Below are 230,686 nucleotides of genomic sequence, written 5' to 3'. Positions count from 1 at the left end.
GTGATTATGTCCGAGTTACTGTGGGTGTGGTTGCCGGGTGTACTGCTGATGGGGATGCTGCGGTGGTACCGGAAGCATTGAATTGCCGGATAACGACGCAAAACGTTTTATCCGGCACGGCTCAGGTATGTTGTCGACCGGATAAGGCGTTAGCCGCCATCCGGCAAGAACGTTACTTACGACGCCAGGTCGTCCCCTGCGGGCCATCTTCCAGCACGATGCCCATTTCGTTCAGACGGTCACGCGCCGCATCCGCCGCCGCCCAGTCTTTGGCTTTACGGGCATCCAGGCGCTGTTGAATCAGCGCTTCAATTTCCGCGACTTCACCGTCATCCGCCTGCGCACCGCTTTGCAGAAACGCTTCCGGATCCTGCTCCAGCAGTCCCAGCACGCCAGAAATCTTACGCAGATGTGAGGCCATCGCGTTCGCGGCGGACATGTCTTCGCCTTTCAGACGATTCACTTCGCGCGCCATGTCGAACAGTACGGAGTAGGCTTCCGGGGTGTTGAAATCGTCATTCATCGCCTCAACAAAGCGCGCTTCAAACGCCTCGCCACCGGCTGGCGCGACCGACGTATCCGTCCCGCGCAGCGCGGTGTACAAGCGCTCCAGCGCAGAACGCGCCTGCTTCAGGTTCTCTTCACTGTAGTTCAACTGGCTGCGATAGTGGCCGGACATCAGGAAGTAGCGCACGGTTTCCGCGTCGTAATACTTCAGCACGTCGCGTACGGTAAAGAAGTTACCCAGCGATTTGGACATCTTTTCGCGGTCAACCATCACCATCCCGGAGTGCATCCAGTAGTTCACGTACTCACCGTCATGCGCACAGGTGGACTGGGCAATTTCGTTTTCGTGATGCGGGAACATCAGATCAGAACCGCCGCCGTGGATATCAAAGTGATTACCCAGCTGTTTGCAATTCATCGCGGAACATTCAATATGCCAGCCAGGACGGCCTGCGCCCCACGGTGACGGCCAGCTCGGCTCGCCCTCTTTGGACATTTTCCACAGCACGAAGTCCATCGGGTTACGTTTCACATCGACCACATCCACGCGCGCGCCGGCCTGCAGTTGGTCCAGATCCTGGCGCGACAATTGACCGTAGTTTGGGTCGGTCGGGACATCGAACATCACATCGCCGTTATCCGCCACATAGGCGTGACCTTTAGCAATCAGCTGTTCAGTGATTTCAATGATTTCAGCGATATGGTGAGTCGCGCGCGGCTCCAGGTCCGGACGCAGAATATTTAGCGCATCAAAGTCGTTGTGCATTTCGGCGATCATACGATCCACCAGCGCCACAAAGCTTTCGCCGTTTTCATTTGCGCGTTTAATGATTTTATCGTCGATATCGGTGATGTTACGCACGTACTTCAGCTTGTAGCCCAGAAAGCGCAGATAGCGCGCCACCACGTCAAACGCCACAAACGTACGGCCATGACCAATATGACAGAGATCGTAAACGGTAATACCACACACGTACATGCCGACTTCCCCGGCATGAATGGGTTTGAATTCCTCTTTTTGGCGCGTCAGTGTATTAAAGATTTTTAACATCGAAGATTCCGTGTAAGACGTGTGTGGATAACAAAGTCTGTATAATACCCATAATTCGGACGGGAAGCAGCACACTTTGCGAGGTGATCGCAGCGTGCGGTTATGCTATAACACCTCCCTAACTCTGACCCTTAGTTGGGTTAAAGCACTACTATATCGGAACAGGATGCAAAAATGGTTACTTTCCACACTAATCACGGCGATATCGTAATCAAAACGTTTGATGATAAAGCGCCTGAAACAGTTAAAAACTTCCTGGACTACTGCCGCGAAGGTTTTTACAACAACACCATTTTCCACCGTGTGATCAATGGTTTTATGATTCAGGGCGGCGGTTTTGAGCCTGGCATGAAACAGAAAGCCACCAAAGACGCTATCAAAAACGAAGCCAACAACGGTCTGAAAAACACCCGTGGTACGCTGGCAATGGCGCGTACTCAGGCTCCGCACTCCGCAACGGCGCAGTTCTTCATCAACGTTGCCGACAACGACTTCCTGAACTTCTCCGCCGAAAGCATGCAGGGCTGGGGCTACTGCGTCTTTGCGGAAGTGGTTGAAGGGATGGACGTGGTTGACAAAATCAAGGGTGTTTCTACCGGTCGCAGCGGCATGCACCAGGACGTACCGAAAGAAGACGTCATTATCGAAAACGTGACCGTCAGCGAGTAATCGTGACGACACTGTTTATTGCAGATCTTCATCTCTGCACGGAAGAACCGGCGATCACCGCCGGTTTTCTGCGTTTTTTAGCGGGTGAAGCCCGTCAGGCCGACGCATTGTATATCCTGGGCGACCTGTTCGAAGCGTGGATTGGCGATGACGATCCCAACCCGTTACATCGTGAAATCGCTGCCGCTATTAAAGCGGTTGTTGATTCCGGCGTCCCCTGTTTCTTTATTCACGGTAATCGTGACTTCCTGATTGGCAAACGCTTCGCCTGCGAAAGCGGCATGACGTTGCTCCCCCAGGAAAAAGTGCTCAATCTGTACGGTCGCCGGGTGCTTATCCTGCACGGCGATACGCTGTGCACCGATGACGCGGGTTATCAGGCATTTCGCGCAAAAGTCCATCAACGCTGGCTGCAAACGCTGTTCCTCGCCCTGCCGCTGTGTATTCGCAAACGCGTGGCCGCCCGAATGCGTGCCGACAGTAAAGCTGCTAACCGCAGCAAATCGCTGGAAATCATGGACGTCAACCCACATGCGGTGATCGCAGAGATGGAAAAACATCATGCCCAGTGGCTGATTCACGGCCATACTCACCGTCCTGATGTCCACCCGCTCACGGCTAATGGCGAACCCGCCTTTCGCGTCGTGTTAGGTGCCTGGCATACGGAAGGATCGATGGTTAAAGTCACGCCGGACGATGTGGAACTGATCGCTTTCCCGTTTTGAGAAAAAGCCCCCTCATTATTGACTGGAATACTCGCGATGATCATTAGTGCCAGCCGTCGCACCGATATACCCGCTTTCAACAGTGAGTGGATGTCAATATTGCTACGCGACTTACAATCAACATCAAGCCAACAGCAATTTCAAAAAGCATGATCCACAGAGTCCCTTTTTGTCAGGGGGCACAGAGGGGGTTGATCCGCTTCTGTTAGAACCGGTACGTTTCCAGCGAAATCTGTTTTGACATCGCAGGAAGCCTTAAAATCCAGCTACGCAACCGTTTTCCTTGGCGTTGTATCGTGCTATTCTCTGTGGCCTCAAAAGCAGCGTGTCCCGCACCACAGGAGTTTTCAGACGCATGTCTTCCCGCAATAATCCGGCGCGTGTCGCCATCGTGATGGGGTCCAAAAGCGACTGGGCTACCATGCAGTTCGCCGCCGAAATCTTTGAAATCCTGGATGTCCCACATCACGTAGAAGTGGTTTCTGCCCACCGCACCCCCGATAAACTGTTTAGCTTTGCCGAAAGCGCCGAAGAGAACGGCTATCAGGTAATTATTGCTGGCGCAGGTGGCGCTGCCCATCTTCCAGGTATGATTGCGGCGAAAACGCTGGTGCCGGTATTGGGCGTTCCGGTACAAAGTGCGGCGCTGAGCGGCGTCGATAGCCTGTACTCGATCGTGCAGATGCCGCGCGGTATTCCGGTCGGTACACTGGCAATTGGTAAAGCGGGCGCGGCTAACGCGGCGCTGCTGGCGGCGCAGATTCTGGCGACGCATGATAAGGCATTGCATCAGCGCCTGAACGACTGGCGCAAGGCGCAAACGGATGAGGTGCTGGAGAATCCGGATCCGCGAGGTGCGGCATGAAACAGGTTTGCGTACTGGGCAACGGGCAGTTAGGCCGGATGCTCCGTCAGGCCGGTGAACCGCTGGGTATCGCCGTCTGGCCGGTGGGGCTGGATGCGGAACCGGCTGCCGTGCCTTTTCAGCAAAGCGTGATTACCGCAGAAATCGAGCGCTGGCCGGAAACCGCGTTAACACGTGAACTGGCGCGTCATCCGGCTTTCGTTAACCGTGATGTATTCCCAATTATTGCTGATCGCCTGACGCAAAAACAGCTTTTCGATAAGCTCGGCCTGGCGACCGCGCCATGGCAATTGCTGGCCGACAAAAGCGAATGGCCTGCTGTCTTTCAGCGTTTAGGCGAACTGGCGATCGTGAAACGTCGTGTCGGTGGTTATGACGGTCGTGGTCAGTGGCGTTTACGCGCCAGTGAAACCGATCAACTGCCTGACGATAACTACGGCGAATGCATTGTTGAGCAAGGCATTAATTTCTCGGGTGAAGTGTCGCTCGTTGGCGCACGCGCGCATGACGGCAGCACGGTGTTCTACCCGCTGACGCGTAACCTGCATCAGGACGGTATTCTGCGCACCAGCGTCGCCTTCCCTCGAGCCGACGCGAAGCAACAAGCGCAGGCCGAATCCATGCTTTCGGCCATCATGCAGGAGCTGGGTTACGTTGGCGTGATGGCGATGGAGTGCTTTGTTACGCCGGAAGGTCTGCTGATCAACGAACTGGCCCCGCGCGTGCACAACAGCGGTCACTGGACGCAAAACGGCGCCAGCATCAGCCAGTTTGAGCTGCATCTGCGGGCGATTACCGGCCTGCCGCTGCCGTCACCGGTGGTGGACAGTCCGTCGGTAATGGTGAATCTGATTGGCAGCGATCTGAACTACGACTGGCTGAAACTGCCGTTAGTGCATCTGCACTGGTACGACAAAGAGGTGCGTCCGGGGCGTAAAGTGGGTCATCTGAATCTGACCGACAGCGATACCGCGCGCCTGAGCGCCACGCTGGAAGCCCTCGCGCCGTTGCTGCCGCCGGAATACGCCAGCGGTATCTTCTGGGCGCAAACTCAGTTCAAGTAAGCCTAAAATGCGGGGAAGTTTAACTTATACTTCCCCGCCCTCTCCTTCCGCGCGTAAAATCCCGTCCATTGCTGTTTGTCTTCTTCAGGATTTCTCATGAACGATGGAACGGACTATCGCGCGATCCTTACTGCCGATACGCCCTTAATCGATGTCCGCGCGCCGGTTGAATTTCAGCAGGGTGCCATACCGGGCGCGATAAATTTACCCTTAATGAATGATGACGAGCGTGCCGCCGTGGGTACCTGCTATAAACGCCAGGGGCCAGAAGCTGCACTTGAGCTCGGTCATCAACTGGTCTGCGGCGAGATTCGCCAGCAGCGTCTGGCTGCCTGGCGCAAAGCCTGCCGGCAACACCCGCAAGGCTATCTCTGCTGCGCCCGGGGCGGTCAGCGTTCGCACATTGTCCAGCAGTGGCTACGTGAATCCGGCGTGGATTACCCGTTGATCAACGGTGGCTACAAAGCGCTACGCCAGGCCGCGATTGCCGCCACGGAAGAACAGGTCCAAAAACCGATCGTGCTAATTGGCGGCTGTACCGGCAATGGAAAAACACAACTGGTGCAAAAGCAGGAAAACGGCGTAGATCTTGAGGGATTAGCCCATCATCGCGGCTCCTCTTTTGGACGCACGCTGGAACCCCAGCTCAGTCAGGCCAGTTTTGAAAATCTGCTGGCGGTGACGCTGCTCAAAAAGCAGGCCACGCGCTGGGTGCTGGAAGATGAAGGCCGGATGATCGGCGCTAACCATCTGCCGGAATGCCTGCGCGAACGCATGACGCAGGCCGCTATCGCCGTGATTGACGATCCGTTCGGGCGCCGTCTTGAGCGTCTGCGGGAAGAGTATTTCGTGCGGATGCATCATGATTTCACCCATGCGTATGGCGAAGAGCCGGGATGGCAGGAATACAGCAACTATCTGCATCATGGGCTTTTTGCAATTCAACGGCGTCTGGGTTTGCAGCGGTTTAACGAGTTAACCGCCAGGCTGGACGTGGCGCTGGAGGCACAGCGTCAGACCGGCAGCACCGAAGTGCATTTCAGTTGGTTAGTGCCGCTGCTGGAAGAATATTACGATCCGATGTATCGCTATCAACTGGAAAAGAAAGCCGGACAGATTGCCTTTCGTGGAACATTTGAAGAGGTTGAGGCGTGGTTGCGCGGTTGAAAAACGCCGGAGGGTGATGATTTGTAGGCCCGGTAAGCGTTAGCGTCACCGGGCACAGCATCAGACTCAGAAGTCGTAACGCAGACGCACCAGGTTCATATCACCCAGGTTATCGGTGCTGGAGGTAAAGACGTGTTCGTAATCAACACGGAAACCATAATCCAGCTGGAAACTGATACCCACGCCGTTGTCGGTACGCAGGTAGTTGCGACCATTCACGTATTCAATACGGTCACCCATGAAGTACGGCTGAACGGATTTCAACGCATACTGGTTGATTGGGAATGTATAGCCCGCAAAGTATTCCAGACCCCACGCATCACCGGCAAAGTAGTCGTTAACAGACACTTTTTTGGTGGTCATAAAGTTCTGGTACCAGCCGCCGCCCAGTGAGAAGGTCCAGCTATCCGGGGTCCAGCTCAGGGCAGTACCCACGATGTTCTGATCGTACGTTTTGCTGCCGTTACCGCGCATTTCCGCACGGGTGTAGTTCCACGCCGTACCCCAGCTCAGATCGTCAGTAATGTGATAATCCGCACCCAGTGAACCACCGCCTTTACGCTTGTAGTTCAGGCCATTATTCGGGTTGTAGTCGTCGCTGAACAGATAAGATGCGTAGAGATCAACATCACCAACCGTTTTCTTATATTTCAGCATTTTGCGGGAACGGTAAGAACCATCATAGTCGCCGTTAATCCCGTTACCCGGTGCCTGACCAATCATGTCGTAGTCCCAGATATCGGTTTTCGCACCGACCACATCGTAGTAGATGCTGTTCTGTTGACCGAAGGTCAGCGTACCCCAGGTATCGCTCTTCAGACCGGTGTACAGCATACGACGCGTGGTGTCATGCGCGCCGTCAGCATAGTGGTTGTCCCAGTTGAACTGCGCCGGAATGTTAACGCCCAGCTCGTAGAAGCTGATCCAACTGATGTCATCAAACAGATAGTAATCTGCCGCGAAGCGGAAACGGGTACCGCCGTCGAAGCCATTACGTTTATAGCCATTTGCGCCGTCGTCGCCCGTCATGTTCTGGAACTGAGGACGAATACTCCCGCCAACGGTAAAGTTGAGACGGCTCAGCGGATTACCCGCCTGCGGATCTTGTTTCAGAACGGTTATTTCCGCCTGAGAGGCGAAAGACGTTAATGCCACTGCTGCGCCGATCGATGCCGCCAGCGCTGTTGTTTTTATAGTCATTATTTTTCCTTGATAGATTTCCTGCTAATTATTCAGCGCTTGAATATTAACTGGTATTAACACTGACGTGTTGGCGGGTTTTTAATGATTTGTGCCGTTAAACAGCGAGGGGTTATCAATTTATGCTACTAAGAAAGTACGCGCCAGCATAAAAACCGGCGCGTCATTATCGCGGGATTAAACAGTAAACTGACGGAACAACGCTTTCCCTTTCAGCAGACGGACACCGAGCCAGCCCCCGCAAAGAGAAAGTAAAAGCGCGCCGCAAAGAGGCAGGACAATCCACAAGCGCCAGTCAGGTTCCCACGGGAAGTCAAACACCTGCGTTTGCAGCACCGCCAGCGCGGTTTCCGCGCCGATGGACGCCACCAGCCCGGAGACCAGCCCCAGCATGGCAAATTCACACCACAGCGTAGTGCGCAGGAGTTTTTTGCCCGCGCCTAACGTACGCCAGACCACCAGTTCCTGATGGCGCTGGCGCATGCCGACCTGCACCTGCGCCAGTAGCAACAGCATGCCGCAGGCGGTTACCAGCACAACCATGACCTCCAGCGCCCGGCTAACCTGCTCCAGCACCTGCCCTACCTGCTTAAGGATCGCGCCGATGTCTAACAGGCTAATCGTCGGGAACTCACGATTAAGTTGCGTCAGCATGCCGTTGCCGTTTTCCCAGCGGAAGCTGGTCAGCCAGCTTTGCGGCTGACCATCCAGCGCGCCGGACGGGAAGATAAAGAAAAAGTTAGGGCGCAGGCTTTCCCAGTCGACCCGGCGCAAACTGGTCACCTTCGCGCTGAACGCCTGAGTGTCACCCATAAAAGTGACGCTGTCGCCGAGTGAAACGTTCAGCCGTTTTGCCAGTCCCTCTTCCATTGATACCTCGCCTTTTTCTGGCGGCCAGTTACCGGCGGTAATGGGGTTGTGATCCGGACGGGTATCCTGCCAGGTCAGATTCAGCTCACGATTCAGAGACTCATCTTGTCCCCCTTCTGTCGGCGTGTTATTTATCGCCGTCAACCGCGCCCGCACGATCGGGTAGAACGCTTCCGGGATCACCTGATGCTCGGAGAGAAATGCCTTCACCTGCGGCACCTGCTCCGGGGCAATGTTGATCAGAAAATAATTGGGACTTTCCGGCGGAAGCTGCTGCTGCCAGCGATCCAGCAGATCACCGCGTAAAACCAGCAGCAGCGCCAGTAGCATAAACGACAGCGAAAACGCTGACAACTGGCTCAGCGTCGACCACGGCTGACGTAGCAGGCGACTGACCGCGAGGCGCAGCGGCAACGACGACAGCGTTATCCCACGCAGAACGTTCAGCAGCATCCAGCCCAACACGCCGCACAGCAGCGCCAGCACGACCGCCCCCGCCAGCACCGCCCACAGCAACGGACTGCCGCCCATTAACCCGGCCAGTAACAGCACCACCACCACGGTCACGATCGGCAAATAGAATTTCAGCGGCCAGACGTTGGCCACCACGTCACGACGCAAGACGCGCAGCGGCTGGGTAGCTAATAACAAGCGATAGGGACGCAAACCGACCAGCAGCGAGATCACCGTCATGGTGCCCAACGCCCAGATCCACGGCCAGAAACTGGCAGGCGGCAGCGCGGCGGGCAGCACCGGTTTAAGCAGTACCATTAGCATCTTTTCGAATAACAGGCCGATCGCCCCGCCCGTCACGGCGGAAAGCGCCAGTACCATCAGCCACTGCCCGACAATCAGTTTTCGCAGTTGTGCCCTGCCCGCACCGAGCGTTTTCAGAATCGCCACCAGATCATAACGACTGCGACAGTAGTGATTCATCGCCACCGCCACGGCAGCGACGGCCAGCAGCAGTGTTAACAGTGCCGAAAGAAGAAGAAATTGTTGCGAACGCTCCAGGGATTTGCCTAGCGCGCCGTCGTCCTGTTCAAGTCCGTACCAGCGATGTTCCGGCTTCAGCTGCGGTAGTAGCCACTTTTCATAGCCGTCAAGCTGTTGCGGCGTGCCACCAAATTTATAGCGCCACGTGACGCGACTGCCGGGCTGCACGGCACCGGTTTTCGCAACATCCACTGTATTCATTAACAGACGCGGCGCCATCTGGAAGGGGTTAAAGCCGGAGTCCGGCTCCTGCACCACTTCCCCAGCAATGCGCAGCGTGGCGTCGCCGACATCAATAGTGTCGCCGATTTTCAGGTTCAGCAACGCCATCAGTCGCGGCGCCAACAGTACCGTTCCCTGCTGTGGCTTGAGCCCCGGCGGATTGGTTTCCAGCTCGCCGTACATCGGATAGATGTCATCGACCGCTTTGACGTTCGCCAGCTGTGGCGTATCGCCAGCAAAGGTCATGGTGGCAAAGGTCAGTTGTTCTCCGACCTTCAGACCGCGCTGACGCGCATCGTCAATCCACGCCTGCGGCACCTCGCGTGAGCTGCGCAGTGCCCGGTCCCCCGCCATGAACTCGCGGCTTTGCTGACTTAACCCTTTTTCCATCCGGTCGCTGATGTTGCCCAGCGCCAACACGCAGGCCACCGCCAGACTCAGCGCCAGCCAGACAATCAACAGCGACGGCGAGCGCCATTCGCGCCAGAACCAGCGTGCGATCATGCCTCCTCCTGCAACTGTCCATTCACCAGGCGCAGTCGTCGGTTGCAGCGCGCCGCCAGTTGCGGATCGTGAGTCACCAGAATCAGCGTGGTGCCGTGTTCGCGGTTAAGCGAAAAGAGCAGATCGGCAATTTTCTCACCGGTCTGCCGGTCGAGGTTCCCCGTTGGTTCATCGGCAAATAGGACGTCCGGGCGACCATTAAAAGCGCGCGCCAACGCCACGCGCTGCTGCTCACCACCGGAAAGCTGCGCCGGAAGATGGTCCAGACGCTTGCCCAGACCCAGTTGTTCCAGCAGGGCTTTCGCTCCCGCTTTACTTTGTCCGCTGTTTTCGCCGCGCAGTAGTGCGGGAAGTTCGACGTTTTCCAGTGCATTCAGCGTGGGAATCAACATAAATGACTGAAAGACAAAACCGACATGCTGTGCACGCAGTTGAGCCCGGGCCTCTTCATCCATCTGATGCAACGGTTTCCCCACCAGATTGACGGCGCCCTCGGTGCCATCGTCCAGTCCGGCGAGGATCGCCAGCAGCGTAGATTTCCCTGAACCCGACTCGCCAATCAGCGCAATGGTCTCGGCGCGTTTGACAACCAGGTCAACTCCGGTAAGGATGGAAAGCTCGTGCTCCCCCTGACCGACGGACTTCTTAAGATGATGAACTTCAACAATGTTTTCCGCTGGCATTTGCCTTTCCTGTTCCTGATCCTGTTTACCTGTCGGGCCGCTGCGGCTGACACGTTGTTAATCCTCGGCGACAGCCTGAGCGCCGGGTACCGAATGTCCGCCAGTGCCGCCTGGCCTGCACTGCTCAACGACAAATGGCAGAGCAAAACCACCGTGGTGAACGCCAGCATCAGCGGCGACACCTCCCAGCAAGCGCTGGCACGCCTGCCTGCGCTACTCAAACAGCATCAACCGCGCTGGGTGCTGGTTGAGCTGGGCGGCAACGACGGGCTACGCGGCTTTGCGCCGCAACAGACCGAACAAACGCTGCGTACCATCGTGCAGGACGTGAAGGCGGCGAACGCCGAGCCGTTGCTGATGCAAATTCGCCTGCCCGCAAACTATGGCCGTCGGTATAATGAAACCTTTAGCGCGCTCTATCCAAAGCTCGCCAAAGAATTTGATATTCCTCTGTTACCCTTTTTTATGGAAGAGGTCTATCTAAAACCGCAGTGGATGCAGGATGATGGTATTCACCCTAACCGCGATGCCCAGCCGTTTATCGCTGACTGGATGGCGAAGCAGCTGAGTCCTTTAGTAAAACACGAGTCTTAATTCAACGGAGATCCTGACAGGTAAAGTTATGCAAAAATCGGTCTTAATAACAGGATGTTCCAGCGGTATCGGCCTGGAAAGCGCGCTTGAGCTGAAGCGTCAGGGTTTTCAGGTTCTCGCCGGCTGCCGCAAACCCGACGATGTCACGCGCATGAATAATATGGGATTCACCGGCGTATTGATCGACCTCGACTCGCCTGAGAGCGTGGATCGCGCCGCTGACGAGGTGATCGCCCTGACCGATAACTGCTTATACGGGATCTTTAACAATGCCGGATACGGCGTCTACGGTCCGCTGCCCACCATCAGCCGCGCGCAGATGGAGCAGCAATTTTCCGCCAATTTCTTTGGCGCTCATCAGCTCACGATGCGTCTGTTACCGGCCATGCTGCCGCACGGCGAAGGTCGGATCGTGATGACCTCCTCGGTGATGGGGCTTATCTCCACACCCGGACGCGGCGCCTACGCGGCCAGTAAATACGCGCTGGAAGCCTGGTCAGATGCGTTACGCATGGAGCTACGTCACAGCGGAATTAAGGTCAGCCTGATTGAACCCGGCCCTATTCGCACGCGCTTTACGGAAAACGTTAACCAGACCCAGAACGACAAACCGGTGGAAAACCCCGGTATTGCCGCACGTTTTACGCTCGATCCTGAAGCCGTCGTCGCCAAAGTGCGCCATGCTTTTATCAGCGATAAACCCAAACTCCGCTATCCCGTCACGCTGGTAACCTGGGCCGTCATGCTGCTCAAACGTCTGCTGCCGGGACGCCTGATGGACAAAATTTTGCACGGATGAGTTGAAGCGCACGCGTCAGCCCCCATGTAAAAAAGAAATCGACACAAGAGAGCGACTCCATGTCCACACAGAATATTGTCAACATTAACGAAGCGAACCTGCAGCAGACCTTAGAACTGTCGATGACCACGCCGGTCCTGTTCTACTTCTGGTCTGAACGCAGCCAGCACTGCCTGCAACTGACGCCGGTGCTGGAAAGCCTTGCCGCACAGTACAACGGCCAGTTCATTCTGGCGAAGCTCGACTGCGATGCCGAGCAGATGATTGCCTCTCAGTTCGGTCTGCGCGCTATTCCAACCGTCTATTTGTTCCAGAACGGTCAGCCGGTTGATGGCTTCCAGGGACCGCAGCCTGAAGAGGTGATTCGCGCCCTGCTCGACAAAGTGCTGCCGCGTGAAGAAGAGCTAAAAGCGCAACAGGCCATGCAGCTGATGCAGGAAGACAACTACATTGAAGCGCTGCCGCTGTTGAAAGACGCCTGGCAGCTATCTAACCAGAGCAGTGAAATCGGCCTGCTACTGGCGGAAACGCAGATTGCCCTCAACCGCTCTGAAGATGCAGAAGCCGTGCTGAAAACCATTCCGCTTCAGGATCAGGACACCCGTTATCAGGGGCTGGTCGCGCAAATTGAACTGTTGAAACAGGCGGCGGATACGCCAGAGATTCAGCTACTGCAACAACAGGTGGCGGAAAATCCGCAGGACGCCGGACTGGCCGCACAGCTGGCGCTGCAACTGCATCAGGTGGGACGCAACGAAGAAGCACTGGAACTGCTGTTCAGTCATCTGAAAAAAGATCTTGCCGCCGCAGACGGTCAGGCACGTAAAACGTTCCAGGAAATTCTTGCCGCGCTGGGTACCGGCGACGCGCTGGCGTCGAAATATCGTCGTCAGCTCTACGCGCTGTTGTACTGATTTACGTTGCCCGATGGCGCTACGCTTATCGGGCCTACGCCAGTCGCTGGTTACGATTTCTTCAAACGCGTCACCACCAGTTGGTGGCGCGAGTTGTAAAACTTCCGATAGGTTAAATAGCAAGCAATGATGGTCGACAGGCTCGCCGTTGAGAGCAACATAAAGGTCACCATAATCTGATATTTAATCGCTTTGACCGGATCGATACCGGCAAAGATCAGCCCTGACATCATCCCCGGCAAACTCACCAGTCCGACCGTTTTCGCGGAGTCGATCGTTGGGATCAGCGAGGCGCGAATACTGTCGCGGATCAAGCCCGCAGACGCCATTTTCGGCGTGGCGCCAAGACTGAGTTTTTCCTGAATCTGCTGTTGTTCGCTGCTGAAACGCTGACCGAGATTGTTGTAGCACAATCCGACGGCCACCATCGCATTACCAGCGATCATCCCGGAAATGGGGATCACCTGCATCGGGATAAATTCAATCGACCCCGACAGCACCAGCACCGCCAGCGTTAACCCTGCCCCCGTCGTGATGGCAATAAACGAGGAAACAAACGCTTTATCAATATATTTACTGCGCTTCTGCGCGTTATACGCGGCGTTAAAACAGATGAATAACACCATCACTAACGTCAGGACAGCATGATTGACCGCGAAGATATATTTCAGGACATAGCCGACGATAATAAGTTGAACCACGGCGCGAGCGACGCTCCAGAGAATATCTTTCTCCAGCGCCAGTTTCTCTTTATGGCTTATCAGCATCGCCACCACCACCAGCATCATCGCTAATGCCAGTGACTCGTTAGTAATATTATGTTCATTCATTACGCGCTTCCTGCATTTCTCCGGCATGCGGCATCAGAGTGATTATTTCATCCGCATGATTAATTTCGTCTTTATCGTGAGTCACCCACAACACCCCTATCTGCTTATCGCGAGCATAGTGATGAATAATCTCATTCACATTGCGCTTATTGCTTTCATCCAGTGCGCTGGTGATTTCATCAAGCAGTAAAACCTGCGGCAAAAACTGTAAATTGCGGATCAGGGAAATGCGCTGTTTCTCTCCGCCGGAGAGCGCATTGATATTTTTCGCCAGAATCGACTCCGGCAGTTGAAAGCGGGCCAGGTCCGCCAGAAAAGCCCCAGGATCTGGACGCTGGTTACGGATTTGCCAGGGGAAGATCAGATTATCGTAGACCGTATCGCCAAACAGCGCGGGCGTCTGGGCGCAATACGAAACCTGTTGACGATAATGTTCCGGGTTGAGAGTAGCGATATCCTCTCCACCAAAGCGGATCTCACCGCTATTCGGACTGAGCAACGACGCAATAATCTTCAGTAAGGTACTTTTTCCGCAGCCGGAAGGGCCGGTGATTAATTTAAATTCACCAGGACGTAAGTCAAAACTGATGTTATTCAGAATTTTGGTGGTCCCGACCTGGTAACCCACATTGTTTATCTGCAACAACCTGCTATTTTCACGCATTATCTATCCTGTTTTCGCGTTTTATCACAAAATAGTGTATCCCTCTAATTAACAGGAGGGGAACTCTCTTTAATGAATCAGGTATAATTTCAAGAGTAACATCGCCAATCTCGACATCATGGACAGTTCAACAGGAGGTTTTTCAATGCTTATTGTTATTCCTATTCTCATTTTTGTCGCGCTGGTCATCGTCGGCGCCGGCGTGAAAATTGTTCCCCAGGGGTATCAGTGGACGGTAGAGCGATTTGGCCGCTATACCAAAACGCTGCAACCGGGCTTAAGCATCGTTGTGCCGTTCATGGACCGGATTGGACGCAAAATCAATATGATGGAGCAGGTGCTGGATATTCCCTCGCAGGAAGTGATCTCGAAAGATAACGCCAACGTCACCATTGATGCCGTCTGCTTTATTCAGGTGATTGACGCGCCGCGTGCGGCCTATGAGGTCAGCAATCTGGAACTGGCGATCATCAACCTCACTATGACCAACATCCGTACCGTTCTGGGGTCGATGGAGCTTGATGAAATGCTCTCCCAGCGTGACAGCATAAATACCCGACTGCTGCATATCGTCGATGAGGCCACCAATCCCTGGGGCATTAAAGTCACGCGTATCGAGATTCGTGATGTCCGCCCACCGGCTGAACTGATCTCCTCCATGAACGCCCAGATGAAAGCGGAACGTACTAAACGTGCGTATATTCTGGAAGCCGAAGGGGTGCGCCAGGCAGAAATCCTTAAGGCCGAAGGGGAAAAACAGTCGCAGATCCTGAAAGCTGAAGGGGAACGTCAATCCGCCTTCTTACAGGCAGAAGCCCGCGAACGTTCCGCTGAAGCGGAAGCTCGCGCGACCAAAATGGTGTCTGAAGCGATCGCCTCCGGTGATATTCAGGCGGTGAATTACTTTGTGGCGCAGAAATATACCGAAGCGCTACAGCAAATCGGCTCGTCCAGTAACAGTAAAGTGGTGATGATGCCACTGGATGCCAGCAGCCTGATGGGTTCCATTGCCGGGATCACTGAACTGATCAAGGACAGCGCCAGCGAACGGAATAAATAATGATCGAGATGATTGTGGGGCATCCCCATATTTTCTGGCTCAGCCTTGGCGGTCTGCTTCTGGCCGCTGAGATGTTGGGCGGCAACGGTTATCTGTTGTGGAGCGGCGTCGCGGCGGTCATTACCGGCATTCTGGTCTGGCTGTTGCCCGTCGACTGGGAATGGCAGGGTGTTATCTTTGCCGTCTTAACGCTGCTTGCCGCCTGGTTCTGGTGGAAGTGGATGGCGAAACGCGTTCGTGAACAAAAACCGGCAGACAGTCAGCTCAACCAGCGCGGCCAGCAACTGGTCGGCCGTCGGTTTGTCCTGGAGTCGTCTCTGGTCAATGGTCGTGGACACATGCGTGTTGGCGACAGTTCATGGCCGGTCAACGCCAGCGAAGATCTGCCCGCCGGCACGCACGTTGAAGTGATTGCCGTTGAAGGCATCACGCTCTATATCAGACCCCTTACCCGATAAAACCGATGACAGGAATCGCATGATGGTCAGGAAGACGCCTCTGGCATTTAGCTTTTGTGCATTACTGGCGAGCGCCGCCCCTCAGGCATTCGCCTCGTTTGATATCGCAGACTGCACCTGGAGCGACGCGCGCTGTCTGCTAAAAGGCGCCCCTATTCTGACGCCCGATAATGATTCACGCGATAACCTGTTGCGTCTGCTGAGTGAGGCAAAGTCGTTTGCTGTGCCCGTTCAGTCGATGCCTGCGGATATCACCCGCTCACGCGATTTCTATTTTGCTTATCACCCGCAGTGGGATGACGATGATGTCCGCACGGACTCGCCTGCACAAACGCAGAATGCACCCAATACACTCGCCCAGCAGATGGCAACGCTGCAGGTAGCGGCGGTTGAATTTAACCACGACGGTGAGCAGGAAAACCGTTTTGTCTCCAATAATGCCGACAGCGTCAGTCAGTTTTTTGCCGCGCTACTGAGCGATGCTACGCTGACAGCAGAACAAAAGCAGGCGCTGGCGCAGGCACGTCTGGGACTCTATTCCGGGGCCAGCGCAGAGCAAATCACGGCCTCTCTCACTACGCTCCCGGCGGACTCACCTGCCCTGGCGTATAAAACCTATCTGATCGCCGCAGCCCATTTTTACGCGGGTGAATACGAAAGCGCGGCGCAGGCCTTCACGTCGCTGCTTAAGAGCGATCGCCCGTGGCTGGCGGAAACCGCGCAATATATGCTGATGCGCACAGCGCTGAACAAAAGCAGCCAGAACAGCGTCGGCGAATATGGCGATTTTGATATCGCGCGAATAAACCGTGAAGACGCCTTACTCGCGCAAAAAGAGGCGCAAACCTATCTCCAGCGCTGGCCTGAAGGCCGCTATGCCGATTCCGCACACGGCATGCTGCGTCGTATCCACTGGTATTTGCAGGACTGGGCGTCGCTTGCAGGATTGTATGAGCAGGCATTCCGGCAGGCCGCCGATGCGCAGACGCTGCGAAACCGGGTGATTGAATACGATAATGTCTATGGCAGGCAGTTTTACGATAAATCGGTACAGGAGGCGTTCGCCGACGCCCCTCTCGTCAGCTATACCGAGATGCTACGCGCCCTTCGTCTGAACAGCGACCAGAAGCCAACCCTGACGCAGGCTAACCTGGATGCCAGCAAACCGGTTTTTGAAAAAAGCGGAAAACTGCCGCTGTGGCGCGATCTGCAACTCAACCTGTGGCTGGCGACAGAAAACAATGCTGCGATTCTTCAGGCGGTTACCCCGGCGAAACAACTTCCGGCTCACGATATCCTCGCTTTCAGCGAACAGGTTCTCTACGGTAACGCGCTGATGGGTCAAAAGCAGTGGTCAGAAGCGCGTGATTTCTGGTCGACATTGCTGAAGCTGAGCCAAGATAACGAACAGCAGCAGTATGTGCAGGCAAAACTGGCGGCCACGCTGGTGTACAGTGGCGATACGGAGGCGGTTTTTGCCCCGGACAGCGCGGTCACCAACCTGCGTTATCGTTCCCGGGTACTGAAAACCGTGGCGACGCCTGAACAGTTGCGTCAGCAGGTCAGCCAGGGACCGAATAACGAAGAACGCACTATCGCGCTGCATACGCTGCTGGTGCGCGATCTCACAGAAAACCGCTTTAGCGACTGGCTGCAGGACCGCAAACTCGCCAGCGCCATCACACAGCCGGTGATCGGCGAAGCATTCGACGACGTCAATCTGAGCACGTTTGACTGGAACGGTGACGCCGCTGAAGTCGGTTACGTGTGCCGCAGCCTCAATGAGACCGTCGGCACGCTGAGCAAAAATCCCGATGATGCCCATGCGCTGAACTGTCTGGGTGAGTTCTTCCGCACGTCACAAACCCATGTCGATTTGTGGAAAGACAGCGCAGGGAATGGCGTGCTGGAGACCGCTATCGACCGCAAGCGTCCGGTTGGGCAGTATGATCGCCAGAGTTACTACCAGCAGGTCATCACCTCGCCAAAAGCCGAGCACGAAGACAGAAGTTACGCACTGTATCGCGCCATCATGTGTTACGCCCCGTCCGGCACGAATGAGTGTGGCGGAGAAGAGGTGGACAAACAGCAGCGCAAAGGCTGGTTCACACAGTTGAAAACCCAGTATCCGGGCAGTCCGTGGGCGCAAAAACTCAAATACTACTGGTAATCGCGCTACTGGCGGGACAGGCGCAGGCGGATGAGACGGTTATCGCCCGCGAACATCCCGCTTTCTGGCTCTGGTCAGGGGTGAAAGCCAGCGATGAACTGAGAGGCGCCCAAACGGTCTATCTGCATCAGGGGGAAGTATTGATGCGGGCAAAGGGCGCGGAGTTTCAGCGTCTGGGGCTTCCCGTCAGCCGCCTGACGTTTCCGTCCATCTGGCTTACCGTGCGCTTTACCACGCTCGACGTTCCGGACGCGATTCCGGCACGCATCGTGCGGCTGATGCAGCGCTGGCAGGGGGCGGGAAATCAGGTGGTAGGGCTACAGGTCGATTTTGACGCCGCGACGCATCAACTCGCCGACTACGCCCGCTTTCTGCGGGTATTGCGCCAACAACTGCCACCCGATTTTGCTCTTGGGGTAACCGGATTGCTGGACTGGGCGAAAACCGGTGACATTGCAACGCTGAACGCGCTGCCAATCGATGAACTGGTAGTGCAGAGCTATCAGGGACGGCACACGGTGACGAATTATCAGGACTACCTGCCCGCCCTCTCCCGCTTGCGAATTCCCTTTAAGCTTGGTCTGGTACAGCACGGTAAGCGGGACAGCCAGGCGGAAGCGCAGTTACGCACATCCCCGTGGTATCGCGGCACGGTGGTCTTTATGCTTAATCCCGACGCGCGTTAAGCCTGCGCCTTGTGGTGGCAACAGCCAGAAAGGTTATCAATAATAGGGCATTCCGCGCTGTCATCGCCCGGACACGACTCCGCCAGCGCCAGCAACTGTACGCGCATTGACTGTAATTCGCTGATATGGCGCTCAATTTCAGCCACTTTCTCCAGCGTCCGCTTTTTGACATCCGCGCTGTGACGCCCCGGATCGTTGAACAGATTCACCAGTTCACCGCACTCTTCAAGGTTGAATCCGACCTGGCGCGCCTGGCGCAGCAGCGTCAGTTCATTGAGATGCTGTTGCCCGTAGGTGCGATAACCGTTTTCACCACGCAGCGGCGGCGTGACCAGCCCTTTTTCTTCATAAAAGCGGATCGCTTTACTGGTTAAACCGGTTTTTTTTGCTACATCGCTGATATTCACACGTCCTCCGCACCTTAAGCTGTGGCATGGTGTCATTATAACGTACTTGTGGCTGACACCACACACCCATCCAATAGATGCCAGTAACCTCCTGTCACTTCACAGGTCGCGGGCGTTCCCACTGCCACTTTCACATTTCCGGAACCGTCGAACGTTCGTACTTCATAAACAGTGAAGAACATCGAAGCAGGCGTACCTTTTTCTGTAACAATTGCCTGTTATAAGTGATCGCTTTCGCAATTTTAACTCTTTTACTTGATCATTCTACGCGGGTAGATTTATTAATCTCCGGTAAAAATATAATATCTACGCGAGTAGAACGTGAAGAGCACAAGCCTGCGACGTATGTCGACAGATAACTTCAAGGAGTTCTTATGAACACGCATTCATCCTCTGTTCCCCTGACGGATAACCAACAAGCCGCTCAGGAGCGGCTGGAAACCCCCGAAGGACGCCGCGAATTTTGGCGAGCGACATTTTCCTGCTGGTTAGGCACCACGATGGAGTATGCCGATTTTGCCCTGTACGGCCTTGCCGCAGGCATTATCTTTGGCGATGTCTTTTTTCCGGAAGCGACACCTGTCATGGCGTTACTTTCCAGCTTTGCCGCCTATTCCGTTGGGTTTATTGCTCGCCCCATCGGTGCGCTTCTGTTCGGCTGGATAGGCGATAAACATGGCCGGAAGATTGTCATGGTTATCACGATTGGATTGATGGGCATGTCGACCATGCTAATAGGTTTAATCCCCAGCTACGCCCAGATAGGCGTCTGGGCGCCGGTATGCCTGGTTATCCTTCGATTTTCTCAGGGCCTGGGGGCCGGAGCGGAACTTTCAGGCGGTACCGTGATGCTCGGTGAATATGCTCCCGTTAAACGCCGTGGGCTGGTTTCCTCGATTATCGCGCTGGGCTCAAACAGCGGAACATTACTGGCTTCGTTGGTTTGGCTCATCGTCCTGCAAATGGACAAAGATGACTTATTAAGCTGGGGATGGCGTATTCCTTTTCTTTGCAGCATTCTTATCGCCGCTGCTGCGCTATTCATTCGTCGCCATATGCGTGAAACGCCCGTTTTTGAACGTCAAAAGGCCCTCCTGCAGGCCGAGCGAGAAAAAGTTCTTCGCGAGGGAAAAGCGCAGCAACAGCATGATACACGTAGCTTCTGGAAACGGACCCGTGCGTTCTGGACCATGGTCGGCTTACGCATTGGCGAGAATGGCCCCTCCTACCTGGCACAGGGATTTATCATTGGCTATGTCGCTAAAGTGCTGATGGTGGATAAATCAGTGCCGACCGTGGCGGTGTTTATCGCATCGGTTCTGGGATTTGCCATTATTCCTCTGGCGGGCTGGCTTTCCGATCGATTCGGCAGACGGATCGTCTATCGTTGGTTCTGCTTGTTACTGATCCTGTATGCTTTTCCGGCATTCATGCTGCTGGATTCTCGTGAGCCATGGATTGTCATCCCAACGATCATTACCGGGATGGGAATCGCGTCACTGGGTATTTTTGGTGTTCAGGCTGCATGGGGCGTTGAGCTTTTCGGTGTCAAGAATCGTTATACCAAAATGGCATTTGCAAAAGAGCTCGGTTCGATTATGTCTGGCGGGACAGCGCCACTTATCGCCTCGGCATTGCTCTCGTTTTATGGGCACTGGTGGCCAATCGCTCTCTATTTCGCTCTGATGGCCACAATTGGACTGGTAACCACGTTCTTTGCACCAGAAACCCGTGGACGGGATCTTAACTTACCCGAGGATGCAATTTGAGGCCAGAGAACGTGAGATGCGCGTTCTTTACCAAAGATTTTTGGGTCATAACGCCTTATGCTGTCTGGAAAAAATCACTCTGAACGCAATCAGGTAGGTGCCTCGTGACTCAATCACATTCGCAACGCGTAACACGTTCTGACGTGGCAAAAGAAGCGGGAACGTCCGTCGCTGTCGTTAGTTACGTTATTAATAATGGTCCACGTCCCGTTGCCGAAGCGACCCGGCAACGTGTACTACAGGCCATTAAGAAAACCGGCTATCGACCCAATGGCATCGCGCGTGCGCTGGCTTCAGGGAGTACACAAACTTATGGGCTTGTCGCACCGGATATCTCGAACCCGTTTATCGCCTCTATGGCTCATGCTCTGCAACACGAAGCATTTGCTGATGGCAAAGTACTCCTGCTGGGTGATGCGGGCGACAGTAGCTGCCGTGAACGTGAACTAATTAATAATATGTTGCACCGCCAGGTTGACGGGCTGATCTACACCAGTGTGGATCGCCATCCTTATATCAATTTGATTCAGGAGAGCGGTACGCCCTGCGTTATGCTCGATCGCGTGGATCCTGGACTTAACGTCAGCGTTATCCAGGTTGATGAACAACAGGCGGCGATGCAGGTAACCCAACATCTGATTGATCACGGATATCGCGACATCGGCATCATCTGTGGCCCGCGTGAAATGCTGAATACTCAGGATCGTATCCGGGGCTGGCAGCAGGCGCTGGAAGCCTCATCGCTAATGGTCAATCCTTCATGGATTTTTTCGACCAACTATACCCGCGCCGGAGGTTACGAGGCGACAAAACGTATGCTGCAACGCCAGCCACCGCGCGCGTTGTTCGCGACGAATGAACAGCAGGCACTGGGTTGCTTACGCGCCCTGGCGGAACATGGGCTGCGCGTCCCTGAAGATGTTGCACTGGTCTGTTTTAACGCAACACATGAATCGGCTTACAACGTCCCTTCTTTGACCGCCGTTCTGCAACCGGTCGATAAGATGGCTCGTTCGGCAATTGACATGCTGAAAAATTGGGATGGAGAGGTTCGCCGCGTTGAATTTGAGTTTTATTTACGAACAGGAGAATCGTGTGGCTGCCAGGGACATGAAGTACAACCCGAGACAACGTGAAAATACATCGATGCGTATCATAATTGACTGCGATCCAGGCAATGGCATTCCCGGCGCGAATATTGATGACGGCCTGGCGCTAGCGCTGGCGATTGCCGCTCCGCAAATCACTCTGGAGATGATCACTACTGTCGCAGGAAATACGCCGGCAGATGTGGGATATGCCGTCGCTAAAGATCTCATTGCGCAATTGGCTATTCCCGTTTCTGTTTACCGTGGAGCCTCGCGTGCGCTCCGGGAAGATCCGCTTCCATGGCGTGAAAAACTGGATCAGGGTGTCGATCAGTTTGGCTTACGGCAACTCTGGTCGGAAGTTCCTGCCCCGGCATTGTGCCAACAGGTGCCCCCCCATGCACCCGAGGCGATAGGTGAACTCATCTGTAATAACCCTGGTGAAATCACGTTGGTTGCTACCGGTCCACTCACCAATGTGGCCATTGCCCTGCAGCTTTACCCGCAGATTGTTCACGCGGTCAAAAATATCGTTGTTATGGGCGGCGTATTCAATGTGCCGGGCTACCTGAAAGATACCAATTTTGGTCTGGATCCTGAGGCGGCTCATGCGGTGCTTACCAGCGGCGCGCCCGTCACGCTGGTCCCGATGGATGTGACAACGAAAACTCAAATGCTTCACGCCGATTTGGATCGTCTGGCAAAAACAGAAAACGGGCTTAGCCGTTATCTGGCGCAAACCATTCGTCCGTGGATCACCTACTCTATGCAAACCCGCCATCTGCCCGGATGTTGGATCCATGATGCGTTAACCGTTGCCTGGTTACTGGATCCCTCTCTGGCAACAATGGAGGAAGATTACCTGGATGTCTCTCTGGAAGGCATCACGCGCGGTATGACCTGTCGCTATGGACGTGACACGTTGCGTCTCAATGTAGGGATCCCTGAACCAAAAGGTGCGCGGGTAAAAATTCTGCAGAGCATCGATAACCGGCGTCTTCTTTCGCTGATTGAGCACTATATCCATACCTACCGCGCCTAGCGTTACGGGTCAGAAAAGGAGACCTTTTTTACGCTGTTTGAGGTGAGTTTTCCGGAGGAAATATGAATACGTTATCCTTCCTCTTATTCGGTGAAGGAGAATCTCTGTTAATTACGCTGGGCAAAATTTGCGTCGCTTTTATCCTCGGCGGGATCATCGGTCTTGAAAGGGAATCGAAAGGAAAGCCTGTCGGATTTAAAACGTGCGTCATTATTTCCGTCGCCAGTTGCGTTCTGACCATCGTCTCTATTCAGTCAGCAGAGTATTACGCGGAAATCTCGATGAATATACGTAGCGATCCGATGCGCCTGGCCGCACAAATTATCAGCGGCGTAGGCTTTCTCGGTGCAGGTGTTATCCTTCATCGCCATGACGACGCCATCTCCGGGCTGACAACCGCAGCCATTGTATGGGCTTCTGCGGGAGTGGGAATTACCAGTGGCGCCGGTTTTTATATGCATGCGCTTCTTGCCACAGGCCTGTTCCTGCTGGCCATAAAGCTCAGCTATTTTGTCATCTTTTTACAAACTAAAAATCAATTGCCCGGTAAAGTTAAGATTCGCATTATTCTTGACGAAAAATCAGGGCTACAAACGCTGGTGGAAAGTATTAATCAGCAAAAAAACATTATTGAAGCTATCACCATCCGCGATGTCAAAAAGGGGAAAATAGAGGTTAATCTTAAAGTCGTGATTAGAAAAAAAATGACCTTACCGGAACTTTACAACAACCTTTCCACCCTCGAACATGTCTGCGCCATCGCACTGGAACATTAAAAAAACAGGGTGAAAACAAATCCCTTGACCTTCCCCTTGCTGGAAGGTTTTCAAGTGGCGCAGCAACGTAAGATACTGCGCCAATTCAGCATTTTACAGACTTAACTAGCCCTCAAAACCCCCGTATTGCCTCCAGAGTGTGGACACAATGTGGACATTCCACTTAGGGGATTGTAGCTCACTGCATCCAGTAAATAGTGCAGTGTAGCGCAAAACCGCGCCCGCTAGCGCAGTTTTGCGCTGACAACGTACTGATGCCTGCACAACACAAGGCAAAAGGAAAAGCTTATTGCTCTGCTGTCTGCTCGTACTGCTTCTTGCGCACAGTGCTTCGACTCTCTACATACTTATACATAACAGGCGCAACTATACCCGCTGTAATCATGGCGCAAATTTGCCAAATATAATCGCCATAATTATATAAATAATGTTTTGATATTGTTTGAGTAATCCCATGTATCAAATAAAGAGAAAAGCTACATGTTCCAAGCATAGTAATGGGACGTGAAGTTAGCAATCCAAAGTAATCACACCCGCACTTAATTGTATAAAACACAATAAACATATAAAGTGGAGTCGTTGTGTTATAAGCATGCCTGGTAAAATACAAGGCTAAAAAAAGCAACAACACGCATATTAGATCTGACGGTCTTTTGTTGGTTTTTATTGTTGCAACCAAGAAACCCGCAAGAAAGTACATGATATAACTCAAGTATTGCTCATTACCAATGAGATACTTATAACCTAAGACAAGCACCATTAGAGAAACGACAAATACTTCCTTATACTTTATTTTTTTCATAATTAGATATATAAGTGGTATCGCAAAGTACAAGCGTAATTCCCACACCAATGTCCAAAAAACACCAGACGTGGCAATTTGGAGAGACATACCATTGATATTTGCTCCGGGGGCTTTGAAAATAAAAGGAAGTGAAGATATAAACCATTCCCAAACAGGAGTGTGTCCACCCACATTCATGATAAATGTTGTAATGTAGATAATAAACAACGTTGCAATTACTGGTGGGTATATCCTCATAAACCGTGAAATAGCGAAATCTTTAACATTGAATGATTCTGCAAGTGCTTTTCTGAAAAATAGAAATGCGGAAAGCATAAAAAAAACACCAACAGATAACTCACCGGTTAAATATATAGCTCTTTTAACATTACTTATAGTAATGTAATCAAGAGACCAATAGAAATCAGATTCCCCGCCAGCTCGCCAGTATAAATGAAAGACGGCAACCATGGCAGCACAAATTCCGCGCAAACCATCAAGTGCGGCATACTTATGCTTTTGCGGTTTAATACCCAGAGACTTCGATGTAATAAAAACGGTCACAATTAATATGCTAAGATAGAATCCGTATTCAAGTATATATTTCATTATTTTTCTTGTTTAATCTCATGACTTTTGTGGATATTAACATCTCTTTTATCAATGATGAATCATCACTGTCGTGACTTACGTGTCGGCTCACAGCGATGTCACAGAGAAGCTCGCTGCATAGCGAGGCTTTGTCATTGTAATGTGGACACTTTTGTCGAAGTGTAGACGCTATGTGGACACTGATTTTAAAATCCCTTTCAATCAGCAATTTAAACACTTGACCTTCCCCTTGCTGGAAGGTTTAACCTTTATCACAGTCAGTTAATCCCTGTAATAAAGGAGTGAAGAGATGTCTCACACTATCAACCTGACCCTGGACGGCCTGTCCTGCGGTCACTGCGTCAAACGCGTAAAAGAGAGTCTTGAACAACGCCCGGATGTTGAACAGGCTGAGGTTACCGTGACTGAAGCGCACGTCACCGGCACTGCCAGCGCCGAAGCGCTTATCGACACCATCAAACAAGCCGGTTACGGCGCAGAGTTAAGCCACCCAAAGGCTAAACCGCTGGCGGAGTCATCAATCCCGTCGGAAGCACTGGCAGCGGTCCCTCCTGAGCTTCCGGCAGCGACGGCTGAAGATGAGAGCCAACAGCTGCTGTTAAGCGGCATGAGCTGCGCCAGCTGTGTTTCCCGGGTACAAAATGCGCTGCAAAGCGTTCCCGGGGTCACGCAGGCACGGGTAAACCTCGCGGAACGTACTGCGCTGGTGATGGGCAGTGCGTCCGCCGCCGATTTAGTCCAGGCGGTGGAAAAAGCCGGCTATGGCGCGGAAGCGATTGAAGACGATCTCAAACGCCGTGAGCGCCAGCAGGAAACCGCCGTCGCGACAATGAAACGCTTCCGCTGGCAGGCGATTGTCGCCCTGCTGGTGGGTGTGCCCGTGATGGTCTGGGGGATGATGGGCGATAACATGATGGTGACCGCCGACAACCGCAGCCTGTGGCTGGCGATAGGTCTGGCGACGCTCGCCGTGATGGTTTTTGCCGGCGGCCATTTTTATCGCAGCGCGTGGAAGAGCCTGATGAACGGCACCGCCACGATGGACACCCTGGTGGCGCTGGGCACCGGCGTAGCCTGGTTGTACTCGATGAGCGTCAACCTGTGGCCGCAGTGGTTCCCGATGGAAGCGCGTCATCTTTATTATGAAGCCAGCGCGATGATCATTGGTCTGATTAACCTCGGACACATGCTGGAAGCCCGCGCGCGTCAGCGCTCGTCTAAGGCGCTGGAAAAATTACTCGATCTCACGCCGCCAACGGCGCGAGTGGTGACAGAAGACGGTGAAAAGAGCGTACCGCTGGCAGAGGTTCAACCGGGGATGCTGTTGCGTCTGACCACCGGCGACCGCGTACCGGTTGACGGTGAAATCACCCAGGGCGAAGCCTGGCTGGATGAGGCGATGCTTACCGGCGAACCTATCCCACAGCAAAAAGGGGAAGGCGACAGTGTGCATGCCGGTACCGTTGTGCAGGATGGCAGCGTGTTGTTCCGCGCCAGCGCAGTCGGCAGCCATACTACGCTGTCGCGCATTATCCGTATGGTGCGCCAGGCCCAGAGCAGTAAGCCGGAAATCGGTCAGATGGCCGATAAGATTTCCGCCGTGTTTGTTCCGGTTGTGGTCGTGATTGCGCTGGTCAGCGCGGGTATCTGGTACTTCTTTGGCCCGGCGCCACAAATTGTCTACACCCTGGTGATTGCAACCACAGTACTGATTATTGCCTGTCCGTGTGCGCTGGGTCTGGCAACACCAATGTCTATTATTTCCGGCGTGGGTCGTGCGGCTGAGTTTGGCGTACTGGTGCGTGATGCCGATGCGCTGCAGCGCGCCAGCACTCTGGATACCGTGGTCTTCGACAAAACCGGGACACTGACCGAAGGCAAACCCCAGGTGGTGGCGATTAAAACCGTAGGCGAGACTGACGAGGCGCAGGTGCTGCGTCTGGCGGCGGCGCTTGAGCAAGGCTCCAGCCACCCTCTGGCGCGAGCGATTCTCGACAAAGCCGGTGATGGTGCACTGCCGCAGGTCAACGGTTTCCGCACCCTGCGTGGATTAGGCGTTAGCGGTGAAGCCGAAGGGCATACGCTGTTGTTGGGCAACCAGGCCCTGCTGAACGAGCAGCAGGTTGACACTCGCGAACTGGAAACCGAGATATCGGCCCAGGCTTCTCAGGGCGCTACGCCGGTGCTGCTGGCGATTGATGGTAAAGCGGCAGCGCTGCTGGCCGTGCGCGATCCGTTGCGTAGCGACAGCGTGGCCGCCCTTCAGCGACTGCACCGCGCCGGCTATCGTCTGGTGATGTTAACCGGCGATAACCCGACGACGGCTAACGCCATCGCCAAAGAGGCGGGAATTGATGAGGTGATTGCCGGCGTTCTGCCGGACGGTAAAGCCGATGCCATTAAACGTCTGCAAAGCCAGGGGCGTCAGGTGGCGATGGTCGGTGACGGCATCAATGATGCACCGGCGCTGGCGCAAGCCGATGTCGGGATCGCAATGGGCGGCGGCAGCGATGTGGCTATCGAAACCGCTGCAATTACCCTGATGCGTCATAGCCTGATGGGCGTGGCAGATGCACTGTCTATTTCCCGCGCAACGCTTCGAAACATGAAGCAAAACCTGCTTGGCGCATTCATCTACAACAGCATCGGTATTCCTGTTGCAGCCGGTATTCTGTGGCCGTTTACCGGTACGTTGCTGAACCCGGTGGTTGCCGGTGCGGCGATGGCGCTCTCGTCCATTACCGTGGTGAGCAATGCGAACCGACTGCTGCGCTTTAAACCGAAAGAGTAAGCGATGCCGGATGGCGTTTTAGCGCCGCCATCCGGCAATTCACACATTGCACACCCCTGGGCCACGCGTTAGCATGGGCTTCTGATTAGGGAGGTCGCATGGATCTGTTTTACCGGGTAAAAACATTCTTCGCTACGCTATCCGGCAATCGCTATACCTGGCCCGCCATTGATGTTTCGTTGCCCGGCAACCGCCATTTCCACCTGATTGGCAGTATTCATATGGGCAGTCGCGATATGTCCCCTCTCCCTGCCAGACTGCTCAAAAAGCTTAACAGCGCCGATGCACTAATTGTTGAGGCCGACGTCTCCGGCAATGACAGCCCTTTTGCCGATCTACCCGAATTTGCCGCACTGGAAGAGCGCATCAGCGAGGAGCAGTTGCGCAATCTGCATCACGCGACCGATGAATTGGGAATCTCTCCGACGCTGTTTTCCACACAACCGCTGTGGCAAATCGCGATGGTGTTGCAGGCCACCCAGGCGCAACAGTTGGGATTACGCCCGGAATACGGTATTGATTATCAACTGTTGCAGGCCGCGAAAAAGGCAGAAAAACCGGTGATTGAACTGGAAGGTGCCGCCAGCCAGATTGCACTGTTGTGTGAACTGCCAGACAACGGCCTGGCGCTGCTGGAGGACACACTAACGCACTGGCACACCAACGCCCGGCTACTGCAACAGATGATGAGCTGGTGGCTTGACTCCCCGCCGCAGGACAATCACCTGACGCTTCCCAACACCTTCAGTCAGTCGCTGTACGATGTGCTGATGCATCAACGCAATATCGCCTGGCGGGATCGTCTGGCGGCACTGCCTGCGGGTCGCTATGTGGTGGCCGTCGGCGCGCTGCACCTTTATGGAGAGGGAAATCTACCGGAGCTGATGCGATAAAAAAAGTGGCCAATATTTCTATTGGCCCGTCAAAGAGGAATTTCATCATTATTATTATGCCGCCGCTTAATGCGACGGTGTATGTCGATTGTCGCTCAAACTCTGCATCCTGCCAACATAATTGCGCAAGATGGTACTATATTTCGAACATTCGTTAGAGATATGCTTGACTCGTCATTTGGTTTAGCCAGGAAAAATAGCTATGACACCCGCCGTTAAATTACTCGAAAAAAACAAAATTACGTTCAGGATCCATACCTACGACCACGATCCCGCCGAGACCAACTTCGGCGATGAGGTGGTGCGCAAGTTAGGGCTGAATGCCGATCAGGTGTACAAAACGCTGCTGGTGGCGGTGAATGGCGATATGAAACATCTGGCGGTTGCAGTCACGCCGGTGGCCGGACAACTGGATCTGAAAAAAGTCGCCAAAGCGCTCGGCGCGAAAAAAGTCGATATGGCCGATCCGCTGGTTGCGCAACGCACGACCGGGTATCTGGTCGGCGGCATTAGCCCACTGGGACAAAAAAAACGTCTACCGACGCTGATTGATGCGCCAGCCCGGACGTTTGACACCATTTTTGTCTCTGGCGGCAAACGCGGGCTGGATATTGAACTGGCGGCGGTTGATTTAGCCGCGATTCTGGAGGCTGAATTCGCCGATATCGCCCGCCGGGATTAAGTGATTATAGAATGATGGCCTGATAGCGCGACGCTTATCAGGCCAGGAAACCGCACTAACCTGTAGGCCGGATAAGGTGCCCGCACCGCCATCCGGCACTCCGCCCTGTTACTGCCAGCTAACTTCCCCCTTCGGCTCATACGCACTGGCATCCAGCGGTGAGTTTTTCTGAATGTATTCCTTCAGCACTTCCGCATCAATAAACCCGGTGTTGACGTACCCCGGTTTGTTATCAATACGCGGATAGCCGTCGCCGCCGGTCGCGTTAAAGCTGAGCGTCGCCATACGGTAGGTTTTTGCCGGGTCAACCGGCTCGCCGTTGATTTTCAAATCGTTGAGCTTGCCCTCTTTTGCCACAAAGCTAACCCTGGCAAACTGCGGATAGGCGCCGGAGTCCGGTTTCATTTGCGCCACGGCCGTCAGATAATCCGTCACATCCTTACCGTTCATGTCGGCATATACGACAACGTTGCCGAATGGCTGAACCTTCAGCACGCTTTTATAGGTGATATCCCCGCCGTCAATCGAGTCACGAATGCCGCCGCCGCTCATGACGCCAAAATCGGCACCGGTGCGCGCCATTTGCGCAGCCAGAATCAAATGCCCCATGTTGGTTTGTACAAAACGGACCTTGCTGCGATCGCCTTCCAGTCGGTCATTCACCGCACCAATTTTCACATCCAGCTGCGCTTTTCCTTTATTCTGGAACGGTGACAACAGCGAGAGCATCTGCGCATTCTCCGCGATTTCCGGGGTGTAAAGTACGTGCTCACTTTTCCCGTCTTCCCAGGTCACTTTCTTCTTCAGGTTCACCGGAATCAGCTGATAGTTGACCATTTTCATCTCGCCGTTACGGAACTCAAAGTCCGCGCGACCCACGTATTTCCCCCACTCATGAGCCTGCACGATCCAGATACCATTCTGTTTGTCCGGTGCACACGGCGTACCAGGAACGTAATCCACCTGTTTCTTATTTTCCGCCGCCATGCACACCGGGTCCTGTGAGTGACCACCCACAATCATCGCCAGCGCGCCCTCTGGCAGACTGCGCGCCATTTCAACGTCGCCCGGCGCGTTCGATCCGTGGTTGCCGTTGTCGTAATGCCCCATATGAGTGGTGGCAATCATGACGTCCGGCTTTTCATTCATCTGCAATTCCTGAATCACCACCTTTGCCTCTTCCGCTGGTTTGCGAAATTCAATATCGGTGAAGAACTCAGGGTTACCGATTTTCGCCGTGTCGTCGGTGGTCAAACCGATCACCGCGATTTTCAAATCCTGGCGTTTAAAAATGGCCCAGGGTTTAAACAGGCGCTCGCCGGTACTTTTCTGGTAAATATTGGCTGAGAGAAACGGGAACTTCGCCCACTTCTCCTGCTGACGCAGGACGGTGAGCGGATTATCAAATTCGTGGTTACCGACCGCCATCGCGTCATAACCAATCAGGTTCATCCCGCGAAAGTCGGGCTCAGTATCCTGTAGATCCGATTCGGGTACGCCAGTGTTGATGTCACCGCCGGACAGCAGCAGGACGCTGCCCCCTTCGGCAGCCACCTCGCGACGAATCCCGTCCACCAGCGTTTTTTGCGCTGAGAGACCGTACTCGCCGTATTCGCTGCGCCAGAAATGGCCATGGTGATCGTTGGTATGCAGGATGGTGATTTTATAGGTTTTATCTTTTTCATAAGCCTGAGCAGGCTGACTTGCCAGCGTGAATGCAGCGAACAGTGCCAGCGCCACACCCCGTTTTAAAAATTTCATGTTTCTCTCCCTGATTCCTTCACTCGGCTGAAATTACAATTATCTGAAATAATAGTCGAATAAGTTTTCAGAATTGAGACTTCCTTCAAACCTCGTCCGCAGGTATGTTAGTCAGGTAATAATCACAATGACGATATTCCCCTGTGCGCAACATCATTCACGTTGCATCCGGGTAGCGTGAAGGATAAAGCGCATACATCGCAAATCAGACAGAAGTGACTTTCTATGGCAATGAGTGAACAAACCCAGCCAGCACCTGGTGCGTCCGCGCCAGTCGCTAAGGTACGCACGTCGTTCGGCATTTTAGGCGCGATCAGCCTTTCACACCTGCTTAACGATATGATTCAGTCGTTAATTCTGGCGATCTATCCGCTATTACAGTCCGAATTTTCACTGACCTTTATGCAGATAGGGATGATCACCCTGACCTTCCAGTTGGCCTCTTCGCTACTACAACCGGTGGTTGGCTACTGGACCGATAAGTACCCGATGCCGTGGTCGCTGCCGATTGGCATGTGCTTTACGCTAAGCGGTCTGGTGCTGTTGGCAATGGCCGGCAGTTTTGGCACCGTGCTGTTGGCTGCCGCGCTGGTCGGCACCGGTTCTTCGGTATTCCACCCGGAATCGTCCCGTGTGGCGCGTATGGCCTCAGGCGGACGCCACGGTCTTGCCCAGTCCATCTTCCAGGTGGGCGGTAACTTTGGTAGCTCCCTCGGTCCGTTGTTGGCGGCAGTGATTATCGCCCCTTACGGCAAAGGTAATGTGGCCTGGTTCGTTCTTGCGGCGCTGCTGGCCATTGTTGTGCTGGCGCAAATTAGCCGCTGGTATGCCGCGCAGCATCGAATGAGCAAGGGGAAACCAAAAGCAACGATTATCAATCCACTGCCGCGCAATAAGGTGGTGCTTGCGGTCAGCGTCCTGCTGATCCTGATTTTCTCGAAATACTTCTATATGGCGAGCATCAGCAGCTATTACACCTTTTATCTGATGCAAAAATTCGGATTATCGGTACAAAACGCGCAATTTCACCTCTTTGCTTTCCTGTTTGCGGTTGCTGCAGGAACGGTAATTGGCGGGCCTTTAGGCGATAAGATTGGCAGAAAATATGTCATTTGGGGCTCTATCCTCGGCGTCGCGCCGTTTACGTTGATTTTACCTTATGCCACCCTGCACTGGACCGGCATTTTAACGGTGATCATTGGTTTTATTCTCGCCTCGGCGTTTTCCGCCATTCTGGTGTATGCCCAGGAGCTACTGCCGGGTCGTATCGGCATGGTTTCTGGTCTGTTTTTTGGTTTTGCCTTTGGGATGGGTGGCCTGGGAGCCGCGGTGTTAGGTCTGCTCGCTGACCATACCAGCATCGAGTTAGTCTATAAAATCTGTGCTTTCCTGCCACTTCTGGGGATCTTGACCATATTCCTACCTGATAACCGGCATAAAGCCTGAGTTTTTGCGGCTAAAGCTAAACTTTAGCCGCCCTCTCAGCCTGCTGCCATAAGCCTTTGCTCTGTCTACAACCCATTCGTTTTCCGATCCGTGCTTTTTTCAGCTCAAATTGCAGTTTTCTTCAAAATTCAATAATTATTCATAAACATAATAGTCAAAATTGTCATAAACTATTACCTGGAATTTTGGAAATCAGCTACCAAAGGAGACGGAATGCATCACGCCACCCCGCTTATCACCACCATTGTTGGCGGCCTTGTGCTCGCTTTTATACTCGGCATGCTTGCCAATAAACTGCGTATTTCTCCTCTGGTGGGATATCTGTTAGCGGGCGTTCTGGCCGGTCCTTTTACGCCAGGCTTTGTGGCTGATACCAAACTTGCGCCGGAGCTCGCTGAGCTTGGCGTTATTCTGCTGATGTTCGGCGTCGGTTTGCACTTTTCACTGAAGGATTTGATGGCGGTAAAGTCGATAGCCATTCCCGGCGCGATCGCCCAGATAGCCGTGGCGACGCTGTTGGGTATGGCCCTTTCCGCCATGCTGGGTTGGTCGCTGATGACCGGTATCGTCTTTGGTTTATGTCTTTCAACCGCCAGTACCGTGGTGCTGCTGCGCGCGCTTGAAGAACGACAACTGGTCGACAGTCAGCGAGGGCAGATTGCCATCGGCTGGCTGATTGTTGAAGATCTGGTAATGGTACTGACGCTGGTTCTGCTGCCAGCCGTCGCCGGAATGGTGGAAAAAGGTAACGTCGGCTTCGCCTCGCTGGCCGTCGACATGGGCATTACCATCGGTAAAGTTATCGCCTTTATCGCCATTATGATGCTGGTTGGCCGCCGTCTGGTACCGTGGATTATGGCGCGCAGCGCGGCAACCGGCTCCCGCGAACTGTTTACCCTTTCCGTACTGGCGCTGGCATTAGGTATCGCTTTCGGCGCGGTGGAACTGTTTGATGTCTCCTTCGCGCTGGGCGCGTTCTTTGCCGGGATGGTACTGAATGAATCGGAACTGAGCCACCGCGCGGCCCACGATACCCTGCCGCTGCGCGACGCGTTTGCCGTCCTGTTCTTTGTCTCCGTCGGTATGCTGTTTGATCCGCTGATTCTGATCCAACAACCGCTGGCAGTGCTGGCAACGCTTGCCATCATTATCTTTGGTAAGTCGGTCGCCGCCTTTTTCCTGGTGCGTCTGTTTGGCCACTCGCCGCGCACCGCACTGACCATCGCCGCCAGCCTGGCGCAGATTGGTGAATTCGCCTTTATTCTCGCCGGTCTGGGGATGGCGCTGAACCTGCTGCCGCAGGAAGGGCAAAATCTGGTGCTGGCAGGGGCGATTCTGTCGATTATGCTCAACCCGGTGCTGTTTGCTCTGCTGGAAAAATATCTGGCAAAAACCGAGACGCTGGAAGAACAAACGCTGGAAGAGGCTATCGAGGAAGAGAAGCAAATTCCGGTGGATATCTGCAACCACGCGCTGCTGGTCGGTTTTGGCCGTGTCGGCAGTCTGCTCGGTGAAAAACTGATGGCGGCCGGGATGCCGTTAGTGGTTATCGAAACGTCGCGGACACGAGTGGATGAACTACGCGAGCGCGGGATCCGCGCGGTGCTGGGGAATGCCGCCAATGAAGAGATTATGAATCTGGCGCATCTGGACTGCGCCCGCTGGCTGATCCTCACCATCCCGAACGGCTATGAGGCCGGTGAAATTGTTGCGTCTGCCCGCGAGAAATGCCCGAATATTGAGATTATTGCTCGTGCGCATTATGACGATGAGGTCGAGTACATTACCGAACGCGGCGCTAATCAGGTCGTGATGGGCGAGCGTGAAATCGCCCGTACGATGCTGGAATTGCTGGAAACACCCCCTGCGGGTGAAATCGTGACCGGGTGATCGTCGTGGCATCGGCTCGTTTGCCTGATGGCGCTTCGCTTATCAGGCCTACGTGATGACACAGATAATGGTTACGCCAGGCCGGATAGGACGTTTACGTCGCCATCCGGCATAATGACTTAACGATCCCAGTACGACTCTTCGAGGCTATCCTCACGCTCCGGCAGTCCACGCGTCAGACGCGGAGAGTGCTGGTTCAGTACCTGATAACTCACACGATTGGCATATTTACACACCTGAGCTAATGACGAATAGGTCAGCCAGGTGAACTTGTGCTTACTGGAATTCGGCACGTTCGAACGGTGATAGCTGTTGGCGGTAATATCGTGCAGCAGCGCCGCCAGCGCGCCGTCACCTGCGCCATTGGTGTTCATGATCTTTTCAGGACCGCCCATATACGGCGCGATATGGGAATAGACGCGCAGCGGATTGCGACAGTCTTTATGGCGCATCGCGCGGCTGAACTCATATTGGTTAAATTCGGCAATCGCCCCAGGCAACAACGGGTGTTGAGTTTTGCGTTTGGCTTCCTCTTCGGTAAAGCCCGCCATGTACAGCCCTACCGGTCCGGCGGTACACAACACCAGATCGACCCAGTCCAGCACTTTATCAGATGCCAGCAGCGGATCGTTTTCACCGGTCAGCGCTTCGGCCTCTTCTTCATTCATTGCCAGGATTGAGACATTCTCTTTCAGGAAATCCTGCCACCACTGTGGGTTATCGGCGATCACGAATTTGGTCCCAAGCGTCAGCACCACGGGCACATTGTGCTTTTTAGCGTACTCAATGGCCTTCATGGTGGCTTCCGGCATCGGCTCGCCCGGCTTGCAGCGTACCAGATAGGAGGTCAGCACCAGCGCCGATGCCCCGGCAATCACCGTTTCCGGAATGCTTTCCGCGCGCAACTGATTCATGTGCCCTGGGCTGATGGCGAAGGTACGCTCACCGGATTCGCCTATCAGGGTAAAGCAGCGGCCAATCGGCCCGTCAACGCCCTGCAGATAGTTGAGGTCGGTCCGGCTGGAGGTGTTGCACAAATAGCGGTAAGCGTAGCTGCCAATTTCGATGTTGCTGCACATCACGCCCAGCAACACCGAACGGTCATCGGCCAGCACGGAGTAGTTGTGCATGGTGTTACCAATCGTGCCACCGGCAAACTGATGGGTGATCAGATTGTCACGCACCAGTTCCTGATACAGCGCTTCGGCCACATCGTCTTCAATCACCAGTGAATGCCCGGCACTCAGTCCATAACGTTGTACAAACGCGTCATCCACTTTCGCTTCAATATCGACCAGCGTTTGATCGATCCCCACCACCCATGCGGCGCTGGTTTCATTTTCAGGCTGGATTTGTTGCAGCAGTGGATCGCGTGCGTTGACAGGGAAATAGTGTTTGGATTTGCGTTTACCGGGAAATTTCATAGCTGTTTTTACAGGTGGATAACTGAGCGGTGCATGGTAGCACATTCCCCTCTGGACGACAGAGTTTCAATAACAGACGAACGGATCGCAGTTTCCACGACGGAAGCTTTTACAATGGGTCGATTTCACAAGGAGCGTTTTATGAAACCAGAGAATAAACTTCCCGTACTGGCCAGCATTTCAGACGAGATGCGCGCGGTGCTGAATGTCCGGCAGGACGATTTGCCTCCCTGGCCTGCCGCCGATGATGTGCCAGCGATGCGCCAACACTACATTCTTGAACGGCGCTTCTGGAACGCGGATGCACCGCAAATGCCAACGCGGGAATACGCCCTCCCCACGCGCTGGGGAGAGGTGACAACGCGCCTGTACAGCCCAACGCCAGACAGTCAGGCCACGCTGTTTTACCTGCACGGTGGCGGTTGTATTCTCGGGAATCTGGATACCCATGACCGAATCATGCGCCTGCTGGCAAGCTATACCCAGTGCACGGTAATCGGCGTCGACTATTCACTCTCACCTGAGGCGCGCTTTCCGCAGGCCATTGAAGAGACCATTGCCGCCTGTCAGTTCTTTTATCAGCAGGCGGACGACTATCAGTTGAACATGACGCACATTGGCTTTGCCGGTGATTCCGCTGGCGCGATGCTGTCGCTCGCCAGCGCGCTGTGGCTGCGCGATAAGCACATATTTTGTGGAAAGGTGGCGGGCGTGCTGTTGTGGTATGGACTGTACGGCTTACAGGACTCAGCAAGTCGACGACTGATGGGCGGCGACTGGGACGGTCTCAGCCGTCAGGATTTGGAAATGTACGAAAAAATGTATCTGCGTGATGCCGACGATCGCGAGTCGCCGTACTATTGCCTGTTCAACAACGACCTGACGCGCGATGTGCCGCCCTGCTTTATCGCCGGTGCGGAGTTTGACCCGCTGATCGACGACAGCCGTCTGCTCTTCGAGACGCTTCAGGCGCACCAACAGCCCTGCGAATACAAAATGTATCCCGGCACGCTGCACGCCTTTCTGCACTACTCACGCATGATGAAATCTGCCGATGACGCCTTACGCGATGGTGCGCGTTTCTTCACTCAGCAGATTAACGCTGCACGTTAGCGGTACGGGGCCGTCAGTTTCAGCATCATATCGATATGTTCCGGCGCGGCATTTAGCGCCGGAATATATTCATACTTTTTACCGCCCGCTTCGAGGAAGATCTCTTTATTCTGCACCGCAATTTCTTCCAGCGTCTCCAGACAATCCGCCGCGAAGCCCGGACACATCACCTGAATATGGCCCGTTCCCTTCTCGCCTAACATCTTCAGCGTTTCATCCGTGTAGGGCGTCAGCCACGGTTCACGACCAAAACGCGACTGGAAGGTCATCATTACTTTTTCTGGCGGCAGACCGAGCGCAGAAACCAACTCACGGGTCGTGTCGCGACAGCGTTGCGGATAGTCGTCACCTTCATCAGCAAAACGCTGGGGGATACCGTGATACGACAACAGCAGCAAATCCGGTTCGCCGTGTTCGGCGAACGAAGCCCGCGCACTGTTCGCCAGCGCGTCAATATAAGCGCGATCGTCGGCGTAATCGCGAATAAACGAAATGCCGGGAATACGACGTTTACGCGCCAGAATGCGCGCCAGCTCATCCCAGACCGCAGCAACCGTTGAGCAGGAATATTGCGGGTACAGCGGCAGCACGACGATATGATCCACGTGGTTTGCCAGCAGCTCGTCCACCGCGCTTTCCAGTGACGGCGAGCCATAGCTCATGCCCAGCGCGACGGGTGTGTCCACCAAGCGCGCAGCAAGCGCCTGCTGCTGTTGACGGCTGTAGACCATTAGCGGAGAGCCGCCTTCCATCCAGACAGACTGATAAAGCTTTGCCACACGCGGGGCGCGAAGCGGCAAAATCACGCCGCGCAGCAGCGGCCACCACAATACACGGGGCGTATCGACAACGCGTGTATCGCTTAAGAATTGCCGGAGATAGCGTGTTACTGCCGCCGGAGTGGGGGCATCGGGAGTACCAAGATTTGCCAGCAGGATACCGGTTTTCGTCTGACGCATTACCGCCTCTTATCGATTCAAATTGTTGATAATTGTAGCGGAAAAGTGAGTAAGAAGAACTAATTGCTGTGAGAGGTAAAACGAGAATTTGCCTGATGGCGCTACGCTTATCAGGCCTACGCGATAATGGCAGGCCTGATAAAAGGTTCACTACGCGAAAAACTTAACCGAGGATTTTTTCCAGCGCGGCGCGCACGTCAGCAACGGCCTGAGTCCCGTCAACTTTCGCGTATTGCGTGTTACCTGCTGCCGCTTCTTTCTGGTAGTAACCAATCAGCGGTGCCGTCATCTGATGGTATTCCACCAGACGCTTACGCACGGTCTCTTCCTGGTCGTCTTTACGGGTGGTCAGCTCTTCGCCGGTCACGTCGTCTTTACCTTCAACCTTAGGCGGGTTGAATTTGATGTGGTAAACGCGGCCAGACGCAGCGTGTACGCGACGACCAACGATACGGTCAACGATCAGCTCATCCGGTACGTCGAATTCGAGAACATAATCCACCACGATACCGGCTTCTTTCATGGCGTCAGCCTGCGGAATCGTGCGCGGGAAACCATCTAACAGAAAACCGTTACGGCAATCTTCCTGCGCGATACGCTCTTTTACCAGCGCGATCACCAGCTCATCCGTCACCAGCTTACCGGCGTCCATGATGTCTTTCGCTTGTTTGCCCAGCTCGGAGCCAGATTTCACGGCGGCACGCAGCATATCACCGGTGGAGATTTGCGGAATACCATACTTCTCCATGATGAACTGAGCCTGAGTTCCTTTACCCGCGCCCGGAGCGCCAAGCAGAATGATACGCATTACGAAAATCCCCTTAAAGGTTGTCGATATTTTTAAAAAAGCGCTAAACGATACCACCATCACGCATTTGTCTCAAGGAAGGTGCCAGCGCTGAAACGGTTAATGAGGGAAAATTTAGAAAAGAGAGGCGATTAAAAGAAATGCCGGATAGCAATCACGCTTATCCGGCATTCACATCGCGGTTATCAGGAAACCAGCAGTTGGTTCATGCGGCGGATGAACTGGTTTGGATCTTCGAGCGTGCCGCGCTCAGCAAACAACGCCTGATCCAGCAGCAGTTCAACCCACTCGTTGAATTGCGCTTCATCCTGGGTATCCGCCGTGCGTTTCACCAGCACGTGGTCCGGATTGAGTTCAAAGATGTATTTCACTTCCGGTACGTTCTGACCCGCTGCGGCAAACAGTTTTGCCATCTGGGTGCTCATTTCGTCCGCGTCGGTGGTGACAATCGCCGGCGTATCGGTCAGACGGTGCGTCAGACGTACGTCTTTCACCCGGTCGCCCAGCAGGTTTTTCACGCGCTCAACAAACGGTGTCAGCGCTTTTTCCGCTTCTTTCGCGCTTTCATCAACCTCATCGGCCAGCTTGTCGATAGACTCGTCCGCTTTGGCGACGGACTGGAACGCCTTACCGTCAAACTCGGTGAGGTAGTTCATCATCCACTCGTCAATGCGATCGGAGAGCAACAGCACTTCGATGCCTTTCTTACGCAGCAGTTCCAGGTGCGGGCTGCTCTTCGCTGCCGCATAGCTGTCAGCGGTAATGTAGTAAATCTTCTCCTGCCCTTCTTTCATGCGAGAGACGTAGTCTTCCAGAGAGACGGTCTGCGCAGAAGAGTCGGTATGCGTCGACGCGAAACGCATCAGTTTGGCGATGGTTTCCTGGTTAGCATGATCTTCCGCCGGCCCTTCTTTCATCACCAGACCAAACTGCTGCCAGAACGTCTGGTATTTTTCCACATCCTCTTTCGCCAGTTTTTCCAGCATCTGCAGAACACGCTTAGTCAGTGCGCTACGCAGGTTGCGGGTGACGGTGCTGTCCTGCAGGATCTCACGAGAAACGTTCAGCGGCAGATCGTTGGAATCAATAAGCCCTCGCACGAAGCGCAAATAGTTCGGCATGAACTGCTCGGCGTCGTCCATGATAAAGACGCGCTGGACGTACAGCTTCAGGCCATGTTTGTGATCGCGGTTCCACATGTCCCACGGTGCCCGCGACGGGATGTACAGCAGACTGGTGTACTCCTGCTTCCCTTCTACGCGGTTGTGGCTCCAGGTCAGTGGATCGGTAAAATCGTGCGCGATATGCTTGTAAAACTCGTTGTACTCGTCATCTTTGATTTCCGACTTGTTACGGGTCCACAGCGCCTGCGCCTTGTTGATTTTCTCCCAGGTAACGACGGTTTCGCCGTCTTTCTCTTCCTGTTTTTCTATCTCAACCGGCAGGGCGATATGGTCGGAATATTTGCTGATGATGGAACGTACGCGCCAGTCATCGAGGAACTCGTCTTCGCCTTCACGCAGATGCAGCGTGATTTCCGTTCCGCGATCGTCTTTGGTGATATCGGCAACGGTGTATTCACCTTCGCCCGCTGATTCCCAGAACACGCCGTTCTCCGGCTTGTCGCCTGCGGCACGAGTGCGGACTGTGACTTTATCCGCGACAATAAAGGCCGAATAGAAGCCTACGCCAAACTGACCAATCAGTTGGCTGTCTTTCGCCTGATCGGAGCCCATGGATTCAAGGAAGGATTTGGTCCCGGACTTCGCGATGGTCCCCAGATGATCGATCACGTCATCACGGTTCATCCCCACGCCGTTATCGGCGATGGTCAACGTACGCTTATCTTTATCGAAGGAGACGCGTACACGCAGTTCACCGTCGCCTTCATAGAGGTCCGGGTTCGACAGCGCGCGAAAACGCAGCTTGTCTGCCGCATCGGAGGCGTTAGAGATAAGCTCACGCAGGAAGATTTCTTTATTGGAATACAGAGAATGGATCATCAGATGCAGAAGCTGTTTTACTTCTGACTGAAAACCACGAGTTTCTTGTCCTTTCATGTAGATCTACCTCAACAATGCCATTTTCAATGGTAAAAACACGTTGAGGGTGAAATGGGGACAACCGGGGGGGATTTCAAGCGGAGGCCGCGAGCACAGCCTCCGTTTGTTCAGAATTTAATCTTGTGGCGTCCTGCCAGAGAATGCGACAGCGTGGTACCGTCCACCATCTCCAGTTCACCGCCGACCGGCACGCCGTGTGCGATACGGCTGGCGTCAACGCCATATTGCGCGCAGAGTTCAGCAATGTAGTTCGCCGTGGCTTCCCCTTCGACCGTCGGGTTGGTCGCGAGGATCACTTCACTGAGTTGCTCGCAGGACAGGCGCTGCTCAAGTCTGTCGAGACCGATATCATCTGGCCCGATGCCGTCGAGCGGCGACAAATGCCCCATCAGCACGAAGTAGCGTCCGGAAAACTGCCCGGTCTGTTCAATCGCATAGATATCCGCAGGACTCTCGACCACGCAAATCTGGCCGTTTTCCTGACGACGCGGATTTGAACAGATATTGCAAACCTCTTGCTCGGTGAAAGTGCGGCAATCGGCGCAGTGACCGATTTCCGACATCGCCCGGGTGAGCGCTTGCGCCAGACGCATCCCGCCGCTGCGGTCACGCTGAAGCAGCGTAAACGCCATGCGCTGCGCCGACTTCGGGCCAACGCCCGGCAGGCAACGCAGTGCTTCCATAAGCTGAGTTAACAGCGGGCTGGTTTGCATCAGAACGGCATCTTAAAGCCTGGCGGCAGTTGCATACCGGAGGAGACAGAGGCCATTTTTTCTTTCTGGGTCTCTTCAATGCGACGGGCAGCATCGTTAAACGCAGCAGCAACCAGATCTTCCAGCATCTCTTTGTCATCTTCGAGCAGGCTTGGGTCGATCTCCACGCGACGGCAGTTATGCGCGCCGTTGATGGTCACTTTCACCAGACCCGCACCGGATTCACCGGTCACTTCCAGCTTCGCGATTTCTTCCTGCATCTGCTGCATTTTTTCCTGCATCTGCTGGGCCTGCTTCATCAGGTTACCCAGACCGCCTTTACCAAACATAGGCTTCTCTCTCAATCACGTTAAGGGATGACAATCATAAGCGTCGCTTACGATCAAATGGGGCGGATACTTTCTTCATCCAGATCCGCATCGAAGAACCGACGCAGGGTCTGGATGTTGTTATCCGCAACTATCGACTCACGCGCCTGCGCAAGTTTCTCTTCATAAATCGCCTGACGCCACTCCAGCGGCGTTCGCACCGCCGGATTATCATCTTCTACGATGGTCAGTTCAACCGTTGATCCCGCAAGCTGACTCAGTGCTTCCGCCAGCTTTTGCTGCGCACCGCTGGAATTCAGGTGACGCTGGCTGGAACGCAAATGCAGACAGACCGCATTATCGTTCTCTTCTTTCCAGGCGTTGAGCGCGACCTGCTCAACCAGTTTTGGCAGCGAAAGCTGGCTGACCTGCGCCGCCCACGGATCGCGTTCAATCGCTTCTGCGGCAAGCTTAGCTGCCAGTTCCGGTGTTTTCTCATGCTCCAGCGCTTTTTTCAGCGCCTTTGGTGTCGCCACCACCTCTTTCACTTCAGCAACCGGCGTGGTCGCCTTCCAGCGATAGGCCTCTTTCTTCGCCGGCGCCTGCTCGAGCGCAGACGGTGCAGGACGAGCCTGTACGCGTTCTGATACCGAAGCCAGTCTTTCCAGCGCAGCGTTATTCACCGGCCGCGCGCGGGGTGCGGCTGCCGGTTCACTCTTTTTTGCTTTGGTTGCTCCCTGCGCACGTTGCAGTTGGTTGCGCGCCGCCAGCACCTGACTGGTGGATTCCGGTAACGGTGCTGCCGGGGCAGGTTGCGCGGGGGCAGACTGCTGCGGCACCTGGGTCGGCGTCATTACCGCCGTTGGCGCGACAGGGGCAAATGATTGTCGCGGAACCTCGGGTTCTGGTAGCGGCATACGCGGATGAAACGCCAGCGCCCGCAGTAAGGTCATTTCAACGCCCATGCGTCTGTCTGGCGCGTACGGCAGTTCTTTACGGCCAATCAACAACGTCTGGTAATAAAGCTGAACGTCCGCCGGCGGCACGGTGCGCGCTAGTTCACGCATGCGCACTTCGATCGTCGCCATGTCGCCGCCGAGTGCGGCAGGAGACAACTGGACCAGCGCAATACGGTGCAGCAGACCAAGCATTTCGACCAGCAGTGCTTCCCACTCAATTCCCCGCGCTGCGGCCTCGTTGACCAGCGTCATCACCCGTTCACCGTCGGCAGCGATTACCGCCTCCACCAGCGACAGCGCCTGATCGTCATCCAGCGTGCCGAGCATCGCGCTCACCGCCTGGGTGGAAACCTGGCCATCACCGCTGGCTATCGCCTGATCGGTCAGACTCAGCGCGTCACGCAGACTGCCATCGGCCGCACGGGAAAGCAGTTGCAGTGCGCGCGGCTCGTGGGCTATCTGCTCTTCGTTAAGAATGTGTTCAAGCTGATGGCGGATCTGGTCGACATCCAGCGCCTTAAGATGGAACTGCAGGCAGCGGGACAGAATAGTCACCGGCAGCTTCTGCGGATCGGTTGTCGCCAGCAGGAATTTGACGTGCGACGGCGGCTCTTCAAGCGTTTTGAGCAGCGCGTTAAAACTGTGGCGAGACAGCATATGCACTTCGTCGATCAGATAAACTTTGAATCGACCGCGCGCCGGGGCGTACTGGACGTTATCCAGCAGATCCCGGGTGTCTTCAACTTTAGTGCGCGAGGCAGCATCGATCTCAATCAGATCGACAAATCGCCCCTGTTCGATTTCACGGCAGTTATCACACACGCCGCACGGCGTGGCGGTAATGCCGGTTTCGCAATTCAGTCCCTTTGCCAGCAGACGGGCAATGGAGGTTTTACCGACACCCCGGGTACCGGAAAAAAGATATGCATGGTGAATACGCCCTAACGACAAGCCGTTCGCCAGTGCGGTCAGCACATGTTCCTGGCCGACGACGTCAGCAAAGGTTTGTGGGCGCCATTTTCGGGCTAAAACCTGATAACTCATTGGCTGGCTCTGAAACGCTGGAAGGTGGATTCATAGGGGGGAATGCTAACACAACCTCACTAATTCAGCGAGGTCATGTCTTCAGCTAATACGTCAGGTGCTGTTGAGCCGATTAGTGCCCCGGGAAAGGAACCAGGCTATAACAGTTGATGCCCTGCTGCGCCAGACGCTGTTCGCCGCCGAGGTCAAACAGGTTGATGATGAACGCCGCATCGGTCACTTCGCCGCCCAGACGACGGATCAGTTTCACGGTCGCTTCAATCGTACCGCCGGTTGCCAGCAGATCGTCAACCACCAGCACTTTATCACCGGCGTGGATCGCATCAAGGTGGATTTCCAGTTGATCGGTGCCGTATTCCAGTTCGTAGCTTTCAGCGATCGTTTCACGCGGCAGCTTGCGCGGTTTACGCACCGGCACAAAGCCAACGCCCAGACCCAACGCTACCGGCGCGCCAAACAGAAAGCCGCGAGCTTCGGTACCGACAACTTTGGTGATGCCTGCATTTTTGTAACGCTCAACCAGCAATTCGATGCTGAGTGCGTAAGCTTTCGGATCTTCCAGTAAGCTGGTGACATCACGGAAAAGAATGCCCGGTTTCGGGTAGTCCTGAATGCTTTTAATGCTATTTTTGAGAAACTCAAGCTGCTGTGCAGTTGCGGTCATAAGTTTGTGCCTGATTAATACGGTGTTACTTCACGGCGCACTATACACTTCATCCTTCAAGCGGCCTCTTTATTGGCTGCATTAATTTGACCCAGTGCGCCTGTGCTCGAAAACGGTCGAATTTACTGGCTACCGCTCGCAATTGCAACCGCGATTATTATGCTTCAGTGCTTTTGTTGCTTTTCGTCAATCACAGGTATTCGCCACATAAATACCAGCAGGCAAGCCAGGATCACCAGCAGCAGGATCCGCACCCACCACATCGGGGTCAACCACAGCGATACGGCGAAGGTGATGAGGATCATTACGATCGCGCGGGGCTTAACGCCCGGCGGCATAGCCTTATATTTCTGCCAGAATCGCAAATAGCTGCCAAACCACGAGCGGTAGAGTAACCAGTTATGGAAACGCGGCGATGAGCGGGCAAAGCACCAGGCAGCCAGCAGGATAAACGGTGTCGTCGGCAATACAGGCAACACAACACCCAGCGTCCCCAATACAACCGCCAGCCAACCCGTGATGATTAAAAGGATTCGTTGCATAATAAAGGCATATCGCAAACCAGAACGCTACTTTAGCATAACAGTTATCATTTTCATCGGAGTGTTACAGTGAAAACCGCCATGCTGCTGCAAAAGCTGGAAGATCAGCTCGCCCTCCTGCGCCAACGCTGTGCGCCGGTGGCGCAGCATGCCACGATCAGCGCCCGTTTCGATCGCCATCTTTTTCAGACGCGTAGCACCCTGCTCCAGGCCTGTCTGGATGAAGCTGAAGGCCACCTTCAGGCGCTACGTCAGGCGGTTGAACAGCAGCAACTGCCGCAAGTAGCCTGGCTGGCGGAACATCTGGCGTCGCAACTGGAAGCAATCTCCCGCGAAACCGCCAGTTGGTCGCTGCGGGAGTGGGACAGCGCCTCGCCGGGTCTGGCACACTGGCAACGCAGACGCATCCAGCATCAGGAATTTGAGCGACGTTTGCAGGAAATGACCGCGCAGCGCAAAGCGCGGCTGGCTCAGGTCACCCGTCTGGACGAACAACAAACGCTGCAACGCGAAGTGGAAATCTATGAAGGTCGTCTGGCGCGCTGTCGTAAGGCGCTGGACAATATTGAACGTGTCCTGGCGCGTTTAACTCGCTAATCCCTGGAGACGCTATGTCACTTGAAAACGCCCCGGATGAGGTCAAACTGGCCGTCGATTTGATTGTATTGCTGGAAGAAAACCATGTCGCCCCGGATACCGTCTTGAAAGCGCTGGAAATGGTTAAACGGGACTATGAAAAAAAAGTGGCTCAAACTGCTGACAAACTTGATTGATTTTTGCCGGATGGCGCTGCGCTTATCAGGCCTACATTTCTGAGCGGGTATTGGAATTTACCCTGCGTTGTAGGCCGGATTAAGACGCAAGTGACGCCATCAGGCATGCGATCGTTTGATTAAACCGCAGGCGTCGGATCGTCGCCTTTGATCTCGCGTTTCACCTCTGTGACCTCATCGCCCTTCTCGTTGCGCAGATGCACTTCAAGCTGGTTAAAGGCGATATCAATGTTGTTTTCACGGCACAGACGATCGATTGATCGGTTCAGTTCATCAACCGTGTGGCTACGATCGCGAAGTTCACGCACGTACAGACGCAGTTCATGATCCAGGGTACTGGCGCCGAAGGTAGTGAAGAACACCGCCGGCTCAGGATCGTGCATCACCTTCGGATGCTCCATCGCGGCCTGAAGCAGGACTTTCTTCACTTTATCCAGATCCGAACCGTACGCCACGCCAATGCGGATCACCAGACGGGTGGTGGTATCAGACAACGACCAGTTGATCAGGCGCTCGGTTACAAACGCCTTGTTCGGGATGATCACCTCTTTGCGATCGAAATCGGTAATGGTGGTTGCGCGGATACGGATCTTGCTGACGGTACCAGAGAATGTGCCGATCGTCACCGTATCGCCAATCCGCACCGGACGTTCGAACAAAATGATCAAACCCGAGACAAAGTTACCGAAAATCTCCTGCAAGCCGAAACCGAGACCGACCGATAAGGCCGCCGCCAGCCATTGCAGTTTATCCCACGACACGCCGAGCGAACCGAAGACCGTCATCGCCCCGACGGCAATGATGATGTAGTTCAGGATCGTGGTGATGGCGTACGAGGCGCCCTGGCGCATTTTAAGACGCGACAGCACCAGCACTTCCAGCAGACCCGGCAGGTTACGGATCAACGCCCAGGCGACCATCGACGCGATAATGGCAAACAGCAGGCTGCCCATCGTCACGCTTTTCACTACCGCTGCGCCCGCTTCGGTGCCGTTGTAGTGCCAGAGCGTAATGCTGTCGAGATAGCTGAACACGGTGATCAGATCGGACCAAATCGCCCAGAACACCACCGCAAACAGTGAAATCATCAGCAGCATCGTAATGCGTAACGTTTGCTGGTTCACCTGCTCCAGCGCGATGGTGGGTTCTTCCTGTGGTTCCGCTCCTTCGGCCCCCTCTTTCACCAGATTCTGCCGACGCGCCAGTGCACGACGCCAGGCGATACGCCGCGCCGCGACGCTTAAACCGCGCAGCACCGTCTGATAGAGCAGGTTCCAGATGATGACCAGATAAACGGTTTCAATCCACCGGCCCGACAGGCGCAGCGTGGTGTAAAAGTAGCCAGTTGCCGTCAGCACCATCAGCGCAATCGGGATGATAGACAGGATGGTGATCGTCACCAGGCGCAGGCCATGTGACTCTTTATCACGCCAGCTTTCGCGGCACATCGGCCAGACCAGAAACGCGATCAGCAGCAGGTTGAGGAAAATCATCGCCTGCCCCAGCACATCGTCCATCAGATGCAAGGGAGAAAGCTCTGCCACGACTGACCAGAAATGCAGCGGCAGTAGCGCCAGGCTGATGCGCACAATCTGGCGACGCCAGTGGCTGGTCAGTTGCGCAGGCATACCAAAATGGCGAATCGCCACCCCGTCTTTTTCGAGCACTTTCCAGCACAGTCCGAAAACCAGCCAGAAGATTGCCAGTTTTTTACTGAATGCCCACAGCAGATCGCTGATGTTTAACTGCATGGTCAGCAAAATCAGGCCGACCGCCAGAATCAGCAGACATACCGGCAGCGCGCGAATCAGATCGATCAGAATCGCTTTCGGTGTGTTTAGCTGACTGTCATTGCGCAGCGATCCCACCGCGGCGGCGAGTTGCTGCTGCCAGGCTTTCAGCCACTTCAGACGCCAGCGAATCAACCCGGCAATGAGCAGTAACGGCAACCCGGCCAGGAAGGCGATAAACACCGCTGGCCACGCTTTTTCCCAGTTCACCGTGATTTTCATCGACTTGAACTGATCTTTCAGCGACTGCGGGAAGGCTTTGATCCAGTCCCAGTCCATTGGCCGGTTGCTGTTTACCCAGAAGATTTGCTGGGTCAGGATCTCTTTCAGGCTTTTCGAGACACTCATTAACTGCTGCTGATTAATTTGCAGATTAATGGCCATCATGAGCTGATTACCCAGTTGCTTGTTCAACTGGTCCAGCAGTTCACGGCGCATATCGACAACCTGTAGCAGCGCATCGTGGACTTCGTCATTCACTTCGTTGCTGTGGCCTTCTTCCAGCTTAGCCACGAACGCATCGTTCTGGAACAACGCGTCACGCTGCTGGTTAATTTCGAACTGCTCCAGACGCAGGTCCGCAATGCGGTTGGTCATGTCCGAGAGTTCATCCGCCGACGGCAGCGTTTGCTGCTGTTGATAGAGAATACGCGACAGCAGCAGACTGCCCTTCAGCACCGCGATTTGTTCTTTGATATTGCGTTCAGATTGCAGCGCGCGGTCCAGCCAGTTTTTGACCCTAATGTTTTGCTGCATCAGCGAGTTGCCATTTTCCGTCGCGGTGATCAGGCGCTGGCTGAGCTGATGGTTGATTTCCAGCTCCTGTTTCACCAGTGGGTTGGCCTGGATCCGCGCGGTTTCATCCGGGGAAATGGCCTCCTGCGCCGTTTTTTCCGTTAAGGTCAGACGCTTGCTGTTGACCGCTTCCTGCAGTAACTGTAACTGGTGCTCGAGCCGGTTGCTGTTTGCCGTAATATAGTCACGCTGTTTTTGCAGGGTGTCCTGCAACACCGTATTGCCTTCCAGGCTTTTACGTTGTTGATCGATCTGGGCATTCAGTAACGTTTGCTGGGCCTGTAAAAGCACCTGCTGAGTCGGTCGTAACGCCGCTTCGCCCACGCTGGTGCCGTCCAGCCGGTTGCGAATCTGCTGAAGCTGCTGAGAAGCCGTATACATCGCATTTTGTACACGCTCGGGCTGTGTTTGCAGGGAAACGAGCTGGCTGTTATAGGTGGCGAGATCGTTTTGCGCGTTCTGCAAATCATCCAGAACCTGCGCCACGCGCAGTTCTAACTGGCGTAATGAAAGCGTACTGAGCGTCTTACGCGTTTCATCATCATTATCCACATCGCTGAGCGCACTCAGCGCCTCTGTCGCCTGACGCATTTTTTCTGGTGCCTGCGCCACGCGCTGACGGAGCTGGGTCGTCTCGTCTTTCACCCGCTCGATTTTCTCAAGCGTTGCAATGGTCTCGACGAGATCCTGCTGAACCAGTTTATCCTGCGCGGAGAGGTCTTTTTGCTTATTGAGCGTATCCAGTTGGCTTTGCACATCCGCCTTCGAGGGCAGATCGCTGTTTGACGATGCGCGAGCAAGCGCCAGAGACTGGCAGGACAGCATTAAGATGAAAACAGCCACCGTGATAAAAACTCGGTGCTGAGCACGTTTATAGAGCGGCAACATAGTCATGTGAATGAAGGTTTCTGAACCGAAAAGACGACCGAAAATAGTCAACGCGCAAGAATATCACGGCTCTGTCAGACAGAATAGCGGCAGCGAAACCGACCAGGATTATTCCTGGAGTAGCGTCAGGATACGGCGTCAGGCCCCGTCGACTGTAAGGTGGGACAAAATGTTAACATTTCCAGCAAAACGGCGACGTAATCCCGCGCTTCTTTTTTGAGATCAAACGATTGGGGGGCAAAAAGCCAGTTTTCCATCAGACCTGAAATCATGGCGCGCATCATCACCGCCGCCCGCCGCGTAATCAAATTTGCAGGCAACATTTTTGAATGAATACAATGATCTAAAGTTTGTTCAATCCGATCATAGCTTTCGAGACAGATGTTTCTTTGCGCCTGCTGAACTATAGTCATTTCTCCCACAAATTCACATTTGTGGAATATAATCTCCATCAATAAACGTCGCCGTTCTTCTGTCACGGTAGATTCAAGGAGATGAACGAGTATTTCTCTTAACACTGATAGTGGATCGTCGGGGAATTTTGCCTGATACTCAGTCTCAAGCTCACCAATACTGGATTCTGATAGTTCCCAGATTTCACTAAATAAATCCGACTTGTTTTTGAAATGCCAATAGATTGCACCGCGAGTTACGCCAGCGGCTTTTGCAATCTCCGCCAGCGAGGTGGAAGATACCCCTTGTTGCGAGAACAACCGTAGCGCTACATCCAGGATGTGTTGTCGTGTTTCCTGCGCTTGTTGTTTGGTTTTTCGTGCCATATGTCGGTGAATTTACAGGTGTTAGATTTACATACATTTATGGATGTATGTACCATAGCACGACGATAATATAAACGCAGCAATGGGTTTGTGGACTTTTGACCATTGATCAATTTGAAATCGGACACTCGAGGTTTACATATGAACAAAAACAGAGGGTTTACGCCTCTGGCGGTCGTTCTGATGCTCTCAGGCAGCTTAGCGCTTACAGGATGTGACGACAAACAGGCCCAACAAGGGGGCCAGCAGATGCCAGAAGTTGGGGTTGTGACGCTCAAAACCGAACCTCTACAGATCACAACTGAACTGCCGGGTCGCACCAGTGCTTTCCGTATTGCGGAAGTTCGTCCTCAGGTAAGCGGGATTATCCTGAAGCGTAATTTCGAGGAAGGTAGTGATATCGAAGCAGGAGTGTCTCTCTATCAGATTGATCCTGCGACGTATCAAGCCACTTATGAAAGCGCGAAAGGCGATCTGGCGAAAGCCCAGGCCGCTGCCAGCATCGCTCAGGTAACGGTTAACCGTTATAAAAAGCTGCTCGGCACGCAGTACATCAGCCAACAAGATTACGATCAGGCGCTGGCCGATGCGCAACAGGCGAATGCCGCTGTCGTTGCCGCGAAAGCCGCCGTTGAAACCGCGCGCATTAACCTGGCGTACACCAAAGTGACCTCTCCGATTAGCGGCCGTATTGGTAAATCTGCCGTGACGGAAGGCGCGCTGGTGCAAAACGGTCAGGCGACAGCGCTGGCAACCGTGCAGCAGCTCGATCCTATCTATGTTGACGTGACGCAGTCGAGCAACGACTTCCTGCGTCTGAAACAAGAACTGGCTAATGGAACGCTGAAGCAGGAAAACGGCAAGGCGAAAGTCGAGCTGGTGACCAGCGACGGCATCAAATTCCCGCAGACCGGTACACTTGAGTTTTCAGACGTGACCGTCGATCAGACCACCGGTTCTATCACCATCCGCGCCGTCTTCCCTAACCCGGATCACACCTTATTGCCGGGAATGTTTGTTCGCGCGCGTCTGGAAGAAGGAACCAACCCTACTGCGTTACTGGTGCCGCAACAAGGCGTGACCCGTACGCCGCGCGGCGATGCTACCGTGCTGGTTGTGGGTGCGGATGACAAAGTGGAAAACCGTCAAATCGTTGCCAGTCAGGCGATTGGCAACAAATGGCTGGTGACCAGTGGTCTGAAAGCAGGCGAACGCGTCATTATCAGTGGGCTGCAGAAAGTGCGTCCTGGTGCGCAGGTGAAAGCACAAGAGATTACCGCAGAGAACAACCAGAAAGCCGCTAGCGGTAGCCAGCCTGAGCAGTCTAAGTCTTAACTTAAACAGGAGCCGTTAAGACATGCCTAATTTCTTTATCGATCGCCCCATATTTGCATGGGTGATCGCCATCATCATCATGTTGGCAGGGGGGCTTGCGATCCTCAAGCTGCCGGTCGCGCAATATCCGACGATTGCGCCGCCCGCAGTGACGATCTCCGCAACCTACCCTGGCGCTGATGCCAAAACCGTGCAGGATACGGTCACGCAGGTTATCGAACAGAATATGAACGGTATCGATAACCTGATGTACATGTCCTCAAACAGTGACTCCACGGGTACCGTGCAGATCACCCTGACGTTTGAATCCGGTACGGATGCAGATATCGCGCAGGTTCAGGTGCAGAACAAACTGCAGTTGGCGATGCCGTTGCTGCCGCAGGAAGTACAACAACAGGGTGTGAGCGTTGAGAAGTCGTCCAGTAGCTTCCTGATGGTTGTCGGGGTTATCAATACCGACGGCACTATGACGCAGGAAGATATTTCGGATTACGTCGCCGCCAACATGAAAGACACCATCAGCCGTACTTCCGGCGTGGGTGACGTTCAGCTGTTTGGTTCGCAGTATGCGATGCGTATCTGGATGGACCCGACCGAACTCAACAAGTATCAGTTGACCCCGGTCGATGTCATTGCGGCTATCAAAGCGCAGAACGCCCAGGTAGCTGCCGGTCAGTTAGGCGGTACGCCGCCGGTGAAAGGCCAGCAGCTTAACGCATCGATTATTGCCCAGACCCGTCTGACGTCAACCGACGAGTTCGGCAAAATCCTGCTGAAAGTGAACCAGGACGGCTCTCAGGTTCGCCTGCGTGACGTCGCGAAAATTGAACTGGGCGGCGAGAACTACGACATCATCGCGAAGTTCAACGGTAAACCGGCCTCCGGTCTGGGGATCAAACTGGCGACCGGCGCGAACGCGCTGGATACCGCCGCGGCGATCCGTGCCGAACTGGTGAAGATGGAACCTTTCTTCCCGTCAGGCCTGAAAATCGTTTACCCGTATGACACCACCCCGTTCGTGAAAATCTCTATTCACGAAGTGGTGAAAACGCTGGCGGAAGCGATCATCCTCGTGTTCCTCGTGATGTATCTGTTCCTGCAGAACTTCCGCGCGACGCTGATCCCGACTATTGCAGTACCGGTCGTTCTGTTGGGGACCTTTGCGGTGCTTGCCGCTTTTGGCTTCTCGATAAACACCCTGACGATGTTCGGGATGGTGCTCGCCATCGGCCTGTTGGTGGATGACGCCATCGTGGTGGTCGAGAACGTCGAACGTGTCATGTCCGAAGAAGGGTTACCGCCGAAAGAAGCCACGCGTAAATCCATGGGCCAGATTCAGGGCGCACTGGTGGGTATCGCGATGGTGCTGTCTGCGGTATTTATCCCGATGGCTTTCTTTGGCGGATCTACCGGTGCGATTTATCGTCAGTTCTCCATCACCATTGTGTCCGCAATGGCGCTGTCCGTACTGGTTGCGTTGATCCTGACGCCGGCGCTGTGCGCCACCATGCTTAAACCGGTTGCTAAAGGCGACCACGGTGAAGGCAAGAAAGGCTTCTTCGGCTGGTTTAACCGCATGTTCGATAAGAGCACGCACCATTACACCGACAGCGTGGGTAATATTCTGCGCAGCACCGGTCGTTATCTGCTGCTGTATCTGATCATCGTCGTTGGCATGGCGTTCCTGTTCGTCCGTCTGCCAAGCTCCTTCCTGCCGGACGAAGACCAGGGCGTATTCCTGAGCATGGCCCAGTTGCCTGCCGGTGCGACCCAGGAACGGACGCAGAAAGTGCTTGATGAGATGACCGACTACTTCCTTACCAAAGAGAAGAACAACGTTGAATCGGTGTTTGCGGTTAACGGCTTCGGCTTTGCAGGTCGTGGTCAGAACACCGGTATCGCGTTCGTCTCATTGAAAGACTGGGCTGACCGTCCGGGTGAAGAGAACAAGGTTGAAGCCATTACCCAACGCGCTTCAGCCGCCTTCTCGCAGATTAAAGACGCCATGGTATTCGCCTTTAACCTGCCCGCGATTGTGGAACTGGGAACCGCGACTGGTTTTGACTTCCAGTTGATTGACCAGGCGGGACTCGGTCACGAAAAACTGACCCAGGCGCGTAACCAGTTGTTCGGCGAAGTGGCAAAACATCCGGATCTGCTGGTCGGCGTTCGTCCGAACGGTCTGGAAGATACGCCGCAGTTCAAGATTGATATCGACCAGGAAAAAGCACAGGCGCTGGGTGTTTCCATTAGCGACATTAATACCACGCTGGGTGCCGCATGGGGCGGAAGCTATGTGAACGACTTTATCGACCGCGGTCGTGTGAAGAAAGTTTACGTCATGTCCGAAGCCAAATACCGTATGTTGCCGGAAGATATCGGTAACTGGTATGTGCGCGGCAGCGATGGTCAAATGGTGCCATTCTCAGCCTTCTCGTCTTCACGCTGGGAATACGGTTCACCGCGTCTGGAACGCTATAACGGTCTGCCTTCTATGGAGATCTTAGGTCAGGCGGCACCGGGTAAGAGTACCGGTGAAGCGATGGCAATGATGGAGCAGTTGGCCAGTAAGCTGCCATCCGGTATCGGCTACGACTGGACGGGGATGTCCTACCAGGAACGTCTGTCCGGTAACCAGGCCCCTGCCCTGTATGCCATCTCACTGATTGTCGTCTTCCTGTGTCTGGCGGCGTTGTATGAGAGCTGGTCGATTCCGTTCTCCGTTATGCTGGTGGTTCCGCTGGGGGTAATTGGTGCGCTGTTAGCGGCCACTTTCCGCGGTCTGACCAACGACGTTTACTTCCAGGTGGGCCTGCTCACCACCATTGGGTTGTCGGCGAAGAACGCGATACTGATCGTCGAATTCGCCAAAGATCTGATGGATAAAGAGGGCAAAGGCCTGATTGAAGCGACGCTGGATGCGGTTCGTATGCGTTTACGTCCGATCCTGATGACCTCTCTGGCGTTCATTCTGGGCGTTATGCCACTGGTTATCAGCTCCGGTGCCGGTTCCGGCGCGCAGAACGCCGTAGGTACCGGCGTTATGGGCGGGATGGTCACCGCAACGGTTCTGGCTATCTTCTTCGTCCCGGTCTTCTTTGTGGTGGTACGCCGCCGCTTCAGCCGGAAAAGTGAAGATATTGAACACAGCCATTCCGTAGAACATCGCTGATGCTCATCTGATAAAAGGCCGCGCAAGCGGCCTTTTTTTCGAATGAAATCAGCAAAAGGGCTTATTGATACCTTGTTGACTTTTGGTTGTAGATAATAAAGGTTATAATCCACAAGAGGATGAAGGCTATTTCTGGCCATTTGGCTTATGGCTTATTCCCTGCTTAACCACTCATTATTAAGACAATTCCTGGGGGGCATCCGTTTCTGGTTTCGTGCCGGAGGTAAGCGACGAGGATGGAAAGAGAGGATAATCTGATGAATTTCAAAATAATCACGTAATTATCTCATTTCGGTATGGGTTGGCGACATGCTATAATGAGAAAAATCCACAAACCTTCACTTTCTCTCATATTACATTAATTGTAATTTTTCGTAATATAACGATGAAATCTTTTTTAGAGTAGATTATAGTTAAATCATCAAGCGTAGAAGGCAAGTACCAGGTCAGTTAGTTGTACCCATCCCGAAAGGTGTTCGGTTAGTTCAAGCCACTAAGAAGGGGATGCGTTATGGATGAATACTCACCCAAAAGACATGATATAGCGCAGCTTAAATTTCTTTGTGAAACGCTTTATCACGACTGTCTTGCAAACCTTGAAGAAAGCAATCATGGCTGGGTTAACGACCCAACCTCGGCGATCAACCTTCAACTCAACGAACTGATAGAGCATATTGCAACCTTCGCACTTAATTATAAAATTAAGTATAATGAGGACAATAAGCTGATTGAGCAGATTGATGAATATCTGGACGACACATTTATGTTGTTCAGCAGTTATGGCATTAATGCGCAGGATCTGCAGAAATGGCGGAAATCAGGTAATCGCTTGTTCCGTTGCTTTGTGAATGCCACCAGAGCTAACCCTGTTAGTTTGTCTTGTTAAAAATTATTACAATCATAGGTAAGATTTATGTCCGATAAACCATTAACTAAAACTGATTATTTGATGCGCTTGCGACGCTGTCAGACAATTGACACACTTGAACGCGTGATTGAGAAAAATAAATATGAATTATCTGACAATGAATTGGCTGTATTTTACTCAGCCGCCGATCACCGTCTTGCAGAATTGACGATGAATAAACTTTACGACAAGATCCCCTCCTCCGTCTGGAAATTCATTCGTTAATTTGATTACTGAATATCAGGAAATACGGATGTTTTCCTGGGGAACATTTATCTTATTTGCAATAACAATAGCATGGCTATTGTGACTTCTGTCACGGTATAGTTCAGGGATCGTTCCCTGATTAACGCAGACCCTCTACTGTATTGCCTCACCAGTGAACAGGCAGAGAGCGCAGAATGAGTGAAGAGAAGCGTAAAATGATAGCGGGTGAACGGTATCACTCGGCAGATGAGACTCTGCGCCATGACCGATTGCAGGCGCGTCGGTTCGTTCACCGCTACAATCACACCGCCCCGGATGAAAAGGCCGAACGCCAGGCTATTCTCCACGCCCTGTTAGGTCAGTGCGACCGCCCCTACATCGAGCCTTCATTTCGCTGTGACTACGGTTACAATATCTTCCTGGGTAAAGACTTCTACGCCAACTTCGACTGCGTCATGCTCGACGTCTGCCCCATTATTATTGGTGATAACTGCATGCTGGCTCCCGGCGTTCATATCTATACCGCCACGCATCCGCTGGATGCGACAGAACGCAATAGCGGACTGGAGTTCGGCAAACCCGTCACGATTGGCAATAATGTCTGGATTGGTGGGCGTGCGGTCATTAATCCCGGCGTCAGCATTGGTGACAATGTGGTGGTTGCCTCCGGCGCCGTAGTGACCAAAAGCGTACCCGCCAACGTCGTGGTGGGAGGTAATCCAGCACGGATTATTAAAACACTGTAAATAGAATTGTAACTGTTATGCTAAATTGTGGTTAATCTGTTACTTTTTTCAGGCTAATCGCCCACTTAAAATAGGGCGTTCCCCTGTAAGTTGCGAAATCACGAAGGCAAAAAATGACAGAAATACAACGCCTGCTCACTGAAACCATCGACGATCTGAATGTTCGTGAGAAGCGCGATAATAAGCCCCGCTTTAGCATCAGCTTTATTCGTAAACATCCAGGCCTGTTTATCGGGATGTATGTTGCGTGGTTTGCCACGCTGGCGGTCATGCTGCAATCAGAAACGCTGGTTGACTCTGTCTGGCTGCTGGTGGTGCTGTTTGTCATCCTCAACGGTTTTTTCTTTTTTGATGTCGCCCCGCGCTATCGCTATGAAGATATCGACGTACTGGATTTCAGGGTGTGTTACAACGGCGAGTGGTACAACACCCGGTTTGTGCCCCCTACACTGATTAGCACCATCCTTCACTCCCCGGACGTTGACGATGAACGCAAAGCGCAATTACAGAAGATGCTGACGCGTAAAGGCGAACTGTCGTTTTACGATATCTTCACTCTTGCCCGCGCAGAAGCCACACCATAGCCAATTGGTATTGCCGGATAGACTTTTCCTCTATCCGGCCCTCTTCTCTCTAACGTCGTTTTTTCCTTCCCTGTACCGCTTTGAAACGCGGGTTGCTCTTACAAATCACATATAAACGCCCTTTCCGCTTTACGATCTGACAGTCGGGATGGCGCTGCTTTGCGCTACGTAATGAATTCAAGACCTGCATGATATCCTCATCAGCGTTGATATTATGTTATAGCATAACATTACTTTATCGCTGAACGCATGACAGTTCAATCCTTTCCGCATTAACGCGCGTTCTTTTGCATTGAAGACGGCGAAAAGTCGGACTCCCCACAAAAAATTCTGCAGATTAACGACATCATTTACAGGGCTTTTTTCCCGATCGGATATACTTTCTCTACAATGCGTTATTAAGGATATTTGCGTGAGAACACGACATCTGGTCAGTCTGGTAACAGGAGTGCTTATCCTCGCCGTATTGGTTCCGGTCGGTTTGAGTGTCTGGCTCGCTCATCGCCAGGTCGAAAAGAAATTCATCGAGGAGCTGGATACCTACTCATCGCGCGTCTCTGAACGTACTGAACGCGTGGTGGCCCAGGCAAAACAGGCATTACAGCAGATTAACGCCGTGAACAGCGCACCGTGCTCGCGTGAACACTTACTGGCGATGCGGAGACTTTCCTTCAGCTATCGCTATGTCCAGGAAGTACTGTATCTGCGAAACAACATACCACGCTGTTCCTCTCTGGAGCAGGAAAGTTATACCTCGGCCTTCCCGCCGCCCATGAAAATCACTAACGATGGCTACCGCGCCTGGTTTACCGCGCATAACGATCTGGGGATCGAGCGTTACATGGCAGCACTGGGCTATGGCGACTATATCGTGATGATTGATCCCGCCTCTTTTATCGACGTGGTTCCTTTTGGCGCCTGGCAGATCGATGTCGCGATTATTGGCGTAAAACGCAATACCGTCATTGCCAGCAGCAGCGCGCTCGCACCGAATATTCTGCAATTTACTCAGGAAACCACGCCTCGCCACATGGAAAGTCATGGCATTATTTATGAGATTCGCCCTTTCCCGGAGATGGGCATTACCATTGTCAGTTGGGCGTCGACCCTCCCACTACAAAAAATCTGGTACCGGCAGGCGCTGATCTGGGTTCCCGCCGGCACTCTGATCGGTCTGCTGGCCGCCGCCTTTATTTTGCGCATTCTGCGCCGTCTCCAGTCACCCCATCACCGATTGCAGGATGCCATCAATAACCGCGATATTAAGGTCCATTATCAGCCTATTGTGTCACTCAGCACCGGCAAAATCGTAGGGGCGGAAGCGCTGGCGCGCTGGCCGCAAACTGACGGCAGCGACCTGTCGCCCGACATTTTCATCACTCTGGCCGAAGAGACTGGTCTTACCGAACCTCTCACCCGCTTAATCATTGAAACGGTATTTGAGGATATGGGGAAATGGCTGAAGCAGCATCCCGAACAGCATATTTCCATAAATGTTGAAGCGGCGGATCTCGCCTCTGAAAAGCTCCCGACGTTGCTCAGTAAACGGCTTAACCGGTATCAGCTTGCCCCCTCACAGATTGCGCTGGAACTGACGGAACGGGGATTTGCCGATCCGAAAACCAGTTCACCCATTGTCGCCCGCTATCGTAAGGCGGGGCATGCTATCTATATTGATGATTTTGGCACCGGCTATTCCAGTCTTAGTTATTTGCAGAATCTGGACGTAGATATCCTGAAAATCGACAAATCGTTTGTCGATGCGCTCGAATATAAAAACGTGACGCCGCATATCATCGAAATGGCCAAAACGCTGAAGCTGAAAATGGTGGCGGAAGGAATTGAAACGGCTAATCAGGAAGACTGGTTGCGCCAGCACGGCGTCCATTATGGGCAGGGCTGGCTTTACAGCAAAGCACTGCCCAAAGAAGCATTTATTCTGTGGGCGGAAAAACGCTTATAACGCAAAGATGGCTGGCGGCACGCCGCACAGCCAGTCACGCTAGTCGTCGATAATGGGGGAGAATCCGCCGTAAATCATACGTTTACCATCAAACGGCATCGACTCACTGAACGCTTTCATGCGCGGATCGTTCATCATCTTCTGATTCGCCGCATCCCGCACTTCTTTCGACGGGTATTCAATCCAACTGAATACCACTTCTTCGTGCTCCTCGGCTTTCACCGCCATACGAAAATCGGTGAGTTTGCCATCGGGCACATCCTCAGCCCAGCATTCCACAATACGGAGCGCGCCAAATTCCTTGAACAGCGGTGCTGCTTTTGCCGCCATCGCCTTATAAGCCTCCTTGTTTTCGGCAGGTACGGCAAGGACAAATCCATCCACGTACTTCATGAGAAAAACCTCCGAAGTCCACCGCGCGACAAGCCTATTCCAGCCGCGTCAGTCGTGAATAAGTGTAGTCGCCCTCTCCTGTCTACGCCGTCTGAATCCGCGCCCTGGGTTTGTAGCGAAACCACGGCAGGCAGATCTGGATCAGCGGCCCAATCGCCAGCGCATACAGCACGGTTCCGACGCCAAGCGTACCGCCGAGCAGCCAACCGCTCAGTAAAACAGAAACTTCAATCGCCGTTCGGATCGTACGCACCGACCATCCCGTGCGGGTGTGAATACCGGTCATCAGACCGTCTCTCGGCCCGGCGCCAAACCCCGCGCCAATGTACATCCCCGTCGCCAGGGCGTTCACTACCACGGCCGCCACCAGCATAAGGCTACGCACCGCGAGAGAGGAAAACGTTGGTATCATCGCCAGCGCGGCATCGGCGGCAAGCCCGATCACAATCACGTTACTGAGCGTCCCCAATCCTGGGCGCTGACGCAGGGGGATCCACAGCAGGAGTACCAGCGCGCCGACAATAATCATCACCACGCCAATCTTCATCGACAACAGATTCGCCAGCCCCAGATGGAACACGTTCCACGGATCGGCACCTAAATCCGCGCGCACAAACATCGCGGTTGATACCCCATACAGAGCCAGCCCAAAATAAAGTTGAACCAGACGACGTCCCATTTTCACCCTCCCCGTTCAGATAGTCTTCATCATCGCTGTAATTGGCACTATGATTAATGACCAGTTTTGAAAAAGTGGACTGCAATGTCATCACGTCGTTATGGAAGTCAATCTCTCCAGCGCCTGATTGGGCACTGGCAGGACAGCGCCGCAAGAACTCCGCTCTGGCGGCAACTGGCAGAAGCGTTGCGTCTGCTGATCCTCGACGGGCGTCTGGCACTCGACAGCCGTTTGCCCGGAGAACGCGAACTGGCTGCGGTACTCGACATCAGCCGGACCACCGTGGCCAGCGCGCTGGCGCAATTGCGGGAAGAGGGATATCTGGAGAGTCGGCACGGCAGTGGGTCGCGTGTGGTTCTGCCAGGTCATATCCGCGAAGTGCCGACGCGAACCGGTACCACGATGGCATTGGATCTCTCCACCGCCGCCCTCAGTGCGGGGCCTGAAATCCATCAGGCTTATCAACAGGCGCTGGTTGCGATGCCACCGCATTTGCTGACGTCGGGCTATCAACCGCAGGGATTACTCTGCTTGCGTGAATCGCTCGCCCGTCATTACTGTGCGCGAGGCCTGCCGACAACGGCGGATGAAATCATGGTGGTCAACGGCGCGGTCAGTGGTCTGGCGCTGATCCTGCGCTTATTGACTGGCCCCGGCGATCGGGTAGTGGTCGATCATCCGACGTACCCGCTGGCAATTGCGGCCATTCAGGGCGCCTCCTGTCGACCGGTGGGCGTGTCATTACCCGAACAGGGTTGGGATACGGATGGACTGGCCGCAACCATCGCCCAGACCTCACCGAGAATGGCCTATCTGATGCCGGATTTCCATAATCCCACCGGGCGGTGTATGGATGATGGGACGCGGCACGTCATCGCGGATATTGCTGCCCGTACGCGTACAACGCTAGTGATTGACGAAACGATGGTGAACCTCTGGTACGACGCCCCACCGCCCCCGCCACTGGCGGCGTATCACCGCGACGCCCCGGTAATTATGCTGGGTTCAGCGGGCAAGAGTTTCTGGGGAGGACTGCGTCTGGGCTGGGTGCGTGCGCCATCACGTACCATCGCCGCGCTGGTGCAAACACGGGATACGGTCGATTTGGGCTCGCCGGTCATCGAACAACTTGCCACCACGTGGCTCCTTGATAATGCTGATTCATTTTTGCCGCAGCGCAGACAACAGCTCGCCGCGCGGCGCGAACTCTGCGACACCCTGATGCGCAAACACTTTCCCGAGTGGCGCTATCAGCAACCACAGGGCGGATTATCCTTCTGGGTAGAACTGCCGGATACGCTGGCAACGCTTTTCGCCACGCGGGCGGAAAGCGTCGGGATCCAACTCGGAACAGGCACCCGTTTTGGGCTCGCGGGCGCGTTTGATCGTTTCTTACGTATGCCGTTTGCCTTACCGGAAGAGCCTCTGCGCGCGGCGTTTAACACCCTGGAACCGATCTGGGAAACACTGCGTCTGCAGTCCGGCAACGCTAAGGTGCGTAAGATTATTTAATGCTGGCGAGGAACCGGAAAACCCTTGAGGGAAATCACAAAATTATCGCCCTCTTTCTTTATTTTGGCACCGGCATCGCACCAGTCAGAGGCTATACGGAAAAATTCATCACTACCAACGTTCCAGCTCAGGCAAACATGCTTAACATAACCCGAGCGGAGCAGTTCACAGGCTTCGCCATAGTTACTGGCGATGGATAGCGTTTGCTGTTTCATTTTTTCTTCTTCAGTAGTCTGCGCAATGCTTTGATTTCTTTAGGAGTCAGTGGCTCAACAAACGACTCTTCCGTGTGTTGGCTATCGATATCGCCAGCCGAGACCCCCGCCTCTGCCGCAACGTCGAAGGCAATCAGCAGCAGTTTTTCTGTCGTGACGCTTAAATTCTCATTATTCAGTTCAGCGTAATGACGAAGTTTTTCTTTTAACGTCTCATCAATTTTGACATTCAGTACTGCAGTAGCCATCGTAAGAATCCTTGTGGACAGGCAAAAGCACGGTTCCGGCGACGACAGGATCGCCATGGCGTGATAAGCGAATTGAGCGCCAGGATTTAACATCCCAAAAACACTTTGCCAGCATTTGATGACAAAAAAATGACAAAACCATGACAACAACAAGAAGAAAAACGAAGATGTGATGCCAGATGGCACAAATGGGTGGGGGCCCTGCCAGCTACATCCCGGCACACGCGTCATCTGCCTTGGCTGCTTCCTTCCGGACCTGACCTGGTAAACAGAGTAGCGTTGCGGGAGAACCAACAGAGCCCCCATTGAGAGCGTTGTTAACCAACGCGCAGGCGCATTATCACTGCTGCCCCCTGTAATTGCAAGCCATCGGCGGTCAGATGCTGGTTTCTTGCGCAATGGAACTTCCCGCGCCCGCCATTCCAGATTATGCTGAAGGATTACCGCAGGAAGAGACCATGGACAGACAAGACACTTTCCCTCAGCGCGTCTGGCAAATTGTTGCCTCCATTCCCGAAGGCTGTGTCACCACTTATGGCGACATCGCATTGCTCGCAGGTTCTCCGCGCGCGGCCAGACAGGTTGGCGGCGTACTCAAACGTTTACCCGAAGGCAGCACCCTGCCCTGGCATCGGGTGGTGAATCGGCACGGCGCGATTTCACTCACCGGTCCCGATCTACAGCGACAACGGCAGGCATTACTGGCGGAAGGTATTGTGGTATCAGGGAGCGGGCTGATTGATTTGCAACGGTATCGCTGGAATTATTGACCCTCTCCGGATGGAGAGGGTCAGACAGGCCTTAGTACTGTGTCGGAGCAGGCACCGCTGAAGACGGGTTGACCTGCGTTGGCGAAGTTGAAGGCACCGTTGTCGCTGCCCCACCGCTTGCCTGTACAGGCACTTCCGTTTGCTGGACCGGCACCAGAGTCAGATCGGCTTTCGTGCCGCCCTGGTTGATGACCGGCTGAACGGTATCGGTAATGAACACCAGTTTGTCATTCACCGTAATTGCCGCACTCAGCAAAATGCGGGCATTCGGCTGCACGTCAGCCGGGTTAAACGGCAGAACGAAGCTAAATGGCGCCTGTTTCCCTTCGGTACGAACCGCTTTCTGGGACAACACTTTCGACGGGGCGTCGGCGAGCGACGCATCCGACAGGGTCACGGTAAGCACGGCGTCAGGCGGCAATGCCACTTTCTGACGGATCCATACGGTACCCGAGACATTAGGTTGCTGAATAGCAGGCTGTGTGGCCGTTGCTGAAGTGTTTGGGTTTGGCGCTGGCGTCTGGATATCCGCGCTTTTATCTGCGCAGGCGGCCAGAGCAACCGCAACCGCTAAACCACTTACCATGTGCATGAGCTTCATTAAATTCTCCTTATCATCTCTGCACCAGCGGGTTTTCCTCCCGCCGGAAGAGTGGTTAACAAAAACGTAACGTAGCTAAGTGTGGCACATATCACTTATTTTTGCCTGGAATTGGCCAGTTTTTCAGACTATTGCACCCATCGGACCACTTCTAAAATTGCGTTATACTCTGCCTATCTCGCTTCGGCGTCGTTGTTACCTGGAGAGCATGTATGAGTCAGGCACTGAACAATTTGCTGACATTGTTGAATCTGGAAAAAATTGAGGAAGGACTCTTTCGGGGCCAAAGTGAAGACTTAGGGCTGCGCCAGGTATTTGGTGGACAGGTCGTCGGTCAGGCGCTGTATGCAGCGAAAGAAACGGTACCAGAAGAACGCCTGGTTCACTCGTTTCATAGCTATTTTTTACGCCCTGGTGATAGCCAGCGACCGATTATTTATGACGTGGAAGTTCTGCGCGACGGCAACAGCTTCAGCGCCCGCCGCGTTGCCGCTATTCAGAACGGAAAGCCTATTTTTTATATGACCGCTTCATTCCAGGCGCCAGAGCCCGGTTTCGAACATCAAAAAACCATGCCGCACGCCCCCGCGCCGGAAGGATTGACATCAGAAACCGACATTGCCCGGTCAGTCGCGCATCAGTTGCCGCCGATTTTAAAAGATAAATTTCTCTGCGATCGCCCGCTGGAAGTGCGTCCCGTTGAGTTTCATAACCCGTTAAAAGGCCATGTGGCAGAACCCACGCGCCAGGTGTGGATCCGCGCGAACGGTACGTTACCCAACGACATTCGCGTCCATCAGTATCTGTTGGGCTACGCCTCCGATCTCAATTTCCTGCCGGTTGCCCTGCAACCTCACGGCATTGGTTTCCTGGAAAAAGGGATTCAGATTGCCACGATCGACCATTCCATGTGGTTCCACCGTCCGTTTGATTTGAATGAATGGCTGCTGTACAGCGTGGAAAGCACGTCGGCCTCCAGCGCGCGCGGATTTGTTCGCGGCGAGTTCTACACGCAGGATGGCAAACTGGTGGCCTCGACCGTGCAGGAAGGGGTAATGCGTAATCACAACGAATAAAAAACCGGATGGCATTGCTGCGCATCCGGCGATATCCCGTGTTGCCCGGTTAAGTTCACCGGGCATTTTTCTGTTATGCGTTGTAGGCATTCTCGCCGTGACTGTTCACATCCAGCCCTTCGCGCTCTTGCTCTTCCGGGACGCGCAGACCAACGGTCATATCCGCCAGCTTGTAGCCGATGAAGGCCACGACGCCAGACCAGACGATCGTGATGGCGATGCTCTCAAGCTGAACCAGCAGCTGATGCCCCATCGTCACCCCTTCAGCAAAGCCCACACCGCCCAGTGCGCTTGAGGCAAAGACCCCGGTAAGAATACAACCGACAATCCCGCAGACACCGTGAACGCCAAACACATCACACGGGTCATCAACGCGCAACAGACGTTTGAGCATTGTCACGCCCCACAGCCCGGCCACGCCAGCCACCACGCCAATGATTAACGCGCCACCGACACCGATGTAACCACAGGCAGGCGTCACGCCAACCAGACCGGCAATCGCCCCTGAGCATGCCCCCAGCAGAGACGGTTTACCGCGCAACGCCCACTCGCCGAAGATCCAGCCGAGGATCGCGGCGGCCGTGGCAACAACGGTGTTCACAAAGGCCAGCGCAGCAATTTCGTTCGCCGTCCCTGCGGAACCGGCGTTAAAGCCAAACCAACCGATATAGAGGATCGCCGTACCGGTAAAGACCATCGGCAGGTTATGCGGTTTGAACGCCTCTTTGCCGAAACCCACACGTTTGCCAATCAGGTAAGCCCCCACCAGGCCAGCGATGGCGGCGTTGATATGCACGACGGTACCGCCGGCAAAGTCCAGCGCACCGTGCGATCCCAACAGGCCGCCGCCCCACACCATATGGGCAATCGGAATGTAGGAGAGGGTCAGCCAGACCACCACGAAGATCAGGACGGCCGAGAAACGGATGCGTTCCGCCAGCGAACCGACGATCAGGCCGACAGTAATACAGGCAAACGATCCCTGGAAAGCAACGTGAATATACTGGTAGATACTGCCCATTACGGCGGTCAGTTCAATGTTTTTCAGCATCACCCAGTTGAAGTTACCGAAGAAGCTGTTCCCTTCGCCGAATGCCAGTGAATAACCAAACACCACCCATATGATGCACACCAGCGCAAAGGTGACGGTGACCTGCGTCAGCATCGACAGGACGTTCTTCCCGCGGATCAAACCGCCGTAAAACAGGGCGATACCCGGTATGGTCATAAACAGCACCAGCGCGGTACAAATCATCATAAAGGCGTTATCGGCTTTATCCGCCACTGCCGGAGCAGCCATCGCGAGACCTGGCAGCAGCGCCAGCGAAGCAAGGCCCGTTTTCATCGTTGCTATCTTCATTTTGTCGTTTCCCGTTACTGTGTGCCAGGCTTTACAGCGCCGCTTCGTCAGCTTCGCCGGTGCGAATACGAATGACGCGTTGCAGCTCCGCGACGAAAATTTTGCCGTCGCCAATTTTTCCGGTGTAGGCCGCCTTGCTGATGACATCGATCACTTCATCCAGTTGGTCGTCGGCAATGGCCACATCAATCTTCACTTTAGGCAGGAAGTTGACGCTGTACTCTGCACCCCGATATAACTCGGCATGACCCTTCTGACGTCCGAACCCTTTCACTTCGGTGACGGTCAGCCCTTGAATACCAATAGAAGAGAGCGCTTCGCGAACGTCTTCCAGTTTGAACGGTTTGATTACCACGGTAACCAGCTTCATAGATCCCCTCCAGTCAGAATTCGGCATATGGTGCGACTACACGACTGAGGTATTGCAAGGGGTATGCCAGAATTGAAAAAGCGGGGCCGATGTCTGTTCTACAGGCCGTCTGACGGGCGATTCAGAATGGAAAACGGAACGGGAAAAGAAAAACGCACCATGGCAGTGCATGATGCGTTACATTTTTGCACCACCGCCGAAGCGACCCGGCAGTGGCGGTGCATCAGGCGGAAAGCGACTCCTCGCGAACGCTGGCGGCAAGCTCTTCGCCAGCGAGCTGGAGCTGATACATCTGCCAGTAGCGCCCTTGCGCCGCAAGCAGTTGCTGATGAGTACCACGCTCTACCGCCTGTCCACGATGAAGCACCAGAATGGTGTCCGCCTCAACAATGGTCGACAGTCGGTGCGCAATCACCACCAGCGTGGTGTGTTCGCGCACGGCGGCCAGCGCATGTTGAATGGCCTGCTCGGTACCGGAATCGATACTGGCGGTCGCTTCGTCGAGGATCAAAATTTGCGGCGTTGCCACCAGTACCCGCGCCAGCGCCAGCAGCTGTTTCTGCCCGACGGAGAGATTGTTCCCCTGCTCACCAAGTTGGGTATGAATGCCTTCGCTCATCCCGCGAGCCAGTTCCGCCAGTTGCACCGTCTCCAGGGCTTGCCACACTTGTTCTTCAGATATATCCCGCCCCAGCGTCACGTTTGCCAGGAATGAATCCGCCATGACCACCGGATCCTGTTGCACCATCGCGACGCCCTGACGCAACGCGCTGTGACTCAGTGAACGTAATGGACGCCCATCAAGGCGAATCTCCCCCTGACTCAGTGGGTAATAGCCCATCAGCAGACTGGCAAGCGTACTTTTACCACTGCCGGTATGCCCAACCAGTGCAACAAAACTGCGGGACGGTACGGAAAGGCTGACATTTTGCAGCACCAGATTATCATCGCGGTAGGCGAACGACACATCCTCAACGTCAATCTGCCCGGACGCCAGCGGTCGCGGGTCCTGCCCGTAACGCTGGCGCGGCCCGTCCATCAGTTCAAACACGCGCTCCCCGGCCACCACGGCCTGTTGCAGCATCGACTGCTGAGTGGTCAGTTCGATCAGCGGTTCATTCAGGCGTCCCAGATAACTGATAAAGGCGTAGAGCACCCCGACTTCTATTGTCCCTGCCGACGTAAAACTGAACAACATCAACAGACCGCAGAGAATGAGCGCGGAAAACAGGCTCAGCAGAGGCCGTAATAAGAAGCCATCTAAACGCAACGTCTGCATACGCGCCAGATAATGCGAGCGGCTGGCTTCGCCCATCCTCTCACCAAAGCGCGCCTGCTGGCGAAACTGCTGGATCACGCTCATGCCGTTAATCACTTCGTTGAAGCCATCATTGATATCGGCGAGATAAGCCCGCACACGACGGACTATCGGCGTGCTGTAACGCTGATAGATAATCATCACCACCAGCACCGCCGGGAAAATCAGGATCGCCACCAGCGCCATGCGCCAGTCGAGACTGAACATTGCCACCAGCATCGCGCCAATCAGGGCCGCGCTGCGCAGAACTGTCGCGACTACCGTGACATACAGATCGCGGATCACTTCGGTATCGTTGGTGACGCGCGAAATGAGCTGTCCGACGGGCTGCGTGTCAAATTCACTCAACGGCTGGCGCAGCGCGGCATCCATCACGTCGGTACGCAATTGCTGCACCACGCCGACCGCAGCGCGGTTAAACAACAGCGACTGAGCATAGTGCAGACTGGCGGCGAGAATCTGCAGCCCAAGATAGGCGGCAATGAGTCCGGTCACCCTCCCCAGCGGCAGATTATTTTTAGCCACCATGTTGTCGATGAAGTAGCTTATCAGTAGCGGCCCGCTGACTTCTGCGGCCGCCGCGACCCACAGCATAATCACTGCAACGCCTAACGGTTTTCGCCATGGCGATCCATAGGCCAGCAGGCGTTTGAGGGTCGGCCATAACTGCCCAAAACTACGCATTTGCCGCCTCCTCGTTATTTTCCGGCGCATCATCAAGCGCCGCTTCCAGTTGCTGATAACGGTACATATCGCGATACCACCCCGCCTGCTGCACCAGCGCCTCGTGATCGCCGCGCTGCGCGATATGCCCATGCTGCATCACGATGATTTCGCTCGCTTCAGTCAGCGCCGAGAGGCGGTGCGCGCTGATAATCACCGTTCGCCCTTCTCCCCACTGGCGCAGATTGTGTAAGATCTGATGCTCCGTTCGCCCGTCCACCGCCGACAGGGCGTCGTCCAGGACCAGGATTTCGGCATTCAGCAACAGCGCCCGCGCAATGGAGATACGCTGTTTCTGTCCGCCAGAAAGCATCACGCCGCGCTCGCCGACCTCGGTATCGTAGCCCTGCGGCAGACGAAGAATATCCTCATGTACGCTGGCTAAACGCGCCACATGTTCAATATCCTGTTGCGTGGCGCTGGGGCAGCCCAGCGCAATGTTATTCGCCACGGTATCTGAAAACAGGAATGGCGTCTGACTGACCACCGCCAGCCGACTGCGCCAGCTATCCAGTTGCAGGCGTGGCAGAGGGATGTCATGAAAGCGGATATCCCCCTCGGTGATATCGAAATGGCGCTGAATCAGCGACAACACAGTACTTTTACCCGCGCCTGTCGGCCCGCAGATGCCGAGCATCTGCCCAGGCTTAAGCTGAAAATTGACGTTTTCCAGCGTCGGGTGCGTGGTTTGCGGATAGCAGAACGCACGGATCGCCACCGCCAGTTCGCCCCGCCCTTCCGGCACCGGTTCGCTGCCATCATTCACCACCGGCGCTTCGGCCAGCATCGCGCGAATACGACCGTAAGCGGCGCTACCGCGTTCCACGATGTTAAACATCCACGCCAGCGCCAGCATCGGCCAAATCATCAGCCCGAGGTACATCATGAAGCTGGTCAGTTGTCCCAGCGTCAGCGAACCTTGTACGACCATCCAACTGCCGCCACCGATAGCCAGCAGGTTCGCCGTGCCGATGGCGATATAAATCGTCGGATCAAAACGGGCATCAATACGCGCCACGCGCATGTTTTTCTTCCCGGTATCTTCCGCATCAGCCGCAAACAGTGCGGACTGCCGATCCTCCAGACCAAAGGCTTTGATCATACGAATACTGGTCAGGCTCTCCTGGGTACGGTCATTGAGACTGGAGAACGCCGCCTGTGCCAGTCTGAAACGATCATGCAGACGATCGCCGTAGCGTTTGATCATCAGCGCCATTACCGGCATCGGCAGTAGAGCAAACAGCGTAAGCTGCCAGCTGATCTGCGTGGACATCACAATCAGCACCGCACAGCCCATCACCAGCGAATCCACCAGCGTCAGAACCCCTTCCCCGGCGGCAAAGACCACGCGGTCAACATCATTGGTGGCGCGCGCCATGAGATCACCAGTGCGGTGGCGCAGATAAAATTCAGGATGCTGGCGGCTGAGTTGGCGGTAATAATCTTCGCGTAGCTCCACCGCCAGTTGGTAAGACGCACCAAACAGCAGCACGCGCCAGACGTAGCGCAGCAGATAGACCACCACGGCAATCAGGGCGATGGTGCCAATCCACAGCATGATCTGTTGCGGCGTAAAGCGTTGTGTAGATACGCCATCCACCACAATACCGACCACTTTTGGTGGAATGAGTTGCAGAATAGCGATGAGGATAAGCAAGGCAACCGCCCCGAGGTAGCGACGCCACTCCCGGCGAAAATACCAGCTTAATTGAGCAAATAATCGCACGTATTATGTCCTGACCTGATTTTCCGGCAAATCGTGCCGGGAGAGTTATTCGATTGGCAGCGCAGTGGTGTATTTAATCTGTTCCATGGCAAAGCTCGACGTGACGTCCGACAGACCGGGAACGCTATTGACCAGACGTTTATAGAAGTCGTCATAGCGCTTCATGTCGGCCACCTGAACCCGCATCAGGTAGTCGTACTCCCCGGCCATGCGCCAGAAGCCCAACACCTCCGGCATCTCACTGACCACCGTCACGAAGCGGCAATACCAGTCACTGCTGTGATGCTGGGTTTTAATGAGCACAAAGGCAGTTAATCCCAGCCCCAGTTTTTCCGGATCCAGCAGTGCGACTTTACCGACCAGAATTCCCTCATCTTCCAGTCGTTTGAGGCGTTTCCAGCAGGGTGTGGTGGTCAGATTAACGGCATCCGCCAGCGCCTGCAAAGAGAGGGTGCAGTCCTGTTGCAACAATGCAAGCAGCTTACGGTCAATTTTATCTAACATACCGGCACCTCAGAGAAGAATTTTCTCCTTACATTCTATTTTAAAGGCTAAATGGCAACAATTTTTTCCGTGCTTTTCGCTACTCTTGGCACAAAATGACAAATGGATATTAATGATGAACAGCACCTGGGTTAAAAATGCCATCAATGAGATTAACGCAGATTATCAGCGCTCGGCGGATACCCATCTTATCCGCCTGCCATTACCGGCATTTCCGGATATCCAGCTCTATCTGAAAGATGAAAGCACCCACCCGACCGGTAGCCTGAAGCACCGGCTGGCGCGTTCTCTGTTCCTCTATGGGTTGTGCAATGGCTGGATTAAGGAAGGCACGACGATTATCGAATCCTCTTCCGGTTCAACGGCAGTCTCCGAAGCCTATTTCGCGCGCCTGCTGGGGCTGCCGTTTATCGCCGTCATGCCCGCCTGCACGGCCAAACGGAAAATCGAACAGATTGAATTTTACGGTGGTCGCTGTCATTTCGTGGACAGCGCCTGCGAGATTTATGCGGCGTCAGAACAACTGGCGCATGAGTTGAACGGCCATTATATGGATCAGTTCACCTATGCCGAACGCGCCACCGACTGGCGCGGTAACAACAATATCGCCGACAGCATCTTCCGCCAGATGCAGTGTGAACCGCATCCCGTACCGAAACACATTGTGATGAGCGCCGGAACCGGCGGGACCTCCGCGACCATTGGCCGCTACATCCGCTGCCAGGGTTACGATACAAAATTGATGGTGGTGGACCCGGAAAACTCCGTCTTCCTGCCTTTCTGGCAGTCGCGTGATGCTACGCTGCACAGCCCTGTCGGCAGCAAAATTGAAGGAATTGGACGCCCGCGCGTCGAACCGTCATTCATTGCCGACGTGGTCGATGAGATGCTGCGCGTACCGGATGCCGCCAGCGTGGCGACCGCGCACTGGCTGGAAACGCAACTGGGCCGCAAAGTCGGCGCCTCTACGGGCACCAATATGTGGGGAATGTTGCAACTGGCCGCCCGCATGCGCGAAGCCGGAGAAACCGGTTCGCTGGTGACGCTACTGTGCGACAGCGGCGAACGCTATCTGGACACCTACTACCATGCTGAATGGGTGAGCGCCCATATTGGCGATCTTAGCGCGGCGAAAGCAGAGCTGGCGGGGTTGCTGAATACCCATTAATCAAAAAAAACCGGGCTGAACGCCCGGTGCTGGTAGGGTCTCTCATTCGGGGGAATAAGGAAGATTTGGATAGTCCAGCCAATGTGTCAAAAAGTGTGATACCGCCTGGTTGCGACAATGACCAATCACCGGTAAATGGGGAAGTTCGGCTATAAGCTGCGGCATGGCATTGCCCATGATCAGGCCACGGCCGACGCTGCCAAGCATTTCGCGATCGTTCATCGCGTCACCAAACGCCATACATTCCGCCAGCGACAACCCCAGATGTCCGCTCAGGACCTCCAGTGCAGAACCTTTGTTACAGCCTACCGGCAGTACTTCCAGGCAATCGATCGCCGAGTAACAAAGATGGGCTCGTGCGCCCAGTACCTCTTCAAGCTGAATTTTCAGCCGCGTCAAATCGTCATGATCGCCACAGAAGCAAACTTTAGTCACCCGATCTGCCGGAATACGCGCGACATCCACAATCTGATAGCGAAAACCGCTATAGACGTGGGCGTGCAGCATCTCGGGGATCTCTTGTCCGGTAAACCAGCCGTTATCGTTGAAGACATGCATACTCGCCTGTGTGTCCCAGTGCTGATGCAGGACGATCTCAGCAACAGCCGGATCCAGATCCTGACGGTGCAGCACCTCGCCTTCCAGCGAGTGAATGCGTGTCCCGTTACCGGTGATCAGAAAAGCATCGAGAGAAAAAGTGCCGAGAATATGGCGCATTTCCAGTACATGGCGTCCGGTGGCCAACGTCAGGGTAATGTCACGTTCACGCAGACGCGCCAGAGTAGAGAGCGTTTCATCACCCAAAAGGTGATTTGGCATCAACAGGGTGCCATCCATATCAAATGCAGCCAGGCGTGCCATCTCTTTCTCCACTCGGTGACGGATTAACTTGTGATTCAGTATTACCTGAGATATACGGAAGTAATAGTGAATAGATAAAAGAAATTGTTCCGGGTTTATATGCGACTTCTCAATCGGCTTAATCAGTACCAGCGACTCTGGCAGCCTTCTAACGGCGAACCGCAGCACGTGACCGTCGGGGAACTGGCTGAACGCTGCTTCTGTAGTGAGCGGCACGTCCGCACGTTGTTGCGCCAGGCGCAGGAATCGGGTTGGCTGCTCTGGGAGGCGCAGTCCGGACGCGGTAAGCGCGGGCAACTGCGTTTTCTGGTGGCCCCGGAATCATTGCGCACGGCGATGATGGAACAGGCGCTGGAGAAGGGCCAACAGCTTAGCGTACTGGAGCTGGCGCAACTGGCACCCGGTGAACTGCGGGCCATGCTGCAGCCCTTTATGGGGGGTCAATGGCAAAACGACACGCCCACGCTGCGTATTCCCTATTACCGTCAGCTTGAACCGCTGCATTCTGGTTTTCTTCCCGGTCGCGCCGAGCAACATCTCGCAGGGCAGATTTTCTCCGGACTGACCCGTTTTGACAGCCAGACGCAGCGGCCCTGCGGGGATTTAGCCCACCACTGGGATATTTCCGCCGACGGGTTGCGCTGGGACTTCTATATCCGCTCGACGCTGTTCTGGCACAACGGTGACGCGGTAGAAACCACACAGCTTCATCAGCGACTGCTGATGTTGCGCAAACTCCCGGCACTGAACCGGCTGTTTATCAGCGTAAAGCACATTGAGGTGACGCATCCACAGTGCCTGACGTTTATCCTGCACCGCCCGGATTTCTGGCTGGCGCACCGGCTGGCAAGCTACGGCAGCCTGCTGGCACATCCGGAACACCCCGTCATCGGAACGGGACCTTTTCGTCTGACGCTGTTTACGCCCGAACTGGTACGTCTGGAAAGCCATGACCATTACCATCTCGTACATCCACTGCTCAAAGCCATTGAATACTGGATCACCCCTCAGCTTTTTGAGCAAGATCTCGGCACTAGTTGTCGCCATCCGGTGCAGATAACCATTGGCAAACCCGAAGAGCTCGCCACGGTGAGCCCGGTAAGTACCGGCATCAGTCTCGGCTTTTGCTATCTCGCGCTGAAAAAAAGCGCCCACCTGACGCCACTGCAGGCTCGTCGGCTGGTCAGCCTTATTCATCGTTCTTCACTGCTGCAAACGCTGGATGTGAGAGAAAACCTGATTACGCCCTGCAACGAATTGTTGCCTGGCTGGGACATCCCGCAGTGGGAGGGGCTGGAATCGGTTGAACTACCGAAAAAAATGACGCTGGTTTATCACCTGCCGGTGGAACTGCATACTATGGCAGAACACCTGCGCCACACGCTGGCCGCCCTCGGCTGCGAACTGACGCTGATTTTTCATAACGCGAAAACCTGGGACGGCTGCCAACGGCTTGCCGAAGCGGATCTGCTGATGGGAGACCGCCTGATTGGCGAAGCGCCCGAATATACACTCGAACAGTGGCTACGCTGTGATTCACTTTGGCCGCACGTGCTTGATGCACCAACATTCTCACATCTTCAGGCCACGCTGGATGCGCTGCAAATCAGACCGGAAGAGGATCATCGCTATGCCGCGCTGCGGCAAGTTTTCGCCAGCCTGATGGATGACGCGACGCTGACGCCGCTGTTTAACTATCACTATCGCATCAGCGCACCACCTGGTGTGAACGGGGTGCGGTTGAATCCGCGCGGCTGGTTTGAGTTCACCGAAGCCTGGCTACCACCACCCGCGTCGTGAAGAAGCTGGTCGCCAGGCAACTCTGGCGCTACCATAGCGGCTTTATACACGTCATTCTTCAAACTGCCTCTTTGTCGGCTACGTCTGTTCACCCCTGTCATTTACTTATGTAAACTCCAGGAGATTCTCAGACTTTTCGTCTCGATGCAATTTGAATGGCTTTGTGTACAGTAACTTATCAGGATTAACCATGAAACGTGCCGTCGTAGTATTCAGTGGAGGCCAGGACTCCACCACCTGTCTGGTGCAGGCGCTGCATCAGTATGATGAAGTGCATTGCGTGACCTTTGATTATGGTCAGCGCCATCGCGCGGAGATTGATGTTGCACGTGATCTGGCCCTGAAACTGGGTGCACGTGCACACAAAGTACTGGACGTGACGCTGCTGAGTGAACTGGCAGTCAGCAGCCTGACCCGTGACAACATCCCGGTTCCGGATTATGAACCGGATGCTGATGGGATCCCGAATACCTTTGTCCCTGGACGTAATATTCTGTTTCTGACCCTGGCGGCGATTTATGCTTATCAGGTAAAAGCAGAAGCGGTGATTACCGGCGTCTGCGAGACCGATTTCTCTGGTTACCCTGACTGCCGCAATGATTTTGTCGAGGCGCTGAATCACGCCATTAAACTGGGGATGGCGAAAGATATCCGCTTTGAAACGCCACTGATGTGGATTGATAAAGCCGAAACCTGGGCGCTGGCAGATTATTGGGGCAAGCTGGATCTGGTACGTGAAGAAACGCTGACCTGCTATAACGGCATCAAGGGCGACGGTTGCGGCCACTGCGCGGCCTGTAATCTACGCGCAAATGGCCTGAATCATTACCTGGCAGATAAACCGGTCATAATGGCGGCAATGAAGCAGAAGACCGGCTTGAAATAATTGCGGGTTTCGCCGGATGGCGGTGCCTGGCACCTTATCCGGCCAACAGTTGGATCATCCACCCCTACTTCACCATCTGCTCCAGCTTTTCGCGTAACTCCCCTTCCAGCGGCAGCGCTTTTTGCGATTTCAGATCAATACAGACGAACGTAATAAGCGCATCAGCCACCACCTGTCCTTCCGGTTCCAGCGTAATCACCTGGCTTAGAATACCGCTTTTCCCGTTTAGCTGTTGCACCTGACTGGTGACGGTTAGCAGATCACTCAGAACCGCCGGACGGCGATAGTTAATATTGATGTTGACCACCACGAAAGCGATATTGTGGGCAGTCATCCATTGAAAGCTATCGCTGCTCTCCAGGCCATCCCAGCGGGCTTCCTCCAGAAACTCAAGATAGCGGGCATTATTCACGTGCTGGTAGACATCAAGATGATAACCACGAACCTTAATCTGTGTTTGCATAGCGCAGAGACCTTACGTTTTTGTTATAGAGAGACAGGAGTAGAGAGGCCATAACTGGTATGACCTCTCTCAGTCTGGCAAATATTTGCCAGTGCGCAAGTGATTAAAGTGTTAAAGCAGACAGATTGCGCTCCACTAACGCGTTGCCCATCCCCGGTACTTGTTTGAGATCTTCCACCGTTTTAAACGGACCGTACTCATCACGATAGCTGACGATCGCCTGTGCTTTCTTCAGGCCAACACCGTTCATCGCGCGCGCCAGCTCTTCTGCCGATGCGGTATTGATGCTGACCCTGGTGCCCTCTTCGGTGCTGGCTTTCGCCGGAACCGCGGATTTGTTTTGCCCTGCAACCGGTGCTTGTGCGCTGGTCTCCACCGCTGGGCTTTTCGCTGCCGCTGTCGATGACGCCGCCAGCGCGCTTTGCGTCATACCCGCGCAGGCGAAGGAAAGGGTGATAAGTAACGCTTTGATTCCATATTTCATACTGTTTTCTCCTTGTTAGTGAACAGTGGAATCACGATAACGAGGTTAAAACCAACGAACAAATGGCAAATGTCAGAAATGGAAAAGGCCGCGAAAGCGGCCTTCAGGTGTTACAACGGTTGTGCAATGATTTGCGAGACGTCTCGACGATTACGGCTGTTGATCCATCGCATCGCCGATTTTGATTTTCGCCGATTTACGCAGGTTACTCATCAATGCCTCAAAGACAATCTGCGCATTGTTCTGGGTGATCCCCTGAACCATCGCTTTCTTCTGATCTTCCGGCATGGAGCCCGCTTTCACGTCGTCCAGAGCCAGCAAAACCACATTGCCCTGCATATCGTTGGCAATGCCATAGCTCGGCTTATCTTTCGCCGGCAGGCTCAGACCAAACGCCACCTGGCTAACCGGATCCTGGCCCGTACGGCTCAGCGTTTTAGACTCTCCAAAGCTCAGACCAGCGGCTTTCATCGCTTCTGCGCCTTTACCCGCCTTCAGCTCAACCAGCAGTTTTTCCGCATCCAGTTTAGCCTGCTGCTCTGCTTTGTTGTGCTTAACCAGCGCCGTTACCTGATCTTTCACCTCAGACAGCGGCTTCACGGCCTCTGCCTTGTGATCGCTGATACGCAGAACAAACGCGCGATCGCCATCGACGGTGATGATATCGGAGTTTCTGCCCGGCGCGCCGTTTTCACCCACCAGAGCACCATCAAAAATGGCGTCTGATACCGGTTTGAAATTCAGCTCTTCCGGCAGGTTCTCGTGACTGAACCAGCCCGTCTGTACCGCTTTCGCGCCAGCTGCCTGTTCGGCACCCGCCAGAGATTCCGTATCATTGTTCGCCGCATCGCTCACTTTCTGCTGTAAAGCAAAGTAAGCATCCAGCGCTTTTTCCTGTTTCACTTTCGCTGCGATGTCATCACGGACTTCGTTCAGCGGCTTCACAACCGCCGGCTGAATGTCGTCCAGACGCACAACCAGAAAGCCAACAGAGGATTTAATCACGCCAGAAAGCTGGCCCTTCTCTTTCAGCCCGGCATTTTTCAGCTCTTCCGGCGTGGTGGCGTCTTCCAGCCAACCCATATCGCCGCCGTTGCGGGCAGAGATGATGTCGGCCGATTTCTCTTTCGCCAGCGCAGCAAAGTCACCACCTTTGTTCAGCGCGTCGAGTACCGCTTTCGCTTCATCTTCCGTTTTAGTCTGGATGATGCTGTAACGGCTACGCTGTGCCTGGGTGAACTGATCCTGATGCTGATCGTAATAAGACTGGATATCTTCATCGCTGACCGGCTTTTGCATCGAGGCGGCGTCCAGCTTGATGTAGCTGACGCGGAACTGTTCCGGAGTCATGAAGCTGTTTTTGTGCTGCTCGTAGTAGCTGGCCACTTCCTGATCCGTCACCGACTGCTTCGCTGCAAGAGCATTGACGTCAATCGTGGCTTCACGGACGACACGCTGCTGTGCAACCAGCGCCGCCAGCTCATCAGTCTCACCCTTGAGCATAAAATCGGTGCCCGCGACGCCGCTGATAAGCTGCTGTGTAGTCAGTTGGTTACGCAAGGCTTGCGCATACTGGTCAGCGGTCATCCCCATCTGATTAACAATCGCGTTATAGCGGTTGTTATCAAATTTGCCATCGACCTGGAATGCCGGCGTGGAGAAAATCGCCTGCTTCACCTGCTCGTCGCTGATGCCCAGTTTGAGTTCGCGGGCATACTGATCAAGCAGCGCTTCATCAATCAGACGATTAAGCGTCTGCTGGCGCAGGGTTTTCATGTAACCTTCGTTTGCCGCAAGCTCAGAGTACTGATCGCCCAACTGTTGCTGCATGCGATTACGTTCGCTGTTGAACGCATTCTCAAACTGCCCACGGCTGATTTCCTGGTCATTCACTTTAGCGGCGTAGTTGTTGCCTCCGCCAATCAGGTAACCACTCACGCCGGTCAGAATGAACGACACGATAATGATTCCGAAAATAATCTTGAGCACGAGACTGTTAGCAGCCGTGCGTAAGCTGTCCATCATGGTGTAACCACACTCCGCTGTAGGTGACTATACACGGCATCTTTCACGCGGCCTCGTCGTTAACTGCCCCGATGAAACGTGAATGCCTTGTGTATATACGCGTTACGCAGCATAGCGTTTCCTGAACGCTGCGCATAAAGGCCTATTGTGACAAGAAACAGGGGCGATTGTCAGCCCACAACATGTAGAAAATCGCTGCAAAAACAAAAAAGGCACATCAATTGATGCGCCCTTGTACTGAGTCCTGTCCCCGGAAGGGGATCACGCTTAGTTTACTGCGTCTTTCAGTGCTTTACCTGCACGGAAACCAGGTACTTTGGCGGCAGCAATGGCGATCTCTTTACCTGTTTGCGGGTTGCGGCCAGTACGGGCAGCACGCTCTTTAACAGCAAAAGTACCAAAACCTACCAGCGCAACGTCATCCCCTTCTTTCAGAGATTCGGTAACAGAAGCAATAATTGCGTCTAACGCACGCCCTGCCGCAGCTTTGGAGATATCAGCCCCTGCAGCAATTTTGTCGATCAGTTGAGATTTATTCACTCTTCTCTTCCTCATTATAATTTATATCGCACCAGAATCCTTCAAAGTGCGACCGCGCAGCAGTTATATCAGGCCTGCCATGCCCTTACAACACCCGATAATGATGGCAAGCCCAATCCGTCATCTAAATTAGCTATACAAAAAAAGGCTGGCAAGTACGAAATGGCCTGCCAGCCCTGTTTTTATTAGTGCTCTTTGCGCGAGGTCACTATTTTGCCGTCACAACCTGCATTCCAGAGGGTTCATTTTGCAATGCGAGCGTCAGAACCTCTTCAATGCGTTTCACCGGATGGATGTCCAAATCGGCAATAACATTGTCCGGAATCTCTTCCAGGTCGCGTTTGTTTTCATCCGGAATTAAGACCGTTTTAATACCACCACGGTGCGCAGCCAGAAGTTTTTCTTTTAACCCACCGATCGGCAGCACCTGACCACGCAGGGTGATCTCACCGGTCATCGCCACATCGGCACGCACCGGGTTACCGGTCAGGCAGGAAACCAGTGCGGTACACATCGCAATACCGGCGCTCGGACCGTCTTTCGGCGTCGCCCCTTCCGGAACGTGAACGTGAATGTCGCGTTTTTCGTAAAAGTCCGGATTAATACCCAGTTTTTCCGCACGCGCACGCACCACGGTCAATGCAGCCTGAATGGACTCCTGCATCACTTCACCCAGCGAACCGGTGTAGGTCAGCTTGCCTTTGCCAGGCACGCAGGCGGTTTCGATGGTCAGCAGATCGCCGCCCACTTCCGTCCACGCCAGACCTGTCACCTGGCCTACGCGGTTTTCATTGTCCGCGCGACCATAGTCAAAGCGCTGTACACCCAGGTAGTCGTGCAGGTTATCGCCATTGATCACAATGTGTTTCAGTGACTTATCCAGCAGCAACTGCTTAACCGCTTTCCGGCACAGTTTGGAAATTTCACGTTCCAGACTACGCACGCCAGCCTCACGAGTGTAGTAACGAATAATGCCGATAATGGCGCTGTCGTCGACCGTCAGCTCGCCTTTCTTCAGCGCGTTACGCTCAATCTGCTTCGGCAACAGGTGCTGTTTGGCAATGTTCAGCTTCTCGTCTTCGGTATACCCGGACAGACGGATCACTTCCATACGATCCAGCAGCGGCGCTGGAATGTTCATGGAGTTGGAGGTCGCGACAAACATCACGTCGCTGAGATCGTAGTCCACTTCCAGGTAGTGATCGCTGAAGGCCACGTTCTGCTCGGGATCCAGCACCTCAAGCAGTGCAGATGCCGGATCGCCACGCATGTCGGAAGACATTTTGTCGATCTCATCGAGCAGGAACAGCGGGTTTTTCACGCCCACTTTCGCCATTTTCTGGATCAGTTTACCCGGCATTGAACCGATGTATGTCCGACGGTGGCCACGAATTTCCGCTTCATCACGCACGCCGCCCAGCGCCATACGGATGTATTTACGCCCGGTCGCTTTGGCGATGGACTGACCCAGAGAGGTTTTACCTACCCCCGGCGGTCCCACCAGGCACAGGATCGGCCCCTTGATTTTGTTCACACGGCTTTGTACCGCGAGATACTCAAGGATGCGGTCTTTCACACGCTCCAGACCATAATGGTCGGTATCAAGGATTTCCTGCGCTTGACGCAGGTCTTTTTTAACCTTGCTACGCGCATTCCACGGCACCTGAACCATCCAGTCGATGTAACCACGCACGACGGTCGCTTCCGCTGACATCGGCGACATCATTTTCAGCTTCTGCAGTTCAGCTTCGGCTTTCTCTTTCGCCTCTTTCGGCATTTTTGCCGCGTCGATCTTCCGCTTCAGCGCTTCGTTTTCGTCCGGCGCATCGTCCATTTCGCCGAGTTCTTTCTGAATCGCCTTCATCTGCTCATTCAGATAGTACTCACGCTGAGATTTCTCCATCTGCTTTTTCACGCGGTTGCGAATGCGCTTCTCAACCTGCAGCAGATCGATTTCAGACTCCATCATCGCCATCAGATACTCCAGACGCTCGTTCACGTCTGACATCTCCAGTACGGACTGCTTATCCGCCAGCTTCAGCGGCATATGGGCAGCGATGGTGTCCGCCAGACGCGCCGGATCGTCAATGCTATTGAGCGACGTCAGTACTTCTGGTGGGATTTTCTTGTTCAGCTTGATGTAGCCTTCGAACTGGCTGATCGCCGTGCGTACCAGCACTTCCTGTTCGCGCTCGTCAATAGCAGGCGAATCAAGGTATTCCGCTTTCGCAGAGAAGTGCTCGCCGTTATCAGACAGCGCAGAAATACGCGCACGCTGTAACCCTTCGACCAGCACTTTGACGGTGCCGTCAGGCAGTTTCAGCATCTGCAAAATAGAGGCCACGGTCCCGACGGTGAAAAGATCGTTTACACCCGGCTCATCCGTTGATGCTTCCTTCTGGGCGACCAGCATGATTTTTTTATCATGGTCCATAGCCGCTTCCAGACAACGGATAGATTTTTCCCGCCCTACAAACAAGGGTATGACCATGTGCGGATAAACCACCACATCGCGCAACGGCAATACGGGGATTTCAATGCGTTCAGAACGCTCAGGATTCATAGAGCTCTCTCTTAGTTTAGTGTCCGCCAGGTAATCAGATGGCATAGCTGTGCTTCATGCCACCTTTAACATGTATGTCAGTATATGGGGATGTTTCCCACACATTCAACGCCATGATTACGGAAAAAGTAAAGGGGAGATAAAATCCCCCCTTTTTGATTAACTGATTGTATGGATTGGCTAATTATTCACCAGATGCCTGCTGGGCTTCCGGCTTGCCGTAAATCAGTAATGGCTTGCTCTGACCGCCGATCACCGACTCATCAATCACCACTTTTTCGACGTCTTCCATCGAAGGCAGATCATACATGGTATCCAGCAGCGCGGCTTCTACGATGGAACGCAGACCACGGGCACCGGTTTTACGCGCCATGGCTTTGCGGGCAATCGCATCCAGCGCTTCGTCGCGGAACTCCAGGTCAACGCCTTCCAGATTGAACAGCGCCTGATACTGCTTGGTCAGCGCGTTTTTCGGCTCTTTCAGGATCTGGATCAGCGCTTCTTCGCTCAGTTCGCTCAGCGTTGCCACAACCGGCAGACGACCAATAAACTCAGGAATCAGACCAAACTTGATCAAATCTTCCGGCTCAACCTGCGAGAGCAGTTCGCCTTCGCTGGCCTTGTCGGATTTCGCTTTCACCGTTGCACCAAAACCAATGCCGGAGCCGGTTTCAACGCGGTTGGCGATCACTTTATCCAGGCCGGCAAACGCACCGCCACAGATGAACAGGATCTTAGAGGTATCCACCTGCAAGAATTCCTGCTGCGGATGTTTACGTCCACCCTGCGGCGGAACGGCAGCAACCGTCCCTTCGATCAGTTTCAGCAGCGCCTGCTGTACGCCTTCACCGGAAACGTCACGGGTGATCGACGGGTTGTCAGACTTACGGGAAATCTTGTCAATTTCATCGATATAGACAATACCACGCTGCGCTTTCTGCACATCGTAGTCGCACTTCTGCAACAGTTTCTGGATGATGTTCTCAACGTCCTCACCCACGTAACCCGCTTCGGTCAGCGTGGTGGCATCCGCCATCGTGAACGGAACATCCAGCAGGCGCGCCAGCGTTTCCGCCAACAGCGTTTTACCGGAGCCGGTCGGACCGATCAGCAGAATATTACTTTTGCCCAACTCGACGCCATTACTGGTGTCGCCGTTGCGCAGACGTTTGTAGTGGTTGTATACCGCGACCGCCAGCACTTTCTTGGCCTGTTCCTGACCGATGACGTAATCGTCAAGATGGTTACGAATTTCGTGTGGCGTCGGCAGCGCACTGCGTTCACGATGCGGTGCTACTTCCTTAATCTCTTCGCGAATGATGTCGTTACACAGATCGACACATTCATCGCAGATATACACGGATGGACCGGCGATGAGCTTACGCACTTCATGCTGGCTTTTGCCGCAAAAAGAGCAGTACAACAATTTGCCCGAGCCATCTTTGCGTTTATCTGTCATGAGTCAAAACCTCTTCTTTGTTCTTTGTGCCGCACACGACGACGCAAAATGCCATTCTCAGGCGCAACTCGCTTTGTCGCGTTGTGCCGCCCCTGGTAAGTATAGCGGCACAGTTGCGCCCCGGGCATCAATTACGATGGGTCAAAATCGAGTCGACTAAGCCATACTCAACTGCCTCAGCGGCAGAGAGGAAGCGATCGCGCTCAGTATCACGCTCAATCTGCTCAAGAGATTGACCCGTATGGTGTGCCATAAGTTCGTTCATGCGCCCTTTAACTTTCAGGATTTCACGGGCGTGAATTTCAATATCCGTTGCCTGGCCCTGGTAACCGCCCAACGGCTGATGAATCATTACGCGGGAGTTCGGCAGGCAGAAACGTTTACCTTTCGCCCCGGCCGTCAGCAAGAACGCGCCCATTGAGGCCGCCTGGCCCATACAAATGGTGCTGACGTCTGGCTTAATAAACTGCATGGTGTCATAAATCGACATGCCTGCGGTAATTACGCCGCCCGGAGAGTTAATGTAGAGGTAGATATCTTTTTCCGGGTTTTCGGCTTCCAGGAACAGCATCTGCGCCACAATCAGGTTAGCCATATGATCTTCGACCTGGCCGGTCAGAAAAATGACACGTTCCTTAAGTAGACGAGAGTAGATATCAAAAGAGCGCTCACCACGTGAGGTCTGTTCAATGACCATCGGCACCAGCGCCATATGGGGTGCAAAGTTATCTCGTTCGCCGCTGTATGACATTTCCGTCTCCTGGATAAAAAATGAAAAAACCTGCTGTACCGATTGTAACCTTATGGACGGATTATCAGCTAGTCCCTCTGTTATGGGTACGGCATCGCCATAATTCAAGCATAACAATCTTTTGCCTGAACGCTAACACCGAAAAGGGCTTTTTCGCACGCTTCCATGCAAAAGTCATGACAAAAAAAAGACCCGCCACCTGACGGTGACGGGCCTTTGAGCGAAATTCGCGCGTTTAAGCGGAATTACGCCTGCTGGTTCATCAGCTCATTGAAGGTCGTGGCTTTTTCAGTCACTTTGGCTTTCGCCAGAACCGCTTCAACCGCCTGCTCTTCCAGAGCGACGTTACGCATGTTGTCCATCAGCTCTTTATTTTTGCTGTAGAACTCGATCACTTCTTTCGGATCTTCGTAAGCAGAAGCCATCTCTTCGATCAGGCCCTTCACGCGATCTTCATCCGCTTTCAGTTCATTGGTACGAATCACTTCGCCCAGCAGCAGACCCACAACTACGCGACGCTTAGCCTGTTCTTCGAACAGTTCACGCGGCAGTTCCAGCGCTTGTTTCTCGTTACCACCGAAACGCTGAGCAGCCTGACGACGCAGAACGTCGATTTCGCTGTCAATCAGTGCAGCAGGAACGTCGATGTCGTTCGCTTTCACCAGACCGTCGATTGCCTGAGATTTAACACGGTTACGCACCGCGCCTTTCAGCTCGCGTTCCATGTTTTTACGGACTTCAGTACGCAGACCGGCAACGGAACCATCTTCAACGCCAAAACGTTTGATGAATTCTTCAGTCAGTTCCGGCAGCTCACGCTCTTCCACTTTCTTCAGGTTGATGGCGAATTTCGCCGCTTTACCTTTCAGGTTTTCAGCGTGGTAGTCTTCCGGGAAAGTCACGTCGATGGTGAACTCTTCGCCCGCTTTGTGACCTTTGATACCGTCTTCAAAGCCCGGGATCATACGACCCTGGCCCATCGCCAGTACGAAATCAGACGCTTTACCGCCTTCGAACTCTTCGCCGTCTACAGAACCGGTGAAGTCGAGGGTGACGCGGTCTTCTGCATCCGCAGCGCCGTCTTTATCTTTCCAGGTCGCCTGCTGTTTGCGCAGGGTATCCAGCATCACGTCAACATCCGCATCGGTGACTTCAACAACCGGTTTTTCAACTTCGATTGTGTCCAGGCCGGTCAGTTCAACTTCCGGATAGACTTCGAATTCTACCGCGTAGGTGAAATCTTCACCCAGTTTGTATTCGCCCGGAACGTAGTTCGGTGCGCCAGCCGGATTGATTTTTTCTTTGATGATGGCATCAACGAAGTTGCGGCTCATCAGGTCACCCAGAACGTCCTGGCGAACGGACGCGCCATAACGCTGAGCAACAACATTCATCGGTACTTTGCCTTTACGGAAGCCGTCAATACGCACTTTCTTCGCTACGTTGACCAGCTCGCTTTTAACAGCGGTCTCGATGCTGTCAGCAGCGATAGTAATCGTTACACGGCGGCCAAGGCCTTGAGTGGTTTCAACTGAAACTTGCATCTTGTTACCTCAAAAAATCACAGTGCTCGGTCAACTCTACTCCGCAAGCACAGATTATTAGCTTCGCGGAACCGGGATGTTCTCTTAATCAATCACATTCCCTGTCGTCAGAATCATCCCGAAGACATTCAAATAAGACGCGGCATTATAGCGGCATCACTTTTATGAGTCGAGAACGGTTATTACGCGTTGCTGCGGCATTTTTCACAATTCCCGGCTATTCTTGCCCTGAAAAGGGTTTGACTCGTGCAAAATTCAGACAAAACAAAACGGCCCGCAGGCCGTTTTCACATAATCTTTAGCAACATACTGGAAAAACGCCAGCAGTTGCAAATGCGTTTTTACGCGATGCTTCCCGCACCACGACAGGGAGGTGACGCAAAGATCGTATCCTGCAACCCTTCCCACTCTTTAATGGTATAAGTATGCAGAGCCAGCGCATGGACCGTCGTAGACAGTTCTGCGGTTAATGTACCGTAGATCATCCGATGACGATTCAAAAAACGCTCGCCGGTAAAGCGATCGCTAACCAGAACGACCTTAAAGTGGCTTTCTGAGCCAGCCGGGACATTATGACGATAGCTTTCATCCACGACCTCGAGGAACACGGGTTGGAACGCTGCCCTTAATTTTTCTTCTATTTGCTCACGTATCATCATGATATATCTCCTCAAACGGCGCTGAGATGTCACCCATCCCTTTAAATATTAGCCGCTTTTACCGGTTCCATTGCGCCATTACAACAAAAATTTAGCCTTCGTCTGATTTTCGCCATCAACGCGATGAAGTTTACTGATTCAACCCGTTGGGGGATGGCATAAATGCCCAATTTGGTCTCTATAACTTCATTATTCCGACAACATGATGAATTTACATGCGTTACCCACTTCCCCTCGCCGTTGGCGATGTTATGATGGCGGGAATTTTTCTCTATCCATATGATTAAGAGTTACTGAGAGCACGAACATGTTAAAAAAAATCCTCTTCCCGTTAATCGCGCTTTTCATGCTGGCGGGCTGTGCGACACCACCAACCACGATTGACGTTTCGCCTAAAATCACGCTCCCGCAACAGGATCCTAGCCTGATGGGCGTGACCGTTAGCATCAACGGCGCCGATCAGCGTCCGGACCAGGCGCTGGCGAAAGTGACCCGCGACAATCAGTTGGTGACACTGACGGCCTCCCGCGATCTGCGCTTCCTGTTACAAGAAGTACTGGAAAAACAGATGACCTCGCGCGGTTATATGGTTGGCCCGAACGGTGCGGTGAACCTGCAGATCATTGTTAACCAGCTATACGCGGATGTGTCTCAGGGCAACGTGCGTTATAACATCGCCACCAAGGCCGATATCGCGATCATCGCGACGGCGGCCAACGGCAACAAGATGACCAAAAACTACCGCGCCAGCTACTCCGTTGAAGGCGCGTTCCAGGCGACCAACAAGAATATCGCCAACGCGGTTAACAGCGTGCTGACCGATACGATTACTGATATGTCTCAGGACACCAGCGTCCACGACTTCATCAAACAGAACGCTCGTTAATTTCTGCCCCCTGACCCGGCTCCGCGCCGGGTCAGCTTTATATGCCCATGCCTAGTCACTACTTACGCATTTTTCAACAACCGAAATCAGCCATTTTGCTGATGTTAGGTTTTGCCTCCGGCCTGCCGCTCGCGTTGACCTCCGGTACGCTTCAGGCATGGATGACCGTCGAGAATATCGACCTGAAAACCATCGGTTTCTTTTCGCTGGTCGGTCAGGCTTACGTCTTTAAATTTCTCTGGTCTCCGGTCATGGACCGCTACACACCGCCCTTTTTAGGTCGTCGTCGTGGCTGGTTGCTGACGACGCAATGTTTGTTGCTGGTCTCCATCGCTGCGATGGGTTTTCTGGAGCCCGGTAGCCAGTTGCGATGGATGGCGGCGCTGGCGGTAGTGATCGCCTTTTGTTCAGCGTCGCAAGATATTGTGTTTGACGCCTGGAAAACGGACGTCTTAGCCGCAGAAGAGCGCGGAACCGGTGCGGCAATCAGCGTGCTCGGCTATCGCCTCGGCATGCTGGTGTCCGGTGGACTGGCGCTGTGGATGGCCGACCGCTGGCTCGGCTGGCAAGGCATGTACTGGCTGATGGCAGCATTACTGATCCCTTGTATTATTTCCACTCTGCTCGCCCCCGAACCGACCGACAGCATTCCGGTGCCAAAAACGCTGGAGCAGGCAGTCGCAGCCCCGCTACGCGATTTCTTCGGACGTAACAACGCCTGGCTGATTTTGCTGCTCATCATCCTTTATAAGCTGGGTGATGCCTTCGCCATGAGCCTGACCACCACCTTTTTGATTCGTGGTGTGGGCTTTGACGCCGGAGAAGTGGGCGTCGTCAATAAAACGCTGGGGCTTATCGCCACGATTATTGGCGCGCTGTACGGCGGGGTGTTGATGCAACGGCTGACGCTGTTTCGCGCTTTACTGATTTTCGGCATTCTGCAGGGCGTCTCTAACGCCGGATACTGGCTCCTGTCGGTGACCGACAAGCACATGTTCAGCATGGCTGCGGCGGTGTTTTTCGAGAACCTGTGCGGGGGAATGGGGACGTCAGCGTTCGTCGCGCTACTGATGACGCTGTGTAATAAGTCATTTTCCGCCACCCAGTTTGCCCTGCTGTCAGCGCTTTCTGCCGTGGGGCGCGTCTATGTTGGCCCGGTTGCCGGTTGGTTTGTCGAGGCGCATGGCTGGTCGACGTTTTATCTTTTCTCCGTCGTGGCCGCCGTTCCGGGCCTGATATTGCTGCTGGTGTGTCGGCAAACGCTGGAGTACACGCGACAGAGCGAAAGTTTCCTGCCGCGAACAGAATTCCGTTCGGCCTACCGTCTGGCGTTATGGATTTTGATGGCGGGATGCGTGTTGCTTGCCGTCTGGCTGCTGTTGCTGTCGCTGAACGCGCTGGCGTTCACTAACTTCTCCTTCCTCGCCGGACTGCTGGAAGTCGCAGTGACTATCGCCATTTTCGGCATCGTGTTTGGCGGCTTGCTCGACTATCTGGCGCTACGCAAAACGCGGCTGGTGTAAGCGCCCCTTTATTTAGCCGTTGTAATCACCTTGCGTAATTATATCGGCTAAATAAACAACAACTGAAAAAATTAATATTTGTTGTTTTGTGCGCAATAGAATCTGGAAATTATTGACGCCTTTTATAGGTTTTATTTTCCTTACTCGATTCAGCCGAAACACATTTATTTTTTGTATTTTATTTGTCTCTTTATTGATAATCATTTGTTAACCAATTGTTTTATTTTTACATTGGTTATACCAATTACCCTCGCGTCGCCTCCCTGAAGTCCCCTTTCGTTATAACGTGATGTTGCAACAGGTTCTTAATGCTGAAACGACATATCTTGCAACATATGTGACACGTGCGGCAGAACCCGGTAACACAGATCCAATGATGTTTACAGTAATGTAACCTTCCCGTAAAATGCCCACACACTTTAAACGCCACCCGGTCCCGTGGAATTGAGGTCGTTAAATGAGACTCAGGAAATACAATAAAAGTTTGGGATGGTTGTCATTAATTGCAGGCACTGCATTACTCAGTGGCTGTAATTCTGCGCTGTTAGATCCCAAAGGACAGATTGGACTGGAGCAACGTTCGCTGATACTGACGGCATTTGGCCTGATGTTGATCGTCGTTATTCCTGCAATCTTGATGGCTGTAGGTTTTGCCTGGAAGTACCGTGCAAGCAATAAAGATGCGAAGTATAGCCCGAACTGGTCACACTCCAATAAAGTGGAAGCGGTGGTCTGGACGGTTCCTATCTTAATCATCATTTTCCTTGCCGTGCTGACCTGGAAAACCACTCACGCTCTTGAGCCAAGCAAGCCGCTGGCGCATGACGAGAAGCCCATTACCATCGAAGTGGTTTCCATGGACTGGAAATGGTTCTTCATCTACCCGGAACAGGGCATTGCTACCGTGAATGAAATCGCCTTCCCGGCGAACACTCCGGTGTACTTCAAAGTGACCTCTAACTCCGTGATGAACTCCTTCTTCATCCCACGTCTGGGCAGCCAGATTTATGCCATGGCCGGTATGCAGACTCGCCTGCATCTGATCGCCAATGAAGCCGGTACCTATGACGGTATCTCCGCAAGCTATAGCGGACCTGGCTTCTCCGGTATGAAGTTCAAGGCTATCGCAACAGAGGACCGCGCCGCATTCGACCAATGGGTTGCTAAAGCGAAACAGTCACCGAACACCATGAGCGACATGGCTGCGTTCGAGAAAGTGGCTGTGCCAAGCGAATACAACCAGGTGGAATACTTCTCCAACGTGAAACCCGATTTGTTTAAAGACGTGATTAACAAATTTATGGCTCACGGTCAGAGCATGGACATGACCCAACCGGAAGGTGAGCACAGCTCGCACGAAGGAATGGAAGGCATGGACATGAGCCACGCGGAAGCCGCCAACTCAAGGGGCTGAGGAAGAATACGATGTTCGGAAAATTGACACTGGATGCAGTTCCGTTCCATGAACCCATCGTCATGGTTACGATCGCTGCTATTATCATCGGTGGTGCGGCTTTACTTGGCCTGATTACTTACTTTGGTAAGTGGACCTACCTGTGGAAAGAGTGGCTAACTTCGGTTGACCACAAACGCCTTGGCATCATGTATGTCATCGTCGCTATCGTCATGTTGGTTCGTGGCTTTGCTGACGCCATCATGATGCGTAGTCAGCAAGCGCTGGCGTCTGCAGGTGAAGCGGGCTTCCTGCCGCCTCACCACTACGATCAGATATTCACGGCTCACGGCGTGATCATGATCTTCTTCGTGGCAATGCCATTTGTTATCGGTCTGATGAACCTGGTGGTTCCACTGCAGATTGGTGCGCGTGACGTTGCGTTCCCGTTCCTGAACAACCTGAGCTTCTGGTTCACCGTTGTCGGCGTTATCCTGGTTAACCTGTCTCTGGGTGTGGGTGAATTCGCGCAGACCGGTTGGCTGGCGTACCCGCCGCTCTCGGGAATTGAGTACAGTCCAAGCGTCGGGGTCGACTATTGGATATGGGCAGTCCAGTTGTCCGGTATTGGTACAACCCTGACCGGTATCAACTTCTTTGTGACTATCATTAAGATGCGCGCGCCAGGCATGACCATGTTCAAGATGCCGGTCTTTACCTGGGCATCGCTATGCGCAAACATCCTGATTATCGCCTCCTTCCCGATTCTGACGGTTACCGTCGCGTTGCTTACCCTGGATCGTTATCTGGGCACCCATTTCTTTACCAACGATATGGGCGGCAACATGATGATGTACATCAACCTGATTTGGGCCTGGGGCCATCCGGAAGTGTACATTCTGATTCTGCCGGTATTCGGGGTGTTCTCGGAAATCGCCGCGACCTTCTCACGTAAACGTCTGTTTGGTTACACCTCGCTGGTGTGGGCAACCGTGTGTATTACCGTATTGTCGTTCATCGTCTGGCTGCACCACTTCTTTACCATGGGTGCCGGTGCGAACGTTAACGCCTTCTTCGGTATTACCACCATGATTATCGCCATCCCGACCGGGGTGAAGATCTTCAACTGGCTGTTCACCATGTATCAGGGCCGTATCGTATTCCACTCAGCAATGCTGTGGACGATTGGCTTTATCGTGACCTTCTCAGTCGGCGGGATGACCGGCGTACTGCTGGCGGTCCCGGGCGCGGACTTTGTACTGCACAACAGTCTGTTCCTGATTGCGCACTTCCATAACGTTATTATCGGCGGCGTCGTATTTGGTTGCTTCGCGGGTATGACCTACTGGTGGCCAAAAGCGTTTGGCTTCACGCTGAACGAAACCTGGGGTAAACGCGCATTCTGGTTCTGGATCATCGGCTTCTTCGTTGCTTTCATGCCGCTGTATGTGCTGGGCTTTATGGGGATGACTCGTCGTCTCAGCCAGCAGATTGACCCTCAGTTCCATCCGATGCTGGTTGTTGCTGCCTGTGGCGCCGCGCTGATTGCAGTGGGTATCCTGTGCCAGTTCATTCAGATGTATGTTTCTATTCGCGACCGCGAACAGAATCGTGATCTGACCGGTGACCCATGGGGTGGCCGTACGCTGGAATGGGCAACGTCTTCTCCGCCTCCGTTCTATAACTTTGCCGTTGTGCCGCACGTTCATGAGCGTGATGCCTTCTGGGAAATGAAAGAAAAAGGTGAAGCGTACAAGCAGCCTGCGCACTATGAAGAGATTCATATGCCGAAGAATAGCGGTGCCGGTATCGTCATTACCGCCTTCGCGACGCTGTTTGGTTTCGCCATGATCTGGCATATCTGGTGGCTGGCTATTGCAAGCTTCGCAGGCATGATCATCAGCTGGATTGTGAAAAGCTTTGATGAAGATGTGGACTACTACGTGCCGGTCCCGGAAATCGAAAAACTGGAAAACCAGCATTTCGATGAGATTACTAAGGCAGGGCTGAAAAATGGCAACTGATACTTTAGCGCACGCGACTGCCCACGCGCACGAACACGGGCACCACGATGCAGGCCAGAACAAAATCTTCGGATTTTGGATCTACCTGATGAGCGACTGCATTCTGTTCTCTATTCTGTTTGCTACCTATGCCGTTCTGGTGAACGGCACCGCAGGTGGCCCGACAGGTAAGGACATTTTCGAACTGCCGTTCGTTCTGGTTGAAACTTTCTTGCTGTTGTTCAGCTCCATTACCTATGGCATGGCGGCGATCGCCATGCACAAGAACAACAAGAGCCAGGTGGTTTCCTGGCTGGCGTTGACCTTCTTGTTTGGTGCCGGCTTCATCGGGATGGAAATCTATGAATTCCATCATCTGATTGTTAACGGTATGGGCCCGGATCGCAGCGGCTTCCTCTCTGCGTTCTTCGCGCTGGTCGGCACCCACGGTCTGCACGTGACGTCCGGTCTTATCTGGATGGCCGTGCTGATGGTACAGATCGCCCGTCGCGGCCTGACCAGCACCAACCGCACCCGCATCATGTGCCTGAGCCTGTTCTGGCACTTCCTGGACGTGGTGTGGATCTGTGTGTTCACTGTTGTTTATCTGATGGGGGCGATGTAATGAGTCATTCTAACGTGAACAGCGGCGCGTCCCATGGCAGCGTAAAAACCTACATGACAGGATTTATCCTGTCGGTCATCCTGACGGTCATTCCGTTCTGGATGGTAATGACAGGTGCTGCCTCTCCGGCCGTAATTCTGGGGACTATCCTGGCAATGGCAGTGGTGCAGATTCTGGTGCATCTGGTGTGCTTCCTGCACATGAACACCAAATCTGATGAAGGCTGGAACATGACGGCTTTTGTCTTTACCGTGCTGATCATCGCCATCCTGGTTGTCGGTTCCATCTGGATCATGTGGAACCTCAACTACAATATGATGATGCACTAAGAGCGGCGGTTATGATGTTTAAGCAATACCTGCAAGTAACGAAACCAGGCATCATCTTTGGCAACCTGATCTCGGTGATCGGGGGGTTCCTGCTGGCCTCCAAGGGCAGCATCGACTATCCCCTGTTCATCTACACGTTGGTCGGAGTGTCACTGGTTGTGGCGTCGGGTTGTGTATTTAACAACTACATCGACAGGGATATCGACAGAAAGATGGAAAGGACCAAGAATCGGGTGCTGGTAAGAGGCCTGATCTCTCCTAAAGTCTCGCTGGTGTACGCCACCCTGCTGGGTATTGCTGGCTTCATGCTGCTGTGGTTTGGCGCGAACCCTCTGGCCTGCTGGCTGGGGGTGATGGGCTTTGTGGTTTATGTGGGCGTTTACAGCCTGTATATGAAACGCCACTCGGTCTACGGGACGCTGATCGGCTCTCTCTCCGGCGCGGCGCCGCCGGTGATCGGCTACTGCGCAGTCACCGGTGAGTTCGACAGCGGCGCGCTGATTCTGCTGGCGATTTTCAGCCTGTGGCAGATGCCGCACTCTTATGCCATCGCGATTTTCCGCTTTAAGGATTATCAGGCGGCTAACATCCCGGTTCTGCCGGTGGTGAAAGGCATTTCCGTCGCCAAGAACCACATTACGCTGTACATCATCGCATTTGCCATCGCGACGCTGATGCTCTCTCTGGGCGGCTATGCCGGATATAAATATCTGGTGGTGGCGGCAGCGGTGAGCGTCTGGTGGTTAGGCATGGCGCTGCGCGGTTACAAAGTGGAAGATGACAGAGTCTGGGCGCGCAAGCTGTTCGGTTTCTCCATCATCGCCATTACCGCGCTCTCCGTGATGATGTCCGTCGACTTTATGGTGCCGGATTCACACAATCTGCTGACCTACGTCTGGTAAGCCAGATAACGGTATTAAAAGGGTGCTTCGGCACCCTTTTCTATTTCTGTCACAAATCTCTCTTCCGGTAATATTTACTCAATAACCTCATGTTTACCCCGCCTGCTTAGCGCTTTACACTAGGCGCGAAATTGAGACAGAGGTGGGAATGAACGATTATAAAATGACACCGGGTGAGTTGCGCGCCACCTGGGGTTTAGGGACCGTATTTTCGCTGCGCATGCTTGGCATGTTTATGGTCCTGCCGGTTCTGACCACATACGGTATGGCGCTACAGGGCGCCAGTGAAGCCTTGATTGGACTCGCCATCGGCATCTATGGCTTGGCACAGGCTATCTTCCAGATCCCCTTCGGACTGCTTTCCGACCGTATCGGTCGTAAGCCGCTGATTGTCGGCGGGTTAGCGGTGTTTATTCTCGGCAGTATTATCGCCGCGCTGTCAGACTCCATCTGGGGCATTATTCTTGGCCGCGCGTTACAAGGTTCGGGCGCGATTGCCGCCGCGGTGATGGCGCTGCTGTCAGATTTAACCCGCGAGCAAAACCGCACGAAAGCGATGGCGTTTATTGGCGTAAGCTTTGGCATCACCTTCGCGATCGCCATGGTGCTTGGGCCAATCATCACCCACGCCCTGGGTCTCAACGCCCTCTTCTGGATGATCGCCGTCCTGGCGACGCTTGGGATCGTCCTGACGCTGTGGGTGGTGCCAGACAGTGACAACCACGTGCTTAATCGCGAATCAGGAATGGTGAAAGGCAGCTTCAGCAAAGTGCTGGCGGAACCGAAACTGCTGAAACTCAACTTTGGCATCATGTGTCTGCACATTCTGCTGATGTCCACCTTCGTTGCCCTACCCGGCCAGTTGGCTGATGCCGGTCTACCCGCAGCGGAACACTGGAAAGTGTATCTGGTGACGATGCTGATTTCGTTTGGCTCGGTCGTCCCGTTTATTATCTACGCCGAAGTGAAGCGGCGGATGAAACGGGTGTTCCTGTTTTGCGTCGCGCTGATTGTGATTGCCGAGATTGTTCTCTGGGGCGCGGGCAGCCATTTCTGGGAACTGATTATCGGTGTGCAATTGTTCTTCCTCGCCTTCAATCTGATGGAAGCCCTCCTCCCTTCGCTCATCAGCAAAGAGTCTCCGGCGGGCTATAAAGGCACGGCGATGGGCGTGTATTCCACCAGCCAGTTTCTCGGCGTCGCGCTGGGCGGGTCACTGGGCGGTTGGGTCGATGGGATGTTTGACGGTCAGACGGTTTTCCTTGCCGGAGCGTTTTTAGCCGTTGTCTGGCTTGCCGTCGCCAGCACCATGAAAGAGCCGCCGTATGTCAGCAGCCTGCGGGTGGTCATTCCACCGGAGATTGCAGCCGATGACGTGCTGAAGCAGCGTTTACTGGCAACAGAAGGCGTCAGTGAAGTGTTGATTGCACAGCAGGAACATTCCGCCTATGTGAAGATCGACAGCAAAGTGACCAACCGCTTTGAGGTTGAACAGGCCATCAGCCAGGCGTAAAAAAGAAAACGGTCCGGAAAGCCGGACCGTTAAAGATTAATCGCGGAAGTTTTTAAACTGGAACGGCTGTCCCAAATCGCCGCCGCGCACCAGCGCCATCACGGACTGGAGGTCATCGCGGGATTTCCCGGTCACGCGAATCTCTTCGCCCTGAATCTGCGCCTGCACCTTCAGCTTGCTGTCTTTAATCAGCTTAACGATCTTCTTCTGCACGGCGCTCTCGATGCCCTGCTTCAGCTTCGCTTCGACAAACCAGGTTTTCCCGCTGTGTACGAACTCTTCCGGTACATCAAGCGATGCCCCTTCAATGCCGCGCTTAAGCAACTTGGCACGCAGAATATCCAGCAACTGGTTGACCTGGAAATCGGATTCGCTCAGCACCTTGATGGTTTTATTGGCATCATTGAGCTCAATGGTCGCTTCAACGCCGCGAAAATCAAAACGTGACTCAACTTCCCGAATGGCGTTATCTACGCCGTTACGAGCTTCCTGAAGATCAACTTCAGACACAATATCGAAAGATGGCATCTTTTCCTCTCCCTTCATTTTTGATGCGAAGCATAATACCTGCAAAGTGACTCAACAGACAGCGCTATACTATGTTAGCAAACACCTGGTGCTGTTGCGGGTGAGGAGGAAGAATGAAAATTACCGTACTGGGATGCGGAGCCTTAGGACAGTTATGGCTTTCGGCGCTGTGCAAACAGGGACATGAAGTACAAGGTTGGCTGCGCGTTCCGCAGCCCTATTGCAGCGTGAATGTGATTGAGACGGACGGGTCGATATTTAACGAATCCCTGACGGCAAACGATCCGGAGTTTTTAGCCACCAGCGATTTGCTATTGGTGACGCTCAAAGCGTGGCAGGTCTCCGACGCGGTCAAAGCGCTGGCGTCAACGCTGTCGGAAATGACGCCCATTCTGTTGATCCATAACGGCATGGGAACGATTGAAGAATTGCACGCTATCCACCAACCCTTGCTGATGGGAACGACCACCCACGCTGCACGTCGCGATGGCAACGTCATTATCCACGTCGCGAACGGCACCACGCGTATCGGTCCGGCGCGCGAGCAGGATGGCGATTTCAGCTATCTCGCCGATTTGCTGCAATGCGTGCTGCCTGACGTCGCCTGGCATAATAATATTCGTGCTGAGATGTGGCGCAAGCTGGCGGTGAACTGTGTGATCAATCCCCTGACCGCGCTGTGGAACTGCCCGAATGGCGAACTGCGCAACCATCCTGAAGAGGTCAATCTAATTTGCCAGGAAGTCGCGGCGGTCATTGAGCGCGAAGGTCATCATACCTCGGTGGACGATTTACGCTATTATGTCGAGCAAGTTATTGACAGTACAGCAGAAAATATCTCGTCTATGCTGCAGGATATCCGGGCCATGCGTCATACCGAGATAGACTACATTACCGGCTATCTGTTGAAACGCGCCCGTGCACACGGGATTGCGGTGCCGGAAAACAGCCGCCTGTTTGAGTTAGTAAAACGTAAGGAGAGTGAGTATGAGCGCATCGGCACTGGTATGCCTCGCCCCTGGTAGTGAAGAAACCGAAGCGGTTACCACTATCGACCTGCTGGTTCGTGGTGGAATCAACGTCACCACCGCGAGCGTCGCCAGCGACGGCAGTCTGACCATTGTCTGTTCACGCGGCGTAAAACTGCTGGCGGATGCGCCGCTGGTTGCCGTGGCCGATGGCGACTACGACATCATCGTCCTGCCGGGCGGCATTAAGGGCGCCGAGTGTTTTCGCGACAGCACGTTGCTGGTCGAAACCGTCAAGCAGTTTCACCGTTCCGGACGGATTGTCGCCGCCATTTGCGCGGCAGCCGCTACCGTACTCGTTCCGCATGACATTTTTCCCATCGGCAATATGACGGGCTTCCCGGCGCTGAAAGATAAAATACCCGCAGAACAATGGCAGGATAAACGCGTGGTGTGGGATCCGCGGGTGAAATTACTGACCAGCCAGGCGCCGGGCACCTCTATCGATTTTGGCTTAAAGATTATCGACCTGCTGGTTGGGCGTGAGAAAGCCCACGAAGTGGCGTCACAACTGGTGATGGCGGCAGGCATTTATAATTACTACGAGTAAGATGACGCCACACATGTCAGTCTCCAGGCCGGATAAGACGCTTTAGCGTCGCCATCCGGCCTGGAGACCAATCATTCAAAACCAGGGCGCGGAACTCATGACATTGCTGTAAAACAGCATTCTACCGGCCAGTTCTCCCGTGATGATGAGTGCCACCCATAGCCAACTGCGCATCCCGCTGTTCAGACGTGATATTCCCCACACCGCGACGCACACGCTGGCGAACAGCTGCCACCAGAGCAGAGGGCTGGATGCATCGGCACCCGGAACCTGATAACGAAGGCCCAGTGCGCCTGTACTCAGTACAATGCCAGTCACAATCCCCGCATTACAGACCGTAGAAGGTGAAAGGTGCCAGTACGCTCTGGCAATGGCGACACTCATAAACCCCGTCAGCAACGCCGTTCCCAGGAAAGCGGCAGGCGTCGCAGCGTTGTGCCAGAGCGGGTGTAACGGCATCTGGTAATAGACCTGCGACGTCACCAGAATAGTGCCCAATCCCACCAGTGCCGTCACACCGCCCAGCAGCGTCACTCCGCGCGGCGCAGGCCTGAACCAGCACAGCAGTAGCCAGCAAAACATCACGCCATTGAGCACAATAAACGCGGCCACTTCCCGGCTGAGCCAGGAGCTCCCCAGTCCAGTCAGAGATCGGTAAGCACCTTCAGGCGCTCCCAGATGCGCCAGCGACGCACAGGACCCCAGCACGGTAATGATCCAGAACCGAAGCGCCAGCGTACGACACTGCATTGCGCTGAATTTCTGTGTGCTGAAAGCCTGGCATAGCGTCAGCGCCAGTACCCCGCCAGTCCCCCACTGAGCAAAGACGGTGAAGAAGACCAACGGCAATTCATACTGTTCCATGTTGTTCTCCTTAATCCCGCGGCGGAATAATGACAATATTAGGCTGGCTAATCGTGTGATCGGGCAGGTTGTAGCGTTTTTCCAGCACCGCCCATGGCGTCGTATGCTCCTTACGCAGCTCAGCGATCTCGCCAAAACGTAATACGCCTGCCGGACAGGATTCTACGCAGCGCGGCTGCAATCCTTCATCGAGACGTTCAGCACACAGATTGCACTTACTGGTTTTCCCTTCTGCGGGATCGTACACCGGCGCACTCCACGGACAGGCCATGATGCACATCCGGCAGCCAATGCAGCGATCGTGATCCTGCACGACAATGCCGTCGGCGCGTTTGCTGTACGTCCCCGCCGGGCAGACTTTCATGCATTGCGGGTCATCGCAGTGGTTGCACGACATACTGATGAAGGCTTGTGTATTGGGTTCATCCGTATGGCGTTCACGAACCCGACGCCAGAGAACGCCCATCGGCGTCATGTTTTCTGATTTGCAGGCCATGCTACAGGTTTTACAACCGTAGCAATTTTGCATATCAATAAGAAATCCATACTGTTTCATGCAATTAAGCCTCCCTTCTCACATCGACTAGCGTACTGTTGCAACAGTGTCCATTGCCCAACACTTCCACCTGATCGTTAGTCACATGGCTACTGCTTCCGCCCTGCTGCTCCCACCAGCCGTTATCCAGACTCACCACTCCGCGTTTGATATGGGTGGTCACGTCAGCAATCGCCCGATGCTGACCGCGGTGATTGAACACCACGACCCACTCTCCGGGCTGAATCTTTCGCTGACGGGCATCTTCCGGATGGATCATCACATTCGGGCGGTTACGCTGAACCTCCAGGATCCACTCATTCATCCCGTGGCTGGAGTGCACGCTGCGCGCCAGTTTGCGCTGCACCGCCATTAGCGGGTAGGTTTGAGCCAGTTCAGGCGATCCTTTAACCGATTCTTTCACCTGCTTCCAGGTCACCACCGGCAGGAAATCTTTCTTCGCCCACTCCTCAATGTACAGATGCGCTTTGCCGGTCGAGGTGAGGAACTGGCCGTCTTTAAACGGGATCCAGTCATCTTCGACGGGACATACCGGCCCCTTTTTCAGCATGTCGCGGGTAATGCCCGAGCCTTTCAGGCAGGTGTCGATATAGTGCTCAATAGGCTGGTTAAAAACCTCGCCAAAACCAAAGCGTTCGGCCAGCCGGGCAAAAATCCAGTAATCGGGTTTGGCTTCTCCCGGCGGCTCCACGGCCTTCTCCATCAGTTGCACATAGTGACTGCGCACGCCCGCCATAAGGCTGACATCCTCAAAAATGGTCGTGACGGGGAGCACCAGATCGGCGTACAGCGCAGACGAACTCATCAGATTGTCGGCTACCACCACAAACGGTACCTTTTTAAAGGCCTCTCTGACCTGGTTGGTGTTGGGTAACTGGGTCATCGCACCCAGCGTCATATTCCACCAGAACTTAATCGCATGCGGTTTTTCATTAACGACCCAGTCACCAATTTTAGGAATAGGAATGGCGGGAATTTTGGCCGCATTTGGCGCCGGAGGAACGATGGGCGAGAATTTTGCCATCTGTCTGACGCCACCCGCATCGCAGACCCCCGCCCCGGCTTTGCCGATATTGCCGGTGATCAACGCCAGATAGAACTGGCTGGCAGCGACGTAAGTCCCAAACTCGGTTCTCTGTGCCCCCGACATGTTCTGAACAATCATCGCCGGTTGCGTTGCAGCGTAATCTCGTGCCAGACGGAGCACCGTCTGCGCGGGCACGTCAGTCTCCTCCTCCACTCTCTGTGCTGTCCAGGGTTTTGCCTGCGCCCAGACGTTATCCAGCACGGTGGTGAATTCACTGTTGGCAGGTAATTCCTCGCTGAGCAATGCGGGTATTACGCCGGGCGCATCATGGCGTTTCAGGGTCTGACTCTGGGTATCAAACACCAGATAGCTGTCCGCGTCATTTGGGTCGGCACGCATCAGTTGCTGCTGCGGATCCACCAGATAAACCGCACCGGTATGCGCGCGCAGGAAATCCGCGTCATAGCGTTTCTCCTGCATGATGATGTTAATCATCCCTAATGCCAGGGCGATATCCGTACCCGGCACGATCGGCACCCATTCGTCGGCTTTGGCCGCCGTTTCGTTAAATCGCGGATCGATCACCACCAACCGTGCGCCGTTTCTCTGCGCCTGTGAGTAGTTTTTAAAATAGGCATGCATGGTGACCGCCGGGTTATTCCCCCAACACAAAATGTAGCGGCTGTCTGCAATGGTATCGCGGGTATCGGCATAGCGCAGGCCAACCATCGGCATCATCGCCGCAGTGACCGCCGCGCAACAGAGCGACCCCGCGGTTTTGGTACTGCCACCAAGATAATCGAAAAAGGCTTTGGCCATATCGTTCTTGATGGAGTCCATGTTCCCGGAAGCGGCAGTGAGCAGTAACCCTTTATTGCCCTCAGTGGCAATGGTCTCCCGGATGTTCTTTTCAATGAGATCCAGCGCGGCGTCCCAGGTGATCGGTTTAAATTTCCCCTCGCCTTTTTCTCCCGTCCGCAACAATGGCTGCGTCAGCCGTAATGGGTGATAGACCCATTTGGTACGGCTAATTCCCCGTAAACAGCACTTCACATTGAAGCCTTTCGTCGCTTCAATTTTCATTAACCGGTCTTTCCAGACGTACGCCGTCAGGTTGCAGTGCAAACATTCCATCGCACAGGTCGAGCGGAACGTCTGGTAGTCCGATTGCTTAAGACGAAATCGGGGTAAAGGCGCACCGTTAGCCTGACGTAGCGTCAGAAACGTCGGTGCTAATGAAGATAACCCCACCACACCGAACCCTTTTAACAGGGTTCTTCTTTTTAAGCGGATATTGCTCAATGCGTCCATGTTCTTGCCTCTAAAATAGTTCATTATTAGTTAACCCATGTTCACCAGTGATTAACCTGACCCAGGTCAACATCTAACCATTTAGGCGTAGTACGCTTTTTAAATTGCGAAGGCAGTACTGATTTCAGCCGTGATGGTATACTCGCGAAGAATCAAAAAAGAGAACGCATATGGCTGAAACATCGCAAGGGGTCAATTCGGTTGATATCGCCGTCAATATTCTGGCGTTTGTTGCCAGTCAAAACGGCCAGACACGGGCCATCGATATCGCCACGGGATGCAATCTGTCGAAAAGTCGTTTACACAAGTATCTGGTCTCACTCTGTCGAACCGGTATGCTGGGGCAAAACGAAAAAGGACTTTACTGCCTGGGGTCAACCCTTCTTCAGATGGCGGGGAATCCAACAGCAGCACGCGATCCGGTGAGTGAACTCAATACGGCGCTGATCGCGTTTCGCGATACCTTTAACCACTCTACCGGCGTGGTGGTTGAGACGGACGGCGGATTAGTGCTGAAGCACTACAATCGCAGCTTCCGTAATGTAGATATCGATTTTCTACCCAACACGCCCGTTCCGCTTCACGCCAGTTCAGCGGGTCAGGTATTCATGAGTTATTCCACTTATCAGCCGCAAAACCAGGCGCAGGCACAACTGATCGAGCAGATACGCTCTCGGGGCTACGCGGTGCGTCACCATCCGACACAGGGGATCCCTGGCGCACAGTCGATTGCCTGTCCGCTACGGAATGAAAAGGGAGAGCTGGTGGCGATTGCCGTGACGATGGGGTTCTTCAGTGCAGACGACATGCCGCAGATTGCCGGGCAGTTAGTGAGAAGCGTCGAAGCGCTTCATCTGCAGGAGTAAGATTCCCCCGGCGCGGATGGCCGGGGAAAATCGCGATTACGGGCGATACACCTTCACATTCTCAAAGCCCTGTTCGCGCAGATACAGCGCCTGCAGACGACTCATCACGCCGCGCTCGCACCACAACAGCCAGGTTTTATTCTGGTCGAGATCGCCGAATTGAGTGCTCAGCTTGTAGAACGGCAGTGAAACCACATCGACACCTTCTACCTTCAGCGGCTTATCGTCCTGCTCGTCGATGGAGCGGATATCCAGAATCACGTCGTTCGGGCCAAAACCGCTGACGGTTTCAACTTCCACCACGTCCTGCTGGGTCTGCTGCGCGATGTCGCGAATATCGATATTACTGGCTTCTTCGACCACTTTGTCGAGGATGCTGAAGTCAAAGTTCTGTTCTTCCGCTTCAATCTTCGCCTTGATGGCTTTCACCGTTGGGCTTTTTGAAATCACGCCGCAGTATTCCGGCATGGTGCGGGCAAAATCTTCAGTCCCAATCTGGCGCGCCAGATTGATGATGTGCTCTTTATCGTAAGAGATCAGCGGACGCAGAATCAGCGTATCGGAGACGTTATCGATCAGACGCAGGTTGGTCAGCGTCTGGCTGGAGACCTGTCCCAGCGCTTCGCCGGTGACCAGCGCCTGCACGCCATAGCGCTCCGCCACTTTCGACGCCGCACGAACCATCATACGTTTCAGTACCACGCCCATCTGGCCGTCATCCACTTTCTCGAGGATCTCGCCGACCACCGGTTCAAAGTTGATGGCGACAAAACGCACGCGATGCGAACTGCCGAAGCGGTTCCACAGATAGTGCGCCACCTGACGAACGCCGATTTCATGGGCCGCGCCGCCGAGGTTAAAGAAACAGTAGTGAACGCGGCAGCCACGACGCATCAGCATATAGCTGGAAACGCCGGAGTCGAAGCCGCCGGAGATCAGCGACAGTACGTCTTCCTGGGTCCCGATCGGGAAACCGCCGATCCCTTCGTAACGGCCTTTGATCAGCAACAGACGATCATCTTCCACTTCCAGATGCACAGTAACGTCTGGATTGGTCAGCTTCACGCGCGCCGATTCAATATGCTGATTTAAACCGCCGCCTACGTAACGTTCCACGTCAATAGAGCTAAACTCGTGTTTACCGCGACGTTTAACGCGCACGCAGAAGGTTTTGCCTTCCAGTTGATCGCGGTACTGCACCAGCGCCTTCTCGAAAATATCGTGCATATCGGTAAACGGCACGTCTTCAACTTCGAGAATGTGGTGAATCCCCGGGATACGGGTCAGCGCGTCGCGGATCGCCAGACGCTGGTTTTCATCTTTCGCGCGAACTTCGATGTTATCCCAGTGACGGACCACGGCGAGGGTCTCATCATAGTGCTTTAAAACGTTACGAATGTTCCCGGTCAGCATTTTTATAAAGCGCAAACGCACAGATTGGCTTTTGATGGTGATTTCCGGGAACAATTTAATGATAAACTTCATGGCGGCAATGGTTCTTTAGCAAGCCAGTTACGGCTTGTCGTGGAGAAATAGTACAGCAACCCCGTTAAGCGGCTGCATCCAGGCGCGGAAGTATACCACTATCACGCGATTCCTGTGCACATTGCGCGTTATACCCTCAATAATTCAAGTTGCAGGCGGGCGGCAAAGGGGAATATCCCCTGGCGCTAAACACGTAAGCGGCTGGAGTGAGCGAATGCGGCCAACGTACATGCAGCCTGAAGTTGGGTGGGTAAATTTGATAATTGCTCTGAGTCCGTTACCATATCAGGGCTGAAAATACTGAGAGTCCGACATTTATTATGGCGAAGAAAAATGAGGCGCCGGTCAGCTTTGAAACGTCGCTGAACGAGCTGGAGCAAATTGTAACGCGTCTGGAAAGTGGCGATCTGCCGCTGGAAGAGGCGCTGAACGAATTCGAACGTGGCGTGCAGCTGGCACGTCAGGGTCAGGTGAAATTGCAACAGGCTGAACAGCGTGTGCAAATTCTGCTGTCTGACAATGAAGACGCATCCCCTACGCCTTTTACAGCGGATAACGAGTAAATGGATTTTTCGCAGCAGCTTCAGGCCTGCGTCGAGCAGGCCAACCAGGCGCTGAGCCGTTTTATTGCCCCACTGCCCTTTCAGAACACTCCCGTGGTCGAAACCATGCAGTATGGCGCATTATTAGGCGGTAAACGTCTGCGTCCGTTTCTGGTGTATGCCACCGGTCAGATGTTTGGTATCAGCCTGAACACGCTGGATGCCCCGGCAGCCGCCGTTGAGTGCATTCATGCTTACTCGCTGATCCATGACGATCTGCCTGCAATGGACGATGACGATCTGCGTCGCGGCCTGCCGACCTGTCACGTCAAGTTTGGCGAGGCCAATGCGATTCTGGCGGGTGATGCCCTGCAAACGCTGGCATTCTCGATTATCAGCGACGCCCCGATGCCGGAAGTTGCTGACCGCGATCGAATCGCAATGATTTCCGAGCTGGCGAGCGCCAGTGGCATCGCCGGAATGTGCGGTGGTCAGGCGCTGGATCTCGACGCCGAAGGTAAACAGGTGCCGCTGGAGGCGCTGGAGAAAATCCATCGTCATAAGACGGGCGCGTTGATTCGCGCCGCGGTTCGCCTGGGGGCGTTAAGTGCCGGAGAAAAAGGCAGAAATGCACTGCCAATACTCGACAAATACGCAGAAAGTATCGGTCTGGCATTCCAGGTTCAGGATGACATTCTGGATGTGGTGGGCGATACTGCAACGTTGGGTAAACGTCAGGGCGCCGATCAGCAGCTTGGCAAAAGTACCTATCCTGCACTTCTGGGCCTTGAGCAAGCCCGGAATAAAGCCCGGGATTTAATCGCAGAGGCTCGCCAGTCGCTAAACCAACTGGCCGCACAGTCACTCGATACCTCGGCACTGGAAGCGCTAGCGGACTACATAATCCAGCGTAATAAATAAACACTCTGTCTTACTTAAAGGCCTCTGATGAGTTTTGATATCGCCAAATACCCTACCCTGGCACTGGTCGACTCCACCCAGGAGTTACGACTGCTACCAAAAGAGAGTCTGCCGAAACTCTGCGACGAACTGCGCCGCTATTTACTCGACAGCGTCAGTCGTTCCAGCGGACACTTCGCCTCCGGGCTGGGCACGGTCGAGCTGACTGTGGCGCTACACTATGTCTATAACACCCCGTTTGACCAGCTCATCTGGGACGTGGGTCATCAGGCTTATCCGCACAAGATTTTGACCGGTCGTCGCGATAAAATTGGCACTATCCGCCAGAAAGGCGGCCTGCACCCGTTCCCGTGGCGCGGTGAAAGTGAATACGACGTCCTGAGCGTGGGTCACTCCTCCACCTCGATCAGCGCAGGCATCGGCGTGGCGGTTGCTGCGGAAAAAGAGGGTAAAGATCGCCGTACCGTCTGCGTGATTGGCGACGGGGCGATTACCGCCGGGATGGCATTCGAGGCGATGAACCATGCGGGCGATATCAAACCCGATATGCTGGTCATCCTCAACGATAACGAAATGTCGATATCTGAGAACGTCGGCGCGCTGAACAATCACCTCGCGCAGTTGCTCTCCGGTAAACTTTACTCTTCCCTGCGCGAGGGCGGAAAAAAAGTATTCTCTGGCGTACCGCCGATTAAAGAACTGCTCAAACGCACCGAAGAACATATTAAAGGCATGGTCGTGCCCGGCACGCTGTTTGAAGAACTGGGCTTTAACTACATCGGCCCGGTCGACGGTCACGATGTCCTGGGACTTATCACCACGCTGAAAAACATGCGCGACCTGAAAGGTCCGCAGTTCCTGCATATCATGACCAAGAAAGGTCGGGGTTATGAGCCGGCGGAAAAAGACCCCATTACTTTCCACGCCGTACCGAAATTCGATCCGTCCAGCGGTTGTCTGCCGAAAAGCAGCGGCGGTCTGCCGAGCTATTCGAAAATCTTCGGCGACTGGTTGTGCGAAACGGCGGCCAAAGACAGTAAGCTGATGGCGATCACCCCAGCCATGCGCGAAGGATCCGGCATGGTCGAATTCTCGCGTAAATTCCCGGACCGCTACTTTGACGTGGCGATTGCCGAGCAGCACGCGGTGACCTTCGCTGCCGGACTGGCGATTGGCGGTTACAAGCCGGTTGTCGCTATCTACTCAACGTTCCTGCAACGCGCATACGATCAGGTGATTCATGATGTGGCGATCCAAAAGCTACCGGTCATGTTTGCGATTGATCGAGCGGGGATTGTCGGGGCTGACGGACAAACGCACCAGGGGGCGTTCGATCTCTCCTATCTGCGCTGCATCCCGGACATGGTCATCATGACCCCGAGCGATGAAAACGAATGCCGCCAGATGCTGTTTACCGGTTATCACTACAGCGATGGCCCAACGGCGGTGCGCTATCCACGCGGAAATGCCGTCGGCGTTGAGCTGACACCGCTGGAAAAACTACCGATCGGAAAAGGCGTGGTGAAGCGTCGCGGCGAAAAGCTGGCGATCCTCAACTTCGGTACGCTGATGCCAGATGCGGCGAAAGTCGCGGAATCCCTCAACGCCACACTGGTCGACATGCGCTTTGTGAAACCGCTGGATGAAGCCCTGATCCTTGAAATGGCAGCGTGTCATGAGGTGCTGGTGACGCTGGAAGAAAACGCCATTATGGGCGGGGCCGGTAGCGGCGTGAACGAAGTGCTGATGGCGCACCGCAAACCGGTTCCTGTCCTGAATATTGGCCTGCCGGACTTCTTCATTCCGCAAGGAACTCAGGATGAAGCCCGTGCCGGGTTGGGTCTGGATGCCGCAGGCATTGAGGCCAAAATCAAGGCCTGGTTGGCATAATCGCCACTTCGCTCCTGCTATGCTTACTGAATAACGAGCATAACAGGAGCGAAATAATGCAATACAACATCTTAGGAAAAACGGACCTCCGGGTTTCCCGCCTTTGTCTGGGCTGCATGACGTTCGGCGAGCCGAATCGTGGAAACCACGCCTGGACGCTTCCCGAAGAGAGCAGTCGCCCTATCATCCAGCGCGCCCTTGAGGGCGGCATCAACTTTTTTGATACCTCGAACAACTATTCAGCCGGCAGCAGTGAAGAGATTGTCGGTCGCGCACTGCGCGATTTCGCCCGTCGTGATGAGGTGGTGGTCGCCACCAAAGTGTTTAATCGGGTGGATGACCTGCCGGAAGGATTATCCCGCGCGCAAATCCTGCGTTCTGTTGATGACAGTCTGAGACGGCTGGGGATGGACTACGTCGATATCCTGCAAATTCACCGCTGGGATTACAACACGCCGATTGAAGAGACGCTGGAAGCGTTAAACGATGTGGTCAAGGCCGGCAAAGCGCGTTATATCGGCGCGTCATCAATGCATGCGTCGCAGTTTGCCCAGGCGCTGGCGCTGCAAAGACAGCACGGCTGGGCGCAGTTTGTCAGTATGCAGGACCACTACAACCTCATCTACCGCGAGGAAGAACGCGAAATGCTGCCGCTGTGCTATCAGGAAGGTGTGGCGGTGATCCCGTGGAGCCCGCTGGCCCGCGGGCGTCTGACGCGTCCGTGGGGAGAAACCACGGCGCGCCTGGTTTCTGACGAAGTGGGGAAAAAGCTGTATAGCGAAAGCGATGAAAATGATGCGCAAATTGCCGCCCGGCTGGCCGGCGTGAGCGAAGAGCTTGGCGCAACGCGTGCCCAGGTGGCGCTGGCGTGGCTGTTAAGCAAACCAGGGATTGCCGCGCCGATTATCGGCTCATCGCGGGAAGAACAGCTTGATGAGTTGTTGAACGCCGTGGATCTCACGCTGAAACCCGAGCACATCGCCGAGCTGGAAACACCGTATAAACCGCATCCGATCGCAGGATTTAAATAGCCTCACATTGCCCGATGGCGATTCGCTTATCGGGCTCAGGCACACGATCCCTGGCCGGATAAGGCGTTAACGCCGTCATCCGGCACCGACATCACCCGTCAAATAATCCCGATCGGCCAGTGATGTCCGATGAAATAGAGGATCCCCGCGGAAATCACTCCGGCGACAATATCGTCCACCATGATCCCCATCCCGCCATGTACATTGCGATCGAACCAACGGATCGGCCACGGCTTCCACATATCCAGAATACGGAAAATCACAAACCCGGCGGCGACCCACCGCCAGTCGAGGGTCGGCAGCGCCATCAGCGTGATCCACATTCCGATGAATTCATCCCAGACGATACTGCCGTGATCGTGCACGCCCATGTCTTTTGCCGTCTGATGGCAAAGATAGACGCCGATACAGATGCCCAGCATCACCACCAGCGAATAGAGCTGCCACGGCAGAAAGGTCATCAGATACCAGAAGGGAATCGCCGCCAGCGATCCCATCGTACCTGGAACAATCGGACTGAGGCCGCTACCAAACCCGGTCGCCAGTAAATGCCACGGGTTAAGCAGATTCAGGCGGCTTTTGGCGACATCTTTATGGCGTGGCAAAATGGTCATATCCTTTCCAGTCAAAAGTGACAGACGTTCCGTCACGCATGAAATGAATCCCTTCCACATCCGCGCTCATCTGCCCAATGCAGGTAAAGGCAACGCCAAGCTGTCCCATAGCCACCTCCAGCGCGCCGCGGTTCAGTTCCGGTACCGTAAAGCATAACTCATAGTCTTCACCACCGGACAACGCCCAGCGCAGCGCCTGTTCGGGCTCGACGTGACGCGTCATCGCGCCTGACCACGGCAGCGCATCGAGATCGACGCGCGCGCCACAGGCGCTGGCTTTAACAATATGCCCAAGATCGGAAATCAGTCCGTCAGAGAGATCAATCGCTGAACTGGCCAGATCGCGCAGCGCCTGGCCCTGCAAAATACGCGGCGTCGGACGCAGGTGACGTTTGAGCAGATATTCGCGGTCACCCTCATCGGCAACCTGCAAACGGTTCTGCAAAATCGCCAGACCTGCGGCGCTATCACCCGGCGTGCCGGTCACGTAAATCCAGTCACCCGGTTTCGCCCCAGAGCGTTTCAGTGCGCGCCCGGCAGGAACAAAGCCGTGGATACCCAATGTCATCGACAGCGGCCCCCGCGTGGTGTCGCCGCCAATCAGTTGCATATCGTAGTAATTCAGGAGATCAAACAGACTGTCGCTGAAAGTTTCCAGCCAGCGTTCGTCCACCTCTGGCAGGGTGATCGCCAGCGTCAGCCACGCCGGATCGGCCCCCATTGCCGCCAGATCGCTTAAATTCACCGCCAGCGCTTTGTACGCCAGATCGGCTGGATCAATGTCGGTCAGGAAGTGGTTGCCCGCCACCAGCGTATCGGTGCTGATTGCCAGCGTCTGTTTATCAGGGATGTTCAGAAGTGCACAGTCGTCGCCAATACCGGTTTCGACGTCAAGACGAGAGCTTCTGACACGGTCAAAATAACGGGCAATCAGGGAAAATTCGCCGCATGCCATACGTTATGCCTCAGCAGAAAAAAAGAAAAAGCCGCCAGGGGAGAGGAATCGCTTCCACTTCACTGACGGCCTGGAGATTACTTTTTGTTGGGGCGAATCGCAGGCGCTGCTTTATCCAGAACGCCATTGACGAACTTGTGGCTGTCTTCCGCGCCGAACGTTTTTGCCAGTTCAATCGCTTCGTTGATGGCCACTTTATATGGCACATCACTGCGTTTAGACAGCTCGAACAGCGCAATACGCAGTACGGCTTTTTCCACCTGACCCAGCTCTTCCAGCAGACGAGACAGGTAAGGCTTCATCAGGCCATCCAGGTACGCGCTGTTAGTCGCCACCCCGGACAGCAGTTCACGGAAGTACATGACGTCAACATCTTTCACGTCCTGTTCTGCCAGGAACTGGTATTCAACATCAGCGATGTCGTTCTGGGACAACTGCCAGGAGTAGAGCGCCTGAACGGCACACTCACGAGCGCGGCGACGAGCAGCAGGTTTCACGGATTTCCCCTTACAAAAATCAGGCCTTGATGGCTTTCAATACATTAATCATTTCAAGCGCGGTCAGTGCAGCTTCCGCGCCCTTGTTGCCAGCTTTGGTGCCAGCACGTTCGATAGCTTGTTCAATGCTTTCGGTGGTCAGGACGCCAAAGGCGACCGGAATTTCGCTGTCCTGAGCGACATGCGCCAGGCCGTTGCTTGCACCGCCAGCGACATATTCGAAGTGAGCTGTGCCGCCACGAATAACCGTACCCAGTGCAATCACCGCGTCATATTTACCGGTTTTCGCCAGCGCGCCTGCTGCCAGCGGCAGTTCGTAGGCACCTGGAACCCAAACGACGGTAATGTTTTCATCTTTGACCTGACCAATACGTTTCAGGGCGTCAATCGCACCTTCCAGCAGGCTGTCATTGATAAAGTTGTTGAAACGCGCAATGGTGATGGCGACGCGAGCGTCCGGAGTAGCAACGTTAGCTTCAATAATGTTCATATTCTTCCTTCGGGTTCGATATGGCCCCGTAAGGGGGGCGGATTTTATCATAATATTCTGTGCGCTGCTTCCAATAATTCGATAATTCGAAAGCCTCACGCAGGGGTTAAATGCAGGCAAACGTCCGGGCCCACCTGGCGTATCTCATTGAATTTGAAATGGGGGGCGTCAGCCAGTTTCTCAAGCCCTGGCAACACACATAATCCCCTGGCGTCACTGCCTAACAGTTTAGGCGCAAGATAGACGATAAGCTCGTCAACCACTCCGGCCTGCAAGAGCGCACCGGCGAGCGTCGGCCCGGCCTCCACCCACAGACTGTTAATTTGCTGTTTGCCGAGCAACATCATCAGCACCACCAGATCCAGATGCCCGTTATGCTCCGGCACCAAAATCGTGCGAACCGAGTCGGGCCAGACGCGTGCGTCTTCTTTGGTGCGCGCAATCCAGGTTTCTCCTGGCTGCTGTACCAGGCGCTGCTCCGGCGCTACGCGGTTCTGACTGTCTATCACAATTCGCACCGGCTGACGCACGGCATCCTGCGGATAAAGAGCTTGTGTCGCCTCGCCGAGTTCTGACCAGCGCACGGTGAGCTGCGGATCGTCCGCCAGCACCGTCGCGCTGCTGGTTAAAATGGCATGGCTTTGCGCGCGTAGACGCTGAACATCACGTCGCGCCTCGGGAGAGGTAATCCACTGGCTTTCGCCGCTGGCCATCGCTGTACGGCCGTCCAGCGAAGCGCCGAGTTTCAGTTGCACATACGGAAACCCGGTGCGCATCCGTTTGAGAAAACCTTTATTTAACGCTTCGACTTCACTCATCATCAGCCCGTGGCTGACGTCAATGCCCGCCTGCTGCAAACGGTATAATCCGCGTCCCGCCACTTGTGGATTCGGGTCCTGCATCGCCGCCACCACGCGAGAAACGCCCGCGGCGATCAGCGCGTCGCAGCACGGCGGCGTGCGGCCATGATGACTACAGGGCTCAAGCGTGACGTACGCAGTGGCCCCTTTGGCCTTTTCGCCCGCCATGCGCAAGGCATGCACTTCCGCATGCGGTTCGCCCGCACGATGGTGATAACCTTCACCGACAATCTCGCCGTTATTGACGATCACGCAGCCGACGTTAGGGTTGGGATGGGTGGTAAACCGCCCGCGCTGCGCCAGCTTCAGCGCTCGCGCCATGTATAACTCATCCTGCATGGCTTAATCCTGTAGGCGAGCGATCTCTTCGCCAAATTCTTTAATATCTTCGAAGCTGCGGTAAACCGAGGCAAAGCGGATATAGGCGACTTTATCGAGTTTTTTCAATTGTTCCATCACCAGATTGCCAATCATCTTACTGGGGACTTCACGTTCGCCGGTGGCGCGCAGTTGCGACTTAATATGATTCAACGCCATTTCGACGTCATCGGAACTCACCGGACGCTTTTCCAGCGCGCGTTGCATTCCACTGCGCAGCTTTTCTTCATTAAACGGTTCGCGCACGTCGTTGCTTTTCACAACGCGTGGCATTACCAGTTCTGCCACTTCAAAGGTAGTGAAACGTTCATTACAAACCAGACACTGCCGACGGCGGCGTACAGAAGAGCCCTCGCCCACAAGACGAGAGTCAATTACCTTAGTGTCTACGGCGAAACAGAATGGGCAATGCATACGGCGTCCTGACCAGGTGGTTAACAGAAATCTATTTTAACCTGAACTGACGTGACAACAAAGGCGCAACGCTTTTGAGACAATGGATCGATGTCTTTGATCATATTACGAACTACCATTATGGTATCGCGACTATTCAGGAAATAAGAGAGATGACAAGACGTTACCTAAGAATTCTCCTGGTGGGAAGTCTCTTTAGTCTGAGCGCCTGCGCGCAACAAAGCGAAGTGCGCCAGATGCATCAAAGCGTTTCAACGCTGAATAAAGAGATGAATCAGCTTAATCAGGAAACCGTGAAGATTACTCAGCAAAACAGTCTGAACGTTAAATCCACCCGTGGTGTTTACCTGCTCCCAGGCTCCAATACGCCCGCACGGCTGAACAGTCAGATAGGCACACTGCGCATGTCGCTTATCAACATTGCGCCGAATGCCGCTGGCACCCGGGTGACGCTGCGCATTCAGGGGGAATCCAACGATCCGCTGCCGGCCTTTAGCGGCACCGTTGAATATGGGCAAATTCAGGGAACTACTGACAATTATCAGGAAGTGAATGTGCAGAATCAGTTGATCAATGCCCCGGCCAGCGTGCTGGCACCGAGCGATGTGGACATCCCGCTGCAACTGAATAACCTCACCCCAGACCAGTTAGGATTTGTGCGTATCCACGACATCCAGCCTGTTACGCAATAAACCTCCTTGCGGAACGTTTTGTGCGTTCCGCAACATCCCTCCGCCTCTTTTTGTGACTCCACTGACATCCACGTCAGTTTTTGTCAACGTTGGCAATCAGCATGAAAGTCAGTACAATCGCCGCGCTAAAATACGCAAACGTGAACGCAATCGATTACGTGAATGATAGAACTGTGAAACAAGACATATTTTTGTGAGCAATGATTTCTATAATAGGCTCCCAGAAACATGAATTATTCAGAAACGCTATTTGCGCCTTTTTCACTCCCGTCAGGGATTTCAAACAGTGGCATACAATATGAAAAAAACATTACTTGCAGCCGGTGCCGTGCTCGCGCTCTCCTCGACATTCACCGTTAACGCTGCGGAAAATGACAAACCGCAGTATCTTTCAGACTGGTGGCACCAGAGCGTCAACGTCGTCGGTAGCTATCACACCCGTTTCGGACCGCAGCTCCGTAACGATACCTACCTGGAATATGAAGCTTTCGCGAAGAAAGACTGGTTTGACTTCTATGGCTACATGGATGCGCCGGTTTTCTTCGGTGGTAACACCGACGCGAAAGGGATCTGGAACCACGGTTCTCCGCTGTTTATGGAAATCGAACCGCGTTTCTCCATCGACAAACTGACCGGCACTGACCTGAGCTTCGGTCCGTTTAAAGAGTGGTACTTCGCCAATAACTACATCTACGACATGGGTCGTAACAAAGATGGCCGTCAGAGCACCTGGTACATGGGTCTGGGTACCGATATTGATACTGGCCTGCCGATGAGTTTGTCTCTGAACGTATATGCGAAATATCAGTGGCAGAACTATGGCGCCGCTAACGAAAACGAGTGGGACGGCTACCGTTTCAAAGTGAAATACTTTGTTCCGATTACCGAACTGTGGGGCGGTAACCTGAGCTATATCGGTTTCACCAACTTTGACTGGGGTTCCGATCTGGGCGACAACGACTTCTCCGATCTGAACGGCAACAAAGCGCGTACCAACGACTCCATCGCCTCCAGCCATATTCTGGCGCTGAACTACGACCACTGGCACTATTCGGTCGTAGCGCGTTACTGGCACAACGGGGGTCAGTGGAACGACGACGCAGAGCTGAACTTCGGCAAAGGTAACTTCAACGTGAAATCTACCGGCTGGGGTGGCTATCTGGTTGTCGGCTACAACTTCTGATAACATTCCTTTCCTGCAAAAGCCAGCCAGAGCGCTGGCTTTTTTATGCGTGCGTTTCGTCGCGGATCTTACGTAAAAAATCACTCAGCGATCGATCGGCACACTCGCTAAATCGCCTGTCGAGCGGCGTGATGCTTAAACAGCGATCGACACGAAAACAGCGATAGTCCTCGCGCCGTTCGCACCAGGCTACCAGCAGCCAGAACTCTCCCTGGAAAAAAATCCCTAACGGCTGCACGTCCCGCCAGGTGAGCTGCCCCGCCTCATCACGATAATGTAACGCCAGCACCTGTTGCGTGCTCACCGCCCGGTGGATCATATCGAACGCGCTACGTGAATGCTGTTGCCTGCCAAAATCCGGCGCGAAAATACGTGCCTGCTCGGCTTTACGTCGGCTTTCTTCCGGTAATATCGCCAGCACCTTTTCCTGCGCCGACTCCAGTTCTCTGGAGAGCAGATCACCGCCCCAGGTGTGCAGCAGACGAATGGCGGCAATCAGCGCTTCCGATTCCCGGTGCGTTAGCATCAGCGGCGGGAGATCAAACCCCGCCATCAGCCGATAGCCGCTTCCCGCCTCCCCTTCGACCGGCACGCCGGAGAGCGAAAGGTCACGGATATCACGATAGATCGTCCGCTCTGACACCTCAAGCCGTTCCGCCAGCAGCGCTGCCGTTGTCAGCCGCCTGCCACGCAGGATCTGGACTATCTGAAATAAACGGTCAGCGCGACGGGTCATAGTTGCTCTCTGTGATTAAGCCGGTTGATGTAACCCCACACGATTGCCTTCGCTGTCAGTAAACAGCGCGATGGTACCAATCTCTTTACCGAGATCGAGCGGACCAAAAACGCAGTTGCCACCGGCACTGGCGACGCGATCCAGCGTGGCGCTGAGATCGTCCGTATGCAGATAAATAATGGCGCCCTGTAATGAAGGCGCGATGCCATCAAACTTCGCCAACGCCCCACCGGCGGCCGGTTCGTCATACGGGAAAACCGCCAGATCGGCAAAATCCATTTTTTCACGACGCAGCGACAGCCCCATGACCGGCTCATAAAACGCAATCGCGCGTTCCATATCCGTTACGGGAATTTCAAACCAGTTAATAATGCTTTTCATCGTTCCTCCTGCCTGTGTGGGTAAGTTCAGGAAGAGGATAAAACAGGGCTCCTGACAGCATAGTGTCAGGAGTGATTGCAGGACAAGAGAAAGGAAGAAAAGAAAAATCCCGATCGAATGACCGGGATTTCTGAGCGTGAACTGAAAATCGGGTTACGGCAGAATTGACGGCTGATCCGCCCCTTCTTTCTCGACTTTCTGTTGCAGCATATGCTCGCGCTTCATACCAAGTTTCAACGCCAGCGCCGATGCCACGTAAATGGACGATGCCGTACCGATGGACACCCCGATAAGCATAGTCAGCGAGAAGCCTTCCAGCACCGGACCACCAAACAGGAACAGCATCAGGATAACCATTAACGTCGTACCGGAGGTAATCAACGTACGGTGCAGCGTCTGGGTCAGTGACACGTTAAAGATTTCGTAAGGCGTCCCGCGACGAATTTTGCGGAAGTTTTCACGAATACGGTCAGACACCACGATGCTGTCGTTAAGCGAGTAACCGATAACGGACATCAGCGATGCCACGATAGTCAGGTCGATCTCGATATGGAATAACGACAGGATCCCCAGCGTAATGATGACGTCGTGCGCCAGCGCGATAACCACGCCCGCCGCCAGTCGCCATTCGAAACGGATACCAACGTAAACCAGGATGGAGATCAGCGCTGCCAGCAGCGCCATCGCACCGGTTTGCGCCAGATCGGCACCCACGCTCGGTCCGACGAATTCAATACGCTTCACCGCTGCGTTCTGGTTGGTGGATTCATTAATCACACTCAACACTTTGCTGCCCAGCACCTGGCCGCCGTTGGCCCCTTCGGTCGGCGGCATACGGACCATGATGTCGTGACTGCTGCCGAAGTTCTGTAAAAGCGGATCAACAAAGCCCGCTTTTTCTAGCGCGTCGCGCATCACGTCCATCTCAGCCGGTTTTTCCAGCGTGATTTCAATCACCGTACCACCGGTGAAATCGAGACCCCAGTTAAAGCCGCGCACACCCATCACGATGATGGCCAATACCAGCAACAGGCCTGAGATGCCGAAAGCCCAGTAGTCCCAGCGCATAAAGTCCCAGACTTTACGGCCGTGGTTCAATTGTTCAACAGTATATTCCTGTGCCACTTCGCACTCCTCAGATTGACAGCTTTTTGACGCGCTTGCCGCCATACAACAGGTTTACGATGGCACGAGTACCGACGATCGCGGTAAACATCGACGTCGCCACACCGATACCGGTAGTAATCGCGAACCCTTTAATTGCCCCGGTGCCGACGGCGTACAGGATAATGACCTTAATCAGCGTCGTAATGTTCGCATCAAAGATGGAACTGAAGGCGCCCGCATACCCTTCGTTGATCGCCTGCTGCACCGAACGTCCGTTACTCAACTCTTCTTTGATACGTTCGTTGATCAGGACGTTCGCATCGACGGCGACGGCAAGGGTTAAGACGATCCCCGCAATCCCCGGCATACTCAGCGTTGCCCCCGGCAGCAGCGACATAATGCCAACAATCAGTACCAGGTTAGCAATCAACGCGCTGGTCGCAATCAGACCAAACTTCTTGTAGAACAGAATCATGAACAGGATGGACACCGCCAGACCGGCCAGACACGCTTCCAGGCCCTGCTTGATGTTCTGCATCCCCAGCGTTGGACCGATGGTCCGCTCTTCAACAATCTGAATCGGCGCAATCAGCGCACCGGCACGTAGCAGCAGAGAAAGCTGACGCGCTTCGTTCGGGTTGTTGATCCCGGTAATACGGAAGCTGTTACCCAGACGAGACTGGATATTGGCGATGTTAATCACCTCTTCCTGTTTCACCAGCACCGCGCGACCGTTAGCGTCTTTTTTACCGCTGTCTTTGTACTCCACAAACAGGGTCGCCATCGGTTTACCGATATTGTCCTTGGTGAAGTTAGACATGATGTTGCCACCTGCGCTATCCAGCGAGATGTTTACCTGCGGTTGGTTGTATTCGTCCTGGCTTGAAGTGGAGTCAGTGATATGGTCACCGGTCAGGATAACGCGTTTGTACAGCACAACCGGCTGACCTTCACGCGTCTGTTTCACTTCGGAATCACCTGGAACACGCCCGGATGCCGCCGCAGACTGATCAACGTTGGTGTTGACCAGACGGAATTCCAGCGTTGCTGTCGCGCCAAGAATCTCTTTCGCACGCGCCGTATCCTGAATACCCGGCAGCTCGACCACGATACGATCCGCGCCCTGGCGCTGTACCACCGGTTCGGCGACGCCCAACTGGTTCACACGGTTACGCAGGATATTGATGTTCTGTTGTACCGCGTATTCACGCGCTTCGCTCAGACGTGCATCGGTCATCACCGCGCGCAGCGCATTGCTGCCCTGACTTGAGATAACCAAATCCGGGTGACGCTTGCTGAGATAAGCAATCGCTTTATCACGTGCGTCAGCATCACGGAAGTTGATGCTCAGGCCGTAATTGTCTTCTTTACGAACGGTAGTATACGGGATGCCTTCTGTACGCAGATCGCTGCGCAGGCTATCGATATTTTGTTCCTGCAGTTTACCCAGCGCGGTATCCATATCCACTTCCATCAGGAAGTGAACGCCGCCGCGCAGGTCAAGACCGAGTTTCATCGGTTCTGCTTTGATGGCCGCCAACCAGCGCGGAGTTGCCGGAGCAAGGTTAAGCGCCACGACGTATTTATCACCCAGCACGTCCACCAGCGCTTCACGTGCACGCAGTTGGGTGTCGGTGGTGTCGAAGCGCGCAAGAATCGCGCCCTCTTCCAGTGCCACAGACTTAGCGGTAATTTTTTCTTTTTGTAACGTATTCTGGACCTGGATCAGCGTTTGCTCACTGGCGGCGACACCGCGCGCGCCAGTGATTTGAACGGCCGGATCCTCACCATACAGGTTGGGAAGCGCATACAGCAGGCCGACGACAATGACGACGATCAGCATGATGTACTTCCACAAAGGATAACGGTTTAACACGGCAGTTCCCTTAGGGAAAAGTTACTATTACAGCGCCTTCATGGTGCCTTTCGGCAGAACGGCAGCTACGAAATCACGTTTGATAACCACTTCAGTGGTATCGTTCAGTGCGATAGCGATGTAACCAGATTCTGCAACTTTGGTCACTCGGCCTACCAGGCCACCGTTAGTCAGGACTTCATCACCTTTCGCGATGGAGGCCATCAGGTTTTTATGCTCTTTAGTGCGCTTCTGCTGTGGACGCAGGATCATGAAATAGAAAATCAGACCAAACACCACCAGCATCAGAATCAGAGACATCGGGCTGCCCTGCGCCGGAGCACCTGTTGCCGCTACCGCATCAGAAATAAAAAAGCTCATTCAAATTCCCTCATTATTAAAATTAATCAACGTTCAAAGGTGGAACCGGTCGACCCTGACGTTGGTAAAAATCGGTCACGAAGCTCTCTAATTTACCCTCTTCAATAGCCTTGCGTAAACCCGCCATCAAACGCTGGTAGTAACGCAGGTTATGAATCGTATTGAGTCGCGCGCCCAATATTTCGTTGCAACGATCAAGATGATGCAAGTAGGCACGTGAATAATTGCGACAGGTGTAGCAATCACACTCAGCATCGAGTGGGCTGGTATCGCTCTTATGCTTCGCATTGCGAATTTTCACCACGCCATCGGTCACGAACAGGTGACCATTACGCGCATTGCGGGTTGGCATCACGCAGTCAAACATATCGATACCGCGACGCACGCCTTCAACCAGATCTTCAGGTTTACCGACGCCCATCAGGTACCGCGGTTTATCTGCCGGAATTTGCGGGCAAACATGCTCAAGGATGCGATGCATATCTTCCTTCGGCTCACCCACAGCCAGACCGCCGACAGCGTAGCCATCAAAGCCAATCTCTACCAGACCTTTCACAGAGATATCACGTAAATCTTCGTAAACACTGCCCTGAATGATGCCAAAAAGCGCATTTTTGTTGCCCAGACCATCAAAACGGTCGCGGCTACGCTTCGCCCAACGCAGTGACATCTCCATCGATCGTTTAGCATAGTCCCAGTCCGCCGGGTACGGCGTGCATTCGTCAAAAATCATGACAATATCGGAACCGAGATCGTACTGAATCTCCATCGACTTTTCTGGATCAAGGAAAATCGGATCGCCGTTGATGGGATTGCGGAAGTGTACGCCCTGTTCGGTGATCTTACGGATATCACCCAGGCTGAAAACCTGGAAACCGCCGGAGTCCGTCAGAATCGGGCCTTTCCACTGCATGAAATCATGCAGGTCGCCATGCAGCTTCATGATCTCCTGGCCTGGACGCAGCCAGAGATGGAAGGTATTACCAAGGATAATCTGCGCGCCAGTGGCTTCAACTTCTTCCGGCGTCATGCCTTTAACAGTGCCGTAGGTCCCCACCGGCATAAAAGCAGGCGTTTCCACAACGCCACGATCAAACACCAGGCGGCCACGGCGGGCGCGTCCGTCGGTGGTATCCAGTTCGAATTTCATTTTTTCTCCAGTACGTCAGAAAAACAGTCCAACGTGTCAACCTGCGCCGCGGATTTACTCCCCGACGCGCTCAGAAATAGCTTGCGGATTGTACGTGATAAACATCGCGTCCCCGTAGCTAAAAAAGCGATAATGTTGTTCTACCGCAGCCTTGTATGCATTCATCGTGTGCTGATAACCGGCAAATGCCGAGACCAGCATAATCAATGTCGATTCAGGCAGATGGAAGTTAGTCACCAGCGCATCAATCACTTTGTATTGATAACCTGGATAGATGAAAATTTGTGTGTCGCCAAAGAACGGTTCAATAAGCGCGTTCTTCGCCGCCTGCGCCGCGCTCTCCAGAGAACGCACTGAGGTCGTGCCAACCGCAATCACCCGGTTGCCGCGCGTTTTCGCCGCCAGCACCGCGTCCACCACCTCTTGCGGCACTTCCGCATATTCGGAGTGCATGATGTGATCTTCAATGGTGTCCACACGCACCGGCTGGAATGTCCCCGCGCCGACGTGCAGCGTTACAAACGCCATCTCGACACCTTTCTCGCGCAGTTTTTCCAGCAGCGGTTCGTCAAAGTGCAGCCCCGCGGTCGGCGCGGCAACGGCACCGGGCTTTTCGCTGTATACCGTCTGGTAAAGCTCGCGATCGGCTTCTTCATCCGGGCGCTCAATGTACGGCGGCAGCGGCATATGGCCGATGGCGTTCAGGATATCGAGCACCGTGCGCGCGTCATCAAACTCCACCTCGAACAGCGCGTCGTGGCGCGCGGTCATGGTCGCTTTGATGCTCTCATCATCGCCCAGCAGCAGCTCCGCACCCGGTTTCGGCGCCTTAGAAGCGCGAATATGTGCCAGAATACGTTTATCATCGAGCATACGTTCGACCAGCACTTCAATCTTACCGCCGCTGGCTTTACGGCCAAACAGACGCGCCGGGATCACGCGGGTATTATTAAACACCAGCAGATCGCCTGGATTGAGCTTGTCGAGCAAATCGGTGAACGTGCCGTGCGTCAGCTCGCCCGTTGGCCCATCCAGTGACAGTAAGCGACAGCTGCTGCGCTCAGGCATGGGATAGTGAGCAATCAGGGATTCAGGTAGTTCAAAGGAGAAATCGGCGACGCGCATGACGTATACTCGTGACTTAAAAACAGGCGGCATAGTCTAGTGCTCACACCCTCTTGCTGCAACAACTAGCCGCTTCTGGAAAAATAAAACGCATGAATTTTCTCGCTCATCTGCATCTCGCTCATCTCGCTGACAGCTCTCTTTCCGGCAATTTGCTGGCCGATTTTGTGCGCGGCAACCCCGCAGAGGACTATTGCCCGGAGGTTGTCGACGGTATTTTTATGCATCGCCGCATCGATGTGCTAACCGATAACCTGCCCGAGGTAACGGAGGCCAAAACGTGGTTTCGCCCAGAAACGCGCCGTGTTGCGCCGATCACGCTCGACGTGATGTGGGATCATTTCCTGTCGCGCCACTGGTCACAGCTGTCCCCGGACATGCCGCTACCGGTGTTCGTGCGCTATGCCCATCAGCAGGTGTCGGTTATTCTGCCCGATTCGCCGCCGCGTTTTGTCAATCTGAACAACTATCTGTGGTCGGAAAAGTGGCTGGAGCGTTATCGCGATATGGATTTTATTCAGAATGTGTTGAACGGAATGGCGAGTCGCCGACCGCGTCTGGATGCGCTTCGCGATTCCTGGTATGACCTGGACAACCATTATGATGCCCTGGAAGCGCGCTTCTGGCGGTTTTATCCGCGCATGATGGAACAAGCCAGGCAGAAAACGCTCTGATACCCGTAGTTCAGTCGACCGGATAAAGCAAAGCCGCCTCCAGGCGATTTGCCCGGTGGCGCTTTCGCTTACCGGACCCCCTGAGAATATTGATAGGTAAAAGCTCACTGAACGATTGCCAGTGCCTCTTTGTCTTATTCGCCTTCACCTTCTATACTGGCCCGCGTTGCGTTCCAAAAACCCTTAACTTTGCAGGAGAATAATATGGTACTGGTGACTCGTCAGGCTCCGGATTTCACAGCAGCTGCGGTACTCGGTAGCGGTGAGATTGTTGAGAACTTCAATTTCAAACAGCACACCAACGGCAAAACGACCGTTCTGTTCTTCTGGCCAATGGATTTCACCTTCGTTTGCCCGTCTGAACTGATCGCGTTCGACAAACGTTATGAAGAATTCCAGAAGCGCGGCGTTGAAGTGGTTGGCGTTTCTTTTGACTCTGAATTCGTCCACAACGCATGGCGTAACACCCCTGTCGACAAAGGCGGCATCGGTGCAGTGAAATACGCAATGGTTGCTGACGTTAAGCGTGAAATCCAGAAAGCCTATGGCATCGAACATCCGGAAGCGGGCGTTGCGCTGCGTGGTTCTTTCCTGATCGACGCAAATGGCGTGGTTCGCCACCAGGTGGTTAACGACCTGCCGCTGGGTCGTAACATCGACGAAATGCTGCGTATGGTTGACGCGCTGCAGTTCCACGAAGAGCACGGTGAAGTTTGCCCGGCACAGTGGGAAAAAGGCAAAGAAGGTATGAACGCCTCTCCGGACGGTGTTGCAAAATACCTGACCGAAAACGTCTCCAGCCTGTAATCGGCATGAATTAACGAAAAGGCTCGCCACGGCGAGCCTTTTTTGTTTCTGACCGCCTGACCCTACCATCACGCAACACCTTTTTAACGCATCGCCATACAAATATTGATGTCATCAATGAGTAGGATCGCCCTCGAGCCTGATTTTTGCCAACTCGTTCAAACTTTGTGAAAAAAACGCCCCATTATTTGTGATAAAAATCGCATTTCTTCATTTTAAATTCAGACATTTGACTGCTTATCTTTCCTTTCCATTTCTTCCACGCCAAAAAGGTAAACTCTAACGCATTGATATAAAACAAAATAAAAAATAAAACGTTTGTCGACAAAATAACGCCAACATTCCCCTGATGTGATCGGCTTCAACATTTAAAAATCCATATGTGATCTGTCCCATAATTTTTGTTGCTATATTTGGCCATGATCATGTTCAGGAATATGAACGCATTAAGGATCGGATGATGGACATTATTTTTAACCCTGGACTGATTACGCTTAAGCAGAATATTTCCAGCCCCGAGCAGGCTATCGAACTGGCTGGCTCGTTACTGGTCCGACAAAATATTTGTCGCCCGGAATATGTCAGTGAAATGGTTAAGGTCTACCGGGATTTCGGCTCCGCTATTGTTATCGACTATGGCCTGGCGATGCCCCATGCCCGGCCAGAAAAAGGCGCATTGCTGACCGGATTTTCTTTAGTCACCAGTCAACAACCAATTGCCTTTGGCCATGAGGAATTTGATCCGGTTAACGTCATCATCGCCATTGCAGGCGCGGATGCCGATAGTCATATAAAAATGATCCAGCTGATCGCCTCATTGATTGAGTCCGATATCGTGACCTTTCTTCAGCAGGAAAATGACATTCATTCAGTATTACATTTCATCCAAAAACAAATGGAGTAGTCATTATGTTAGTTATCAGAACGGTTTGTGGTAACGGTATTGGCAGTTCATTAATGGCTGCGAATAATGTCAAAAAAATATGTGATGAATTAGGCATCAAAGCCGACGTTGCTTCCGTTGATTTCGCTAACGCTGTAGGAGAAAAAGCCGATCTTTATGTCACGATTAAAGAGCTGGCAAACCAGTTTCCTGCGCATTGTAACGTCGCCATTATTCGCAGCTACGTGCATAAAGCGAAAATTGCTGAAGATATTACCGAAGCACTTACCAAAATTGCTGCAACTCACTCTTAATCATTATTGAGGGAACGATCATGCAGGCTATTCTTAGTTTCTTATCAGAAATATTTAGCCAACCCGCATTCCTGATGGGGATTATCGCCTTTGTCGGTTTAGTGGCGCTGCGCTCTCCTGGGAATAAATTGCTCACCGGTACCTTAAAACCTATTTTAGGGTATTTAATGTTAAGCGCAGGTGCTGGCGTTATCGTTGCCAACCTGAACCCGCTTGGTGGAATTATCGAAGCCGGATTTAATATTCGCGGCGTAATCCCTAACAACGAGGCCATTGTTTCCGTCGCACAGAAGGTGCTGGGTGTGGAAACCATGAGTATTTTGCTGTTAGGTTTTATTTTTAACCTCATTATTGCTCGCTGTACCAAGTACAAATATATCTTTCTGACCGGCCACCACTCGTTCTTTCTGGCGTGCCTGTTTTCGGCGGTTCTCCAGGCCGCGGAATTCCGCGGCTGGATGTTGGTTTTAATTGGCGGATTCTTGCTCGGCTCATGGTCGGCCATTTCTCCGGCAATCGGCCAGCGTTATACCAAACAGGTGACCGAAGACGGCGGTATCGCGATGGGACACTTTGGCTCCCTGGGCTATTACATCTCAGCCTGGATCGCCACCAAAACCGGTAACCCGGCAAATTCATTCGCCGATACTGAAATCTCAGAAAAGTGGGGTTTTCTGCGCGATACCACGGTCACAACCGGGATTGTGATGTTCATTATCTACTTTGTATGCAGCGCCGTCGCTGGCACTGAATATCTCCGTACGATAACGGATCAGAACATGTTGATCTTCTCTATTCTTACCGGTCTGCAGTTTGCGGTTGGCGTCGCCATCGTCTACAACGGCGTGCGGCTGATCCTCGGCGATCTGGTTCCGGCATTCCAGGGGATTAGCCAGAAGCTGATTCCTGACTCGATCCCTGCTGTTGACTGCGCGGTCTTCTTCACCTTCAGCCCAACGGCAGTCGTCGTAGGCTTTATCAGCTCATTTGTTGGCGGTCTGGTCGGTATGCTCATGTTGGGCGGACTGGGAATGGCGCTGATTATTCCGGGCATGGTACCGCACTTCTTCTGTGGCGGGACTTCCGGGGTATTCGCCGACAAGCTTGGCGGTAAACGCGGCTGCATCATCGCCTCCTTTATCGGCGGCATATTCCTTGCTTTCCTGCCAGCCATGCTGCTTCCGGCATTGGGGAACCTGGGCTTTGAAAACAGCACCTTCGCTGACTTTGATTTCGCAGTGTGGGGAATTATTATCGGTAACGCCTTCACCCAGTTTGGTCAGATCACTATCTACCTGATTTGTCTGGCGCTTATCGTCGCGCTGCTGGTGCCATTCTGCTTCCGTTCGGTTCGCGTAGTCGGTGACACGCTCAGCTATGAGGAGCTCACTGCGGATAAGAAAAATGAATAAGCCGTTTCATTTTTCCCTGCGGGAAGGGATGTCTTCCCGCAGCTGACAAAATAATCAGGAGTTGTTATGGCTATCTTGTCCATCGGGTTTTCATGTTTTGATCAGTTTTTCTTTTTGAACGAATGGCCGCAGGAAAATACCAAAAATTTCTGCCATGACTTTATTGAAAGTGGCGGCGGCCCGGCAGCAAATGCGGCGTGGTTGCTGGGATTATGGGGTGAAGATGTTTATTACATTGGCCATCTGAACCAGGACCTTTACGGTCAGCGTATTATTGATGAGTTTGCCCAGGCGGGCGTCGATACCAGTCAGGTCGTGTTCTCTGATGAAATGATCACACCGCTGGCATCGGTGCTGGTAAACCGCTTAACGGGGTCGCGGACGATAATTACCCGTAAAATGCAAACGCCACCTTCGCTGACTTATGACCAGAAGCTCAAGCTTGATGATTTGGCTGAACGGTTGATTGCGTCAGACGAGCCCGTAACGCTATTAATTGATGGTCATGAAGCCGAAATCAGTGAATATTTAATTAAGAAACTGCCATCGGCACGGGTGGTCATGGACGGCGGTTCATTACGTGACAGTAATATTAAACTAGCGGCCTGGACCGATTATTTTGTGGTCAGCGAGCATTTTGCCCGTGACTATATGGGATATCGTGCCCTGAGTACCGAAGCGGAAATTAAAGCAGCGCTAATTGAGTTAAATAAAATTTGCCGTGGGGAAGCCTTTATTACCCTCGGGGAAAAAGGCTGCGCGCTATTAAAAAATGGTATGCTGCAAATTGTGCCTGCCTGGCTGTGCAATGCCGTTGATACCACTGGCGCAGGAGATGTATTCCACGGTGCCTTTACTTACGGCGTTCATTATTCATGGCATATTGATAATATCATTTTATTTGCCAGCCTGACTGCCGCCATTTCCATAGAGAAAAAAGGTGTCCGCGAATCTATGCCGGACCTTGCCGTTGTCCACAACTCGTTAAATAGCTACGAAAGAAACTTAAAGCAATATTTTGGCGAGTAATTGCTTTTAATGAATATCAAGAGGTGATTATGTTAGTTTCTATGAAGGACATGCTTCAGCATGCCCTACGGGACGGTTATGCCGTAGGACAATTCAATATCAATAATCTGGAATGGGTCGGTGCGGTATTAAGCACCGGACAACAGCTACGCTCTCCGGTTATTTTAGGCGTTTCCGGCGGTACAGTTAAACATATGCTGGGATTAAAATGTATTCATGACATCGTGGTGAATGCGATGGATTATTTAAACATTGATATTCCGGTCGCACTGCACCTGGATCATGGGACCACCCGTGAAGCCTGCGAAGCGGCTATCGACGCCGGATTCAGTTCTATTATGTTTGATGGTTCGCACCTGCCGTTTAACGAGAACCTGGCCATTACCCGTCGTCTGGTTGAACTGGCCCACAGCAAAGGCATTTCGGTTGAGGCTGAACTGGGCACCATCGCCGGCAGTGAAGATGGTATTGTCAATTCCGAGGTTATCTACGCCAACCCACAGGAGTGCTATACCCTGGTCAAAGAAACCCAGGTCGATTGCCTGGCGGCAGCGCTGGGTTCAACCCATGGACTGTATAAAGGCAAAGCTAAACTAGGGTTTACGGAGATGAAAACCATTTCCGAGTTGGTGAAAGTCCCCCTGGTATTGCACGGCGGCACCGGTATTGCAGACGATGACATGCGTAAAGCCATTGCCTGCGGGACGGCAAAAATTAACGTCAATACCGAAAACATGTACGCCTGGTGCCAGGAAGTGAAAGCGATATTTGCTGCCGATACCGGTCACGACGTCAATGACCCGCGGAAAGTGATCAATCAGGGGCTAAAACCGGTACGCGAGATGATTGCGCGGCGCATCGAACTGTTTGGCTCGCAAAACCGCTATTAGAAACGTTTGGCCTCATCGTGTGACGCCATCTCAGGGAAAACCCGCCGCCGGTCAACGCCGGGGCGGGCGATATCGTGCTGACGGCGAGCCTTTTTATCGCTTACTGCGTCCCATCCTTTTTGACTTCCCGCCAGATACGCCAGGCCATTAGCGCCAGAATGGCAACACCCAGTATCAGCGCCACCCACACCAGCACCGTTTTCCACTGGCTTTGTTGCTCGGCAGCCGATGTTGCCGTCAGTCGCGCCTCGCCGCCGAGGGCGACCTCATTCTGCGGCGTGGCCCGTGGCAGAGCGTCTATCTCCTGTGTTTTACGTAGCGACACTGGAATCAACAGATCAAGACCGATATCCGCTTTTTGCGCCGCCCGGTTGCCCCAGGCCAGCATGTAAGGCCCTTTCCCCTGAGTATTAAACACCAGTTGATAGCTGTCGCGCGCGCCGCTCAGCGCAGGCAGTCTCTCCGGCAAGCGAGCGTTAATGGTCGTCATCCGAACGGCGTCAACCAGCCCACCGGAAAGACGAATATCCTCCGAACGCTTGCCGTTCAGGCGATAAAGCACGGTTTTCGTCAGTGGCTGCCAGGGCGCTTTTTCAGCGCTACGCCACGCCAGCTCTACCGGTAAAACGCCTTCATCATCCAGAACGATGCTGAGCGAAGTCAGAGGCTGCGGCTGTGTCCAGCGCCAGATCGCTTCGTCATTGGACACCTTTTCCTCTTGCGCGCCGATCTCGATTCGTGCGGATTCCGGCGCGCTGTTTTCGGCAATGGCGGTGACGCTGTTTAACGTCAGCGCCGGGCTTTGCGAATCGAGGATCACCAGCAGATAACGATTCCCATCGGCAGAAAGTCTCAGACTGGCGCTGATGGTATCCATTTTCAGCCGATCGTTATCACGCGTCAGCGCCAGCAGCGGCGCCTCTTCCTGTACGGACCGCCAGTAGCGTAAATCACGACTGGCATAGACCGACGCTTTCCCCTGCCAGTTGCCCGTCGGGGTCTCCCAGTTCAGACGCAGTTGCTCCAGGAAAAAGTCGTCTTTCATCTCCTCCGGCAGCATCAGTAAATAGCTCTGTCCAACCGTTTTAACGTCATCACTTTCCAGATGAATTTCAATGCCGGTCTTCGAGCGTAAGACAAAAGATTCCCCGCTACGTCTCCCCTCCTCACGCGGCGGGACGGGCGACATATCCAGCGGGAAGAGTCTCAGCGTGACCGTTTGCGGTGTAACGGGTTGGGTTTTCTGCGCCACCAGCGTAAACGGCACCGTCTCCCCCGCATGATTAAAAACGCGGACGTCGCGCAAATCTGGCCAGGCGGTCCCCAGGTACACCGCCTGCGGGAGCGACACGCGATACCACGGCGATGTGCCGAGCGTTTCCAGCATAACGCCCGTCGCGTAATCCCTCGGTGACTCCTTCACGTCATCACTGCCGATGGCGGTGCCTGCCACGCCCAGTAGCACACTACATAATACCGCTTTCATCCATTTCATTTTTCTTCTCCAGCTTTGGGCGGTAACGGTGAAAAATACCCGACAATGAGCACCAGTATAGCCACACCGATAAACGCAACCGCACGCGCCAGGCCGCCGCCACGCGCGCTGTCCACCAACATCAGTTTCACAATCACAATCCCTAACAATGCCGCCCCGCACAGCCATTCCCGGCGTGAACGATAGCGAGTCGCGCGCAGCATCACCACCAGCGCCACCAGCATCCAGAACAGCGCAAAACAGGTCTGAATCAGCCGCGAATGCCACAGCGCTTCCATGTTCCACGCCACGTCGCCATACCAGGCCAACGCGCGCAACAGCATACCGTTCAGCCACCAGAAGCCAAGTGCGACCAGGGCAACCACTGGCCACGGACGACATACCGACACCTGCACCGGGAAAAAGCGCAGGCAGGCGCGATAAAACACGATCAATCCCAGTAATGCAAAAGCCGCCCCTTCTTCCAGCGGATTGAGCAGCGGTAGCCAGGTCTGACGGTAGACTACGCCGTCCTGCAAATTGGTCAGCACTAACAGCCCGACCAATGCCGCCGCGACGGGAATCAGCGCCTGACAGGCATACAGCGCGGGCCAGACCCGTAACGGCCAGAACTGACGACGAACGGCCATTGCGACGAAGAAAATTAGCGCACCGCCTGCCGCCATTGCCACACCGCTGCCCCAGGCCGCCATGCCCCACGGCAGGTCGCGGGCAAACCAGAACAGTTCCGTCGCCAGCGCCAACATAATCATCCAGAAGAATGAGAGATGCGCCAGCCTGGAAAGACGCGGCGGCAACGCCTCAGCATCACGCCAGAGCAACGCCACCGCCGCCGGCAATGCCAGACACCAGGCCAGATTCTGCCAGCCTGCGGCAAAAATCTGCTGCTGAGAAATCTGAAACAGCAGCGCCACCAGCATCATCGGCCATAGCAACCATTTGCAGGCATCCAGCGCCTGCCACGTCAGGCGTGCGGCGGCAAATCGCCAGCCCCAGACCGACACGGCCATCAGCGCCAGCACGCCCGCCATCACCTGCGAATCGGAGGTCAACTGCCACTGCGCCGCGCCCGCGAGCGCCACAATCCAGAATATCACCCCGCCCGCCAGCAGTCCCATGCTGCCGCGCAGATGAATCTTGCGCCACAGCCACGCCCCTGCCAGCCAGCAAACGCTAAGGACGGCAAAGATCAGCATCAGCGAAAGCGCAGTGGTGCCGTTCGCCTGCGCCCACAGCGCGCTGCCGAACGCCAGCACCAGCAGTGCGGTACCGCTGTAACTCATGCGTCGCTGCTGCTGTTGTACTCCCAGCCACAGGATCCCCACCCCTTCCAGCGCCCAGGCCATGGCCGTCCACTGCGCCGACAGCGCCAGCGGGATCGCCAGCGTGGTAAACGCGCCGCCCAGCGCCAGTGCCGCCAGCACCAGCGGTCGGCCCAACGACGGGTAGCGACGTAATGCCAGCCAGGCCAGCACCAGATAGAAACCACCGTAGCCCAACGCGCTGAGCGCCGGACCATATTCCCAGTGGCGGATAATGGCGTACTGCATGCCAAAACCGATCAGCGGCGGCGCAAACAACAAAACGCCATCAATAATCTGCTTGCCCTTCGTCTGCGCTCGCAGCGACAGCGCCACGCTCAGCACGCCAAAAAGCAGAATGTTGGCTATCAGGAACAATTGGCAGTTCAGGTAATACGCTGGCTGATAGTCATCCAGCCCCCAGAGGCCGCCAACGCCAAAGGTGAAAAGCAGGCCGAGCAGATTAAGCTCGCGCCAGTGTTGCCAGGCGCTGATCGCCAGAATGCCGACCGAAAGCAGCAAATAGAAAGAGAACAGCGCGACATAGTTACCGCTTCCCGTCGAAAGCAGCAGTGGGGCAAGATAGCCACCGAGGCTTGCCAGCATCGCCAGACTGAGCGCTTTTTGCAGAATCGCCAGTCCTACGCTTGCTGCGCAGATAACCACCAGCAGCACAAAGGCCAGCGTCATCGGCAGCATTTGCCAGAGGCGAAACGCGCCAAAGACGGTGAGATAGAGCGCACCTGTCGCCCCACCCTGCAAAATGAGAGCATAGATCGGCTGTTTATGCCGCAGACGCCAGCCTATCGCCAGCAGGACAATCGCAAACAGCGCCGCCGCAACCAGACGCAGCTCAAGCGGGAACAGGGAGTGCTCGACCGTATAGCGCAACAGGAAAGAGAGACCGAGGAAGAGAAGCAGGATCCCCAGCTTAGCCAGCGGATTGCCCTGCATAAACCAGCGCACCAGCGATGACACCACGCCGCCAAAAGCGGAGGGTTGCGCGGCGGCAACAGGGACGTCTCTTTCGACGATTTTCTCGGCGCTTGCCGTGTTCTGCGGCGTATACGAGCGCCAGGGGTTGACGTGAGCCGGTTTGGGTTCAGGTTCAGGTTCAGGTTCAGGCGCCGCCACCGGAATCGGAGCTGGGTCGCTCTCCATAACCGTCTCCGCAGGCTGAACCGGTGCCGCTGCCGTCGGTGTCATCGCAGGGGCAACAACGCCACGTTGTTCAAGCTCCTCTACCCGACGGCGTAAGCGGGCAAGCTCATCACGCGTCGTTGAACTTCGGCTGATGGCGACAATCGCCAGAACAGGCACCACGACCAGTGCGAAGAACAAAATGATGCAGCCGAGGATTAAAAGGTCGTCCATGTATTCACCTTCACTGTACGGGATCAACTAAGATTGACACAAATTGTTGCATTCGCGCTATCTCTGAAGGTGAAAATGCCGGATATGCCGTTAACGACACATCCGGCTGGCGCGTTAAAATGCGAAGCACGAACAGCCGAGCGCGCCCCAGAAGGCCCGATCGTCAGACACCGGGATCCCCGACTGGCGGGCAATATCATGCTGATGACCGTGTACGCCGCAGCTCCCGCAGCACTGGTGCATCTGCACCACGGCGCCTGCTTTCGCGGCGGCTGGCGGCGCCGCGCGATAGTGCCCCGGCACGTTCACCACCGGAGACCAGTCCGGGACGACCGGGATCGCTGGCGGCGCGAGCGGAGTAAACGGTCCGGCGGCATACACCACTTTGCCATCGACAATCGTCATCACCGACTCAATACCTTTGATCTCCTCTTCCGTGACGCTGAAATAGTCTTTTGACAGCACCACCAGGTCGGCCAGTTGATCTTTGACAATGCGCCCTTTTTTGCCTTGCTCGCTGGAAAACCACGCGCTCCCTGCCGTCCACAGTTCCAGCGCCACGTCGCGCGGTAAACGGTTGTTGTCGTCATACATCGCCGTACCGCCGACCGTGCGCCCGGAAACCAGCCAGTACAGCGCCGTCCATGGGTTATAGCTGGCGACGCGGGTGGCATCCGTTCCGAGCCCCACCGGCACCTCGGCGGCCAGCATTTTCGCCACTGGCGGTGTCTGTTTCACCGCTTCTTTCCCGTAGCGGTCGATAAAGTATTCGCCCTGGAAGGCCATACGATGCTGTACCGCAATGCCGCCGCCCAGTGCTTTCACGCGATCGATATTGCGCTCGCTGATGGTCTCGGCGTGGTCGAAGAACCAGTGCAGGCCATTGAACGGAATATCACGGTTCACTTTCTCGAACACATCCAGCATCCGGCTGATCGATTCATCGTAAGTGGCATGCAGACGGAACGGCCAGCGGTGCTCCACCAGGTGGCGCACCACGCGCTCCAGTTCATCCTCCATGCCTTGCGGTAAATCCGGGCGCGGTTGCAGGAAGTCTTCGAAATCCGCTGCGGAGAAGACCAGCATCTCCCCGGCTCCGTTCGCACGGTAGAAATCGGTCCCCTGGCCCGGCTTGAGCATATCGGTCCAGCGCTCAAAGTCTTCCAGTTCCTGCTTCGGTCGCTGCGTAAACAGGTTATAGGCAATGCGCACCGTCATCTGATTGTTGGCATGCAGTTGCTCAATGATCTCGTAATCTTCCGGGTAGTTCTGAAAACCGCCACCAGCGTCGATGGCGCTGGTCAGTCCGAGACGGTTCAGTTCACGCATAAACTGGCGGGTGGAGTTCACCTGCATCTCCAGCGGCAGTTTTGGCCCTTTCGCCAACGTCGAGTAAAGAATCATGGCGTTAGGTTTGGCGATAAGCATCCCGGTAGGGTTACCGTTACCATCACGGACGATCTCGCCGCCTGCCGGATCGGGTGTCGCTTTGGTGTATCCCACGGCTTTCAGCGCCGCGCGGTTTAACAGTGCACGATCGTACAGATGCAGCACGAAAACGGGAGTATCCGGCGCGGCGTCGTTAAGCTCTTCCAGCGTCGGCATCCGGCGTTCGGCAAACTGAAATTCACTCCAGCCGCCCACCACGCGAACCCACTGTGGCGACGGGGTTCGATCGGCCTGTTCTTTCAGCATACGCAGCGCATCGGCCAGCGAGGGTACTCCTTCCCAGCGCAGCTCCAGATTGTAATTCAGCCCACCGCGGATCAGATGCAGGTGGGAATCATTAAGCCCCGGAATCACAGTGTGACCTTTCAGATCAACCACCTGTGTACCGTCTGCGGCAAAACGCATCACCTGGTCGTGCGTTCCCGTGGCGAGAATTTTTCCGTCCTTGATCGCCACGGCTTCCGCCTGCGGGCTATGGCTGTCGAGGGTATGTATTTTTCCGTGGGTCAGAATCAATGAGGCAGTTTGAGACATAACGTTCTCCTGATAAGCCGATCAGGCTTTTTTTAGCCAGCCGGCAAACAGACGGGTTACGATGGGCATCCACAACCAGACCACCAGCGCAACCACACAGGCATCGTTAATCAGATGCAGTAACAGCGTTCCCTTCAGCGACGGCAATAGCATGCCGGTCAGCCACGGCACCAGATTAGTGCTGGGAAAAATAACCAGCAGAGTGATCAGGAACTGCTTCCAGCGCAGCGGTTGACGGACGTGTGGCGCGGGGGGCGTAAACCAGAATGCCGCTTCGGTGTGGATCTCGGTTTTATCGCCTTCCGCCAACAGCGGAGCGATCTCTTCGACCAGGAGCCGTCGCGTATCTGATTGCGTCCAGTTATAGAGATGCTCGAGCGTGTCGAAACGAATGATGATGCTCCACAGATTGTGCCCGTCCGTCGGGCGAATGACGTTCGCGCCAAGGTGTCCGGGAAATTCCGCCGCAACCGGCATAATTTTCCCCAGCCATTGTTCATATCGCGCCGCCTGATTGGGCTGCAAAGTATGCGTAATCACCAGCGTCACAGGTTTATTCTGCGCCATGTTGGGTTCCTTGCTGAAGGTTAATGGCGGGTTACCCCGCCATCAGACTGCTGACAAAGAAGGAAAAAGGTGGTTTTCCCTTCTTTGTGGTTATCAGCCGAGAATCAATGAATTGATTTTCCTGGTTTTTAATTCAGAATCAGGCCTTACGTTCCGGTGCGCCATGCACCATCGTGTAGGCATAATCCACGCCCATGCCGTAAGCGCCGCTGTGTTCACGAACCAGATCCATCACCGCGTCATAGGTCTCTTTGCGCGACCAGTCACGCTGGTACTCCAGCAGAACCTGCTGCCAGGTCACCGGTACGGCACCGGCCTGCACCATGCGATCAATCGCGCGCTCATGCGCATCAACAGAGGTACCGCCGGAGGTATCCGTCACCACATACACTTCGTAACCGGCTTCCAGCGCCATCAGTGCCGGGAAGGTCAGGCACACTTCAGTCCATAGCGCAGAGATAATCAGCTTTTTACGCCCGGTCGCCGCCACGGCTTTCACAAAGGCCGCGTCTTCCCAGGAGTTCATGGAAGTACGTTCGATAGGTTTCACATCCGGATGCACCGCCAGTAACTCAGGCCAGATGTAACCACTAAAACTTTTTGTTTCGACTGAAGTATAAATGACCGGCACATTAAATATTTTGCCTGCTTTCGCCAGTGCGACGGTATTATTTTTCAGCGTCTGGCGATCAATATTCGCAACCCCAAATGCCATTTGCGGCTGATGGTCAATAAAAATGAGCGTCGAGTTAGAGGGATTAATCAGTTCCCGAATAGACATAATATACTTCCTTAATCAATGAGTTAGAAATTGACGTCTGGTATCCGCCGTCAGCCATCAAATCCTGAATCAGAAAGCCTGTTTAGTATAGTTGGAAATTTCTAACGACTTATTAAAGAAAACTTACCAGCGTATGAAATAAGCCTTTTCCGGCGATATAGTCTGGCACCTTCAAAAAAATGCGGATCTTCCGTCTAATTTATTCACTGGTTTTGTTTATCGCTATTCGGTACAACAGTGAGGTTTACTTTCAGGGATATATTCAACCTATGCGCATTAATCTGGACGTTCTGCTTATCCTGGACGCTATCGACAAATACGGTACTTTTGCCGCCGCTGCCGAATCGTTGTTTAAGACGCCCGCGGCGCTCAGCTATATGATTCAGAAGCTGGAAAAAGACCTGAACATCGAGCTGCTTGACCGCTCCGGGCATCGGGCCAAATTCACCGACACCGGACTGATGATGCTGGAAAAGGGGCGTTTGTTGCTCAGTGCGGCAAAAGATCTGGAAAAGCAGGCGCTGCAACTGAGCTCCGGTTGGGAAAAAGAGCTGGTCATTGCGCTGGATGTTTCCTTCCCCTTTGAGGTGGTGTTACCTCTCATCGACGCCTTCCACGCGCTGAACAAACAAACGCTGCTTAAATTTTCGTATCACACGCTGGCAGGGTCATGGGAAGAGCTCACGCATAATGGCGCGGATATCATTCTTGGCGCGATTAACGAACCACCGACCTCTGCCGCGTGGTCCTACAAAATGTTAGGGACTCTGGATAATGTTTTTGTGGTGGCGCCCAATCATCCGCTGGCCGCACTCTCTGACAGACTGACGAATGAACAACTCTGCCTGCACCGCGCCATTGTCATCAGCGACAGCGCGCGTTTTTGCCATCCGCTGCAAACTAACCTGATGGAAGAACAGCCGCAAATCCATGTTGACGATTTTCACAGTAAAGTGGCGCTGCTGCGCGCCGGGATGGGCTGCGGTTTTCTCCCGCGGCATATCGCCAGCCCGTGGCTTGCCACGGGCGAACTGGTCGAAAAAAGCGTCATCTCTTTTCGCGAAAAAGATGTCGCCTATATGGCATGGCGCGATGGTAGCCACGGGCTGGCGCAGCAGTGGTGGCGGGAAACGCTGCTTGCCAGCCGCGACATCGCGCAGTTGTATCAGTGATTCAGCCAGAGGGTGGCGGAAATCGTCGGCAGCGACAGGACGTCCTCAACCAGCTGCCCTTTTCCTTCTTTACAACGCCATTCTGTTACGTTCAGCAGCGGTGACGCCGGGAGCACCACCTCACACGCCTCTCCGCGGTTAATGGCTACCAGCACGCGCTGCTGCTGGTAGACGCGCAAAAATACCACTACGTTGTCTTCCGCATAAACCACCTGGCACCCACCGTAGCGTAACGCCGGGATACTATGCCTCAGTTTCGCCATCCGCTGGTACAGGGCAAGCAATGTGACATCCTGTTTTTCCGCCTGCCAGGGAAACGTCTTGCGGCAGAACGGATCGTTATCGCCATCCAGTCCCACCTCATCGCCATAATAGATACAGGGCACGCCGGGCCAGCTAAACAGCCAGACTACCGCCAGCGGCAGGCGGGCGACATCGTTGCCCAGTAGCGACTTGAAACGGGCGGTATCATGACTGTCGAGCTGGTTGAACATCCTCAGTTGCTGCTGATGAGAGAGCCCGGCGCGATAGTTTTCCATCCACGCCATGCAGGTCTGCGCGTCAATCTGCTGAGGATCGTAAGAGATATCGGTATTGGCAAGAAACCCCCACAGCGGAAAGGTGAAGCCACGATAGTTCATCGCAGCATCTTCTGCATCCGCCTGCAGCCACTGTCGCGCGTCACCAAAGTGTTCGCCAAAGACGTAGGCTTCTGGTTGCGTTTCCTTCGCCGCCTGAACGATCCCGGCGACATGCTTAAGGTTGTTACGCGCGCCGCCCGCTTCACCCAGCATATGCACGACATCGAGCCGCCAGCCGTCCATGTTCCACGGCGCTTTCAGCCAGTGACGAACGATGCTGTCTTCGCCGCGATATATTTCGTTGACCAGACTTTCGGACTGATAATCCAGCTTCGGCAGACTGGCGTATCCCAGCCAGTCCAGCGCAACGCCGTCTGGCGAAAAGCTGTACCAGTCACGCCAGGGGGATTCTGGGTTATGGCACGCGCCGCCGGAGCCGCGCTGATAACGATCGAACCATGTATGAGAGTCGCCGCTGTGGTTAAACACGCCGTCCAGCACCAGCCGCATTCCCTGCTGCTGCGTTTTCTGCCGCAGACGCATTAACGCCTGATCGCCGCCAAACTGCGGATCAACATGACGATAATCTTCGGTGTCGTACTTATGCACGCTCGGCGCAGTAAACACAGGGTTCAGGTACAGCGCGGTGACGCCCAGTTTTTTCAGGTACGGCAGCTTTTCGCTGATACCGTCGAGGTCGCCGCCATAAAACGTGGAGCCGCCAGCCTGCGCGGTCACCGGTTCATCCCAGTCACGTAGCACAATCTCCTGCCCGGCGGCGTGATGGTAATAAACCTTATCCTGCTCTGCGTCGCGTGACGAACTGCGGGCAAAACGGTCAGGAAAGATTTGGTAGAAAACCTGATCGGCCACCCACTGCGGCCCGCTGTCCGGTGCATCTACGGCAAATTGCTCCAGACGAGCAGGCGGAAAACGGCTGAACCCAAGCGGTGTAAACCACAACTGGCGATCGATCCAGAGCAGTTTGAAGCTGTAGCGCCGACGCGGCTGCCCGCTGCGAAGATCAATCGCCGCACGCCAGGCGGTCACGCCCGGGAACGGCTGCGTGCGTAATTTATGCATCGCCAGCGCAATTTCTTCGTTGTCATTCTCCGCACGCAGCGTGACGCGCTGCGGCAGGTTCTCCCCCGTCAGCCAGAGCGTAATGGCCAGTTGGTCTTTGTTTTGCTTAACAAATGGGGCAACCGGTAGGTGCCAGGCGTTCAACATCACGTATCCCCTTTGATGAAAATGAGCACACCTTGCCATAGCGATTTACAGGATAACTCATCATCTGAAGGTTTATTGGGGGAGGAGTTCGGGGGAGGAGAAATGACCGGATGGCATTCACGCCACCCGGTACAATCTTACTGCGCTTGCGCCATCGGGCGATCGTGGCGACGCTTGAACATCCAGCCAATCATCAGCAGAACAATCCAGCCACAGCCCACGTACAGCGAGATGCGGGTGTCGGGATGATAGCCAATCAGTCCGATGATAAAGACGAGGAAAATCAGGCCTACAATGGTTGTTGCCACGCCACCCGGCACTTTAAACTTCAGCGCTTTCACCTCTTCCGGCGGCAGACGACGACGGAACGCGATTTGCGACAGCAGGATCATAATCCACACCCAGACCGTCGCGAAGGTCGCCAGCGACGCAATCACCAGGAAAACATTCTCCGGCATGATGTAGTTCAGATACACCGCAAACAGCAGAGCGATAGTCATCACCATCACCGTGACCCACGGGATCCCCCGACGCGAGGTTTTGGCGAACACTTTTGGCGCACTGCCCTGCTCCGCCATCCCGTGCAGCATACGACCGACGCCAAAGACGTCAGAGTTGATCGCCGACAGTGACGCCGTCAGCACCACAAAGTTAAGAATGCTGGCGGCAAAGGTAATACCGAGATGCTGGAAGGTCAGCACAAACGGGCTGCCATCGGTTCCCACCTGGTTCCACGGGTAGATAGACATAATGACAAACAGCGTCCCCACGTAGAACACCAGAATACGCATCGGCACCGAGTTAATCGCGCGCGGAATGGATTTCTCCGGGTCTTTCGCTTCGCCGGCAGTGATACCAATAATTTCAATACCGCCGTAGGCAAACATCACCATCTGCAACGACATCACCATCCCCAGCCAGCCGTTGCTGAAGAAGCCGCCGTTGCTCCACAGGTTATGGATCCCGGTCGGTTGTCCACCGTTGCCAATCCCCCAGATGATGATACCGAAACCAGCCACGATCATGATGATGATGGTGGCGACTTTAAAGAAGGAGAACCAGAATTCCAGTTCACCAAACACTTTCACGCTCATCAGGTTGATGGCACAGATGATCAGCACCACGCTGAGCACCCAGATCCAGTGCGGCACTGTCGGAAACCAGACGCCCATATAGATGCCGAATGCGGTCACGTCGGCAATGGCGACAATCAGGATTTCAAAACAGTAGGTCCAGCCGGTAATGTAACCGGCGAGCGGGCCGAGGTTTTCCTGCGCATAGCGCGAAAAGGAGCTGGCAGAAGGGTTGTGTACCGACATTTCACCCAACGCACGCATAATGATATAGGCCGCCACCCCGCCAATAATGTAGGCCAGCAGCACGCTTGGCCCGGCCATTTTAATGGCATCCGCAGAGCCATAAAACAGCCCGGTGCCAATGGCTGAGCCCAGGGCCATAAAGCGAATGTGTCGGGTGCTTAGCCCACGCTTCAGCTTGTTATTACTTTCCATCGATTCCTAACCCATCAACACAATAAAAAACCACGGGGCCAGTAATAGCCCCGTGGTTAAAACACTTTTCCGCAATCTTAGTGTGCGCTGGAGGTCACCTGTCGACCTGCTGCGCGATCCCAGACAACCGCCAGGACCACCATCACGACAGTGGGCATTAACCACGCCAGACCTTGTTCCGCCAGCGGTAAGCGCTGGGTCCAGGCTGGTAACACGTCGCCGATTGCCGATGCTTTAATACCATCAAGGATACCAAAAATCAGGCTGATAAACATTGCCGGAGCAATGACGCGGGTCGAATTATGCCACCATGAGCGGGTAAAACTTAATACAACCAGTGCGATACACGGCGGGTAGATCGCCGTCAGCACCGGAATAGAGATCTGAATCAGATGGCTGAGCCCCAGGTTGGACACCACCATTGAGAAGCCGCCAAGAATAAACACCAGTGTGCGGTAGGAGAGCGGCACATACTGAGCAAAGAATTCCGCACAAGCGCAGGTCAGGCCGACCGCCGTTACCAGACAGGCGATAAAGATCAGTGCCGCCAGCAGCAGGCTGCCCGCACCGCCAAAGGTGTGCTGAACATAGGCATGCAGGATCGCCGCGCCGTTCGCCGACTGATCGACCAGCGTAGCGCTGTCAGATCCGAGACGGAACAGTGCGAGGTACAGCAGCGTTAATCCGACACCCGCCATCAGGCCAGCCCAGACGGTGTAACGGGTCAGCAAACGCGCTTCGGTTACGCCGCGAGAACGCGCGGCGTTAACAATAACGATACCAAAGACCATCGCGCCCAGCGTGTCCATCGTCAGGTAGCCATTAACGAAACCATTGGAGAACGCGGCGGTCTGGTACGCTTCCATCGCATGGCTGATCGGACCGGCAGGCCAGATGATGGCCGCAACGGAGAGCACAATCAGCGCCAGAATCTTCAGCGGCGCCAGGAAGTTACCCACGGTATCCAGCAGTTTGCCCGGATAGAGCGAGACCAGAATGACAATGGAAAAATAGACCACGCTGTAGATAAACAGTGGCATAGCCGAATCGCCGGTCAGCGGGGCGATCCCCACTTCAAAAGAAACCGTCGCGGTGCGCGGCGTGGCGAATAACGGCCCGACGGCCAGATAGCAGACAGTCGCCAACAAAACGCCAGCGACTTTACCGATAGGGGTACTCAGACTATCAACACCACCACCGACTTTCGCCAGCGCGATAACGGTCAACACCGGTAGCCCAACAGCGGTGATCAGAAAACCGAATGCCGCCATCCAGACGTTTTCGCCTGCCTGCAAACCAACCATTGGAGGAAAGATGATGTTCCCTGCGCCGACGAACAGCGCAAAAGTCATAAAGCCCAGCGCAATAATATCGCGCGATTTTAACTGATGGGTCATAAAGCTTACGGCCTGTGGATGTGGTGTTGATTAAATTAACGTAGTGTCTTTCCCAGCGGGAAGAAACAGCGGTTTTTTTAAGCTATTCCAGAGGGATATCTCCCATAACCTGGAAAGCAGAGAATAGTTTTTCGATTTACCGCCTGAATACAGTCAGTCTGACAGCATCTGGGGCGCAATTTAAACGCTTATAACGTTTTAAAGCAAGGAGGGATCCAAAAACCGGAAGATTATAGTGATATCAAATCTCATACCAGTGTAAAACACCATACTACAGAAAAAGTCATGGCTTATCATGCGAACAAAAAACAACCAGACGTTGATAAATTCAGCAGACTTATCTTAGCCGCAAAGAAAATAAGCCAGCATTGGCTGGCTTATGGAAAGAAAACCTTACGATTGCACTTTAAGCACTTTTTTTGGCAATTAATCGTTCCGGCAGCACAAAACTAAAGCGCGTCCCTTTACCCAGTTGACTGTCGATCATCAGGCGACTTTCATGATGATTCACCGCGTGTTTGACGATAGCCAGCCCCAGTCCACTGCCGCCCGTTTGCCGCGAACGCGCTTTATCAACGCGATAAAATCGCTCCGTTAACCGCGGGATATGTTCCGGCGCAATGCCCGGTCCGTTATCCTCCACGCTAAACTCCGCGCCGTGCGGTACCGTCTGCCAGCGGACGGTGATATGGGTTCCCGCTGGCGTATGGTTCACCGCGTTATACACCAGGTTGGACATCGCGCTACGCAGTTGTTCTTCATTCCCCAGCACTTTCAGCTGGTTATCCACCTCAAAGCTAAAAGTGTGCTTCTGCTGACTGAGCGTCTGCGCCTCGCGTTCGACCATGCGCAATATCATCGGCACATCGACCTGTTCATTGAGCAAAAGCGTCGGTGCGGCTTCAATTTTCGACAGCGTGAGCAACTGTTTTACCAGTCCTTCCATGCGCGAGGTCTGGTCGCGCATCGTTAACAGCGCTTTTTCGCGCGTTGCCCCTTCCAGCGTCTGCTCGTGCATCATTTCAAGATAGCCCTGCAACACCGTAAGCGGGGTACGCAGCTCGTGGCTCACGTTGGCGAAGAAATTACGTCTTGCGCCTTCGAGCTGGTGCATCTGGGTCATGTCGCGCGCCACCATCAGCAGTTGCTTATCGGTATACGGCATAACGCGAATTTCCAGATGTCGCCCAGTATTAAGCACCAGATTCAGCGGCCGACTGAAGTCCCGCTGCTTGAGGTACTGCGTAAACTCCGGGTAGCGCAGCAGGTTAAGGATGTTCTGTCCGCTATCGTCCGGCCAGCGTAAGCCCAGCACCTGTTGCGCCAGACCGTTACACCAGAAGATCCCCCCCTCTTCGGTGGTCAATACCACCGCATCGGGCAGCGACTCCGCCCCGCTGCGAAAGCGTTTAATCAGATTGCCCAGCTCGCGACGACGCTTTTTATTGCGCAGTTGCATCTGATGCAAACCGTACAGCAGCGGTTCCCAACTGCCTCGTCCCGGCGGCGGCGTCATGCTTCTGTCGACCCACAGCCACCATGAGAGACGTAATAAATTCCAGAAATGCCAGATAAGCAGTCCTGTTACCGATGCCAGTAAAAACCACGGCAGGTAACCAAAAAATGCACTTAGGATGAAGGCCGGGATACAGCAAAGTATCAGCTCCAGCACCAACCTTTTCCATGACAGCCGTTCCAGCACGGGTCACTCTCCCTTCAGAGCCAGGCTCTTGTTCTTGCCTTTCAGAAACGGGTCGAAAAACGATACCCTGTCCCGCGAACCGTCTGCACCATCCGATCGTGGCCGCTGGCTTCCAGCGCCTTACGCAGACGGCGAATATGCACATCAACCGTGCGATCCTCAACGTAGACATTGGTGCCCCAGACGTGATTCAGCAGTTGTTCACGGCTGTAAACCCGCTCGGGATGCGTCATAAAGAAATGCAGGAGTTTAAATTCTGTCGGCCCCATGTCGAGTGGGTTGTCGCCGGTCATCACGCGGTGCGATGTGGGATCCAGGCTTAACCCCTGCATCTCGATGACCTCTTCCACCGCCATCGGCGAGATCCTACGCATCACCGCTTTGATACGGGCAACCAGCTCTTTCGGCGAGAACGGTTTGGTAATGTAATCATCCGCGCCAGTTTCCAGGCCGCGTACGCGATCCTCTTCTTCCCCTCTGGCGGTCAACATCATGACCGGAATATCCCGGGTCATCGCTTCACGCTTGAGGTGTTTAATAAACTGTAGACCAGAACCGCCGGGCAACATCCAGTCAAGGAGGATCAAATCCGGCCAGGGTTCATTAAGCTGGTTCACCGCACTGTCATAATCTTCAGCTTCAACGGGTTGAAAGCCATTTTGCTCAAGCACGAAACAGACCATTTCGCGAATTGGAGCTTCATCTTCTACGACCAGAATACGTCTCGCCATGATTTGCCCTGTTATATAAGTTGCTTATCATCATCTGTCTTAATGCGGCGCCATTATGCGTCAGTTTTATGACAGATTTATGAAAATGTATGCTGACGTTAACCTTAGGTTGTTGATTTATGACACCCGAGAAACGAGATATTACAGCTCCCGAATGGTTATAATCCCCTTTATGCTTTTTTGCCATGGAACCGTTATGCGCATCCTTCACACCTCTGACTGGCATCTGGGACAAAATTTCTACAGTAAAAGCCGTGCCGCTGAACATCAGGCTTTTCTTGACTGGCTGCTGGAAACGGCGGTTAAGCAGCAGGTGGACGCGATCATCGTGGCAGGCGATATCTTCGATACCGGCTCACCACCAAGCTATGCCCGCGAGCTCTATAACCGTTTTGTGGTCAACCTACAGCAAACGGGCTGTCATCTGGTGGTATTAGCGGGAAACCATGATTCCGTCGCCACGCTGAATGAATCCCGTGAGATTCTGGCGTTTCTCAATACCACGGTAGTGGCCAGCGCCGGTCACGCGCCGCAACTCCTGCATCGTCGCGACGGTCAGCCCGGCGCGGTGCTGTGCCCGGTGCCGTTTTTACGCCCGCGCGACATTGTCAGCAGTCAGGCGGGACTCTCCGGTCAGGAAAAACAGCAGCATCTGCTGGGTGCCATCACCGACTATTATCAGCAGCAATACGAGGCCGCCTGCGCGTTACGTGGCGATCTCGCCCTGCCGATTATCGCCACCGGCCACCTGACCACCGTTGGCGCCAGCAAAAGTGACGCTGTGCGTGACATTTATATTGGTACGCTGGATGCTTTCCCGGCGCAGAACTTCCCGCCTGCCGATTATATCGCGCTGGGCCACATCCACCGGGCGCAGAAAATTGGCGGTACGGAGCACATCCGCTACTGCGGCTCGCCCATCGCGCTGAGCTTTGACGAATGCGGCAAAAGCAAGTACGTGCATCGGGTGGACTTCCAGGACGGCGCGTTAGCCGGCGTTGAGGAACTCATCGTTCCGGTTACGCAACCGCTGGCAATATTAAAAGGCGATTTCGCCGCCATTACCGAACAGCTGGAGCAGTGGCGTGACAGCCCTCCGGCCCCCCCGGTCTGGCTGGATATCGAAATCACCACCGATGAATACCTGCATGATATGCAGCGGAAAATTCAGACGCTGACGGAAACGCTGCCCGTTGAGGTACTGTTAGTCCGACGCAGTCGGGAGCAGCGCGAACGCATGTTGTGTAACGAACGCCAGGAAACGCTGAGCGAGCTGAGCGTGGATGAGGTATTTACTCGCCGTCTGGCGCTGGAAGAACTTGAGCCGCCGCAGTGCGAACGCCTGACAGCACTTTTTCACCGCACACTACAGACACTGTCCGGGGAGCATGAGGCATGAAGATTCTCAGTCTGCGCCTGAAAAACCTCAATTCGCTGAAAGGGGAATGGAAGATCGATTTCACGGTGGAGCCCTTTGCCAGCAATGGCCTGTTTGCCATTACCGGGCCTACGGGGGCGGGTAAAACCACTCTGCTCGACGCGATTTGCCTGGCGCTGTACCACGAGACGCCACGCCTGAATACCGTGTCGCAATCGCAGAACGATCTGATGTCCCGCGATACGGCGGAATGTCTGGCGGAAGTGGAGTTTGAAGTCAAAGGCGAAGCGTATCGTGCGTTCTGGAGCCAGAACCGGGCGCGCAACCAGCCCGACGGTAATTTACAGGTTCCGCGCGTTGAACTGGCGCGCTGTGCCGACGGGAAAATCCTTGCCGACAAAGTGAAAGACAAACTGGAGATGACGGCGGAACTGACCGGTCTGGATTATGGTCGATTTACCCGTTCGATGCTGCTCTCGCAGGGGCAGTTCGCCGCCTTCCTCAACGCGAAGCCGAAAGAGCGTGCGGAACTGCTGGAAGAGCTGACCGGCACGGAAATTTACGGCCAGATCTCTGCCCAGGTGTTTGAACAGCACAAAACCGCACGCACCGAACTGGAAAAATTACAGGCGCAAGCCAACGGCGTCGCGCTGTTAGCCCCCGAGGCGTTGCAGACGCTGACAGAAAGTTTGCAGACACTCACTGACGAAGAAAAACAGCTGGTCGCCCAGCAGCAGACTGGACAGCAGCAGTTGAACTGGCTGACGCGACAGCACGAACTGCAGACCGACGCGAACCAGCGTCAGCAGATGCTGCAGGTTGCCCAGGAAGCGCTGGAAAACGCCCAGCCACAGCTGGCAACGCTCAGCCTCGCACAGCCTGCCAGAGCGTTGCGACCATTGTGGGAGCGCATTCAGGAACAATCCGCTACCGTCTCCCGTACTCGCCAGCAGATTAACGAAGTAAATACTCGCTTACAGAGTAGATTCACGCTTCGCAACCACATCCGACGCCAGGCAGAGCAACAGTCCACCGCCCTGCTCGCTACGCAACAGACGCTGAGCGAGTGGCTAAACGAACACGATCGCTTTCGCCTATGGAACAACGAGTCAGGAGGATGGCGCGCCCTTTTTGCTCAGCAGGCCAGCGATAACGTTCAGCTGGCAAAATGGCAGCAACAGCAGGTCAACGATAGCCGCAAGCTGGAATCGCTGCCGCCAGTGACGCTCAATCTGACGGCAGAGGAAGTCGCAGCGGCGCTGGTGCAACATGCGCAACAGCGTCCTCTGCGCCAGCAACTGCTTTCGCTCCATGGTCAGATTGTTCCCCGACTGACGCGTTTGAGTCAGCTTCAGGCGACGATAACGCATAACAAACAGGAACTGGCCCGACTCAATACCCTGCTGGAGGCAAAGCGCCAGCAGTATAAAGATAAATATCAGCAGTATCAGGATGTTAAAACACTCTGTGAGCAAGAGGCGCGGATCAAAGATCTGGAAAGCCAGCGTGCGCAGTTGCAGTCCGGCCAGCCCTGCCCGCTTTGCGGTTCCACCACCCATCCTGCTGTCGCGGCATATCAGGCACTCGAACCTGGTGTTAATCAGGCGCGACGCGATGCGCTGGAAAAAGAAGTCAAAATGCTGGCCGACGAAGGCGCCACCCTGCGTGGACAGTCCGAGGCAGTCAACCAGCAGCTACAGCGTGACGAAAGCGAAGCGCAGACGCTGGCTAAAGATGAGCAAGCGCTCACTCAACAGTGGCAAACAACGATCGCCGCACTGAACCTCACGTTACAGCCGCAGGATGATATTCAGCCCTGGCTGACGGCGCAGGACGAACACGAGCAGCAACTCTACCAGTTGAGCCAGCGCCATGACCTACAGGCGCAAATTACCGCCCATGCACAGCAGGTGGCGCAGTTCCGCCAGCAAATCGACCAGCGCCAGGCGACGCTGGCAGCACAGTTAAGCCGCTATACGTTGTCACTTCCTGAGGAAGGCAGCGAGGAGGCATGGTTAGATGCGCGCGCGGCAGAGGCACAAACATGGCAACAGCGGCAGACGGAGTTGACGGCGATACAGGCGCGCATCGCGCAGCTCACCCCGCTACTCGAAACGCTGCCCGCCGTTGATACCGACGCTGAAGATGATGCAAGCGTGACGCTGGAAAACTGGCGTCAGGTTCATGACGAATGCGTGTCGCTGCGCAGTCAATTGCAGACATTACAGCAGCAGGAGAAACAGGAAACTCAGCGCGCTGCCGATGCGCAGGCGCAGTTCGATGCCGCGCTGTCGCACAGTTTGTTTGCCGATCAGGCAGCATTTCTTGCCGCGCTGCAGGATGACGAGGCGGTCACGCGTCTGGAACAGCTAAAACAGTCGCTGGAAAACCAGGTTCAGCAGGCACAGACGCTCGCCACACAATCGGCGCAAGCGCTGACGGCACATCAGCAACAACCGCCAGCGGGTCTGGATCCCACGCTGTCGATTGAGCATGTTCAGCAAACCGTGGCGCAGCTTAACGATCGGGTACGCGATAACGCTACGCGTCAGGGCGAAATACGCCAACAGCTAAAACAAGACAGCGACAATCGCCAGCAGCAGCAGACGTTGATGCAAAAAATCGACAACGCGATGCAACAGGTTGAGGACTGGGGCTACCTGAATGCGCTAATCGGCTCTAAAGAGGGGGATAAATTCCGCAAATTCGCCCAGGGGCTGACGCTGGATAACCTGGTCTGGCTGGCGAACAACCAGTTGACCCGCCTGCATGGTCGCTATTTACTGCAACGTAAGGCCAGTGAAGCGCTGGAACTGGAGGTGGTCGATACCTGGCAGGCCGACGCCGTACGCGATACCCGTACCCTTTCCGGTGGCGAAAGTTTCCTGGTCAGTCTCGCGCTGGCGCTGGCGCTCTCCGATCTGGTCAGCCACAAAACGCGCATTGACTCGCTGTTCCTTGATGAAGGCTTCGGCACGCTCGACAGTGAAACGCTGGATACCGCCCTTGATGCGCTGGATGCGCTCAACGCCAGCGGCAAAACCATTGGCGTGATTAGCCATGTAGAAGCGATGAAAGAACGGATTCCGGTGCAGATCAAGGTGAAGAAAATCAACGGACTAGGCTACAGCAAACTCGACAGGATGTTTGCCGTAGAATAACAGGTACGACAGGCCGGATAGCGCCGGCCTCTCCTGGCACTATTCCTGCGGCCAAAGCCACGCCGCACCGCGCACGCCGCTGGAATCTCCGTGCAGAGCCTTACGTACCGGCGTTTCGCACTCACCACCAAACACAAACCGTTTAATTAGCGGCGGTATCGTTTTGTACAGGCGGTCAATGTTGCTCATTCCGCCGCCGAGAACGAAAACGTCCGGGTCAAGAATATTCACCACATGAGCCAGCGATTTTGCCAGCCGCAGCTCATAGCGGCTGAGCGCCAGTTCGGCCAGCGCATTTTGCTCCTCCACCAGACGGATAATCTCACTGCCTTTTAAGGCGTTACCGCTCAGGCGCTGGTAATCGGTGGCGAACCCGGTACCAGAAATAAACGTCTCAATGCATCCCTGTTTTCCGCAGTAGCAGGGGACTTCTTCACGGTAGCGAAGCTCATCCTCATCCATCCACGGCAAAGGGTTGTGACCCCATTCGCCCGCCGTCCCATTGCCGCCGATGTGCGCCCGACCGTTGAGCGCCACACCTGCGCCGCAGCCGGTACCAATAATCACGGCAAAAACCGTCATTGCCCCGGCAGCCGCTCCATCAACGGCCTCAGAAACGGCCAGACAGTTCGCGTCATTCGCCAGACGAACGTCACGCTGCAGACGGGTGCTGAGGTCTTTATCAAACGGCTGACCGTTCAGCCACGTGGAGTTGGCATTCTTCACCACGCCGATGTAAGGCGAAATGGAACCCGGGATCCCTATCCCTACCGTCCCCGTTTGTCCGGTGGTCTGCTCCGCCATCGCCACCAGCGTGGCAATGGTTTCGATGGTTTGCTGATAGTCATTTCGCGGCGTCGGCAGACGATGGCGGAACAGTTGTTCACCAGCCTCACTGAGCGCGATCACTTCCGTTTTGGTGCCGCCTAAATCAATACCAATACGCACACGGTGTTCCTCTTTTTTTGGGAATATCAACAGAGTAGAGCGAGGTATAGGGAATGGCAATGCAAGCCTGCCGACAATTCGTTACTATACGCGCTGGATTTAACGACAAGGCCGTGGAAATTATCATGCTGTGGTTCAAAAATTTAATGGTTTACCGTCTTAGCCGCGATATTTCATTGCGTGCCGAGGAGATGGAAAAACAGCTAGCCTCGATGACGTTTACCCCTTGCGGTAGCCAGGATATGGCAAAAACGGGCTGGGTGCCGCCAATGGGATCGCACAGCGATGCGTTGACGCATACTAACAACGGCCAGATTTTGATTTGCGCGCGTAAAGAAGAGAAGATCCTGCCCTCTCCGGTGATCAAACAGGCGCTGGAAGCGAAGATCGCCAAACTGGAAGCCGAACAGGCGCGTAAGCTGAAGAAAACCGAGAAAGACTCGCTGAAGGATGAAGTGCTGCATTCGCTGCTGCCGCGCGCCTTCAGCCGCTTTAGTCAGACCATGATGTGGATCGACACCGTGAACGGATTGATCATGGTGGACTGCGCAAGCGCAAAAAAAGCGGAAGATACGCTGGCGCTGCTGCGTAAGAGCCTCGGCTCTCTGCCGGTGGTTCCGCTGGCGCTGGAAAACCCGATTGAGCTGACGCTCACCGAGTGGGTGCGTTCCGGCACCGTGGCGCAGGGCTTCCAGTTACTCGACGAAGCCGAACTGAAAGCCATGCTGGAAGACGGCGGCGTGATCCGGGCAAAGAAACAGGATCTGGTGAGCGACGAGATCGCCGTGCACATTGAAGCCGGTAAAGTGGTGACCAAACTGGCGCTCGACTGGCAGCAGCGTATTCAGTTTATGATCTGCGATGACGCGTCGATTAAGCGCCTGAAATTCAGTGACGAACTCCGCGATCAAAACGAAGACATCGACCGGGAAGATTTCGCCCAGCGTTTCGACGCGGACTTTATCCTGATGACCGGCGAACTGGCCGCGTTGATTCAGAATCTGGTGGAAGGTTTAGGCGGCGAAGCGCAGCGCTAAACGAAGATTCCCTCTCCGCACGGAGAGGGAAAAAATATTACAGATAGCGGCAAAGATAAGAGGTCGGTTCTGCGACCTGTAAATGAAACTCGCTATGGCCCGGGACGTTAAATACTTCTCCTGCGGCATACACTTTCCATTCGGTGGTATCCGGCAGTAACACATTCAACGCGCCGCTTACGACCGTCATCTCTTCAGGCTCTGCGGTACCGAAGGTGTATTCACCTTCCAGCATCACGCCTACACTGGCACGGCCAGTACTGCTGCTGGTAAAGCCGATTGATTTTACTTTGCCGGAAAAGTATTCGTTACTTTGAAGCATAAACGGACCCTGTCTCGTTGGTAAATTGACAACCAATATAGGGGGCAGCCCTTTGGCCTGTCACGCAAAATTAAACCAGCAATTCTGAAGCCAGTCGCGCAATCAGCACATTAGAGAGCAGTACCGGGACATCGAGCGATTTTTGCAGGACATCGCGGTGGCGCTGATGAAAACCCAGGGAGTCCAGCATGATGACATCCGCCCCTTGTTCCAGCAGGTCTTTACCGGCTTCAATCAACTGCTGGGTACTGCCGTGAACCGGATTCGCCAGCGAGAACAGCGGCGGCGACTGTAAAACCTGCCATTTTTCCGCTTGATCGGCCATCAGATCTTCAACCGGCACAATCACCCCCACCTGATGGCCATCGACAATTGAGGCCACCAGCGGTGGAATAATACGCAGCGGCTCAAGCAGAATGCTGTTACGGGCGGTCATGCTGGCAATCGACACGGTGCTCATCAGTAAAATGACGTCGTAGCCCTGGTTATCCAGCACTTCGATGACGCTTTGCAGATCGCGTTCTACTTTCTGCCGCGAAACATAAGCCAGTTCATTATCGTTAAGCAGGGTTAACAGCGGGTCTTCGTCGGACTCCAGCGCATATTCCGCCAGGACGTCATCACGACTCATTTTTCCGAGCAAGCTGTGATGGGTGATATGTTGTTCGTCGATGTACTCAGTCAGAAGCGGTAAGACTTCACTCATGGGTACAACACCGATTGTGAGGATAGCCAACGACGCACTCATTTTTTCCACCTTCTTTTTTACTTCGTCGTTTATTCCCGGGCAAATGCGCTGCACCACTGCCGACACTTACCTTTTGCAAATGCAAAAAAGCGTAGCAGGCGCAGCGCAAATCGCTGTGTAAAGATTCCAGATCATTCCAGTAATAGGTTGTTATTGTTTGATGTTAGTTTTCAGGTACAACGATTCATCGGCGAAAAATGTGATGCAGGTTGGGTTTACACTCGCTCAGATTCCATTCCGAGCCGTTCAGTCGTCAGGTTTTATCAGGATCTTCGTAACGGGCTTTCGCATCCATCGCTTCCTGCGCGCTGGGATGCTCGCTGATTAACGAATCCGGTTTCGGGTGATCGGCGCGCAACTGGTACCAGGTGACCGTCTGTCCCGGCGTCCCTTTCTCAATGGTGACAATATACGCTTCGCGTGGATATGGCGGTTTGGTTGGCATAGTGCTTCCTTCTGTCGAATGAAGTTTAAGTATAGACCCCGCCTTGCCTGCAGCGCGCGCGCTGCGCCAGCCTGCGCTGAATTTCAGAAATCACCTGGTCAGGTGAATTCGCCGCATCAATGATGAAATGGGCCGCTTCGCGATACAAAATATCCCGCTGTTGCAACACCTCCTGCACCTCTTCGCTCAGGGGTTTACCGGTCAGCGTGGGGCGCAACTCCTCTTCAGGCGAGGCCTCAAGACGATGAACCAACGTGGAAACCGGCGCGCTTAAATAAATGACGATGCCGTTATCACGCATAAAGTGGCGGTTATAATCAGTGAGAATGATTCCCCCGCCGGTCGCGATGACCGTTGACGGTGCAGTCACCGCCGCCAGTGCAGCCGTTTCTCTGGCGCGAAAACCCGGCCAACCTTCACGCTCGACGATTTCCGCGACGGTCATTTGTACCTGCGACTGCAGCCATTGATCGGTATCGACAAACCGACAACCAATTGCCGTAGCCAGCGCCATGCCAACCGTTGTCTTTCCACAGCCGCGTGGGCCAACAAGATAAAGCGGTTGCGTCATAGTGGGCGTTCCCCAGAAGGCCGCAAAGCGGCAGGATCAGATGTCATTAAAGGAATAATCATACCATCAAACTAGTACAGCGTTAAGTGTAAAGTATTTATTCCACTAAAAGTGAAAATATCAATTTACGCCCTACTATATCAAGAAATAGCGCCGAGGAAAGTGTAAAAAATAAATTACATTCACGGGTTTCTGCGCTGAACTTCCAGCCACCACTTTTCCAGTTCCGCCGCAAAATGCTGACGATCGCGGGCAGAGAGGCTATCCGGACCGCCCGTCTGGATCCCGCTGGCGCGCAATGTATCCATAAAATCGCGCATTGTCAGACGTTCGCGAATGGTCGATTCGGTATAGCGCTCACCGCGCGGATTAAGCGCCGACGCGCCTTTCGCCAGCACCTCGGCGGCCAACGGGATATCGGCCGTGATGACCAGATCGCCCGCCGCACACTGGCGCACAATCTCGTTATCCGCCACGTCAAAACCCGCAGGTACACGCAGCGTACGGATATACGGCGACGGCGGCACGCGCAGGCTCTGGTTCGCTACCAGAATCAGCGACATTTGCATGCGCCCGGCGGCACGATAGAGGATCTCTTTAATTACGTTCGGACACGCATCCGCATCCACCCATATGGTCATACTGGCTCCCGTCTCTTGTGCAATCGGCTATTGTCTCGTGCTTTTGCGCTGCGGCAAAGTGCTGTTTACCCTTCATGCGTCTTTCAATCCGCGCTAAGCTAGGCTTTATCAAACAAAACAACAACTATCACCCATAGGGAGTGACGAGATGGAGAAGAAAATCGGTTTTATCGGCTGCGGTAATATGGGGAAAGCAATCCTCGGCGGCCTGATTGCCAGCGGTCAGGTGCTTCCAGGCCAGATCTGGGTCTACACCCCTTCCCCCGATAAAGTTGCCGCGTTGCACGATCAGTATGGGATCAACGTCGCGCAGTCCGCCCAGGAAGTCGCCCAGGTGGCGGATATTGTTTTCGGCGCCGTGAAGCCGGGCATTATGATCAAAGTGCTCAGCGAGATAACCTCCAGCCTTAACAAAGAGTCGCTGGTGGTCTCTATTGCAGCAGGCGTGACCCTCGATCAACTCGCCCGCGCGCTGGGACACGACCGGAAAATCGTACGCGCAATGCCGAACACGCCGTCGCTGGTTAATGCCGGGATGACCTCAGTGACGCCAAACGCGCTGGTTACCCCGGAAGACACCGCGGATGTGCTGAATATTTTCCGCTGCTTTGGCGAAGCCGAAGTGATTGCCGAGTCGATGATTCATCCGGTGGTTGGCGTCAGCGGCTCCGCCCCGGCGTATGTCTTCATGTTTATCGAAGCGATGGCTGATGCCGCAGTACTGGGCGGTATGCCGCGCGCACAGGCTTACAAATTTGCCGCTCAGGCGGTCATGGGTTCCGCGAAGATGGTACTGGAAACGGGCGAGCATCCTGGCGTACTGAAAGATATGGTTTGTTCGCCTGGCGGCACGACAATTGAAGCGGTCCGCGTACTGGAAGAGCGAGGATTTCGTGCGGCGGTGATTGAAGCGATGGCGAAGTGTATGGAGAAGTCAGACAAACTCAGTAAATCCTGAGTGAACAACCGGACGTCAGGCCGCCACTTCGGTGCGGTTACGTCCGGCATTCTTTGCTTTGTAGAGCGCCAGATCGGCCGATTTCAACCATTCCCGATAGTGACTGAACTGCGGCGTTAACGGCGCAACGCCCACGCTGATATGTAAAATGACCTGCGGCGCGCAGGCCAGACGTAACCCGCGTAGCCCCTCATGAATCCGTGACATCGCCGCGATGGCGCTCTCGGCTGGCGTACCGCACATAATCACCGCAAATTCATCACCGCCAAAACGCCCGATCACATCGCTCCCGCGCAAGGTGATTCTCAGCTGTTGGGTTAGCGCCAGAATAGCTTCATCGCCAACATCATGACCCCAGGTGTCATTAATACTTTTGAAATGGTCGATATCAATGATCAGCAGCGTGGCCTCCCGATGCTGGCGACGGCAGTGCTCAAATTCGTTGCGCAGTAATATTTCCCAGTGTCGCCGGTTGTAAACGCCTGTCATGCCATCACAGGTACTCATCACCTGTAACCGACGCTTATGTTGCGCCAGCCTGGTCGCGGCCTGATAGCTAATCCAGGAGAATAACAGCGGGTAAATCACGATGACCGGCAGCGTCAACACCCCTTCCAGCGGCGCGCTTCTTAAAGCCAGAGAGGTTCCCGTTAACTGCAATGTGACCAGACAGGCAACCACCATCAGGGCCAGTCCGGTAACAAACAGTCGCACACCGCCTGCGCCCATCAGATTCATACAGATGATCATCAACAACGCGGCGGAAGGCAGCGCATTGACGCCCATCAGTCCCATCCACATTCCGGCGAGTACCGCATCCGTTTTTAAATTGGCAAATTCCCGACTCATCGGGTCGACGGCTCTGCTGGCGATTTGCCAGGCCAGATGAGGCCAGACGAACGCCCATCCCACCAGCAACAACCACCAGACGCCGGGGACAGGATTCGCGACCAGCGCGGCGGCGACAGGGAAAAACATCCCTCCCAGCGCCACTGCGCGCGGCACTCTTACTCGCCGGGCGAATCGCAGTCCAGAACGTTGATGGTCGTTTTGCTGCGATGAAAGAGAGGTTTCATCGAGATCGACCGCTTGTTTGTAAAAGTTTTCGTCGTTCATTATTTTTTGGGAACATTCTGAAACAATTTTCCCAAATTATAGAGACGGGTCAGGCGGGGAAAGTATGATATTTCGGGTGAGCGTTTTTCTTTGCTCACCCGTAAGCACTAGGTCGGCTAGGCTGCTTTCTTCAGGCAGGCACTCATAAACTTACTGCGGTCGTCACCTTTTAGCGATTGTTCCGTCGCCTGGACGTTGCACTCGCGCATTTTTTGCTGTTGCGGCGTCAGGCTTTTTTCACCAGGAGCTGACTTGCTGTTTTTAAGGCAATCGCTCATGTACGTCTTACGGGCATCTCCTTTCAACGCTTTCGCCGTCGCCTGTTGATTGCAGGTGGTCATGCGCTGCTGCTGCGGGGTTAACGTTTTCTCAGCCGCACCAACGGTCGTTAAAAAGATCAAACCAAACAATAGGGTAACCAGTAATGTTATTTTCATAGCACCATCCTTTTTTGAGTATTCACTCGACTATCTCCCGCGAATAAACGCCGGGAGATTCAGATAAGTCTGGCTGCTAACGATAAAAAAACCACCCGACAGCAAAAGTTATCCTGCCGGGGGTGGATTATTTCAGGCCGAGTGCCGCTTTCATGGTATAGAACAGGTCGGTTTGATCGGTCAGCCCCACCACGTTGGCCGCATGAGGGCCGTAGGCCGCAATACGCAACTGGCTGCCGGTATGCTCCTGCGATTCCTCTTCGGAGTTGCCATAGCTGATCACCATCACGGCGCCATCTTTGGTGTTTAATGCCTGGGTCAAGCCCGGCGCTTTTGTCTCTGGTGCGACGATCTGGCTGGCGTGAGCGTGATCGGCAGTGACGATCACCAGCGTGTTACCTTCTTTTTTCGCAAAGGCCAGCGCGCGCTGCACCGCTTCGTCCAGATCCACCGTCTCGCCGATCTGTCCGCAAGGATTGGCGGCGTGATCCTGTTTATCGATGGAGGCCCCTTCCACCTGCAGGAAGAATCCCTTCTCATTTTTGCTGAGCAACTCAATGGCTTTGTCGGTCATTTGCGCCAGCGTGGGTACGGTCTCATCGCGTTTTGGATTCGGCGTACAGGTTACTGCAGGCTTATCAATATTGCCGTGATAAGACGCTTTTGGGCCTTCCCAGCGCACAGGCATGTTGCCGTCAGAGAACAGTCCCAGCAACGGTTTGTCCTGACTGGCTTCGCCGATCGCCGCCAGCGAAGCCGCATCGCCGACCAACTGGTAACCCCGGGCCTCGGCCTGTTCACGCAGCGTTTTGCCCTGCCACTCGCCGGCGGTTGCGGTTTCGGCGAACGTTTTCGCACCGCCGCCCAGCGTGACATCCGCGCGGGCATTCAGCAGTTGTTCGGTGATCGAGCCTTTACCGCCATTTTCCAGCGCATTCGTCGGGCATTTCTCGCTCGTTACGCTCGGGCCATAGCATTTACGAGACGTCACGTGCGCTACCAGCGCGGCTGGAGTGGCATCCTGCAGCTCGGCGGTTGAGACGTTACCCGTCGCCAGCCCCGCCGCTTTCGCCATTTCCAGCAGCGTTGTATGATCTTTTTCGTGAATATCGACGCCCAGCGCGCCATTGTAGGTTTTCACGCCGGTTGTCCATGCGGTTGCTGATGCCGCAGAATCCGTCACGTAATCCGGTTTACCGGTTTTTTTATTCAGCGCATAGTGGGTGTATTGGCCAGTCAGCGGTAAGGCATCAATCCCTTTAAAATAGCCACCCGCGCCTTCAGCATAATTTCGCGCGGCCGTAATTTCCGAATCACCCATACCATCGCCTATCAATAAAATAATATTTTTAGCCGGTTTATCATTCAGTGATTCGCGCAATGCTTGTGTTTGATCGGCCGATAATCGGCGTGCTCCGCCTGGCGTTGTAATATCACCCTGTGCGGCACGATTGTCCAGCACCGCCATTGACGACGTTTCAGAATGACTCACAGGCATATACAACAGTGGTAACAATGCAAGAGCAATAGCGCTTTGTTTCACTTTATTTTCTCCATGTACTTAATACACTTAAAATAAAAAACAAAGCGACTATAGGTCTCTGATATGACAGGTTTATGACAGCATAGAAACGAAATAAACTAGTAACGAGGATGCCTCAACAGCTTTTGTACGTACTGGCGCAGCAACTCCGTATCGTTATCCGGAACGCTGGCATCGGGCTTTACGTCATCAAGTGCGCCCTCTACCTGATGAATCAGCATTTGCTGCTCGTTCTGAGCCATATTGCGCAGCATCGCTGTAACGATAATCTCTAATGCTTCTACCTGAGCAACCAGTTCTTTCGACTCTTCCTCTTTCTGGGCAAGCTTAAGCAACAACTCAGCTATTAGATTTTTCATGACCGCATTTCCTTATCCAAAGAAGGCTGACGGTATCACTATGAATCCATGCTGCCTAGAGTCTGAAAGTAGTATTTTTATAAAAAAGGAAAGACTTTGCGTAAATAATCACAGAATACGGTGAGCGAAACGTTTCTCGCGCAAAAACCGAACGCTAAATTAAAAGCCAGGAATAAAATAGTCACCCCTGGCCATAATCAAAAGTTATGCTAAAAAATGACTAATTTCACTTAAGTCATTTCTTTTTAATCGCTTCACACCCGCTTGCGGATATTTCGCCGCTGACGCAGAACCAGGGCTAACTGACAAATGTTAATCATCACGATAATGGCAGTGGCAATAAATACCCAACGAAATCCTGCCATGGCTGAAACCGTTGCGCCCATCAGCGGGCCAGCGACATTGCCAAGATACATAAACGATTGGTTATAACCAAATATACGCCCGGTTATTTGGTCACTGGAATATTTGACCAGTAGCGTCTGAACCGCGGGTAGCATGGCGCCATCGGCAAAACCGAGCAGAAAACGTAATACCCCGAGCTGGAAAGGCGTCGTCACCCACGACATGGCAAAAAACAACACGACCGCACAAATCAGCGTTGCCATCAGGATCCTTTCGGTGCCGATGCGATCCCCAAGTTTACCCAGCCGGGGCGCGGAGATAAGCGCGGAGACCCCAGGCACCGAGGCAATTAATCCACTCAGAAAAGCAATATTATTACTGTCAGGGGCCATCGACTTAATAAATAGCGCCAGAATCGGGCTGATTGAGCCATTACATAACTGAATCACCAGCGTGGTGAAAAACAGGCTGATCACCAGCGCCGGATAAGGTAGCGACGCAAATACGGCTTTCCCGCTCAATCGTTCGCTCTTTTTCAGCGTCGGGCGCACGCCTTCTTTAATCAAAAAGAGCGTGACCATAAAGCTGACGATCAGCAGCATTGCAGTGATAAAAAAGACCGGGCGTAAGCCCACATGATCGGCAATAAAACCGCCCATCAGCGGGCCACCAATCACACCGCTGATTTGCGCGGTCGCCAGCGTACTGAGTGCCCATCCACTACGTTCACGGGGCACCTGAGACGCCACCAGCGCCATCGCATTAGGAATATAGCCGGACGTTAACCCCATGATGCCGCGCAGCAGGAAAAGCTGCCAGACGTTGGTAGCAAAAGCCTGCAGCAGTATCGCAATCGCCATGCCGAGCGAGGCGCGTAGCAACATCAGCTTGCGACCTTTACGGTCTGCCAGGCTACCCCAGAGCGGAGAAACAATCGCGGAAATTAAGAATGTGACACTGAATGTCAGACCGGACCACATTGAGAGCGCTTCGTGGGAGTTCACCCCAAGCTGCGAAATATAGAGTGGCAAAAACGGCAGGATTTGACTGATTGCCAGACCGGTAAAAAAGCAGCCGAACCAGACGGAAATGAGATTAACTTTCCAGGATTCCATAAACGCTCATCGTGATAAATAGCAGAAAACGCCGGCTAGTTTAGCAATCTCCACGTCTGTCAGGGGATCCGCAGGTGCCGTGGCGCGCAATTTGCTATTTTATCTTCCCGTTCACCACATTTGTGATACGCATCACATTAAAACCCAACAAGCCACAGGGCTTTATGCTTAGCGACAAAGGCCAATTCCCCGTATTCCCAGGTGAAAATGGTTGGCGTGAGCGGCGTTGTAGTCCGGCCCCAGGCCGTTGCCATAATATTGACAGCTCGCGCTGAGCAGCACCCGCAGCCACGTTGCGCTTTCTTCCTGCTTCCAGCCGCGCAGAACGGTAACGTGTCGCCCGTCGGCGAGAATAAAGCCGCTGATATCCAGGGCCTCTGCGCTCGCATGTTCGCTACGGCGTGCATCAGGGCGATGGTAAATGTTGCGGCAGGCATAGCTGCCGAGATGCTCGATCCGGGTCAGCCGGCTTCCCATCATACGTTCCGTTAAGGGTGCAGCCTGCTGAGCGACATACAGCGCGGAACGCAGTGCTAACGGACAGGAGGCAAGGAAGCTGCTGCTCAGTTTGACTGCGCCAAAATCCCGCACCCGTACTACGTCGGTTAAGGGACATTCGCCAGCGCTGTCGGCTACGGACTGCGACGTGATCAGCTTCTGCTCGTTTGCCTGTTGCAACAGCGTCTGACAGCGCGCTGGCGTCAGACGTTTAAGCTTAAATTGGGTAAGCCAGTTGGGCGGATCGGATAACTCAAGCGGGGCGAGCGGGTCATAATAAGACGGCAGATAGTGATATCCCACGCCACACGCCACGCTCAGAATGATCATCGTCAGCCAGACTTTTCCTCTCACGCTTCCTCCCGTGTAATTCTCCCTAACATTATGGCAGAAGCCCGCGAATCCCTCGTTTTGTCGTGGTAATGTATACGCTTTGCGTTCGAAGGAATGGGTTTAAGATGGCAAAGTTGCGGGTAGGAATCGTATTTGGTGGTAAATCAGCGGAACATGAAGTGTCATTGCAATCGGCAAAAAATATTGTCGATGCCATCGACAAGACCCGCTTTGAGGTCGTGCTGTTAGGCATTGATAAGCAAGGACAATGGCACGTCAGCGATGCCAGCAATTATCTGCTCAATGCCAACGATCCTGCGCATATTGCGCTGCGTCCTTCTGCGACCAGCCTTGCGCAGGTTCCGGGCAGACACGAGCAACAGTTGATTGATGCGCAAAATGGTCAGCCGCTGCCGACCGTAGACGTGATTTTCCCGATTGTGCACGGCACGCTGGGTGAAGATGGCTCACTGCAGGGAATGCTGCGCGTGGCGAATCTGCCCTTCGTGGGTTCCGACGTGTTGGGTTCAGCCGCGTGTATGGATAAAGACGTCACCAAACGCTTGTTGCGTGATGCCGGACTGACTATCGCGCCGTTTATTACGCTGACGCGAGCCAACCGCAACACGATAAGCTTTGCCGAGGTAGAAGCCCGTCTTGGCCTGCCGCTGTTCGTTAAGCCCGCCAATCAGGGATCGTCTGTCGGCGTTAGCAAAGTCACCAGCGAAGCGCAGTACGCGCAGGCGGTCGCCCTCGCCTTCGAATTCGATCACAAAGTGGTGGTGGAGCAAGGGATCAAGGGGCGCGAGATCGAGTGCGCAGTGCTGGGCAACGATCATCCGCAGGCCAGCACCTGTGGCGAGATCGTGCTCAACAGTGATTTCTATGCCTACGACACCAAATACATTGACGATAACGGCGCGAAAGTGGTGGTTCCTGCGGCGATTGATCCGCACATCAACGACAAAATCCGCGAGATCGCCATTCAGGCGTATCAGGCGCTGGGCTGCGCTGGCATGGCACGCGTCGATGTCTTTTTAACCGCCGACAATGAGGTGGTGATCAATGAGATCAACACCCTGCCAGGCTTTACCAACATCAGCATGTATCCGAAACTCTGGCAGGCCAGTGGCTTAGGTTACACCGACTTGATCACCCGTTTGATCGAACTGGCGCTGGAACGCCATGCTGCAGATAACGCGCTGAAAACGACGATGTAATCTGCACTCCCCGATAAGCCTGACAGCGGTTTGTTGTCAGGCTTACGCCGCGTCATCCTCCACGCGACGACGAATAATCAATCCTGCCAGCCAGAAACTGACGATCCAGGTCACCAGCCCCACGGCATAGGTTTGCCAGCCCCTGGCTTCAAACCCCAATAGCCCGACAACGCCGTTCAGAATGAAAATCAGGCCGATAGCAAAGGCGTAGTAGTGCCAGTCACGGCGAATTTTTAAAGGCAGGTTCATGGAAACTCCGCAGCGAAAAAAACGTATCGTCGCATATTACGGGAAACCGGTCTGTGTCGTGTGCGGAATTTCTTAAATGTTGCCAAATTTAATTTAAGGTAACCAATTTGTGACAACTGACAAAAATCTGCAATCCAGGATTCATCCCAGACTGAAATTACCATCATTCTGATATTGACAAACGCGATGACCTGTCACACTCACGGTAAGTTACTGGCATGGTGTCAGAGATGCAGAATTACTCGCGGAGGTCATTTATGGCTGATTTCACTCTCTCAAAATCCTTGTTTAACGGGAAACATCGAGAAACAGCCTCTACGCCAGGCAATATCGCTTATGCCGTGTTTGTTCTGTTCTGTTTTTGGGCCGGGGCGCAGATCCTGAACCTGCTGGTTCACGCGCCTGGCGTATATGAACATCTGATGCAAGTGCAAGAGACAGGACGCCCGCGCGTAGAGATTGGGCTGGGCGTCGGCACCATCTTTGGTCTGGTGCCGTTTCTGGTCGGCAGTCTGATTTTCGGCGTCATCGCCGCCATTCTGCGCTGGCGCTACCGCCGCCAGTAATGGCCAGGCGGTTATTGCCCCATGCACTTCGCCCGACGATCGTCGACCCGTTTTGCAAACCATGCCGTGGTGAGATTACGGGTGATTTTCGGGCTTTCCAGTTGAATACCGGGCAGCATTTCACGCGGTAATCTCTTCCCTGTCTTTGCTTCAGCAAGCGTAAACACCTTTTTGTAAAGCGCCGTTTCTTCAAACGCCAGACTGTCGCCTTTCTCCAGCTGGCGACGGATCGCGCTTTCGCTGAGATCCAGTTTTCCCGCCAGTTTACGCACCGCCAGCTCCGTTTTACCGGCGTCTTTACTGCCGTAGGCGATCAGGTCGCCATCCAGCGCCAGTTTGACGCCGCTGGCTTTACTGACTGCGTTCTGAAACGCGGCGTTTCGACTGGCATACCATCCGGCGTTGAAGTCGGCAAAGCGGAAAATCGGCGCGCTGTAGTTGGCCGGGTAATTGAGCAAATGGTAGGTTCCGAACCAGAGTCCACCGCGACGGCTGAACACTTCCTGGCGCACCGTTCCCTCCATCTTCCACGGATATCCTTTGCTGTGCTGCTCGGCAAACGCAATGCTGACCTGCATCGGACCACCGGTATGGACCGGATTCAGCGAACCGAACAGCGTCTGCCCCATCGGCACCATATTAATAAAGTCATCGAAAATGGCGCTGAGCTGTTTTTCCGTTTTTACTGTGTCCAGACGCTCGCTATAGCTTTTCCCGTTCGGGGAGGTGATTTTCAGCGCGGTATGCACCAGGAAAACCGGAATATGCATCCGTTCGGCGCGCCGGTCTATCTCCTTCCAGGCAATGTTGTTCAATCCCGGAACGGCGGGATCGGCCTGATAGTTAGACTCCTGCTGCGCGACCGCCAGCACCGAACAGATATTTTCCACCGTCGGCGCCAGCTTCTGGCTTTCAAAGGTTTTGGCGATATCCTGCGCCCAGGCGTCCCGATCCTTCACGCTGGCCGGCATTTTCTGGCGCACCACGCTCGCGACATCGACCGGTTTCTCGCCTTTTTTGAGCGGTTGCGAAGGCTGACTGCTACATCCCGCCAGCACCAGTCCGGCCAGCAATGACAAAGGGTAAAGACGAGACACCGCCGACATAACGTTTCCTTTTGTTAACCAAGTGTGTGGGTGACAGCCTGAATATCCCGCTCGTCCAGTTCACGCTCAAAACTGCGCAGACGTTTATAGATAGACATCAGTTCAACCAGCGTTGTCCACGAGTTGATCAGGTACTGGAACGCGCCCCGCACCTGGCTAAAGACGTTGGTAATTTGCGTCATCAGACCCAGGGTAATCGTACCGGCAACAATCGACGGAAACAGCAGGAACAACCCGAAAACGTTGTCCACCTGCAGGTAGAGAATGCGCGCGATATTAAAATACATGTAGTGGAAATAGAGACGGAAATAGTTCTGGCGAACCGCACTGAACAGCTCACGAACCGTCGGCGGCGTGGCGCGGTTGGCATCATCTTCCCCGTATACCAGCTCTTTACGATAAGCCGCTTCCACCCGCTGATTTTTAAATTCCAGTCCCGGGAGCTTGATCCCGACTACCGCCAGCATACCGGTGCCCATCAGTGACCAGACGATCGCCGCAATCACCAGGCCATAAGGCACATGGCCGACTATCGGCAGTTCGGGCACGTGCGGAGAAAGCGCAACCAGCACCGGCAGGAAGGCGATTAGCGTCATGATAGCGTTAATAAAGCTCACGCCCATGCTTTCCAGCGTTGAGGCAAAACGCATGGTGTCTTCCTGCACACGCTGCGCGGCCCCCTCGATATGGCGCAAATGCTGCCACTGCGCCATGTAATATTCGTTCATCGCCGTACGCCAGCGGAACACATAGTGGCTGACAAAAAAGTTGTTCAGCACGCTAATCACCACGGCAATCAGCGCGATACCAAGAAAGATCCCCAGTTCGTTATAGAACTGGCTCATGGTGACCTTATGTGGTGCGCTGAGGGCGGTCTGGATCAGATCGTAAAATGGCGCATACCAGGCGTTGACGGCCACCCCGACTTCAACGAGAAACCAGGTGACGAAGATAATCAGCGAGGTGCCAAGAATTGACCAGTACTGCCAGCGATGCGGACTGTAGATAAACCAGAACAGCGCAAACAGCCCGACGCAGAGCACGTAGTAGGCATAAAAAATCAGGTAGCTCGGCGACCAGAAACGGGCGGCGCTGATAGGCACGGCGCCCGTTGCACCAGTCATCCGCGCAACCCAGTCCCCACCACCGGCTTGCCAGAAAATAACCGCGACTATTGCCCAAATAAAAGCCGAAAGGAAAAAAGGACCCGGCTTTGGGAAAAAAGACTTAAACATGATGCTCTCCTGCTCACTTCTTATCGTTATGACAACTGCTGTGCTTCTGCCGCTGCGCGGACTAAAAATAAACGATCACAACAGGCGAAACCGCCCATTGTGACCAACATGGCGACGCTTAGTTCGTTTTCCAGTCCTGAAGAATTGTTTCGACGGGTTTCACACGTACCGGATTGCCCGGCACGATCAGATTGCGCCAGACATCATTATGGTGCGCAATCAGCGTCTGGGCAGGTGCAGCCGCGCGATGTGCGGTGGTGTGGGCATCTTCCGCAACCGTAATGCGATAACCCCGGCTGGCACCGTTTCTGATGGTGGTATCGACACAATAGTCCGTCGCACAGCCGCAGATGACAAAGTGTGAAATCGCCTGCTCGCGGAGCAACTGTTCGAGCGCCGTTTTGTAAAAAGCATCGCAGGCGGTTTTCGTGACATATTTGGCGTTCACGGGTGTCTCCAGTTCAGGCAGCAGCGCAAACCCCGCGCTCCCCTCCTCCAGGCCACCCGCCTCGGTGTGTTGAATAAAAATCGTGAGATCGGCTGCCCGCGTCAATTGATTGATACGTTCCACACACGCATCCCGATTAATACGCGGCGTGGCAAACACGCCGATTTGCATATCAACAACCATCACAACCCGTTTTTCAGACATCGTCAGCCCCATCCAAGAGTGGTAATGAAAGATTATTGCACGCCCCGGATCACAAAAGCGGACTTTCTTTCGCGGCAAAAACGCTACGTTTACGCGTCGTTACGTTTTTCTCACTATCCTTGCTCTAATTAGCGCTTTGCAACAGGCGGTACAGTAGTATAAATACGCTTAGTTTTTTACTCTCATTCATGGACACCACCGTTGAAACGTAGTCTGCTTTTTTCTGCCGCGCTGTGTGCGGCGTCATTGACCTCAGTCCAGGCGGCTCAGCCTGTTGCCGAACCGGTTTTTGCGTCTGATATTGTCGAACGTTACGCCGAACATATTTTTTATGGCAGCGGCGCGACGGGGATGGCACTCGTCGTGATCGACGGAAACCAGCGTGTTTTTCGCAGCTTCGGTGAAACCCGTCCGGGCAATAACGTTCGTCCGCAGCTGGATTCGGTGATTCGCATTGCGTCACTCACCAAACTGATGACCAGTGAAATGTTGGTCAAACTGCTCGATCAGGGCACCGTAAAACTGAACGATCCGCTGAGCAAATATGCCCCCGTCGGCGCGCGCGTACCGTCGTATGAGGGAAAACCGATCACGCTGGTCAACCTGGCGACGCACACCAGTGCACTGCCCCGTGAACAACCCGGCGGCGCGGCAAAGCGCCCGGTATTTGTCTGGCCGACGCGTGAACAGCGCTGGAACTATCTCTCCACGGCGACGTTAAAAGCCGCTCCGGGTTCACAGGCGGCCTATTCTAACCTGGCGTTCGACCTGCTGGCGGATGCGCTGGCAAACGCCTCCGGCAAACCCTATGCCCAGCTTTTTGAAGAGAAAATCACCCGGCCGCTTGGCATGAAAGACACGACCTATACTCCCTCTCCCGATCAGTGCAAACGTCTGATGGTCGCGGAGAAAGGGGCCAGTCCGTGTAATAACACGCTGGCAGCCATCGGCAGCGGCGGGGTTTATTCAACGCCGGGGGATATGATGCGCTGGATGCAGCAGTATCTTTCCTCTGATTTTTACCAGCGCAGTAATCAGGCCGACAGAATGCAAACGCTGATTTATCAGCGCGCGCAGTTAACGCGGGTAACCGGTATGGATGTCCCCGGCAAGGCCGATGCGTTGGGCTTAGGATGGGTCTATATGGCGCCGAAGAATGGACGCCCGGGCATTATTCAAAAGACCGGCGGTGGCGGAGGGTTCATTACCTATATGGCAATGATTCCGCAAAAAAATGTGGGTGCGTTTGTCGTTGTCACTCGCTCTCCGCTCACCCGCTTCACAAGCATGAGCGATGGTATTAACGAACTGGTGGTTGAACTGAGCGAAAATACACCGCGCGAGATTCCTGCGTCTTAATTAATAATCAGAAGGCAAACGGTTTATTCCCACCAGTTTGCCTTTATTCATTTCGATGTAGCCGCCTTTTCGTAACGCCGCAAGAACCTCTGCTACCACGGAACGCGAAATTTGCGTGCGCTGATGAATATAACTCATCACCCCAATTTTTGAGCGTAAACCTTCATCCCACTCAATCATCGAGAAAAGGGTGGTTCGGATCTGTTCGTAGGAATTATTGCCAATTAACTGGCGATCGCGCTGTTGCAGGATACGGTTCTGCCAGGTCAGCCAGTAAAACGCCTCACGCCATAGCTGATATTCTTCAATAATCTCAATAGTTTGTGACGACGGCAGGTGATAGCCTGAACATACTCCCTCGCTGATGAGATCATAATGAGCATCATTTTTCATCACCCCATTGCTCAATCCCATAATGAAAGGGGCCTGGGCGATACCCACAAGAATATGTTCATTACGTCTTAATGAGATAATCCCCTCCAGAATCACTACCGTCGTGTCGGGATTCTTTTCAGTGGAATAAAGAAGATGTTTTGCATGGACATATTCAAAACGTGTCCCAAATTTTGACAACGACTTATCAAGCTGAGCAAATTCTTTTAACGGTTTATTCAGAGATAACATCTGCGCGTTCCTTGCAGTAATGCCCGCCAAATTCTTGACGGGCATTTTTTAGATTAACGACGCGATATCCATTTCCGTAAGGGAATGATTACCAGGTATATTTAACGCCTGCGTTAGCCGACCAGTCCTGATCAACATCGCCGCCGCCAAGGTAGTTCGCATCGGTATATGCGCTGAAGTTCTTGGTAAAGCTGAACTGCGTACCCAGCCCAACGCGAACCGCTGAACCTTTGGTGCCATTGTCGATTGAATCGCCGTTGACATCCGCATGGTTGCCCTGATCGTCATACACGTACGCCAGTTTGAAGTAAGGCGTCAGAGCCTGATCCTGGCTATAGGTGAAGGTATAGCCCGTATCTACACCCAGTTCATAACGCATGCTGTCGTAAGACTGACCATCAAGATGCATGTCGTTGCTCAAACGATAGTCGTCACCAGACTGGAACAGACCTGACACGCTGCCATACGGCGTAACATAACCCGCGTCACCCACTTTCCAGTCGTAGCCCACTTTCAAACCGAAGCCCCAGGCATCTGTTGACGTGTTGCCATCGACATACTGACCGTCACTCATATTGGCAGACAGATCGTTGTTGAAGTGAGAGTAGCTCAGGTTGCCATCCACAAAGACGTCATTGGCAAATCGGGCAGAGGAGTACAGGTAAGCAGACTGACTATCCTGATCTACCTGGCCGGTATGGTCGCTCATGTCGCCTTTAGCGAAACCGGCTGCCGCACCAACAATCCATTTAGCGTTGTTACCATCAACTTTGGTATCCACACCCACCATGATGCCGTTGACATCCTGGTCGTAATTGATGGTGCCATTGTCGCCGCTGAAACCGCCGCCGAAGTAGCTTACCCATGCGCCGCCGTTATCCGCCAGACCGTGGCGAGAGTTGGTCAGACGTGTTCCAACGGTATCCTGCTCCAGGTTCCAGGTATTGGTGTTCGCAGACGGGATGCTCAGCGCCATATTGGCATAGTCAGTCAGCTCCATCTGTTGCATAACAACCGTATTACCCTGCTGCTGAGCCTGGTACGTGTACGCCCCCAGGTCTGCTTTATTGGCCGCAGAGAAAGTCGCGGTGCTGTTCTTATCGTTAACGTAGATCAGCTCTTTGCCTTTGTAATCGGCAATGGAGCCTGCACCCGTGGCGTTATCGATACGCACTTTGTAGTTACCGGTTGCCGCCGCAATGCCGTCGCCCGCGTTATCCACTTCAGATAGATCAGCGGTGTAAGCATCACCGTTACCATTAATCGTCAGGTGGCCATCGGAATTCATGCCGATAACACCGTAACCATAGTTTGACTTGCTGGTGTCTGCAGTGCGATCGTTGACCAGATCAGCGTTCAGAACGTAGTTGTTGCTGTGAAGGTCAAATACACCGGCATGCACATTGCCACCCGCATCGGTGGTGCTGGTCAGATTCAGGGTATCCGTCTGCAGCGCATAGTCCGCGCTGTTACCGACATCCAGAACACCGTCGTTTGTGACCTTAATGGTGTTGGCATACAGCGCAGCATCACCCACGCTCCAGCCTGAAGCCACATCATCAGCAATAGTCACGGTACTGTTGTCAACCGTCAGGGTATCTGTCGCGACATGACCATCTTCGTTAATGTTCAGCGCTGCGCCACCGGTCAGGCCAATGGTGTCAGAAACCAGCGATGAATCGCCGACGTTCACCACAGAACCGCTGTTGATGCTCAGCGTATCAATCAGAGAGGTTTTGGTGGTATCCCACTGTGAACCATTCTTCAGCGTGACGTTGAACAGACCGCTTTGATAAACCTCTTTCCCCACAACATGACCATTTTCGTCATAGGCGGTGTCGCCGTTATCAATGCCATACGTTGAGGTCGGCCACAGGCTGTTAGACGCGATATCAATCAGCGTAGCAGTCGCGTCAGTACCCGCAGCAACGCTGTCATACACACCGTCGCCATCGGTATCGACCTGGTGGACGGACATCGCCGCACCCACCCATTTACTACCGTTATCTAATGTCAGATCCAGACGATCGGTGCCATCCCAGCCGTTGGTATCCACATTTGCATCGGTATCACGATAGCTATCAGCGCCGTTCGGGAAGAAGTTTTCGTCAAAGTTGCTGGAGAAAACCACATCGCCCATCAGCGTAGAATTACTGAAAGTTGCGGTGGTCTGCATCGCATTGTCTGCCGCCGGATTTGCAATCACAGCTAATGCAATATCATCTGCGGTGTTTGTACCGCTGTAATCGCTGGCGTTACCGTTATTGCCGAACCAACCCGTGGTGCCTTCGTCAGACAATGAGCCTGAGGTCACGGTAGAGTCCTTCACCGTAATGGTGTTATTGAACACTTCATTGCTGTTTACGCCAGTGCTGACGGTATTATCGTCAACATCCTGCCATTCATAACCCTGAGTCAGGGTAATACCGGCAACATGGGAGTTGTTGCTGATAGCCAGGTCAACTTCCTGATCCAGGGTGATCGCGGTGCCCAGGTTGTAGACATCAACAACATGCGTATCTGCAGTGCCGTCGGTATGGGTGCCGTTGTAAGTATAATGCTCGTAGTTGTCGTCGATAGTTGAGTTATCAACGGTCAGCGCCAGACGATCATAAACATAGCCGGTCGCATCACGTCCGGCACAATCCTCCGTCATGCACTGTGAGGTAATCATTCCGTGAACAGTACTGTTTTTAATCGTCAGGCTGTTACTGTTGGTGTTGGTCGTCAGACCATCATCCAGATAGTACGTTGAAATCACACCGTTAACGGTCGCGTTATTGATGACCGGATAGATGTCTCCGTTATACACGCTATCGGTGCCGTAGTTATTCCAGCCGACATAGCCATCGTAGTACACACCATCCGCATAAGTCGCGTCGTTAAGGTGTTCAAAGGTGGTGTACGTCTTGCCAGAAATATCAGTTGAAGCATTCGCCTGAGAAGTGATTGCCAAAGTGCAGGCTAATGCTAATTGTGAGACTACAAGTTTCTTTTTCCAGGAGTGCATTTGTCATCCCTCCTCAGGGACGTAATAGTGTTGATCCATCAATATCAATGCATAGAAAACATTATGTTTCGCGAAGAGGATTATGCGGTGTCCACAATGAAAGGTTCAATTATTCTTTATCCGTAGTCCGAAAACGGACAATAACAAAAACCAGGAAAATACTCAGTTGAAAAATAAAAAATCACTTATAAATCAATACAATAAAAAGGAAAAAGACAAGGATATATATAATAAGCGCATTCCACGCCCGGTATGCCGGCGGTGGTCCGGGCAATCAGCCGTTTCATCCGGCGATGATGGTCAAAGTGCTGATCTATGGTTACGCGAGCGGCGTCTTCTCTTCGCGCAAACTAGCCAGGAAGCTGTACGAGGATGTCGCGTTGCGTGTGCTGGCCGCTGGAAACTTCCCGGCCCACCGCACGCTGAGTGACTTCCGTGCCCTACACCTGACCGAGCTTGAGAATTTGTTCGTTCAGGTGGTGCAACTGGCGCGCGAATGTGGGCTGGTGAAGCTTGGCACGATCGCGGTCGACGGCACCAAGGTAAAAGCCAACGCCAGCCGCCACAAGGCGATGAGCTATAAGCGCATGAAGCCGGCCGAGGACGAATTGCATTGCGAGATCAAGGCGCTGCTTGATCGCGCCAAGGCTACCGACGACCAGGAGCGTAACGAGCCGGAGCTGGACATTCCTGCCGAGATTTCTCGCCGCGAGAAGCGCCTGGAGGCGATCCAGGCGGCAAAGGCGCGCCTGGAAGCGCGCCAGCGTGAAGCGGACCAGGCCCGGGGGCGCAGCGAAGACGATGGCCGCCGGCCTCGCCATCCGGATGGCTCGGACAAGGGCGGTGGCTCGTACAAACGCGAGTTTGGTGTGCCGGATGACCGTGATCAGGAAAGCTTCACCGATCCGGACAGCCGGATCATGAAACACGCCGGTGGTGGCTCCGAGCAGAGCTACAACGGGTACACAGCGGTCGATGCCGAGCACCAGATCATCGTGGCGGCGGAGTTGACCAACTGCGCCGCGGACAGTCAGGCGCTGCTGGGCATGCTGGCAGCAGTTCAGGCCAACACCGGAGAAATGCCGGCCCAGACGCTGGCGGATGCGGGATTCCGTAGTGAGGCTGTTCTGGCAAAGGTCGCCGATCACCACGGCGATGTCATCGTTGCCCTCGGCCGCGAGGGACGTGAAGATGCCAAGGTCAATGCCAAGACCCATCCGCATACGGCGGCGATTGCGGCGAAATTGAAAACGGAGCAAGGCGATGCAGCTTACCGCCGGCGCAAGTCGATCGTGGAGGCTCCGAATGGTTGGATCAAGGCGGTGATGGGATTGCGTCAGTTCAGCATGAGGGGCCTGGACAAGGTGCAAGCCGAGTGGAAGCTCGTCTGCATGGCGCTAAATCTGAGGCGAATGGCGTATCTGTGAGGGCGAAGGTTAAATGGGGCGGCTCAAATGCACCCCAGTCGTCATAACACGCCGCGCGCCGCAAGATTGGTATCCTTGGCGCCGACGCCTTGCCAATTGCAGAGAGCGCCGCCGCCATCGTCAGTGCTCTACAGAAAACCGGTCACACGGCTCTGCCGCGCAGACTCCTAGCCTAAATGTGACAGTGGTTGGTAATCCATGCCGCCCGCAAGGGCGGCGGTGGTGGGCCAATAGATGATTTTCAGAGCCTTACTGCCCGTTGACGCCCAATCCCTCGAGCGCGAGTCTAGCCGCAGCGGCGATGACGGCCTCGCTGTGCTTGTCATCCTTGTTAGGCGCCCGGGTGTAGACGGCCAACACAATAGGTGCGCGCCCAGTGGGCCAGACGACGGCATAGTCATTTGCCGTGCCATACACTCCGCAGGTTCCGGTTTTGTCTCCGACTGCCCAGTCTGCCGGCACCGCCGCGCGGATGCGGTGGTTGCCGGTCGTGTTTCCCTTTAGCCAATCAACAAACTGCTGCCGCTGCGGCGCAGCCAGTGCAGAGCCCAGTGTCAGTTTTTGTAAGCTTTCCGTCACGGCGCGCGGCGATGAGGTATCGCGCGCATCGCCTGGGATGGCGGAGTTCAGCTCCAGCTCCCAGCGGTCCAGACGGAACGTGGTATCGCCGATAGAGCGCATGAAGGCCGTCAGCCCGGCCGGGCCGCCCAACTCCTTCAGCAACAAATTGGCGGCGGCGTTATCACTGTATTGCACGGCGGCCGCGGACAGCTCCGCCACCGTCATGCCTGTTGTCAGATATTTTTCCGAGATGGGTGACCACGGAACCAGCGCATTTTTGCCGTAACGGATGGGTGTGTCCAGCAAGCCGGCCTGCTGCTGGCTGCGAGCCAGCACAGCGGCAGCAAGAAAGCCCTTGAATGAGCTGCACAGTGGGAAGCGCTCCTCAGCGCGGTAACTTACAGTTGCGCCTGAGCCGGTATCCATCGCGTACACACCGATGGAGCCGCCAAAGTCCTGTTCGAGTTTAGCGAATGGTTCCGCGACGAGGTTGGTCAGCGCGGTGGCAGAAAAGCCAGCCAGCGGCCATGAGAGACAAGACAGCAGAACTAGACGGCGATACAGTGACATCAACGATATTCCTTGTTTGAAGGTGGAGCTAGGTGTAGCGGCCGGATGTAATCAGGCCGCTACAGCTGGGATTATCACCGAGCGGCAAGCCGCTCCCTCTCCAGAGGCTGTAACGGCTGTAACTGCCCCGGATGGGCACACATCGGGTTGGTAAGTCCCTGGCACCACAACGTCCAGCGCTATTGAAAAACGAATCAGGTCGGCGTTCATGGGTCGGCCACCTCGCCTGACCTCGGCATCCACGTTACGGACGGCCTCAGGAAGTCCTGGCCAAGCCCCGACTATTGGGGCGCGAAGATAGCACCGAGGGTACGCCGGTGTCAACACCAACTGAAAACTGACCCACTTTACCCCTGAATCACCAAAGTAATACTGACCCACCTGGATCATTCGGGTTTGGAATTTTTCCTGACCACTCCCGCCTTCCTCTTGTCCTTCAAGCGGTAGCTTTCGCCGCTCAGGGTCAGGATATGGCACTGTTGCAAAGTTAGCGATGAGGCAGCCTTTTGTCTTATTCAAAGGCCTTACATTTCAAAAACTCTGCTTACCAGGCGCATTTCGCCCAGGGGATCACCATAATAAAATGCTGAGGCCTGGCCTTTGCGTAGTGCACGCATCACCTCAATACCTTTGATGGTGGCGTAAGCCGTCTTCATGGATTTAAATCCCAGCGTGGCGCCGATTATCCGTTTCAGTTTGCCATGATCGCATTCAATCACGTTGTTCCGGTACTTAATCTGTCGGTGTTCAACGTCAGACGGGCACCGGCCTTCGCGTTTGAGCAGAGCAAGCGCGCGACCATAGGCGGGCGCTTTATCCGTGTTGATGAATCGCGGGATCTGCCACTTCTTCACGTTGTTGAGGATTTTACCCAGAAACCGGTATGCAGCTTTGCTGTTACGACGGGAGGAGAGATAAAAATCGACAGTGCGGCCCCGGCTGTCGACGGCCCGGTACAGATACGCCCAGCGGCCATTGACCTTCACGTAGGTTTCATCCATGTGCCACGGGCAAAGATCGGAAGGGTTACGCCAGTACCAGCGCAGCCGTTTTTCCATTTCAGGCGCATAACGCTGAACCCAGCGGTAAATCGTGGAGTGATCGACATTCACTCCGCGTTCAGCCAGCATCTCCTGCAGCTCACGGTAACTGATGCCGTATTTGCAGTACCAGCGTACGGCCCACAGAATGATGTCACGCTGAAAATGCCGGCCTTTGAATGGGTTCATGTGCAGCTCCATCAGCAAAAGGGGATGATAAGTTTATCACCACCGACTATTTGCAACAGTGCCAGAAATTGGGCTTAATGCCGAAAACAATAAAATAAAACAGCCAACCCTTGAGGTTCTTATGCGCCAGAATTTACCAGTGACGGGTCGAAACTTAGAACTCCCAAAAGATGCCAATATTCTTTCGACTACCTCCCCTCAAAGCCATATCACGTACGTTAATCCTGACTTCATTAAAATCAGTGGTTTCACTGAGGAAGAACTATTAGGCCAGCCTCACAACATCGTAAGACACCCAGATATGCCGCCTGCTGCATTTGAGCATATGTGGAGTACATTAAAATCTGGCCGCTCATGGATGGGGCTAGTAAAAAATCGCTGTAAAAATGGCGACCACTATTGGGTAAGTGCTTATGTAACGCCAATAGCTAACGCTGGATCTGCGTGAATTCCAGCAGCAGCAAGAGAAAGACTTTCTACAAACCAGCTTACAGCAGGCTAAATTTAACCAGAAAAAAGCCGCTGAATTACTGGGTCTGACTTATCATCAGCTACGTGCCTTGCTGAAGAAACACCAGATCTAATACGCATTTGCAGGTGTCATACTGGCGGGTTTGACGCATAACGTCATAAGGTTTACCATGGCGTCATTACTGTATAAAAACACAGGCATAGATATGACTCTGGCATTAGTTGGCGAAAAAATTGACAGAAATCGCTTCACCGGTGAGAAAGTTGAAAATAGTACATTTTTTAACTGCGATTTTTCAGGTGCCGACCTGAGCGGCACTGAATTTATCGGCTGCCAGTTCTATGATCGCGAAAGTCAGAAAGGGTGCAATTTTAGTCGCGCAATGCTGAAAGATGCCATTTTCAAAAGCTGTGATTTATCAATGGCAGATTTCCGCAACGTCAGTGCCTTGGGCATTGAAATTCGCCACTGCCGCGCACAAGGCGCAGATTTCCGCGGTGCAAGCTTTATGAATATGATCACCACGCGCACCTGGTTTTGCAGCGCATATATCACTAATACTAATCTAAGCTACGCCAATTTTTCGAAAGTCGTGTTGGAAAAGTGTGAGCTGTGGGAAAACCGCTGGATGGGGACTCAGGTACTGGGTGCGACGTTCAGTGGTTCAGATCTCTCCGGCGGCGAGTTTTCGACTTTCGACTGGCGAGCAGCAAACTTCACACATTGCGATCTGACCAATTCGGAGTTAGGTGACTTAGATATTCGGGGTGTTGATTTACAAGGCGTTAAGTTAGACAGCTACCAGGCATCGTTGCTCATGGAGCGGCTTGGCATCGCTGTGATTGGTTAGTTCAGCGTTTACACCGGGAGATGCGTTTGACGATTTACTTTTAACCAGTACGACTCCTGGCAAGCATTGTGAAACGTTTTCTCCAGTGGACGAATATCCTGACCTACCGCATCAACGACATGCCATCTAATGCTGCATTCTGGACAGGAATTTGATGAATATCTAACCAATTCATTTTCGCGAGAACAACGAATAACCACTCCCGAATCATGAAGCCATGTCTTATTTATAATCTCAACTTCAGCCATGTCATCCCGTTTACTGACATCCTCAATACAAATACCTAAATTCCACGTGTGTTTTTTATTAGCTTCAAAAATCACTATTTCACGAAGAATTTAGACTGCTTCTCACACATTGTAACATTATTTACAACCACCTTTCAATCATTTTTGATAAATCATTGATTTCATCTTTGCTGCAATGATACTTAATAAACTCTGCAAGTTATCCACAGAGCAACACTCAATTTTATTGATGATATTCTTATTATACCAGACATTTTTCATACACTCCCTTGTACGGATAGTTTTCCGACAACTTCATGATTACATATCTTGCGGTTTTGATTATTTTTGCTGCAAGAAATACATACTTCAAACGAAAGGTCTTTATTTGCTGTCTGTATTCTGAAGAGTCCAAGGAATCAAACTTGAACAACAAAAATAGGTTATATGAAAGCATCATCATTTGAAACACGGCTTCATTCGCCCAAAATGACTTTAGCAAGAGATGACCCACCGCCATGTCGTATTTGGCTTCTTTGATATAGTTTTCAGCATTACCACGCTTTTCATAGTATATAACTACTTTTTCAGAAAGCAAGGTAGTATTTGTTACAAAGAAAAAGTAGTCGTATTCGGAACCTTCTAAAAGTGATAATTGTGCTCTTTCTTTTTCTGGTTTCAGTACGCGAGATACGACAAATCTTCTGTCTTTTTCCCATTTAACTAATTTTGTATACAGTTCTGTAGTTTCTCTACCTTCTTCTCCTTTAACGAATACAATTGATGAATTCGTTGCTTGTGAGGTGAGTGTAGAATAACTTTTGGCTTTAATTAAATATTTGCATCCAAGAGATTCTATCGTTTCGATAATTTTTTCATCAAAGTAGCCACTATCCATTCGAAATAAAATTTCTAAATCGTCTGATTTGATGTTAGCAACAATTTCTTTGATCATTTCCGCAGCACCGTTTGCAGTGTAAGTATTGCCACTTCTTACAAATCCGGTAACATATGCTTTTAATTCGTCGCAAAATGCAAATTGGATATTGTAGCATCGGTTTCCCAGTTTCTTAGGATTATATCCTTTTGACGCACCTTCTTGATGACCTTCTACGTTAATTACACTACTATCAATATCAATCGTAATGGATGTCAATTTACTTTTAGTGAGCAGTTTTTTAAAGACTTTAAAATTAATGTCTCTAAACATTTGGGTTGTCTTGAAGTTGAAGTTTCCTAGAAACCGTGACACTGTTTCAGGTTCTTTTACGGAAATATCAAACTCGTTGACGAGGGGATCATTTTGAAGTAGCTTTAGACGTTCTAACTTATCAATGCCAATGAAGTGACCGCAGAGCATGGTCTTTATATGATTCATCTTGATTTTATTTGTTGAGTCATTATCAAATACGAGGTCATTTTCAATAAAATCAAAAATCCCATTGCTTTTTGCATTCTCAAGGAGCAGAAAAAGACCTGCATTTGATGTTAGATTCTTAGCTTTGAAATCAATTTTATTAATCATAATTAGAACCCCTTTTTACTACTTTTCTTACTATTATTTTACCATATATCGAGTCATAAAAGCTGATAATTTAACATATTTTTGAGCACTTTTCTTTCACCCAATGGGTGAAAGCTGAATTTCGAAGGAATGCATATTTATCAAGGCTTTGATTATGCTTTTTGAAGTACTGACGTAGAATCTAGGTAATAAATCAATACTTAATGCAGCGAGCATTGATAATAACGAACAAATAAAAAACCAGCCAACCTAAATAAATAAAAACTCAAATAAATAGATATTTAAAATAACCAAACGAATAACAATCACACTTTCAAATATGAATTTTTAGCTATTCATATTAAAAAATTGCCATGCGATTTCTTTTATTTATTAATAAAACAAAACAATAAGGCCCATTTTCGTAAAACACTCGCCCGCGGCTTCAGGTATACTATGGCCTTCACTTTCACAAGCATCAGGCATCCCATGACAGACTTAATCCATCGCCCTCGCCGTCTGCGCAAATCTGCAGCGCTACGTGCCATGTTTGAAGAGACAACACTCAGCTTGAACGATCTGGTGTTGCCGATCTTTGTTGAAGAAGAACTCGACGACTACAAAGCGATTGAGGCCATGCCCGGCGTCATGCGCATCCCGGAAAAACACCTGGCGCGCGAGATTGAGCGTATTGCCAACGCCGGTATTCGTTCCGTCATGACCTTTGGCATCTCACACCATACCGATGACACCGGTAGCGATGCCTGGAAGGAAGACGGTCTGGTGGCGCGGATGTCGCGTATCTGCAAGCAGACCGTACCAGAAATGATCGTGATGTCAGACACCTGCTTCTGCGAATATACCTCCCACGGTCACTGCGGCGTGCTGTGTGAACACGGCGTCGATAACGACGCCACGCTGGCAAACCTGGGTAAACAGGCGGTTGTCGCGGCCGCCGCAGGCGCAGATTTCATCGCCCCTTCCGCGGCGATGGATGGTCAGGTGCAGGCGATTCGCCAGGCGCTGGATGCCGCAGGCTTTACCGACACCGCCATCATGTCCTACTCCACCAAATTTGCCTCGTCGTTCTATGGTCCGTTCCGCGAAGCGGCGGGCACGGCGCTGAAAGGCGATCGCAAAACCTACCAGATGAACCCGATGAACCGCCGTGAAGCGATTCGCGAATCGTTGCTTGATGAAGCACAGGGCGCGGACTGCCTGATGGTGAAGCCGGCGGGAGCCTATCTTGACGTACTGCGTGACATTCGTGAGAGCACAGAGCTGCCGCTCGGCGCGTATCAGGTCAGCGGCGAATACGCGATGATCAAATTTGCCGCTATGGCAGGCGCCATTGATGAAGAAAAAGTGGTACTGGAAAGCTTAGGCGCTATCAAACGCGCAGGCGCGGATCTGATCTTCAGCTACTTCGCACTGGATCTGGCAGAGAAAAAAATCCTGCGTTAAGTTTTCCCTGAACATGCCGGGTGGCCTCGCCATCCGGCCTTTCCCCAAAACGTCACCCAAACGTCATACCAGCGACACTTACCGCTTCTACTGTCAGCACAGGAAGAAGGAGGTGTTGTGATGTTCAGTCTCGATAACGTACTCAGCGACCTTTGGCCCGAGGCAAGAACCACGCCCTGGCAGAAAAAGGTGTTACAACGCGTATTGTATGAAAAAGAGTTCCAGCTGTTTGCCGCCCGCCATTGCCATCTGAAAGGCGTGGATATGGTGGAACAAGTCCTGGAACATCTCCAAATACGTTGTGAAATCCCCGAGCACCACATTGAAAACATCCCCGAAAATGGCCCTCTGATCATTATTGCCAACCACCCTACCGGGGCGCTGGATGGACTGGCGCTCATCTATGCCCTCTCCCGCGTACGGCGCGACATCAAAGTGGTGACTAACCGGCTGCTCTCCCATCTGGAACCTTTGAGTTCGTTGTTTATCCCGGTCGATAATATTCAGGGACGCACGCCCAAATCGTCGTTACAGCAAATGGATAGCCATCTGCAGACCGGCGGCGCGCTGGTTTTCTTCCCGGCAGGGGAAGTTTCGCGTCTCACGCTAAAGGGAATCGCTGAACGCCGCTGGCACTCCGGGTTTATCCGCATGGCAGAAAAGTACCGGACGCCGCTACTGCCGGTACATATTCAGGCCTATAACAGTCCGCTGTTCTATGCCAGCGGACTGGTTTCTTCCCGCGCCACGCTGCTGCTGTTAATGCAGCAAATGTTTCGCCGCCGTGGCAGCACGCTACCCGTACGTATAGGCCAGCAAATTGCCTGGACGCAATGGTCTACCAGCAAAAGCAGCGTGCGCGAGCAGGCGGAAAAGTGCCGGGAGCACGTGATTGCGCTGGGCAAAGGCCGACCAGGTCTCTTTCGTACCGAATCGACAATCGCCCCGCCGGAAAACAGAGCGCGACTGAAACGCGAGCTGGCACAGGCGGAATGTCTGGGAATAACCGCCGACGGTAAGCACATTTATCTCTGGCAGCGCAACGGGCAAGAGGAAGCGACGGTCCTGCGCGAGCTGGGACGACTGCGTGAAATCGCCTTTCGCGCCGTGGGTGAAGGGAGCGGCAAGCGCAGAGATATCGATCGCTACGATGATGACTATCTGCATTTGATCTTATGGGACGAGGAGGATCTTGAGATCGTCGGCGCTTACCGGTTTATCCCCTGCGCACAACAACTGGAAAAGCAGGGGCTGGATGGGCTCTACAGTCACAGTCTGTTTGATTACGATGAGCAGATGGCGGACATCATGAAACACGGTATTGAGCTGGGACGTAGCTTTATTCAGCCGTGCTACTGGGGACGTCGCGGGCTGGATTATCTCTGGTCAGGAATCGGCGCATACCTGGCGCGTTACCCGCAGTATCGTTACCTGTTCGGACCCGTGTCTATCTCCGGAGGATTACCGCCGGATGCGCGCGATCTGCTGGTTGCCTTCTATCGTCTGTGGTTCCCGCCCACGCATCCGCTGGCCGTCTCACGGCAGCCGTATCCCGCTTCGCTACCGGATGTGCTGGCGCAGTTTACCGGTAGCGACTACGCCGACGATCTGACGCGGCTGAAGTCGCTGCTGGGAAATCTGGGCTGCGGTATTCCCCCACTCTATAAGCAATACTCAGAGCTCTGCGAACCCGGCGGCGTACAGTTCATCGATTTCGGCAGCGATCCGGATTTTAACCACTGTGTCGATGGCCTGGTATTGGTGGATTTGACCCGTCTGAAGGCCAACCGTTATCAGCGCTATATTGAGGCACATTTATCACGCCATTGCCCGGTGACGTGACGCGTACCGGGCCGACAATGACATACCGGCCCGAGGCGGAAATTACGGCGCTCGATAAAACGGTTTATCCCCTAAAATCGTGGCACGGTGCATAATACGCCGCTGCGGCAGGTAATCGGCGTTCGCATAATGCTGCGTCACACGATTATCCCAAATCGCCACATCATTCGGCTGCCAGCGCCAGCGCACCTGGAATTCCGGTTTCGTAATATGCGCAAACAGAAAGCCAAGCAGCGCCTCACTCTCTTTCTCCGTGACGTCAACAATGCGCGTAGTGAAGCCTTCATTCACAAACAGCGCCTGCTTACCACTGATCGGATGGGTTCTTACCACCGGGTGCACCAGCGGCGGATGCTTTGCCACCGCTTCACGCCAGCGCTGATGCTCTTCCTCTGTTTTGCGGTATTTGTATTCCTGGAAGGACTTGCGGAAGTCATGCTCCGCCCGCAAACCGCTCAGCAACTGACGAAACGGCTCCGACAACGCCTCATACGCCGCAATGCCGCTGGTCCACAGCGTGTCGCCCCCGGTTGACGGCAACGCTTTTGCCGCCAGAATCGCCCCGGCAGGCGGTGTCTCAATAAACGTCACGTCGGTGTGCCAGTTGTCATTATCCGGCGGATTATCATTGTGGGTATCCAGCACGATAATCTCCTCGACGCCCTCCGCATGCGGATAGACCGGATGGATATGCAGATCGCCAAAGCGCTGGGCCAACGCCCGTTGCTGTTGTGGCGTAATGGCCTGTTCGCGCAGGAACACCACCTGATGGCGCAGTACCGCATGATAAAGCTGCTCAAACTGATTGTCGCTCAGCGGACGGGTCAAATCCGCCCCGGCGATCTGTGCGCCGATGTACGGCCCCAGCGGGGTAATGCTCAGACGTTCACTCATTGGACTTCTCCATGCCAGGGCGTCAGACGGCGCTGAAGCGCACGCAGACCCAGTTCTAAAATAAAGGCGATAATCGCAATCACCGCGATCCCCGCCAGCACCACGTCGGTCGCCAGAAACTCACCGGCCGACTGCACCATAAACCCTAACCCCCGCGTTGCCGCAATCAGCTCCGCCGCCACCAGCGTCGACCAGCCCACGCCAAGTCCGATGCGTAATCCGGTGAGGATCTCCGGCAGCGCGCCTGGCAGGATCACCAGCCACAGTACCTGCGCCCGGCTCGCGCCCAGCGATCGGGCGGCGCGGATCCGTACCTGCTGCGCGCTCTTCACCCCCGCCAGCGCCGACATGGCGACCGGGGCAAAAATTGCCAGGTAGATCAACAGGATCTTGGACGTTTCGCCAATCCCGAACCAGATAACCATTAATGGCAGATAAGCCAGCGGCGGCACCGGACGATAAAGCTCGATGATCGGGTCGAGAATGCCGCGTAGCGTCGGACTGAGCCCCATCGCAATCCCGACCGGAATACCGAAAGCCACCGCAGCCAGCAGCGCCAGCACGATGCGGGTCAGGCTCGCGGCCAGATGCTGCCACAGCGTGGCATCCATAAATCCTTGCGGACCAGCGATGGTGATAAGCTTTTGCATCACCTGGTCCGGCGGCGGCAAAAACAACGGGCTTATCAGCTGCAGCGCGGCAACCGTCCACCACACCGCCAGAATCACCGTTAGCGTCGCCAGGCTCAGCGTAATCTGGCGCGAGAACGGCCAGCGCCATCTCAGTGGCCGTTGGCGCGGTTTGTCGTTGATCACCACACTCATGAGAAGGCCTCCCGTTGTTCAAAGACGCGGCTTAAGACATATTCGCGGGTCGCGATAAACTGCGGATCGGACTTAATGCTGCGGCTCGCTTCGCCGGCCACAAAGCGCCGGGCAAAGGTCAACGGCAGACGCTCCAGCACCCGGCCAGGTCCTGGTGACAACAGCACCAGTTCGGTCGCCATAAACACTGCTTCTTCAATATCATGTGTTATCAGCAGCACCTGCTTGCCGGTCTCATGCCAGAGTTTCAGCAGCAGGGTTTGCATCTTTTCACGAGTAAAGGCGTCCAGCGCGCCAAAGGGTTCATCCAGCAGCAACAGCTGTGGGTTCGCCGCCAGCGCGCGGGCAATGCCAACGCGCTGGCGCTGACCGCCGGAAAGCTGCCAGATGAAGCGTTTTCCCGCGCCTTCCAGCCCCACTTTTTTCAACATATCCTGAGCGATGCTGACACGCTGCGCTTTCCCGATGCCCGCCAGTTGCAGACCCAACGCGACGTTATCCTGCACGTTGCGCCACGGCAGCAGCCCTTCGTGTTGAAACACCACGCCGCGCTCTGCCCCCGGCCCGTCAACGCGTTTTCCCGCCAGCTGAATGCTGCCGTGTTGATACGGTACAAATCCGGCAATCAGGTTCAGCAGCGTTGTTTTGCCACATCCCGAAGGCCCCAGCACCACCAGCAGTTCACCGCTGTCGAGCGTCAGATTGATATCTTCCAGCGCCGGTTTACCACCGTAATCGGCGTACAGATGAGAAAGTTGCAGCATCAGCGCCTCCTTTATTGCACGAAGCGGTCGGTGACGTACTGGCTGTAATCGCTTGCCACCGCAGGCACCTTGCCCTGCTCTTTCAGAAACTGCGCGGTGTCGATAATCGCTTTGTTCACCGGTCCGGTTAGCTCAGCCGTCTGCTGCTGGGGAGTGAGATAGGTATTGCCTTTTACCAGTCCCGGCACATCGGCTTCCGGAACGCCGCTCAGACGCGACAGCTTGCTGATGTTCTCCGGTTGCTTCAGCCATTCGTCGGGATTGGCGATATAGGACTGCTGCGCGTCGATGGCGCTTTTCGCGAAGGCTTTCACTACCTCCGGATGCTTCTCGGCAAAGTCTTTGCGCACGACCCACACATCCAGCGTCGGTGCGCCCCACTCACCGACTTTTTCCGAGTCGGTCAGCACCTTGCCGTCTTTTTCCAGCGCGTTAACGGCAGGTGCCCAGACGTAGGCACCATCAATATCTCCGCGCTGCCAGGCGGCGATAATCGCTGGCGGCTGCAGGTTCACAATCTCCACCTGACCGGGTTTAATCCCCCAGTGTTTTAACGCGGCCAACAGGCTGTAGTGGGTGGTGGAGATAAACGGCACCGCGATGCGTTTGCCGATCAGATCCTCGGGCTTACCAATCGTTTTTTTCACCACCAGCGCTTCGGAGTTACCGAGTTTTGACGCCAGCAGGAAAACCTCGATCGGCACCTGCTGACTGGCGGCGACCGCCAGCGGACTGGAGCCGAGATTACCGATTTGCACGTCGCCGGAGGCCAGGGCGCGCACAATACTCGCGCCGCTGTCGAATTTACGCCAGTCGACGGTGGCCCCACTCTCTTTGGCGAAGGTGTTATCCGCCTGGGCCACTTTTGCCGGTTCAGCGGAGGTTTGATACGCGACGGTGACGTTCACCGCCTGCGCCTGAAAGGTGATGAATGCCAGTGCGGCAAGAAGTGTATTACGCGATGAAACGGCCATAGTGTCTGCTCCCCTGTCTTGTTATGGAGGCAGTATTTCGTTGTAGCCGGATTTGATAAAGGAATTAAAAATTCTTGCTAAGAACAAAGCGTTTTTAGAAAAAAAGTGGGAATGGTTAGTTGGGATATGACTTTCATGTCACCGTATCAAACGGTTCCGTTCGCCTTGTATTTCTAACCGTGGAACAGACGTTTTCATGTCACTTCTTTAAAGGGTTCCGTTCGCCCTACGAACCGTGATTCTCTGGACGTAAATTTCCCGCGAACGTGTTAAGGAGGCTCATCGCCGCCTCCTTAACAATCCTGGCTCCCGGCAGGAAAATTGTCGCTTCGCGATACCCTCCGCTTATTCCTCCAGGCTACCGGGCCGGGCGCGACTCAGCTCCCTGCTTCGCGCGCCCTGAACCCGCATCCCTGCGGGTTCTCCCGGCCCTCCGGAAACACGTCGGCAATTTTCAGCCGGACCCATCCACACCTGACCATCTCTGCGGTTTGCTTTTTTTACAGCGAAATGAATTTACCTGAAGAGCAGAGAATCGAAGCGGTGCCATTGGTCCGGCGTGAAAATCGATGAGCCGTTGACGGCTGCCCGGGTCCGCCCGCAGGGAAGCGGGCGGAGGGGGCGGCCTGCAGGGATGTAGGCTCGACCCCGACCCGAAAGGCAGACGACATAAGGCGAATGGACCACGAAGTGGCGATTTTCCTTGCCGGGAGCCGGGATTGTTAAGGGCGTGGCGGAGAACGCCCTTAACACGTTCGCGGGTGAGTAAGTTCCAAAGAAGCAATAGTCATAAAGCGAACGGAACCCTTTAAAGAAGTGACATGGAAATGCCTGAAATCTTGCCCGGGCCCCTTTAATGAAATAACAGGAAAAACGCATACCACCAGCGCCCCCAAATATTGCCATTTTGTTACATTCATTCCATAACTGTACCTGATTGATTGCCAGCGCAGCGGCGCCAGGCATCATAGGGTCATTATCCGGCAAGAGAGCAAAATCATGATACGTGTGGTGCTGGTGGACGACCATGTGGTGGTGCGTTCCGGCTTTGCGCAGTTACTCAGTCTCGAAGAAGACCTCGACGTCGCAGGCCAGTACAGCAGCGCGGCGGAAGCCTGGCCTGCGTTGTTGCAGGACGACGTTAACGTTGCGGTGATGGACATCGCCATGCCGGACGAAAACGGTCTGAGCCTGCTGAAACGCCTGCGGGCACAGAGGCCGCAATTTCGCGCCATTATTCTTAGCATCTATGACACACCAGCCTTCGTGCAGAGCGCGCTGGATGCGGGAGCCAGCGGTTATCTGACCAAACGCTGCGGGCCGGAAGAGTTAGTGCAGGCCGTCCGTTCCGTTGGGCTGGGGGGACATTACCTCTGCGCGGATGCGCTGCGGGCGTTGCGTGGTGGAGAACCGTCATCACCGGTACTGGAGGTTCTGACACCACGCGAACGGGAAGTGTTTGATTTACTGGTCAAAGGCGACAGCGTTAAGGAGATTGCCTTCAAACTCGATCTCAGCCATAAAACGGTCCATGTCCATCGCGCCAACGTGCTGGGCAAGCTGAACTGTCACAGCACTATCGAGCTGGTTCATTTCGCTCTCGACCATCAGTTACTGGCGGGGCATTGATGTCGCACAACCTCCGTCACGTCGTCATTTCACTGTTTATTGTGCTGGCCTGGGGCACCGGCTGGCTGATGCTGTGGACGCTTGGTTTTTATCTGACCCACAACGGCCAGCAGGCGGCCCTGTTCCTGCCGCACGGCGTCTACCTGGCGCTGCTGATCCTGCTTTCACGCCGCTACTGGCCCGCGCTGGTGCTGCCACCGATGATGATGATGTTCTGGCTGCACAGCGAGCAACTGCTCAATGGTTATATTCTGCTGACCACACCGCTTATCAGCATGATTCCCGCCAGCCTCGCACAGACTTTCTGGTACCGTTTCCCTCTTTACTGGCAGCGGCTGACGCTGCTGCTGGCCACGGTAACAGCCGCCTCATTGCTCAACGCCGCTCTACTGTCGCCGTTTGTCAAAAGTCCGGCGATGCTGCTCGGGCTGGCGTCGTTTACCGGTGGCGTGCTACTGACGCCGTTCGTTTATCTGATCTTCGAGTTTCTGCGCCAGCAGCATCGCTACCACCTGCTGGGTCTGGACACCAATAACCCGCCGCTGCGTACCTCGCTCATCATCTGGTGCAGCCTGTTTTTTATCATTGGCATTGGCACCCAGATGGTGCTGTCGCCAGAGATTGAACGCCTGCTGTTGATTGTGGTGTTTCTGCCCAACGTGGTGATGGCGTGGAAATTCGGCTGGCAGGGTGGCGTGCTCTCGGGGCTACTCGGCAGCATGATGATCACCATCGCCCGCCAGATTGGCGTGGGCTTCAGCAATCTGATTGAACTGGAGATTTTTCTCGCGACACAGTCACTGCTCGGTATTGGTCTGGGGATCGCCATCAGTCGTCAGCAGCATCTGGCGCAAAACCTGCACCATTATCGCCGGCGTCTGGAAGCTGAACTGGCGGCGCGGCGCGCGCTGGCCGAAAAACTGGTGCATACCGAAGAGGATACGCGCAAGAGCCTGGCGCGCGAACTGCATGACGAGATTGGGCAAAACATCACCGCCATTCAGATCCAGTCGCAACTGGTAAAACGGGCGCACGATCCGGCGCAAGCCCAGGCCGCCGCCAGCCAGATCAACGATCTCGCCCGGCGAATCCATCACTCCACCCGCCAGTTGTTGCGCCAGCTTCGCCCACCCGCGCTGGACGAACTGTCGTTCAAAGAGGCGCTGCTCCACCTGCTCAACGAGTTTGCCTTTACGGAACGCGGCATTCACTGCCAGTTTGACTATCAGCTTACCGCCACGCCCGAGAATGAAACGGTGCGCTTCACTCTCTATCGACTGTTACAGGAGTTGCTCAACAACATCTGTAAACACGCCGGGGCCAGCGAAGTACGAATTGTTCTGCGTCAGCAGGGAGATATGCTGCATCTGGACGTGTCCGACAACGGCGTGGGGATCAGTGCAGACAAGATAGCCGGTTTTGGCATTCAGGGAATGCGCGAGCGGGTCAGCGCCCTCGGGGGTGAACTGGCGCTGGAATCGCGGCACGGTACGCGGGTAAGTGTTAACTTGCCCACAAATTTGCAACAAATCGCCTTCTGACCAGGAAAAAGTCTTAGTCACTCCGGACTTTCTCTCATCCCCTTTCGGTTTCTCTTTCTTATAGTCAACAAAACGGAGACGGCTATGCACGCAGGCGCAGCAACTGACATCACACAACGTTACCGGACGCTGCGTCCCCGGCTGCTGATGTACATGGTCATCGGTTACGCCGCGTTTTACCTGACGCGTAAAAGCGTTAACTACGTGCTGCCAGCGCTGCAAACCGATCTCGGGCTGGATAAAAGTGACATCGGTCTGCTGGGTTCCCTGTTTTATCTGACCTACGGCCTGTCGAAATTTACCGCCGGGTTGTGGCATGACAGCCACGGACAGCGTTGGTTTATGGGCGCGGGACTGTTCGCTACTGGCCTGTTGAACGTGGTGTTTGCTTTTGGCGAGTCGCTGACGCTGCTGCTGGCAGTCTGGACGCTGAACGGTTTTTTTCAGGGCTGGGGATGGCCGCCCTGTGCTCGCCTGCTGACCCACTGGTATTCGCGTAACGAACGCGGCTTCTGGTGGGGCTGCTGGAATATGTCTATCAACATTGGCGGGGCGATTATCCCGCTGATTAGCGCCTTCGCCGCCCACTGGTGGGGCTGGCAGGCCGCAATGCTGATGCCAGGGATAATTAGCATGGCGCTGGGAATGGGGTTAGCGCTGCAACTGAAAGGCACGCCCCAGGAAGAGGGGTTACCGTCCGTCGGCAACTGGCGTAACGATCCGCTGGAGCTGCGCCAGGAGCAACAGAGTCCACCGATGGGACTGTGGCAAATGCTGCGTACCACGATGCTGAAAAACCCGATGATCTGGCTGCTGGGCGTTTCGTATGTACTGGTCTATCTGATCCGCATTGCGCTTAACGACTGGGGCAACATCTGGCTGACGGAAAGCCACGGCGTCAACCTGCTCAGCGCCAACGCCACGGTGATGCTGTTTGAAGTCGGCGGACTCCTCGGCGCGCTGTTTGCCGGCTGGGGGTCGGACCTGCTGTTTAGCGGTCAGCGGGCGCCGATGATTTTGCTGTTTACGCTGGGCCTGATGGTCTCTGTCGCCGCGCTATGGCTGGCACCCGTTCATCATTACGCCCTGCTCGCTGTCTGTTTCTTTACGGTGGGCTTTTTTGTCTTTGGTCCACAAATGTTGATTGGTCTGGCGGCGGTGGAATGCGGACACAAAGCGGCTGCAGGCTCAATCACTGGTTTTCTCGGCCTGTTCGCCTATCTGGGGGCAGCGCTGGCGGGCTGGCCTCTGTCGCTGGTCATTGAACGCTACGGCTGGTCGGGGATGTTCAGTTTGCTCTCGGTCGCCGCCGTACTTATGGGTTTACTGCTGATGCCGCTGCTGATGGCGGGCATCACCACCACTCTCAGTCAAAGGATAAAACAATGAAAATGACCCTTACCTCTACTCTGATTGCCTCCGCCGTTGCGCTGGCGACCTTATCGGGCGCCGCACACGCGAAAGGGCGTCTGGTGGTGTATTGCAGCGCCACCAACGAGATGTGCGAAGCGGAAACCAAAGCCTTTGGGGAAAAATATGACGTGAAAACGTCGTTTATTCGCAACGGCTCCGGCAGCACGCTGGCGAAGGTTGATGCCGAGAAGAAAAACCCGCAGGCTGACGTCTGGTACGGCGGCACGTTGGATCCACAATCTCAGGCCGGTGAAATGGGTCTGCTGCAGCCGTACAAATCCCCTAACCTGGAACAGGTCATGGAGAAATTCCGCGATCCGGCGAAAGTGAAAGGCAACCTCTCGTCAGCGGTCTACGTGGGGATCCTCGGTTTTGGCGTCAACACTCAACGCCTGAAAGAGAAAAACCTGCCGGTGCCGAAATGCTGGAAAGACCTGACCAAACCGGAATACAAAGGTGAAATTCAGATTGCCGATCCGCAAAGCTCCGGTACGGCCTACACCGCACTGGCCACTTTCGCCCAACTCTGGGGTGACGATCAGGCCTTTGATTACCTGAAACAACTGAACGCCAACGTCTCGCAGTACACCAAATCCGGTATTGCCCCGGCGCGTAACGCGGCTCGTGGCGAAACCGCCATCGGCATTGGCTTCCTGCATGACTACTCGCTGGAAAAAGAACAGGGCGCACCGCTGGAGCTGATCTCTCCGTGTGAAGGTACCGGTTATGAAATCGGCGGCGTCAGCATCCTGAAAGGGGCACGTAACCTCGACAACGCCAAACTGTTCGTCGATTGGGTACTGTCAAAAGACGCCCAGGAACTGGCGTGGAAGAAGGGCAAGTCCTATCAGATCCTGACCAATACCACCGCCGAAACCTCGCCGAACTCGCTGAAGCTCGACGACCTGAAGCTTATCAACTATGACATGGATAAATACGGTTCAACGGATGTCCGTAAAGCGTTGATCAATAAATGGGTCAGCGAAGTGAAGATGGGTAAATAAGCCCACACGATGACTTCCTGACGTTAAGGTTACGTAGGCCGGGTAAGGCAACGCCGCCCCCCGGCAATCATCGTCACCCTGAATGCCGGATGGCGCTCACGCGTATCCGGCCTACTCGGGATTGAACACCGGAAAACGTATGTCACACACACTTGCACTCCATCCTGTGAAAAAGCGGGATGCGATATTCCTTTGGGTTTTACTCGGCTGGCTGGCATTCGTTCTGCTGCCGAGCTGGAGCCTGGATTACGGTCTGCTGGAGTCCACGAGCGATGAAATCCTCGAGGCCTACGGCTGGTCACGGTTCAATATCAGTTGGCTCTGGTATCTGCTGCCGAGCCTGCTGCTGGTACGCCCGTTCCACGAAGCCAGACGCGAACAGCGCAGCCGCCACACCCTCGATGCGGGCTGGGCGCTGTTGTGTATGGCGTTTATCGTCATCAGCGCCACCGTTGAAGGGCGCGGTTTAGGCTACGCCACTATCGTGCTGTTTGTCGCGCTGGGGGCGATCATGACGCTGGCGCTGACCCGCCTCGAATGGCTGGGCGGCGACCGGTTTGTGATCGGTTCGCTGGTCACTATCGTGGCGCTCATCGGCATCTTTATCGTCTGGCCGAGCATCGCCATTTTCATCCCAATGTTCACCAACGACGCCGGGGAGTTCGCGCCGCTGGCGTTTATGAATGTGCTGTCGCAGGCGCATATCATTCAGGTGATCCTCAACTCTATCGCCCTGTCGATTGCGGTAGGTATCGGCTGTACTTTCTTCGGTCTGGTACTGGCGATTTATACTACCCGCATCGCTCAGCGAAGCGCCATTATTGGGCGTATCTTTTCGATTCTGCCGATCGTCACACCGCCGTTTGTGGTGGGGCTTGGCGTCACGCTGATGATGGGCCGTTCCGGCTATGTGACCGAATTAATGGTCGACTGGTTCGGGTTGACGAACACCAACTGGCTGTACGGATTTACCGGCATCTGGCTGGCACAGGTGCTGGCGTTTACCCCAATGGCGTTTATGATCCTCGACGGCGCGATCAAAACCATTCACCCGTCGCTGGAAGAAGCGTCATATACCCTGCGCGCCAGCCGCTGGCAGACGTTTAACGGCGTGTTTGTCCCACTGCTGAAACCGGCGCTGGCGAACGCCTTCCTGATTGTCATCGTGCAGTCGCTGGCCGACTTCAGTAACCCGTTGGTGCTCGGCGGGAACTTCGACGTGTTGGCAACGCAAATTTACTTCTACATCACCGGCTCACAGCTTGATTACCAGGCCGCCAGTACGCTGGGTGCGTTCCTGCTGCTGTTCTCGCTGCTGGTGTTCTGTGTACAGTACATGTGGATTGGCAAGCGCTCTTACGTCACCGTTTCCGGGAAATCGTACCGTGGCGACGTCCAGCCGCTGCCGGTGACGCTGGTCTGGAGCGTGGTGGCTATTCTGGCGATATGGATTGCCTTTAACGCCCTGCTCTATGGCAGCATTTTCTACGGCAGCTTCACCGTGAACTGGGGCGTGGACTACACCCTGACGCTGGATAACTTCATCAAACTGTTTGGTCAGGGGATGAGCGACGGCGCATGGCCTTCCTTGCTCGACACCCTGCTCTATGCCGGCATTGCCGCGCCGATCACCGCCGCCTTCGGTCTGCTGATCGCCTGGATTGTAGTACGCCAGCAGTTCAAAGGCAAAAAGACCATCGAGTTCACCACCATGTTGTGCTTTGCCGTACCGGGCACCGTGGCGGGCGTTTCGTACATCCTTGCCTTTAACAGCGCTCCGGTATACCTCACCGGCACGGCGGCGATTGTCATTATCTCGATGGTGATGCGTAACGTCCCGGTCGGTATTCGCGCCGGGATCGCCGGACTCGGCCAGATCGATAAATCACTGGACGAAGCCTCGCTCAGTCTGCGTGCCGGGAGCTTACGCACCATCACGCACATTCTGTTGCCGCTGCTGCGCCCGGCCATTCTCTCGGCGCTGATCTACAGCTTCGTGCGCGCCATCACCACCGTCAGCGCGATTGTCTTCCTCGTTACGCCGGACACCCGCGTAGCAACGGCCTACATTCTGAACCGCGTGGAAGACGGCGAGTACGGCGTGGCGATTGCCTACGGGTCGATTCTGATCGTGGTCATGTTGGCGATTATTTTCATCTTTGACTGGCTGATTGGGGAAGCGCGTATTTCCCGGTCTAAAGCCAAAAACCAGGCGTAATGGAGCGCACTATGAGTCAGAAAAATTTCGTTGAACTGCGCAACGTCACTAAACGATTCGGCAGCAACACGGTCATCGACAATATCAATCTCACCATCCCGCAAGGGCAGATGGTGACGCTGCTTGGCCCGTCCGGCTGCGGCAAGACCACCATTCTGCGCCTGGTCGCCGGTCTGGAAAAACCGAGCGAAGGTCAAATTTTTATTGATGGCGAAGACGTCACTCATCGTTCTATTCAGCAGCGCGATATTTGTATGGTGTTCCAGTCGTATGCTCTGTTCCCACATATGTCGCTGGGGGAAAACGTCGGCTACGGTCTGAAGATGCTGGGCGTGTCGCGCGCCGATGTGAAGACGCGGGTGAAAGAGGCGCTGGCAATGGTCGATCTGGAAGGATTCGAGGACCGCTATGTTGATCAGATCTCCGGCGGTCAGCAGCAGCGCGTGGCGCTGGCGCGCGCGCTGATCCTCAAACCGAAGGTGCTGTTATTTGACGAACCATTGAGTAACCTCGACGCCAACCTGCGCCGCAGCATGCGCGATAAGATCCGCGAGCTGCAAAAGCAGTTTGATATCACCTCGCTGTACGTTACCCACGATCAGAGCGAAGCCTTTGCGGTTTCCGACACCGTGCTGGTGATGAACAAGGGGCATATCATGCAGATAGGCTCGCCGCAGGATCTCTATCGCCAACCCGCCTCCCGTTTTATGGCGAGCTTTATGGGTGACGCCAACCTGTTCCCGGCGACCTTCAGCGAAGCCTCTGTTGATATCTTTGGTTATCGCCTGCCTCGCCCGGCGCACTTTGTGGCTCAGGGCACCGGCACCGTTGGCGTCAGGCCGGAAGCGATCACCTTAAGCGATCGCGGAGAGGAGAGTCAGCGCTGTGTGATTCGTCATGTCGCCTATATGGGACCACAGTATGAAGTCACGGTGGAGTGGCATGGACAGGAGATCCTGTTACAGGTCAACGCTACACGCCTGCAGCCGGATGTCGGTGAGACGTACTATCTGGAAATCCACCCGTACGGCATGTTTGTGTTAGCGGATGCGGCATGATGCAATGCCGGGTAAGGCATCAGCCACACCCGGCACAAACTCAACGTTGCGCGTTCAGCGCGGCAATATCCTCTGGCGTGGTGCGACAGCACCCGCCAATCAACTTCGCCCCGGCCGCCTGCCACTGCGGCAGGTAATCCGCCAGGCGCGCACACGATTCATCATGATGATGCCAGCTTTTGCTGCTCGCATCGTAATGCTCTCCGCTGTTCGGATAGACCACCAGCGGCAGCGCCGTTAACCCGTGCAGATGCTGCAAAGCGGCGGTGGCCTGTTGCAGGGCAATACAGTTGATCCCCACCGCCACCGTCTGCGGATAGTGTTCGAGAAACGTCACAACCTCGCGTAGCGGCGTGCCGTCGCTCAGATGCTCGCTGTCGCGCAGGGTAAAAGAGTACCACGCTCGCGCACGCGGATATGCGGTTAACAACGCCGCCAGTGCCTGAATCTCGGCAAAATTTGGTAGCGTTTCGCAGGCCAGCAGATCGACTCCGGCATCCAGCAACGCCTCCACGCGCGGACGGTGAAACGCCTGAAAATCTTCGCCGCTCAGCATGTAATCTCCGCGATACTCCGAACCATCAGCCAGAAATGCGCCGTAAGGCCCAACCGAACCGGCGACCAACAGCGTGCCCGCCTGCGGATTTTCTGCCAGAAACGCCTCACGCGCTTTACGCGCCAGCTCAACACTTTTCCCAATCAGCGCTTTCGCCTGCGCCTCATCAAAGCCGCAGGCGGCAAATCCCGCTGGCGTCGCCTGATAGCTGGCGGTGATGGCGCACTGCGCCCCCGCCCGAAAATAGTCAAGGTGCACTTCGCGGATAAGCTCCGGGTTTTCCAGCAGGATTTTCGCTGACCATAGGCTGTCGGCTAAATGGCATCCACGCGCTTCCAGCTCCGTCGCCAGTGCGCCATCCAGCAACAGGAAATCCTGCTTATCCAGGAGTGCACTTAACGGATTATATTGCGACATGATAAGGCTCCTGTTTTGCGAACGAGAACAGTCACCATAACACAGCGTCAGCGACGGGGATCCGCGCTCGCACGCAATTCCCGACATACCGTCAGCGTTGCACCAGTCGTAAAAACCCGCGCCGGGCGCTTAATGCAGGATCAGGAGTCACAATCAGATACAGAATGGGTCGCCAGCTCATAACACCTCCACTTCATGGGGTTATCTACACTCTGGCAGGGGCAAAGCAGCCTGACACTAAGACAAAAGTAGGAATGCTGTGCTATTGCTCATACCACAACGTGCGGGGCAAGTAAGAGAGAAACAGCCCTCCCGGCAAAAAAGCCGGGAGGGCTGGAGGCACATCATAAGGCTAGAACTGGTATTTGATTCCCAGCACGCCGCTCGTATCGCGAAAACCGTTATGACCCATTTGTTGCGCAACGTTGCCCCAGACGCTCAGGTCCCGGGTCAACCGCCCCTCGACGCCCACCTTCACTTCACCGACGTTTCGACTTCCCTGCAGGGAGGTGCTCGTGTCATTCATCCTGACGCCGTACTGCTTCGAGTTGTGTATCCAGTTCGCCTCGATAAAGGGTTCAAACTCGCGTACGGTTCCTTTTTCCGCGGCGCTTTTACCATTGACGTAAAGACGCATGCCCAGACGGGTCTGAATATTGTTGTCGCCCTGCCCCTGAACCCGCGTGCCGTTTTTCTCTGTATGGTCGTTAGCTTTCACCCCCATCCAGGTGACTTGTGCCTGTGGGCGAAGATACACGTTGCTTTCTATGTCGTCTGCTGCCATGAATGACCCCAGATGGAAGGCGTAACCCGATTCCAGCGACGCCGTCAGCCCCTTGCTTTTATAGCTTTCCTGAGCAATCTCATCACCTTTAACCGTATTGTCAAACCAGTTATAGAGTACCCATGAATCGACATACAGGCCGGTTTTATCCACGGCGTTCTGATACCAGGTTCCGTACAGACCCGCGCTGTAGCCGCTCACCTCACCATGAGAATCGTAGCCTGACAGGCTGTTATGGATGTTGTTATCCTGCTTACCATAGCCTGCCATTACGCCCAACTGATAGCCATCCGTGCCGTTCACACTCCCCTGCAACAACGCGCCGCCGATCTGCACAACAACGCGGTTAGAAGACGATGTGTTCTGATCGTCCGACATCCGCCCCTTGCTGTGCCCGCCTGACGTACGCAGCCACAGACTGGTCATATGCCGTTCCCCGGTAGCAGGGTCGGTATACCAACCTCCCTGACGGTCCTGCAGTCGGGTGTTAAACAGCGTATTCGCTGCCGCCAGGTTGCTGGCATAGCTTCCCCCCTCAGGGCGATAGAGGTTGACCGCATCCGAGGGTTCGCCCGGCGCAGGCCGATCGTTATCAATGACATCAGGGGAATCATCAGGAACAGGCGTGTCCGCCAAATGGGTTAAATACCAGTTATTCCTGTCACTGCCGGAAGCCGTTCCCTGCTTCACGTGATATTCATAGCTTCCCGCCACGATACGACCTCGTTGCACAAAGGCCTCTGGCGTTGAACTGCCGGTCTCAATAATTTTAATCCCTTCATGCAGCAAGGCCCCTGAGCCATTCTCATTGTTAACATGCACATAGGTCGTGCCGGTCGCGTTGCCGGTAATCACCAGCTTATCCGTCAGGCTGTTGTCGCCGCCGAGAACGGTGCCCAGCGAAAGCGTACCGCCATTACCCGCATAGTCACCATTGATGGTCAGTGTATTCCCGGCGCTGGTCACGCTGTTGTTAAGAATGATATTGCCGCTATTCGTCACATTGCCCGTCAGCATGACGTTGAGAGGAGAGGAAGGCGGAACACCATCATCATCAATCAGCAAGGTGCCACGGTTATCCAACGCGTTGACGGTCTGGCTGTTGCCGTTAAGGTTAAGCGTCCCTTCCTCGCCGACGATGACGCCGGAGGTACTGGCAAATGCATTCGACGTGGTCGTCTTCAGCATGCCTTCACTGACAAAAGTCGACCCCGTATAGGTATTTTCCGCTGACAGTATCAGCGTGCCTTCTCCCGCTTTGGTCAGGCTTTTACCATCCCAGGCCGGATTGACCTGCACCGTATTGTCCGCCAGCGCGACGCCGAGATCGAAGGTTCTGCCCTCATCAAGCGTGAACGTTCCGTGCGCATCCGAATCCAGCCCGTTCCAGTACAGAGAGTACTTAATGACTCGAGAACCTGCGTTGATATAAGCAAAGTCCGGCTGGTTCATGCCTGCCACGAGGGCATTACTGTAAGAAAAAGCGCCCGTAATCCCGTTTGTGGTTTCAACCAGAAGAATGTCCTGCATATCCCAGTGGGTAATGTTGGCATTAAGCGAGGCGTTGTCGCCAACAGTAAGCGATGCCGCCTTGAGGCTGACGTCACTGCCAAGGGTGAGCGCTGCCCCATCGGCAAACGAAGCATTACCGGAAAATTCAATCGGCTGTTCAGCCAGCGTCACGCTGGCCGACTGACCCACCGTCAGATTACCGTTGATGGCTCTGTTTGCTTCATCATTACTGACGATCTGCAACGTTGTCGCGCCATCGGCCAGCCTGATATCGCCGGTGATAGTCGAGTCGGTATTCAGTGTCAGCATGTTGTTGCCGCCGCTAAGACTGATAGCCGCGCCAGCTTCGCCACCGCTTGAGTACGGAGCGCCGCCGGTAATCACGCGGTTATTGATTATCGTCAGGTTACTGCCGGATATCGCTGCGCCACCTGCACCGTTAGTGCCACCGTTTCTGCCATTGCTGGCTCGCCCTCCTACAATAGAGCCGCTATTCATAATCGTCAGACTGTCGCCGACGATTCCGGTACCACCGTTACCACCGTTGTTGCTATCACTGCCAGCGCCACCGTAGGATCCCTCGCCACCGACGATCGAACCGCTGGCGATATTGGTTATGGTCAGATGATTACCATATATGCCTGCACCACCGTCTGCGCCGTCGGGGCCTGTTGTCTGACCGCCAGAAAAACCCCCATCACCACCGGTAACCGATCCCGCATTGGTGATTGTCATATTATTACCCAGTATTCCCGCGCCCCCTGCGCTAGGCATCCCGGCACCGCCGGCATCGTCCAGACCGCCATAGCCGCCTTCACCGCCGGTCACGGAACCACCGGCTAAATTGTTAATGGTCATATTGCTGCCGGATATTCCCGCGCCAGCATTGCCGGCATTCTCTCCGTAGCCAAACCCTCCTTCGCCCCCGACAATGGATCCGCCGTTAGTGATTCTCAGGTCGGTACCCGATATCGCATCGCCACCTGCGCTGCCGGATTCGCCTCGCCCCCCCGTAATTGACCCACGGGCAATATTATCAATCACCATATTACTGCCGGATATTCCGGCGCCGGCATTGCCACCTTCAGCCCCATCATAGGCATAGCCCCCTTCGCCACCAAGAATAGCGCCGCTGTTGGTTATGGTCAGCGCAGAACCCGAAATGGCATCGCCTCCCACGCCACTGGAATCGCCTTCACCACCGGTAATACGGTAAGTATTGATAATCGTCAGGTCAGTGCCGGATATTCCAGCACCGCCAATACCGCTCCTACCGCTGTAGTCATCATAACCGTAACTGCCATCGCCTCCGGTGATAGCACCATCGTTGGTGATCATGAGGCTGTTACCTGAGATACCCGCACCGCTAGCGGAATATCTGTCCCCTTCGCCACCGGTGATAGAGCCAGTACGAGAATTGGTTATCGACAGGTCAGAACCCGAGATTCCCACCCCCCCTGTGCCACTGCCGCTAACGCTATAGCTCCCATCACCGCCCGTAATTGCTCCGCCGTTAGTGATGGTTACATTATTACCGGTCATTCCGTCAGCACCGTCGCCGCCAGCGTAGCCATTACCGCCTTTAATCGTGGTGCCGCTGCCAACGCTTACGCTGTTATCCGCCGCGGTCGTTTCCGGGTTCGGCGATAAGACATACCCGGCTCCGGCGCCTTCACTGCCGCCGCTAATCCCGTGAGTCCCTGTGTTGGATTGCGCCGTATAAGGAAATGAGCCATCAACATGAATCGTGGCACCGATTACCAGTCCAGGGGAAATAAAGAGTGAAGCAAGCAATAACGCTATTTTATTTTTATTAAAATGTTGCATAAATAAATCCTTTGTTAGTTTCTACAACATTTAATTCATTTCAATGCATTATTTAGATAATAAATAAGCCTGAAAAAACTAACGAGTAAGAAAAACAGTGAATATTTAAATTATGGAATTTTGCTTAACACTGAATGGGTAGCAAGCATAGTATTTGAAAACTACCGAACTTCCGTTATAGAGTAAATAGCAAAAGAAAAGTAACGAATAATTCTTAAATAAGTTTATGCTTTAACAAATAAGAACATTAACAACACAAAATCAACAAGTTAGTTAGAATTCAAATCGCCATGGCATTAATATAGAGACAATCACTTAAGCAACAGCATCAATTTAATTCTTGATAAAAACAGGCTGTTACCTCTCGTACTCGACAATATAAATCGGTACGTTTATAAATCCTTAAATTTCTTTATTTCATCTGCAACCAATAAATAAGCTGGGAAATGTAGAAGCGGTATTCGGATTTGGCACAAATTCCCTCTATTGGCCCAATCCCATCGGTATTCGCCCATTTGCCCACATTCAGCTTCTGGTCAACACTCTACGATGACACCACTGGCCCCCTCACGTGGAGTATCACCATGAACATTACCCATATTCGCAACGCCACCCAGTTGATTACCTTTGGCGGCAAAACCTTTCTGGTCGATCCTATGCTCGCCCCGCAGGGCGCGTATCCCGGTTTTCCCGGCACAGCGCGAGCCGACATCCGTAATCCGACGGTGGAACTTCCGTGCGACATCGACACCCTGTTACAGGCCGATGCCCTGATCGTCACCCATCTCCATGCGGATCACTGGGACGAGGTCGCCGCAAAGGTCGTGCCGAAAGAGAAGCCGATTTATGTGCAAAACGACAAGGATGCGCAAATCCTGCGGGACCAGGGTTTCAGCCAACTCACCGTACTGACGGACGAGAGCCGATTGGGTGAGGTAACCCTGCGCAAAACGGGCGGTCAGCACGGTTCCGACCGGCTGTACGCCATTCCCGCCATGGCCGAGCGGATGGGCGATGCCTGCGGGGTAATCTTCCAGCATCCGCAAGAAAAAACGCTGTATCTGGTTGGCGATACGATCTGGCGCGATGAGGTTGAAAGCAACTTCATCACCTTCCAGCCGGATGTGGTGGTCCTGAACGCCGGGTTTGCCCACGTGATCGGTTTTGGCGCGATTATCATGGACGCAGAAGATGTGCTGAAAACCCACTTCGTTCTGCCCGACGCGCAGATTGTGGCTGTTCACATGGAGGCGATAAACCACTGCCTGCTAACACGCGCGGCGCTCAGGGAATACGCGCGCGATAACCAGATTGCAGAATGTGTCCGGGTGCCGGAAGATGGAGAAACCCTGACGTTTTAATCCCCAGTCGAGGAGTGGTATGCGCCCTGTTACCGTCGCGATCGTCGCCGTTGAAGATTTTAGTCCGTTTCACTTCTCAGTGCCGTGCATCATGTTCAGTGAAAAAGCGGCAACGAAGAAACGCTTTGAGGTGCAGATTTGCGCAGAAGTCCCCGGCGTGGTCACCTCTGTTGAAGGCTTTTCCGTTACTGCCCGCCAGGGATTTGCAGCGCTGACGGGGGCTGATATCGTGATTGTTCCCTGGTGGGGGACGACCGCGATTCGCCCACCGCAGTCGCTACTCGATGCGCTGGTTCAGGCCCGGCAAAACGGCGCCCAGGTGGTCGGGTTATGCCTTGGCGCATTTGTTCTCGGTTACGCAGGACTGCTCGACGGCAGACGCGCCGCTACCCACTGGGAGTTTGAAGCCGATTTTCAGACGCGTTTTCCCGCCGCGCGCCTGGATATCAACGCCCTGTACGTCGACGATGATGGCATCATCACCTCGGCCGGTACCGCCGCTGCGCTAGACTGTTGTCTGTATCTCATTCGCCAACGGTTTGGCACTTCGGTGGCGAATCAGATTGCGCGCCGGATGATTGTGCCACCGCATCGCGAGGGGGGGCAGGCGCAGTTTATTGCCCAACCGGTGGCGAAAAACACCCAGGATCAACGGATTAACGGCCTGCTGGAGTACCTTCGCCAGCATAGCCACGAACAGCACGATCTGGACTCGCTGGCGCAAAAGGTGATGATGAGTCGCCGCACTCTGACCCGTCATTTTATGAAAGCCACTGGCTCAAGCGTTGCTGAATGGCTGATTGCTGAACGTCTACGCCGCAGCCAGGAACTGCTGGAATCCTCCCGGCTGCCCGTCGAGCGTATCGCCACAGAGGTCGGTTTTCTGTCTCCGGTGACCTGGCGACAGCATTTTAAGTCCCGCTTCGGCGTCAGCCCGGCAGAATGGCGAAAAACCTTTCAGGGTGTAACGCAAGCAGATTCTGAGTGAGAGACCTCACTCATTCCTCTTTCTCACCTTTACAGGCTTTCACCGCACACCGTATCTTCAGCAACCTGTGAACGAACAAACTGCGCAACAGGATGCCTCCATGACCTTCAGCACGAATTCACTCGCCGCCGTACTGGCCCGACGCGACTGGGAAAATCCCGGCGTCACGCAGCTAAACCGTCTGGAGGCGCATCCTCCTTTTGCCAGTTGGCGCAACGCGACTGATGCGCGTCACAATACCGCCTCACCCTCCGTTCGCAGTCTGAACGGTGCGTGGAAATTTATCTGGTTCGCCTCGCCGGAAGCGGTGCCGGAACGTTGGCGTCTGGGCGATCTGGACGATGCCGATACGATCGCGGTGCCATCAAACTGGCAGTTGCTCGGCTATGACGCCCCCATTTATACCAACGTGACCTATCCGATCCCGGTGGATCCGCCGTATGTGCCGCATGAAAATGCGACAGGATGTTATTCGCTCACCTTTACAATCAGCGAAGCTGAAATACGTGATGGACAGACGCGAATTATCTTTGATGGCGTAAATTCCGCTTTTCATCTCTGGTGCAACGGGCTTTGGGTGGGCTACGGTCAGGATAGTCGCCTGCCGTCGGAATTTGATCTCAGTGAGTTTCTGGTCAGCGGTGAGAACCGTCTGGCGGTGATGGTGCTACGCTGGAGCGACGGCAGCTATCTGGAAGACCAGGATATGTGGCGAATGAGCGGCATTTTCCGCGATGTCTCCCTGTTAAACAAACCCGCCACGCAAATCAGCGACTTACGCATCACCACCCACCTCAACGAGGATTTCAGCCGGGCAATCTTTGCCGCCGAGGTCAGAATGCGTGGAGAATGCCGTGACACTCTGCGCGTGACCGTTCAACTGTGGGATGGCGACGAGCTGACGGGCGAAATCACCGCGCCTTTTGGCAGCGAGATCGTTGATGAGCGCGGAGCCTATGGCAATCGCACGACGCTGCGTCTGCATGTCGATCAGCCTTCACTGTGGAGCGCCGAAACACCGCATCTTTATCGCGCAGTTGTGCTGCTCCATACGGCGGATGGCACACTGCTTGAAGCCGAGGCCTGCGATGTCGGCTTTCGGAGGGTGTGCATTGAAAATGGCCTGCTGTTGTTGAACGGTAAGCCACTGCTGATTCGCGGTACCAACCGTCATGAACATCATCCTGAAAACGGTCAGGTGATGGACGAAGAGACGATGGTGCAGGACATCATTCTGATGAAGCAGAACAACTTTAACGCCGTGCGCTGCTCCCACTATCCGAATCATCCGCGATGGTACACACTTTGCGATCGCTATGGTCTGTATGTGGTGGATGAGGCCAACATCGAAACCCACGGCATGGTGCCGATGAATCGCCTGAGCGACGACCCGACCTGGCTGCCCGCCATGAGCCAGCGCGTGACGCGCATGGTGCAACGCGATCGCAACCATCCGAGCATTATTATCTGGTCGCTGGGGAATGAATCGGGTCACGGCGTCAACCATGACGCGCTGTATCGCTGGCTGAAATCAGACGATCCGTCACGCCCGGTGCAGTATGAAGGTGGCGGCGCGGACACGGCGGCAACGGATATAATTTGCCCGATGTATGCGCGCGTCGATCAGGATCAGCCGTTCCCGGCAGTGCCGAAGTGGTCAATCAAAAAATGGCTGTCGCTGCCCGGCGAACAGCGCCCGCTGATCCTCTGCGAATATGCCCACGCGATGGGTAACAGCCTCGGCGGATTCGCCAAATACTGGCAGGCGTTCCGCCAGTACCCGCGCCTGCAGGGCGGCTTCGTCTGGGACTGGGTCGATCAGTCGCTGATTAAATACGATGACGAAGGCAACCCCTGGTCCGCGTACGGCGGCGACTTTGGCGACACGCCTAACGATCGCCAGTTCTGTATGGACGGGCTGGTGTTTGCCGACCGCACGCCGCATCCGTCGTTGTTTGAGGCGAAGCACGCGCAACAGTTTTTCCAATTCACGTGGCTGCCTGGCGCGCAACGTCAGATTGAGGTCACCAGCGAATATCTGTTCCGCCATAGCGACAACGAGATCCTGCACTGGACCCTCGCTCTGGATGGCAACCCAGTTGCCACCGGGGAGGTCACGCTGGATATCGCGCCGCAGGGTCGTCAGCGCATCACCCTGCCGGACATCGCACAGCCTGACGCGGCAGGTCAGCTCTGGTTGACGGTGCGTGTGGAACAACCGCAGGCAACCGCCTGGTCGCCTGCCGGACACATCAGCGCCTGGGAGCAGTGGCCGCTGGAGGAAAAACTGAGCGTCGTATGCTCACCGCGCGCCAGTACTGCGCCACAGCTCAGCGTCAGCGACGCCGCGTTTACCGTCACGCTCGGCCATAAGCGCTGGGAATTCTGCCGCCAGCAGGGCACGTTAACGCAATACTGGATTGGCGATGAAGCCCAGTTACTGACGCCACTGCACGATCAATTTACCCGCGCGCCGCTGGATAACGATATTGGTATCAGTGAGGTGACAAGGATCGATCCTAATGCCTGGGTTGAGCGCTGGAAAGCCGCCGGGCATTACCAGGCGCAGGCGGTGTTGCTGCAATGCGAAGCCGATACCCTTGCAGACGCGATTCAGGTAGCCACCGTTCACGCCTGGCAGTATCAGGGTGAAACCTTGTTTATCAGCCGTAAAGCCTGGCGCATCGACGGCCACGGCGAAATGCAGATCGCCGTTGATGTCGATGTTGCCAGCGGCACGCCGCATCCGGCACGTATCGGTCTGACCTGCCAACTGGCGCAGGAAGCAGAACGGGTGAACTGGCTGGGGCTTGGTCCGCATGAAAACTACCCGGATCGCCTGTCTTCGGCCTGTTTTGACCGCTGGGATTTATCACTGGATGAGATGTATACCCCTTACGTTTTCCCCAGTGAAAACGGCCTGCGTTGCGGTACGCGTGAACTGAAGTACGGTGCGCACGTCTGGCGCGGTGATTTTCTTTTCAACATCAGCCGATTCAGCCAGAAACAACTGATGGAGACCAGCCATCGACATCTGCTACAACCGGAGGCCGGGGCCTGGCTGAATATTGATGGTTTCCATATGGGCGTCGGCGGCGACGACTCCTGGAGTCCTTCGGTGTCGCCGGAATATCAGCTGAGCGCCGGGCGTTATCACTATCGTGTTAGCTGGAGCTAAGTGACTGATGGCGCGACGCTTATCAGGCCTACATGTTGAGTCATTGTAGGCCAGATAAGGCGTTCACGCTGCCCCACCGGGCCATCAGATTACTCCTCCATTGCCTGGCGGATTTGCTGCAGCGCCGCCGGATCGTCAAGCGTGGTGAGATCGCCCGGATCGCGGCCTTCGCAAATGGCCTGGATCGTGCGGCGGAGCATTTTGCCGGATCGGGTTTTCGGCAGTTGCGAAACAAACCAGACGTGGGCAGGACGACCAAAATTGCCAATCTGGCTGTCCACCAACGCCATGATCGCTTTCTCTTCCGAATGCGCCACATCGCGGTCTTCCAGACTGTCGCTCTGTTTGGGAATGACAAACGCTACCGCCACCTGCCCCTTCAGCGCATCTTTTACCCCGACCACCGCCACTTCCGCCACGTTCGGATAGCTGGAGATACTCTCCTCAATTTCCCGCGTGCCCAACCGGTGCCCGGCGACGTTAATCACATCATCCGTGCGCCCCAGAATGAAGTAGTAACCGTCGGCGTCACGAATACCCCAGTCAAACGTGGCGTATACCTGACGATTGAACAGCGACCAGTAGGTATTCACAAACCGTTCATCGTCGCCCCAAATGGTCTGAATACAGCCGGGTGGCAGCGGCCCTTCGATCACCACCATCCCCTTCTCGTTGGCGCCGCAGGGTTCGCCGGTCATCTCATTGAGCAACTGCACGTTATAGCCATACATGGGCACGCCGGGACTGCCGAGGCGCGACGGCCGGTCATCCAGTGCCCGGGCCAGCGCCATAATCGGCCAGCCGGATTCGGTCTGCCAGTAATTATCAACAACCGGCACGCCCAGTGTTTCCGTTACCCAGCTTGCGGTCGGTTCGTCCAGCGGCTCGCCTGCCAGATAGAGCACCTCCAGCGAGGAGAGATCGTGATTGCGGATCTGCGCGGTCGGGAATTTTTTCAGCACGCGAATGGCGGTCGGTGCCGAGAACATCCGGTTGACCTGATATTTCTCGACGATCTTCCACCACACGCCGCAGTCCGGATACGTCGGCAGTCCTTCATACACAATGGTTGCCATCCCTGCCAGGAGCGGTGCGTAGACAATGTAGGAATGCCCGACAACCCAACCGATATCCGACGCACAGAAGAACACGCCCCCCGCTTTGCCGCCAAAAATGGTCGCCATTGAGGTCGCCAGCGCCACGGCATAGCCGCCGACATCGCGCTGCACGCCTTTGGGTTTTCCGGTGGTGCCGGAGGTATAAAGAATGCAGGACGTTTCATTGGATTCCAGCCACGTCACCGGCACCGTGGCGCCGAGATGCTGCTGGCGCAACGTCGCAAAGTCGAGATCGCGACCGGCCACACGCGCCATTTTCGCCAGCCCGCGATCCACCAGTAACACCTGTTTCGGCTGATGTTGCGCCTGCTCGATCGCATCATCGAGCAGCTTTTTATAGGGCAACACTTTACCGCCGCGCGCCCCCGCATCGGCGGAGACAATCAGCACCGGCTTCGCGTCATCGATGCGCGCCGCCACGCTGTGCGAAGCAAAACCGCCGAACACTACCGAGTGGATCGCGCCAATCCGTGCGCAGGCCAGCAGCGTGATATGCGCCTCAGCGATCATCGGCATATATACCAGAACCCGATCGCCGCGCTGCACGCCGAGCGATTGCAGCATTGACGCCACCACGTTCACTTCGTCATAGAGCTGACGGAAGGTAAAGGTGCGCTCCTCTTCGGTCTCGGATGAGATAGCGATCAGCGCCAGCGCATCCGGTTGTTTCTCCAGCCAGCGGTCAATGGCGTTATGACACAGATTGGTGGTACCGCCGCAAAACCAACGGGCAAACGGCGGATGGCTGTGATCCAGCGTGCGGATAAACGGCTGCTGCCAGTCAATCCGCCGGGCCTGTTCGGCCCAGAATGATTCCGGTTGCGTAACAGAACGCTGATAAAATTCGCTAAAAGACATAACGCTCTCCTGTTGAACTTACGCCTGATGAAGCGGGTTCTAGATGACATAAAGGTCCATGTACTCATTGACCGGCATCTGCTCCAGGCGAGTTCTGTCCAGGGAGACCTCCAGGATGCGCTGCTGTTGGCGAGTCGGGAACTGGCGCGCCAGGTTAATTTTGAATTTTTCGATCAGTTTCGGGATCCCGTCGGTACGGCGACGTGCATGGCCAATCGGGAACTCCACGACCACCTCGTCAAACTGTGAACCGTCAGTGAATTCCAGGGTGATCGCATTGGCGATGGCGCGTTTTTCCGGATCGTGATAGTCCGCGGTAAACGCCGGATCTTCAACACAACGGATCTTCTCGCGCAGGGAATCGATTCGCTTGTCCTGTGCCACGCCGTCCTCATAATCCGCCGCCGTTAAGCGTCCGAACAGCAGCGGGATCGCCACCATATACTGAATACAGTGATCGCGATCGGCCGGGTTATTCAGCGGCCCCTGCTTATCAATGATGCGAATGCAGGCTTCGTGGGTGCGAATGGTCACTTTTTCGATATCCGCAGCGCTTTTACCTGCTGCCTGCATTTGCGCGTACAGCGTCATTGCCGCTTCAACCGCCGTCTGAGAGTGGAACTCCGCCGGGAACGAAATTTTGAACAGCACGTTTTCCATTACGTAGGAGCCGTATGGACGCTGGAAGCGGAACGACTCGCCTTTGAATGAGACGTCATAAAACCCCCAGGTTTTCGCCGTCAGCGCTGACGGATAACCCATCTCACCGGTTTTCGCCATCAGCGCCAGACGCACCGCGCGCGAGGTCGCATCGCCCGCCGCCCAGGATTTACGCGTGCCGGTATTCGGCGCATGGCGATAGGTGCGCAGCGACTGTCCGTCGACCCACGCCAGCGATACCGCGTTGAGGATCTCATCACGCGTTAGCCCCAGCATTTCAGCCACCACGGCGGTGGAGGCCACTTTGACCAGCAGAACGTGGTCAAGCCCCACGCGGTTAAAGGCGTTTTCCAGCGCGATACAGCCCTGAATTTCGTGGGCCTTAATCATTCCGGTCAGCACGTGTTTCATGGTCAAAGGCGCTTTACCCGCCGCGACCGCGTTGCGTGAGAGCCAGTCCGCTGTCGCCAGGATCCCGCCGAGGTTATCGGAAGGGTGGCCCCACTCCGCCGCCAGCCAGGTGTCATTGAAGTCGAGCCAGCGGATCATCGCGCCAATGTTAAACGCGGCCTGTACCGGGTCGAGCTGAAACTGGGTACCCGGCACGCGCACGCCGTTGGGCACCACGGTCCCAGGAACAATCGGCCCCATCAGCTTTTTACAGGCCGGATATTCCAGCGCTTCCAGACCACAGCCCAACGTATCAAGCAGGCAGTAGTGGGCGGTGTCATACGCCACCGTTGACGCTATCTCGTAGTTGACGACGTAATCCACGATATCAACGATTTCACGATCGAATTCCGGGCGAACATTTAAAATTTGAGCGGACATAAGGTACGTTTCCTGTTTTTTTATCTTTAGAGGTAATGAATTACTGACGCTGATCGATCGGCACAAACTCACGATCGTCCGGGCCGGTATAGTTGGCGGAAGGACGAATGATTTTGTTGTCCTGGCGCTGTTCAATAATGTGTGCCGCCCAGCCGGTGACGCGGGCGATAACAAACAGCGGGGTAAACATTTCGGTGGGAACGCCCATCATGTTGTAGGAGACCGCCGAGAACCAGTCGAGGTTAGGGAACATCTTCTTCGTCTCCCACATCACCTCTTCCAGACGATCGGCAATGTTGTACATCTTCAGCGAGCCCCCCTCTTCGGAAAGCTGCTTCGCCACACGTTTGATGACCTGATGACGCGGATCGGCAATGGTATAAACCGGATGACCAAAACCAATCACCACTTCTTTGTTTTCCACGCGCTTACGGATATCGGCTTCGGCTTCGTCCGGCGTTTCGTAGCGCTGCTGAATCTCCAGCGAGACCTCATTCGCCCCGCCGTGTTTCGGACCGCGCAGTGCGCCAATCGCGCCGATAATGGCCGAGTAAACATCCGATCCGGTGCCGGCAATCACGCGGCTGGTAAAGGTGGAGGCGTTGAACTCATGCTCGGCGTACAACACCAACGAAATGTGCATTGCTTTTTCCCAGCTCTGCGTCGGTTTTTCGCCGTGCAACAGGTGCAGAAAATGGCCGCCGATAGAGTCGTCATCGGTTTCTGGCTGAATACGCTCGCCGTTGTGACTGTAGTGATACCAGTAGAGCAGGATGGAACTGAGCGAGGCCAGCAGCTTATCGGCAATATCACGCGCGCCGGAAACGGTGTGCCCCTCTTTTTCCGGCAGCGTACAACCCAGCGCCGATACACCGGTGCGCATCACGTCCATCGGATGCGATGCCGCTGGCAGCGCTTCCAGTACGGTACGGACGTTAGCCGGTAATCCGCGCAGCGCTTTGAGTTTACTTTTGTATGCCTGAAGTTCGTCACGGGTCGGGAGTTTGCCGTGAATCAGCAGATGCGCGACTTCTTCAAATTCGCACTGCCGGGCGAGATCGAGAATATCGTAGCCGCGATAGTGCAGATCGTTGCCGCTTTTGCCGACGGTGCACAGCGCGGTATTGCCCGCCGGTACGCCGGACAGCGCGACGGATTTTTTAGGCTTAATAACATGGGTATTATTTTGCAGGATCGTTGTGTCGCTCATGTTGTCCTCATCATTATTGTCATATGTAGGGTACTGAGGGTTTTCGTCCAGGCCTGATAAGGCGTAGCCGCCATCCGGCCTACTTGATATACAACGCGTCGAGCTTCTCTTCGTACTGGTAGTAATTGATGCTTTCATACAGTTCGTTACGGGTCTGCATGATGTCGATAACGCTCTTTTGCGTCCCTTCCTGGCGCAGCACGTTGTAGACCTTTTCAGCAGCCCGGTTCATGGCGCGGAATGCCGAGAGCGGATAGAGCGCCATCGCCACGTTCGCACTGCGCAGTTCGTCGGTCGTGAACAACGGCGTAGCGCCAAATTCGGTGATATTGGCAAGAATCGGCACCTGGACTGCATCGGCAAACTGGCGGTACATCGAAAGCGCCGTGATCGCCTCCGGGAATAGCATGTCGGCGCCCGCTTCGACATAGGCCTGCGCACGATCGATCGCTGCGTCTAACCCTTCCACCGCCAGGGCATCGGTACGCGCCATGATCACAAAGTGGGGATCGGTACGGGCATCCACCGCCGCACGAATGCGATCGACCATCTCCTCTTTCGAAACAATCGCTTTATTCGGACGATGGCCGCAGCGCTTGGCGCCAATCTGATCTTCGATGTGTAGCGCCGCCGCCCCGGCTTTGATCATCGACTTGACGGTGCGCGCAACGTTAAACGCCGACGAACCAAAGCCGATATCAGCATCCACCAGCAGCGGGAGCGGACAGACGTCGGTGATGCGGCGAATGTCGGTCAAGACGTCGTCCAGGGTGGAGATGCCCAGATCCGGCAGTCCCAGCGAACCGGCCGCGACGCCGCCGCCCGAAAGATAAATCGCCTGATACCCGGCGCGCTGGGCCAGCAACGCATGGTTGGCGTTGATGGTGCCGACGATTTGTAAGGGGTTTTCTTTGGTGAGTGCAGCGCGAAATGCCTGACCCGGAGAATCCAGAGACATAGTCCATCCTCGTGTTATCAACTTGTAACTAACCGTTGATTCACATAAAGCAAGGGCTATGCCAAAGGCGCTTTGAAAGAGAGTGTTTTAAATAACCATCGATATAACAATAAGATAAACCACAGCATACCGCGATAAGCGAAAAAAAGCGTGTCAGCTAACGTTTCATGAAACGTCCCGACCGGTTTCATTGCAACAATTATGAAACAAGACTACACCCATTACTCTGTCCTTTTATTTTGGGTTGGCTATGGCGACGACAACGCTTCCCCCGCGGGTGAATGATGACAAACCGGTTATCTGGACGGTCTCGGTAACGCGACTGTTCGATCTGTTTCGCGACATCAGCCTGGAGTTTGATCATCTGGCGACCATCACCCCCATCCAGCTCGGTTTTGAAAAAGCGGTCACCTATATCCGTAAGAAGCTGACCACCGAACGCTGTGATGCGATCATCGCCGCCGGATCGAACGGCGCGTATCTGAAAAGTCGCCTGTCGATACCGGTTATTCTGATCAAACCCAGCGGGTTTGACGTTCTGCAGGCGCTGGCAAAGGCCGGAAAACTGACCGCCTCCATTGGCGTGGTGACCTACCAGGAGACACTCCCCGCGCTGATGGCTTTTCAAAAAACCTTCAACCTGCAACTGGAACAACGCAGCTATATCACCGAAGAAGACGCGCGCGGGCAGATTAACGAGTTGAAAGCAAACGGCATTGACGCGGTGGTTGGCGCGGGACTGATTACCGATCTGGCGGAAGAGGCAGGCATGACCGGTATCTTTATCTATTCCGCCGCCACGGTGCGTCAGGCCTTTAGCGATGCGCTGGACATGACCCGCCTGACCCAACGTCGCCACGGTCATTATGCCTCCGATCAGGCGCTGCGCACCCGCTATGGGCTGGGGGATATTCGTGGCGAGTCCGCACAGATGGAACAGGTGCGCCATACCATTATGCTGTATGCCCGTTCACCCGCCTCTGTCCTGATTCAGGGGGAAACCGGCACCGGGAAAGAACTGGCAGCCCAGGCCATTCACCGCGAGTTTTGTACGCGTCCTGGCACGCGCGGCGACAAAACGGCGCATCCGTTCGTCGCGGTGAATTGCGGGGCGATCGCCGAATCGTTGCTGGAAGCGGAGCTGTTTGGCTACGAGGAAGGCGCCTTCACCGGATCGCGACGCGGTGGTCGTGCCGGGCTGTTTGAAATCGCCCACGGCGGAACGCTGTTTCTCGATGAAATCGGCGAAATGCCGTTGCCGCTGCAAACCCGACTGCTGCGCGTGCTGGAAGAAAAAGAGGTCACCCGGGTGGGTGGACATCACCCCATTCCGGTGACAGTGCGGGTGATTAGCGCCACCCACTGCAATCTGGAAGACGAGATGAAACGCGGGCAGTTTCGTCGCGATCTGTTTTATCGCCTGAGTATTTTACGTCTGTCGTTACCGGCTCTACGGGAGCGCCCCGCCGATATCCTGCCGCTGGCGGAAGGTTTTTTAAAACAATCGCTGGCCGCGCTCTCCGTACCATTTACCGAGTCGGTGCGCGCCGGACTGGCGCACAGTGCCGGTGCGCTGTTGCACTATCAGTGGCCGGGAAATATTCGCGAATTGCGCAATATGATGGAACGGCTGGCACTGTTTTTAAGCGTTGAACCGATGCCACAACTGAATGAACATTTATTACAGCAGATACTGCCGGAACTGGCGGAGAACGAATCGCCGTCATCCCCTTCGCCTTCCGCTACGCCACAGCAGGTGCTGGCGCAGTTTAACGGCGATAAGCGCGCCGCCGCGCGTTATCTGGGGATCAGCAGAACCACATTCTGGCGACGGCTGAAGGAATGAACGGCCGGATGGCGACACACAGCGTCTTACCCGGCCTACACATTTCACCAGGCCAGCGCCATCCGGCACGCTTACGAATTACTTTTTCTTGTAGATATTGGCAGTGCCATGAATTTTGTTGTCGGTTTGACCGGAAGTCAGCACGACCACATCAGCCCCTTTCTCATCCGCTTTTTTGAGCAGATCTTCTTTCGCATCCTGAGTGGACGTTTCATTGCTGGTATTGATGTTGCCAATCAGGGTGTACTGCGACTCCACCTTCTCAAACTCAGCTTTTGTTAACAGCTCCGCTGCAAACGCATTTGTCGCCACAAAAGCCAACGCACCAATCAAGAGTTTATATCCAGTTTTCATAGAGAAGCTCCAGGTTATGTTATGACGCTATCATCACCGCTGAATCCATGCCGCTGTTCAGGGATGATTAATAACTAGTTCAGCTTCCAGAAAAAATCCAGAGGCCTTTCAGTGATAGGTTGCTTTTGTGGTTTCGGCCTGTTCAGTACTTTTTTGCATACTACGGTAAAGTTAAGTCACTTTCTGCATATAAATAAAATAATGACCGATACCCCCGTCTTTTAATAAATCTCTCATTATTGCGTAAATATGCATAACCCTGTTCAGAACAACTCCACTTAAGATTATTATCAAAACCCTTTCCAACTTATTGGCAATAATCTTAATATCGACAAAAAACATTCAGATTAATACCAATGTAAAAATTGACGTTCATCAAAACAATGATAATTAGCCAGCCTAGAATTCTTAAAAAACATTATCCCCGTCCGCAATTAAACATATTAAAGCGATACTCACACTAATGTTAATCCTTCGCATCTATTCAGTCTACCTTATCAAAAGCCTCGCCTATCCTGTTGTTTTCCGACTTATATTTGCATTATTCCTGGAGGGATAGCCAAAAACAATAAACATTTGTAATCAAATAATTAGCCATCACTTAAATATTTTCACTCTGTTAACGACGGTTAATAGACTCAGCCTATCAATATCGAATGCAAGCCTGCGGCAAAACGATTACGCTATATCGCCAACGGCAAATAATATTAAAAATCATCAGAATTTTATTTGCATGAGCAACCCGACAAATAGCCGTGTATTCAGCACTGGCTTTTCTGGCTTATGCCTGGATGTAATATTTAAATCTTAAGGAAGAGTCAATATATGAAAATAAATGCACAGTGTTTCCCTGAAACTCTATTAGCCATTGCAATTTCCATGGCTTTAACGTCCACTGCGGTAGCCAATAATAATATTTCCCCACCAACAGGTGTGGGGGATACTGTCATTATTAATAATGGACAAAATATTACGCTTTCCGCCACGGAAAATACCGACCCCGCATGGAATAACTTCCGCAGTCTTTGGGTGGGTGATAACTCCGACGGCTCACTGCTGATCGATGGTCGGGCTATCACCACCGCCGCCGGTATGATCGGTAATGGCGCAAACGGCAGCGTGACGCTGACGAATGGTGCGACCTGGACACTGGGCAATTTGAATCTGGTACTCGGGACCCATGATGGTTCAGGTACGCTGCTGGTGAATAACGGCAGTAAAATCAGCGGCATTGATGAATTACGTATTGGAGAATATGCTGCAAACGCGCAGGGAACGGTTACCATCGATGGAGCAAATTCGTCCGTCTCTTCCGTCTGGAGCGTGGTCGGCGATCAGGGGCGCGGTAACCTGGTGATTACCCGCGGCGGAACCCTCTCCTTAAGCGAACACATGAACATTGGCTACGTCGGCAATACGAGTAACACCAGTCGTAATGGCTACGGTGTCGCCCTCGTGGACGGTGAAAACTCGCTGCTGGATGTGACGGAAGGTTTTTACCTCGGGGGGTTCGCAACAACACCCAATGACGCCACCGGGATCCTCACCGTCAGCAACGGCGCAACGGTCCGCTCGGGTAACTTAATCTGGCTGGCAGTGGGAGAAGGCAGTACCGGCATCCTGAATATTGGCGGCGCAAAGGGCGAAGCACAACAGGCTGCGGGAACACTGGACCTGCCGTGGCTCTACCTTGGCAACACCAGCGGTATGAGCACGGCAGAGCTCAACTTTAATCACAACAGCGACGACTTCGTACTCTCGGCCAAAATCACAGGTATTGGCGAAGTCAACCATTTCGGCTCCGGGACGACCACGCTGACAGGCGCTAACACCTATCAGGGCCCTACCCACGTCGCAAATGGTACATTGCGCGCCGGGGCAGAAAATACCCTGAGTGCAAGATCCGATTACCGCGTGGACAGCGGCGCGCAGCTGGATCTTAACGGCTATTCACAGACGCTGAATTCGCTGGAGCTGGCAGGCACAGCGATACTCTCTTCCCCGTCGCAAGTGCAAGCAGCCTTTAGCCCAACCCTGTTGACAATTAACGGTGATTACACCGGAAACAACGGCTTGCTGGCCTTGCGCACTGTGCTGGGTGATGACCTGTCGCCAACGGATAAGCTGATTGTGAAAGGTGATACCCACGGCATCACGCGCGTCAGCGTCAGTAACGCGGGCGGTAACGGAGCCGCGACGATTGAAGGTATCCGTATTATCGACGTTGAAGGGACTTCAAACGGTACCTTTGTGAAAGAAGGCCGTATTGTCGCAGGCGCATATGACTACGACCTTGTGAAACGAGACAACCAGAACTGGTCGTTGACCAGCCTGGCCTTGCCAGAACCGGTTCCACCAACTGAGCCGAAAGAACCCGTAATTCCAGAGTCTCCGACACCTGAAGGTCCGCACCAGTATCGCCCGGAAACCGGCAGCTATCTGGCGAACACCCTTGCCGCCAACACGCTGTTCACCACCCGGCTTCATGATCGTCTGGGTGAAACCCAGTACACCGACGCGTTAACCGGCGAACAGAAAGTCACCAGCCTGTGGATGCGCCACATCGGCGGACATAACCGCTTCAAGGACGGTTCCGGACAGATCAGCACCCAGAGCAACCGCTACGTGATGCAACTGGGCGGGGATATCGCGCAATGGAGCACCGACGGTCTGGATCGCTGGCATCTGGGTCTGATGGCCGGTTACGCCAACAGCAAGAGCCGCAGCCACTCCAGCCTTACCGGATACTCATCCCGCGGGGAAATCAGCGGCTACAGCGCCGGTCTGTACGGTACCTGGTATGCCAACGACGCCGATAAAACCGGTGCGTATGTCGATGGCTGGATGCTCTACAACTGGTTTGACAACACCGTGTCCGGACAGGGTCTGGCGTCTGAAAAGTATGATTCAGACGGCATCACCGCCTCTGTCGAAACAGGCTACACCTGGAAACTGGCCGAATTCAGCGAGCGTAACGCGCTGTACATCCAGCCTAAAGCGCAAATCACCTGGATGGACGTGCAGGCTGATACGCACGTTGAGAAAAATGGCACCCGGGTGGTGGATAAAACCGACGGCAACCTGCAAACGCGTCTTGGCGTCAAAGCCTACCTGCAAGGCCATAACGCCATGGATGACGGCAAAGACCGCACCTTCCAGCCGTTTGTCGAAGCCAACTGGCTTCACAACACCCGTAGCTACAGCGTGAAGATGGATGACATCAGCAACGACGTGAAAGGCAACCGCAATATTGGCGAACTGAAAGTGGGCGTTGAAGGCCAGCTTAGCCAGCGTCTGCAACTGTGGGGCAACGTCGCCCAGCAAATTGGCGACAACGGCTACAGCGATACTCAGGGAATGTTAGGCATCAAATATAGTTTCTGATCGCCCAAACAAAAAATGTCCTGCAAAGGCCGGACATTTTTTTCTTTATTACAAATAAAAATAAGTCGTTAATCTCACGGAGAGTCATAAATGACATATATAAAATGGAAATGTCTTGTACCTGTCGTGGTGGGAAGTTCGTTTCTCGCCTCACCGTTTGTCTTATCGGCCGAGTTGGAAAATAAGACCTTCACCAGTTCGATTTCGTCTATTAGCAGTGGAACCCACACCGTTAGCCTCGGTGATGTAACCCTGGACGCCAGCGGTTACACGGGCAGCGCCAGTTACCAACGCGCGCTAATCAATACCCTGAACGGTGCAGTGAACATTAATATCAGCGACGGGAATACCCTGACACTAAGAGGTTTTAATAATAACACGACAGACGAACGTGCAACGCTGCATGCTTACAAGCGAGATACACTCAGCGGCACAATGACATTCACTGGCGGCAATATTGTCGTCAGTAATGAGGTCAAAAATAGTTACGCCGATATTTACGGTTTATTTGCCGGGCCAGGTGGTAAATTTGATTTCAAAAGCGACGGCGATAATAAAGTTAATTTGACTGTACTGATGCCGCAGGCGGGATATGTCAGCACCCACCGCTGGGGGATTGGTTTGTATAACGGTGAGCTGGCCTTTGATGGTGGAAACTTTGTCATCAATGTTGACGGCGATCCGGGCGACAACTCTATCGACCGTCGCGTGGGGATGGTTCTTGCCGCAGGAAGTGATGTGGATATCAAAGCCGATCGTATTGATATCGATGCCAATGAACTGGCCTTACAGTTTGCCGCAAGGGCTGGCGCGAGCACGAGTAACACTGCTTATAACGTGATTAATACTGCCAAATTTGAAGCTGACTACATCACTCTGAAAGGCAGCCAGGGTATCCTGGCGGCGCTCCCCTACGCCACTTATGGGACGAGAAATAGCATCGAATTTACGGGGCTGGCGAAGATTGAAGCGCTCTCACGTGGTGATGAAAATAACCTCTTTGGTGAGGCTGGCGGTGGCCGGGCACTTGACCTGATGGCAACGGATATCATCTTCAACAGCAATGCAATCATCGTCGGCGAGAACCTGACTTACCTGGGCAACCGACCCGGTTACGAGCATGAATTCGCAGGTTGGATCGACCCGTACTGGATGCGAACCATCTCCCTGACTGACCAGTCGTCGCTTATCGCAAAAGGCGATTTTCTGCTGACCAGCAACGGTGGATATTACAACACAGGCCTTTACCTTTGGAAAAGTGAGGCGCAGTTTCAGGGTAAAACCGCTATTACTATGCAAAATGGCGTCGATACCGCACGAGCGGTTTATGCTTATGATGGCGGCAGTAACACCACAAAAGTTGAATTCCAGGATGATTTAGGCATCTCACTGTCTGATACGCACGCCAACTATGTGGCGGGTATCGAAGCCGCGGCGGGTGGTATTGTCGATGTGCAGAAAGGTCTGCTGATGACGGATAACAGCGATCCCACCTGGTCCCTGCTCTCCCGTGGAGCAAACAGCCTGATCAACGTGAATTCATTAGAAACCGGCACGGTACAGGTCATTGGCGACATTGGCGCAATTAACGATGCCACGCTCAATATGGTACTGAATAACGAAAACTCATTCCTGACGGCCACCAGCTATACCGCTACGTCTGGCTCAACCAGCAACGGTATTGTTAACCTGGATCTTTCCAACCAGGCCGTGTGGAATATGACCGGTAGCTCTCATGTCACCGACATCACCTTTGATAATGGGACTGTCAATTTCCTGCCTCCGGAAAGCAGCGGTGTGTTTAAGACTCTGACTGTAGAAGGTAATTTCTACGGCGGCGGAACACTGAAAATGAACACGACACTGGGTGGCGATGATTCTCCCACCGATAAACTTATCGTGGAAGGCGACACGTCCGGTAATACGCTGGTTGCGGTGAATAATATCGGCGGTACGGGCTCGCAAACGGTGAACGGTATTGAAATTGTCGAAGTGTATGGCGATTCCGCAGGTACTTTTGCCAAAGCCGGACGTATTGTCGCGGGGGCTTATGACTATGATGTGGTGAAAAAAGGCAGCAACTGGTATCTGACCAATACCTTCATCACTGACCCAGTGCCGGAGCCTACTCCCGATCCCGCCCCGACACCGGCCCCAACGCCACAGCCGGAAGGAGAGAAAACCTATCGCCCGGAAACCGGCAGCTATCTGGCGAACACCCTTGCCGCCAACACGCTGTTCACGACGCGTCTGCACGATCGTCTGGGCGAAACCCAGTACACTGACGTCTTTACAGGCGAGCAGAAGGTTACCAGCCTGTGGATGCGTCATGTCGGTGGGCATAACCGCTTCAAAGACGGTTCCGGACAGATCAGCACCCAGAGCAACCGCTACGTGATGCAACTGGGCGGCGATATCGCGCAATGGAGCACCGACGGCTTCGATCGCTGGCATCTGGGTCTGATGGCCGGTTACGCCAACAGCAAGAGCCGCAGCCACTCCAGCCTGACCGGATACTCATCCCGTGGGGAGATCAGCGGCTACAGCGCCGGTCTGTACGGCACCTGGTATGCCAACGACGCCGATAAAACCGGTGCGTATGTCGATGGCTGGCTGCTCTATAACTGGTTTGACAACACCGTGTCCGGACAGGGTCTGGCGTCTGAAAAGTATGACTCGGACGGTATCACCGCCTCTGTCGAAACAGGCTACACCTGGAAACTGGCCGAATTCAGCGAGCGTAACGCGCTGTACATCCAGCCTAAAGCGCAAATCACCTGGATGGACGTGCAGGCTGATACGCACGTTGAGAAAAACGGCACCCGGGTGGTGGATAAAACCGACGGCAACCTGCAAACGCGTCTTGGCGTCAAAGCCTATCTGCAAGGCCATAACGCCATGGATGACGGCAAAGACCGCACCTTCCAGCCGTTTGTCGAAGCCAACTGGCTTCACAACACCCGCAGCTACAGCGTGAAGATGGATGACATCAGCAACGACGTGAAAGGCAACCGCAATATTGGCGAACTGAAAGTGGGCGTTGAAGGCCAGCTTAGCCAGCGTCTGCAACTGTGGGGCAACGTCGCCCAGCAAATTGGCGACAACGGCTACAGCGATACGCAGGGAATATTAGGACTGAAATACAGCTTCTGACTTTCTACCACCCGTGGTAACACGGGTGGTTTTCTTCCCTCGCCTCCCTTTGTGATCCCATTCGCATCCCTCAGATTTTGTTGTAAATAAGATGGAGTGACGTTATCCAGCTCAGGGAAATGTGGTTTATGGAACCTCTACATGCGGTTTTCCTCACCGTCAGCCTGTTCGTGTTAACCTTCTTCAACCCCGGCGCCAATCTGTTTGTGGTCGTGCAAACCAGTCTGGCCTCCGGACGGCGCGCAGGAGTATTAACTGGTCTGGGCGTTGCGTCAGGTGACGCTATCTATTCCGGGCTGGGGCTGTTTGGCATGGCGACACTGATCACCCAGTGCGAGGCGGTATTTTCGGTGATCAAAATTGGCGGCGGCGCGTATCTGCTGTGGTTTGCCTGGAACAGTATGCGTCACCAGGCCACACCGCAGATGCCAACGCTGCAGCAACCCGTTAGCGCGCCATGGACCGTGTTCTTTCGTCGTGGCTTACTGACCGATCTGTCAAATCCGCAAACCGTCCTGTTTTTTATCAGTATCTTCTCCGTTACGCTGAGTGCCGACACGCCCATGTGGGCAAGGATGATGGCCTGGGCCGGGATTGTGCTCTCTTCGGTTATCTGGCGCGTCTTTCTGAGCCAGGCCTTTTCGTTGCCTGCCGTGCGTCGGGCATACGGCAGAATACAGCGCGTCGCCAGTCGCATCATCGGCGCGATAATTGGCCTGCTGGCGTTACGTTTAATTTATGAAGGGATTACGCATCGGTAACATACTGTTTAGAGAGAGGATTTCATACCCATACTGCCGGATGGCGATGCGTTGCGCCTTATCCGGCCTACAGGTTTTTTGCCTGGCCGGGTAAAGCGAAACCGCCTCCCGGCACTTTGCATCAGAACGACGCTTTAATACCGATCATCGCTGAAGTGTCGCTGTAGCCGTTGTTACCAACCTGCTGAGCGACGTTGCCCCACAGGGCGACGTTCTTCGTCAACTGGCCTTCAACCCCGGCTTTCAGTTCGCCAATATTGCGGGCGCCTTTCAGATTCACATTTTCACCGTTCATTGCGACGCCAAAGTCTTTGCTGTTGTGGATCCAGTTGGCTTCGACAAACGGCTGGAAGGTGTGGTCTTTGCCGTCGTCCAGTGTGTTGTGGCCCTTGCCGAACAGACGGACGCCGACGCGGGTCTGGATGTTGCCATCGCCGTTACCTTCAACGCGGGTACCGTTAACTTCTTTGTGCTCATCTGCCTTCACGCCCATCCAGGTGATCTGGGCTTTTGGCTGAATATACAGCGCGTTACGCTCGCTGAGTTCGGCCAGTTTCCAGGTGTAGCCGGATTCGACAGAGGCGGTGAAGCCCTTCGAATCATACTCTTCAGATTCGACGTCACGACCAGAAACGGTGTTATCAAACCAGCTGTACTGCGCCCAAGTATCGACATACGCGCCTTCGTGCGTCGCGTTGTCCTGCAGCCAGGTGCCGTACAAACCAACGCTGTAACCACTGATGCGGCTGTCGGCCCGGTTACCGTTACGCTGGTTTTCGGCGCGCGCTTTCTGGTTCGCATAACCGGCCATCAGACCCAGATGGTAGCGGTCAGTGTTGTCCGAAGACCACTGCGCAATGTCGCCGCCCAGTTGCATGACATAACGGTTGGCCTGCATATCCAGTTGACCACTGCTGTCTTTCTGACGGGTATGACCGCCCACGTTACGCAGCCACATACTGGTGACGGCTTCTTCGCCGGTCAGCGCGTCCACGTAATGCGTTTCGCCCAGACGATCCTGCAAACGGGTATTGAACAGCGTGTTCGCCGCCTGCAGGTTCATGCCGTACAGACCGGCTTCCGGACGCACCGCGTGTTCGCGCGGCGTCGGAGCTGGCGGCTGCGGATCGGTAGGATTCAGAGGATCCAGCGGAGTAACCGGAGACAGGGCGCTGCTCAGATACCAGTTTTTATTATTCTCGCCTTCACCGCGATGCAGGGTGTAGTCATACGCACCGGCCACGATACGGCCATTTTGTGTAAACACACCGTCAGAATTGCCGCCAACGCTAATCAGTTCGATGCCCGACGTCGTCAGACCGCCCGCGCCCCCGGCGTTCAGTACTTTAACGTTCGTGGTGCCGGAGGTGTTGCCCGCAACGATCATCCGGTCAGTCGGTGAGCTGTCATCGCCCAGTTGGGTGTTCATCACGAGATTACCGTTAGTGCCTGTGTAATCACCGTCCACTGTCAGGGTTTTGAAGCTCGCGGTATCACGCGTCAGAATACGACGCTTTGTGGCGGCTGGCATAAAGGTCAGCGTGGAGTCATTCAGCGTCAGGTTGGTGAGCTGAGAACTTTTGGTCATGTTCCAGGCCGAGCCGTCGGCCAGCGACAGGTTATTCACTGCATTGCCGCTGGTGACCATCCCGCCGACGAAACGCGACTGGTTAATCGCATTCACATCAACCACGGCGGAATCCAGGGCTTCAATCGTCCCGACAACGTCTATTTTCTGCGGGTTAATCGTCACACGGGAGTCGGCATTTTCCGCCAGAATGGCAGTGGCATCCGGGTCGTTGTAGCTAACCCCCATCTGTACCCCACCGTTCAGCGTGATTTCGCCGCCCTTGTCCGCACGGACGTAGTTCCAGCTCCCGCTGCGGGTAGTATCGACAACATCAATGTTCAGACGACCATTAATGTCGATTTTACCCGCCGTGAGCGCATCTTCTTTACTGGCCCGAATGCCGGTACCGGTTGTTTGCTGATGCCCCTGAGTATCCAGCGTGATATTCAGGTCGTTACTGGTAAACTGCGAAGCGCCCACGGACTCGACACCACTGAGAACCGTACTCTCCGCGCCTGACTTCAGCAGCAGGCTCGTCTTTCCTGCCATGGTCACATGTGCATCCAGATCAACGCCGGTGAGACCATCTGAAACCCAGATCCCGGAAATCACGCCATTCGCATCGTTCACGGTGACATCAATAGCGGTGTCGCCCAACGCTTCAACGTCAGCCCCGTTAGAACTGATACCGTCCGCATACTGATCGGCGACGGATGTAATCGTGGCATTTTTATAACGAATCAGTGAACGGTCGGCATCCACACTGGATTCCGAATCGAGGCCGACGGCGTAGAATGTCCCCTTACTATTGACGATCAAATTTTCAGCGTTGATTTTCGATCCCGACTTTGCATAGATCGCGAAATTCTTCCCATTCGCCCCGGTCACCGCAGAATTAACCGTGGTGGTGCCGGTTAAGGTAAAGACGCCATTGTGTTTATTGCCCAGAATGCCCGCAATATCTTTGCCATCACGCTTTTGACTCATATTTATCGTCAAATTATCGGCAACGATCGAGCCTTTTTGCGCGAGATAGGCTGCACTGTTACCACCAACCTGAACGATACCCACCGCATACATGAACTGATAATCATTATCCAGCGGAATATCTGGTCGCCCCTCGACGGTGCCTGGAATGACATCGCCGATGATATGATTCACGGTAGTCCCTGAACCTAAATTAATGGTTCCGCTGTTGGCAACAATCACTGTCCCGTTGGAAATTAAAAAGTCACCGTTTTCAAATTCGCCCCCACCCGAGACCGTGGGCGTTCCGCCTGGGTTGGTAATGGTTACACCACCATTATTCGCCACGGAGATCGTATTGTTTTCCCCTGCGGTGCTAATGATTTTATATTCCTGATCTTTAGCGATGATCCCGCTTCCGCTAATAATACCATCTACATCATGAATGGCAGCACAGACATTATTTGCCATTAACAGACTACTGATTAACAACGCCATGGTTGTTAATTTAAATTCTTTTCTCTTCATATCAATTCCACTGTATCGAAATAACAGCACGTTATACATCGCATGATTAAATGCAGTGTATTTGTGAATGCGTTAAGTAAAAGTCACGGCAATGTAACGTATGTTCTTCCGACCCAAACGCCCTGAGTCTCATTGCGGTATTTAGGCAATATTTTCCAGATATCAGGCGTGAGAACAAATGAAATGATCTTAGCCATGATGACAATTCAATCATCTTAAGAACAAAACAACAAAAGAATATAATTCCTTAAATGACATTATATACAGCATATTATTTCATTAAATGCAGTTCAGAAATGAGGTGTTTAAGAATAATTAATCTCCACTTAAGATCTTTCCTCATTAATCAGACATAAAGGATCATGTGAAACCTCATTTTGTGAGGAAGAGTGACGGTATTTCGCCGATCATCTCCGGCAACATAGCGACAACAGGCCGACGTTTTTTCAGCCTGAAGCATGTTCTGGTGGGAATAGCATTAACGATTATGAGACGGGCGTTTGTTCGTCAGAATCAAGATTTTACCTGGCAAGAAAAAATAAAACCGGCGCATCAGGCACCGGTTTTATCTGCGAGTGTTAATTATCGGTCAGGCATTTTACGCCGGTTTTTGCTCCGTTTTCGTTTGCGCGTTTTCCAGCATCCGACGCACCGGAACAATCAGCACAATCAGTACTGCCGCACAAATCAGCAATGCAATGGAGCAGCGGGCGAAGAGATCAGGCAGCATGTCCAGTTGGTCAGCCTTAACGTGCCCACCAATCAGACCCGCCGCCAGGTTACCTAAAGCGCTGGCGCAGAACCACAGGCCCATCATCTGACCCCGCATTCTTTCGGGCGCTAACAGCGTCATGGTCGCCAGACCAATCGGGCTCAGACACAGCTCACCCAGCGTCAGCATCAGGATGCTGCCCACCAGCCAGAACGGCGATACGCCTGCTCCACCGTTGCTCAGGACATTCTGCGCCGCCATCATCATCAGGCCAAAGCCCGCTGCCGCGCACAGAATACCGATAACAAACTTGGTGATACTGCTCGGGCGCACATTTCGGCGCGCCAGTGCCGGCCAGGCCCAGCTAAAGACCGGAGCCAGCAGGATGATAAACAGGGCGTTGATCGACTGGAACCAGACGGCTGGAATTTCGAAATCACCGATCATGCGGTTGGTGTAGTCGTTCGCGAACAGGTTGAACGAGGTTGGTTTCTGCTCAAACGCCGACCAGAAAAAGGCCGCAGAAACCAGTAAAATAAAGCAGACCAACAGTCTGGCGCGCTCTTTGCGGGTCAACCCGGCAAACACGAACAGATAGATAAAGTAGAGCGCCACAGACGCGGCAATAACGTAGACCAGCATGCTGGCAACGGCGACCGGATTAATGACAATCACGCCCTGGGCAATCAGCGTCACAATGATAGCAACACCAACGGCCAGCGCCAGCAACCAGCGTCCCACGCCGTTTCTCTTCACCACCGGGCTGTTCCAGGTCGAATCAAGCCCCACTTCGCGGTCATAGCGTTTCATGGAAGGAACGGCAAACACGCGGAAGATAATCAGCGCGACCAGCATCCCGATCCCACCGATACCAAAGCCCCAGTGCCAGCCGTGAGATTTGATTAACCAGCCAGAGATCAACGGGGCAATGAATGACCCCATGTTAATCCCCATGTAGAACAACGAAAAACCGCCATCGCGGCGGGCATCGCCTTTCTTATAGAGGGTTCCCACCATGACCGAGATACAGGTTTTGAACAGACCCGACCCCAGCACGATAAACATCAAACCGATGAAAAACAGGTTGTCGCCCATCCAGGCCGACAGGGCAATCGACAGATGGCCGAGCGCGATCAGGATCGAGCCGTACCACACCGCGCGTTGCTGCCCGAGCCAGTTATCCGCGAGCCAGCCGCCCGGCAGCGCTGCCAGGTACATACTGCCGGCAAAAATACCGACGATAGCAGACGCATTTTCCCGCGCCAGTCCCATGCCACCGTCGTAGACGGTCGCGGCCATGAACAGAATCAGTAACGGACGAATGCCATAAAACGAAAACCGTTCCCACATCTCCGTGAAGAACAGTGACCCCAGCGGATAGGGATGGCCGAAGAACGTTCGGCTTTCGTTTTTATTAACAGAGGAATGCATAATTTCTCCCGAAATGGTGTGTTGTCTTGCTTGTAGCCGCTGAATTACCCGCCGACCATTCATCTATCTGGTCGATCATTCACATCCAGCGAAATATTATTTAACCATTTGATAACCATAAGACAGTTTTGTCTAGTGCCAACATCGGGACTTTAAGATGAAAACTCGATAGATGTCTAGTTTTGTAGATTTTATGTTTGATAAACAAGGATAATGATTGACTTTAAAGGCCTGCAAATAATTGCCTATCAATTTTTTAATAAACAAGGTGTTATGTTCAAACATTATCCCGGGAAGCGCGAAAGGATCGAGCTGTATCTTTCAGGGCATTTTTTTACTGAGATACTTGCACGGGAGGTTGAATCGCTTCGCCGTCGCCCGAATGACATGGCTGAATCCTGAGGATGAATCATGCCCTTGCCAGGTAAGGTTCTCCGTTATAGCGAAAAAGCCCGACAGCGTAAGCCATCGGGCATCGGTTTTCTCTGGTTGCAGCACAGAGCAATTGTCGTTTATACCGTCTCTCGACGTCCCATCAGGGCGTAGAGCTTGCCGGCAAAGGTTTCACTGACCGGCCACTCTTCAGCGGCAATACGCGTCGTCGTGTGAAAACCGCACTGCGCCAGCAACTGCAAATACTCGTCATCCCGCCAGGCCCGCGTCTGGCTGCTAAAATGCACAACGCTGGCGTCGGCCTTGAGCGCCCAGAACGTCGTGGTGCTGGTTTGCGTTTCTTCATTCCAGCGATTTTCGCTTAATAACAGATGCGGTTCGGCGAGAAAAAGCCCCTCTGGACACCGCTGCCAGGACGCGGGAGCCATCCCCTGTCTTTTGACCTCGTCAAACGTATGCACTTCAATCAGCAACTTGCCCCCCGGCTTCAGCCAGGCTGCACTACGCGCCACCAGCCGTTGCGCATCCTCAAAACTGAAGACATTGATTTCACCGAAGGTCATCATAACGAAATCAAACGTGCCATCAGGCTGGTAGTCGCGGACGTCCTGTTCCTGATAATCAATATCCAGCGCTGCGCTCTGCGCCTGTTCTCGCGCCCACTGCACAGAGGCCGGAGAAAAATCGACGCCAGTGCAATCAAATCCGCGCTGCGCGAGACGTTGAGTGTAAAATCCGGGGCCGCATCCCAAATCAAGTATTGTTGCGCCCACGGGAAGCTGGCGGGCGATCCAGTCAACCTGTTGTTCAATGACCGAGAGTTTACGACTGGCCCAGTCGTGTTCCTGCGACAAATGGTTTTCCAGCATCCTGCGGCTGAAATCCGGATCATTCCACGGGATCTTTCCGCCCGTTTCACGATCGTTGTATTGTCCACTCAGAAGTGTCAGTTCAAGAAGATTCATCCGTTGATCTCATCGTAATGTACCTGGTGGCTGAAATATCGCTCCAGCCTGCCTTCACAACGGGCGCATTATCTCATGCTTCCGGGATTATTTACCCCACTCCAACTCACACCAATTCAGATTTGTCAGCAGGAAAATCTGATAAGCGAACAGGATTAATCACCTTCAGGGTTTTATTTTTGTGTTGAATAATCCCTTGCTGCGCAAGTTTTATCAGCGCCCGATTGAGTTGCCTGACAGAAACACCCAACATGGCCGCGAGTGACTCTCTTTTCTCCAGTTGAATTGTGGCGCCTTCGTTTTGCGTTTTAATAAGTAAGAATTTACGCAATTTAGATTCCACCGAAATCGCGCCACTGGAATGGATCAGTGAATTATGCAGTAGTTTATGACTTAAATTCTGGCACATAAAAAGAAGAAAGGCGGGATCGTTCATCGCGTGTTCTTTTACGGCCTCGACCGGTAGGGTCAGTAACCATGAGTCCGTTAATGCCTGAACGGAACCGACAGCCTTACTTTTCTTAATGGAGAAAAGTTCCATTTCGCCAACCACCGAAAAAGGCGTTTCAAAAGAATAAACCGCGTGCGTCCCGTTTGGATTATGGCGCTCGACCTGCAGTTTACCGTCAACCAGGAAATAGAGATGCGTCAAATAGGTGTTTTGCGTCATCAGATACTCACCGGCATCAATTTTGACCAGACGCAGTGTCGCTAACAGGGAGGGGTTAATTATCGCCGATAACCTGTTCGTTAAAATAAACCGCTCTTTTAAGGCACTGTCATTGATATTTTTCATCTTCCCCTCGACGCAATCCCATTTTCCCTTTATGGGATAGCACAATAAAGTGAGCGCGGCGATAACAAAAAGGACATCTGTCCCTTTTACTATCGCCAACTCCCTGTGTTGTCACATTGATGCGAATTGACTGCTGTGCGTACCACACCTTTTCATGACGTGTTCAGGAACTCAGTTCCACTTAAGTGTCATCAACCTGTCTTCACGGCAGGAGGCACCAGAGGTCTGCGCTACCGACGCTGGAATATATTTGTTATGCAAATAAGATGTGGCGCTCATTTTTTGAACACAGCCAGCCCTATTCTGTGAACCGTTTTCAGGAGGTCAAAAACATGAAAAAGCTTCTGATAGGTTGTTTGTTCGGGAATACGGCAAATTCTCTTGCCAAAAAGATGCAGGTACTGGCTGAAAGCCGCGGCTATCCTCTCATGATAAGCGCGGTGGGGCTGGATAATTTCGAAAGCGTGGCGCCCGCTTTCGACGGTTTTCTCATAGCGCCGCATATTCAGTACAAGCTCAATGAAATTTATGACATTGTCGGAAATGCACGCCCTGTCGCCATTATTGAAAGCCTGCCCTACGCGTCGCTGGATGCGGAGAAAGTGTTAAACTTTGTGAAGGAGAAAATGCCTGAGCTGGCAGCCTGACGCCGCAACGTATTTGCCGCTTCCGCTCATGAATAAGAATAACAGGGGCAATCTCAAAAAATTAAACCCGGTGCGTTACGCCGGGTTTGTCTATGTTAATAAAGCGTCACCCTTTCAAGAATTTCCAGCGTCTTCGGCAGTGCGGCCGCCCAGGGCTGGCTGCTGCCCATCTTGATGTTGGGCTTGTTTTTACCGTGGAAATCGCTGCCGCTGGTCGCCAACAACGCTTTATCCAGCGTGAATTGATAAAGTTCGCGACGAAGTGCTTCATCATGATAGCTGGAAAAAACCTCCACGCCCTGTACGCCGAGCGGCAACATTTGCTCAATCACCGACAACGGCTTTTCCTTTACGTTGGCACCGATATGCGCAATCACCGGAATACCGCCGTTATCAATAATCATCGACGCCATCTCTGCCATGGGCGGCAGTTCAACCTTCACATGACAGGGTTTGTCGCGGCCAAAAAAATCCCAGAAGAAGTTAATCAACGGCATGTCGCTGCGAGAGTTCCCTGCCCGGTACGGCAGCAACAGTTCATGATTCGCATTGCGCGCATCCTCTAAAATTAACTCCGCCATCTGCTCTTCCTGCGGAACGCGATCGCCCGCCAGGGCATACAGGCGATCGACGTCAAGCTGGAACCCGAGCGCCCGAAGTTTCGCCAGTTTCAGCGGGGTCGCGACGCTTTCCAGATGGTGGAAATTCTGCTCGACGACGTCAAAATCCCGACAATCACGACGAAAACCGTAGCCCAGCAGATGATAGTTATTACCCGCAAACGAGCAGTCAATTTCAATGCCCGTCATCACTCTCACAGCGTTTTCATTGCCATAGTGAATAGCTTCCTCAACGGACCGCGCCGAGTTGTGATCGGTTATCGCCAGCACCGCCAGGTTCGCCGCTTTCGCCATTGTCAACAGATCGCTGACAGGGAAATCCGCATCGTCGCTGTATACCGAATGCATGTGCAAATCGATACGCTTCATCATCTTCTCCTTAAGCTGATATTCAGGTACTGCAGGCACTATATGACCAGGCAGGGGATTAATACAGCGCCGCGCGCGCGAAAATTCTGAGTTTGAAAATCAGTAGAAATATCGGTGCGGGTTAATCCGTTTCTCATAAGGAGAACCCGAGGGGAGCATTACGTTCGTCCCCTCATTGTGAAAACGATTAATTTTCCGAATAAAGGAAATAATCAAAATCGGCATTAATGCGCTCGCCGGTGAAATCCTGACAACAACAGATGAAAAATCAACAAAGGGATATCTCTATGATCGATAATCTGGAGACCTCATCGAAGACTTCCGACTTTAGTGGAGAGTGTCTCATGACACTCTCCACTAATATCTGTCAGAACATATAACGGAAATTCGCGTTTATCGCGTTATCCACGTTGTACTTACCAAAGGCGGATTTCTCAAACTCCAGCCCGAAGCGCATGTTGTCCTTTATCTGCGCATTCATGCCGACATTGAACAACATCCGGCTGTCCTTCTCCCCTTTAATCCGTTTCTCTCCGGACGCATCACGAAGTACGGTCTCGCCGTTATTCAGCAGGTCGAACTGCCAGCTGGTGCCGGCCCGGGCCGTCACGCTCCAGTCCTTACCGCTGAAGGTTTTGCCCAGCTCCACACCTGTCCGGCCGACCAGGGGACTGAAGTCCTTGTTCTTCATGCTCAGGTCCATATTTCCCTCTTTCCAGCGGAACGTTTTGCCGGACACCGCGCCATAAACCAGTTCGGCCTGCGGCTCAATAAAGGTGTCCTCCGTCAGGTGATAACGGTAACCCGTTTCGGCACCGGCATACCAGGAGTGCGTACCATAATGCTTCGTCCCCAGACCGGCAAAGTTGCCTGTGTAGTCATTGTCATGGTGAATATATTTACCAATCAAATCGATATAGGCACCGGAATTAAACAGCGCTGAAGCATACAGACCGCCGCCCACGGATTTTGTCTTCCCGCTGAACGCATCACTGTCTGCGCTGCTGTCGGTATAGGTCATCGTGACACCAGTGAACAGGTCCACACCGTCCAGCGTATGTTTTTTGTCAAAACCGACCTGAACGTGAGTGTAGTTATCACTGTACCCGCCGTCTGCTGAACCGGCGCCGTTCATGATACGGGCCCAGGCTCCGGCATCACCTTTCGTGTCACGCAGCTCCCCCATACGTTTATTCAGATTGTTCACTTCCGTCATGAAGTTTTTGTAGCCGGCATTCATGAAACTGTCCGCCTTCGCCGCAGCGGCTTTGTCAGCCTCTGCTCTGAAACCATCCAGAATCCACTTCGTACTGCCGCCGGTGGTGTCGACATGCAGCGTCGGTGTCACCCGGCTGAACCCCGTGACCCGGGTACCGGCCTTAAAGACATCCCCTGCCGTGCCGGCCGGGGCGCTGACCAGCGGGATGTTCAGGGACTGCCCCGGAGCCGGGTTCTTCATAAAGCTGACATTCAGGGTGTTGTCTGAACCGCTGGCTTTCCCCGTCACGCTGATTTTATCGGCGTTTTTCAGGTCAGTACGCAGGACAAAGTCACTGCCCGTGGCATCAAGCGTGTTTACCGTCAGGGTGCGGAAGGCGCCCTTTTCTTCAGACTGTACCCGGCTGTTACGGGCCGTCAGGTTGTTGACGGTGGAATCTCCGGTCAGCTGCCACAGACCACTGTTCATGCTGACGTTTCCCTTACCGCCGGTGATGGCACCGTAGTATGCCGCGTTATATCCACCAAACATTCCTTCAGCCAGTGCGGACGAAACGGAGGAAGACAGCGTCCCGGGCGCATCCGTTCCAATACGGACAGCGGACGGGCTGGTTGCATGAATGTCCCCGGAAACATGTGCCCAGTTGCGGATGTCCAGAGTGGCATTGTTGCCGGTCAAATCGTATCCTTCTGTCATAGACAACATCGGCGTGAACTGACCGTCTGAGCCGGTAACCGGCGTTCCGCTCAGGGAAAGCGTACCATTCTTCCCAATCTGAACCCGGCCGTCACTGTAGAGCCCTTTCTGTGCTTTCAGATGACCGCCGTCACGAACGGAGAGAGCAGAGTTCACGAAGATACCGCTGTCCTGCAGCACGGCCTCAGATGAGGTGACGTTTACCTGACTGTCATGAGCCTCAATCCCGCCGGTGAAGCGGTTGTTAATGTCCAGCGTGGAGCCTTTCTGCAGCGTGATATTGCCCTGATACTGGCTTTCCACCGGAGAAGATGTACCTTCCTCCGGATTGACGTAATTACCGGTACTGTCATTTTTATCAATAATGACCTTATTACTTCCCAGCGTGATATGGCTGTTGTCCGACTGTATGTCACCGTTCAGGACAGCATTACGTGAAAGATGGAAGTCAGCATTCTTCAGCGACAGCGTTTTCAGTGTGAACTGACGGTTCTCCCAGTCTTTCTGGGTCAGGGAGACGGGGGCACTGCCGTTGACTGAAGCATGGATAACCGGATGCCCCTGGAAAATCAGACTGCCCCCCTCTTTACTCAGGTTTCCGCCAGGCAGATTTACGGAACCATCCATCACCACCTTACGTTCACCCGGCAATTGCGGGATAGTAACATCCATATTCCCGGTCAACTGGCCATGATAGATAACGGGCTGTTTTGCCCGTTCAGCCAGGACCCGGTCTTTTACTGTCTGAATGGCTTTGTTTTTATCAGTACCGACAAATTCCCACTGTTTCGGGTCATTCAGGCTGTTCCCCCACAGGGTATTACCATAGGTGGAGGATTTAAGAATGTAATAATGGTTCTGGTTGTTGAGCGTTATGCTGTACAGGTTTCCCAGTGTTCCTGAACCACCAAAGGGGGATATCTTCCCAACAGGAACACTGACATCAGCATTCTGGGGGGCAGACATATTAAGCAGAAGCCGGGATTTTTGCTGTGCGTTATTTGTAATCACTGCCCCATAATCTGCTGCCTGCAGTCGGTTGAAGGTAATGGTATTACCGTTAAGGTCAAGTTTGCCTCCCCGGTATCCCCATGAAATGTTATCCGGATTGACCTGACTGGCATCCCCGAGCACCACTGTCGAGCGTCCGCTGGCGAGATTCACAGAGCTGAAGGCCTGAACATTGCCCGCCGCATCTGCCTGCTGGTTTAGCACAACGGTACCGTCACCCGTTTTAAGTCCCCCCGGGTTTACTCCAGTCCCATTTACCGTCAGGGTACCTTCCCCCAGTTTATGAAGGTTATCGCCGGCAACGCCGCTGACCTTCCAGGTCACATTGGTCCCCTTGTCTGTAATAATACCTGCACCTGTCCATGTTTTTCCGGCGTCAGCGGATACTGTGTAACTGTCTTTAAATTCCAGATAGCCGGCCCCCTGAGTCACGCTGTCTTTCAGTACAATGGCGCCGTTCTTCCCGCTGAACACCAGATTTTTGCCTGCATTGAGGTCTTTCCCTTTCTGTCCATGCATAACCCAGTTTTTACTGCCCTGGCTCAGGGTACCTGTGCCGGATGTTTTGTCATATGTCCAGTTCAGTGGTCCCTGTCCGGAAATCAGATTCACGGGAGAATCGAAATCGTCCTGCATAACCTGACTCAGGAAATCAGTCCGAATGACATTCCAGTTCGCAATTTTTTCATTCCCTCCTGTCAATACTCCAACAAGTACCCAGCTTTTTTGCAAAGCATCATACGCAAATAATGGAGAACCACTGTCCCCTGGTCGACCATGGTTTCCTAATGGCCCCTGACTGGAATCAAATATATTTCCACTGGATGCTGTTACTCTCCCCCCATTTCCTGATGAGCTCAGAGGACCAATTGTTCCACCAATTGTATAATTATAAGCTCCGGAAAGACTCTGACGTGTACCATCAGGAGCCTGAATATACTGGGTACCGCTACCTACACGATAAAATGCGGTATAGCGTTCAGTATCATTGTAAGTATTGTTCTTTGTCACCTCAGAAGGAATAGCTTCAGTGACCAGTTTATTCAGGCGCGGCGCATGGAAGTCAACAGAAGGATTATTATTACGTTCAACAATGGAATAGCTATTTTTACCGTTTCCGAATCCAACACTCTGATATCCCCCATTATGTTTCACGCTGACGATATACTGAGGCGATACAAGTGTGGCAAATCCACTCGTACTGACGCTACTGAAATCTGCCATCGGGGCTTTATCCAGTCGCCCCACCAGTTTTCCCTCTTTGTCATATACAGGAACGTCTGTGGCTCCGGGCATAAAAAGCCCTTTATTTTCAGCAAAATCCCGATAAATCTGATAGGCGATATCTGAACGAACAATACCAGCCTGTGACATCATCGGAAAAGATAAACAAGTCACAGAGATGCTAATAAGTGATATTTGCTTTAATTTCCGGCTTGTTCGTTTAACCACCCGGCTGGCCAGCTCAGATACAGCAATGAGCCCTTGCGTAACAGGGCAATATTTAAGTGAATATATTTTGTTCACAGCAAACGCTCCACGACCCTCATAGATAACATCAACAATTAAACTAATTTATATTCAGCCAATAAAAAAGGATATGTTAAACATGACAAAAGAAAATAAAGTATAATTATTTTAAATTAACACCTCCGCCAATCAATAAAGTCCCGACACTTCACTTTTTGAAAACATCATTTTCCTGATCTGGTGTTAACTTTTATATCATAAAATTATGCATATTCATGTCGATTTATCAAAAAATTCATTTAATTATCATTTTGTGATATTTTACTGCCACCCCAAAAAATCATAAACATCAAATATTAGCATCAATAGAATTACACCAATCAACAAATCAGTTTTTCCTTATTGACCTTGCGTAAGAGGCTGCTTATATCGAAATTATTTTGATGCGTGAATCGCCACGGATAATCCAGACACTTCAGAGCCGTTGATAATATTGATTTTCACATTCTGCCGGTGGCATCCGATCGCCAGAACCATACCGACGTTTATTGTTATAAATATTTCGATGTAATCAAAAATATCACTGCGGCTTCTTCACGCGTTCCGTAGAACTATTTCTTTATCCGTTCACGCTTCAATAGCGGGAAAAACTTTCTGCAACGGCGTTGTCGTGGCATTTACCACGACGGCTCATACTACTACCCTTTAGTCCGTGTGATTTCGGAAACGACTGTCACTCATAGCTTGTGTATGACGACCTTGATCAGAATGAACCAGCACCTGTTTTGAGGATTACGT

At 53.9% G+C, this 230,686-nt stretch carries 194 protein-coding genes, 1 other RNA gene, 6 pseudogenes and 1 other annotated feature (2 of these 202 only partly in view); of the genes and pseudogenes, 91 read left to right on the top strand and 110 right to left on the bottom strand.

Features of this window, described 5'->3' with window-relative positions:
• Nucleotides 1-81, top strand: partial view of a metal-dependent hydrolase gene (locus C2U53_RS16205; protein WP_044328451.1) — the 3' end only. It extends 444 nt beyond the left edge of the window; only the last 81 of its 525 coding nucleotides appear in the window; the start codon falls outside the window, past its left edge; it ends in the stop codon at nt 79-81.
• 91 nt (nt 82-172) lie between these two features.
• On the opposite strand, the gene cysS is transcribed toward C2U53_RS16205, so the two are convergent.
• Entirely contained in the window at nt 173-1,558 is a 1,386-nt protein-coding gene (cysS, locus tag C2U53_RS16200) for a cysteine--tRNA ligase (RefSeq protein WP_104446113.1), read from the bottom strand.
• A 174-nt stretch (nt 1,559-1,732) separates the two neighbouring features.
• On the opposite strand from cysS, the gene ppiB reads away from it, so the two are divergent.
• From ppiB to mnmH, 5 genes are all read left to right on the top strand, one after another.
• Nucleotides 1,733-2,227, top strand: a complete 495-nt coding sequence (gene ppiB / locus C2U53_RS16195; protein ID WP_042324369.1) for a peptidylprolyl isomerase B — start codon at nt 1,733-1,735, stop codon at nt 2,225-2,227.
• Nucleotides 2,228-2,229: 2 nt separating this feature from the next.
• Nucleotides 2,230-2,952: a UDP-2,3-diacylglucosamine diphosphatase gene (gene lpxH, locus C2U53_RS16190; RefSeq protein WP_104446112.1), complete on the top strand. Its 723-nt coding sequence runs from the start codon at nt 2,230-2,232 to the stop codon at nt 2,950-2,952.
• 355 nt (nt 2,953-3,307) lie between these two features.
• Entirely contained in the window at nt 3,308-3,817 is a 510-nt protein-coding gene (gene purE / locus C2U53_RS16180) for a 5-(carboxyamino)imidazole ribonucleotide mutase (RefSeq protein WP_043001520.1), read from the top strand.
• The gene (gene purK, locus C2U53_RS16175) at nt 3,814-4,881 is read left to right on the top strand and encodes a 5-(carboxyamino)imidazole ribonucleotide synthase (protein WP_044265287.1); all 1,068 of its coding nucleotides are present in this window, start codon (nt 3,814-3,816) and stop codon (nt 4,879-4,881) included. The genes purE and purK overlap by 4 nt, the downstream gene beginning before the upstream one ends.
• A 96-nt stretch (nt 4,882-4,977) precedes the next feature.
• Nucleotides 4,978-6,048, top strand: a complete 1,071-nt coding sequence (gene mnmH, locus C2U53_RS16170) for a tRNA 2-selenouridine(34) synthase MnmH (RefSeq protein WP_044265285.1) — start codon at nt 4,978-4,980, stop codon at nt 6,046-6,048.
• Between the two features lie 66 nt (nt 6,049-6,114).
• Here mnmH and C2U53_RS16165 read toward each other — a convergent pair whose 3' ends face one another.
• From C2U53_RS16165 to ybbA, 3 genes are all read right to left on the bottom strand, one after another.
• Nucleotides 6,115-7,248 carry a porin gene (locus C2U53_RS16165; protein WP_043001523.1) on the bottom strand — a complete coding sequence of 378 codons (1,134 nt, stop codon included), beginning with the start codon at nt 7,246-7,248 and terminating at the stop codon, nt 6,115-6,117.
• Nucleotides 7,249-7,425: 177 nt separating this feature from the next.
• Nucleotides 7,426-9,840 (bottom strand): putative ABC transporter permease subunit YbbP, encoded by a 2,415-nt coding sequence (gene ybbP, locus C2U53_RS16160; RefSeq protein ID WP_104446111.1) that lies wholly within the window; start codon nt 9,838-9,840, stop codon nt 7,426-7,428.
• The gene (gene ybbA / locus C2U53_RS16155) at nt 9,837-10,523 is read right to left on the bottom strand and encodes a putative ABC transporter ATP-binding protein YbbA (RefSeq protein WP_090048930.1); all 687 of its coding nucleotides are present in this window, start codon (nt 10,521-10,523) and stop codon (nt 9,837-9,839) included. Before ybbA ends, ybbP begins: the two co-directional genes overlap by 4 nt.
• Here ybbA and tesA point away from each other — a divergent pair.
• The 3 genes from tesA to C2U53_RS16140 are packed head-to-tail and all read left to right on the top strand — an operon-like array spanning nt 10,491 to nt 12,830.
• The gene (tesA, locus tag C2U53_RS16150; RefSeq protein WP_125339513.1) at nt 10,491-11,117 is read left to right on the top strand and encodes a multifunctional acyl-CoA thioesterase I/protease I/lysophospholipase L1; all 627 of its coding nucleotides are present in this window, start codon (nt 10,491-10,493) and stop codon (nt 11,115-11,117) included. The two genes, ybbA and tesA, sit on opposite strands and share 33 nt — an antisense overlap.
• Before the next feature lie 28 nt (nt 11,118-11,145).
• Nucleotides 11,146-11,916 carry an NADP(+)-dependent aldehyde reductase gene (gene ybbO, locus C2U53_RS16145; RefSeq protein ID WP_043001525.1) on the top strand — a complete coding sequence of 257 codons (771 nt, stop codon included), beginning with the start codon at nt 11,146-11,148 and terminating at the stop codon, nt 11,914-11,916.
• A 59-nt stretch (nt 11,917-11,975) separates the two neighbouring features.
• Nucleotides 11,976-12,830, top strand: a complete 855-nt coding sequence (locus C2U53_RS16140; RefSeq protein ID WP_043001526.1) for a co-chaperone YbbN — start codon at nt 11,976-11,978, stop codon at nt 12,828-12,830.
• Nucleotides 12,831-12,880: 50 nt separating this feature from the next.
• Here C2U53_RS16140 and fetB read toward each other — a convergent pair whose 3' ends face one another.
• On the bottom strand, nt 12,881-13,660 hold the full coding sequence (gene fetB, locus C2U53_RS16135; protein WP_043001527.1) for an iron export ABC transporter permease subunit FetB: 780 nt from the start codon (nt 13,658-13,660) through the stop codon (nt 12,881-12,883).
• Nucleotides 13,653-14,324 carry an iron ABC transporter ATP-binding protein FetA gene (fetA, locus tag C2U53_RS16130; protein WP_043001528.1) on the bottom strand — a complete coding sequence of 224 codons (672 nt, stop codon included), beginning with the start codon at nt 14,322-14,324 and terminating at the stop codon, nt 13,653-13,655. Before fetA ends, fetB begins: the two co-directional genes overlap by 8 nt.
• A gap of 145 nt (nt 14,325-14,469) precedes the next feature.
• Between fetA and C2U53_RS16125 the strand changes: the two genes are divergently transcribed.
• From C2U53_RS16125 to C2U53_RS16110, 4 genes are read left to right on the top strand one after another with little or no spacing between them, the layout of a single operon-like run.
• A complete protein-coding gene (locus tag C2U53_RS16125; RefSeq protein WP_043001529.1) occupies nt 14,470-15,384 on the top strand; it encodes an SPFH domain-containing protein in 915 nt (304 codons plus the stop codon).
• Entirely contained in the window at nt 15,384-15,842 is a 459-nt protein-coding gene (locus tag C2U53_RS16120) for an NfeD family protein (protein WP_104446110.1), read from the top strand. Before C2U53_RS16125 ends, C2U53_RS16120 begins: the two co-directional genes overlap by 1 nt.
• Before the next feature lie 22 nt (nt 15,843-15,864).
• Nucleotides 15,865-18,012 (top strand): hypothetical protein, encoded by a 2,148-nt coding sequence (locus C2U53_RS16115; RefSeq protein ID WP_104446109.1) that lies wholly within the window; start codon nt 15,865-15,867, stop codon nt 18,010-18,012.
• The gene (locus C2U53_RS16110) at nt 17,982-18,698 is read left to right on the top strand and encodes a DUF3142 domain-containing protein (RefSeq protein ID WP_044265281.1); all 717 of its coding nucleotides are present in this window, start codon (nt 17,982-17,984) and stop codon (nt 18,696-18,698) included. The genes C2U53_RS16115 and C2U53_RS16110 overlap by 31 nt, the downstream gene beginning before the upstream one ends.
• Here C2U53_RS16110 and cueR read toward each other — a convergent pair.
• Nucleotides 18,695-19,105, bottom strand: coding sequence for a Cu(I)-responsive transcriptional regulator (gene cueR, locus C2U53_RS16105; protein WP_044258912.1), 411 nt, complete (start codon nt 19,103-19,105; stop codon nt 18,695-18,697). The two genes, C2U53_RS16110 and cueR, sit on opposite strands and share 4 nt — an antisense overlap.
• A 374-nt stretch (nt 19,106-19,479) precedes the next feature.
• Here cueR and C2U53_RS16100 point away from each other — a divergent pair, with 374 nt between their 5' ends.
• From C2U53_RS16100 to C2U53_RS16085, 4 genes are all read left to right on the top strand, one after another.
• Entirely contained in the window at nt 19,480-20,874 is a 1,395-nt protein-coding gene (locus C2U53_RS16100) for an MFS transporter (RefSeq protein ID WP_054176090.1), read from the top strand.
• A gap of 104 nt (nt 20,875-20,978) precedes the next feature.
• Complete coding sequence (locus tag C2U53_RS16095) at nt 20,979-22,010, top strand: LacI family DNA-binding transcriptional regulator (RefSeq protein ID WP_104446108.1); 1,032 nt, start codon at nt 20,979-20,981, stop codon at nt 22,008-22,010.
• Between the two features lie 10 nt (nt 22,011-22,020).
• Entirely contained in the window at nt 22,021-23,004 is a 984-nt protein-coding gene (locus tag C2U53_RS16090; protein ID WP_044265276.1) for a nucleoside hydrolase, read from the top strand.
• Nucleotides 23,005-23,066: 62 nt separating this feature from the next.
• Entirely contained in the window at nt 23,067-23,780 is a 714-nt protein-coding gene (locus tag C2U53_RS16085) for an MgtC/SapB family protein (RefSeq protein WP_043001536.1), read from the top strand.
• Between the two features lie 286 nt (nt 23,781-24,066).
• Here the strand turns inward: C2U53_RS16085 and C2U53_RS16080 are convergent, their stop codons facing one another.
• Nucleotides 24,067-25,173, bottom strand: a complete 1,107-nt coding sequence (locus C2U53_RS16080; RefSeq protein ID WP_043001537.1) for an acyltransferase — start codon at nt 25,171-25,173, stop codon at nt 24,067-24,069.
• A gap of 292 nt (nt 25,174-25,465) precedes the next feature.
• Here C2U53_RS16080 and copA point away from each other — a divergent pair, with 292 nt between their 5' ends.
• The 3 genes from copA (at nt 25,466) to ybaK (ending at nt 29,542) form a co-directional block, all read left to right on the top strand.
• A complete protein-coding gene (gene copA / locus C2U53_RS16075; protein WP_043001538.1) occupies nt 25,466-27,967 on the top strand; it encodes a copper-exporting P-type ATPase CopA in 2,502 nt (833 codons plus the stop codon).
• A gap of 98 nt (nt 27,968-28,065) precedes the next feature.
• Complete coding sequence (locus C2U53_RS16070) at nt 28,066-28,860, top strand: TraB/GumN family protein (RefSeq protein WP_104446107.1); 795 nt, start codon at nt 28,066-28,068, stop codon at nt 28,858-28,860.
• Nucleotides 28,861-29,062: 202 nt separating this feature from the next.
• The gene (gene ybaK, locus C2U53_RS16065; protein ID WP_043001540.1) at nt 29,063-29,542 is read left to right on the top strand and encodes a Cys-tRNA(Pro)/Cys-tRNA(Cys) deacylase YbaK; all 480 of its coding nucleotides are present in this window, start codon (nt 29,063-29,065) and stop codon (nt 29,540-29,542) included.
• Nucleotides 29,543-29,650: 108 nt separating this feature from the next.
• On the opposite strand, the gene ushA is transcribed toward ybaK, so the two are convergent.
• Nucleotides 29,651-31,303 (bottom strand): bifunctional UDP-sugar hydrolase/5'-nucleotidase UshA, encoded by a 1,653-nt coding sequence (gene ushA / locus C2U53_RS16060; RefSeq protein ID WP_104446106.1) that lies wholly within the window; start codon nt 31,301-31,303, stop codon nt 29,651-29,653.
• A 225-nt stretch (nt 31,304-31,528) separates the two neighbouring features.
• Between ushA and fsr the strand changes: the two genes are divergently transcribed.
• Both fsr and ybaL read left to right on the top strand, forming a co-directional pair.
• Nucleotides 31,529-32,749: a fosmidomycin MFS transporter gene (gene fsr, locus C2U53_RS16055; RefSeq protein ID WP_104446105.1), complete on the top strand. Its 1,221-nt coding sequence runs from the start codon at nt 31,529-31,531 to the stop codon at nt 32,747-32,749.
• Between the two features lie 213 nt (nt 32,750-32,962).
• The gene (gene ybaL / locus C2U53_RS16050; protein WP_043001543.1) at nt 32,963-34,639 is read left to right on the top strand and encodes a YbaL family putative K(+) efflux transporter; all 1,677 of its coding nucleotides are present in this window, start codon (nt 32,963-32,965) and stop codon (nt 34,637-34,639) included.
• A gap of 119 nt (nt 34,640-34,758) precedes the next feature.
• Here ybaL and gsk read toward each other — a convergent pair whose 3' ends face one another.
• Complete coding sequence (gene gsk, locus C2U53_RS16045; protein ID WP_104446104.1) at nt 34,759-36,063, bottom strand: inosine/guanosine kinase; 1,305 nt, start codon at nt 36,061-36,063, stop codon at nt 34,759-34,761.
• Between the two features lie 141 nt (nt 36,064-36,204).
• Here gsk and aes point away from each other — a divergent pair, with 141 nt between their 5' ends.
• The gene (gene aes, locus C2U53_RS16040; protein ID WP_090048821.1) at nt 36,205-37,176 is read left to right on the top strand and encodes an acetyl esterase; all 972 of its coding nucleotides are present in this window, start codon (nt 36,205-36,207) and stop codon (nt 37,174-37,176) included.
• On the opposite strand, the gene hemH is transcribed toward aes, so the two are convergent.
• From hemH to C2U53_RS15995, 8 genes are all read right to left on the bottom strand, one after another.
• Nucleotides 37,173-38,135, bottom strand: coding sequence for a ferrochelatase (gene hemH / locus C2U53_RS16035; RefSeq protein ID WP_104446103.1), 963 nt, complete (start codon nt 38,133-38,135; stop codon nt 37,173-37,175). The two genes, aes and hemH, sit on opposite strands and share 4 nt — an antisense overlap.
• 163 nt (nt 38,136-38,298) lie before the next feature.
• Nucleotides 38,299-38,943, bottom strand: coding sequence for an adenylate kinase (gene adk, locus C2U53_RS16030; RefSeq protein WP_043001547.1), 645 nt, complete (start codon nt 38,941-38,943; stop codon nt 38,299-38,301).
• 185 nt (nt 38,944-39,128) lie between these two features.
• On the bottom strand, nt 39,129-41,003 hold the full coding sequence (htpG, locus tag C2U53_RS16020; RefSeq protein ID WP_044258926.1) for a molecular chaperone HtpG: 1,875 nt from the start codon (nt 41,001-41,003) through the stop codon (nt 39,129-39,131).
• Nucleotides 41,004-41,113: 110 nt separating this feature from the next.
• Nucleotides 41,114-41,719 carry a recombination mediator RecR gene (recR, locus tag C2U53_RS16015; RefSeq protein WP_043001549.1) on the bottom strand — a complete coding sequence of 202 codons (606 nt, stop codon included), beginning with the start codon at nt 41,717-41,719 and terminating at the stop codon, nt 41,114-41,116.
• Nucleotides 41,719-42,048 carry a YbaB/EbfC family nucleoid-associated protein gene (locus C2U53_RS16010; RefSeq protein WP_001515903.1) on the bottom strand — a complete coding sequence of 110 codons (330 nt, stop codon included), beginning with the start codon at nt 42,046-42,048 and terminating at the stop codon, nt 41,719-41,721. Before C2U53_RS16010 ends, recR begins: the two co-directional genes overlap by 1 nt.
• 53 nt (nt 42,049-42,101) lie before the next feature.
• Nucleotides 42,102-44,030 carry a DNA polymerase III subunit gamma/tau gene (gene dnaX / locus C2U53_RS16005; RefSeq protein WP_044258928.1) on the bottom strand — a complete coding sequence of 643 codons (1,929 nt, stop codon included), beginning with the start codon at nt 44,028-44,030 and terminating at the stop codon, nt 42,102-42,104.
• Nucleotides 42,705-42,769: a sequence feature (DnaX frameshifting element), on the bottom strand. Its footprint overlaps the gene before it by 65 nt.
• A 112-nt stretch (nt 44,031-44,142) precedes the next feature.
• Nucleotides 44,143-44,694 carry an adenine phosphoribosyltransferase gene (apt, locus tag C2U53_RS16000; protein WP_043001551.1) on the bottom strand — a complete coding sequence of 184 codons (552 nt, stop codon included), beginning with the start codon at nt 44,692-44,694 and terminating at the stop codon, nt 44,143-44,145.
• A gap of 164 nt (nt 44,695-44,858) precedes the next feature.
• Complete coding sequence (locus C2U53_RS15995; protein WP_043001552.1) at nt 44,859-45,236, bottom strand: DUF454 family protein; 378 nt, start codon at nt 45,234-45,236, stop codon at nt 44,859-44,861.
• 69 nt (nt 45,237-45,305) lie between these two features.
• On the opposite strand from C2U53_RS15995, the gene priC reads away from it, so the two are divergent.
• Together priC and rsmS are read left to right on the top strand one after the other, a co-directional pair.
• Complete coding sequence (gene priC / locus C2U53_RS15990; protein ID WP_043001553.1) at nt 45,306-45,833, top strand: primosomal replication protein N''; 528 nt, start codon at nt 45,306-45,308, stop codon at nt 45,831-45,833.
• Between the two features lie 14 nt (nt 45,834-45,847).
• Nucleotides 45,848-46,009: a pleiotropic regulatory protein RsmS gene (gene rsmS, locus C2U53_RS15985; protein ID WP_043001554.1), complete on the top strand. Its 162-nt coding sequence runs from the start codon at nt 45,848-45,850 to the stop codon at nt 46,007-46,009.
• 119 nt (nt 46,010-46,128) lie between these two features.
• Here the strand turns inward: rsmS and mscK are convergent, their stop codons facing one another.
• Nucleotides 46,129-49,488 (bottom strand): mechanosensitive channel MscK, encoded by a 3,360-nt coding sequence (gene mscK, locus C2U53_RS15980; protein ID WP_044258930.1) that lies wholly within the window; start codon nt 49,486-49,488, stop codon nt 46,129-46,131.
• A gap of 119 nt (nt 49,489-49,607) precedes the next feature.
• Nucleotides 49,608-50,261 carry a multidrug efflux transporter transcriptional repressor AcrR gene (gene acrR / locus C2U53_RS15970; protein WP_044258933.1) on the bottom strand — a complete coding sequence of 218 codons (654 nt, stop codon included), beginning with the start codon at nt 50,259-50,261 and terminating at the stop codon, nt 49,608-49,610.
• A gap of 141 nt (nt 50,262-50,402) precedes the next feature.
• Here acrR and acrA point away from each other — a divergent pair, with 141 nt between their 5' ends.
• The 6 genes from acrA to C2U53_RS15940 all read left to right on the top strand — a co-directional run bounded on the left by acrA (nt 50,403) and on the right by C2U53_RS15940 (nt 57,212).
• Nucleotides 50,403-51,596, top strand: coding sequence for a multidrug efflux RND transporter periplasmic adaptor subunit AcrA (gene acrA / locus C2U53_RS15965; protein ID WP_104446102.1), 1,194 nt, complete (start codon nt 50,403-50,405; stop codon nt 51,594-51,596).
• A 22-nt stretch (nt 51,597-51,618) separates the two neighbouring features.
• Complete coding sequence (gene acrB / locus C2U53_RS15960; RefSeq protein ID WP_043001557.1) at nt 51,619-54,768, top strand: efflux RND transporter permease AcrB; 3,150 nt, start codon at nt 51,619-51,621, stop codon at nt 54,766-54,768.
• Nucleotides 54,769-55,279: 511 nt separating this feature from the next.
• Nucleotides 55,280-55,654, top strand: a complete 375-nt coding sequence (gene tomB / locus C2U53_RS15955) for an Hha toxicity modulator TomB (protein ID WP_042324455.1) — start codon at nt 55,280-55,282, stop codon at nt 55,652-55,654.
• Nucleotides 55,655-55,681: 27 nt separating this feature from the next.
• Entirely contained in the window at nt 55,682-55,900 is a 219-nt protein-coding gene (locus C2U53_RS15950; protein ID WP_001280991.1) for an HHA domain-containing protein, read from the top strand.
• 176 nt (nt 55,901-56,076) lie between these two features.
• Nucleotides 56,077-56,628: a maltose O-acetyltransferase gene (gene maa, locus C2U53_RS15945; RefSeq protein WP_104446101.1), complete on the top strand. Its 552-nt coding sequence runs from the start codon at nt 56,077-56,079 to the stop codon at nt 56,626-56,628.
• Nucleotides 56,629-56,741: 113 nt separating this feature from the next.
• Nucleotides 56,742-57,212, top strand: coding sequence for a YlaC family protein (locus C2U53_RS15940; protein WP_043001559.1), 471 nt, complete (start codon nt 56,742-56,744; stop codon nt 57,210-57,212).
• 49 nt (nt 57,213-57,261) lie between these two features.
• Here the strand turns inward: C2U53_RS15940 and ykgO are convergent, their stop codons facing one another.
• The gene (gene ykgO / locus C2U53_RS15935) at nt 57,262-57,402 is read right to left on the bottom strand and encodes a type B 50S ribosomal protein L36 (RefSeq protein ID WP_003859006.1); all 141 of its coding nucleotides are present in this window, start codon (nt 57,400-57,402) and stop codon (nt 57,262-57,264) included.
• A 222-nt stretch (nt 57,403-57,624) separates the two neighbouring features.
• On the opposite strand from ykgO, the gene C2U53_RS15930 reads away from it, so the two are divergent.
• A complete protein-coding gene (locus tag C2U53_RS15930; protein ID WP_054176085.1) occupies nt 57,625-59,175 on the top strand; it encodes an EAL domain-containing protein in 1,551 nt (516 codons plus the stop codon).
• Nucleotides 59,176-59,214: 39 nt separating this feature from the next.
• Here C2U53_RS15930 and C2U53_RS15925 read toward each other — a convergent pair whose 3' ends face one another.
• Together C2U53_RS15925 and C2U53_RS15920 are read right to left on the bottom strand one after the other, a co-directional pair.
• Nucleotides 59,215-59,568 carry a DUF1428 domain-containing protein gene (locus C2U53_RS15925; protein WP_043001561.1) on the bottom strand — a complete coding sequence of 118 codons (354 nt, stop codon included), beginning with the start codon at nt 59,566-59,568 and terminating at the stop codon, nt 59,215-59,217.
• Between the two features lie 82 nt (nt 59,569-59,650).
• Complete coding sequence (locus C2U53_RS15920) at nt 59,651-60,247, bottom strand: YitT family protein (RefSeq protein WP_104446100.1); 597 nt, start codon at nt 60,245-60,247, stop codon at nt 59,651-59,653.
• An 84-nt stretch (nt 60,248-60,331) separates the two neighbouring features.
• Between C2U53_RS15920 and C2U53_RS15915 the strand changes: the two genes are divergently transcribed.
• Nucleotides 60,332-61,759 carry a PLP-dependent aminotransferase family protein gene (locus tag C2U53_RS15915; RefSeq protein ID WP_104446099.1) on the top strand — a complete coding sequence of 476 codons (1,428 nt, stop codon included), beginning with the start codon at nt 60,332-60,334 and terminating at the stop codon, nt 61,757-61,759.
• On the opposite strand, the gene C2U53_RS15910 is transcribed toward C2U53_RS15915, so the two are convergent.
• The 3 genes from C2U53_RS15910 to ffs form a co-directional block, all read right to left on the bottom strand.
• On the bottom strand, nt 61,756-61,974 hold the full coding sequence (locus C2U53_RS15910; RefSeq protein WP_043001564.1) for a hypothetical protein: 219 nt from the start codon (nt 61,972-61,974) through the stop codon (nt 61,756-61,758). The genes C2U53_RS15915 and C2U53_RS15910 overlap by 4 nt on opposite strands.
• Nucleotides 61,971-62,222 carry a hypothetical protein gene (locus tag C2U53_RS15905; RefSeq protein WP_043001565.1) on the bottom strand — a complete coding sequence of 84 codons (252 nt, stop codon included), beginning with the start codon at nt 62,220-62,222 and terminating at the stop codon, nt 61,971-61,973. The genes C2U53_RS15910 and C2U53_RS15905 overlap by 4 nt, the downstream gene beginning before the upstream one ends.
• A gap of 199 nt (nt 62,223-62,421) precedes the next feature.
• An RNA gene (gene ffs, locus C2U53_RS15900) (signal recognition particle sRNA small type) lies at nt 62,422-62,518 on the bottom strand.
• A gap of 162 nt (nt 62,519-62,680) precedes the next feature.
• Here ffs and C2U53_RS15895 point away from each other — a divergent pair.
• Complete coding sequence (locus tag C2U53_RS15895; RefSeq protein ID WP_043002001.1) at nt 62,681-62,992, top strand: MGMT family protein; 312 nt, start codon at nt 62,681-62,683, stop codon at nt 62,990-62,992.
• Nucleotides 62,993-63,023: 31 nt separating this feature from the next.
• On the opposite strand, the gene C2U53_RS15890 is transcribed toward C2U53_RS15895, so the two are convergent.
• Nucleotides 63,024-63,593: a YbaY family lipoprotein gene (locus C2U53_RS15890; RefSeq protein ID WP_044267638.1), complete on the bottom strand. Its 570-nt coding sequence runs from the start codon at nt 63,591-63,593 to the stop codon at nt 63,024-63,026.
• A 212-nt stretch (nt 63,594-63,805) separates the two neighbouring features.
• On the opposite strand from C2U53_RS15890, the gene tesB reads away from it, so the two are divergent.
• A complete protein-coding gene (gene tesB / locus C2U53_RS15885; protein ID WP_043001567.1) occupies nt 63,806-64,669 on the top strand; it encodes an acyl-CoA thioesterase II in 864 nt (287 codons plus the stop codon).
• Between the two features lie 73 nt (nt 64,670-64,742).
• Here tesB and amtB read toward each other — a convergent pair whose 3' ends face one another.
• The 5 genes from amtB to decR all read right to left on the bottom strand — a co-directional run bounded on the left by amtB (nt 64,743) and on the right by decR (nt 70,670).
• Nucleotides 64,743-66,029, bottom strand: a complete 1,287-nt coding sequence (gene amtB / locus C2U53_RS15880) for an ammonium transporter AmtB (protein ID WP_043001568.1) — start codon at nt 66,027-66,029, stop codon at nt 64,743-64,745.
• A 31-nt stretch (nt 66,030-66,060) separates the two neighbouring features.
• Nucleotides 66,061-66,399 (bottom strand): P-II family nitrogen regulator, encoded by a 339-nt coding sequence (gene glnK, locus C2U53_RS15875; RefSeq protein WP_002891893.1) that lies wholly within the window; start codon nt 66,397-66,399, stop codon nt 66,061-66,063.
• 223 nt (nt 66,400-66,622) lie between these two features.
• A complete protein-coding gene (locus C2U53_RS15870; protein WP_043001569.1) occupies nt 66,623-68,401 on the bottom strand; it encodes a SmdB family multidrug efflux ABC transporter permease/ATP-binding protein in 1,779 nt (592 codons plus the stop codon).
• On the bottom strand, nt 68,394-70,166 hold the full coding sequence (locus C2U53_RS15865) for a SmdA family multidrug ABC transporter permease/ATP-binding protein (protein WP_044258950.1): 1,773 nt from the start codon (nt 70,164-70,166) through the stop codon (nt 68,394-68,396). Before C2U53_RS15865 ends, C2U53_RS15870 begins: the two co-directional genes overlap by 8 nt.
• A gap of 45 nt (nt 70,167-70,211) precedes the next feature.
• Nucleotides 70,212-70,670, bottom strand: a complete 459-nt coding sequence (decR, locus tag C2U53_RS15860) for a DNA-binding transcriptional regulator DecR (RefSeq protein ID WP_043001571.1) — start codon at nt 70,668-70,670, stop codon at nt 70,212-70,214.
• Between the two features lie 112 nt (nt 70,671-70,782).
• Between decR and C2U53_RS15855 the strand changes: the two genes are divergently transcribed.
• Entirely contained in the window at nt 70,783-71,838 is a 1,056-nt protein-coding gene (locus C2U53_RS15855) for a PLP-dependent cysteine synthase family protein (protein WP_104446098.1), read from the top strand.
• A gap of 42 nt (nt 71,839-71,880) precedes the next feature.
• Here C2U53_RS15855 and cof read toward each other — a convergent pair whose 3' ends face one another.
• Nucleotides 71,881-72,699 carry an HMP-PP phosphatase gene (cof, locus tag C2U53_RS15850; RefSeq protein ID WP_104446097.1) on the bottom strand — a complete coding sequence of 273 codons (819 nt, stop codon included), beginning with the start codon at nt 72,697-72,699 and terminating at the stop codon, nt 71,881-71,883.
• Nucleotides 72,700-72,798: 99 nt separating this feature from the next.
• Here cof and C2U53_RS15845 point away from each other — a divergent pair, with 99 nt between their 5' ends.
• A complete protein-coding gene (locus C2U53_RS15845) occupies nt 72,799-74,499 on the top strand; it encodes an SgrR family transcriptional regulator (protein ID WP_099433844.1) in 1,701 nt (566 codons plus the stop codon).
• Between the two features lie 190 nt (nt 74,500-74,689).
• Entirely contained in the window at nt 74,690-75,385 is a 696-nt protein-coding gene (gene queC / locus C2U53_RS15840; RefSeq protein WP_043001575.1) for a 7-cyano-7-deazaguanine synthase QueC, read from the top strand.
• A gap of 64 nt (nt 75,386-75,449) precedes the next feature.
• On the opposite strand, the gene fadM is transcribed toward queC, so the two are convergent.
• The 9 genes from fadM to bolA form a co-directional block, all read right to left on the bottom strand.
• A complete protein-coding gene (fadM, locus tag C2U53_RS15835) occupies nt 75,450-75,848 on the bottom strand; it encodes a long-chain acyl-CoA thioesterase FadM (protein WP_043001576.1) in 399 nt (132 codons plus the stop codon).
• A 103-nt stretch (nt 75,849-75,951) separates the two neighbouring features.
• Nucleotides 75,952-76,332, bottom strand: a complete 381-nt coding sequence (locus tag C2U53_RS15830; protein WP_104446096.1) for a helix-hairpin-helix domain-containing protein — start codon at nt 76,330-76,332, stop codon at nt 75,952-75,954.
• 150 nt (nt 76,333-76,482) lie between these two features.
• Complete coding sequence (gene ppiD / locus C2U53_RS15825; protein ID WP_044267655.1) at nt 76,483-78,357, bottom strand: peptidylprolyl isomerase; 1,875 nt, start codon at nt 78,355-78,357, stop codon at nt 76,483-76,485.
• Nucleotides 78,358-78,624: 267 nt separating this feature from the next.
• Nucleotides 78,625-78,912 (bottom strand): nucleoid-associated protein HU-beta, encoded by a 288-nt coding sequence (hupB, locus tag C2U53_RS15820; protein WP_152754439.1) that lies wholly within the window; start codon nt 78,910-78,912, stop codon nt 78,625-78,627.
• 193 nt (nt 78,913-79,105) lie between these two features.
• Nucleotides 79,106-81,460: an endopeptidase La gene (gene lon, locus C2U53_RS15815; protein ID WP_042285905.1), complete on the bottom strand. Its 2,355-nt coding sequence runs from the start codon at nt 81,458-81,460 to the stop codon at nt 79,106-79,108.
• A 184-nt stretch (nt 81,461-81,644) separates the two neighbouring features.
• Nucleotides 81,645-82,919: an ATP-dependent protease ATP-binding subunit ClpX gene (gene clpX / locus C2U53_RS15810; RefSeq protein WP_042324505.1), complete on the bottom strand. Its 1,275-nt coding sequence runs from the start codon at nt 82,917-82,919 to the stop codon at nt 81,645-81,647.
• 127 nt (nt 82,920-83,046) lie between these two features.
• Nucleotides 83,047-83,670 carry an ATP-dependent Clp endopeptidase proteolytic subunit ClpP gene (gene clpP / locus C2U53_RS15805; RefSeq protein WP_002891804.1) on the bottom strand — a complete coding sequence of 208 codons (624 nt, stop codon included), beginning with the start codon at nt 83,668-83,670 and terminating at the stop codon, nt 83,047-83,049.
• Between the two features lie 245 nt (nt 83,671-83,915).
• Nucleotides 83,916-85,214: a trigger factor gene (tig, locus tag C2U53_RS15800; RefSeq protein ID WP_043001579.1), complete on the bottom strand. Its 1,299-nt coding sequence runs from the start codon at nt 85,212-85,214 to the stop codon at nt 83,916-83,918.
• A gap of 341 nt (nt 85,215-85,555) precedes the next feature.
• Complete coding sequence (gene bolA, locus C2U53_RS15795; protein WP_042324511.1) at nt 85,556-85,873, bottom strand: transcriptional regulator BolA; 318 nt, start codon at nt 85,871-85,873, stop codon at nt 85,556-85,558.
• Nucleotides 85,874-86,180: 307 nt separating this feature from the next.
• Between bolA and C2U53_RS15790 the strand changes: the two genes are divergently transcribed.
• From C2U53_RS15790 to C2U53_RS15750, 8 genes are all read left to right on the top strand, one after another.
• Entirely contained in the window at nt 86,181-86,759 is a 579-nt protein-coding gene (locus tag C2U53_RS15790) for a lipoprotein (protein ID WP_043001580.1), read from the top strand.
• Nucleotides 86,760-86,806: 47 nt separating this feature from the next.
• Nucleotides 86,807-88,282, top strand: coding sequence for a muropeptide MFS transporter AmpG (gene ampG, locus C2U53_RS15785; RefSeq protein ID WP_043002002.1), 1,476 nt, complete (start codon nt 86,807-86,809; stop codon nt 88,280-88,282).
• Nucleotides 88,283-88,739: 457 nt separating this feature from the next.
• Nucleotides 88,740-89,696, top strand: a complete 957-nt coding sequence (gene cyoA / locus C2U53_RS15775) for a cytochrome o ubiquinol oxidase subunit II (protein WP_043001581.1) — start codon at nt 88,740-88,742, stop codon at nt 89,694-89,696.
• Nucleotides 89,697-89,707: 11 nt separating this feature from the next.
• Entirely contained in the window at nt 89,708-91,699 is a 1,992-nt protein-coding gene (cyoB, locus tag C2U53_RS15770) for a cytochrome o ubiquinol oxidase subunit I (RefSeq protein ID WP_043001582.1), read from the top strand.
• Nucleotides 91,689-92,303: a cytochrome o ubiquinol oxidase subunit III gene (locus tag C2U53_RS15765; RefSeq protein ID WP_043001583.1), complete on the top strand. Its 615-nt coding sequence runs from the start codon at nt 91,689-91,691 to the stop codon at nt 92,301-92,303. Before cyoB ends, C2U53_RS15765 begins: the two co-directional genes overlap by 11 nt.
• Nucleotides 92,303-92,632, top strand: a complete 330-nt coding sequence (locus tag C2U53_RS15760) for a cytochrome o ubiquinol oxidase subunit IV (protein ID WP_043001584.1) — start codon at nt 92,303-92,305, stop codon at nt 92,630-92,632. The genes C2U53_RS15765 and C2U53_RS15760 overlap by 1 nt, the downstream gene beginning before the upstream one ends.
• 11 nt (nt 92,633-92,643) lie before the next feature.
• A complete protein-coding gene (gene cyoE / locus C2U53_RS15755; protein WP_080343218.1) occupies nt 92,644-93,534 on the top strand; it encodes a heme o synthase in 891 nt (296 codons plus the stop codon).
• Between the two features lie 148 nt (nt 93,535-93,682).
• Nucleotides 93,683-95,047: an MFS transporter gene (locus C2U53_RS15750; protein ID WP_043001586.1), complete on the top strand. Its 1,365-nt coding sequence runs from the start codon at nt 93,683-93,685 to the stop codon at nt 95,045-95,047.
• A gap of 36 nt (nt 95,048-95,083) precedes the next feature.
• Here C2U53_RS15750 and C2U53_RS15745 read toward each other — a convergent pair whose 3' ends face one another.
• The gene (locus C2U53_RS15745; RefSeq protein ID WP_043001587.1) at nt 95,084-95,575 is read right to left on the bottom strand and encodes a YajQ family cyclic di-GMP-binding protein; all 492 of its coding nucleotides are present in this window, start codon (nt 95,573-95,575) and stop codon (nt 95,084-95,086) included.
• Between the two features lie 113 nt (nt 95,576-95,688).
• Here C2U53_RS15745 and panE point away from each other — a divergent pair, with 113 nt between their 5' ends.
• Both panE and yajL read left to right on the top strand, forming a co-directional pair.
• The gene (gene panE, locus C2U53_RS15740; RefSeq protein WP_044258965.1) at nt 95,689-96,600 is read left to right on the top strand and encodes a 2-dehydropantoate 2-reductase; all 912 of its coding nucleotides are present in this window, start codon (nt 95,689-95,691) and stop codon (nt 96,598-96,600) included.
• The gene (gene yajL, locus C2U53_RS15735) at nt 96,563-97,153 is read left to right on the top strand and encodes a protein deglycase YajL (protein WP_043001589.1); all 591 of its coding nucleotides are present in this window, start codon (nt 96,563-96,565) and stop codon (nt 97,151-97,153) included. The genes panE and yajL overlap by 38 nt, the downstream gene beginning before the upstream one ends.
• A 75-nt stretch (nt 97,154-97,228) precedes the next feature.
• Here yajL and C2U53_RS15730 read toward each other — a convergent pair whose 3' ends face one another.
• Genes C2U53_RS15730 through C2U53_RS15720 form a run of 3 tightly spaced genes read right to left on the bottom strand, consistent with a single transcriptional unit; the run spans nt 97,229 to nt 100,911 of the window.
• Nucleotides 97,229-98,017 carry a DmsC/YnfH family molybdoenzyme membrane anchor subunit gene (locus tag C2U53_RS15730; RefSeq protein ID WP_043001590.1) on the bottom strand — a complete coding sequence of 263 codons (789 nt, stop codon included), beginning with the start codon at nt 98,015-98,017 and terminating at the stop codon, nt 97,229-97,231.
• Between the two features lie 10 nt (nt 98,018-98,027).
• Entirely contained in the window at nt 98,028-98,573 is a 546-nt protein-coding gene (locus C2U53_RS15725; protein ID WP_044327297.1) for a 4Fe-4S dicluster domain-containing protein, read from the bottom strand.
• A 4-nt stretch (nt 98,574-98,577) separates the two neighbouring features.
• Nucleotides 98,578-100,911, bottom strand: coding sequence for a molybdopterin-dependent oxidoreductase (locus C2U53_RS15720; protein ID WP_104446095.1), 2,334 nt, complete (start codon nt 100,909-100,911; stop codon nt 98,578-98,580).
• Between the two features lie 170 nt (nt 100,912-101,081).
• On the opposite strand from C2U53_RS15720, the gene C2U53_RS15715 reads away from it, so the two are divergent.
• On the top strand, nt 101,082-101,777 hold the full coding sequence (locus C2U53_RS15715) for an IclR family transcriptional regulator (RefSeq protein ID WP_044267669.1): 696 nt from the start codon (nt 101,082-101,084) through the stop codon (nt 101,775-101,777).
• A gap of 36 nt (nt 101,778-101,813) precedes the next feature.
• Here C2U53_RS15715 and thiI read toward each other — a convergent pair whose 3' ends face one another.
• A complete protein-coding gene (thiI, locus tag C2U53_RS15710; protein ID WP_043001593.1) occupies nt 101,814-103,262 on the bottom strand; it encodes a tRNA uracil 4-sulfurtransferase ThiI in 1,449 nt (482 codons plus the stop codon).
• 320 nt (nt 103,263-103,582) lie between these two features.
• Here thiI and xseB point away from each other — a divergent pair, with 320 nt between their 5' ends.
• The 4 genes from xseB to C2U53_RS15690 are packed head-to-tail and all read left to right on the top strand — an operon-like array spanning nt 103,583 to nt 107,646.
• On the top strand, nt 103,583-103,825 hold the full coding sequence (xseB, locus tag C2U53_RS15705) for an exodeoxyribonuclease VII small subunit (protein ID WP_042324547.1): 243 nt from the start codon (nt 103,583-103,585) through the stop codon (nt 103,823-103,825).
• On the top strand, nt 103,826-104,725 hold the full coding sequence (ispA, locus tag C2U53_RS15700) for a (2E,6E)-farnesyl diphosphate synthase (RefSeq protein ID WP_043001594.1): 900 nt from the start codon (nt 103,826-103,828) through the stop codon (nt 104,723-104,725).
• 27 nt (nt 104,726-104,752) lie between these two features.
• The gene (gene dxs / locus C2U53_RS15695; protein ID WP_043001595.1) at nt 104,753-106,615 is read left to right on the top strand and encodes a 1-deoxy-D-xylulose-5-phosphate synthase; all 1,863 of its coding nucleotides are present in this window, start codon (nt 104,753-104,755) and stop codon (nt 106,613-106,615) included.
• 56 nt (nt 106,616-106,671) lie between these two features.
• A complete protein-coding gene (locus C2U53_RS15690) occupies nt 106,672-107,646 on the top strand; it encodes an aldo/keto reductase (RefSeq protein WP_104446094.1) in 975 nt (324 codons plus the stop codon).
• 98 nt (nt 107,647-107,744) lie between these two features.
• Here C2U53_RS15690 and pgpA read toward each other — a convergent pair whose 3' ends face one another.
• From pgpA to nrdR, 6 genes are all read right to left on the bottom strand, one after another.
• Nucleotides 107,745-108,260 (bottom strand): phosphatidylglycerophosphatase A, encoded by a 516-nt coding sequence (pgpA, locus tag C2U53_RS15685; protein WP_043001597.1) that lies wholly within the window; start codon nt 108,258-108,260, stop codon nt 107,745-107,747.
• Nucleotides 108,238-109,215 (bottom strand): thiamine-phosphate kinase, encoded by a 978-nt coding sequence (thiL, locus tag C2U53_RS15680; RefSeq protein WP_043001598.1) that lies wholly within the window; start codon nt 109,213-109,215, stop codon nt 108,238-108,240. Before thiL ends, pgpA begins: the two co-directional genes overlap by 23 nt.
• Nucleotides 109,216-109,292: 77 nt before the next feature.
• A complete protein-coding gene (gene nusB / locus C2U53_RS15675; RefSeq protein ID WP_042285962.1) occupies nt 109,293-109,712 on the bottom strand; it encodes a transcription antitermination factor NusB in 420 nt (139 codons plus the stop codon).
• Nucleotides 109,713-109,731: 19 nt separating this feature from the next.
• Entirely contained in the window at nt 109,732-110,202 is a 471-nt protein-coding gene (ribE, locus tag C2U53_RS15670; RefSeq protein WP_001021161.1) for a 6,7-dimethyl-8-ribityllumazine synthase, read from the bottom strand.
• A gap of 95 nt (nt 110,203-110,297) precedes the next feature.
• Nucleotides 110,298-111,401 (bottom strand): bifunctional diaminohydroxyphosphoribosylaminopyrimidine deaminase/5-amino-6-(5-phosphoribosylamino)uracil reductase RibD, encoded by a 1,104-nt coding sequence (gene ribD, locus C2U53_RS15665; RefSeq protein ID WP_044258978.1) that lies wholly within the window; start codon nt 111,399-111,401, stop codon nt 110,298-110,300.
• Between the two features lie 3 nt (nt 111,402-111,404).
• The gene (gene nrdR, locus C2U53_RS15660) at nt 111,405-111,854 is read right to left on the bottom strand and encodes a transcriptional regulator NrdR (RefSeq protein ID WP_042324561.1); all 450 of its coding nucleotides are present in this window, start codon (nt 111,852-111,854) and stop codon (nt 111,405-111,407) included.
• 152 nt (nt 111,855-112,006) lie between these two features.
• On the opposite strand from nrdR, the gene C2U53_RS15655 reads away from it, so the two are divergent.
• Both C2U53_RS15655 and C2U53_RS15650 read left to right on the top strand, forming a co-directional pair.
• A complete protein-coding gene (locus C2U53_RS15655; protein WP_043001600.1) occupies nt 112,007-112,546 on the top strand; it encodes a DUF3251 domain-containing protein in 540 nt (179 codons plus the stop codon).
• A 298-nt stretch (nt 112,547-112,844) separates the two neighbouring features.
• On the top strand, nt 112,845-113,729 hold the full coding sequence (locus C2U53_RS15650) for a nucleoside-specific channel-forming protein Tsx (RefSeq protein ID WP_043001601.1): 885 nt from the start codon (nt 112,845-112,847) through the stop codon (nt 113,727-113,729).
• A 43-nt stretch (nt 113,730-113,772) separates the two neighbouring features.
• Here the strand turns inward: C2U53_RS15650 and C2U53_RS15645 are convergent, their stop codons facing one another.
• From C2U53_RS15645 to queA, 7 genes are all read right to left on the bottom strand, one after another.
• A complete protein-coding gene (locus C2U53_RS15645; RefSeq protein ID WP_043001602.1) occupies nt 113,773-114,465 on the bottom strand; it encodes a YafY family protein in 693 nt (230 codons plus the stop codon).
• Between the two features lie 15 nt (nt 114,466-114,480).
• A complete protein-coding gene (locus C2U53_RS15640; protein ID WP_044258981.1) occupies nt 114,481-114,846 on the bottom strand; it encodes a VOC family protein in 366 nt (121 codons plus the stop codon).
• Between the two features lie 153 nt (nt 114,847-114,999).
• Nucleotides 115,000-115,971 carry a protein translocase subunit SecF gene (gene secF / locus C2U53_RS15635; protein ID WP_043001604.1) on the bottom strand — a complete coding sequence of 324 codons (972 nt, stop codon included), beginning with the start codon at nt 115,969-115,971 and terminating at the stop codon, nt 115,000-115,002.
• Between the two features lie 10 nt (nt 115,972-115,981).
• A complete protein-coding gene (gene secD, locus C2U53_RS15630; protein WP_071888433.1) occupies nt 115,982-117,829 on the bottom strand; it encodes a protein translocase subunit SecD in 1,848 nt (615 codons plus the stop codon).
• Nucleotides 117,830-117,856: 27 nt separating this feature from the next.
• On the bottom strand, nt 117,857-118,189 hold the full coding sequence (gene yajC / locus C2U53_RS15625) for a preprotein translocase subunit YajC (protein WP_042324569.1): 333 nt from the start codon (nt 118,187-118,189) through the stop codon (nt 117,857-117,859).
• 22 nt (nt 118,190-118,211) lie between these two features.
• Entirely contained in the window at nt 118,212-119,339 is a 1,128-nt protein-coding gene (gene tgt / locus C2U53_RS15620) for a tRNA guanosine(34) transglycosylase Tgt (RefSeq protein ID WP_012133574.1), read from the bottom strand.
• Nucleotides 119,340-119,393: 54 nt separating this feature from the next.
• A complete protein-coding gene (gene queA / locus C2U53_RS15615) occupies nt 119,394-120,464 on the bottom strand; it encodes a tRNA preQ1(34) S-adenosylmethionine ribosyltransferase-isomerase QueA (RefSeq protein WP_044258985.1) in 1,071 nt (356 codons plus the stop codon).
• Nucleotides 120,465-120,556: 92 nt separating this feature from the next.
• On the opposite strand from queA, the gene acpH reads away from it, so the two are divergent.
• The 7 genes from acpH to fba all read left to right on the top strand — a co-directional run bounded on the left by acpH (nt 120,557) and on the right by fba (nt 126,473).
• Nucleotides 120,557-121,138: an ACP phosphodiesterase gene (gene acpH, locus C2U53_RS15610; protein ID WP_061070472.1), complete on the top strand. Its 582-nt coding sequence runs from the start codon at nt 120,557-120,559 to the stop codon at nt 121,136-121,138.
• A 204-nt stretch (nt 121,139-121,342) separates the two neighbouring features.
• Entirely contained in the window at nt 121,343-121,945 is a 603-nt protein-coding gene (locus C2U53_RS15605) for a peroxiredoxin (RefSeq protein ID WP_043001608.1), read from the top strand.
• A gap of 460 nt (nt 121,946-122,405) precedes the next feature.
• Complete coding sequence (locus tag C2U53_RS15600; RefSeq protein WP_044268241.1) at nt 122,406-122,849, top strand: PTS sugar transporter subunit IIA; 444 nt, start codon at nt 122,406-122,408, stop codon at nt 122,847-122,849.
• A 5-nt stretch (nt 122,850-122,854) separates the two neighbouring features.
• A complete protein-coding gene (locus C2U53_RS15595) occupies nt 122,855-123,142 on the top strand; it encodes a PTS sugar transporter subunit IIB (protein ID WP_004099415.1) in 288 nt (95 codons plus the stop codon).
• Nucleotides 123,143-123,162: 20 nt separating this feature from the next.
• Nucleotides 123,163-124,554 carry a PTS ascorbate transporter subunit IIC gene (locus tag C2U53_RS15590; RefSeq protein WP_044258993.1) on the top strand — a complete coding sequence of 464 codons (1,392 nt, stop codon included), beginning with the start codon at nt 123,163-123,165 and terminating at the stop codon, nt 124,552-124,554.
• Nucleotides 124,555-124,620: 66 nt separating this feature from the next.
• Nucleotides 124,621-125,583: a carbohydrate kinase family protein gene (locus C2U53_RS15585; protein ID WP_043001610.1), complete on the top strand. Its 963-nt coding sequence runs from the start codon at nt 124,621-124,623 to the stop codon at nt 125,581-125,583.
• Between the two features lie 29 nt (nt 125,584-125,612).
• Complete coding sequence (fba, locus tag C2U53_RS15580; protein ID WP_104446093.1) at nt 125,613-126,473, top strand: class II fructose-1,6-bisphosphate aldolase; 861 nt, start codon at nt 125,613-125,615, stop codon at nt 126,471-126,473.
• Nucleotides 126,474-126,573: 100 nt separating this feature from the next.
• Here the strand turns inward: fba and C2U53_RS15575 are convergent, their stop codons facing one another.
• The 5 genes from C2U53_RS15575 to C2U53_RS15555 all read right to left on the bottom strand — a co-directional run bounded on the left by C2U53_RS15575 (nt 126,574) and on the right by C2U53_RS15555 (nt 133,974).
• Complete coding sequence (locus C2U53_RS15575; protein WP_044259000.1) at nt 126,574-127,968, bottom strand: DUF3999 domain-containing protein; 1,395 nt, start codon at nt 127,966-127,968, stop codon at nt 126,574-126,576.
• On the bottom strand, nt 127,965-130,643 hold the full coding sequence (locus tag C2U53_RS15570; protein WP_104446092.1) for a DUF2339 domain-containing protein: 2,679 nt from the start codon (nt 130,641-130,643) through the stop codon (nt 127,965-127,967). The genes C2U53_RS15575 and C2U53_RS15570 overlap by 4 nt, the downstream gene beginning before the upstream one ends.
• A gap of 114 nt (nt 130,644-130,757) precedes the next feature.
• Nucleotides 130,758-132,626, bottom strand: coding sequence for an amidohydrolase (locus C2U53_RS15565; protein ID WP_104446091.1), 1,869 nt, complete (start codon nt 132,624-132,626; stop codon nt 130,758-130,760).
• Between the two features lie 21 nt (nt 132,627-132,647).
• Nucleotides 132,648-133,193: an antibiotic biosynthesis monooxygenase gene (locus C2U53_RS15560; protein WP_043001615.1), complete on the bottom strand. Its 546-nt coding sequence runs from the start codon at nt 133,191-133,193 to the stop codon at nt 132,648-132,650.
• A 139-nt stretch (nt 133,194-133,332) separates the two neighbouring features.
• Nucleotides 133,333-133,974 (bottom strand): hydrolase, encoded by a 642-nt coding sequence (locus tag C2U53_RS15555; protein WP_043001616.1) that lies wholly within the window; start codon nt 133,972-133,974, stop codon nt 133,333-133,335.
• A 269-nt stretch (nt 133,975-134,243) separates the two neighbouring features.
• On the opposite strand from C2U53_RS15555, the gene C2U53_RS15550 reads away from it, so the two are divergent.
• Nucleotides 134,244-135,146 carry a LysR family transcriptional regulator gene (locus C2U53_RS15550; RefSeq protein ID WP_044259007.1) on the top strand — a complete coding sequence of 301 codons (903 nt, stop codon included), beginning with the start codon at nt 134,244-134,246 and terminating at the stop codon, nt 135,144-135,146.
• Here the strand turns inward: C2U53_RS15550 and malZ are convergent.
• From malZ to phoB, 5 genes are all read right to left on the bottom strand, one after another.
• Nucleotides 135,140-136,957: a maltodextrin glucosidase gene (malZ, locus tag C2U53_RS15545; RefSeq protein ID WP_043001618.1), complete on the bottom strand. Its 1,818-nt coding sequence runs from the start codon at nt 136,955-136,957 to the stop codon at nt 135,140-135,142. The two genes, C2U53_RS15550 and malZ, sit on opposite strands and share 7 nt — an antisense overlap.
• A 137-nt stretch (nt 136,958-137,094) precedes the next feature.
• Complete coding sequence (gene proY / locus C2U53_RS15540; protein WP_104446090.1) at nt 137,095-138,468, bottom strand: proline-specific permease ProY; 1,374 nt, start codon at nt 138,466-138,468, stop codon at nt 137,095-137,097.
• Nucleotides 138,469-138,545: 77 nt separating this feature from the next.
• Complete coding sequence (gene brnQ / locus C2U53_RS15535) at nt 138,546-139,865, bottom strand: branched-chain amino acid transporter carrier protein BrnQ (protein ID WP_104446089.1); 1,320 nt, start codon at nt 139,863-139,865, stop codon at nt 138,546-138,548.
• 406 nt (nt 139,866-140,271) lie between these two features.
• Nucleotides 140,272-141,567, bottom strand: a complete 1,296-nt coding sequence (gene phoR, locus C2U53_RS15530; RefSeq protein ID WP_043001621.1) for a phosphate regulon sensor histidine kinase PhoR — start codon at nt 141,565-141,567, stop codon at nt 140,272-140,274.
• Nucleotides 141,568-141,608: 41 nt separating this feature from the next.
• Complete coding sequence (gene phoB, locus C2U53_RS15525) at nt 141,609-142,298, bottom strand: phosphate response regulator transcription factor PhoB (RefSeq protein WP_043001622.1); 690 nt, start codon at nt 142,296-142,298, stop codon at nt 141,609-141,611.
• Between the two features lie 196 nt (nt 142,299-142,494).
• Here phoB and sbcD point away from each other — a divergent pair, with 196 nt between their 5' ends.
• Both sbcD and sbcC read left to right on the top strand, forming a co-directional pair.
• Nucleotides 142,495-143,697 (top strand): exonuclease subunit SbcD, encoded by a 1,203-nt coding sequence (sbcD, locus tag C2U53_RS15520; protein WP_104446088.1) that lies wholly within the window; start codon nt 142,495-142,497, stop codon nt 143,695-143,697.
• The gene (gene sbcC, locus C2U53_RS15515) at nt 143,694-146,837 is read left to right on the top strand and encodes an exonuclease subunit SbcC (RefSeq protein WP_104446087.1); all 3,144 of its coding nucleotides are present in this window, start codon (nt 143,694-143,696) and stop codon (nt 146,835-146,837) included. Before sbcD ends, sbcC begins: the two co-directional genes overlap by 4 nt.
• Nucleotides 146,838-146,876: 39 nt before the next feature.
• Here the strand turns inward: sbcC and mak are convergent, their stop codons facing one another.
• The gene (gene mak, locus C2U53_RS15510; protein WP_104446086.1) at nt 146,877-147,785 is read right to left on the bottom strand and encodes a fructokinase; all 909 of its coding nucleotides are present in this window, start codon (nt 147,783-147,785) and stop codon (nt 146,877-146,879) included.
• 125 nt (nt 147,786-147,910) lie between these two features.
• Here mak and rdgC point away from each other — a divergent pair, with 125 nt between their 5' ends.
• Nucleotides 147,911-148,822, top strand: a complete 912-nt coding sequence (rdgC, locus tag C2U53_RS15505; RefSeq protein ID WP_044259030.1) for a recombination-associated protein RdgC — start codon at nt 147,911-147,913, stop codon at nt 148,820-148,822.
• A gap of 37 nt (nt 148,823-148,859) precedes the next feature.
• Here the strand turns inward: rdgC and ppnP are convergent, their stop codons facing one another.
• From ppnP to C2U53_RS15480, 5 genes are all read right to left on the bottom strand, one after another.
• Nucleotides 148,860-149,144, bottom strand: coding sequence for a pyrimidine/purine nucleoside phosphorylase (gene ppnP / locus C2U53_RS15500; RefSeq protein WP_042324593.1), 285 nt, complete (start codon nt 149,142-149,144; stop codon nt 148,860-148,862).
• Nucleotides 149,145-149,214: 70 nt separating this feature from the next.
• Entirely contained in the window at nt 149,215-149,892 is a 678-nt protein-coding gene (locus tag C2U53_RS15495) for an AroM family protein (protein WP_043001625.1), read from the bottom strand.
• A 253-nt stretch (nt 149,893-150,145) separates the two neighbouring features.
• Nucleotides 150,146-150,337 carry a protein YaiA gene (yaiA, locus tag C2U53_RS15490; RefSeq protein ID WP_043001626.1) on the bottom strand — a complete coding sequence of 64 codons (192 nt, stop codon included), beginning with the start codon at nt 150,335-150,337 and terminating at the stop codon, nt 150,146-150,148.
• A 25-nt stretch (nt 150,338-150,362) separates the two neighbouring features.
• Nucleotides 150,363-150,908: a shikimate kinase AroL gene (gene aroL / locus C2U53_RS15485; protein WP_061070480.1), complete on the bottom strand. Its 546-nt coding sequence runs from the start codon at nt 150,906-150,908 to the stop codon at nt 150,363-150,365.
• A 182-nt stretch (nt 150,909-151,090) separates the two neighbouring features.
• Nucleotides 151,091-151,549, bottom strand: coding sequence for a YaiI/YqxD family protein (locus C2U53_RS15480; protein ID WP_104446085.1), 459 nt, complete (start codon nt 151,547-151,549; stop codon nt 151,091-151,093).
• A gap of 148 nt (nt 151,550-151,697) precedes the next feature.
• On the opposite strand from C2U53_RS15480, the gene proC reads away from it, so the two are divergent.
• A complete protein-coding gene (gene proC / locus C2U53_RS15475; RefSeq protein WP_043001629.1) occupies nt 151,698-152,507 on the top strand; it encodes a pyrroline-5-carboxylate reductase in 810 nt (269 codons plus the stop codon).
• A gap of 15 nt (nt 152,508-152,522) precedes the next feature.
• Here the strand turns inward: proC and adrA are convergent, their stop codons facing one another.
• The 6 genes from adrA to C2U53_RS15445 all read right to left on the bottom strand — a co-directional run bounded on the left by adrA (nt 152,523) and on the right by C2U53_RS15445 (nt 158,250).
• Nucleotides 152,523-153,623, bottom strand: a complete 1,101-nt coding sequence (adrA, locus tag C2U53_RS15470) for a diguanylate cyclase AdrA (protein ID WP_044259042.1) — start codon at nt 153,621-153,623, stop codon at nt 152,523-152,525.
• Between the two features lie 116 nt (nt 153,624-153,739).
• Nucleotides 153,740-154,060 carry a phosphate starvation-inducible protein PsiF gene (gene psiF, locus C2U53_RS15465; protein ID WP_043001631.1) on the bottom strand — a complete coding sequence of 107 codons (321 nt, stop codon included), beginning with the start codon at nt 154,058-154,060 and terminating at the stop codon, nt 153,740-153,742.
• A gap of 127 nt (nt 154,061-154,187) precedes the next feature.
• Complete coding sequence (gene phoA / locus C2U53_RS15460) at nt 154,188-155,603, bottom strand: alkaline phosphatase (RefSeq protein ID WP_104446084.1); 1,416 nt, start codon at nt 155,601-155,603, stop codon at nt 154,188-154,190.
• Nucleotides 155,604-155,701: 98 nt separating this feature from the next.
• Nucleotides 155,702-155,962, bottom strand: coding sequence for an anti-adapter protein IraP (iraP, locus tag C2U53_RS15455; RefSeq protein ID WP_043001633.1), 261 nt, complete (start codon nt 155,960-155,962; stop codon nt 155,702-155,704).
• Nucleotides 155,963-156,216: 254 nt separating this feature from the next.
• Nucleotides 156,217-157,422 carry a multidrug efflux MFS transporter gene (locus tag C2U53_RS15450; protein ID WP_044259047.1) on the bottom strand — a complete coding sequence of 402 codons (1,206 nt, stop codon included), beginning with the start codon at nt 157,420-157,422 and terminating at the stop codon, nt 156,217-156,219.
• 168 nt (nt 157,423-157,590) lie between these two features.
• Nucleotides 157,591-158,250 carry an extensin family protein gene (locus C2U53_RS15445; protein ID WP_104446083.1) on the bottom strand — a complete coding sequence of 220 codons (660 nt, stop codon included), beginning with the start codon at nt 158,248-158,250 and terminating at the stop codon, nt 157,591-157,593.
• A gap of 128 nt (nt 158,251-158,378) precedes the next feature.
• Between C2U53_RS15445 and ddlA the strand changes: the two genes are divergently transcribed.
• Nucleotides 158,379-159,473 carry a D-alanine--D-alanine ligase gene (gene ddlA, locus C2U53_RS15440; protein WP_043001636.1) on the top strand — a complete coding sequence of 365 codons (1,095 nt, stop codon included), beginning with the start codon at nt 158,379-158,381 and terminating at the stop codon, nt 159,471-159,473.
• A gap of 42 nt (nt 159,474-159,515) precedes the next feature.
• Here ddlA and C2U53_RS15435 read toward each other — a convergent pair whose 3' ends face one another.
• Nucleotides 159,516-159,722 carry a DUF2754 family protein gene (locus C2U53_RS15435; protein WP_043001637.1) on the bottom strand — a complete coding sequence of 69 codons (207 nt, stop codon included), beginning with the start codon at nt 159,720-159,722 and terminating at the stop codon, nt 159,516-159,518.
• 257 nt (nt 159,723-159,979) lie between these two features.
• On the opposite strand from C2U53_RS15435, the gene C2U53_RS15430 reads away from it, so the two are divergent.
• Nucleotides 159,980-160,288, top strand: coding sequence for a YaiY family protein (locus tag C2U53_RS15430; RefSeq protein ID WP_043001638.1), 309 nt, complete (start codon nt 159,980-159,982; stop codon nt 160,286-160,288).
• A gap of 11 nt (nt 160,289-160,299) precedes the next feature.
• Here the strand turns inward: C2U53_RS15430 and C2U53_RS15425 are convergent, their stop codons facing one another.
• From C2U53_RS15425 to C2U53_RS15415, 3 genes are all read right to left on the bottom strand, one after another.
• Nucleotides 160,300-161,394 carry a DUF1615 domain-containing protein gene (locus C2U53_RS15425; protein ID WP_043001639.1) on the bottom strand — a complete coding sequence of 365 codons (1,095 nt, stop codon included), beginning with the start codon at nt 161,392-161,394 and terminating at the stop codon, nt 160,300-160,302.
• A gap of 14 nt (nt 161,395-161,408) precedes the next feature.
• On the bottom strand, nt 161,409-162,629 hold the full coding sequence (gene sbmA / locus C2U53_RS15420) for a peptide antibiotic transporter SbmA (protein ID WP_104446082.1): 1,221 nt from the start codon (nt 162,627-162,629) through the stop codon (nt 161,409-161,411).
• Between the two features lie 118 nt (nt 162,630-162,747).
• Nucleotides 162,748-163,281, bottom strand: a complete 534-nt coding sequence (locus C2U53_RS15415) for an isochorismatase family protein (RefSeq protein ID WP_099433859.1) — start codon at nt 163,279-163,281, stop codon at nt 162,748-162,750.
• 201 nt (nt 163,282-163,482) lie between these two features.
• On the opposite strand from C2U53_RS15415, the gene ampH reads away from it, so the two are divergent.
• On the top strand, nt 163,483-164,640 hold the full coding sequence (gene ampH, locus C2U53_RS15410; protein ID WP_104446081.1) for a D-alanyl-D-alanine-carboxypeptidase/endopeptidase AmpH: 1,158 nt from the start codon (nt 163,483-163,485) through the stop codon (nt 164,638-164,640).
• Here ampH and iprA read toward each other — a convergent pair whose 3' ends face one another.
• Both iprA and ehaB read right to left on the bottom strand, forming a co-directional pair.
• Nucleotides 164,641-165,264 (bottom strand): hydrogen peroxide resistance inhibitor IprA, encoded by a 624-nt coding sequence (iprA, locus tag C2U53_RS15405; protein ID WP_104446080.1) that lies wholly within the window; start codon nt 165,262-165,264, stop codon nt 164,641-164,643.
• A gap of 88 nt (nt 165,265-165,352) precedes the next feature.
• A complete protein-coding gene (gene ehaB, locus C2U53_RS15400; protein WP_104446079.1) occupies nt 165,353-168,274 on the bottom strand; it encodes an autotransporter adhesin EhaB in 2,922 nt (973 codons plus the stop codon).
• 230 nt (nt 168,275-168,504) lie between these two features.
• Here ehaB and C2U53_RS15395 point away from each other — a divergent pair.
• Nucleotides 168,505-169,701: pseudogene (locus C2U53_RS15395) on the top strand (IS1182-like element ISKpn6 family transposase); the annotation flags it as partial.
• Between the two features lie 249 nt (nt 169,702-169,950).
• On the opposite strand, the gene C2U53_RS15390 reads toward C2U53_RS15395, so the two are convergent.
• From C2U53_RS15390 to C2U53_RS15375, 3 genes and pseudogenes are all read right to left on the bottom strand, one after another.
• Nucleotides 169,951-170,832, bottom strand: a complete 882-nt coding sequence (locus tag C2U53_RS15390; protein ID WP_004199234.1) for a carbapenem-hydrolyzing class A beta-lactamase KPC-2 — start codon at nt 170,830-170,832, stop codon at nt 169,951-169,953.
• A 386-nt stretch (nt 170,833-171,218) separates the two neighbouring features.
• Nucleotides 171,219-171,317, bottom strand: a pseudogene (locus tag C2U53_RS15380) (AAA family ATPase); the annotation flags it as partial.
• A 39-nt stretch (nt 171,318-171,356) separates the two neighbouring features.
• Nucleotides 171,357-172,061 (bottom strand): IS6-like element IS26 family transposase, encoded by a 705-nt coding sequence (locus tag C2U53_RS15375; protein WP_001067855.1) that lies wholly within the window; start codon nt 172,059-172,061, stop codon nt 171,357-171,359.
• Nucleotides 172,062-172,182: 121 nt separating this feature from the next.
• Here C2U53_RS15375 and C2U53_RS15370 point away from each other — a divergent pair.
• The 3 genes and pseudogenes from C2U53_RS15370 to C2U53_RS15360 all read left to right on the top strand — a co-directional run.
• Nucleotides 172,183-172,503 (top strand): annotated as a pseudogene (locus C2U53_RS15370) (PAS domain-containing protein); the annotation flags it as partial.
• Nucleotides 172,490-172,645: pseudogene (locus C2U53_RS15365) on the top strand (helix-turn-helix domain-containing protein); the annotation flags it as partial. The pseudogenes C2U53_RS15370 and C2U53_RS15365, both read left to right, overlap by 14 nt.
• A 93-nt stretch (nt 172,646-172,738) precedes the next feature.
• Entirely contained in the window at nt 172,739-173,383 is a 645-nt protein-coding gene (locus C2U53_RS15360) for a quinolone resistance pentapeptide repeat protein QnrB19 (protein WP_012954666.1), read from the top strand.
• A 489-nt stretch (nt 173,384-173,872) separates the two neighbouring features.
• Here the strand turns inward: C2U53_RS15360 and C2U53_RS15350 are convergent, their stop codons facing one another.
• Nucleotides 173,873-175,135, bottom strand: coding sequence for an IS1380-like element ISEcp1 family transposase (locus tag C2U53_RS15350; protein WP_000608644.1), 1,263 nt, complete (start codon nt 175,133-175,135; stop codon nt 173,873-173,875).
• A 468-nt stretch (nt 175,136-175,603) separates the two neighbouring features.
• Here C2U53_RS15350 and hemB point away from each other — a divergent pair, with 468 nt between their 5' ends.
• Nucleotides 175,604-176,578, top strand: coding sequence for a porphobilinogen synthase (gene hemB / locus C2U53_RS15345; RefSeq protein ID WP_104446078.1), 975 nt, complete (start codon nt 175,604-175,606; stop codon nt 176,576-176,578).
• 120 nt (nt 176,579-176,698) lie between these two features.
• Nucleotides 176,699-178,420 carry a lysophospholipid acyltransferase family protein gene (locus C2U53_RS15340; RefSeq protein WP_104446077.1) on the top strand — a complete coding sequence of 574 codons (1,722 nt, stop codon included), beginning with the start codon at nt 176,699-176,701 and terminating at the stop codon, nt 178,418-178,420.
• A 42-nt stretch (nt 178,421-178,462) separates the two neighbouring features.
• Here the strand turns inward: C2U53_RS15340 and tauD are convergent, their stop codons facing one another.
• From tauD to tauA, 4 genes are read right to left on the bottom strand one after another with little or no spacing between them, the layout of a single operon-like run.
• Nucleotides 178,463-179,314: a taurine dioxygenase gene (gene tauD, locus C2U53_RS15335; protein ID WP_044328384.1), complete on the bottom strand. Its 852-nt coding sequence runs from the start codon at nt 179,312-179,314 to the stop codon at nt 178,463-178,465.
• On the bottom strand, nt 179,311-180,138 hold the full coding sequence (gene tauC / locus C2U53_RS15330; RefSeq protein WP_043001648.1) for a taurine ABC transporter permease TauC: 828 nt from the start codon (nt 180,136-180,138) through the stop codon (nt 179,311-179,313). Before tauC ends, tauD begins: the two co-directional genes overlap by 4 nt.
• On the bottom strand, nt 180,135-180,902 hold the full coding sequence (tauB, locus tag C2U53_RS15325; protein WP_104446076.1) for a taurine ABC transporter ATP-binding subunit: 768 nt from the start codon (nt 180,900-180,902) through the stop codon (nt 180,135-180,137). The genes tauC and tauB overlap by 4 nt, the downstream gene beginning before the upstream one ends.
• Nucleotides 180,903-180,913: 11 nt before the next feature.
• The gene (gene tauA, locus C2U53_RS15320; protein WP_043001650.1) at nt 180,914-181,876 is read right to left on the bottom strand and encodes a taurine ABC transporter substrate-binding protein; all 963 of its coding nucleotides are present in this window, start codon (nt 181,874-181,876) and stop codon (nt 180,914-180,916) included.
• Nucleotides 181,877-182,875: 999 nt separating this feature from the next.
• Between tauA and C2U53_RS15310 the strand changes: the two genes are divergently transcribed.
• The 6 genes from C2U53_RS15310 to fbpC all read left to right on the top strand — a co-directional run bounded on the left by C2U53_RS15310 (nt 182,876) and on the right by fbpC (nt 190,739).
• Nucleotides 182,876-183,505, top strand: coding sequence for a response regulator transcription factor (locus C2U53_RS15310; RefSeq protein WP_044328386.1), 630 nt, complete (start codon nt 182,876-182,878; stop codon nt 183,503-183,505).
• Nucleotides 183,505-185,046 (top strand): MASE1 domain-containing protein, encoded by a 1,542-nt coding sequence (locus C2U53_RS15305; protein ID WP_104446075.1) that lies wholly within the window; start codon nt 183,505-183,507, stop codon nt 185,044-185,046. Before C2U53_RS15310 ends, C2U53_RS15305 begins: the two co-directional genes overlap by 1 nt.
• Nucleotides 185,047-185,106: 60 nt before the next feature.
• Nucleotides 185,107-186,435: an MFS transporter family glucose-6-phosphate receptor UhpC gene (uhpC, locus tag C2U53_RS15300; RefSeq protein WP_224267591.1), complete on the top strand. Its 1,329-nt coding sequence runs from the start codon at nt 185,107-185,109 to the stop codon at nt 186,433-186,435.
• Nucleotides 186,432-187,463, top strand: a complete 1,032-nt coding sequence (locus C2U53_RS15295; protein WP_043001654.1) for an ABC transporter substrate-binding protein — start codon at nt 186,432-186,434, stop codon at nt 187,461-187,463. Before uhpC ends, C2U53_RS15295 begins: the two co-directional genes overlap by 4 nt.
• A gap of 139 nt (nt 187,464-187,602) precedes the next feature.
• Nucleotides 187,603-189,681: an iron ABC transporter permease gene (locus C2U53_RS15290; protein ID WP_044259080.1), complete on the top strand. Its 2,079-nt coding sequence runs from the start codon at nt 187,603-187,605 to the stop codon at nt 189,679-189,681.
• Between the two features lie 11 nt (nt 189,682-189,692).
• Nucleotides 189,693-190,739, top strand: coding sequence for a ferric ABC transporter ATP-binding protein (gene fbpC, locus C2U53_RS15285; protein WP_043001655.1), 1,047 nt, complete (start codon nt 189,693-189,695; stop codon nt 190,737-190,739).
• 40 nt (nt 190,740-190,779) lie between these two features.
• Here fbpC and mmuM read toward each other — a convergent pair whose 3' ends face one another.
• Both mmuM and C2U53_RS15275 read right to left on the bottom strand, forming a co-directional pair.
• On the bottom strand, nt 190,780-191,712 hold the full coding sequence (gene mmuM, locus C2U53_RS15280) for a homocysteine S-methyltransferase (protein WP_090048901.1): 933 nt from the start codon (nt 191,710-191,712) through the stop codon (nt 190,780-190,782).
• A 352-nt stretch (nt 191,713-192,064) separates the two neighbouring features.
• Nucleotides 192,065-195,835, bottom strand: a complete 3,771-nt coding sequence (locus C2U53_RS15275) for an autotransporter outer membrane beta-barrel domain-containing protein (RefSeq protein WP_104446074.1) — start codon at nt 195,833-195,835, stop codon at nt 192,065-192,067.
• 584 nt (nt 195,836-196,419) lie between these two features.
• Between C2U53_RS15275 and C2U53_RS15270 the strand changes: the two genes are divergently transcribed.
• From C2U53_RS15270 to C2U53_RS15260, 3 genes are all read left to right on the top strand, one after another.
• Complete coding sequence (locus C2U53_RS15270) at nt 196,420-197,196, top strand: MBL fold metallo-hydrolase (RefSeq protein ID WP_104446073.1); 777 nt, start codon at nt 196,420-196,422, stop codon at nt 197,194-197,196.
• Between the two features lie 19 nt (nt 197,197-197,215).
• The gene (locus C2U53_RS15265) at nt 197,216-198,184 is read left to right on the top strand and encodes a GlxA family transcriptional regulator (RefSeq protein ID WP_043001658.1); all 969 of its coding nucleotides are present in this window, start codon (nt 197,216-197,218) and stop codon (nt 198,182-198,184) included.
• A gap of 100 nt (nt 198,185-198,284) precedes the next feature.
• Nucleotides 198,285-201,362 (top strand): beta-galactosidase, encoded by a 3,078-nt coding sequence (locus tag C2U53_RS15260; protein WP_104446072.1) that lies wholly within the window; start codon nt 198,285-198,287, stop codon nt 201,360-201,362.
• Nucleotides 201,363-201,451: 89 nt separating this feature from the next.
• Here the strand turns inward: C2U53_RS15260 and prpE are convergent, their stop codons facing one another.
• The 4 genes from prpE to prpB all read right to left on the bottom strand — a co-directional run bounded on the left by prpE (nt 201,452) and on the right by prpB (nt 206,997).
• Nucleotides 201,452-203,338 (bottom strand): propionate--CoA ligase, encoded by a 1,887-nt coding sequence (gene prpE, locus C2U53_RS15255; protein WP_104446071.1) that lies wholly within the window; start codon nt 203,336-203,338, stop codon nt 201,452-201,454.
• Nucleotides 203,339-203,377: 39 nt separating this feature from the next.
• The gene (locus tag C2U53_RS15250; protein WP_044327221.1) at nt 203,378-204,829 is read right to left on the bottom strand and encodes a bifunctional 2-methylcitrate dehydratase/aconitate hydratase; all 1,452 of its coding nucleotides are present in this window, start codon (nt 204,827-204,829) and stop codon (nt 203,378-203,380) included.
• Between the two features lie 40 nt (nt 204,830-204,869).
• Nucleotides 204,870-206,039, bottom strand: a complete 1,170-nt coding sequence (prpC, locus tag C2U53_RS15245) for a 2-methylcitrate synthase (protein WP_043001662.1) — start codon at nt 206,037-206,039, stop codon at nt 204,870-204,872.
• 79 nt (nt 206,040-206,118) lie between these two features.
• On the bottom strand, nt 206,119-206,997 hold the full coding sequence (gene prpB, locus C2U53_RS15240; protein ID WP_043001663.1) for a methylisocitrate lyase: 879 nt from the start codon (nt 206,995-206,997) through the stop codon (nt 206,119-206,121).
• A 250-nt stretch (nt 206,998-207,247) separates the two neighbouring features.
• On the opposite strand from prpB, the gene prpR reads away from it, so the two are divergent.
• The gene (gene prpR, locus C2U53_RS15235; RefSeq protein WP_044268724.1) at nt 207,248-208,843 is read left to right on the top strand and encodes a propionate catabolism operon regulatory protein PrpR; all 1,596 of its coding nucleotides are present in this window, start codon (nt 207,248-207,250) and stop codon (nt 208,841-208,843) included.
• A 78-nt stretch (nt 208,844-208,921) separates the two neighbouring features.
• Here the strand turns inward: prpR and yahO are convergent, their stop codons facing one another.
• Nucleotides 208,922-209,197 carry a DUF1471 family periplasmic protein YahO gene (gene yahO, locus C2U53_RS15230; RefSeq protein WP_043001665.1) on the bottom strand — a complete coding sequence of 92 codons (276 nt, stop codon included), beginning with the start codon at nt 209,195-209,197 and terminating at the stop codon, nt 208,922-208,924.
• Nucleotides 209,198-210,076: 879 nt separating this feature from the next.
• On the opposite strand from yahO, the gene C2U53_RS15225 reads away from it, so the two are divergent.
• The 3 genes from C2U53_RS15225 to C2U53_RS15215 all read left to right on the top strand — a co-directional run bounded on the left by C2U53_RS15225 (nt 210,077) and on the right by C2U53_RS15215 (nt 216,495).
• Nucleotides 210,077-212,581, top strand: a complete 2,505-nt coding sequence (locus C2U53_RS15225) for an autotransporter outer membrane beta-barrel domain-containing protein (RefSeq protein WP_246876159.1) — start codon at nt 210,077-210,079, stop codon at nt 212,579-212,581.
• Nucleotides 212,582-212,671: 90 nt separating this feature from the next.
• Entirely contained in the window at nt 212,672-215,734 is a 3,063-nt protein-coding gene (locus C2U53_RS15220) for an autotransporter outer membrane beta-barrel domain-containing protein (protein WP_246876158.1), read from the top strand.
• 128 nt (nt 215,735-215,862) lie between these two features.
• Nucleotides 215,863-216,495 (top strand): LysE family transporter, encoded by a 633-nt coding sequence (locus C2U53_RS15215; protein WP_044258897.1) that lies wholly within the window; start codon nt 215,863-215,865, stop codon nt 216,493-216,495.
• 121 nt (nt 216,496-216,616) lie between these two features.
• Here the strand turns inward: C2U53_RS15215 and C2U53_RS30330 are convergent, their stop codons facing one another.
• Together C2U53_RS30330 and C2U53_RS15205 are read right to left on the bottom strand one after the other, a co-directional pair.
• Nucleotides 216,617-219,559, bottom strand: a complete 2,943-nt coding sequence (locus tag C2U53_RS30330; RefSeq protein ID WP_246876157.1) for an autotransporter outer membrane beta-barrel domain-containing protein — start codon at nt 219,557-219,559, stop codon at nt 216,617-216,619.
• 598 nt (nt 219,560-220,157) lie between these two features.
• The gene (locus C2U53_RS15205) at nt 220,158-221,702 is read right to left on the bottom strand and encodes a peptide MFS transporter (protein WP_043001668.1); all 1,545 of its coding nucleotides are present in this window, start codon (nt 221,700-221,702) and stop codon (nt 220,158-220,160) included.
• A 213-nt stretch (nt 221,703-221,915) separates the two neighbouring features.
• Between C2U53_RS15205 and C2U53_RS15200 the strand changes: the two genes are divergently transcribed.
• On the top strand, nt 221,916-222,104 hold the full coding sequence (locus C2U53_RS15200) for a hypothetical protein (RefSeq protein ID WP_104446069.1): 189 nt from the start codon (nt 221,916-221,918) through the stop codon (nt 222,102-222,104).
• Nucleotides 222,105-222,226: 122 nt separating this feature from the next.
• On the opposite strand, the pseudogene C2U53_RS15195 reads toward C2U53_RS15200, so the two are convergent.
• Together C2U53_RS15195 and C2U53_RS15190 are read right to left on the bottom strand one after the other, a co-directional pair.
• Nucleotides 222,227-223,060: pseudogene (locus C2U53_RS15195) on the bottom strand (class I SAM-dependent methyltransferase); the annotation flags it as partial.
• A gap of 106 nt (nt 223,061-223,166) precedes the next feature.
• A complete protein-coding gene (locus tag C2U53_RS15190) occupies nt 223,167-223,856 on the bottom strand; it encodes a Crp/Fnr family transcriptional regulator (protein WP_043001670.1) in 690 nt (229 codons plus the stop codon).
• Between the two features lie 332 nt (nt 223,857-224,188).
• Here C2U53_RS15190 and C2U53_RS15185 point away from each other — a divergent pair, with 332 nt between their 5' ends.
• Nucleotides 224,189-224,503: a PTS sugar transporter subunit IIB gene (locus C2U53_RS15185; RefSeq protein WP_043002012.1), complete on the top strand. Its 315-nt coding sequence runs from the start codon at nt 224,189-224,191 to the stop codon at nt 224,501-224,503.
• Between the two features lie 95 nt (nt 224,504-224,598).
• Here the strand turns inward: C2U53_RS15185 and C2U53_RS15180 are convergent, their stop codons facing one another.
• From C2U53_RS15180 to C2U53_RS15170, 3 genes and pseudogenes are all read right to left on the bottom strand, one after another.
• Nucleotides 224,599-225,495, bottom strand: coding sequence for a PHP domain-containing protein (locus tag C2U53_RS15180; RefSeq protein ID WP_224267569.1), 897 nt, complete (start codon nt 225,493-225,495; stop codon nt 224,599-224,601).
• 364 nt (nt 225,496-225,859) lie between these two features.
• On the bottom strand, nt 225,860-229,945 hold the full coding sequence (locus C2U53_RS15175) for a S6 family peptidase (RefSeq protein WP_104446068.1): 4,086 nt from the start codon (nt 229,943-229,945) through the stop codon (nt 225,860-225,862).
• A 418-nt stretch (nt 229,946-230,363) separates the two neighbouring features.
• Nucleotides 230,364-230,686 (bottom strand): annotated as a pseudogene (locus C2U53_RS15170) (IS3 family transposase); its annotated part runs 17 nt beyond the window's last position; the annotation flags it as partial.

Source organism: Citrobacter sp. CFNIH10 (assembly GCF_002934585.1).
Taxonomy (GTDB): domain Bacteria; phylum Pseudomonadota; class Gammaproteobacteria; order Enterobacterales; family Enterobacteriaceae; genus Citrobacter_A; species Citrobacter_A amalonaticus.
Note: the sequence above shows the minus strand (reverse complement) of the source record. Positions and strands in the feature narration are given on the sequence as shown.

What these genes read in the sequence shown, in the direction of transcription:
- clpP (WP_002891804.1), bottom strand. Translation starts at nt 83,670, where the DNA reads ATGTCATACAGCGGCGAACGAGATAACTTTGCACCCCATATGGCGCTG.
- C2U53_RS15605 (WP_043001608.1), top strand. Translation starts at nt 121,343, where the DNA reads ATGGTACTGGTGACTCGTCAGGCTCCGGATTTCACAGCAGCTGCGGTA.
- mnmH (WP_044265285.1), top strand. Translation starts at nt 4,978, where the DNA reads ATGAACGATGGAACGGACTATCGCGCGATCCTTACTGCCGATACGCCC.
- C2U53_RS15920 (WP_104446100.1), bottom strand. Translation starts at nt 60,247, where the DNA reads ATGGGACGTCGTCTGGTTCAACTTTATTTTGGGCTGGCTCTGTATGGG.
- C2U53_RS15340 (WP_104446077.1), top strand. Translation starts at nt 176,699, where the DNA reads ATGTTCAGTCTCGATAACGTACTCAGCGACCTTTGGCCCGAGGCAAGA.
- C2U53_RS15270 (WP_104446073.1), top strand. Translation starts at nt 196,420, where the DNA reads ATGAACATTACCCATATTCGCAACGCCACCCAGTTGATTACCTTTGGC.
- C2U53_RS15590 (WP_044258993.1), top strand. Translation starts at nt 123,163, where the DNA reads ATGCAGGCTATTCTTAGTTTCTTATCAGAAATATTTAGCCAACCCGCA.
- ppnP (WP_042324593.1), bottom strand. Translation starts at nt 149,144, where the DNA reads ATGCTTCAAAGTAACGAATACTTTTCCGGCAAAGTAAAATCAATCGGC.
- hemB (WP_104446078.1), top strand. Translation starts at nt 175,604, where the DNA reads ATGACAGACTTAATCCATCGCCCTCGCCGTCTGCGCAAATCTGCAGCG.
- sbcD (WP_104446088.1), top strand. Translation starts at nt 142,495, where the DNA reads ATGCGCATCCTTCACACCTCTGACTGGCATCTGGGACAAAATTTCTAC.
- iprA (WP_104446080.1), bottom strand. Translation starts at nt 165,264, where the DNA reads ATGTTATCTCTGAATAAACCGTTAAAAGAATTTGCTCAGCTTGATAAG.
- ddlA (WP_043001636.1), top strand. Translation starts at nt 158,379, where the DNA reads ATGGCAAAGTTGCGGGTAGGAATCGTATTTGGTGGTAAATCAGCGGAA.
- C2U53_RS15950 (WP_001280991.1), top strand. Translation starts at nt 55,682, where the DNA reads ATGTCCGATAAACCATTAACTAAAACTGATTATTTGATGCGCTTGCGA.
- fadM (WP_043001576.1), bottom strand. Translation starts at nt 75,848, where the DNA reads ATGCAAACACAGATTAAGGTTCGTGGTTATCATCTTGATGTCTACCAG.
- queA (WP_044258985.1), bottom strand. Translation starts at nt 120,464, where the DNA reads ATGCGCGTCGCCGATTTCTCCTTTGAACTACCTGAATCCCTGATTGCT.
- prpE (WP_104446071.1), bottom strand. Translation starts at nt 203,338, where the DNA reads ATGTCTTTTAGCGAATTTTATCAGCGTTCTGTTACGCAACCGGAATCA.
- C2U53_RS15190 (WP_043001670.1), bottom strand. Translation starts at nt 223,856, where the DNA reads ATGAAAAATATCAATGACAGTGCCTTAAAAGAGCGGTTTATTTTAACG.
- nrdR (WP_042324561.1), bottom strand. Translation starts at nt 111,854, where the DNA reads ATGCATTGCCCATTCTGTTTCGCCGTAGACACTAAGGTAATTGACTCT.
- iraP (WP_043001633.1), bottom strand. Translation starts at nt 155,962, where the DNA reads ATGAAAAATCTAATAGCTGAGTTGTTGCTTAAGCTTGCCCAGAAAGAG.
- proY (WP_104446090.1), bottom strand. Translation starts at nt 138,468, where the DNA reads ATGGAAAGTAATAACAAGCTGAAGCGTGGGCTAAGCACCCGACACATT.
- C2U53_RS16165 (WP_043001523.1), bottom strand. Translation starts at nt 7,248, where the DNA reads ATGACTATAAAAACAACAGCGCTGGCGGCATCGATCGGCGCAGCAGTG.
- yaiA (WP_043001626.1), bottom strand. Translation starts at nt 150,337, where the DNA reads ATGCCAACCAAACCGCCATATCCACGCGAAGCGTATATTGTCACCATT.
- phoB (WP_043001622.1), bottom strand. Translation starts at nt 142,298, where the DNA reads ATGGCGAGACGTATTCTGGTCGTAGAAGATGAAGCTCCAATTCGCGAA.
- yajC (WP_042324569.1), bottom strand. Translation starts at nt 118,189, where the DNA reads ATGAGCTTTTTTATTTCTGATGCGGTAGCGGCAACAGGTGCTCCGGCG.
- ppiD (WP_044267655.1), bottom strand. Translation starts at nt 78,357, where the DNA reads ATGATGGACAGCTTACGCACGGCTGCTAACAGTCTCGTGCTCAAGATT.
- C2U53_RS16070 (WP_104446107.1), top strand. Translation starts at nt 28,066, where the DNA reads ATGGATCTGTTTTACCGGGTAAAAACATTCTTCGCTACGCTATCCGGC.
- C2U53_RS15260 (WP_104446072.1), top strand. Translation starts at nt 198,285, where the DNA reads ATGACCTTCAGCACGAATTCACTCGCCGCCGTACTGGCCCGACGCGAC.
- adk (WP_043001547.1), bottom strand. Translation starts at nt 38,943, where the DNA reads ATGCGTATCATTCTGCTTGGCGCTCCGGGCGCGGGTAAAGGAACTCAG.
- bolA (WP_042324511.1), bottom strand. Translation starts at nt 85,873, where the DNA reads ATGATGATACGTGAGCAAATAGAAGAAAAATTAAGGGCAGCGTTCCAA.
- C2U53_RS15645 (WP_043001602.1), bottom strand. Translation starts at nt 114,465, where the DNA reads ATGACCCGTCGCGCTGACCGTTTATTTCAGATAGTCCAGATCCTGCGT.
- thiL (WP_043001598.1), bottom strand. Translation starts at nt 109,215, where the DNA reads ATGGCATGCGGCGAATTTTCCCTGATTGCCCGTTATTTTGACCGTGTC.
- tauA (WP_043001650.1), bottom strand. Translation starts at nt 181,876, where the DNA reads ATGGCCGTTTCATCGCGTAATACACTTCTTGCCGCACTGGCATTCATC.
- fetA (WP_043001528.1), bottom strand. Translation starts at nt 14,324, where the DNA reads ATGCGTGAAAATAGCAGGTTGTTGCAGATAAACAATGTGGGTTACCAG.
- C2U53_RS15940 (WP_043001559.1), top strand. Translation starts at nt 56,742, where the DNA reads ATGACAGAAATACAACGCCTGCTCACTGAAACCATCGACGATCTGAAT.
- C2U53_RS15890 (WP_044267638.1), bottom strand. Translation starts at nt 63,593, where the DNA reads ATGAAGCTCATGCACATGGTAAGTGGTTTAGCGGTTGCGGTTGCTCTG.
- copA (WP_043001538.1), top strand. Translation starts at nt 25,466, where the DNA reads ATGTCTCACACTATCAACCTGACCCTGGACGGCCTGTCCTGCGGTCAC.
- C2U53_RS15415 (WP_099433859.1), bottom strand. Translation starts at nt 163,281, where the DNA reads ATGTCTGAAAAACGGGTTGTGATGGTTGTTGATATGCAAATCGGCGTG.
- C2U53_RS15445 (WP_104446083.1), bottom strand. Translation starts at nt 158,250, where the DNA reads ATGATCATTCTGAGCGTGGCGTGTGGCGTGGGATATCACTATCTGCCG.
- C2U53_RS15250 (WP_044327221.1), bottom strand. Translation starts at nt 204,829, where the DNA reads ATGTCCGCTCAAATTTTAAATGTTCGCCCGGAATTCGATCGTGAAATC.
- mmuM (WP_090048901.1), bottom strand. Translation starts at nt 191,712, where the DNA reads ATGTCGCAATATAATCCGTTAAGTGCACTCCTGGATAAGCAGGATTTC.
- recR (WP_043001549.1), bottom strand. Translation starts at nt 41,719, where the DNA reads ATGCAAACCAGCCCGCTGTTAACTCAGCTTATGGAAGCACTGCGTTGC.
- C2U53_RS15910 (WP_043001564.1), bottom strand. Translation starts at nt 61,974, where the DNA reads ATGAAACAGCAAACGCTATCCATCGCCAGTAACTATGGCGAAGCCTGT.
- fetB (WP_043001527.1), bottom strand. Translation starts at nt 13,660, where the DNA reads ATGAATGAACATAATATTACTAACGAGTCACTGGCATTAGCGATGATG.
- C2U53_RS15185 (WP_043002012.1), top strand. Translation starts at nt 224,189, where the DNA reads ATGAAAAAGCTTCTGATAGGTTGTTTGTTCGGGAATACGGCAAATTCT.
- C2U53_RS15215 (WP_044258897.1), top strand. Translation starts at nt 215,863, where the DNA reads ATGGAACCTCTACATGCGGTTTTCCTCACCGTCAGCCTGTTCGTGTTA.
- adrA (WP_044259042.1), bottom strand. Translation starts at nt 153,623, where the DNA reads ATGAACGACGAAAACTTTTACAAACAAGCGGTCGATCTCGATGAAACC.
- C2U53_RS15225 (WP_246876159.1), top strand. Translation starts at nt 210,077, where the DNA reads ATGGCTTTAACGTCCACTGCGGTAGCCAATAATAATATTTCCCCACCA.
- C2U53_RS15180 (WP_224267569.1), bottom strand. Translation starts at nt 225,495, where the DNA reads ATGATGAAGCGTATCGATTTGCACATGCATTCGGTATACAGCGACGAT.
- C2U53_RS16090 (WP_044265276.1), top strand. Translation starts at nt 22,021, where the DNA reads ATGCGTATCATAATTGACTGCGATCCAGGCAATGGCATTCCCGGCGCG.
- C2U53_RS15725 (WP_044327297.1), bottom strand. Translation starts at nt 98,573, where the DNA reads ATGAAACAGTATGGATTTCTTATTGATATGCAAAATTGCTACGGTTGT.
- tgt (WP_012133574.1), bottom strand. Translation starts at nt 119,339, where the DNA reads ATGAAATTCGAACTGGATACCACCGACGGACGCGCCCGCCGTGGCCGC.
- C2U53_RS15570 (WP_104446092.1), bottom strand. Translation starts at nt 130,643, where the DNA reads ATGGACGACCTTTTAATCCTCGGCTGCATCATTTTGTTCTTCGCACTG.
- decR (WP_043001571.1), bottom strand. Translation starts at nt 70,670, where the DNA reads ATGTTAGATAAAATTGACCGTAAGCTGCTTGCATTGTTGCAACAGGAC.
- C2U53_RS15350 (WP_000608644.1), bottom strand. Translation starts at nt 175,135, where the DNA reads ATGATTAATAAAATTGATTTCAAAGCTAAGAATCTAACATCAAATGCA.
- ribD (WP_044258978.1), bottom strand. Translation starts at nt 111,401, where the DNA reads ATGCAGGATGAGTTATACATGGCGCGAGCGCTGAAGCTGGCGCAGCGC.
- rsmS (WP_043001554.1), top strand. Translation starts at nt 45,848, where the DNA reads ATGTCACTTGAAAACGCCCCGGATGAGGTCAAACTGGCCGTCGATTTG.
- ppiB (WP_042324369.1), top strand. Translation starts at nt 1,733, where the DNA reads ATGGTTACTTTCCACACTAATCACGGCGATATCGTAATCAAAACGTTT.
- C2U53_RS15895 (WP_043002001.1), top strand. Translation starts at nt 62,681, where the DNA reads ATGGACAGACAAGACACTTTCCCTCAGCGCGTCTGGCAAATTGTTGCC.
- C2U53_RS15750 (WP_043001586.1), top strand. Translation starts at nt 93,683, where the DNA reads ATGAACGATTATAAAATGACACCGGGTGAGTTGCGCGCCACCTGGGGT.
- thiI (WP_043001593.1), bottom strand. Translation starts at nt 103,262, where the DNA reads ATGAAGTTTATCATTAAATTGTTCCCGGAAATCACCATCAAAAGCCAA.
- C2U53_RS16080 (WP_043001537.1), bottom strand. Translation starts at nt 25,173, where the DNA reads ATGAAATATATACTTGAATACGGATTCTATCTTAGCATATTAATTGTG.
- sbmA (WP_104446082.1), bottom strand. Translation starts at nt 162,629, where the DNA reads ATGTTTAAGTCTTTTTTCCCAAAGCCGGGTCCTTTTTTCCTTTCGGCT.
- C2U53_RS15480 (WP_104446085.1), bottom strand. Translation starts at nt 151,549, where the DNA reads ATGACCATATGGGTGGATGCGGATGCGTGTCCGAACGTAATTAAAGAG.
- C2U53_RS15200 (WP_104446069.1), top strand. Translation starts at nt 221,916, where the DNA reads ATGATTGACTTTAAAGGCCTGCAAATAATTGCCTATCAATTTTTTAAT.
- brnQ (WP_104446089.1), bottom strand. Translation starts at nt 139,865, where the DNA reads ATGACCCATCAGTTAAAATCGCGCGATATTATTGCGCTGGGCTTTATG.
- acrR (WP_044258933.1), bottom strand. Translation starts at nt 50,261, where the DNA reads ATGGCACGAAAAACCAAACAACAAGCGCAGGAAACACGACAACACATC.
- C2U53_RS15925 (WP_043001561.1), bottom strand. Translation starts at nt 59,568, where the DNA reads ATGAAGTACGTGGATGGATTTGTCCTTGCCGTACCTGCCGAAAACAAG.
- C2U53_RS16100 (WP_054176090.1), top strand. Translation starts at nt 19,480, where the DNA reads ATGAACACGCATTCATCCTCTGTTCCCCTGACGGATAACCAACAAGCC.
- C2U53_RS15565 (WP_104446091.1), bottom strand. Translation starts at nt 132,626, where the DNA reads ATGTCTCAAACTGCCTCATTGATTCTGACCCACGGAAAAATACATACC.
- acrB (WP_043001557.1), top strand. Translation starts at nt 51,619, where the DNA reads ATGCCTAATTTCTTTATCGATCGCCCCATATTTGCATGGGTGATCGCC.
- C2U53_RS15205 (WP_043001668.1), bottom strand. Translation starts at nt 221,702, where the DNA reads ATGCATTCCTCTGTTAATAAAAACGAAAGCCGAACGTTCTTCGGCCAT.
- C2U53_RS15715 (WP_044267669.1), top strand. Translation starts at nt 101,082, where the DNA reads ATGGCTGAAACATCGCAAGGGGTCAATTCGGTTGATATCGCCGTCAAT.
- C2U53_RS15730 (WP_043001590.1), bottom strand. Translation starts at nt 98,017, where the DNA reads ATGGAACAGTATGAATTGCCGTTGGTCTTCTTCACCGTCTTTGCTCAG.
- mscK (WP_044258930.1), bottom strand. Translation starts at nt 49,488, where the DNA reads ATGACTATGTTGCCGCTCTATAAACGTGCTCAGCACCGAGTTTTTATC.
- C2U53_RS15575 (WP_044259000.1), bottom strand. Translation starts at nt 127,968, where the DNA reads ATGAAATGGATGAAAGCGGTATTATGTAGTGTGCTACTGGGCGTGGCA.
- tauB (WP_104446076.1), bottom strand. Translation starts at nt 180,902, where the DNA reads ATGCTGCAACTTTCTCATCTGTACGCCGATTACGGTGGTAAACCGGCG.
- sbcC (WP_104446087.1), top strand. Translation starts at nt 143,694, where the DNA reads ATGAAGATTCTCAGTCTGCGCCTGAAAAACCTCAATTCGCTGAAAGGG.
- ybbP (WP_104446111.1), bottom strand. Translation starts at nt 9,840, where the DNA reads ATGATCGCACGCTGGTTCTGGCGCGAATGGCGCTCGCCGTCGCTGTTG.
- tomB (WP_042324455.1), top strand. Translation starts at nt 55,280, where the DNA reads ATGGATGAATACTCACCCAAAAGACATGATATAGCGCAGCTTAAATTT.
- C2U53_RS15305 (WP_104446075.1), top strand. Translation starts at nt 183,505, where the DNA reads ATGTCGCACAACCTCCGTCACGTCGTCATTTCACTGTTTATTGTGCTG.
- C2U53_RS15915 (WP_104446099.1), top strand. Translation starts at nt 60,332, where the DNA reads ATGTCATCACGTCGTTATGGAAGTCAATCTCTCCAGCGCCTGATTGGG.
- purK (WP_044265287.1), top strand. Translation starts at nt 3,814, where the DNA reads ATGAAACAGGTTTGCGTACTGGGCAACGGGCAGTTAGGCCGGATGCTC.
- cysS (WP_104446113.1), bottom strand. Translation starts at nt 1,558, where the DNA reads ATGTTAAAAATCTTTAATACACTGACGCGCCAAAAAGAGGAATTCAAA.
- C2U53_RS15360 (WP_012954666.1), top strand. Translation starts at nt 172,739, where the DNA reads ATGACTCTGGCATTAGTTGGCGAAAAAATTGACAGAAATCGCTTCACC.
- C2U53_RS15390 (WP_004199234.1), bottom strand. Translation starts at nt 170,832, where the DNA reads ATGTCACTGTATCGCCGTCTAGTTCTGCTGTCTTGTCTCTCATGGCCG.
- C2U53_RS15560 (WP_043001615.1), bottom strand. Translation starts at nt 133,193, where the DNA reads ATGGCGCAGAATAAACCTGTGACGCTGGTGATTACGCATACTTTGCAG.
- amtB (WP_043001568.1), bottom strand. Translation starts at nt 66,029, where the DNA reads ATGAAGATAGCAACGATGAAAACGGGCCTTGCTTCGCTGGCGCTGCTG.
- rdgC (WP_044259030.1), top strand. Translation starts at nt 147,911, where the DNA reads ATGCTGTGGTTCAAAAATTTAATGGTTTACCGTCTTAGCCGCGATATT.
- C2U53_RS15760 (WP_043001584.1), top strand. Translation starts at nt 92,303, where the DNA reads ATGAGTCATTCTAACGTGAACAGCGGCGCGTCCCATGGCAGCGTAAAA.
- yajL (WP_043001589.1), top strand. Translation starts at nt 96,563, where the DNA reads ATGAGCGCATCGGCACTGGTATGCCTCGCCCCTGGTAGTGAAGAAACC.
- dnaX (WP_044258928.1), bottom strand. Translation starts at nt 44,030, where the DNA reads ATGAGTTATCAGGTTTTAGCCCGAAAATGGCGCCCACAAACCTTTGCT.
- proC (WP_043001629.1), top strand. Translation starts at nt 151,698, where the DNA reads ATGGAGAAGAAAATCGGTTTTATCGGCTGCGGTAATATGGGGAAAGCA.
- ispA (WP_043001594.1), top strand. Translation starts at nt 103,826, where the DNA reads ATGGATTTTTCGCAGCAGCTTCAGGCCTGCGTCGAGCAGGCCAACCAG.
- tesB (WP_043001567.1), top strand. Translation starts at nt 63,806, where the DNA reads ATGAGTCAGGCACTGAACAATTTGCTGACATTGTTGAATCTGGAAAAA.
- queC (WP_043001575.1), top strand. Translation starts at nt 74,690, where the DNA reads ATGAAACGTGCCGTCGTAGTATTCAGTGGAGGCCAGGACTCCACCACC.
- C2U53_RS30330 (WP_246876157.1), bottom strand. Translation starts at nt 219,559, where the DNA reads ATGAAGAGAAAAGAATTTAAATTAACAACCATGGCGTTGTTAATCAGT.
- cyoA (WP_043001581.1), top strand. Translation starts at nt 88,740, where the DNA reads ATGAGACTCAGGAAATACAATAAAAGTTTGGGATGGTTGTCATTAATT.
- C2U53_RS16120 (WP_104446110.1), top strand. Translation starts at nt 15,384, where the DNA reads ATGATCGAGATGATTGTGGGGCATCCCCATATTTTCTGGCTCAGCCTT.
- C2U53_RS15995 (WP_043001552.1), bottom strand. Translation starts at nt 45,236, where the DNA reads ATGCAACGAATCCTTTTAATCATCACGGGTTGGCTGGCGGTTGTATTG.
- C2U53_RS15430 (WP_043001638.1), top strand. Translation starts at nt 159,980, where the DNA reads ATGGCTGATTTCACTCTCTCAAAATCCTTGTTTAACGGGAAACATCGA.
- fbpC (WP_043001655.1), top strand. Translation starts at nt 189,693, where the DNA reads ATGAGTCAGAAAAATTTCGTTGAACTGCGCAACGTCACTAAACGATTC.
- ybbA (WP_090048930.1), bottom strand. Translation starts at nt 10,523, where the DNA reads ATGCCAGCGGAAAACATTGTTGAAGTTCATCATCTTAAGAAGTCCGTC.
- aroL (WP_061070480.1), bottom strand. Translation starts at nt 150,908, where the DNA reads ATGACGCAACCGCTTTATCTTGTTGGCCCACGCGGCTGTGGAAAGACA.
- C2U53_RS15435 (WP_043001637.1), bottom strand. Translation starts at nt 159,722, where the DNA reads ATGAACCTGCCTTTAAAAATTCGCCGTGACTGGCACTACTACGCCTTT.
- C2U53_RS15585 (WP_043001610.1), top strand. Translation starts at nt 124,621, where the DNA reads ATGGCTATCTTGTCCATCGGGTTTTCATGTTTTGATCAGTTTTTCTTT.
- panE (WP_044258965.1), top strand. Translation starts at nt 95,689, where the DNA reads ATGAAAATTACCGTACTGGGATGCGGAGCCTTAGGACAGTTATGGCTT.
- C2U53_RS15720 (WP_104446095.1), bottom strand. Translation starts at nt 100,911, where the DNA reads ATGGACGCATTGAGCAATATCCGCTTAAAAAGAAGAACCCTGTTAAAA.
- hemH (WP_104446103.1), bottom strand. Translation starts at nt 38,135, where the DNA reads ATGCGTCAGACGAAAACCGGTATCCTGCTGGCAAATCTTGGTACTCCC.
- ybaL (WP_043001543.1), top strand. Translation starts at nt 32,963, where the DNA reads ATGCATCACGCCACCCCGCTTATCACCACCATTGTTGGCGGCCTTGTG.
- ushA (WP_104446106.1), bottom strand. Translation starts at nt 31,303, where the DNA reads ATGAAATTTTTAAAACGGGGTGTGGCGCTGGCACTGTTCGCTGCATTC.
- C2U53_RS15295 (WP_043001654.1), top strand. Translation starts at nt 186,432, where the DNA reads ATGAAAATGACCCTTACCTCTACTCTGATTGCCTCCGCCGTTGCGCTG.
- psiF (WP_043001631.1), bottom strand. Translation starts at nt 154,060, where the DNA reads ATGAAAATAACATTACTGGTTACCCTATTGTTTGGTTTGATCTTTTTA.
- clpX (WP_042324505.1), bottom strand. Translation starts at nt 82,919, where the DNA reads ATGACAGATAAACGCAAAGATGGCTCGGGCAAATTGTTGTACTGCTCT.
- C2U53_RS15790 (WP_043001580.1), top strand. Translation starts at nt 86,181, where the DNA reads ATGTTAAAAAAAATCCTCTTCCCGTTAATCGCGCTTTTCATGCTGGCG.
- cyoB (WP_043001582.1), top strand. Translation starts at nt 89,708, where the DNA reads ATGTTCGGAAAATTGACACTGGATGCAGTTCCGTTCCATGAACCCATC.
- C2U53_RS15310 (WP_044328386.1), top strand. Translation starts at nt 182,876, where the DNA reads ATGATACGTGTGGTGCTGGTGGACGACCATGTGGTGGTGCGTTCCGGC.
- hupB (WP_152754439.1), bottom strand. Translation starts at nt 78,912, where the DNA reads ATGAGGAAGAGAAGAGTGAATAAATCTCAACTGATCGACAAAATTGCT.
- cof (WP_104446097.1), bottom strand. Translation starts at nt 72,699, where the DNA reads ATGGCACGCCTGGCTGCATTTGATATGGATGGCACCCTGTTGATGCCA.
- C2U53_RS15905 (WP_043001565.1), bottom strand. Translation starts at nt 62,222, where the DNA reads ATGGCTACTGCAGTACTGAATGTCAAAATTGATGAGACGTTAAAAGAA.
- C2U53_RS15495 (WP_043001625.1), bottom strand. Translation starts at nt 149,892, where the DNA reads ATGAGTGCGTCGTTGGCTATCCTCACAATCGGTGTTGTACCCATGAGT.
- tesA (WP_125339513.1), top strand. Translation starts at nt 10,491, where the DNA reads ATGATGAACTTCAACAATGTTTTCCGCTGGCATTTGCCTTTCCTGTTC.
- C2U53_RS16140 (WP_043001526.1), top strand. Translation starts at nt 11,976, where the DNA reads ATGTCCACACAGAATATTGTCAACATTAACGAAGCGAACCTGCAGCAG.
- yahO (WP_043001665.1), bottom strand. Translation starts at nt 209,197, where the DNA reads ATGAAAACTGGATATAAACTCTTGATTGGTGCGTTGGCTTTTGTGGCG.
- ehaB (WP_104446079.1), bottom strand. Translation starts at nt 168,274, where the DNA reads ATGCACTCCTGGAAAAAGAAACTTGTAGTCTCACAATTAGCATTAGCC.
- C2U53_RS15650 (WP_043001601.1), top strand. Translation starts at nt 112,845, where the DNA reads ATGAAAAAAACATTACTTGCAGCCGGTGCCGTGCTCGCGCTCTCCTCG.
- pgpA (WP_043001597.1), bottom strand. Translation starts at nt 108,260, where the DNA reads ATGACCATTTTGCCACGCCATAAAGATGTCGCCAAAAGCCGCCTGAAT.
- C2U53_RS15830 (WP_104446096.1), bottom strand. Translation starts at nt 76,332, where the DNA reads ATGAAATATGGAATCAAAGCGTTACTTATCACCCTTTCCTTCGCCTGC.
- ribE (WP_001021161.1), bottom strand. Translation starts at nt 110,202, where the DNA reads ATGAACATTATTGAAGCTAACGTTGCTACTCCGGACGCTCGCGTCGCC.
- C2U53_RS15265 (WP_043001658.1), top strand. Translation starts at nt 197,216, where the DNA reads ATGCGCCCTGTTACCGTCGCGATCGTCGCCGTTGAAGATTTTAGTCCG.
- tig (WP_043001579.1), bottom strand. Translation starts at nt 85,214, where the DNA reads ATGCAAGTTTCAGTTGAAACCACTCAAGGCCTTGGCCGCCGTGTAACG.
- fsr (WP_104446105.1), top strand. Translation starts at nt 31,529, where the DNA reads ATGGCAATGAGTGAACAAACCCAGCCAGCACCTGGTGCGTCCGCGCCA.
- ampG (WP_043002002.1), top strand. Translation starts at nt 86,807, where the DNA reads ATGCCTAGTCACTACTTACGCATTTTTCAACAACCGAAATCAGCCATT.
- C2U53_RS15845 (WP_099433844.1), top strand. Translation starts at nt 72,799, where the DNA reads ATGCGACTTCTCAATCGGCTTAATCAGTACCAGCGACTCTGGCAGCCT.
- glnK (WP_002891893.1), bottom strand. Translation starts at nt 66,399, where the DNA reads ATGAAGCTGGTTACCGTGGTAATCAAACCGTTCAAACTGGAAGACGTT.
- C2U53_RS15745 (WP_043001587.1), bottom strand. Translation starts at nt 95,575, where the DNA reads ATGCCATCTTTCGATATTGTGTCTGAAGTTGATCTTCAGGAAGCTCGT.
- C2U53_RS15425 (WP_043001639.1), bottom strand. Translation starts at nt 161,394, where the DNA reads ATGTCGGCGGTGTCTCGTCTTTACCCTTTGTCATTGCTGGCCGGACTG.
- C2U53_RS15450 (WP_044259047.1), bottom strand. Translation starts at nt 157,422, where the DNA reads ATGGAATCCTGGAAAGTTAATCTCATTTCCGTCTGGTTCGGCTGCTTT.
- C2U53_RS15290 (WP_044259080.1), top strand. Translation starts at nt 187,603, where the DNA reads ATGTCACACACACTTGCACTCCATCCTGTGAAAAAGCGGGATGCGATA.
- C2U53_RS16125 (WP_043001529.1), top strand. Translation starts at nt 14,470, where the DNA reads ATGCTTATTGTTATTCCTATTCTCATTTTTGTCGCGCTGGTCATCGTC.
- C2U53_RS15220 (WP_246876158.1), top strand. Translation starts at nt 212,672, where the DNA reads ATGACATATATAAAATGGAAATGTCTTGTACCTGTCGTGGTGGGAAGT.
- C2U53_RS15550 (WP_044259007.1), top strand. Translation starts at nt 134,244, where the DNA reads ATGCGCATTAATCTGGACGTTCTGCTTATCCTGGACGCTATCGACAAA.
- dxs (WP_043001595.1), top strand. Translation starts at nt 104,753, where the DNA reads ATGAGTTTTGATATCGCCAAATACCCTACCCTGGCACTGGTCGACTCC.
- prpC (WP_043001662.1), bottom strand. Translation starts at nt 206,039, where the DNA reads ATGAGCGACACAACGATCCTGCAAAATAATACCCATGTTATTAAGCCT.
- C2U53_RS15555 (WP_043001616.1), bottom strand. Translation starts at nt 133,974, where the DNA reads ATGTCTATTCGGGAACTGATTAATCCCTCTAACTCGACGCTCATTTTT.
- malZ (WP_043001618.1), bottom strand. Translation starts at nt 136,957, where the DNA reads ATGTTGAACGCCTGGCACCTACCGGTTGCCCCATTTGTTAAGCAAAAC.
- C2U53_RS15870 (WP_043001569.1), bottom strand. Translation starts at nt 68,401, where the DNA reads ATGCGTAGTTTTGGGCAGTTATGGCCGACCCTCAAACGCCTGCTGGCC.
- C2U53_RS15375 (WP_001067855.1), bottom strand. Translation starts at nt 172,061, where the DNA reads ATGAACCCATTCAAAGGCCGGCATTTTCAGCGTGACATCATTCTGTGG.
- C2U53_RS15275 (WP_104446074.1), bottom strand. Translation starts at nt 195,835, where the DNA reads ATGCAACATTTTAATAAAAATAAAATAGCGTTATTGCTTGCTTCACTC.
- aes (WP_090048821.1), top strand. Translation starts at nt 36,205, where the DNA reads ATGAAACCAGAGAATAAACTTCCCGTACTGGCCAGCATTTCAGACGAG.
- ybbO (WP_043001525.1), top strand. Translation starts at nt 11,146, where the DNA reads ATGCAAAAATCGGTCTTAATAACAGGATGTTCCAGCGGTATCGGCCTG.
- purE (WP_043001520.1), top strand. Translation starts at nt 3,308, where the DNA reads ATGTCTTCCCGCAATAATCCGGCGCGTGTCGCCATCGTGATGGGGTCC.
- apt (WP_043001551.1), bottom strand. Translation starts at nt 44,694, where the DNA reads ATGACCGCAACTGCACAGCAGCTTGAGTTTCTCAAAAATAGCATTAAA.
- acpH (WP_061070472.1), top strand. Translation starts at nt 120,557, where the DNA reads ATGAATTTTCTCGCTCATCTGCATCTCGCTCATCTCGCTGACAGCTCT.
- maa (WP_104446101.1), top strand. Translation starts at nt 56,077, where the DNA reads ATGAGTGAAGAGAAGCGTAAAATGATAGCGGGTGAACGGTATCACTCG.
- C2U53_RS15765 (WP_043001583.1), top strand. Translation starts at nt 91,689, where the DNA reads ATGGCAACTGATACTTTAGCGCACGCGACTGCCCACGCGCACGAACAC.
- C2U53_RS15855 (WP_104446098.1), top strand. Translation starts at nt 70,783, where the DNA reads ATGATGAACAGCACCTGGGTTAAAAATGCCATCAATGAGATTAACGCA.
- acrA (WP_104446102.1), top strand. Translation starts at nt 50,403, where the DNA reads ATGAACAAAAACAGAGGGTTTACGCCTCTGGCGGTCGTTCTGATGCTC.
- gsk (WP_104446104.1), bottom strand. Translation starts at nt 36,063, where the DNA reads ATGAAATTTCCCGGTAAACGCAAATCCAAACACTATTTCCCTGTCAAC.
- C2U53_RS15640 (WP_044258981.1), bottom strand. Translation starts at nt 114,846, where the DNA reads ATGAAAAGCATTATTAACTGGTTTGAAATTCCCGTAACGGATATGGAA.
- lon (WP_042285905.1), bottom strand. Translation starts at nt 81,460, where the DNA reads ATGAATCCTGAGCGTTCTGAACGCATTGAAATCCCCGTATTGCCGTTG.
- tauD (WP_044328384.1), bottom strand. Translation starts at nt 179,314, where the DNA reads ATGAGTGAACGTCTGAGCATTACCCCGCTGGGGCCGTACATCGGCGCA.
- prpB (WP_043001663.1), bottom strand. Translation starts at nt 206,997, where the DNA reads ATGTCTCTGGATTCTCCGGGTCAGGCATTTCGCGCTGCACTCACCAAA.
- C2U53_RS15655 (WP_043001600.1), top strand. Translation starts at nt 112,007, where the DNA reads ATGACAAGACGTTACCTAAGAATTCTCCTGGTGGGAAGTCTCTTTAGT.
- C2U53_RS16115 (WP_104446109.1), top strand. Translation starts at nt 15,865, where the DNA reads ATGGTCAGGAAGACGCCTCTGGCATTTAGCTTTTGTGCATTACTGGCG.
- prpR (WP_044268724.1), top strand. Translation starts at nt 207,248, where the DNA reads ATGGCGACGACAACGCTTCCCCCGCGGGTGAATGATGACAAACCGGTT.
- C2U53_RS16010 (WP_001515903.1), bottom strand. Translation starts at nt 42,048, where the DNA reads ATGTTTGGTAAAGGCGGTCTGGGTAACCTGATGAAGCAGGCCCAGCAG.
- C2U53_RS16085 (WP_043001536.1), top strand. Translation starts at nt 23,067, where the DNA reads ATGAATACGTTATCCTTCCTCTTATTCGGTGAAGGAGAATCTCTGTTA.
- fba (WP_104446093.1), top strand. Translation starts at nt 125,613, where the DNA reads ATGTTAGTTTCTATGAAGGACATGCTTCAGCATGCCCTACGGGACGGT.
- C2U53_RS15595 (WP_004099415.1), top strand. Translation starts at nt 122,855, where the DNA reads ATGTTAGTTATCAGAACGGTTTGTGGTAACGGTATTGGCAGTTCATTA.
- ybaK (WP_043001540.1), top strand. Translation starts at nt 29,063, where the DNA reads ATGACACCCGCCGTTAAATTACTCGAAAAAAACAAAATTACGTTCAGG.
- cyoE (WP_080343218.1), top strand. Translation starts at nt 92,644, where the DNA reads ATGATGTTTAAGCAATACCTGCAAGTAACGAAACCAGGCATCATCTTT.
- htpG (WP_044258926.1), bottom strand. Translation starts at nt 41,003, where the DNA reads ATGAAAGGACAAGAAACTCGTGGTTTTCAGTCAGAAGTAAAACAGCTT.
- C2U53_RS15600 (WP_044268241.1), top strand. Translation starts at nt 122,406, where the DNA reads ATGGACATTATTTTTAACCCTGGACTGATTACGCTTAAGCAGAATATT.
- C2U53_RS15690 (WP_104446094.1), top strand. Translation starts at nt 106,672, where the DNA reads ATGCAATACAACATCTTAGGAAAAACGGACCTCCGGGTTTCCCGCCTT.
- ykgO (WP_003859006.1), bottom strand. Translation starts at nt 57,402, where the DNA reads ATGCAGGTCTTGAATTCATTACGTAGCGCAAAGCAGCGCCATCCCGAC.
- tauC (WP_043001648.1), bottom strand. Translation starts at nt 180,138, where the DNA reads ATGAGTGTGGTGATCAACGACAAACCGCGCCAACGGCCACTGAGATGG.
- xseB (WP_042324547.1), top strand. Translation starts at nt 103,583, where the DNA reads ATGGCGAAGAAAAATGAGGCGCCGGTCAGCTTTGAAACGTCGCTGAAC.